Consider the following 228,963-nt stretch of genomic DNA (forward strand, 5'->3'; position numbering starts at 1 on the left):
ATGCCCCGCGGAGCCCCCGGACCGAAGTGGGCGCGCAGGGCGGTCAGCACCGCCTCCGGGCACTGCGCGGGCGCCAGGTGAGAGGCGCCCGGAAGCTCCACCAGCGTCGCGCGCGGCACGGCGTCGGCGATCTCCCGAAGATGCGAAGGGGGCGTCGCCGGATCCTCCCGGCCCGCGACCAGCAGGGTCGGTACGGCGATCTGCGCGAGCCGGTCCCGCAGGTCGAACGCGGCGAGCGCGTCACAGCAGGCGGCGTACGCCTCCGGGTCGGCGTCCCGGTGGTCCCGGAGCAGGCGCGGCACGGTGAAGTCACCGGCGAACCAGCGCGCGTCGGCGTTCTCCGCCAGCCCGGCCAGCCCCTCCCGACGCACCAGCGCGGCCCGTTCCTCCCAGGGCCTGGAACCGTTGAAGTGCGCCGACGAACAGATCACGGCGAGCGACGACAGCCGCTGCGGATGGTGCACCGCGAGATGCAGCCCGACGGCCCCGCCCAGCGACACGCCCGCGTACGCGAACCGCTCGATGCCGAGCGAGTCGGCGAGCGCCAGCACCAGCCCGGCGAGGTCGCCGACCGTCGCGCCGGCTTCGATGAGACCGGCCGCCGAACCGCCGTGCCCCGGAAGGTCCCAGCGCACCACCCGGTGACTGATCGACAGCTCGGGCGCCACGGCGTCCCACAGGGCGTACGACGTGCCGAGCGAGGGGCCCAGCAGCAGCGCGGGAGCGGAGGCGGGCCCTTCGGCCTGGTGGTTCAGGAGTGTCAACGTCGCTCCAGAGCACGGTCGGTGAGGGCCCCGGCGGAGCCCGTGTAGTGGGTGGGATCGAGGTCGACGCCCGCCAGCTCCGGTGCCTGCGCGAGCGGTTGCGCCGTGGAGGCCAGCCGGGTGAGGAGCTCCTTGGCGCGGGCGCGGCCCAGCACCGGGGCCAGCTCGGCGGACAGCCGCTCGGAGACGATCAACCCGTGCGTGAGGTCCAGATGTGCGCGCATGGACTCGGGCCTGACCCGCAGTCCCTCCGCCAGTTCGGCGGCGTCCCGGGCGGCCCCGCCGACCAGCCGCAGCAGGTCGCGCAGCGGCTCCCACTCGGCGTGCCAGGCCCCGGCCGGGCGTTCGTCCTCGGCGGCCATGGACCCGTACAGCGTGGCCGCGAGCTGCGGTGCCCGCCGCGCGGCTGAGGCGATCAGCGTGGACCGTACGGGATTGGACTTGTGCGGCATGGCGGACGACCCGCCGCCACTGCCCTCGGCGACCTCGGCGATCTCGGTGCGCGACAGGGTCAGGACGTCCACGGCGAGTTTGCCGAGCGCGCCCGCTGTGAAGGCCAGGCACCCGGCGAGATCGCCGATCGGCGTCCGCAGGGTGTGCCAGGGCAGATCGGGTGCACGCAGGCCGAGTTCGCGGGCGTAGAGCTCCGGCAGCCCGGCCGGATCGCTCGCGCCGTACGCCCCGAAGGCCGCCAGCGTCCCCGCCGCACCGCCGAGTTGGGCCGGAAGCGACTCCCGTACGGCCCGCACCCGGTCCCGTGCGTCGAGCACCAGCGACCGCCATCCGGCCGCCTTCAGGCCGAACGTGGTCGGTACGGCGTGCTGGGTGAGGGTCCGCCCGGGCATCGCCGTGTCCCGGTGCTCGGCGGCCGGCCGGGCGAGGGCCTGTTCGGTGCGGCCGAGGTCGGCGAGGACCGGGTCGAGGGTCCGCGCGGCCACCAGCATCATCGCTGTGTCCATGATGTCCTGGCTGGTCGCGCCCCGGTGGACGTAGGGGCCGTGGGTGTCGCCCACGGCCTTCGTCAGATCGGCGACCAGGGGGATGACGGGGTTGCCGCCCGTGCGCGCCCGCTCGGCGAGGGACCGTACGTCGAAGGCACCGGCGTCCGCCGCTCCGGTCACCGCCGTGGCCGCCTCGGCCGGGGCGAGGCCCGCGGCGGCCTGGGCCCGGGTCAGCGCGGCCTCCGCGTCGAGCAGCGCCTGCAGGAACGCGTCGTCGCCGGTGGCGGAGGCGGCCGCGGAGCCGGACCACCCGGGGGCGAGCAGGCTTGTGTCGCCGGGGTGAGCTGTCACTGGAACTCCAGGAAGACCGTTTCGCCTTCGCCCTGAAGGCGGATGTCGAAACGGTACGTGCCGTCCCCCTCCTCCGCGGCGATCAGCGTGTCGCGGCGGGCGTCCTCCAGCCCGGACAGCAGCGGATCGGCGGCGAGCACCGCCGCGTCGCCCGGCAGATAGATCCGGGTGTACAGGTGCACGAGCAGCCCGCGTGCGAAGACGCACACGCTCAGGTACGGGGCGCTGCGCCCCCGGGCGCCGGGCCGCAGCGTCCGCGCGTACCAGTGGCCGTTCGCGTCGGTCTGGATGCGTCCCCAGCCGGTGAACTCCACGCCGTTGCGCCCGAGGAAGCCGCCCGAGGCCGGGTCGCGCCGCATCGAGCCGTCGGCGGCCGGCAGATTGCCCTCGGGGTCCGGCCCCCACAGTTCGATCAGGGCGTCCGGAAGCGGGGTGCCTTCGCCGTCGGTGACGTAGCCGTGCACGGTGACGGTGTCGGGGTGCCCGAGGGGTGCGATGTCCTCGCCGCCGCGGAAGGGCAGGGCGTGGCCGTAGAACGGGCCGACGGTGTGCGAGGGGGTGGGCAGCACGCTGTCCGGACGGCTGGTGTCGATCTTCGTCATGGCTGGTCAGCGCCCTTCTTCGATCCAGGTGGACTGCGGGCCGTCCAGCACGATGTCCCAGTGGTAGCCCATCGAGAACTCGGGCACCGACAGGCTGTGGTCGTACGTCGCGACCAGCCGCTGCCGGGCCGCGTCGTCCGTCACGGACTGGATGATCGGGTCGTAGGGGAACAGCGGGTCGCTCGGGAAGTACATCTGCGTCACGAGCCGCTGGGTGAACGCCGAGCCGAAGAGCGAGAAGTGGATGTGCGCCGGCCGCCAGGCGTTGACGTGCTGGCGCCAGGGGTACGGGCCCGGCTGGACGGTGGTGAAGCGGTAGTGGCCGTCGGCGTCGGTGAGGGTACGGCCCACGCCGGTGAAGTTGGGGTCCAGCGGGGCGTCGTGCTGCTCGCGCTGGTGGGCGTAGCGGCCCGCCGCGTTGGCCTGCCAGATCTCCACGAGCTGGCCGCGCACCGGCCGTCCGTCGCGGTCGAGCAGCCGCCCGGAGACGGTGATGCGCTCGCCGATCGGCTCGCCGTCGTGCTGCCGGGTGAGGTCGTTGTCGATCTCGGTGATGTCCCGTTCCCCGAACGCGGGGGAGGACAGCTCCACCAGTTCCGGGTCCTTGCTGACGTCGATGGTGACCGGCGGCTGCTTGGGGTGCCGGAGCAGCGAGGACCGGTAGGGCGCGTAGTCGCGCCGCGGCTGGTGCTCGACGGGGCCGCCGTCGGCGAGCCGCTTCTCGTACGCGGCGTGCTTGGCCGCGATCTCCTGGTCGATGTCGTACTGCGTGAGAGTCATGGGAGTCCCTGAGGTCCTTGAGTGTCGTGCCCCGTCAGGGGCGCGGAGCTGGATCGATATGCGGCTCCGCCGCGCGGGCGCGGCCGGCTACGCACGTCCGCAGCCGCATGCAGCGCTCAGCGCTCCAGAACGAGGGCGAGCCCCTGCCCCACCCCGATGCACAGCGTGGCCACGCCCACACCACTGCCACGCCGGGCCAGTTGATGAGCGACCGTGCCGGCCAGCCTGGCCCCGGACGCCCCCAGCGGATGCCCCAACGCGATCGCCCCGCCCTGCGGATTGAGGATCGCGGGATCGAGCTCGGGCCACTCGGCCACACATCCCAGCACCTGCGCCGCGAACGCCTCGTTCAGCTCCAGCACGGACAGATCGCCGAACCCCTTGCCCGCCTTGGCCAGCGCCCGGTTGACCGCCTCCACGGGCGCCAGCCCGAAGTAGTGCGGGTCGGTCGCGGAGACACCGGTGGCGGACACCCGGGCCAGCGGCTCGCGCCCCGTGGCCCTCAGCCCCTCCTCGTCGACGAGGAGCAACGCTGCCGCCCCGTCGTTGAGCGGCGAGGCGTTCCCCGCGGTCACCGTGCCGCCCTCCGTCCGGAACGACGGCTTCAGCCTGGCCATGGCCGCCAGGGAGGCGTCCGGGCGGACGCACTCGTCGGCGGCGAAGAGCACCGGATCGCCCTTGCGCTGCGGGACCGGCACGGATGCCAGCTCGCCGTCGAACAGACCCTCGGACCGAGCCCGGGCGGCCTTCTCATGGCTGCGCAGGGCGAACTCGTCCTGCTGCTCCCGGCCGATCTTGTGCTTGTCCGCGATGAGTTCGGCCGACTCGCCGAGCGGAATCGTCCACTGCGGCTCCATGCGCGGGTTGACCATGCGCCAGCCGAGGGTGGTGGAGTACAGCTCGGTGTGCCCGGCCGGGAAGGGCGTGCCGGACTTGGGCAGCACATACGGTGCCCGGGTCATCGACTCCACGCCGCCGGCCACGGCGATCGAGGCGTCCCCGACGGCGATGGCACGGGCGGCCTGGATCACGGCCTCCAGACCGGACGCGCACAGCCGGTTGACGGTCATGCCCGGCACCGAGGTGGGCAGCCCCGCCAGCAGGGCAGCCATGCGGCCGACGTTGCGGTTCTCCTCTCCGGCGCCGTTGGCGTTGCCGAAGTACACGTCCTCGATGCGCCCCGGGTCCAGGTCCGGGGTGCGGGCGAGCAGTTCGCGGATCGCGTGGGCGCCGAGGTCGTCCGGGCGGACCGAGGCGAGGCCGCCGTTGTAGCGGCCGATCGGCGTGCGGACCGCGTCGACGATGTAGACGTCCTTCACTTCAGGCCCTCCGGCACGGTCAGTTCGGCGGCGGTCCTGGCGACGATCTCGCCGGCGGTCACACCCGGCGCGGTCTCGACCAGGACGAGTCCGTCGTCGGTGACGTCGAGGACACCGAGGTCAGTGATGATCCGGTTCACGCACTCCTTGCCGGTCAGCGGCAGGGCGCACTCGGCGAGGATCTTCGGCGAGCCGTCCTTGGCGGTGTGCGTCATGACGACGACGACCGTGCGGGCGCCGTGCACCAGGTCCATCGCCCCGCCGATGCCGGTGATCAGCTTGCCGGGCACGGCCCAGTTGGCCAGGTCGCCCCGCTCGGACACCTGCATGGCACCGAGTACGGCGACGTCGATGTGCCCGCCCCGGATCATCGAGAACGACAGCGCCGAGTCGAAGAAGGACGCACCCGGCAGGACCGTCACCGTCTCCTTCCCGGCGTTGATCAGATCCGGGTCGACGGCGTCCTCGGTGGGGTAGGGGCCGGTGCCCAGGATGCCGTTCTCCGATTCGAGGACGACTTCGACGCCCTCGGGGAGGTAGTTGGGGATGAGCGTGGGCAGGCCGATGCCGAGGTTGACGTACTGGCCGTCCCTCAGCTCCCGCGCCGCCCGTGCCGCCATCTCCTCGCGCGTCCAGGCCATCAGGACCTCACCGTCCGCTGCTCGATCTTCTTGTCCGCCGCCTGCTCCGGAGTGAGTGCGAGCACCCGCTGCACGAAGATGCCCGGCAGGTGCACCGCGTCCGGGTCGATCTCGCCGGGCTCCACCAGCTCCTCCACCTCGGCGATCGTGACCCGCCCGGCCATCGCGGCCAGCGGGTTGAAGTTCCGGGAGGACTTGTTGAAGACCAGGTTGCCGTGCCGGTCGCCCTTCCAGGCCCGGACCAGGGCGACGTCGGTGCGGATGCCCCGCTCCAGCACGTACTCGGTGCCGTCGAACTCCCGGACCTCCTTGGGCGGTGAGGCGAGGGCGACCCCGCCCTCACCGTCGTAGCGCCAGGGCAGTCCGCCGTCGGCGACCTGGGTTCCGACGCCGGCCGGGGTGTAGAAGGCGGGGATCCCGGCGCCGCCGGCCCGCAGCCGCTCGGCCAGCGTGCCCTGCGGGATCAGCTCGACCTCCAGCTCCCCGGCCAGGTACTGCCGGGCGAACTCCTTGTTGGCGCCGATGTAGGAACCCGTGACCCGGGCGATCCGGCCGGCGGCCAGCAGCACCGCCAGGCCCGACTCCATCGCACCGCAGTTGTTGGAGACCACCGACAGCCCGGCCACGCCGCGCTCGTACAGCGCCTCGATCAGCACGTTCGGCACACCGCTCAGCCCGAATCCGCCCACCGCGAGCGACGCGCCGTCCGGCACGTCGGCCACCGCCTCCAGGGCTGTGGCGACCACCTTGTCCATCCGAGAAGCCCCATCTCTTCCGAGCGACCCGACCGAATTAATCAGGGCACTGAGTATTTCTGCAAGCCGTCCCTCACGCTGCCACTGGCGCGGGCGGGCGTCAAGACCTGGGTAAATACGGCGGCAATCCTTTGCGAAGGCGGCAGACAGCGCCCGGCGGGTTGAGTATTGTTCAGTGCACCGACGAAAACGACCGAGGGGTGCACATGGCGGCCGCGGACCTCACCACCCACCCCGGGCACCTGGCCCGGCGGCTCCAGCAGGCGCACTACCTGCTGTGGAACGCGATGGTCTCCGAGGAGATCACCTCGCCCCAGTTCGCCGTCCTCAACACCCTCGTCGCCGAGCCCGGCCTGGACCAGCGCACGGTGGGGGAGCGGGTGGGGCTCGACCGGTCCACCATCGCCGAGGTGATCAGCCGGCTGAGCCGGCGCGGACTGCTCGACAAGGTCCGCGATCCCCACGACGGGCGCCGCTCCCTGCTGCACCTCACGGACGAGGGAGCGCGCACGCATCGCAAGCTGACCGTGCGCACCGCCCGGATGAACCAGGTCTTCCTCGCCCCGCTGACCGCCGACGAGCGGACGGTCTTCTTCGACCTCATCCGGCGGGTCGCGGACGCCGCCGAGGGGCTCCGCAATCCGGAGGAGCCCCTGGTGGCGCCCCACTGACGGCCCCGCCCGGGTGGGCCGGGCGGAAGGCGACCGGTCAGGACCGGGCGGAAGGCGACCGGTCAGGGCCGGGCGGAATGCGACCGGTCAGGGCCGGGCGGAAGGGGAGTCGGTAAAGGCCGGGCGGAACGTGAGCCGGTCAGGCCGGGCGGAACGTGAGCCGGTCAGGCCGGGCGGAACGTGAGCCGGTCAGGCCGGGCGGAACGTGAGCCGGTCAGGCCGGGCGAAAGGCGGGTCCGTCAGGGCGTCTTGGCGAACACCACCCACACCTGGCCCTTCGCGAAGTTCACCGGCGCGCCGTCGCCGTTGGTGAACGTCGTGCCGTCCGCCGCCTTCTCCCGCTTCCAGTGCACGTCCCAGGCCCGCCCGTCGCGCAGCACCGTCGCCTTCCCCGAGCCGACCGTCTCGGTGTACGGCGTGTTGTTGCCGAGGAAGTCCCGGAAGGCGGACTCGCGCACCTTCACGTACTGCACGACGACCGTCGCGGCCGCCATCCGCTCACCGTCGGCCGTCGTCGCGGGCGTCCCGTCCATGCCGACCAGCCAGCGGTCGCGGGAGTCCGACCAGGTGAAGGTGAAACCGGACGCCGGGTAGCGCACCGTCCGGGACGCCGTGGCCGTACCGCCCGCGGGCGCCGGTCCATAGCGGAAGCCGGTGGTCAGGGCCGCTTCCCCAGGGGCCTCGGGCACGATCCGCTCGGGGCGCAGATAGAGGTTGTGCGGGGCGGGTCTGCCGGAGTCGCGGAAGAAGGCGTCGGCGGCGTTGCCCGGCGTCTGAGCCCGCAGCGGCGCCTTGTCGATCAGCGGCAGGAGCTTCTTCTGTGCGCCGGAGAAGGCCAGGGTGGGCCGGTCGAACTGGCGCAGCAGCTCCAGATCCGACTCGCGTGCGCTGCGCACCGGCCCGACGGTCTTCGGCAGCCGGGTCGCGTACACGGCCATCAGCCGGCTCAGCCCGCCCTCGACCTGCTCCGCGTAGACCACGTCCGCGGCGTCGACGCCCGTGTGCGGGCGGGCCGGGGTGGCGTTGTCGATCTTGACGACGAGCGGGCCGGGGCCCCTCGCCGACGGCGTTTCCCTCTGCCCCGATTCCTTCGGCGACCCCCGTCCGTCGTCGCCCGGGCCGCCGCCCCCGCTCGTGCAGCCCGCCGTCAGGGCGGCCGTCACCGTGGCGGCCAGCAGCGCCGCCGTCGTCGCGGCGCGCCGTCCGCGCGCCCCTCGTCCCATGCCCACCGTCGCCACCGCGCCTCATGTCATCGATCTGACTTGATTGTGCGCTTATCTGAACATTGATGGCCACAGACGACTGTTCTTGACGAGGAAGTGTCTCCGCCGCGTCCGTCGATCGGCGCAAGATTCAGCGCGGCGCGGTCCGGGTACCCGGACCGCGCCGTACGACCGACGCGCACGCTACGGAGGGAGCGCGAGGCGATGAGGGCAGTGACCTGGCAGGGCAAGCGGGACGTACGGGTGGAGAACGTGCCCGATCCGACCGTCCAGGAGCCGACGGACGCGGTCATCCGCATCACCTCCACCGGGTTGTGCGGATCCGACCTGCACTTGTACGAAGTGCTCACCCCGTTCATGACGCCCGGCGACATCCTCGGCCACGAACCCATGGGGATCGTCGAGGAGGTCGGCGCCGGTGTCCCGGACCTCCAGGTGGGGGACCGGGTCGTGGTGCCGTTCCAGATCGCCTGCGGCAACTGCTGGATGTGCCTCACCGGCCTGCCCACCCAGTGCGAGACCACCCAGGTGCACGGCGAGGGCATGGGCGCCGCCCTGTTCGGCTACACCCGCCTGTACGGCGCGGTGCCGGGCGCCCAGGCCGAGTACCTGCGCGTTCCCCAGGCGCAGTTCGGCCCGATCAAGGTCCCCGAGGGCCCGCCCGACGATCGGTTCGTCTACCTCTCCGACGTCCTGCCCACCGCCTGGCAGGCCGTCGCCTACGCCGACGTCCCGAAGGGCGGCAGTGTCGCCGTGCTCGGTCTCGGCCCCATAGGCGACATGGCCTGCCGCGTCGCCCAGGTGCAGGGCGCCGACCGGGTGTTCGGTGTGGACCTGGTCCCCGAGCGGCTGCGCCGGGCGAAGGCACGGGGCGTGGAGACGTTCGACCTGAGGTCCTTCGACAACGAGAAGGAACTCGTCGCCGCGATCCAGGACCGGACCGACGGCCGCGGCCCCGACGCCGTGATCGACGCCGTCGGCACCGAGGCCCACGGCAGCGCGGCCGCGCGCATGGTGCAGAACGCCGCTTCGATCCTGCCCCGCAAGATCGGCGCACCGATCGCCGAGCGCTTCAGCGTCGACCGTCTCGCCGCGCTCTACACCGCCATCGACCTGGTGCGCCGCGGCGGCACCATCTCGCTGTCCGGCGTCTACGGCGGCATGGCGGACCCGCTGCCGCTGCTCACGCTGTTCGACAAGCAGATCCAGATCCGGATGGGCCAGGCCAACGTCCGCCGCTGGAGCGACGACATCATCCCGTACCTGACCGACGAGGACCCCCTCGGCGTGGAGGACTTCGCCACCCACCGGGTGCCGCTCTCGGAGGCCCCGCACGCGTACGAGATGTTCCAGCGCAAGGATGACGGCGCGGTCAAGATCCTGATGCAGCCCTGACGGACGGCGCGGCCTAGACACCGAGGATCTCCGCCAGGTCGTAGCGGACCGGCTCCTCCAGTTGCGCGTACGTGCAGCTCTCGGGGGTCCGGTCCGGGCGCCAGCGGCGGAAGCGGGCCGTGTGCCGGAAGCGCTGCCCGTTCTCCATGTGGTCGTACGCCACCTCGGCCACCCGCTCCGGCCTGAGCGGCACCCACGACAGGTCCTTGCGGCCCGACCAGCGGCTCGGCGCCCCCGGCAGCCGGGCCTTCTCGTGCGCGGCCTCCTCTGCCCAGGCCGCCCACGGATGCTCCGACACGTCGTCCATCCGCAGCGGCTCCAGCTCCTGGACCAGCTCGGCGCGCCGCTTCATCGTGAAGGCGGCGGAGACACCCACGTGCTGGAGGGTCCCGCGGTCGTCGTACAGACCGAGCAGCAGTGAACCGACGACCGGGCCGCTCTTGTGCAGGCGGTACCCGGCGACCACGACGTCCGCCGTCCGCTCGTGCTTGATCTTGAACATGGCGCGTTCGTCCGGCCGGTAGCGCACGGTCAGCGGCTTGGCGATGACCCCGTCCAGTCCCGCCCCCTCGTACTCCTCGAACCACTGCCGCGCCACCTCGATGTCGGTGGTCGCCGGCGCCAGGTGCACCGGCGCCCGCACCCCGGACAGCGCCCCGGCCAGCCGCTCCCGCCGCTCGGTCAGCGGCGCGTTCATCAGCGACTCGTCCCCCAGCGCCAGCACATCGAACACGACGAGCGAGGCCGGGGTCCGCTCGGCCAGCATCCGCACCCGCGAGTCCGCGGGGTGGATCCGCTCCGTCAGCGCGTCGAAGTCCAGATGCCCCTCGCGCGCGATCACGATCTCCCCGTCCACCACGCACCGCTCGGGCAGCCGCTCCCGCACGGCCGTCACGAGCTCGGGAAAGTACCTGGTCAGAGGCTTCCCGGTGCGGCTCCCCAGCTCGACCTCGTCCCCGTCCCGGAACACGATCGCCCGAAACCCGTCCCACTTCGCCTCGTACTGCATACCCGCGGGGATCGCCGCCACCGACTTGGCGAGCATCGGCAGGACAGGGGGCATCACCGGCAGATCCATGGATCGACTCTACGAGTCGTCCATGGTGTCCGCCTGTTATGCGTGACGTCCGCAAAAGCCCATGTCACCTGCGGATTCGGCGCCGCATCGGAGTAGGTGCGTGAGACGAATGCCGCCCGGAGCAGGTCGAGCGGCTCGCCGATGCTCTCGCCGAGTCGGCCGACCAACTGCGCGCCCTCGGCCGTGAGCTCGCTGCGGTCCTCGCCAGAGGTGACCCAGTGCGCCGCGGCCCCGTGCGCCGCCCGACCGAGGTCGCCGCCCTGCGCGCCGCGGCCCGGTCCGCCCGGCCTCTTCCCCCTGTCCCTGCCCTGATGGCCGCGCTGCTCGTCGCGAACGACCCCCGTGACCGCGAGGGCGTGTGCTCCGGCCCGTCGACCACCTCGCCGACCTGGCGGCCGTCGTCGGCCGGGAGAACCGAGTCCGTCCAGCAGATCCTCGACTCACAGTTCGTCACAGAACAGCCACACAGGCTTCATGCAATCCACACGTGGCGCAATGATGGCTCCCCAGCACCAGAGTTCCAGGGGGGAACCATGCGCATCCGCACCATCGCGGCCGGACTCGCCGCCGCAGCACTCCTCACGCTCACCGCCTGCGAGGGCACGGAGGACACCGGCTCCAGCAAGCCGGCCACCACCGCCGAGGAGTCCAGCGACCAGACGAAGCAGGACACGGCCACTCCCGAGGTCAACACGGATACCCCCGCCGGCGAGGCCGGCGCCGACGAAGCAGAAGCGGAGACTGCGACGCTGCCCGACGTCGTCGGACAGGACCTCCAAGCCGCTCAGGACGAGGCGCAGGCCGCCGGGTTCTACGTCCTCGACGACCAGGACGCCAGTGGCCAGCAGCGACTGCAGGTCTTCGACCGCAACTGGACCGTGTGCAGCCAGGAGCCTGCTGCGGGTGAGCACCCCACGGACACTCCCGTGACGCTGTACGCGGTCAAGGACGGCGAGAGCTGCTGAACCCACCCCCAGACCGGCCCCGCCGCGTACCCCGTCGCGGCGGGCCCCGCTCCACCAGACCGCCCGCGTGCTCGGTACGGACCTCGCCGACGTCCACAGGTTGATCGAGTGAGGCCGCTTTGCTTCGCCCGGAGCCCCCGACAGAACTCCGGGCGCACGGCCAGTCCGGTCAGATGCACTCCAGGCGCTCGGCATCTACTCCTCAGGCGCACTGCTCGCCGCGAGTTCAATACCTCGCACGCGCGCCCGTAGCGGGCCGCACGGGGGGCTTCTCCGTGTTGCGCGCAATCCGCAGCCGACGCCCTCGGCCGGCAATCTGCCGCAATCCGAGAGCGCCACCGCACAACGACCGCGCATCCTGGACCTCCAACCACCGGGACACGGAGGCGACATGGCGCTCAGGTTCCTCGGCACCACCAGCGATGACGGTGACTGCCCCACCCTGTACGAGATCGAGGGCACGGACGAGGTCCTCGTGCAGGGGGACCGCGAGACCGACCCGCAGCACCTCGTGCAGCTGCGCGACGTGAAGCCATCCGAGACGTTCGTCCGCGTCCCCCGCAGCCTCCTGAGCCGGTACGCGCCCCGCAGCGTCACACCCGCCCTCCAGCCGTTCACCTCGATCTCGCACCTGTTCCGCGACTTCCGGCACACCGCCTTCCGGCTGGAGACCCGCCGCGGCTACGCCTCCGACCGCCAGTCCCCGCTCTGGCCGAAGTGGCAGGCAGGGGAAGACGTTGCCGCCGAGCCCGCCAACGCGTGGCGGCAGAACGTCCGCGCTCAGGTCGGGCAGGGCAAGAGGTTCGAGCGGGTGCGCCTGGTCGACGAGCCCTTGACCCAGGGGCAGCAGTTCCTCCTGGCTCGTGCGCCCAGCAACGTCGAGGCCGGCGAGGACATCCGCTACCTGCCCCGCAGCGAGGCCCACCCGCTACGGTTGCCCGACTACGACTTCTGGCTGTTCGACTCCAAGATCCTCGCCCGGTTCGCGTTCGACGAGAACGACACCACCCTCGGCGTCTACGTCACCGAGGAGCCCGCCGAGGTACTCGCCGCATGCCAGGCCCGCGACGCCGCCTGGCACCACGCGCTCCCCACAGCCGAGTTCGCGGAGCGGGTAGCTTCAACCGTGTGACCACCGACTTCCAGACCGCTCGCGAAGCCCTCGGCGCGCGCCTGCGGGAGCTGCGCACCGAGGCCGGTCTCGAAGGTAAGGACATCGCCGGCAAGCTGGGGTGGCAGACGTCGAAGGTCTCCCGCCTGCAGAACGGCAAGCAGACCCCGACCCGCGCCGATCTGACCGCCTGGGCGACCGCGGTCGGCCGCCCGGATGTCGAGCCGGAACTGCACGGCTTGCTCGCCGGCCTGGACATGAAGCAGCGGCACCGCTCGTGGCGTCGGCGACTCGCTGGCGGGCACCGCGGCCGGCAGGAGATCGCCGTCCGGCAAACCGAGAACACGACGCTGATCCGGGGCCTCGAGGTCTCCCGCATACCGGGCCTGTTCCAGACTCCCGAGTACGCGCGGGTCATCTTCGACAGCAACGCCGAGTTCCGCGGGATCCCGCCCACCACCGAGGCGGCCGTCGAGACACGCATGCGCCGTCAGGAAGCACTGTACGACCCCGCGAAGAGGTTCCGGTTCCTCGTCTGCGAAGCGGCCCTGTACCACCGATCGTGCCCAGTCGAGGTGATGGCCGAGCAACTCGACCGGCTCTACAACCTCGTCGGCCGGCGGCGCATCGAACTCGGCATCCTGCCCTTCGGAACCCAGCTGCGCCGCACCGCCCCGCACGCCTTCTGGATCTACGACCGGCGCCTCGTCATTGTCGAGACCATCAGCGAGGAACTGTGGCTGATCGGTGACGAGGACATCGAGCTGTACGAGCGGGCGTGGGACTGGCTTGGCGAGGCCGCCGAGTACGGGACGCCGGCGCGGCGCCTGATCGGCCGTGCGAGGGCCTCTCTGGACCTCACCTGAGCAACCGGACGCAAGCTTCCTGCCCGTGCGCGCAATCGCGCGCAATCGCCGCCCAGTGGTGCAATCGACCTCCGTAGCGTCGCGCTCATGGCCCTTCCGAGTACAGCGAAGCGTGAAGCCTCGAGGCCCTGGCGCCAATCCCGTCCGGCAGGGCGTGGCCGGGGGCTGAGGCTCCTCTCGTCGCGGGCATTCAGGCGCACGACCGGATCCCTTCCGAGAGCCGAGGGCCGGTCGTCGCCGATCCGACCCTGGACACCGCTTGGTGGCTCGTGCCGCTCGATGCCGCCGGACGTCAATACGGTCTCGGCCTGGACGCACAACACCGCCTGTAATCCGGGCCCGGTGAGGGCCGTTGTCGGGCTGCTGGCCCCCCTTACGCTGCACGGTCGTTGAACACCTGTAGTAACCCAGCGATCGGAGACCCATGGCAGGCATTGAGTTCGAAGCGAAGACCCTCGACGTCGACCCCGCGAAGATCGCGCAGCTCATCACCGAGGCCGGTGGTACCTGCACGAGCGGCACCCGGCTCATGCGGCGGTACGTCTACGACACCGTCCCGGCCGTCCCCGGCCGGTGGGTGCGGCTACGCGACACGGGATGCGACGTCACGCTGTGCGTGAAGCAGATCAGCACGGACGCCGTCGACGGCACCCACGAGACCGAGGTGACCGTCGACAGCTTCGAGGAAGCCGCCGCGCTGCTGCGCCTCACGGGCCTGACACCGCGCAGCTACCAGGAGAACCGGCGCACCTCGTACACGCTCGGCGCCGTCTGCCTGGAGGTCGACGAGTGGCCGCGCATCCCTCCCTACCTGGAGATCGAGGCCGACGACGCAGCGCAGGTGTGGGCGGCCGCCGCCGCACTGGGCATCGACCATGACCAGCTCACCTCGATCAACACCACCAAGGTCTACGACCTGTACGGCATTGACCTGGACTCCATCGCCGACCTGCGGTTCGAGTAGGCCGGCGCCCGCGACACCGGCCGGGGCACCGCGCCCCGACCGACCTGGAGAAGGGGGCACCATGCATGAGCTGAGCCATGTGCCGGTGGAAGTGACACCAGACCGCACCCTGCGCGTGAAAATCATCGACGCATGCGGTCTCGCCTGCTCGTTCTGCCACAACGAAGGAACACCCGTCGCCGCACTGGGCAGCACCGGACGCGTCTCCATCTACCTTCGCACCAACGGCGCCGACTTCCTGCCCGCCCGGATCGCCGCCGACCCGGACTTCGCCCTGGCCCTCGCGGCCGTGCGCGGCAGCCTCCCGACGAACGAGGTGCACTTCACCGGCGGCGAGCCGACACTGCACCCCGACCTGCCCGGCCTGATCGGCATCGCACGGCGCCTCGGGCTCACCGTCGGGCTCACCTCGAACGGCGAGAACGGCGCGGCGGTCCTGCCCGCCGCCGCGGCCGCCGGCCTCGACCGCATCAACCTGTCCGTGTTCGGCACCACCCCGGCCGAGCTCGCCGCCGTACAGGCCCCGCGCCTCGCCTCACCGAAGCTCGCCGAGCGCAAGCTGGCCGCCCTCGAGGCGACGATCGAGACCGCGACCGCGCACGGCATCAAGGTCTCCGCCAACATCGTGATCCCCGACCGCGGGCACGTCGACCGGGTGCTCCGCATCATCGAGCAGCACGGCCGCTCCGTCGTGGTCCGGATGCTCGTGTCGCTGGAGGACGGAGGCGCCTCCCTGGCCGCCGTGCAGGCCGTCGTCAGCCACCTGGGCGCCGTCCCGGTCCGCCGCCTCATCACGGCCGGGGCATCGGATCAGCGGGTGCGGTACCGCTTGCCGGACGGGCGCACGCTGTACGCGAAGAGCATCCGGCCCGTGCGCCTCCCCGAGACCTGCACGGACTGCCGGTTCAACAACCCGGACGACTGCCAGGAGGGGTACTACGGGGTCCGGCTGTACCGTGCCGCGGACGGCCCGTTCATGGTCGGCGTGTGCATCCAGCGCATGGACCTGTGCGTGCCGCTCGGCGAGTTCGTGATGAGCCGGCGTTGCCGGGAGGTGGCGGCCTTCCGCGACGACGAAGCGGCACGGCTGACCCGTCTGCACGCCAGGCCGGCAGCGACCCGTGGACGCCGATGATGGGCCAGGTAGAGGAATGCACCGGGCTTGGCTGACAGGAGCAGAGCGCAAGCTGTGCGTGTTGAGGGAGGCAAGACGCCGTCTGAACTGCGGTTATACGGTTCTCTGCAGATCCACTGATCGATTCTGCTCCGACGCGCCCCGAAGCGCCCGATATGCGAGGTGTGCGGGGTGCGCCTACCGTGGCGGCATGGGTGACGCGGTGGAACTGGAGGTGGCCGGCCGGACCGTGCGGCTGTCCAGCCCGGACAAGGTGTTCTTCCCGGAGCGCGGCTTCACCAAGCTGGACCTGGCCCGCTACTACATCGCCGTCGGCCCCGGCATCCTGCGCGCCCTGCGCGACCGGCCCACCACCCTGGAGCGCTACCCGGAAGGCGTGAACGGCGAGAACTTCTTCCAGAAGCGGGCGCCGAAGAACATGCCCGACTGGATCCCCACCGCGCACATCACCTTTCCCAGCGGCCGCAGCGCCGACGAGATGTGCCCCACCGAGGCCGGAGCGGTGGTGTGGGCCGCCCAGTTCGGCACCCTCACCTTCCACCCCTGGCCGGTCCGCCGCGACGACGTCGACCACCCGGACGAACTCCGTATCGACCTGGACCCGCAGCCCGGCACCGACTACGACGACGCCGCCCGCGCCGCCTACGAACTGCGGTCGGTGCTCGACGAGTTCGGCGGGCTGCGCGGTTTCCCCAAGACGTCCGGCGGCCGGGGCCTGCATGTCTTCGTGCCCATCGAACCGCGCTGGACGTTCACCCAGGTCCGCCGGGCCGCCATCGCCGTCGGCCGGGAGATGGAACGGCGGATGCCGGATCAGGTCACCATCAAGTGGTGGAAGGAGGAGCGGGGCGAGCGCATCTTCATCGACTACAACCAGACGGCCCGCGACCGCACGATCGCCTCCGCCTACTCCGTACGCCCCCGCCCGCACGCCCCGGTCTCCGGGCCCCTGCGCTGGGACGAGGTGGGGGTCGCGCACCCCCAGGACTTCGACCTCGCGACCATGCCCGCGCGCTTCGCCGAACTCGGCGACGTGCACGCGGACATGGACGACGAGCGCTATTCCCTCGAGGCCCTGCTCGACCTCGCCCGCCGCGACGAACACGACCACGGACTGGGCGACCTGCCGTACCCGCCCGAGTATCCGAAGATGCCGGGAGAACCGAGGCGCGTACAGCCGAGCAGGGCCCGCAAGGAGAAGGAGCCTCCTACAGCTCCTTGATCCGGATGTCCCGGTACGAGACCACATCCGTCGTGCCGTGCACCTGGAGCCCGATGTAGCCGGAGGCGAAGCGCCGCCCGTCCGTGCCCGGGTCGTCCGAGCGGGGCGGGCTGAACTCCTGGCCGCCGGTGTTGTCGAACTCGTTGATCAGCACGCCGTTGCGGAAGACCGAGTAGTGCTGGCCCTCCACCCGGATCTCGTAGTCGTTCCAGGTGCCCTTCTGCGTCACGCCGGCGCCGGCCAGGCCCACCCGGTCGAAGCCGTAGACCGAGCCGGTCTTGTACATGTCGCCGTCGGGCCGGTCGAGCACCTGCACCTCGTGCCCGTACTTGATGGCGACCCACTCCGGGCGGGACTCCTCCGGGTGGTCGTGGACCCAGGGGAAGCGGACGAAGACACCCGAGTTGGCGTTGCCGGTGCCGGGCGCGTCGTCACGCCACTGGAGCTTCAGCGAGAAGTCGCCGTACTTGCGCTGCGGGAACCACAGCATGCCCATGCCGGGCGTCGTGGTGCTGGAGGTGATCGTCCCGTCCGGGTTCAGCCCGAACGAACCACCGCCCACCTGCTGCCACTTGCCGAGGGACTCCGCGGAGCCGTCGAAGAGCGTGCGGTAGCCCTCGGTCTGCCCCGGCTTGCCGATCCCGGACTGCCGGGCCGCCTTCCGGATCGCCTTGGACTCCCGCTGGTCGATCACACCCTCCTTCAGCAGCGCGTCCAGGACGGAGTCCACGTGCTTGAGGAACAGCGCCTGGGACGTCCACTCCTTCTCGTCCTCGATCAGCTCGCCGATCCGGCAGCGGTTGTCGGTGACCCGGTTGCGCACCCCTGAGTCGACCGTGCCGACGATCACCGTCAACCGCTCGTCGTACTCCGGGCAGTCCGGCGCCGGGACCTGACCGGAGACGACCGTGAAGGTCACCGTGCGGGCCGCGGCGGTGTTGCCCGCCTTGTCCGTCGCCCGGTACGCCACGGTGTGCGCGCCCGCCCGGTCGACCACCACCGGCGCCGAGTACGCCAGGTACGGGCCGCCGTCCAGCGAGTACTCGATCCGCTCGACACCCGAGCCGTGCTCGTCGGTCGCCGTGACCGTCACCCGGGCACTGTTGACGTACGCCCCGCTCGCGTTCTTCGTGCCCTCCACGGTCACGCCGGTCACCGGCGCGGTGGTGTCCGCGGGCGGCGCCGCGACGACCGTGAACCGCACGTTCTTCTCCGCCGCCACGTTGCCGGCCTTGTCGGTGGCGCGGTAGCGGACGGTGTGTTCACCGACCTGGTGCACCATCACGGGGCCGGTGTACGGCTGCCAGGCGCCGGAGCCGATCGCGTACTCGATCGTGTTGACCCCGGTCCCCGTGTCGGAGGCCGAGACGGTGACCGTCGCCATGTCGATGTACGCCCCGGCGGCATCGCGCTCACCGCTCACCGTCGCCGAGGTCTCCGGCGCGGTGGTGTCGTCCGACTGGGGAGCGACGACCGTGAACGCGGCGCTCTTCTCGGCGGAGACGTTGCCCGCCTTGTCGAACGCCCGGTAGCGGACCGTGTGGCTGCCGACCTGGTCGACGACGACCGGCGTGGTGTACGGCTGCCAGGCACCCGCGTCCCCGATCGCGTACTCGATCCGTTCGACGCCGGAGCCGCCCTCGTCGGTGGCGTGCAGCGCCACGCTCGCCGAGCCGACGTACTCGCCCTGCGGGTTCTGCGTGCCGCTCACGTGGGCCGACGCCTCGGGCGCCGTGGTGTCCTCGCCGGTGCCCTCGGTCACCGTCAGGATGCCCTGCATCTGGCCGTGGCCGGGGATCGTGCAGTGGTAGAAGTACCGGCCGGGCGTGAGCGTGACCTGGGCGGTGTGCTTGCCGCCCTGGGCGTCGTTCGGGTTGGCCAGGATGTTGAGCTGCACGTCGCTGTTGAACTCGGGGTCGCTGGTCACGAACGTCAGCGTGTGCGGCATGCCCGTGGTGTTGCCGGTGGCCGCGCTGTTCTCGAAGACGATCGTGGCCGCGCCGGCGACCGCCGTCTTCGGCGCCGAGAGGTACTTGTCGATGTCGTTGCCGGCCGTCCAGGTGAGCACCTGGTCGGCGGCCTCCTTCGCGGGCTGCCCGGCGGCCGGCAGTGCCTGCACGCCGAGCATCATCAGCAGGGCGGCCAGCAGGGCGGCCCACACTCTTCGTTGCCGGATCACTCGGTCCCCCTCGCCAACTGGCCGGCGGCCGGGGTCGGCCCGCCGCCCTTGTAGGTGACCCGCCACAGGGCCGACTTGGAGTCCGAGGTGAAGAAGCCGCGTCCGTAGTCGAGGACGTACAGCGCGCCGTCCGGACCGAACTTCCAGTCCATCAGGTTCTTGATGCCGTCGTTGCCGATCGGCACGATCTTCTTCAGTGACTCCGAGTGCACCGGCAGACCGCCGTCGCCTTGCGTCTTCGGGTCCATGAGCACCGCGTTGCGCGGCTGGTCGGCGTCGTAGAAGTCACCGACGAACCACTTGCCGTCCCAGTACGCCGGCCACTTCACGGCGCTGTCGGCCGCGACCGTGCCGTACCGGTAGACCGGCCCGTTCATCGCGGCCTGCCCGCCGCCCTTCAGCCAGGGCAGCCGGTAGGTGGCCTCCGCCGGCTTGTAGGACGGGACACCGTTCGCGTCCCGCGGGTAGTCCGGGCCGCCCCCCGAGGGCGAGTACCAGATGTTGTTGCCGGTCACCGGCGGCAGGTTGACCAGGCCGTCGTTGTTCGGCGACTCGTTCTTCGGGTGGTCGCAGTCGTACCAGCCCAGCGGCTTGGTCGGGTCCGGCAGATTGCGGTCCCGGTAGGGCTGCTTGTTGCCCATGCAGTACGGCCAGCCGCGGTTGCCCGCCTCGGTGATGGCGGCGAACGTGTCGTACTTGGCCGGACCCCAGGTCGTCGAGGGCGCGCCCGCGTCCGGGCCGACCCAGCCCGCGTAGAGCACATCGGTCGACTTGTCGACGGAGATGCGCGCCGGGTTGCGGACGCCCATCACATAGATCTCACCGCGCGTCTTGCCGCCGCCCTCATCGGGCTCCTTCCCGGTGAAGAGATTGCCCGCGGGGAGCGTGTACGTCCCGTCCGGCTCCGGGTGGATGCGCAGGATCTTGCCGTTGAGGTTGTTGGTGTTGCCCGCGGTGCGGCGCGCGTCCGCGAAGGAGACGCCCTTGTAGTTCGGCTCCGGGTTGTTGCCCGAGTAACCGGAGCTGAAGCCGCTGGAGTTGTTGTCACCGGTGGCGATGTACAGGTTGCCCTTGGAGTCCCAGGCCATCCCGCCGCCCGCGTGGCAGCAACTGTGGATCTGCACCGGCCACTTCAGCAGGACCTTCTCACTGGCGAGGTCCAGCTTGTTCGTGCTCCGGTCGAGCGTGAACCGGGAGACCCGCCGCTCCGCCATCCGCGTCTCACGGTTGATCCGCTCGTGCGGCGTGTAGTGCAGATACACCCAGCCGTTCTGCGCGAACCCCGGGTCCAGCTCGATGCCGAGCAGCCCCTCCTCGACCTTGACCAGTTCGTCGCCGCCGCCCTTGTTGCCGAAGACGGTGAGCGCGCCGGCCAGGGTGACCTGCTTGGTCCTGGGGTCGTAGACGTGGATCTCGCCCTTGCCCTTGCCGATGTCGGGGTTGTTCCAGTCCGTGATCACGGGCTGCGAGGAGTCGGCGCCGCCCCGGCCGATGTAGAACACCCGGCCGTCGAGCGCGGTGACCATCCCGTGCGGCTCGCCGATCTGGTCGTTCTGCCCGGGCTGGTTGGGCTTGGTCAGCCGCTCCGCAGCGTAGTTGGCGTTGATGGTCGCCTTGCAGTCGGCCTGCTCCAGCCGGGTCGTCCACATCAGCGCGCCGCGCAGATGATCGCGGAAGTCGGTCTCGTCGTAGGACGACACCGTGCCGCCCATGCCCGTGTAGAAGGACCGTCCGCCGTCGTAGTCACGGCACCAGCTGACCGGATGGTCCCAGCCGTTGGAGCCCGAGCCCGGCTGGTACGTCGACTCGCGGACCCGGGCCACCGTGTGCACGTCGCCCGAGGGGTTCTTCACCCAGTTCAGCCACCGGTCCGGGCGCTTCCACTGCACCGGCAGGCTCTTGGTGGCGGGGTGCCCGCGGTCGCCGACCTCCACGGTCGCGCGCTGGACGGCCGTAGGGCTGGAGGCGGCCGGGCGGGCACCCACCAGGCCGGTGAACCAGTCCGAGTACGGCTCGGCGCGCGCCGCGTCATGAACGCCGACGAACCCGCCGCCGGCCTCCATATAGGCCTCCAGGCCGGCCTCCTGCTCGGCGTCGAGGACATCGCCCCCGCCGGTCAGGAACACGATCGCGTTGAAGCGGCCCAGCCTCGTCTCGTCGGTGAACACCGAGGCGTCGCCGGTGGCCTGCACCTTGAAGCGGCGGTTCGCCGGGCCCGTCAGACCGATGTCCTCGATGGCCTCGATCCCGGCGTTCACCACCGGCGACTCCTCGCCGGCCGCCGCGGAACCGTGGAAGATCAGCACCCGTACGTTCGCGCCGCCCGGCGGCGACTTGATCGACATCGTTGTCAGCGGGGGTTCGGGGTAAGGGCGCGCGTTCGCGGCGGGTCCCGACAACAACCCGGCGGTCACGATTCCGGCGGCAACGGACGCCGCCCAGACGCGTCTTGACTTGCTCAGCCCTCGTAAGCGCATGGGCACCTCCTCGGTCACAGCAACACCGCCAAGGAAGCTAGACCCCTTTGCGCATTTCGCCAATACCTATGACCGTGATGGCACCAACTTTGTCTTGAGTGTGGATAAACGGGAGCGCGGCCGGTACCGTCGCACAGGTTCATCACAGGTACGCCTCCGTAAATGCCATACCAGGGTGGGGAGTTCCGCATGGACAGACGCAGCTTCAACCGGCGGGTCCTACTGGGCGGCGCGGCCGTCGCGACATCGTTGTCCGTAGCGCCGGAGGCCGTCAGCGCCGCCGGACCGGTGAAGACGGCGCCCGCCGGGGGCGAGGTGAAGCGCATCAAGCTCTACGCCGAGAAGCTCCCCGACGGGCAGATGGGCTACGGCCTGGAGAAGGGCAAGGCGAGCGTCCCGGGCCCGCTGATCGAGCTCAACGAAGGCGACACGCTGCACGTCGAGTTCGAGAACACCATGGACGTGGAGGTCAGCCTGCACGTCCACGGCCTGGACTACGAGATCACCAGCGACGGCACGAAACTGAACCGCAGTCATGTCGAGCCGGGCGGCACCCGCACCTACACCTGGCGCACCCACGCCCCCGGTCGCCGCAAGGACGGCACCTGGCGCTCGGGCAGCGCGGGCTACTGGCACTACCACGACCATGTCGTCGGCACGGAACATGGCACGGTGGGGCTTCAGAAGGGCCTCTTCGGCGCGGTCATCGTCCGCCGCAAGGGCGACGTCCTGCCCGACCGGACACACACGGTCGTCTTCAACGACATGCGCATCAACAACAAGCCGCCGCACTCCGGGCCGAACTTCGAGGCCACGGTGGGGGACCGGGTGGAGTTCGTCGTGATCACGCACGGCGAGTTCTACCACACCTTCCATATGCACGGTCACCGCTGGGCGGACAACCGCACCGGCATGCTGACCGGCCCCGAGGATCCCAGTCAGGTCATCGACAACAAGATCACGGGCCCGGCGGACTCCTTCGGCTTCCAGGTGATCGCGGGGGAGGGGGTCGGCGCCGGCGCCTGGATGTACCACTGCCACGTCCAGAGCCACTCCGACATGGGGATGGTCGGGCTGTTCCTGGTGAAGAAGCCGGACGGCACCATTCCGGGGTACGACCCGCACGAGCACGGCGACGAGCCGGCGGGCGGCGGGCACGCGCACGGGGAGGTGTCGGCGGGCGGCGCCCACGAGCACTGACGGACGGCCGCTCTCCCCGTCCGCGCCGGTCGGCACGCGAGAGCGCTCTCACCACGCTGCGTGTCCAGGGCTATCCTGATCCGCAGCCGCAGGTGAGGAGCCCGAAGTGACCGACACAGCGCCGCGTCCCACCCTGGAGGCCGTCGCCGCCCGGGCGGGTGTCTCGCGGGCCACCGTGTCCCGCGTGGTCAACGGCGGGGACGGGGTGCGGGACGTCCTTGTGGAGCGGGTCCGCAGGGCCGTCGACGAGCTCGGTTACGTGCCCAACCAGGCCGCCCGCTCCCTGGTGACCCGGCGGCACGACGCGATCGCGGTCGTCGTCGCCGAACCGGAGACCCGGGTCTTCGCCGACCCGTTCTTCGCGCTCCAGCTGCGCGGCATCAGCAAGGAGCTCACCGCCCACGACAACCAGCTCGTGCTGCTGCTCACGGAGGGCCGGGACGACCACGCCCGGGTCGGCCGCTACCTCGCCGGCGGACATGTCGACGGGGCCCTCGTCTTCTCCCTGCACCTCGACGACCCGCTGCCGGAGCTGATCCAGCGGGCCGGCATCCCCACCGTCTTCGGCGGGCGGCCCGACTGGAGCGGTGACCGGCGCGAGGTGGTCTACGTCGACAGCGACAACCGCGGCGGTGCCCGCGACGCCGTGCGTCACCTGGCCGGTCTGGGCCGCACCCGGATCGCGCACATCACCGGCGCCCTCGACCAGACCTCCGCCGCTGACCGCCTCGACGGCTACCGGGACGTCATGGTGGACGCCGACCCGCGGCTGATCGCCGAGGCCGACTTCACCCCGGCCGGCGGCGAGCGGGCGATGCGCGAGCTCCTGGAGCGCTGCCCGGATGTGGACGCGGTGTTCGCCGCCAACGACCTCATGGCCTCCGGGGCGCTGCGCGTCCTGCGCGGGTCGGGCCGCCGGGTCCCCGACGACGTGGCCGTGATCGGCTTCGACGACATGCGGCCCGTCGCGGAACAGACCGACCCGCCCCTCACGACGGTCCGTCAGGACATAGAGGAGATGGGCCGCCTGATGGCCCGCCTCCTCCTGCGCGGCCTCGACCGGGACGCCCCGCGGGAGGGCGTCGGGGCGACCCCGTCGAGCGTGGTGCTGCCGACGACGCTGGTACGGCGGGGGTCGGCCTAGCGGGTGTCGTCGCGCGGCGGGTGACACGTCCGCCCCACGGGGGGGGCGCGACCGCACCACCCCTCGGCTGCCCGCTTCAGCCGCCCTGATGAGGTTCGCCCTGATGAGGTTCGCTGCGGATCACGGCGAAGCGGGCGCCGTAGGGGTCGGCGAGTTTGGCGAGGCGGCCGACGGACGGGAGGTCCGTCGCGGGGAGGCGGATCGTGCCGCCCAGTTCCCCGGCCCTGGCCACGATGGCGTCCGGGTCGGCGACCTCGAAGTACGGCAGCCAGTACGCCTCCTCCTCGCCCGGGGCGTCGGCCAGCGGGACGACACCGCCGAACATGGCGTCCTCGCTCTCCCCGGCGGGGCTGAACGCGGTGTACGTGCCGCCGGCGAAGTCCACGCCGAGGGTCTCCAGGCCGAGCACGGAGTGGTAGAAGGCCGCCGCGGCCGGGACGTCCGCCGTGTACAGCTCGACCCAGCACAGCGAGCCGTGCTCCTGGACGACCTCCAGACCCTTGTTGCGGCCCGGCTGCCACACGCCGAAGGGCACCCCGGCCTGGTCGGCGAGGATCGCCATCCGGCCCAGGTCCTGGACGTCCGTCGGCTGCACCATCACCGCACCGTGCGCCTGCTCGGCCGCACGGGCCGTGGCGTCCGCGTCCGGCGACTGGAAGTACACCGTCCAGGACGGCGGGCCCTGCTCCGGCGTGGTCTGCATGCCTCCGGCGGCCGTCCTGTCCCCGAGCCGGAACAGGCCGTACCCGCCGACCTCCGGGCCGCCCGGCTCGAACCGCCAGCCGAACAGTCCGCCGTAGAAGGCGGCTGCGCCGTCGATGTCGGGGGTGCCGAGATCGATCCAGTTCGGAGCGCCGGTGACGTAACGGGTGGTGAGCATCGTCGCCCTCCTCGCACAGGGGCCCGTCGTCTGCACTGCCGAGTCTTTCACCGCACGGTGCCGACCGCCGCCGGAGCGCGGCCGCGGCGGGGATTTCGGTGTTTCCGCGCGCCGCCGTGCGCCGGCCCCGTCCGGTGGGCCACCATCGAGGCGGCCCGGGGCCGTGAACGCGGTGTTGATCCCGCGTTGATCGAACGTTTTTCGCCGCCCGCGACGCTCTCGGGCATGCACATCGACACGATCACCTCGCCCGAACTCGAATGGCAGCAAGAGGCGTTGTGCGCGCAGACGGGGGCGGACTTCTTCTTCCCCGAGCCGGGCAGTTCGGTGCGGGAGGCGAAGCGGATCTGCGGTATGTGCCCGATCCGCGCGGCCTGCCTGGAGTACGCGCTGACCCATGACGAGCGCTTCGGCGTCTGGGGCGGACTCTCGGAGAAGGAGCGCCTGGAACTACGACGCGTGGCGCGGTAGGCGCCGGGGGAGTGGGGCGGCCACGGGGGTGGGCCCGCCCCGGGGTGGGCTGCTACGGGGTGAGTCCGCCACGGGAGTGGGTCCACCGCGGGGGTGGGCTGCTACGGGGGTGGGCCCGCCACGGGAGTGGGCCCGCCGCGGGGGTCGGTCCGCTGCGGGGGTGGGCCGCCCCGGGAGTCGGCCCACCGCGGGGTGTGCCCGCCACGGGAGTGGGCCCGCCACGGGGGTGTGCCCGCCACGGGAGTGGGTTCACCGCGGGGGTCGGTCCGCTGCGGGAGTGGACCCGCCGCGGGGGTGGGCCGCTACGGGGGTGTGCCCGCCCCGGGAGTCGGCCCACCGGGTGGGCTCGCCACAGGTGTGGGTTCACCGCGGGGGTGAGCCGCCGCGGGGGTGAGCCGCCACGGGAGTGGGTCCACCGCGGAGGTGGGCCGCTACGGGGTGAGCCCGCCGCAGGAGTGACCCCGCCGCGGGAGCCGGCCCACCGCGGGAGTGGGTCCGGCTCCGGTGTGGGTCCGTCGCGGGAGCGGGGCCCGGTTCGGCCCCGGTTCTGCCCGACCGGGGTCGGAACACGCAGGGCCCCGGCCGCTCCTGGCGGCCGGGGCCCTGTCTTCGTGGGTGCCGGTCGGCGTCAGGCGCCGGCCCGGGCCGCCATGCGGGCCTTGCGGGCGGCCAGCTTCTCGTCGAACTTCGCCGCCTCGGAGTCCAGGCCGCCCATGAACAGACCGAGCTCCTCCTGCGCCTTGCGGCCCTCGGGGCCCAGGCCGTCGATCTCCATGATCTTCAGGAAGCGCAGCACGGGCTGGAGCACGTCGTCGTGGTGGATGCGCATGTTGTAGATCTCGCCGATCGCCATCTGCGCGGCGGCCCGCTCGAAGCCGGGCATGCCGTGGCCGGGCATCCGGAAGTTCACGATGACGTCGCGCACCGCCATCATCGTCAGGTCGGGCGCCAGCTCGAAGGCCGCCTTCAGCAGGTTCCGGTAGAAGACCATGTGCAGGTTCTCGTCGGTGGCGATGCGTGCCAGCATGCGGTCGCAGACCGGGTCGCCGGACTGGTGGCCGGTGTTGCGGTGCGAGACGCGGGTCGCGAGCTCCTGGAAGGCCACGTAGGCGACCGAGTGCAGCATCGAGTGCCGGTTGTCCGACTCGAAGCCCTCGCTCATGTGGGACATCCGGAACTCCTCCAGCTTGTCCGGGTCCACCGCGCGCGAGGTGAGCAGGTAGTCGCGCATCACGATGCCGTGCCGGCCCTCCTCCGCGGTCCAGCGGTGCACCCAGGTGCCCCAGGCGCCGTCGCGGCCGAACAGCGAGGCGATCTCGTGGTGGTAGCTGGGCAGGTTGTCCTCGGTGAGAAGGTTGACGACGAGCGCGATGCGTCCGATCTCGGTGACCTTGGACTGCTCCTTCTCCCAGGCCTCGCCGTCCTCGAACAGACCGGGGAAGTTGCGCCCGTCGCTCCAGGGCACGTACTCGTGCGGCATCCAGTCCTTGGCGACCTTCAGATGCCGGTTGAGTTCCTTCTCGACCACTTCCTCCAGGGCGTACAGCAGCTGGGCGTCGGTCCAGGCGCCGGCCGGGCTGCCGAGGGCGGGAGTGGTGATCGTCATGGACTCTCCAGGGGGACAAGCGTGCGAGCGTGAGCGGTGAACCTACGGCATCGTAGGCTACGTTGGCGTAGGTTACGAGGCCGTAAGTTAAGGGTGCTGTAAAGGCCGCTGATCAGCGGGGTCGCCCTGCCGCGCGTCGGACTCCGCGGACCCGCAGGTCGGGAGGCCGGAGAGGGAATGCGCGCCTCCGCTCAGACGTACAGCTCCCGCAGCCGCACCGAGAGGCACGTCACACATCCCTCCAGCTTCTCGAACTCGGAGATGTCCACGACGACCGGTTCGTACCCGAGGTCGGCGAACAGCTCGGCGGTCTTCGGAGCGCTCGCCGCCATCAGCAGCTTGTCGCCGCCGAGCAGGACGACGTGCGAGCCCGCCTCCTCCGGGACCGGCAGGAAGCGCGCGAACAGCGAGGGCGTGTCCATCTTGGGGATGTGCCCGATGACCGTACCGTCCGGCAGCGCCGTGACCGCCGACTTCAGGTGCAGCACCTTGCTCACCGGCGCGGAGACGACCCGCGCGCCGAGCGGCTCGAACGCGGCGCGCAGCTGCCGGACGCCGTCGGCGTTGGTGCGACCGCCCCGGCCCACGTAGACGGTGTCGCCGATCTTCAGGACGTCTCCGCCCTCCAGCGTGCCCGGGTCCCAGATCCAGTTCACCGAGCAGCCCAGACCGGCGACGGCCTCCTCGACCCCGGCGGTCTCCTCGCGCCGCGAGTCCGCGCCGGGGCGCGCGATCAGGGCCACGTTCTTGTACATCACGACCGTGTCCTCGACGAACACCGAGTCCGGGCAGTCGTCGGCGGGGTCCACCTCGACGGTCTCCCAGCCGTGCGTGCGCAGGGCCTCCACGTACGCCTCCCACTGCCCGACGGCGAGGTCGACGTCCACCTTCTCCCGCTCGATGTGCGTCACCAGCCCTTCGGCGAGGCGCGGGCTGGGGCGGCGGACGAGGGCCTTCTTGCTGGGCACGAGCGTGACTCCGTATCGGATGGGACGTGTCGGGACCGCACCGGCGAAGCTTTCCGGGATCGACCGGAACCCGTCGGGCGTCGGCCGCCATCATGCAGCGCGGACGGGGGCGAGGACAGCCCCGGGCAGCGGCGGAGCGGGTGGAGGCTGCTCCACCCTCCGCCGGTACCCCGTCCGCGTCCCCTCGAACTCACCCCGCCGGTCCGGCACCCGCCGGCTCCACCGCCCGCCGCAGATGCTCACCGGTGAACGATCCCGTCCCCGCAAGGAGCTGCCGGGGCGTCCCCTCGAAGACGATCCGGCCGCCGTCCCGGCCGCCGTCGGGGCCCAGGTCGATCACCCAGTCGGCGCGGGCGACCACGGACAGGTTGTGCTCGACCACCACGACCGTGTTGCCCGCGTCGACCAGCCGGTCCAGCAGGGCGACGAGGCCCTCCACGTCCGCCATGTGCAGGCCGGTCGTCGGCTCGTCGAGCACGTAGACCGCGCCCGTGCGGTGCAGTCGCGTGGCCAGCTTGATGCGCTGCCGCTCCCCGCCGGAGAGGGTGGACAGAGGCTGCCCGAGCGTCAGGTAGGGGAGGCCGACGTCCCGCAGGGCGCGCAGCCGGCGCCGCACGCCCGGGTCGTCGAAGAAGCCGAGGGCCTGCTCGGCCGTCATCTCCAGGACGTCCGCGACCGAACGGCCCCGCACGGTCAGCCGCATCACCTCCTCCTTGAAGCGCCGCCCCTCGCAGTCGTGGCAGGTCGTCATCACCGGGTCCATGAAGGCAAGGTCGGTGTGGATGACGCCCCGGCCCTCACAGGTGCCGCAGGCGCCGTGGGAGTTGAAGCTGAACAGGCCCGCCCCGGCCCCCGTCCCGCGGGCGAAGACCTTCCGGACCGTGTCCATGATCCCCAGGTAGGTCGCGGGGGTGGAGCGGCCCGAGATGCCGATCGACGACTGGTCGACGACGACGGCCTCCTCGTGCACGGCGGTGAACTCCCCGGCCAGGGTGCTCTTTCCCGACCCGGCGACCCCGGTCACGGCGGTGAGCACACCGGCCGGGAACCGTACGGTCACATCCCGCAGGTTGTGCCGGTCGGCACCCTTGACCCACAGCTCGCCGGTGGGCTCCCGCACCTCGTCCTTGACCGCAGTACGGGTGCGCAGGCAGCGCCCGGTGAGTGTGCCGGAGGAGGCCAGCTCCCGCGGGGTCCCCTCGAAGACCACCGTGCCACCGCCGGCCCCGGCGCCCGGCCCCATGTCGACGACGTGGTCGGCGAGCGCGATGACATCCGGGTCGTGCTCGACGACCAGCACGGTGTTCCCCTTGTCGCGCAGCCGCAGCAGCAGGTCGCCGAGACGGCCGACGTCCCGCGGGTGCAGACCGACGCTCGGCTCGTCGAAGATGTACGTCATCCCGGTCAGGCTGGAGCCGAGGTGCCGCACCGTCTTCAGCCGCTGCCCCTCCCCGCCGCTGAGCGTGGCGGTCTCCCGGTCGAGGCTCAGGTAGCCGAGGCCGATCGCCGCGATGCGCTCCAGAGCGGAAACGGCGGCCGATGCGATCGGCCCGGCCACCGGGTCGTCGATCTCCTTCAGTACGGCGATCAGGTCCGTGACCTGCATACGGGCGCAGTCGGCGATCGACCGGCCGTTGATCCGGGTCGCGAGCGCCGCCGCGTTCAGCCGTGCTCCACGGCAGCCCGGGCAGGTGCCCTCCACCAGGAACGCACGGACCAGGTCGCGGGTCTTCTGGCTCATGGCCGACAGGTCCCGCTTCAGGTACAGCCGCTCGAAGCGGACGGCCAGCCCCTCGTACTCGGTGGTCCAGGTGCCGCCGCTGCCGCTGACGGTGACCCTGCTGCCGGGCCGCCCCCGCATCAGGAACTCCCGCTCGGCGGCCGTGAACCGCCCCACCGGCTTGTGCGGGTCGAGGTCGTCGCTGTTCGTGTACGTCTGGCCCTGCCAGGTCCCGGCGGCGAACGGCGGGAAGCGGACCGCTCCGTCGGCCAGGGAGCGGTCCGGATCCAGGATGCGGTCCCAGTCGGGCCGTACCGTCCGGCCGAGACCGTCGCACTCGGGGCACATGCCCGACGGGTCGTTGAACGAGTACGCCGTCGCCGGTCCGGCGCTCGGGGTGCCGTGCCGCGAGAACAGCACCCGGATCACCGAGTAGACGTCCGTCATGGTGCCGACCGTCGACCGGGAGTGGCCGCCGATCTGCCGCTGGTCGACGACGATCGCCGGGGTGAGGTCCTCCAGGCCGTCCGCGTGCGGCCGCTCGAACTTGGGCAGCCGGTTGCGGACGAACCACGGATACGTCTCGTTGAGCTGGCGCTGCGACTCCACCGCGATCGTGTCGAAGACGACGGACGACTTCCCCGATCCCGAAACGCCGGTGAACACGGTCAGCCGGCCTTTCGGGATGCGGAGGGTGACGTCCTTGAGGTTGTTCTCACGTGCTCCGGTCAGAGTGATGGCGTCGTGTGCGAAGTCGGTCATGCCACCGACGCTAGGAGGAAATCCCGACAGCCTCTGGCGTGATTTCCCGCAGTTCTCCTTCCTCCACCAGCAGCCAGCGCGTGATGCCGATCGACTCCAGGAACGGCAGGTCGTGGCCGGCCACGACGAGCGCTCCCTCGTACGACTCCAGGGCCGTGGTGAGCTGCCGGACGCTCGCCATGTCGAGGTTGTTGGTCGGCTCGTCCAGCAGGAGCAGCTGCGGTGCCGGCTCGGCCAGCATCAGCGCGGCCAGCGCCGCCCGGAAGCGCTCGCCGCCGGACAGCGTGGAGGCCTTCTGGTCGGCCCGGGCGCCCCGGAACAGGAAGCGCGCCAGCCGCGCCCGGATCCGGTTGTTGGTGGCGTCCGGCGCGTACCGGGCCACGTTCTCGGCGACCGACAGCTCCCCGTCGAGGACGTCGAGCCGCTGGGGCAGGAACCGCAGCGGGACGTGCGCCACCACCTCGCCCGCCTCCGGGGCGAGCTCGCCGCTGATCGTGCGCAGCAGCGTGGTCTTGCCCGCGCCGTTGCGCCCGATCAGCGCGACCCGCTCGGGCCCGCGCAGGTCGAGGCCGCCCTTCAGCCGGGCGCCGTACCGGAGCCCGAGATCCTGGAGGGTGAGGACGGTCCGCCCCGGCGGCACCGCCGTGTACGGCAGGTCGACGCGGATCTCGTCGTCGTCCCGCACGGCCTCCACCGCCTCGTCGAGCCGCTCCCTGGCCTCGGCGAGCCTCTCCTCGTGCAGGATGCGGTGCTTGCCGGCGGACTCCTGCGCCGCGCGTTTGCGCGCCCCCATGACGATCTTCGGCTCGCGCTTCTGGTCCCACATCTTCTGCCCGTACCGCTTGCGGCGGGCCAGTTTGACCTGGGCGTCGGCCAGTTCGCGCTTCTGCTTGCGGAAGTCGGACTCGGCGGCGCGCACCATGCGCTCGGCCGCCTCCTGCTCGATCTCCAGTGCCTCCTCGTAGTCGGAGAAGTTGCCGCCGTACCAGCTGATCTCGCCCACCCGTCTCCCACCACCACCCTCAACCGAGGCGCTGCGCGCCGCAGCATTGACTCGACGCAGATCGGCGATCTGGTCGACGAGGTCCAGCAGTTCACGGTCGTGGCTGACGACGACCATGACGCCCGGCCAGGACTGCACGGCCGCGTACAGCCGACGGCGGGCGTACAGGTCGAGGTTGTTGGTCGGCTCGTCCAGCAGCAGCACGTCGGGCCGGCGCAGCAGCAGCGCGGCCAGCCGCAGCAGGACCGACTCACCGCCGGACACCTCGCCGATGGTGCGGTCCAACTCGACGTGCCCGAGCCCTAGTTCGCCGAGCGTGGCGAGGGCGCGCTCCTCGACGTCCCAGTCGTCGCCGACGGTCTCGAAGTGCGCCTCGGACACGTCACCGGCCTCGATGGCGTGCAGCGCGGCCCGCTGTGCGGCGATGCCGAGGGCCTCGTCGACACGCAGGGTGGTGTCGAGCGTGACGTTCTGCGGCAGGTAGCCGACCTCGCCGGCCACGCGGACGGCGCCGTCGGCGGGGGCGAGTTCACCGGCAATCAGCTTCAACAGGGTTGACTTCCCGGACCCGTTGACGCCGACCAGGCCGGTCCGGCCGGGGCCGAACGAGACGTCCAGGCCCTCGAAGACGGGGCTGCCGTCGGGCCAGGTGAACGCAAGGGACGTGACGGTGATGGAGGTGGACATGGTGGCCTCATTCGCGGTTGCTCGAAGCGGTCAGGGGCAAACGCGTGTCGAGACACCTGCGACCGGGGGGTGAGGCTCCATGGGCACATCACGGACATGAGAAATGCCCTGCACCGGAGGGACGGCTCGAACGCCGAGGTCGCACGCGGCGCACACCACAGAGGGGTGTGACGCGGTGTCTCAGGACCTCAGACGAGCAACGTCCTTCTCCAATCGGCGGCAACAGGGACGCTTCACACCGTAGGAGGGGGCCCTGGGCCTGTCAACGAATTAACGTGCGACGCGATCGTCCCGCCCCGAGGAGGCCCCGTGTCCAACGGTCCGCTCACGCTGTCGGCCCGGCTCTGCCTGCTGGCCTGGGACGCCGCGGGACCGGCCGCCGGCGCCGGCGCCCACCGGCCCGCAACGGTGCGGGCCGGTGCCCTCGTCGAGCTGGCCCGGCGCGGCCTGCTCACCGACGAGGACGGCATCGCCACACCGGTCGACCTGGACGCGAGCGCGGGTGACGCGGTTCTCGACGGGCTGCTCGAACTCGTCCGCGAGTCGTGCCCGCACCCCTGGCGGACGTGGGTGACGCTGCGGGCGAGGGTGACCTTCGACGCCGTGCGGGAGCAGCTGGTGGCCGACGGGTGCCTGCGGGCGGAGAAGAGACGGGTTCTCGGCGTGTTCCCGACCGTGGAGTACGCGCTGGAGCGGGTGGCCGTCGTGGAGGCGCTGCGGGAGGAGACCCGTCAGATCCTCCACGGGGCGCTGCCGGTGGCCGGGATCTCCGAGCGGGACGCGGCGTTCGCCGTCCTCGCCGCGGCGGCGGGTCTCCTCGACCGGAACACCTCTGAACGGCGCATCGGGCAGCTGACGGAGCGGGCGGGCGCGTCGGTGCCCGGGCTGGAGGCGATCGTGCGCGAGGTGAGCGCGGCGGTGACGGCGGGGCGTGCGGTGGTGGCGTCGCCCTGAGGTCTGCCCGGGCCGGCCGAGGCAAGGGCCCCCGGCTCGGCGCGGCCCCGGGCCCGTCAGCTCAGCACGCGTCCCGCATCAGCTCGGCGAGACCGTGGTCCAGATCCAGCTGGAGATGCTCCAGACCGACGGGCACGAGTTCGCTCGTGGCCTCGAGGAACCGGCGGATCTCGCTCGAGCGGACGTGGACCACGGCGGTGCCCTCCGGGGCGTGGAACTCCAGCACCGTGCGGTCGTAGCCGTAGGGCCGCACGCGCACGTCGCCCTGCCCCTCGGCGCTCTTCTGGCCTGCGGAGAGCAGCTCGCGGGAGAAGGTCCAGCAGACCTCCACGCCCTCCAGCGTGGCCGGAGCCGGGAAGGTCATGCGGACGGCGAAAGGATCACGCCGGTCGTAGTGGAGCGTCGCGGGAATGCTCGGCATACGCGGCGCCGCGGCGACGAGGCGGGCCTCCACGGGCTGCTCGATGACGATGGACAACGCCTTGCTCCCTTGTGACGGCTGGACGGACACTTCCGGGCGGATGAGGCCGGGCATGGGAAGAGACGACGGAATCAGCCAATCCGTGCACACGAAGTGCGAGTGACCTCTGTCACCGCCTTCATGCACCGGAGTGACGTGACTCTCCTCGTGTGTCTCCAAGGGGCACATGTGGCGCCCTCCGCACCACGTGGAGCACCCGTGAGGCCATCTGGACGGCACCCGGGGGGTGGGCTAACTTCCCCGGCCATGAGGCGCATGGGGAGCACGCGACGGACGGGACGGACACACAGCAGGGCGACCGCGCTGGCGGCCTGCGCGGCGGCACTGGCAGCCCTGACCGCCGTACCGGCGCAGGCGCATGAACGTCAGGGCCGGGTGCCGCACTGGCAACTCAAGGACACCGGCGCTCCGGAGGCACGTTTCCGAGGCCTCGCCGCCGTCAGCCGGAGCACCGCCTGGGTCGCCGGCACCGGCGGCACCGTCCTGCGCACCACCGACGGCGGGGCGGCCTGGCGCGACGTCTCGCCGCCGGGCGCGGGGGAGTTGCAGTTCCGGGACATCGAGGCGTTCGACGCGCGCCGGGCCGTGGTCCTGGCCATCGGCGAGGGAGAGGCGTCCCGCGTCTACCGCACCGACGACGGCGGAGCGACCTGGACGGAGTCCTTCCGCAACACCGACCCCAGGGCGTTCTACGACTGCCTCACCTTCTTCGACCACCGCCACGGTCTCGCGATGAGCGACCCGGTGGACGGGAAGTTCCGGATCCTGTCGACCGGCGACGGTGGCCGAAGCTGGACGGTGCTGCCGGACCGGGGCATGCCGGCCGCGCAGGAGGGCGAGGCCGGATTCGCCGCGAGCGGCCAGTGCCTGGTGACGTCCGGGCCGAAGGACGTCTGGCTCGCCACCGGCGGGGCGGAGCGCGCGCGTGTGCTGCACTCCGCCGACCGGGGACGCACCTGGACGGCCACCGACACACCCCTCCCGGCGGGCGACCCGGCCCGCGGCGTCTTCGCGCTGGCCTTCCGCGACCGCGCCCACGGCCTGGCCGTCGGCGGCGACTTCCGTCCCGACCAGCCCTCACCGAACGCCGCTGCCCGCACCTTCGACGGCGGCCGCACCTGGCGCCCGGCCGCCACCGCCCCGCCCGCCTACCGCTCCGGCGTCGCCTGGCTCCCGCACAGCCGCACCGCGGCCCTCGCCGTCGGCCCCACCGGCACCGACCTCACCACGGACGCCGGCCGCACCTGGCGGACCGTCGACACCGGCTCCTACGACACCGTCGACTGCACCCCGGACCACGGGTGCTGGGCCGCCGGCGAGAAGGGCCGGGTTGCCCGCCTGGAGCACTGAGCATGCGGGGTGCCCTGATCGTTGGCAGTGTGGGTACTCGTTCACTGATCGGGAAAGGAAGTGAGCGGGAATGCCACGCGGTTCGAGCTCCAAGCGGGAGCGCCAGTACGAGCACATCAAGGAAAGCGCGAAGGACCGGGGCGAGAGCACCAGCCGCGCCAAGGAGATCGCCGCGCGGACGGTGAACAAGGAACGCGCCCGCTCCGGCGAGTCGAAGACCGCCAGCCGCACCTCCACCCAGGACATGTCCTCGGGCAAGCGGGGCGGTCAGCGCTCGGGGCAGGGTTCCCAAGGACCCACCTACGACCAGCTGTACGAGGAGGCCAAGCGCAAGGGCGTCGAGGGCCGTTCCAGCATGAACAAGAGCCAGCTGCAGCGCGCACTGGGCAAGTGAGGCGGACGCCTCGGAGGGTCTCCCGGTAGGCCTCCAGCCCGGGCGCCGTCTTCGTCGCCGTGAACCCGGTGACGCGGTACGCGCACACGCCCGCGGTGACGAACGGGTCCTGCGCGGTGACCTCATCGATCCGCGCGCGGTCCCCCGCGACGGCGACGATCACCCCGCCGTCGCGGGGGTTCTTGCGGCCGGACGCGAGGAACGACCCCCAGCCGGTACTGCTCGGACACCGGCCCGGGCGCCCGGCCGCCCGGGGCCCGTAGGCTCGGGGCACCATGACGACCGTACGCATCCCCGAGGACTGGCCCGCCACAGAGGAACAGGCCCGCGCCGTCCAGGACGAACTGCGCGCCCGCGTGATCCTCAACGAAATGGGACCGCCGCCCGGGACCGGCCATGTGACGGGAGTCGACGTCGCGTACGACGACGAGCGGGACGTCGTCGCGGCGGCGGCGGTCGTGCTGGACGCGTCGAGTCTCGAGGTCGTCGCCGAGGCCACGGCCGTGGGCCGGGTCTCCTTCCCCTATGTGCCCGGGCTGCTCGCCTTCCGCGAGATCCCGACGGTCCTCGCCGCCCTCGACGCCCTGCCCTGCCCGCCCGGCCTGGTCGTCTGCGACGGCTACGGCCTCGCCCACCCCCGCCGCTTCGGCCTCGCCAGCCACCTCGGCGTCCTGACCGGGCTGCCCACGATCGGCGTCGCGAAGAACCCGTTCACCTTCACCCACGACGACCCGGGCACCTCGCGCGGCAGCACCTCAGCACTGCTCGCCGGCTCCGAGGAGGTCGGCCGCGCCCTGCGCACCCGGGACGCCGTCAAGCCGGTCTTCGTCTCGGTCGGCCACCGCACGACGCTGGACAACGCCTGCGCGCACACCCTCGCGCTGACCCCGGACTACCGCCTCCCGGAGACCACGCGCAGGGCGGACGCGCTGTGCCGCAAGGCCCTGCGCGAGACCTACCCGGCCTGACCGTCCACCCGCCAGCGGCCCACCTCGCGGTACTCCGAGTCGTAGATCACCGCTTCGTCCCCGGGGGCGAGCGCGTAGTGGCGCAGACCGCCGGCCCAGTACCTGAGGATCCGGCCCAGCTCGCCCGCCGGGTCCTTCGCCAACGCCTCGTCGTCCAGGGACACTTCCAGGAGGAATCTCATGCCTTCAAGGGTTTCATTGAACTCCTTGTTGGCACTTTACGAGCGGCCACCGGGGGCGGAACGCCGAAAGTCTCAAGCCGGGAGAGAGGGGAGCGGGAGGGGCGCCGGCCGGATCTGAGTACCGGCTCTGAGTACCCGTACGGATGCCCGCCCGCCACCCCGTCGGCAGGCTGGGTGCATGACAACGCACCGCGCTACCAAGCCTGTTGCCGGCCCGACCCAGACCGTCGAGCGGGCGGTCACCACAGGGCTGATCCTCGCCGTACTGGCCGGGCTCGGCTGGATCGCCGGGATGATCTACACCATCGCCGAGTGGCCGCTGTAGATCCCGGCCGGCCTCAGCGGGCCGCCGCGACGCGGAAGCGGATGCCCGCCGCGCGCAGCCGGTCGATCAGCGCGTTGCCCATCGCCACCGCCGTGGTGACCTGACCCGCCGTCCGGGGAAGGTCGTCGAAGGCCAGGCACAGCGCCGACTCGGCGAACATCTTGGCCGTCTCGTCGTAGCCGGGATCGCCGCCCGACACCTCCGTGTACACCCGCCGACCGCCGCCTTCGCCCACGAAGCGCACGGAGAACCAGCTCTTCGCCCGCTTCTCGGGGCTCGGCCCGTCCCCGGGCTTGAGCCGGTCCGACAACCAGCGCCGCGCGGGCGGCACCTGAGCCGCCGCGACCAGCGCGCCGACCGCCGCGACCCCGCCGACCGCGACCGGCAGATGCCGGACGGCCGCGTACTGCCGGTAGCGGAAGTCGGGCCCGTACCGGTCCAGGGCCGACGCCGAGCGCCGCACGATCTGCGGGTCGATGGTCGGCATCGGCAGGGCCCACGCGCCGACCTCCCTGGCGAACCGCGGCCCGCCCAGCGGCGCCGACGCCCGCCGGCCCACCAGCCGCGGCTCGTGCCGCCGCCGGTCCCGGGCGGCCGCCGCCATCTCCCGCTGCCGCGCGAACTGGCCGAGCGCGGAGGCGAAGGTCCCGCCCGAGAAGGCCGCGTCCGCGGTGACGAAGCCCTCCACGGCCAGCGGCACGTCCTCCGGCAACTGCTGCACCGTGAAGTACACGCCCAGGTCGTGCGGGATCGAGTCGAACCCCGCGGCGTGCACCAGCCGCGCCCCGGTCTCCCGCGCGCGGGCCTCGTGCCGGACGTACATCAGGTCCACGAACTCCGGCTCGCCGCACAGGTCGAGGTAGTCGGTCCCGGCGTCCGCGCAAGCGGCGACGACCTCCTCGCCGTACGTGACGTACGGGCCGACCGTGGTGGCCAGCACGCGGGCCTTCCCGGCGAGGTCGCGCAGCGAGGCCGGGTCCGAGACGTCCGCGAGCTCCACCCCGGCCTTCGCGTCGGCCGGCAGCCGCTCCCGCAGCCGCTCCAGCTTCCCGGCATCGCGGCCCGCGATCGCCCAGCGCAGTCCCTCGGGCGCGTGCGCGGCCAGGTACTCCGCGGTGAGCGCCCCGGCGAAACTGGTCGCTCCGAAGAGCACGATGTCGTACGGACGGTCCGTCCTGCTTTGCCTGCTCATGACACCCCTCGGTCGTGCAGCCCGTGCCGCTGTCGGTGGCCGAGGCTAGCGTGAGGAGTGCGGAGCCCGACGACGAGCCCGGAGGACGACGATGGCCGTGCCCAGGAATGCCCTGAAGAAGTGGGAGAAAGTGCGCGCGTTCGCACTGGGGCTGCCGGACGCCGTCGAGGAGTTCCCCTGGGGCGAGTCCGTCGCGAAGGTCAACAAGAAGGTGTTCGTCTTCCTCGGCGTCCAGGACGGCAGTTACCCCCTGGGGGTGACGGTGAAGCTCAAGGACGAGACGGCGCACGCGCACGCGCTGGCCTGCCCCGGCGCCGAGCCCGCCGGGTACGGCCTGGGCAAGGCCGGCTGGGTGAGCATCCCCCTGGAGCGGCAGGGTGCCCCCGCCGCCGAGGTGCTCTGCGACTGGGTGGAGGAGAGCTACCGGGTGATCGCGCCGAAGCGGCTGATAGTCGTGCTGGACGGAAGCTGACCCGTCCGGCAGATTGCTAAGCGCTTGCTCGTTCAGGTCTTGTGCCGAGTGGAACACGTTCTTAGCATCGCTGGTGTTACATCAGTTGTGTCACAGCATGGGGGCTGCATGACCACGGCAAGGACGCCAGGACACGGTCCGCTCACCGGCGTGCGCGTCGTCGAGCTGGCCGGCATCGGGCCCGGCCCGTTCGCCGCCATGCTCCTGGCGGACCTCGGGGCCGACGTCGTGCGCGTGGACCGGCCCGGCGGCCCCGGGCTCGCGATCGACCCGGCGTACGACGTCACCAACCGCAACAAGCGCTCCGTGGTCGTCGACCTGAAGGCACCGGACGGCCCGGGCCGGGTGCTCGACCTCGTGGCCCGCGCCGACATCCTCGTCGAGGGCTACCGCCCCGGCGTCGCGGAGCGCCTCGGCGTCGGCCCCGGGGACTGCCACGCCCGCAATCCGCGCCTCGTCTACGGCCGGATGACCGGCTGGGGCCAGGACGGCCCGCTCGCCCAGCGCGCCGGGCACGACATCGCGTACATCGCCCCCACCGGCGCCCTCGGCATGATCGGCCGCCCGGACGAACCGCCCGCGATCCCGGCGAATCTGCTCGGCGACTACGCGGGCGGCTCCCTCTACCTCGTCGTCGGCGTCCTCGCCGCCCTGCACCACGCGCGCGCGAACGGCACCGGACAGGTCGTCGACGCCGCCATCGTGGACGGCACCGCCCATCTCGCCACGATGATCCACGGCATGCTCGCGGCAGGCGGCTGGCAGGACCGCCGCGGCGCCAACCTCCTGGACGGCGGCTGCCCCTACTACGGCACGTACGAGACGGCCGACGGCCGGTACATGGCCGTGGGCGCCCTGGAGCCCCAGTTCTACGCGGAGTTCCTCGCCCTCCTCGGCGTCGAGGACCAGGACGGCGCCCGCAAGGACGTCGCCCGATGGGGTGAACTGCGCGAGCGGGTCGCCGCCCGCTTCAAGAGCCGCACCAGGGAGGAATGGACGGCCGTCTTCGACGGCTCCGACGCCTGCGTGGCGCCCGTGCTGTCGCTGCGCGAGGCCCCGCACCACCCGCACCTGGCCGCCCGCGGCACCTTCACCGACCACGGCGGCATCACCCAGCCCGCCCCGGCCCCCCGCTTCTCCGCGACCCCGACCTCCGTCCGCACCGGCCCGGCGCGGCCGGGCGCCGACACGGCGGACGTCGCCCGGGACTGGGACGTCCCCGGGCTCCTCCCGTCGTCCCGAAACCCTCAGTGAAAGGCCCCCTCGTGAGCACCGAAGCGTACGTCTACGACGCGATCCGCACCCCGCGCGGTCGCGGCAAGGCCAACGGCGCCCTGCACGGCACCAAGCCCATCGACCTGGTCGTCGGACTCATCCACGAGATCCGCGCCCGGTTCCCGGACCTCGACCCGGCCGCCGTCGACGACATCGTCCTCGGCGTCGTCGGCCCGGTCGGCGACCAGGGCTCCGACATCGCCCGGATCGCCGCCATCGCCGCGGGCCTGCCCGACACGGTCGCCGGTGTGCAGGAGAACCGCTTCTGTGCCTCGGGCCTCGAGGCCGTCAACCTGGCCGCCGCCAAGGTGCGTTCCGGCTGGGAGGACCTCGTCCTCGCGGGCGGCGTGGAGTCGATGTCCCGCGTGCCGATGGCCTCCGACGGCGGCGCCTGGTTCAACGACCCGATGACCAACCTCGAGGTCAACTTCGTGCCGCAGGGCATCGGCGCCGACCTCATCGCCACCATCGAGGGCTTCTCCCGGCGCGACGTCGACGAGTACGCGGCCCTCTCCCAGGAGCGCGCCGCCACCGCGATGAAGGACGGCCGCTTCGAGCGGTCCGTCGTCCCGGTCAAGGACCGCAGCGGCCTCGTCGTCCTCGACCACGACGAGTTCCCCCGCCCCGGCACCACCGCCGACTCGCTCGCCAAGCTCAAGCCGTCCTTCGCCGACATCGGCGAACTCGGCGGCTTCGACGCGGTCGCGCTCCAGCAGTACCACTGGGTGGAGAAGATCGACCACGTCCACCACGCGGGCAACTCCTCCGGCATCGTCGACGGCGCCTCGCTCGTCGCGATCGGCTCCAAGGAGGTCGGCGAGCGCTACGGCCTCACCCCCCGCGCGCGGATCGTCTCCGCCGCCGTGTCCGGTTCCGAGCCGACCATCATGCTCACCGGCCCCGCCCCCGCCACCCGCAAGGCCCTCGCCAAGGCCGGACTGACCATCGACGACATCGACCTCGTCGAGATCAACGAGGCGTTCGCGGCGGTCGTGCTGCGCTTCGTGAAGGACATGGGCCTGTCCCTGGACAAGGTCAACGTCAACGGCGGCGCGATCGCGCTCGGCCACCCCCTCGGCGCCACCGGCGCGATGATCCTCGGCACCCTCGTCGACGAACTCGAGCGCCAGGACAAGCGCTACGGCCTCGCCACGCTGTGCGTCGGCGGCGGCATGGGCGTCGCGACCATCGTCGAGCGCATCTGACCCCCTCCCGACGGATCACACGGAGCACCTCCACATGAGCACTGAGTCCACCACCATCCGCTGGGAACAGGACCGCACCGGCCTCGTCACCCTCGTCATCGACGACCCCAACCAGTCCGCGAACACCATGAACCAGGCGTTCCGCGACTCCCTCGCCGCCGTCACCGACCGCCTGGAGGCCGAGAAGGACTCCATCCGGGGCGTCATCATCACCTCCGCCAAGAAGACCTTCTTCGCCGGCGGCGACCTGCGCGACCTCATCCGCGTCACGCCCGAGACGGCCCAGGAGCTGTTCGACGGCGGCATGGCCATCAAGCGGAACCTGCGCCGCATCGAGACCCTCGGCAAGCCCGTCGTCGCCGCCCTCAACGGCGCGGCCCTCGGCGGCGGTTACGAGATCGCCCTCGCCTGCCACCACCGCGTCGCGCTCGACGCGCCCGGCTCCAAGATCGGCTGCCCCGAGGTCACCCTCGGTCTGCTCCCCGGAGGCGGCGGCGTCGTCCGCACCGTCCGCCTGCTCGGCATCGCCGACGCCCTGCTGAAGGTCCTCCTCCAGGGCACCCAGTACAGCCCGCGCCGTGCCCAGGAGAACGGCCTCGTCGACGAGGTGGCCGACAGCCAGGAGGACATGCTCGCCAAGGCCCGCGCCTTCATCGACGCCAACCCCGAGTCCCAGCAGCCCTGGGACAAGCCGGGCTACCGCATCCCGGGCGGCACGCCGGCCAACCCCAAGTTCGCCGCGAACCTGCCCGCCTTCCCGGCCAGCCTGCGCAAGCAGACGAACGGCGCCCCCTACCCGGCCCCGCGCAACATCCTGGCCGCCGCCGTCGAGGGCTCCCAGGTCGACTTCGAGACCGCCCAGGTCATCGAGGCCCGCTACTTCGTGGACCTCGCGGCCGGCCAGACCTCGAAGAACATGATCCAGGCCTTCTTCTTCGACCTCCAGGCCGTCAACTCCGGCGCCAACCGCCCCCAGGGCATCGAGCCCCGCAAGGTCCGCAAGGTCGCCGTCCTCGGCGCCGGGATGATGGGCGCCGGCATCGCCTACTCCTGCGCCCGCGCGGGCATCGACGTCGTCCTCAAGGACGTCTCCCTGGAGGCGGCCCTCAAGGGCAAGGGCTACTCCGAGAAGCTGTGCGCCAAGGCCGTCTCCAAGGGCCGTACGTCCCAGGAGAAGGCCGACGCGCTGCTCGCCCGCATCACGCCCACCGCCGAGGTCCAGGACCTGGCCGGCTGCGACGCCGTCATCGAGGCCGTCTTCGAGGACACCTCCCTCAAGCACAAGGTGTTCCAGGAGATCCAGCACGTCGTGGAGCCCGACGCGCTGCTCTGCTCCAACACCTCCACCCTGCCCATCACCGCCCTCGCCGAAGGCGTGGAGCGCCAGGGCGACTTCATCGGCCTGCACTTCTTCTCGCCCGTCGACAAGATGCCGCTCGTCGAGATCATCAAGGGCGAGCGCACCGGCGAGGAGGCCCTGGCCCGCGCCTTCGACCTGGTCCGGCAGATCAACAAGACCCCGATCGTGGTCAACGACTCGCGCGGCTTCTTCACCTCCCGCGTCATCGGCCACTTCATCAACGAGGGCGTCGCCATGGTCGGCGAGGGCATCGAGCCCGCCTCGGTCGAGCAGGCCGCAGCCCAGGCCGGCTACCCGGCCAAGGTGCTGTCCCTGATGGACGAACTGACGCTGACCCTGCCCCGCAAGATCCGGGCCGAGACGAAGCGCGCGGTCGAGGAGGCGGGCGGCACCTGGACGGCCCACCCCGCCGAGGCCGTCATCGACCGCATGGTCGACGAGTTCGGCCGCACCGGCCGCAGCGGCGGCGCCGGCTTCTACGACTACGGCGACGACGGCAAGCGCACCCGCCTGTGGCCCGGCCTGCGCGAGCACTACACCAAGCCGGGCCATCGGATCCCGTTCCGGGACATGCAGGAGCGCATGCTGTTCTCCGAGGCGCTGGACACCGTCCGGCTGCTGGAGGAGGGCGTGCTGACCTCCGTCGCCGACGCCAACATCGGCTCCATCTTCGGCATCGGCTTCCCGGGCTGGACCGGCGGCGTGCTCCAGTACATCAACGGCTACGAAGGGGGCCTGCCCGGCTTCGTGGCACGCGCGCGTGAACTCGCCGAGCAGTACGGGGAGCGCTTCGCCCCGCCCGCGCTGCTGGTGGAGAAGGCGGAGCGGGGGGAGCGGTTCAGCGACTCAGCCCGCGGCTGACCCGCCGGAGCCCGACGGCCCGGTGAGCCATTCGCCCAGCTCTTCCTTCAGCGACCGCTGAAAGGCGGTGAGGAGCGCCTGCACCACCAGAGGGTGCATGTGCGCGGACAAGGAGCGCACGTCCCGCGCGTCGCGCTCCGCCACCTCGCCGCGGAAGAGCTGGGACAGCTCCCGGGCCGCCGCGCGCGCGTGTTCGATGAGGACCTTGCGCGCCGCGAAGATCGCCTCCTGGGACAGCGGCACGTCCAGCAGCCCGGCGCCGAGCCGGAGCAGGCCGAGGTCGGCCTCGTAGCCGCCGTCCGCGGGCCGGATCACGCCCATCGCGACGAGCCGCTCGACGTCCTCGCCGCCGAGCGGCCGTCCGGCCCGCCGCTCCAGCTCCGCGCGCGTGACCGTCTCGACGGTCTCCGGCGCCCAGGAGGCCACCACGGCCCGGTGGATGGCGAGGTCGTGCGCGCTGAGGTCCGACGGCAGCTGCCGCAGGTAGCGCTCGATGCCGGCCAGCGTCATGCCCTGCTGCTGCAACTCCTCGATCAGCGCCAGCCGGGCCAGATGCTCACGCCCGTAGTGCCCCACGCGGCGGGGACCGAGCACCGGAGGCGGCAGCAGCCCCTTCGTGCCGTAGAAGCGGACTGTGCGCACCGTGACGCCGGTCCGGGCGGCCAGCTCGGCGATCGTGAGGGTCGGCTCCTCGGCGTCGGTCGTCATGTGCAGCAGTATCGCTGTCTCACCAGTGCTGTGAAACCTCCCTCGACCCGGGGGACGGCACTGTGAGAAGCCGCGCTCTGTGACGTATGCCACCGCGTGAGCCGTGGGGCGTGGGGGAAGGTGGCCTCGTGGTCTATGCCTTTACAAGGGGCGCAGACCTGTGTACGTCCGGAAAGCCGAGCGCGACCCGCTCGGGCGCACCAGAGAAGTGGATCCACCGTGAGCAAGGACGCCGTGAACACGGCTGCGGCCACGCCGCGTACCGATGCGGCCGCAGTGCCCGCGGACGCGGGCGACGCCGGCTACAGCAAGGACCTCAAGGCCCGCCACGTCAACATGATCGCCATCGGAGGCGCGATCGGCACCGGGCTCTTCCTGGGCGCGGGCGGCCGGCTCCACAACGCGGGCCCGGCGCTGGCGATCGCCTACCTGGTCTGCGGCATCTTCGCCTTCTTCGTGGTCCGGGCGCTCGGCGAGCTCGTGCTCTACCGCCCCTCCTCGGGTTCCTTCGTGTCGTACGCGCGCGAGTTCCTCGGCGAGAAGGGCGCCTACGTCGCCGGCTGGATGTACTTCCTGAACTGGTCGACCACCGGCATCGCCGACATCACCGCGATCGCGCTCTACACGCACTACTGGAGCCTGTTCACCGATATCCCGCAGTGGGTGCTGGCCCTGGTCGCCCTCGCGGTGGTCCTGGCCGTGAACCTGATCTCGGTGAAGATCTTCGGCGAGATGGAGTTCTGGTTCGCGATCATCAAGGTCGCCACGCTCGTCGGGTTCATGCTCATCGGCATCTTCCTGCTCGCCACGCAGCACGACGTGGGCGGCCAGACCCCGGGCCTGAGCGTCATCACCGACAACGGCGGCGTCTTCCCGCACGGCGTGATGCCCGTCGTCCTGGTCATGCAGGGCGTGATCTTCGCGTACGCCGCACTGGAGCTGGTCGGCGTCGCCGCGGGCGAGACCGCCGAGCCGGAGAAGGTCGTCCCGCGCGCGGTGAACTCGATCATGTGGCGGGTGGGCCTCTTCTACGTGGGCTCGGTCGTCCTGCTCGCCCTGCTCCTGCCCGGCTCGGTCTACTCGGCCGACCAGAGCCCGTTCGTCACGGTGCTGTCGAAGATCGGCGTCCCGGCCGCGGGCGACGTGATGAACCTGGTCGTCCTGACGGCCGCCATGTCCTCCCTCAACTCCGGCCTGTACTCCACCGGCCGCATCCTGCGCTCCATGGCGATGGCGGGATCCGCCCCGAAGTTCACCGCGCGCATGAACCGCAGCCAGGTCCCCTACGGCGGCATCCTGCTGACCTGCGGCGTGTGCGTGCTCGGCGTCGGCCTGAACTTCCTGGTGCCGGCCCAGGCCTTCGAGATCGTGCTGAACGTCGCCTCCCTCGGCATCATCAGCACCTGGGTGATCATCATGGTCTGCCACCTGGTCTTCGTCCGCCGCGCCAAGGACGGCCGGCTCACCCGCCCCTCCTTCCGTCTCCCCTTCAGCCCGGTCACGGAGATCACCACGATCGCCTTCCTGCTGGCCTGCCTCGGCATGATGTGGAACGACCCCGAGGTCGGCCGCAAGACCCTGCTCCTCATCCCGCTGATCGCGGCCATGCTGGTCGCGGGCTGGTTCGGCATCCGCCGCCGCGTCTCCCGGACGGCGGACCAGGAGCTGTCGCAGCTGACGAAGTAGCAGGCAGCGGCCTGTCGGGCCCCGGCGCGGCTCGGGCCGTGCCGGGCTCCGGCGCGGAACGGGTCGCTCAGCCCTGGCTGTCGAAGGCCCGCACCAGGCAGTCGACGAGGCGCCGGGCGAGGGCGCCGTCGGGGTCCAGGCGGGGGTTGAAGATCGCCACGGTGAGGCCCACGGCCCCGCCGCCCGTCAGCGCCGTGCGCAGGACGGTCTCCAGCTCCTGCCAGGTCAGCCCGTCCGGCTGCCGGTAGTCGACGGCGGGCATGACCGCGTCGTCCAGGACGTCGACGTCGAGATGGACCCAGTACCCGGCGCCCGTGCCGTCGGCGGTCAGCACCCGGACGGCGCGCCGGGCCGCCTCGGCCGCCCCCAGGGCGCGCACGGTGTGCAGATCCAGCGCGTGCAGTGCCGGCGGCAGCGGCTGCATGCCGTACCCCGCGGACTCCTCCGCGTCCCGGAACCCCAGGGCGACGACGTCCGCGTCGCGCACGAGCGGGCCCCGGCCCTCCAGGTCGGCCAGCACCCGCGGGCCGCGCCCGGTGGCCAGGGCGAGCTCCATGGAGGCCACCTCGCCGGCGGGCTCCGCCGACGGCTGGTAGAAGTCGGTGTGCCCGTCCAGGAACAGCAGGCCGTGCCGGTCGCGGCGGCGCAGCGCCAGCAGGGTGCCCAGCAGCACGCTGCAGTCGCCGCCGAGCACGACGGGGAACCGGCCGTGGTCGAGGACGCCGCCCACGGCGTCGGCCAGCGCGACGGAGTACGCGGCGATGCCGCCCGGGTTCAGCAGGCCCGTCGCCGGGTCCCGCTCCGGGTCGTACGGGGGCGGCTCGACCCGGCCCGCGTGCCGCGCCCCGAGTCCTTCGGCCAGCCCGGCCCCGAGGAGCGCCGCGGGCAGGTCCTCGACCCCGGTGGGGCGCAGCCCGAGCACGGACGGTGCCTCGACGACCGCCAGCTTCCGCACGTCCGGCTCCCTCGTCAGCAGCCTCGCCCACACACGTCACGGCGTACGAGCCCCACCGTAGACGGCGGGGCCCTGTTCGGCAGGCCGGGCGTCACCCTGACGGGGCAGTACATCGCCGCCCCCTGCGCAGGCGGCTGCCCGCCACCGGGTCGTGCGGGGGCGTGGGTCGTGCTGGGCGATGGGGTCGTGCCGGGCGGCGGGTTCGTGCTGGGCGGTGGGGCCGTGCCAGGCGACGGGCAGGCCGTGCCGCAGGCTGCCCGCAACCCGGTCGCACCGGACGGCGATCTGCCCAAAACCCGGTCGCGCCGGACGGCGATCTGCCTAAAACCCGGTCGCGCCGGACGGCGATCTGCCCGCAACCCGGTCGCGCCAGACGCCCTCTGCGGCGGGCTTCCCGTCGCCGGTGGGCACCTCGGCATCCCGCCGGGGGGCGAATCGGCACCCCGTCGGGGGCGCCTCAGCATCCCGCCGGTGGGCGCCTCGGCATCCCGCCGGGGGGTACCTCGGCATCCCGCCGGGGGGCGCCTCAGCACTCCGCCGGGGGGCGCCTCAGCACTCCGCCGGGGGGGCACCTCGGCATCCCGCCGGGGGCACCTCGGCACCCCTCCCCGCGACACGGCGACACGCGGACGTCAGTGCCCGTGCACCCCGTTCGTCGCGGCGATCCGCTTCCACGACCTGGGCTGGGGCGAGCCCTCGGCTCCCTTCGCCGCCTTGGCCACCGCCGCGGCCCGGGCCGCCGGCACCCCCGGCTTGGACGGCTGGAACAGCCACGTGTCGAAGAGCGCGGCCAGCGGCTTGCCCGAGACCTCCTCCGCGTACCGCCGGAAGTCCGCCACCGAGGCGTTGCCGTGGGCGTACTTCGCCGGCCAGCCCTTGAGGATCGCGAAGAACGCGTCGTCCCCGACCTTGTTGCGCAGCGCCTGGACGGCCAGCGCGCCACGGTCGTAGACCGCGATGTCGAACTGGTTCTCCGGGCCGGGATCCCCGGGCTTCACCGTCCAGAACGCGTCGTCGGCGGGATGCGAGGCGTACACGTGGTCGGCGAGTTCCTGTGCCGTGCCCTCGCCCTCGTGCTCGGACCACAGCCACTGCGCGTACCGCGCGAACCCCTCGTTGATCCAGATGTCCTTCCAGCCCTTGAGCGACACCTCGTCGCCGTACCACTGGTGGGCCAGCTCATGGACGACGACCGACACGTTCGACCCGCCCGCGAACTGCCGCGGGCTGTAGAACGGCCGGGTCTGGGTCTCCAGCGCGTACCCGGTGTTCGTGTTCGGCACATACCCGCCGAGCGCGCTGTAGGGGTACGGCCCGAAGTACCCCGCCAGCCAGTCCGCGATCTCCCCCGTCCGTTCGATGCTCGCCCGCGCCGCGCCGGCGTTCGCGCCGAGATCCTTGCTGTAGGCGTTGAGGACCGGGATGCCGCCCTCGGTCGTGCCGGTCGTGATGTCGAACTTCCCGACCGCGAGCGTGGCGAGGTACGTGGCCTGCGGCTTGTCCGACCGCCAGTTCCAGCGGGTCCAGCCGAGCTTCGAACTCGTCGACTGGAGCGTGCCGTTGGAGATGGCCTGCGTACTGTCCGGGACCAGCACGGAGACGTCGTAGGTCGCCTTGTCCAGCGGATGGTCGTTGGCCGGGAACCACCATGCAGCCGCCTCGGGCTCGTTCGCCGCGACACCGCCGTCCGGGGTGCGGTGCCAGCTGGTGAAACCGAAGGCCTGCTTCGACGACGGCACCCCGCGGTAGCGCACGACGACCGTGAGGGGCGCGCCCTTGGCCAGCGGGGTCTTCGGCGTGATCTCCAGCTCCTGCTCGCCCGAGGTCCGCAGCGACGCCTTCGCCCCGTTGACGCGCACCTCGCCGACGTCCAGCAGGAAGTCCAGGTTGAAGCTCGTCAGGTCCTGCGTGGCGCGGGCCACGAGGGTCGCCGTGCCCTCCAGTTCGTCCGTGGCCGGCTGGTACTTCAGCCGGAGGTCGTAGTGGGAGACGTCGTATCCGCCGTTGCCGTAGGCCGGGTAGTAGGGGTCGCCGATACCCGGCGCGCCGGGGGAGCGGGGGGCGGCCGATGCCGGGATCGCCAGCAGGAGAGAGGCCGCTGCCAGGGCTCCCGGCGCGATGATTCTGCGGTGCACGCAAGGCTCCAAGTCGTAGGGTCCCGAGGTCTTCCGGGGTCTGTCCGGAGCCTATTGACTCCCCGTGCCTCTGATCATGTCCATGGCCCCCGCTGTCACACGATCGCCATTCGGCCGACATGCGACACCCGCCCCGAAGACCCGTTCCGGACACGCCGGTCCGTCAGCTGCCCTCTTCTGAACAGGAGTTCACCGATGTACCGTCCGGCGCATGCCGAAACGCACGCGCTTCACGACCTGGAGACCGCTCGCGACGGCGGCCACGGCCGCCCTCTTGGCCACCCTCATCACCCCCGCGGCCGTACAGGCCGCACCGGCCACCCCGCGCGGGAGCGAACCCGTCCACTCCTACGAGAACGCCATCCGCGAAGCCGTCTGGGTGGACACCGGTCTCGACGGCGACCGTGACGGAAAGACCGACCGGGTCGCCGTCGACATCGTCCGCCCCCGCGAACCCGCCCGGCAGGGCCGCAAGGTCCCCGTCATCATGGACGCCAGCCCGTACTACTCCTGCTGCGGGCGCGGCAACGAGAGCCAGAAGAAGACGTACGACGCGCAGGGCCGTGTCGCAGGGATGCCGCTCTACTACGACAACTACTTCGTCCCGCGCGGCTACGCCTTCGTCGGTGTGGACCTGGCCGGAACCAATCGCTCCGACGGCTGCGTCGACGTCGGCGGCCGCTCCGACATCCAGTCCGCGAAGGCCGTCGTCGACTGGCTGAACGGCCGCGCGAAGGCCTACACGACCCGCACCGGCACCACCCGCGCCCAGGCCGGCTGGACCAACGGCCGCACCGGCATGATCGGCAAGAGCTGGGACGGCACCATCGCCAACGGCGTCGCCGCCACCGGCGTCGAGGGCCTGAGGACCATCGTCCCGATCAGCGCCATCTCCTCCTGGTACGACTACTACTTCCAGCAGGGCGCCCCCCTCTACGACTCGGGCCCCGAATGGCTGTCGGACTACGTCGACAGCCCCGACGCCCGCGCCAAGTGCGCGGCCGTGCAGCAGAAGCTCGTCGACGGCGCGCCGCGCACCGGCGACTGGACCCCGCTGTGGACCGAGCGCGACTACGTGAAGGCCGCGCGCAAGGTGAAGGCCAGCGTCTTCCTGATCCACGGCATGCAGGACCTCAACGTCCGCATGAAACACGTCGGCCCGTGGTGGAACGCCCTCGCGAGGAACGGCGTCGAACGCAAGATCTGGCTGTCCCAGACCGGCCACGTCGACCCCTTCGACTTCCGGCGCGGCGCATGGGTCCAGACGCTGCACCGCTGGTTCGACCACGAGCTCATGGGCATCGACAACGGCATCGACCGCGAGCCCATGGCCGACATCGAGCGCGCCCCCGGGCAGTGGGACACGGCCCGGGTCTGGCCGCCGACCGGCACCCGCACCGCCACCCTGCGCCCCGACCGGGGCACCCAGACCGGCGTCGGCACCCTCGGCCTGCACCGCGGCCACGGCACCGAGAGCTTCACCGACGACCCGAATCTGAGCGAGACCGACTGGGCCGCGCGGATCGACAGGCCGACACCGGAGAAGGCCGGTTTCACCACCCGGCCGCTCACCCGGGACCTGCGCCTGTCCGGCGCCTCCGAGGTCACCGTCACCGCGACGCCCTCCACCCCGACGGCCCACCTCTCCGCCGTCCTGGTGGACCTCGGCCCCGCCACCATCCGCGACTACGCCGACGCGGGCGAAGGCATCACCACTCTGACCAACCGCACCTGCTGGGGCGCGAGCACCACCGCGGACAGCTCCTGCTTCAAGGAGACGAAGGCCAAGGCCGCCGACGTCGACTACACGGTCGTCAGCCGCGGCTGGGCCGACCTCGGCAACCACGCCTTTGACCACAAGGGCTCCCCGCTCACCCCGGGCAAGCCGTACACGATCACCCTCGACCTGGCGGCGACCGACCATGTCGTGCCGAAGGGCCACCGCCTGGCGCTGATCGTCGCGGGCACCGACCAGGGCCTCATCGACCCTCCCGCCGACAAGCCCAGGCTCACACTCGACCTCTCCCGCACCTCGGCGCGCGTCCCGTTCACCGGCGGAGCCGCCGCCTTCGCCCGCGCCACCACCGGCGCCGCGACCGCCACCCCCGACGCCGCGTTCCTGGACGGCGTTCGGGAGCCCCGCACCACCCACCGCGTCCCGGAGGCGAGCCAGTGACCCGCACAGGCGCCCTGATACTGACCACCGCCGCCCTCACGGCCTCCCTGGTCGCCGCACCGGCCCAAGCGGCCACGGACACCCCGCCCCGCACCGGCTTCGAGCAGTCGAACGGCGCCCGCTGGACCACCCAGCCCGAGGAGCGGGACTTCCTCGAGGCCGTCGACCGGTCGAGCGGCCGCGTCTCCATGACCCGCTTCGGCACGACGAAGCAGGACCGCCCGCTCCGGCTCGTGCGGATCGGCAACCGACCGAGCCCCAGCAAGGTGCTGCTCGTGTGCAGCCAGCACGGCGACGAGCCCTCCGGCCGTGAGGCCTGCCTGACCACGATCCGCGATCTCGCGTACGCCCGCGACAGCCGCACCCGCCGCTTCCTGGACCGCACCACGGTCCTGGTCGTGCCCACCGCCAACCCGGACGGCCGGGCCGCGAACACGCGGGGCAACAGCGACGGCGTCGACATCAACCGCGACCACCTCGCCCTGAGGACCGCCGAGGGGCGCGCCCTGGCCGCCGTCATCCGCGACCAGCGCCCCGACATCGTCTACGACCTGCACGAGTACGGCGCCACACCCGAGTACTACGACAAGGACCTCTTCGACCTGTGGCCGCGCAACCTCAACACCCACGAGGCGGTCCACGACGAGGCACGGACCCTGTCCGAGGCGTACGTCCGCCCCGCCGCCGAGCGGGGCGGCCACTCGACCGGCACCTACGGCATCTGGACCGACCCGGAGACCGGTGAGCCGGTCAAGCAGGTCGCCGGAGACGGACAGGAGCGCATTCTGCGCAACATGTCCGGTGTGAAGCACTCCGTCGGGTTGCTCATCGAGAGCCGGGTGGACCCGCTGACCGACGCGGAGAAGGCGGACGAGGCGCTCAACAACCGGCGTCGGGTGGCCTCCCAACGGGACGCCCTCAAGGGCCTGTTCGGATACACCGACCAGCGCCGCGCGCGCATCGAGGCGACGACGGCGAGGGCCCGGCTCGCGGGCTGGGCCGACACGGGTCCCGTGTACCTCGGGGGCGCCGACAACGATCCTCCGGAACCGGATGAGATCATCCCGAATCTGCCCTGCGGCTACCGGCTCACCGCCGCCCAGTACGCCGAGGTCGGCGACGAGCTCGCCCTGCACGGAGTGCGCGTACGCAAGGACGCCGACGGCGTGCTCGTGCCCCTGCGCCAGCCCCTGCGGGCGCTCGTGCCGCTGCTGCTCGACGACCGGGCCGAGTACCACCTGACCGGAGGTTCATACGAAACCGCATGTTGAGAGGGGTGAAATTCCGCCACACGTGGTAGCAGCGTTTACGGAGGACTCACATCCTCCCTCGTTGTCCCGATGAAAGGTTCCGCCTGTGACGCAAGAACGACCAAGCGACAAGGACTCCCCGGAGGGAGCCGCGCTGCCGGGGTCGGAAGCGGGCCTGCCCGGTCAGGGCCGGCCGCAGACCGACCGCGTCGTCTTCGGCGTCACGGCGGCCCTCACCCTCGCCTTCGTGGTCTGGGGCGCCACCGCCACCGACTCGCTCGAAGACGTCTCCACCAGCTTGCTCAGCGGGCTGATGCACAACGGCGGCTGGGCGTTCATGCTCGCGGCCTCCGGCTTCGTCGTCTTCGCCCTCTGGCTCGCGATCAGCCGTTACGGCCGTATCCACCTCGGCGCGGAGGGCGAGGAGCCCGAGTTCCGCACCGTGTCCTGGGTGGCGATGATGTTCAGCGCCGGCATGGGCATCGGCCTGATGTTCTACGGCGTGAGCGAGCCGCTCTCGCACTACAGCACGCCCCCGCCGGGCACCGATCCGGCCGACTCCGGCGAACGCATGGAGACGGCCATGGCCACCACCCTGTTCCACTGGACGCTCCACCCCTGGGCGATCTACGCGGTGGTCGGCCTCGCCATCGCCTACAGCACCTTCCGCAGGCGGCGCCGGCAGACCATCAGCGCCGTCTTCACCCCGCTCATCGGCAAGAAAAACGCCAACGGCGGCATCGGGCGGGCCATCGACATCCTCGCGATCATCGCGACCGTCTTCGGCTCCGCCGCGTCCCTGGGGCTGGGCGCCCTCCAGATCGGCTCCGGTGTCCAGGAGCTGAAGTGGATGGACAAGGTGAGCACCGGGCTGCTCGTCACGATCATCGCGGTGCTGACCCTGGCCTTCGTCGCGTCCGCCATCTCCGGCGTGGAGAAGGGCATCCAGTGGCTGTCCAACACCAACATGGTGCTGGCGCTGATCCTCGCCCTGTTCGTGTTCGTGGCGGGCCCGACCATCATCGTCCTGGACCTGCTGCCCACCTCCGTCTTCGCCTACCTCGGAGACCTGCCCCAGCTGGCCGGCCGGACCGAGGCGAGCGGAGGCGAGGGCGTCGCCGACTGGCTGGGCAGCTGGACGGTCTTCTACTGGGCGTGGTGGATCTCCTGGACGCCGTTCGTGGGCATGTTCATCGCCCGCATCAGCCGGGGCCGCACGATCCGCCAGTTCGTCGGCGGTGTCATCCTCGTCCCCAGCACGGTCAGCCTGATCTGGTTCGCGATCTTCGGCGGCTCGGCCATGAAGATGCAGGAGGAGGGGCAGCTCGGCAAGGAGGCGACCCCCGAGGGCCAGCTCTTCGACGTGCTCCAGCAGTTCCCCATCGCCACCGCCACGAGCCTGCTGGTGATGGTCCTCGTCGGCATCTTCTTCGTCTCGGGCGCCGACGCGGCCTCGATCGTCATGGGCACCCTGTCACAGAAGGGCGCGCTCGAGCCGGGCCGCTTCGTGGTGGTGTTCTGGGGCGTGGTCACCGGCGCGGTGGCCGCGATCATGCTCCTGGTCGGCAGCGGCCAGGGGGACGCGCTGACAGGTCTGCAGAACCTCACGATCCTCGCGGCGGCGCCGTTCGTCATCGTGATGATCTTCATGTGCGTCGCCCTCATGCGCGACCTCCGGCGCGACCCGGTGATCGTGCGCGAGCAGATGGGCTCCGAGGCCGTGGAGATGGCCGTGATGGAGGGCCACAAGAAGTACGACGGCGAGTTCGAACTCCGCGTCGGGCCGGGCCGCGGCCCGGATGTGGAGGGAGACCCGATCGGCAAGCACTGATCCGAACGGCAGCGGGCGGCCCGGGTTCCACGAACCCGGGCCGCCCGTGTGTCTTCGCCACCGGTGCGGGTCGGCGGGATGGTCCGTCGAACTGTGGACCGTAGGGGCTGGTCGCGCAGTTCCCCGCGCCCCTGGCGGGGCGCGCCCCGCCTCGCCTCAGCCCGTGACCAGCCGGGCGGCCTCCTGCGCGCAGCCCCAGGCCACGGTGACGCCCGCGCCGCCGTGGCCGTAGTTGTGCACCAGGAGCCGCCCGTCCGGCAGGGCCTCGCGCTCCAGCCGGACCGCCGGCCGGGTGGGCCGCAGCCCGACCCGGTGCTCCAGCGCACGGGCCCCGGCGATCTCCGGCCGGAGTGCCGCACAGCGGCGGACGATCGCCTCGGCCGTCGCGGGATCGGGCTCCAGCGACCACGCGTCCTCCTCGGACGTACCGCCGAGGACGAGACCGCCCGGCTGCGGGAACAGATACGCGTGTTCCCCGGCCGCGTCCGTGGTGACCAGCCAGGTGTCGATCCCGGGGTTCTCCACGACGACCAACTGCCCGCGCACGGGCCGTAGGGAGGGGTCGGGCACCAGGTCCCGCGCGGCCATGCCCGTGCAGTTGACCACGACCGGCGCGTCCACCTCCGTGAAGGCGGACACCGTACGCGTCTCGACCACACCGCCCGCGGCGACGAACCGCTCCCGCAGCCAGGGCAGATGCGCCGGCATGTCGATCAGCGGCAGCCGTGCCCGGACGCCCGTACCCGCGTACTCGTCCGTCGTGGACGCCCGCAGCCCCGGCACCCGGCCCGCCAGCCACCCGTCGGCCTCGTCGAGACCCGTCTCGCCCAGTACCCCTTCGACCATGCGTACGCCGGCCGGTTCCGCCCGCGCCGCCAGGTCCTCGTACACCTCCAGGGACCGCAGCGCCCATGCGCGTGCCGCCGCGAGCGGTTCGATCCGGTACGGCCACCACAGCGCGCCCGCAACGGCGGAGGTGGTCGCCTCGACGGCGTCCCGCGTCCACACCCGCACCGACGCGCCCCGCTCCGCGAGGACCAGGGCGGTCGTCAGCCCGACCACCCCGCCGCCGACCACCACGATCTCGCCACTCGACTCACTCGCCATGCCCGGACCGTAGCGGAATGTGTCATGCCGTGCTCACATCACGGGCAGTGTGGGGATACTCACCGTATGTGTGCCGAGTATGCGACCTTCGGCCTGGCTCCCGCGATGCGGGCCGGGGGAGTCCTCAACGACGGTGGTTACCAGGTCCACCGGGACTTCGTGGACTTCATCGTCGACGGACGCCCGCTGCTGTTCCAGCTCTCCGACCTCGACGCGGTCTCCCCGCTCGCGTCCGACGTCCCGCCCGCGATCTTCACCGCACAGGTCCGCAGCCTGCTCCTGGAGAGCCCGGCCCCGTTACCGGGCGGCCGGTACGTCGTCTACGGCTGCCCCGAGTGCGAGGACCTGGCCTGCGGCGCCGTCACCGCCGTCATCCAGGGCGACGGCGAGGACGTCATCTGGCGGGACTTCGCCTGGCAGACCGACGACCACGCCGACCTGGAGCTCAACGGCTACCACGGCATCGGCCCGTTCCGCTTCCGCGGCGCCGAGTACCGGACCGCGCTGAGCGCCCTGCTGAACGGCTCCGCCCCCGACCCACGGCGCCGCGTCCTGCTGATCGGCGCCCGCGTCGCCGTCCTCGCCAAGCTCGCCGCGGCCCTGCGCACCATCGGCGTCGGCGCCGACATCGCCCATGACGCCGACGGCGTACCCGCCGAGGAACTCCGCGGCTACGGCGCCGTCGCCTTCGGTCACGCGGCCGGCGAGCGGGAACGTGCCGCCGTACGCCGGGCCTTCGAGCGCGCCGGGGTCCCGGTCGCCCTTGTCGACGGCCTCGCCCCGATCGTCCCGCTCCTCGTCGCCCAGATCGAACACGCCCTGGACCGCAGCCCGGCCGACCGGCGCCGCCTCACCGGCCTCACCGCGACCGACGCCGGCGCGGACATCGAGGTCACCTCCACCTGCCGCGTCACCCTCACCGCGTACCGCCTCGACCGGCTCTCGCGCTCCCACACCCACGAGATCTTCGAAGGGGTCCTCGAAACCGGCCGCCACCGCGTCGCCCTCGACGCGAAGGCCGTCAGGGGCCGGTCCTTCGTCGTGGCGCGCACCTCCGGAAGCGTCCTGGTGGCGGCCGTGACCCACTGAGCGGCCCGGCCGTTAGGATCGGCGCTCTGATGACTGCCACCCTCGTCGCCAAGAACCTCGCCGCCGGCCACGGCGACCGCTCCCTGTTCACCGGACTCGACCTCGTCGTCGCGCCCGGCGACGTGATCGGCCTGGTCGGGGCCAACGGCGCGGGCAAGTCCACCCTGCTCAGGATGCTCGCCGGACTCACCGCACCCGAGCAGGGCGAGCTGCGCCTGTCCCCGCCGACCGCCACCGTCGGCCACCTCCCGCAGGAGCCGGACCGCCGCCCCGGTGAGACCGTCCGGGCGTTCCTGGCCCGCCGCACCGGCGTCGCCGAGGCCCAGCGGACCATGGACGAGGCCACCCAGGCCCTGGTCGACGGGGCACCCGGCGCGGACGACGCCTACGCCACCAGCCTGGAGCGCTGGCTCGGCCTGGGCGGCGCCGACCTCGACGAACGTGCCGAGGAGGTCGCCGACGGCCTCGGTCTCGCCGTCGGCCTGGACCAGCCGATGACGTCCCTGTCCGGCGGCCAGGCGGCCCGCGCGGGTCTGGCCTCCCTGCTCCTGTCCCGCTACGACGTCTTCCTCCTCGACGAACCGACCAACGACCTGGACCTCGACGGCCTGGAGCGCCTCGAACGCTTCGTTGGCGGCCTGCGCGCCGGCACGGTGGTCGTCAGCCACGACCGCGAGTTCCTCACCCGCACCGTCACCAAGGTCCTCGAACTCGACCTGGCCCAGCGGCAGATCAACCTCTTCGGCGGTGGCTACGAGGCCTATCTGGAGGAGCGGGAGGTCGCCCGCCGGCACGCCCGCGACGAGTTCGAGGAGTACGCCGACAAGAAGGCGGCCCTCCAGGACCGCGCGCAGACGCAGCGCTCCTGGATGGACAAGGGCGTGAAGAACGCGCGCCGCAAGGCGGGCAACGACAACGACAAGATCGGCCGCAAGTTCCGCAGCGAGGCCAGCGAGAAGCAGGCGGCGAAGGCCCGCCAGACCCAGCGCATGATCGAGCGCCTCGACGTGGTCGAGGAGCCCCGCAAGGAGTGGGAGCTGCGCATGGAGATCGCGTCGGCCCCGCGCTCGGGCGCCGTCGTCGCGACCCTGCGGGACGCCGAGGTGCGCCGCGGCGGCTTCGTCCTCGGCCCCGTCTCCCTGCAGATCGACTGGGCGGACCGGGTGGCGGTGACCGGCGCGAACGGCGCCGGCAAGTCCACGCTGCTCGCCGCCCTCCTCGGCCGCGTCCCGCTGGACGCCGGGCACGCCGCGCTCGGCTCGGGCGTCCTGCTCGGCGAGGTGGACCAGGCCCGCAAGCTGTTCCACGGCGAGGAGTCCGTGCTCGACGCCTTCCGCGCGGCCGTCCCGGACACCGAACCGGTCGAGATCCGCACCCTCCTGGCCAAGTTCGGCCTCAAGACGGACCACGTCCTGCGCCCCGCGACGAGCCTCTCCCCGGGCGAGCGCACCCGCGCCGCCCTCGCGCTGCTCCAGGGCCGGGGCGTCAACCTCCTGGTCCTCGACGAGCCGACCAACCACCTCGACCTGCCCGCCATCGAGCAACTGGAGTCGGCGCTCGACGCCTACGAGGGCACCCTCCTGCTGGTCACCCACGACCGCCGCATGCTGGACGCGGTGCACGTCACCCGCCGCCTGGAGGTGGCGGACGGCAAGGTGACGGAGCGCTAACGGGCCGTCAGCCGCGTGGCCAGCTGCGGGTAGTCGACGACGAACCCGGCCTCGTCGAACTCCAGATCGCTGCGGAAGTCGCCCGAGGAGAAGCGGACGTGCCCCGGCCGCAGATGTGTGTACGTCTGCCGCGACGGGCGCACGGCCAGGTCCGGCACCGACACCCAGGCCATCAGGAACTCCCGCTCGCCGGGCTCCTGGTGGAGCCGGTGCCGCAGCACCGGCATGGTGTTGGTGAGCGGGCACAGCCCGAGATCGCAGTCGAGGGCTCCGCCGACGTCCGGCAGCGGCTCGCCGTCCGCGGTCCACCGGCCGTGACCGTCGTGCCGCAGGTCGAGCGTGCGCAGTCCGCCCGCGGTCTCGGCCGTCACCCGCAGGCCACGGGTCACGAACCCGTCGGCCGTGTCGAGTTCGTACGTGACCCAGTACGGCTCGGGTTCGATACCGACGGCCCGCCCGCGCGCCCGCAACACGCCGTCCCCCTGCTCGGGCCAGGCGGTCTCGAACCCCCGGCTCGCGAACACTTCCCAGGTGATGGCAGACATACCTTCACCATTTCAGGGGCGCGGGGAACTGCGCGACCGGCCACAACGGCCCCGCAGCTCCCCACGGCCCCCACGGCGGAGCCGTCAGCGCTTGCCGCCCTTGGGGTCCGCCAGCCCCGCCCGACGCAACGCGTCAGCCATCGCGCTGTTGGCCGGCGGAGGCGCCTGACGCGAACCGCCACCACGGCCGCCGCCACCGCCACGCCCGCCCTGCCGCTGCTGCGGCGGACGCCCGCCCCGCTGCCGACGCTCACCGGAGCCGCCGCCCTGGCCCTGCGAGGCCGCCGCCTCGTCCTCCAGACGCAGCGTCAGCGAGATCCGCTTGCGGGGGATGTCGACGTCGAGCACCTTCACCTTGACGATGTCGCCGGGCTTCACCACGTCCCGCGGGTCCTTCACGAATGTCTTGGACATCGCCGAGACATGCACCAGACCGTCCTGGTGGACGCCGATGTCGACGAACGCCCCGAACGCCGCGACATTCGTCACGACGCCCTCCAGGATCATCCCGGACGACAGGTCGGAGATCTTCTCCACGCCCTCCTTGAAGGCGGCCGTCTTGAAGGCCGGGCGCGGGTCGCGGCCGGGCTTCTCCAGCTCCTTCAGGATGTCGGTGACGGTGGGCAGACCGAACGTCTCGTCCACGAAGTCCTGCGGCTTCAGCGAGCGCAGCACCCCGGTGTTGCCGACGAGCGAGGCGACCTCCTGCCCGGCGGTCTTCACCATGCGCCGGACCACCGGGTACGCCTCGGGGTGCACGCTCGACGCGTCCAGCGGGTCGTCGCCGCCGCGGATCCGCAGGAAGCCCGCGCACTGCTCGTACGCCTTGGGGCCGAGCCGCGTCACCTTCTTCAGCTCGCCGCGGGCCTTGAAAGGCCCGTTCTGGTCCCGGTGCGCCACGATGTTCTCGGCGAGCCCGGAGGTGATGCCGGAGACCCGGGCGAGCAGCGGGGCCGACGCGGTGTTGACGTCCACCCCGACGCCGTTCACACAGTCCTCCACCACCGCGTCCAGCGAGCGCGACAGCTTCACCTCGGACAGGTCGTGCTGGTACTGGCCGACGCCGATGGACTTCGGGTCGATCTTCACCAGCTCGGCCAGCGGGTCCTGGAGCCGGCGGGCGATCGACACGGCGCCGCGCAGCGACACGTCCCTGTCGGGCAGCTCCTGGGAGGCGAACGCGGACGCCGAGTACACCGACGCCCCGGCCTCGGACACCATCACCTTCGTGAGCTTCAGCTCGGGGTGCTTGGCGATCAGTTCCCCGGCGAGCTTGTCGGTCTCGCGGGAGGCCGTGCCGTTGCCGATGGCGACCAGCTCGACCGCGTGCTCCTTCGCGAGCCGGGCCAGTTTGGCGATGGCCTCGTCCCACCGGTTGGCTGGCACGTGCGGGTGGATGACGTCCGTGGCGACGACCTTGCCGGTCGCGTCGACCACGGCGACCTTCACACCCGTACGGAAACCGGGGTCCAGGCCGAGCGTCGCGCGTGTGCCCGCGGGGGCGGCGAGCAGCAGGTCGCGCAGGTTCGCGGCGAAGACCCGCACCGCCTCGTCCTCGGCGGCCGTGCGCAGCCGCAGCCTCAGGTCGATGCCGAGGTGGACGAGGATGCGGGTGCGCCACGCCCAGCGGACCGTGTCCTTCAGCCACTTGTCACCGGGTCGGCCCCGGTCGGCGATGCCGAACTTGTGGGCGACGATCCCCTCGTACGAGGAGGGGCCGTCCGTATGCTCCTCGGGCTCCAGGACGAGGTCGAGGACCTCCTCCTTCTCGCCGCGCAGCATCGCGAGGACGCGGTGGGAGGGCAGGTCCGTGAACGGCTCGGCGAAGTCGAAGTAGTCGGAGAACTTGGCCCCCGCCTCCTCCTTGCCGTCCCGCACCTTGGCGGCCAGCCGCCCGCGCACCCACATGCGCTCGCGCAGTTCGCCGATCAGGTCGGCGTCCTCCGAGAACCGCTCGGTGAGGATCGCCCGGGCTCCGTCCAGGGCGGCCTGCGGGTCGGCGACGCCCTTGTCGGCGTCGACGAACGCGGCGGCCGCGGCGAGGGGCTCGACCGACGGGTCGCCGAGCAGCCCCTCCGCCAGCGGCTCGAGTCCGGCCTCACGGGCGATCTGTGCCTTGGTGCGCCGCTTGGGCTTGTACGGGAGGTAGATGTCCTCCAGGCGCGCCTTCGTCTCGGCGCCCCGGATGCTCGCCTCCAGCTCCTCGGTGAGCTTGCCCTGCTCGCGCACCGACTCCAGGATCGCCGCCCGCCGCTCCTCCAGCTCCCGCAGGTAGCGCAGGCGCTCCTCGACGGTGCGCAGCTGCGCGTCGTCGAGCATCTCCGTCGCTTCCTTGCGGTAGCGGGCGATGAAGGGCACCGTAGAACCGCCGTCGAGCAGTTCCACGGCGGCCCTGACCTGCCGCTCCCGTACGCCGAGCTCCTCGGCGATCCTGCCTTCGATGGACACTGCGTTGATGGACCCGATGGACCCGGGTGTCGTCACGATCCCGTACCGCCTTCTCCACTGAGGTTGCGCGGCAATTGTGGCAGGTGGCGCCGACACCCGGGGATCAGGGCGGTACCCGGCAGGTCGTGGTCCGGGTCAGGCCCTGCGGGTGGAGGACGAGGCCCCGCCGAACAGCCGGGCCAGGGCCCGGAAGGGAAGCGTCACGACGGTGGCGATGGCGCCGCCGATCTGGCGCAGCACGTCTGCGATAGCACGGAACACGAAATTCCCCTTTCTCCACTCCCGGCCGCGGTGGCCGGTGGAGAGCGGGTACCTCAGGGACGCGTCACTATGCGTCACCCTTGCCGATCAGATCGGCCGGGTACGCCCCGGCCACCAGCGCCGCGTGCGCGAACACCCCGCCCAGTTCGGTCAGCCGTGCCACGCCCTCCGCACCCAGGTGCTCGTACGGGGCGCGGTCCAGGCGGTCCGTCTCCTCCTCGATCTCCCGGCGCAGGGCGACGCCCCGCTCGGTGAGGTCGCCGGACGCGTCCAGCAGTCCGCGGTCCCGCAGCCGCTCCGTCGCCGCGTCCCAGTCCTCCCGGCTCCAGCCCCGGGTGGCGCACACCCACTTCGGGGTCATGCCCTTGCCCGTCGCCGTGTGGGTCACCATCGCCTCCAGGCCGTCGAGACCCGCGGACATCAGGGCGGCCAGGTGCCCGTCGCCCCGGTGCTCGCGCAGCAGGGTCGCCGCGTGCCAGTAGGCGAGGTGCGGGTTCTCGGGGACGGGGAGGTCGGCGTGGGCGGCGTACAGCGGCCGTGCCGCGCGCGAGCAGGCCTCGGCGGCGCGCAGCGCGAGCCGCGCGGCCTCCGCCATCTCCGCCGACGCCAGGGCCTCCTCGCCGAGCAGGCGGCGCAGGGTCGCGTCGACCGCACGCGCGCGTGCCGCGAGGACCTGCGCGGGTGCGGCGGTCTCCCACACCGCCGGCACGTGCCGGGCCACCAGCTCGTACTTGTAGTTGTAGAAGGCCGCCGCCACCGGGCCGGGGCCGACCGGACCGAAGGCGGCGGCCCGAACGGCGAAGTTCACGGCACGCGGATGGGTGACCCCGAGAGCGCCCAGCTCCCGCCCGAGGTCGGGGGAGAAGTAGTGCGTCGAGTGCAGTGAGTTGAGCATGTTGTGGCAGCGTCGGCCGGCGCGCGGCTCCAGAGCGGCAGTCGTCATGCCCGGCAGGTTACCAACCGCTTGGTATGTACTCCATGGCCCTGGACCGGATGGCAGGAAAGGTGGGCTACTGGTCCTTGCGTGTGCCGCGAGCACTCCGGCGTCATCCTGACGTGGGCACGCTCCAGCCGAACCGCGGTTGCCGGCGCTCCAGGAACGCGGCGACACCCTCCGCGGTGTCGCCGCTCCCGCGCGCCTGCCCGGCCCAGTGCGCGTCCCGGTCCGTACGGCCGTCCGCGAACTCCTTGGCCGCCGCCTGCGTCAGCTGGGAACGCGACACCAGCACCCGGGTGAACTCCGCGACCCGCTTGCCGAGTTCGCCCTCCGGCAGCACCTCGTCCACCAGCCCGGTGCGCAGCGCCCGCTGCGCGTCGATCAACTCCCCGGAGAACAGCAGGTACTTGGCGGTGGCCGGGCCCACCAGGGACACCAGCCGCCGGGACGAGGACGCCGGGTACACGATGCCGAGCTTCGCGGGCGTCACACCGAACAGCGTCCCCTCCTCGGCGAACCGCAGATCGCAGGCCGCCGCCAGCTGGGCACCGCCGCCCACGCAGTGCCCCCGGATCGCGGCCAGCGTCGGCTTCGGGAACGCGGCCAGTGCCTCCTCGGCCCGCACGGCCAGGCCCTGCGCCTCCTCCGGCGAGCCCCGCAGCGTCGAGATGTCGGCCCCGGCGCAGAACGTCCGGCCCTCACCGGTCAGCACCAGCGCCCGCACCTCCGGATCCCCGGCGAGCTCCTCCAGCAGTGGCGGCACGGAGCGCCACATCGCGGCCGTCATGGCGTTGCGCTTGGCGGGATGACGTATGACGACCGTCGCGACCGAGTCGGTCACGCGGTGCTCCAGCTGCGGTTCCATGCGCCGGATGCTATCCGGATGCCAAACCCGTACAACCCGAATAGTTCGCCGAGACAGCACAACAAGGACAGGAGCAGTCCCACAACTGACCGTGTCATACGCCAACGGTCAGAAGCGCTCGATAGTTGCTGACTTCTGTTCAGTCCCGGGGTGCGAGGCGCATCGTTACCAACACTCGGGGTGTGGCGACAATCGAGCGCGAGGGTGGCGACCGGACGATGGACGACGACGGGCGTGGGTCCGGCCCACGCCCAGAGGACGGCGCGGCGCCCCTCGGACCCGGGCCCGCGGACCCGCTGCCGTACGAAGGGGTCTGGAGGTTCACCGCACCCGCGGTCGAGGCCTCGGTCCCCCAGGCGCGGCACGCCGTGCGGGACCTGCTGCTGCGGCAGGGCGTGCCAGTCTCGGACGACCTGGCCCAGGGGCTGCTGCTGATCGTCTCGGAGCTGGTGACGAACGCCGTGAAGCACGCCGCGGTGCTCTCGCCGACGGTCGCCGTCGAGCTGGCCGTCGGTGCCGAGTGGCTCCGGGTGTCCGTGGAGGACAACCATCCGTACCGGCCCACCGCCCTGGAGACCGACCACGGCCGCACCGGCGGGCGCGGACTGCTCCTGGTGCGCGAGGTCACCCGGGAGGCGGGCGGCCTGTGCGAGGTCGAGTACACCGCGAGCGGCGGCAAGGTGATCTGGGCCGCCCTGCCGCTCAAACCCGCGCGCTTCGCCTGACCCCCCGTCCCGCCGGCGCCGCGATCACCAGCCGGCGGACGGACCCGTCAGCTCCCTGATCGCCGGCCGGGCCGCGTCCAGGACGGTCATGAACCAGGCCGAGAAGGTGTCCTTGGCGTGCCGCTCCGCCAGCTCCGGCGGGGTCACGAACACCGTCGACGCCACCTCCTCCGGGTCCGGCCGCACCACGGCCTGCACCATGCCGACGAAGAGGTGGTTGTACTCCTGCTCCACCAGGCCGGACTCCGGGTCCGGGTGGTTGTAGCGGACCGTGCCCGCCTCGGCCAGCAGGGAGGGGGAGGCGCCGAGCTCCTCGAAGGTGCGCCGCGCCGCCGCCGCGAAGGGCGCCTCGCCGGGGTAGGGGTGGCCGCAGCAGGTGTTGGACCACACACCGGGGGAGTGGTACTTGCCCAGCGCGCGCTGCTGGAGCAGCAGCCGGCCGTACTCGTCGAAGAGGAACACGGAGAACGCGCGGTGCAGCTGTCCGGGCGGCTGGTGGGCGGCGAGCTTCTCCGCGGTGCCGATCGTCACGCCGTCCTCGTCGACCAGTTCCAGCAAAATCGCGTCCGCGGTGCCGCTCGACGGGTTGTGCGTCGCGGTAGCAGGTGTGATCGGCATACCCATCCTTCACATCGGTCTTCGCGCCCCAAGTCTGCCGTACGAATCCGGCACTCCCGGCACTTCGCGGCACGCCCGCATGTCCCGCGCGGTGACGCGGACCGCGGCCGGTACCGGTCCGACACCGGAAAAGGGACCCGGTAGATGATCGTGCCCGGCCGGACCGGCGGAAAATCGTCCCCACCGGAGCTGTGGGGCTCAGGACGCGGGCGTACGGCGGAGGGTTGCGTTCCCCGGCGCACATCCTTGGCGTGCGCCCCACCTGCCTCGCACACCCCGGAAGCCACCCGCGTCAGTCGCAGAGCCGCGCCTCGTGCTCCGCGTGCCCGACCGGTTCCAGCTGGAAAGTGCAGTGTTCCACGTCGAAGTGGTCGCCGAGGCAGCTCTGGAGCTCGTGGAGCATCTTCTCGTGGCCTATCGCGTTCAGGGCCTCCGTGCTGACGACCACGTGCGCCGACAGCACGGGCATGCCGGAGGTGATCGTCCAGGCGTGCAGGTCGTGGACGTCCTCCACGCCGTCCGTCGCGAGGATGTGCGACCGCACCTGAGCCATGTCGACGCCCTTGGGCGCGGCCTCCAGCAGCACCGACAGCGTCTCGCGCAGCAGCTTCCACGTCCGGGGCGCGATCATCAGCGCGATCACCAGCGAGGCGATCGGGTCGGCGGCCTGCCACCCCGTGAGCATGATCACCACGGACGAGACGATCACCGTGACCGACCCGAGGGCGTCCGCCGCGACCTCCAGGAACGCGCCGCGCACGTTCAGGCTCTCCTTCTGCCCCCGCATCAGCAGCGACAGCGACACCAGGTTCGCGACCAGGCCGATCACACCGAACAGCAGGGCCAGCCGGCCCTCGGTCCCCGCGGGTGTGATGAAGCGCTGGACCGCCTCGTAGACGACGTAACCGCCGGCGCCGAGCAGCAGCAGGCAGTTGGCCAGGGCGGCGAGGATCTCGGCCCTGGCGTAGCCGAAGGTGGCCCGCTCGCTGGGCGGACGGCTCGCGAAGTGGATCGCGAGCAGCGCCATGCCGAGGCCCAGGGCGTCCGTCGCCATGTGCGCCGAGTCCGCGACGAGCGCGAGCGAGTCGGCGAGGGTGCCGCCGACGATCTGCACGACCACGATGCCGAGCGTGATCGCCAGGGCCGCCCGCAGCCTGCCGCGGTACGCCGAGGTCGCCGTACCGCCGGCCGCGCCGTGCGCGTGCCCGTGATCGTGCCCAGCCCCCATGAGAAGTCCCGCCTCCTGTGTCCGCGTGATCGTGCCCGGGCACCCCAGTGAACTACGGGGAGGGGGTATGTGCAACGCGGCACTGAACACCGTTGTCATGTGCCCTGACCTGCGGAAACGATACGCAGGTCAGGGCGGTTCGGAGGGTCAGGAGCCGTGATGCAGCAGCCAGCCGCGCCAGGCCGACTCGGTCATCTCGCGCACCCCGCGCCGGGCCGTCCAGCCGAGCTCCTCGGCCGCCCGGGCGGCCGACGCCACCGCCCGCGGGGCGTCGCCGGGGCGGCGCTCCTCGACGAGCGGGGGCCGGCGGTCGCCCGTCACCTCGCCGATGACCGTGATGAGCTCGCGGACCGAGACGCCCTCGCCGCGGCCGATGTTGACCGTCAGGTCGCCCGTGATGCCGCCGCCGGCCAGTCGCCGGGCCGCCGCCAGATGCGCCTCGGCCAGGTCGGCGACGTGAATGTAGTCACGGACGCAGGTGCCGTCCGGGGTCGGGTAGTCGTCGCCGAAGATCCGGGGCGCCTCGTCGCGCGTCAGCCGGTCGAAGACCATCGGGACGATGTTGAAGACACCGGTGTCCGCGAGCTCCGGCGCGGCGGCGCCCGCCACGTTGAAATAGCGCAGACATACGGTGGAGATCCCGTGCGCCTTGCCCGCCGCCCGCACCAGCCACTCCCCGGCGAGCTTGGTCTCGCCGTAGGGGTTCACCGGGGCGCAGGGCGTGTCCTCCGTGATGAGGTCCACACCCGGGTCGCCGTACACGGCCGCCGACGAGGAGAACACGAAGCGCTCGATGCCGGCCTCGGCGACCGCGTTCAGCAGGGTCACCAGACCGCCGACGTTCTCCCGGTAGTAGCGCGTGGGCTGCGCCACGGACTCGGCGACCTGCTTGCGCGCCGCGAGGTGCACCACACCCGTCACGCCGTGCTCGGCGAAGACCCGCTTCAGCAGCTCCCCGTCCAGTGAGGAACCCCGCACGAGCGGGACTTCTGCCGGGAGCCGCGCGGGCACCCCGGCCGACAGGTCGTCCAGGGCGAGGACGCGCTCCCCGGCCTCGGCCATGGCCCTGGCCACATGTGCTCCGATATAGCCGGCACCGCCGGTGATCAGCCACGTCATGGTCGCCCACCCTATGCGGACACGATGACCGCCTGTGCAATGTCCCCGATGTCCGCATAGGAGGGGCGCGGTTTGTGGGGCGGCCCCCGGATCCACGATGATGATCGCGGCAGGGGCTTGTGCGAACCATGTCGATCCATCCGCCGAACGGGCGGTGAACGTGGCCTTCCCGGCATCCGATAGCCTCTGCCGACATGCCGCCCGGGAGCCACCGGAGAAGGCGCCCCCACCATGCACATCACCGGCACGGACGCGTCGGTACCCAGGGAGTGAATTCGGTTGTCGACCGCCATCCTCACCGGCCAGCCGGTCCCCGGATCGTCGATCGAGGCCGACCTGCGTTCTCTCGGGTTCGACCTCCGGATCGCGGCCGACGCCGCCGAGGCCGAGACCCTCCTCGCCGAGGTGCCAGGCGACGAGCGGGTCGCCCTGGTCGACGCCCGCTTCGTGGGGCACGTGCACGCGCTGCGCCTCGGCCTCACCGACCCCCGCTTCCCGCTCGCCGGGATCCCCGGTGCCGTCACGGCCCAGTCGGCCGGGCGCCAGGCCCTGACCCGGGCGATGGCCCGGGAGAACTCCGCCGGCGGCGGCACCACCCTGGTCGACAGCCTCGCCGACCGCATCCTCACCGCCCTCGACGCCGACGGCACCGGCGTGCACCGCCCCGAGCTGGGCAGCCTGGTCGCCGCCGTCCCCGCCGATCCCCAGGCCCGCAACGAGGCACGGCAGGCGGTGGCGGACGTCGACGACGAGGCCGTCCGCCTGAAGTCGGCCGTGAAGGCCCGCGACGGCTTCTTCACCACCTACTGCATCAGCCCCTACTCCCGCTACATCGCCCGCTGGTGCGCCCGCCGTGGCCTGACCCCCAACCAGGTCACCACGGCCTCCCTGCTCACCGCCCTCATAGCGGCGGCGTGTGCGGCCACCGGCACCCGCGGCGGCTTCGTCGCGGCCGGGGTCCTGCTGATCGCGTCCTTCGTCCTGGACTGCACCGACGGCCAGCTCGCCCGCTACTCCCTGCAGTACTCCACGCTCGGCGCCTGGCTGGACGCCACCTTCGACCGGGCCAAGGAGTACGCCTACTACGCAGGGCTCGCCCTCGGAGCCGCCCGGGGTGGCGACGACGTATGGGCCCTCGCCCTCGGCGCCATGGTCCTGCAGACCTGCCGGCACGTCGTGGACTTCTCCTTCAACGAGGCCAACCACGACGCCACCGCGCTCGGTAAATTGTCGCTGGCCAGCCCCACCGCCGCCCTCTCGGACAAGCTCGACAGCGTCGGCTGGACGGTGTGGGTACGGCGGATGATCGTCCTGCCCATCGGCGAGCGCTGGGCGATGATCGCCGTGCTCACGGCGGTCACAACCCCCCGCATCACCTTCTACGCGCTGCTCGGCGGCTGCGCCTTCGCCGCGACGTACACCACGGCGGGGCGGGTGCTGCGCTCCCTGACGCGGAAGGCCAGGCGGACCGACCGCGCGGCCGGCGCCCTGGCCGACCTCGCCGACAGCGGCCCCCTCGCCCAGGGCCTCGCGGAGGCGCTCAAGAAGCCCGCCCGCGGGCTGCCGGGCTTCGCCGCCCCCGTCATCGCCCTGCTCGGTGGCCTCGCTGTCGTCCTCACCGCGGCGCTGACGGACTTCGGCGGCCCCTGGCCGGTCGTCGCGGCTCTCGGCTACGCCGTGACCTCGGGCCTCGCCGTCGCCCGCCCCCTGAAGGGCGCCCTCGACTGGCTGGTCCCTCCGTTCCTGCGCGCCGCCGAGTACGGCACGGTCCTGGTCCTGGCGGCCAAGGCGGACGTGAACGGAGCCCTTCCCGCGGCCTTCGGGCTGGTGGCCGCGGTCGCCTACCATCACTACGACACCGTCTACCGCATCCGCGGCGACGCCGGAGCACCCCCGGCCTGGCTGGTGCGCTCCATCGGAGGACACGAAGGACGGACGCTGCTCGTCACCGTCCTCGCCGCGCTGCTCACCGCCTCGCAGTTCAAGGTCGCGCTCACGGCACTGGCCGGGGCTGTGGCCCTCGTGGTGCTCGTCGAGAGCATCCGCTTCTGGGTCGGCGCCCACCAGGGCGGCGCACCCGCCGTACACGATGAAGGAGAAACCGCATGATCGGCCTCGTGCTCGCGGCCGGCGCCGGCCGGCGTCTGCGCCCCTACACCGACACCCTGCCCAAGGCACTGGTGCCGGTGGGCCCCGCGGGCATAGAAGGCGAACCCACGGTCCTCGACCTGACCCTCGGCAACTTCGCCGAGATCGGTCTCACCGAGGTCGCGATCATCGTCGGCTACCGCAAGGAGGCCGTGTACGCGCGCAAGGAGGCCCTGGAGCGGAAGTACGGCCTCAAGCTCACCCTCATCGACAACGACAAGGCCGAGGAGTGGAACAACGCCTACTCCCTGTGGTGCGGGCGTGACGCCCTCAAGGACGGGGTGATCCTCGCCAACGGCGACACCGTCCACCCGGTCTCCGTCGAGAAGACGCTGCTCGCCGCCCGCGGCGACGGCAAGAAGATCATCCTCGCCCTCGACACGGTCAAGCAGCTCGCGGACGAGGAGATGAAGGTCGTCGTCGACCCCGAGAAGGGCATGACGAAGATCACCAAGCTGATGGACCCGGCCGAGGCCACCGGCGAGTACATCGGCGTCACGCTGATCGAGGGCGACGCCGCCCCCGAGCTCGCCGACGCCCTCAAGGCCGTCTGGGAGACCGACCCGCAGCAGTTCTACGAGCACGGCTACCAGGAACTGGTCAACCGCGGCTTCCGCATCGACGTGGCGCCCATCGGCGACGTCAAGTGGGTGGAGATCGACAACCACGACGATCTCGCCCGCGGACGGGAGATCGCGTGCCAGTACTGACCCGGCTCATCCCCTCGCCGCTCGTCGTCGACATCCGCCCGGGTGCCCTCGACGACCTGGCCTGTGTCCTCGCCGACGAGCGCATCTCGCACTCCGGCCGTCTCGCCGTCGCCGTCAGCGGCGGCTCGGGCGCCCGGCTGCGCGAGCGCATCTCGCCGAGCATGCCCGGCGCCACCTGGTACGAGGTCGGCGGCGGCACCCTCGACGACGCGGTCCGGCTGGCCGGCGACATAAAGGCCGGCCACTTCGACGCGGTCGTCGGCCTCGGCGGCGGCAAGATCATCGACTGCGCCAAGTTCGCCGCGGCACGCGTCGGCCTGCCCCTGGTCGCCGTGCCCACGAACCTCGCGCACGACGGCCTGTGCTCGCCGGTCGCCACCCTCGACAACGACGCGGGCCGCGGCTCCTACGGCGTGCCGAACCCGATCGCGGTCGTCATCGACCTGGACGTCATCCGCGAGGCCCCGGTGCGCTTCGTGCGCGCGGGCATCGGTGACGCGATCTCCAACATCAACTCGATCGCCGACTGGGAACTGGCCAACCGCGTCAAGGGCGAGAAGATCGACGGACTCGCCTCCGCCATGGCCCGCCAGGCGGGCGAGGCGGTGCTCCGGCACCCGGCGGGAGTCGGCGACAACGGCTTCCTCCAGGTGCTCGCCGAGGCGCTCGTCCTCACCGGCGTCGCGATGTCGATCTCGGGTGACTCGCGGCCGGCCTCGGGGTCGTGCCACGAGATCAACCACGCCTTCGACCTGCTGTACCCCAAACGCGCCGCTTCCCACGGCGAGCAGTGCGGACTCGGCGCGGCCTTCGCGATGTGGTTGCGCGAGGCGCACGAGGAGTCCGCGTACATGGCCGAGGTACTGCGCCGGCACGGCCTGCCCGTGCTGCCGGACGAGATCGGCTTCACGACGGACGAGTTCGTCAAAGCCGTCGAGTTCGCCCCGGAGACCCGCCCCGGCCGCTACACCATCCTCGAACACCTCGACCTGAACACCGAACAGATCAAGGACATCTACGCCGACTATGTCAAGGCCATCGGTAGCTGAACTCCGCCCCGTCGTTCACCCCCCGGGGGTGAAGGACCGGCGCAGCGGTGAGCACTGGATGGGACGCCTCTACATGCGTGAGGTGTCCCTGCGGGTCGACCGTTACCTGGTCAACACCAGGGTCACGCCCAACCAGCTCACGTACCTGATGACCGTCTTCGGTGTGCTCGCGGCCCCGGCACTGCTCGTGCCGGGGATCGCGGGCGCCGTACTGGGCGTGGTGTGCGTCCAGATGTATCTGCTGCTCGACTGCGTCGACGGCGAGATCGCGCGCTGGAAGAAGCAGTACTCCCTCAACGGCGTCTACCTCGACCGGGTCGGCGCCTACCTCACCGACGCCGCGGTGCTCACCGGCTTCGGCCTGCGCGCCGCCGACGTGTGGGGCGGCGGGCGCATCGACTGGCTGTGGGCCTTCCTCGGCACCCTGGCCGCCCTCGGCGCCGTCCTGATCAAGGCGGAGACCGACCTCGTCGGCGTCGCCCGGCACCAGGCCGGCCTGCCCCCCGTCAAGGAGGCCGCCGCCGAGATGCGCTCCTCCGGCATGGCGCTCGCCCGCAAGGCCGCCGCCGCCCTGAACTTCCACCGCCTCATCCTCGGCATCGAGGCGTCCCTGCTGATCCTCGCGCTGGCGATCCTCGACCAGATCCGCGGCGACCTGTTCTTCTCCCGGCTCGGCGTCGCCGTGCTCGCCGGCATCGCGCTGGTGCAGACCCTGCTGCACCTCGTGTCCATCCTCGCCTCGAGCAGGCTGAAGTGAGCGGCATGAAGGTCGGCGCCGTCATCATCACCATGGGCAACCGGCCCGAGGAGCTGCGCGCCCTCCTCGACTCCGTCGCCAAGCAGGACGGCGACCGGGTCGAGGTGGTCGTCGTCGGCAACGGCTCGCCCGTCCCGGACGTCCCCGAGGGCGTGCGCACCATCGAGCTGCCTGAGAACCTCGGCATCCCCGGCGGCCGCAACGTCGGCATCGAGGCCTTCGGCCCCGCGGGCCGGGACGTCGACGTCCTGCTCTTCCTGGACGACGACGGACTGCTCGCGGGCCACGACACCGCCGAACTGTGCCGCAAGGCGTTCGAGGCCGACCCGAAGCTCGGCATCGTGAGTTTCCGCATAGCCGACCCGGAGACCGGCGTCACCCAGCGCCGCCACGTCCCCCGGCTGCGCGCCGCCGACCCGATGCGCTCCTCGCGCGTGACGACCTTCCTCGGCGGCGCCAACGCCGTCCGCACCCGCGTCTTCGCCGACGCCGGCCTCCTCCCGGACGAGTTCTTCTACGCCCACGAGGAGACCGACCTGGCATGGCGGGCCCTCGACGCGGGCTGGATGATCGACTACCGGTCCGACATGGTGCTCTACCACCCGACGACCGCTCCCTCGCGGCACGCGGTCTACCACCGCATGGTCGCCCGCAACCGCGTCTGGCTGGCCCGCCGCAACCTCCCCGCGCCGCTCGTCCCCGTCTACCTCGGCGTGTGGCTGCTGCTCACTCTGCTGCGCCGCCCCTCCCGCAGCGCGCTGCGGGCCTGGTTCGGCGGATTCCGTGAGGGCTGGACCACCTCGTGCGGCCCCCGCCGGCCCATGAAGTGGCGTACGGTGTGGCGGCTGACCCGGCTGGGCCGGCCCCCCGTCATCTGACAAGCTCGTATCCGGGAAAACCCGGGAGCCCCCGGGCCGTACCCTGGCCCCGGCTCATGCCGGACCCGGTACAGGCCGAGCATCTCGAAGACGAAAGTTTCCACTAGTGAGTGAGACAACGCACGACGCCACGGTCGCGATGAGCGCGCCCGCGGCGCCCGACGAGGGCCTCACGGCGAGGGAACTCGCCGCCAAGCACGGGCTCACCGTGAGCGGCGCCCGGCCGACCCTCATCGAGTACGTCCGTCAGCTCTGGGACCGGCGGCACTTCATCCTCGCCTTCTCCCGGGCGAAGCTGACCGCCCAGTACAGCCAGGCCAAGCTCGGCCAGCTGTGGCAGGTGGCCACGCCGCTGCTCAACGCGGCCGTGTACTTCTTCATCTTCGGCCTGCTCCTGGAGGCCGACCGGGGCCTGCCCCGCGAGGTGTACATCCCGTTCCTGGTCACGGGCGTGTTCGTGTTCACCTTCACGCAGAGCTCGGTGATGGCCGGCGTACGCGCGATCTCCGGCAACCTCGGCCTGGTCCGGGCCCTGCACTTCCCCCGCGCCTCGCTGCCGATCTCCTTCGCGCTGCAGCAGCTCCAGCAGCTGCTGTTCTCGATGATCGTGCTGTTCGCCGTCGCGGTCGGCTTCGGCCACTACCCGGATCTGTCCTGGCTGCTGATCGTGCCGGTGCTCGTCCTGCAGTTCTGCTTCAACACCGGCCTCGCGCTGATCATGGCCCGGGCGGGCGCCAAGACCCCCGACCTCGCGCAGCTGATGCCGTTCGTGATGCGGACGTGGATGTACGCGTCCGGGGTGATGTTCTCCATCCCGATCTTCCTGGAGGACAAGCCCCAGTGGATCGCGAACGTCCTGCAGTGGAACCCCGCCGCGATCTACATGGACCTGATGCGCTTCGCCCTCATCGACGAGTACGACTCGAGGTACATGCCCGACCACGTCTGGGCGGCCGCGGGCGGCTGGGCCGTGCTCTTCGCCATCGGCGGCTTCGTGTACTTCTGGAAGGCGGAGGAGAGGTACGGCCGTGGCTGAGCAGCAACAGGACGCACGCATCCCCACCGTCGTCGCGGACGACCTCCACATCGTCTACCGCGTCAACGGCGCCAAGACCGGCAAGGGCAGTGCCACCGCCGCCCTCAGCCGCATCGTCAAGCGTGGCGAGGAGCGGGGCGTACGCAAGGTGCACGCCGTGCGCGGTGTCTCCTTCGTGGCGTACCGCGGTGAGGCCATCGGTCTGATCGGCTCCAACGGCTCCGGCAAATCGACCCTGCTGCGGGCCATCGCCGGCCTGCTCCCCGCCGAGCAGGGCAAGGTCTACACCGACGGCCAGCCTTCGCTGCTCGGTGTCAACGCGGCCCTGATGAACGACCTCACCGGCGAACGGAACGTCATATTGGGCGGCCTCGCCATGGGCATGTCCCGCGAGGAGATCAAGGAGCGCTACCAGGACATCGTCGACTTCTCCGGCATCAACGAGAAGGGCGACTTCATCACCCTGCCCATGCGCACGTACTCCTCCGGCATGGCGGCCCGGCTCCGCTTCTCCATCGCGGCGGCCAAGGACCACGACGTCCTGATGATCGACGAGGCGCTCGCGACGGGCGACCGCAAGTTCCAGAAGCGCTCCGAGGAACGCATCCGGGAGCTGCGCAAGGAAGCCGGCACGGTGTTCCTGGTCAGCCACAACAACAAGTCCATCCGCGACACCTGCGACCGCGTCCTGTGGCTGGAGCGCGGCGAGCTGCGCATGGACGGCCCCACCGACGAGGTGCTCAAGGAGTACGAGAAGTTCACGGGCAAGTAGTCCGGATTCGGCCAGGGCCCCGACGGAACTGCTCCGGCGGGGCCCGGCGTCTGCAAAGGAAACGTCAACTCCGGCCCATCTCAGGAATCTTGGGGCCAATCGGTGTGTTCTCGTGATGTGTCGGAACGCCCCGGCGAACCGTGTCGCGTTGTACAACGTAAGCTGTACCGGTCCCGAAACACGGCAATCAGGGCAATAATGCGCGACACCGCCCGTCGGACCACCGTGCGGACGGCTGGGCGGCGTGTCCGAAATAGTGTGTATTGGGTCGGCAGTGTAGAACGGGAGATGTGACGGCGATGGCTACGGAAACTCCCCAGCTCCACGCAGCACGTGCCGTCCCCGGGCCGGGCAGCCCACGGTGACGGGAACCGGCACGGCGCGCCCCGTCGATGCGGAGCGCGGCACGCTCGACAAGGCCGCCGGCGAGAACTTCCCGGTGGCCCCCTTCTTCCTGCCCCGGGCCTGGCGCACCGACCTCATGGCCGTCTACGGCTTCGCCCGCCTGGTCGACGACATCGGCGACGGCGACCTCGCCCCCGGCGGCGCCGACGCCCGCCTGCTCGGCGTCTCCCCGCGCGCAGCCGACGACCGCCTGGTCCTGCTGGACGCCTTCGAGGCCGACCTGCGCCGCGTCTTCGACGCGACCCCGCGCCATCCCCTGCTGCGCCGCCTCCAGCCGACCGTGCGCCGCTGCTCGCTGACCCCCGAGCCGTTCCTCGGCCTGATCGCCGCCAACCGCCAGGACCAGCTGGTCGGCCGCTACGAGACGTACGACGACCTGCTCGCCTACTGCGAGCTCTCGGCCAACCCCGTCGGCCGCCTGGTCCTCGCCGTCACCGGTACCTCGACGCCCGAGCGGATCCGCCGCTCCGACATGATCTGCACGGCCCTCCAGATCGTCGAGCACCTGCAGGACGTCGCCGAGGACCTCGGCCGCGACCGCGTCTATCTGCCCGCCGCCGACATGAAACGCTTCCACGTCGAGGAAGCGGATCTCGCCACGAACCGCGCCGGAGCGTCCGTCCGTGCGCTGATCGCGTACGAAGCGCAAAGGGCCCGGGATCTGCTGAATGAAGGCGCCCCCCTGGTGGGTAGCGTCCACGGCAGGCTGAAACTGCTGCTCGCGGGCTTCGTGGCGGGGGGAAGGGCGGCTGTCCACGCGATCGCCGCCGCCGAGTACGACGTACTTCCCGGCCCGCCCAAGCCCGGCAAGCTCCGGTTGCTGCGTGAGGTGGGCGTGACTCTGCGAGGAGAGGGGTGATCCGGACCGTGGAGTCGGAACCACACGCGTCCCCACCGGTACTCGCCGCCTACAGCTACTGCGAGGCCGTCACCGGGCGGCAGGCCCGTAACTTCGCCTACGGCATCCGGCTGCTGCCGACGCCGCAGCGCCGCGCGATGTCGGCGCTGTACGCGTTCTCGCGGCGGGTCGACGACATCGGGGACGGCGCGCTCGCCGACGACGTCAAGACGGCCAGGCTGGAGGAGACCCGGGCGCTGCTCACCCGGATCCGCGAGGACGAGGTCGGGGAGGACGACACCGACCCGGTCGCGGTCGCCCTCTCGCACGCGGGCGGGCACTTCCCGATCCCGCTCGTCGGCCTGGACGAGCTCATCGACGGCGTCCTGATGGACGTCCGCGGCGAGACCTATGAGACCTGGGACGACCTGAAGGTCTACTGCCGTTGCGTCGCGGGCGCCATCGGACGTCTCTCGCTCGGCGTGTTCGGCACGGAACCGGGGGCGCGTGGCGTTGATCGCGCGCCGGAGTATGCCGACACGCTCGGGCTCGCACTCCAGCTCACCAACATCCTCAGAGACGTCCGCGAGGACGCCGTGGGCGGGCGGACCTATCTGCCCGCCGACGATCTCGCCAAGTTCGGCTGCTCGGCCGGCTTCAGCGGCCCGCGGCCGCCGGAGGGCTCCGATTTCGCGGGCCTCGTGCACTTCGAAGTGCGGCGGGCCCGCGCCCTGTTCGCCGAGGGCTACCGGCTGCTCCCCATGCTCGACCGGCGCAGCGGCGCCTGTGTCGCCGCCATGGCCGGCATCTACCGCCGCCTCCTCGACCGCATCGAGCGCGACCCGGACGCCGTGCTGCGCGGCCGGGTCTCCCTGCCCGGGCGGGAGAAGGCCTACGTCGCCGTGCGCGGCCTGTCGGGTCTCGACGCCCGGCACGTGACCCGGCGGACCGTCAGGAGGCGTGCGTGAGGGACACAGAGGCCGCCGTCGGCACAAAGCGGCGGGCAACCCTCCGGCGCGGGGCCGCGTCCCTGACGGAGACGGCCGGTCGTGCACCGTTCGAACAGCACGCCTCGGCCCTGGGGGAGGGGGCGCGATGACTCACGGCACCCGGTCCGGGAGGCCGGCCGCACAGGCGGGGCACGCCGTCGTGGTGGGCGGCGGGCTCGCCGGTGTCACCACCGCGCTCGCGCTCGCCGACGCCGGAGTGCGCGTCACCCTGCTGGAGGGCAGGCCGCGGCTCGGCGGTCTGGCCTTCTCCTTCCAGCGCGGCGATCTCACCGTCGACAACGGCCAGCACGTCTACCTGCGTTGCTGCACCGCCTACCGCTGGTTCCTCGACCGCATCGAGGGCGCGGCGCTGGCGCCGCTGCAGGACCGGCTCGACGTACCCGTCCTGGACCTCGCCCGGCCCGAGGGGCGCCGCCTCGGCAGGCTGCGCAGGGACGCCCTGCCCGTGCCGCTGCACCTCGGGCGCAGCCTCGCCTCCTACCCGCACCTCTCGCTCGCCGACCGCGCCAAGGTGGGCCGGGCCGCACTCGCGCTCAAGGGGCTCGACCTCGCCGACCCGGCGCTGGACACCCAGGACTTCGGCAGCTGGCTCGCCGCGCACGGCCAGTCGCCGCGCGCCGTCGAGGCCCTGTGGGACCTGGTCGGGATCGCCACCCTCAACGCGGTCGCCTCCGACGCCTCCCTGGCGCTCGCCGCGATGGTCTTCAAGACCGGTCTGCTGTCCGACCCGGGCGCGGCCGACATCGGCTGGGCCCGGGTCCCGCTGGGCGACCTGCACGACCGGCTGGCCCGCAAGGCACTCGACTCCGCGGGTGTCCGCACCGAACTCCGCACCCGTGTCACCTCCGTCTGCGCGACCGCGGACGGGCAGTGGACCGTCCAGGTCCCCGGCGAGACGCTTCAGGCCGACGCGGTGGTCCTCGCCGTACCGCAGCGCGAGGCGCACGACCTGCTGCCGGCGGGCGCCCTCGACGCGCCCGAGCGGCTCCTGGAGATCGGCACCGCGCCGATCCTCAACGTCCATGTGGTGTACGACCGCAGGGTCCTCAGCCGGCCGTTCTTCGCCGCCCTGGGCAGCCCCGTGCAGTGGGTCTTCGACCGGACCGACGCGTCCGGGCTGCGCGAGGGCCAGTACCTCGCCCTGTCGCAGTCGGTCGCCCAGGACGAGATCGACGCGCCCGTGGCCGTGCTGCGCGAGCGGTACCTGCCCGAGCTGGAGCGGCTGCTGCCCCTGGCCCGCGGCGCCGACGTGAGGGACTTCTTCGTCACCCGGGAGCGCACCGCCACGTTCGCTCCCACCCCCGGCGTCGGGCGCCTCAGGCCCCGCGCCCGCACCCAGGCATCCGGCCTCTACCTGGCCGGATCGTGGACCGCCACCGGGTGGCCCGCGACCATGGAGAGTGCGGTCCGCAGTGGTGTGAGCGCGGCGGACGCCGTGCTGGGCGCCCTGGGCCGGCCCCGTCCGCACGCCCTCTTCGAGTTCGAGGAGGCGGCATGATGCCGGCCCAGGCCGGCGCGGCAGGCGGCCCCCGCACCCCCGGTACCGCAACAAGAGGAGAGACTGTGCCCACTGTGCCCCCGGCCTCGAAGACTGCCGAGGCGGTGGACGTGACCGCGCTGCTGGAGCGCGGCCGGACCCTGGCCACTCCGGTACTGCGGGCGGCCATCGACCGCCTGGCACCTCCCATGGACACTGTTGCCGCCTACCACTTCGGCTGGATCGACGCCCAGGGCAGGCCCGCGGAGGGGGACGGCGGCAAGGCCGTGCGCCCCGCCCTCGCGGTGCTGTCCGCCGAGGTCATGTCGGCCGCCCCCGAGACCGGCATCCCCGGCGCCGTCGCCGTGGAGCTCGTCCACAACTTCTCCCTCCTCCACGACGACCTCATGGACGGCGACGAACAGCGCCGTCACCGCGACACGGTGTGGAAGGTGCACGGCCCCGCCCAGGCCATCCTGGTCGGCGACGCCCTGTTCGCCCTCGCCAACGAGGTGCTCCTCGAACTCGGCACCGTCGAGGCCGGCCGCGCCACCCGCCGCCTGACCACCGCCACCCGCGCCCTGATCGACGGCCAGGCCCAGGACATCTCCTACGAACACCGCGACCGCGTCAGCGTCGAGGAGTGCCTGGAGATGGAGGGCAACAAGACCGGCGCCCTGCTCGCCTGCGCCAGCTCCATCGGCGCGGTCCTCGGCGGCGCCGACGACCACACCGCCGACACCCTCGAGAAGTACGGCTACCACCTGGGTCTCGCCTTCCAGGCCGTCGACGACCTGCTCGGCATCTGGGGCGACCCGGTCTCCACCGGCAAGCAGACCTGGAGCGACCTGCGCCAGCGCAAGAAGTCCCTGCCCGTCGTGGCCGCCCTCGCGGCGGGCGGCCCGGCCTCCGAGCGGCTCGGCGAGATCCTCGCCGCCGACGCCAAGAGCAGCGACTTCCAGAACTTCTCCGAGGAGGAGTTCGCGGCCCGCGCCGCCCTCATCGAGGAGGCCGGCGGTCGCGAGTGGACCGCCGACGAGGCACGCCGTCAGCACACCATCGCCATCGAAGCCCTCGACGCCGTCGACATGCCCGACCGGGTGCGGGAGCAGTTCACGGCGCTCGCGGACTTCGTCGTCGTACGGAAGAGATGATCACTATCGGCCGAATAACCCTCGCGTAGTCGCCGGCCGGTGCCGCGAGTCATCACGGAGCACCGGCCGACGGCGGACCCACAGCAGCTGCACACCTTGCACCACTGCACGAAGGGGAAGCCATGACAGCGACGACCGACGGAAGCACCGGGGCCCTGCCACCCCGCGCCGCCGCGGCCAGCGACACCGACGCGCACACCCCCGGGGCGGCCGGGGTACCGGAAGCCGCCGCACGCGCCGCCCGGCGTGCCACCGATTTCCTGCTCTCCCTCCAGCACGCGGAGGGCTGGTGGAAGGGCGACCTCGAGACCAACGTCACGATGGATGCCGAGGACCTGCTGCTCCGTCAGTTCCTCGGCATCCGCGACGAGAAGACCACGCAGGCCGCCGCCCTCTTCATCCGCGGCGAGCAGGGCGAGGACGGCACCTGGGCCACCTTCTACGGCGGGCCGGGCGAACTGTCCACCACCATCGAGGCGTACGTGGCCCTCCGCCTCGCCGGTGACGCCCCCGACGCCCCGCACATGGCCAGGGCCTCCGCCTGGATCCGCGCGCAGGGCGGCATCGCCGAAGCCCGGGTCTTCACCCGGATCTGGCTGGCCCTGTTCGGCTGGTGGAAGTGGGAGGACCTGCCCGAACTCCCGCCGGAGCTCGTCTTCTTCCCCAAGTGGGTGCCGCTCAACATCTACGACTTCGGCTGCTGGGCGCGGCAGACCATCGTCCCGCTGACGATCGTCTCCGCGAAGCGGCCGGTACGCCCCGCGCCCTTTCCGCTGGACGAGCTGCACACCGACCCGGACCGGCCCAATCCGCCCAAGCCCCTGGCGTCGCCGTTCAGTTGGGACGGGGCGTTCCAGCGGATGGACAAGGGCCTGCACGCCCTGCGGAAGGCCGTCCCGCGCAGACTGCGCGAGGCGGCCATGAACAGCGCCGCCCGCTGGATCATCGAGCGGCAGGAGAACGACGGCTGCTGGGGCGGCATCCAGCCCCCCGCCGTGTACTCCGTCATCGCCCTGCACCTGCTCGGCTACGACCTCGAACACCCCGTGTTGCGCGAGGGGCTGGCGTCCCTGGACCGGTTCGCCGTGTGGCGCGAGGACGGTGCCCGGATGATCGAGGCCTGTCAGTCTCCGGTGTGGGACACCTGCCTGGCCGCGATCGCCCTCGTCGACGCCGGACTGCCCGCCGATCACCCGCAGTTGGTCAAGGCGGCCGACTGGATGCTGGGCGAGGAGATCGTCCGGCCCGGCGACTGGTCCGTGAAGCGGCCCGGAATGCCGCCCGGGGGCTGGGCGTTCGAGTTCCACAACGACAACTACCCCGACATCGACGACACCGCCGAGGTGATCCTCGCGCTGCGCCGGATCGCTCACCCCGACGCGGAGCGGCTGGACCGGGCCGCCGCGCGCGGCATGCGCTGGACGCTCGGCATGCAGTCGAGGAACGGCGCGTGGGCCGCCTTCGACGTCGACAACACCAGCCCCTTCCCGAACCGGCTGCCGTTCTGCGACTTCGGCGAGGTCATCGACCCGCCCTCCGCCGACGTCACCGGGCACGTCGTCGAGATGCTCGCGGTCGAGGGACTCGCCCACGACCCGCGCACCCGCCGCGGCATCGAGTGGCTGCTGGCCGAGCAGGAACCGGACGGCTCGTGGTTCGGACGCTGGGGCGTCAACTACGTCTACGGCACCGGGTCCGTCGTCCCCGCCCTGACCGCCGCCGGCATTCCCGCCGCGCACCCGGCGATCCGGCGGGCGGTCGCCTGGCTGGAGTCGGTCCAGAACGACGACGGCGGCTGGGGCGAGGACCTGCGCTCCTACAAATACGTCAGGGAGTGGAGCGGCCGGGGCGCCTCGACCGCCTCGCAGACGGGATGGGCGCTGATGGCCTTGCTCGCGGCCGGGGAACGGGAGTCCAAGGCCGTCGAACGCGGCATCGAGTGGCTCGCCGCGACCCAGCGGGCGGACGGCTCCTGGGACGAGCCGTACTTCACGGGGACGGGCTTCCCGTGGGACTTCTCGATCAACTACCACCTCTACCGGCAGGTGTTCCCGCTCACCGCGCTCGGCCGCTATCTGCACGGCGAACCCTTCGCCGAGCGGCTCCGGGGGAGCGGCCGGACCGGGGAACACCGCGGCGGCGGGGCCGGCACACCGCTCACCGAGTCCGGGGAACGTCGCGGGGGCAGCGCCGGCACGCCGCTCGCCGAGGCCGAGGGGAGCTGATGAGCACCCAGCCCGCCCCGGTCCCGCTGCTGATCGCCTGCGCGCTCGGCATCGAGCAGTTCGCCCTGCGCGCGGGCGGCCGGGGCGGGGCCGACGGGCCGGTCACGGTGCTGCGGACGGGCATGGGCCCGGCCGCCGCCGAGCGGGCCGTCACCCGCATGCTGGCCGACCCGGCCCTGCGCGACGCGGCCGTCCTGGCCACCGGCTTCTGCGCCGGCCTCGCGCCCGGCATGCACCCCGGCGATCTCGTCGTCGCCGAGGAGACCCGCGACCCGCGCGGCACGACCCCCTGCGTGGGGACCGGGCTGCTGGTCAGGGAACTGGCCCGTGCGCTGCCCGGGCGCACCGTGCACACCGGGCCGCTGACCTGCTCCGACCATGTCGTGCGGGGCCCCGAACGGGCCGCGCTGCGCGCGACCGGCGCGATCGCCGTCGACATGGAGTCCGCCGTCACGCTCCTCAGCGCCGTGCGAGCGGGCGAGCGCCCGGTTGCGGCCGTCCGGGTGGTCGTGGACGCTCCTGAACATGAACTCGTCCGGATCGGCACGGTGCGCGGTGGAATATCGGCTTTCCGTGTTCTTCGTTCCGTCCTTCCCGCTTTCTTCGAATGGCACCGTTCCTTGCTGCTCCCCAGGAGGTGAGCCAGATGGCCATGCCGCTCCGACAGTCCATCAAGGTCGCTACGTACTTGGCTGAACAGAAGATCCGCCGCCGGGACAAGTTTCCGCTGATCGTCGAGCTGGAGCCGCTGTTCGCCTGCAACCTCAAATGCGAGGGATGCGGCAAGATCCAGCATCCGGCCGGGGTGCTCAAGCAGCGGATGCCGGTCGCCCAGGCCGTGGGGGCGGTCATGGAGTCCGGCGCGCCCATGGTGTCCATCGCCGGCGGCGAGCCGCTGATGCACCCGCAGATCGACGAGATCGTCCGTCAGCTGGTGGCCAAGCGGAAGTACGTCTTCCTTTGCACCAACGCCATGCTGCTGCGCAAGAAGATGGACAAGTTCACGCCGTCGCCCTACTTCGCCTTCGCGGTGCACATCGACGGCCTGCGCGAGCGGCACGACGAGTCCGTCGCCAAGGAGGGCGTGTTCGACGAGGCAGTGGAGGCGATCAAGGAGGCCAAGCGGCGCGGCTTCCGGGTCACCACCAACTCGACCTTCTTCAACACCGACACCCCGCAGACCATCATCGAGGTGCTGAACTTCCTCAACGACGACCTCCAGGTCGACGAGATGATGATCTCCCCCGCCTACGCCTACGAGAAGGCCCCCGACCAGGAGCACTTCCTCGGCGTGGAGCAGACCCGAGAGCTGTTCAAGAAGGCCTTCGCCGGCGGCAACCGGCGGCGCTGGCGGCTCAACCACTCCCCGCTCTTCCTGGACTTCCTGGAGGGCAAGGTCGACTTCCCCTGCACGGCGTGGGCGATCCCGAACTACTCGCTCTTCGGCTGGCAGCGCCCCTGCTACCTGATGAGCGACGGGTACGTGCCGACGTACCGGGAGCTGGTCGAGGAAACCGACTGGGACAAGTACGGCCGCGGCAAGGACCCGCGCTGCGCCAACTGCATGGCGCACTGCGGCTATGAGCCCACCGCCGTCCTCGCCACCATGGGATCGCTGAAGGAGTCGCTGCGCGCCATGCGCGAGACGGTCTCCGGGAACCGGGAGTGATGTGATGACCGCTGTCTCGCTGGGCGTCCCCGAGGTGCCGGCCCGGCCGATCGCCGAGCGGCGCGTCTCGCGCCGCATCCAGGTCGGTCCGGTGGCGGTGGGGGGCGGGGCCCCGGTGTCGGTGCAGTCGATGACGACGACCCGCACCTCGGACGTCGGTGCCACGCTGCAGCAGATCGCGGAGCTGACCGCGTCCGGCTGCCAGATCGTCCGGGTCGCCTGCCCGACGCAGGACGACGCGGACGCCCTGGCGACCATCGCCCGCAAGTCGCAGATCCCCGTGATCGCGGACATCCACTTCCAGCCGAAGTACGTGTTCGCGGCCATCGAGGCGGGCTGTGCGGCCGTCCGCGTCAACCCCGGCAACATCAAGCAGTTCGACGACCGGGTCAAGGAGATCGCCCAGGCCGCGAAGGACCACGGCACGCCGATCCGCATCGGTGTCAACGCAGGGTCGCTGGACCGGCGCCTGCTCCAGAAGTACGGCAGGGCCACCCCGGAGGCGCTCGTGGAGAGCGCGCTGTGGGAGGCGTCCCTGTTCGAGGAGCACGGCTTCCGCGACATCAAGATCTCCGTCAAGCACAACGACCCGGTCGTCATGATCGAGGCGTACCGGCAGCTGGCCGAGCAGTGCGACTACCCGCTGCACCTGGGCGTGACGGAGGCCGGGCCCGCCTTCCAGGGCACGATCAAGTCGGCGGTGGCGTTCGGAGCGCTGCTGTCGCGGGGCATCGGCGACACGATCCGGGTGTCGCTCTCGGCGCCGCCCGCCGAGGAGGTCAAGGTCGGCATCCAGATCCTCCAGTCCCTCGGGCTCAAGGAGCGCAGGCTGGAGATCGTGTCGTGCCCGTCCTGCGGGCGCGCCCAGGTCGACGTCTACAAGCTGGCCGAGGAGGTCACGGCCGGGCTCGACGGCATGGAGGTGCCGCTGCGGGTCGCGGTCATGGGGTGTGTGGTCAACGGGCCCGGCGAGGCACGGGAGGCCGATCTGGGGGTCGCCTCCGGCAACGGCAAGGGGCAGATCTTCGTCAAGGGCGAGGTCATCAAGACCGTCCCCGAGTCCAGGATCGTCGAGACGCTGATCGAAGAGGCGATGAAGATCGCCGAGCAGATGGAGCAGGACGGCGTGGGGTCGGGGGAGCCGGCCGTCACCGTGAGCTGAGCAGCACGGAATCCGAAGGGGGCCGAGCGTGACGATTCTGGAGAGCATCCGGGGACCTCGCGACCTGAAGGCGCTGTCCGAGGCGGAACTGGGGGAACTGGCGGAGGAGATCCGGGAGTTCCTGGTGCACGCGGTCGCCAGGACCGGCGGCCATCTGGGACCCAACCTGGGCGTGGTGGAGCTGACCATCGCCCTGCACCGGGTCTTCGAGTCGCCGGCCGACCGCATCCTGTGGGACACCGGCCACCAGAGCTACGTCCACAAACTGCTGACCGGCCGCCAGGACTTCTCCAAGCTGCGCGGCAAGGGCGGCCTGTCCGGCTACCCCTCGCGCGAGGAGTCCGAGCACGACGTCATCGAGAACAGCCACGCCTCGACCGCCCTCGGCTGGGCCGACGGGCTCGCCAAGGCCCGCCAGGTGCAGGGCGGGAAGGGCCATGTCGTCGCGGTCATCGGCGACGGGGCCCTCACCGGGGGCATGGCCTGGGAGGCCCTGAACAACATCGCGGCCGCCAAGAACCGTCCGCTGATCATCGTCGTCAACGACAACGAGCGCTCCTACGCCCCCACCATCGGCGGCCTCGCCAACCACCTCGCCACGCTGCGCACGACCGACGGGTACGAGCGGGTCCTCGCCTGGGGCAAGGACGTCCTCCAGGGCACGCCCCTGGTCGGCAACACCCTCTACGAGGCCCTGCACGGCGCCAAGAAGGGCTTCAAGGACGCGTTCGCCCCGCAGGGCCTCTTCGAGGACCTGGGCCTGAAGTACGTAGGGCCGATCGACGGGCACGACACCGGGGCCGTGGAGTCCGCGCTGCGGCGCGCGAAACGCTTCCACGGGCCGGTGCTCGTGCACTGCCTCACGGAGAAGGGCCGCGGCTACGAGCCCGCCCTCGCCCACGAGGAGGACCACTTCCACACCGTCGGCGTGATGGACCCGCTGACCTGCGCACCCCTCTCCCCGTCGGGCGGCCCCTCCTGGACCTCCGTGTTCGGCGACGAGATCGTCAGGATCGGCGAGGAGCGCGAGGACGTGGTGGCGATCACCGCCGCCATGCTGCATCCGGTCGGCCTGGGCGCCTTCGCCGAGCGGTTCCCGGACCGGGTCTGGGACGTCGGCATCGCCGAGCAGCACGCGGCCGTGTCCGCGGCGGGCCTGGCGACGGGCGGACTGCACCCGGTCGTCGCCGTCTACGCCACCTTCCTCAACCGCGCCTTCGACCAGCTCCTGATGGACGTGGCCCTGCACCGCTGCGGGGTGACCTTCGTCCTGGACCGGGCCGGGGTCACCGGCGTCGACGGGGCCTCCCACAACGGCATGTGGGACATGTCCGTCCTCCAGGTCGTCCCCGGTCTGAGGATCGCCGCGCCGCGCGACGCCGACCAGCTGCGCGCCCAGCTGCGCGAGGCGGTCGCCGTCGACGACGCGCCGACGCTGCTGCGGTTCCCGAAGGAGTCCGTCGGCCCGTCGGTCCCGGCCGTGGACCGGGTGGGCGGACTGGACGTGCTGCACCGTTCCCCCCGGCCGCAGGCCCTGCTGGTGGCCGTCGGTGTGATGGCGCCGGTCTGCCTCCAGGCCGCCGAACTGCTCGAAGCGCGCGGCATCGGCTGCACCGTCGTCGACCCCCGCTGGGTCAAGCCCGTCGACCCGGCGCTCCCGGGCCTCGCCGCCGAGCACCGTCTTGTCGCCGTCGTCGAGGACAACAGCCGTGCGGCCGGGGTCGGTGCGGCCGTGGCGCTGGCCCTGGGCGACGCCGACGTCGACGTGCCGGTACGGCGGTTCGGCATCCCCGAGCAGTTCCTCGCACATGCCAAGCGCGGTGAGGTGCTCGCCGACATCGGCCTGACACCCGTCGAGGTCGCCGGACGGATCGGCGCGAGCCTGGCCGTCAAGGAAGAGCTGTCCAAGGAGCCACTGGAATGACAACCGCCGAGTCCGCGTCGGAGTCGTCGCAGGCCGGGGAGTTCGACCTCGGCAAGCTGCTGGCCGAGCGCGGGGCCGAGCGCTACGAGCTGCACACCCGGTACCTCAACCACCAGCTCCCGCGCATGCTGCACACGATCGGCTTCGACAAGGTCTACGAGCGCGCCGAGGGCGCCTACTTCTACGACGCGGACGGCAACGACTACCTGGACATGCTCGCCGGGTTCGGGGTGATGGGCCTCGGCCGCCATCACCCCGTGATCCGCAAGGCGGTGCACGACGTCCTGGACGCGCAGCTCGCCGATCTCACCCGCTTCGACTGCCAGCCGCTGCCGGGCCTGCTGGCGGAGAAGCTGCTCGCGCACAGTCCGCACCTGGACCGGGTGTTCTTCGGCAACAGCGGCACCGAGGCCGTCGAGGGCGCCCTGAAGTTCGCCCGGTTCGTCACCGGCAGGCCCAGGATCCTCTACTGCGCGCACGCCTTCCACGGCCTGACCACCGGCTCCCTCTCCGTCAACGGCGAGTCCGGCTTCCGTGACGGCTTCGCCCCGCTGCTGCCCGACACGGCCGTCCCCGTCGGCGACCTCGACGCGCTGGAGAGGGAGCTGAGGAAGGGCGACGTCGCCGCGCTGATCGTCGAGTCGATCCAGGGCAAGGGCGTCCTCACGGGCCCGCCCGGCTGGCTGCGGGCCGCCCAGGAGCTGCTCCACCGGCACAAGGCGCTGCTCATCGCCGACGAGGTGCAGACCGGCCTCGGCCGGACCGGCGACTTCTACGCCTACCAGCACGAGGACGGCGTCGAACCCGATCTGGTGTGCGTGGCCAAGGCGCTCTCCGGCGGCTATGTGCCGGTCGGCGCCACGATCGGCAAGGACTGGATCTTCAAGAAGGTCTACTCGTCCATGGACCGCGTCCTCGTCCACTCGGCGAGCTTCGGATCCAACGCGCAGGCCATGGCGGCGGGCCTCGCGGTGCTGTCGGTGATGGAGGACGAGCAGATCATCGCGAATGCCCGGGCCACCGGTGAGCGGCTCAGATCCCGGCTGGCCGCGCTCACGGACCGGTACGAGATGCTCGCCGAGGTCCGGGGCCGGGGCCTGATGATCGGCATCGAGTTCGGACGGCCCAGGTCGCTGAAGCTGCGCAGCCGCTGGGCCATGCTCCAGGCCGCCCGCAAGGGGCTCTTCGCGCAGATGGTCGTCGTGCCGCTGCTCCAGCGGCACCGGATCCTCACCCAGGTCTCCGGCGACCACATGGAGGTGATCAAGCTGATCCCGCCGCTGATCATCGGCGAGCGGGAGGTGGACCGGTTCGTCGACGCCTTCACCGCAGTGATGGACGACGCGCACAATGGCGGGCTGGTGTGGGACTTCGGGAAGACCCTGGTCAAGCAGGCCGTGGCCAACCGCTAGGCGGCTTCGCCTGCGAGGTTTTGCCTGGGAGGCAAGAAACTTGCCGCTGAGGCAAAGTTCCGGCTGAATGGAGGCATGAGCCCCTCCGAGACCGAGCGGCCCTCCGGGGCCGGCTCGCCGGCCGAACCCTCGCCCGGTGCGCTGCCCGCCGTCGCGCCCCAGCTGCGGGCCCTGCGGCGCCAGGCCTCCCTCACCCTGGAGGCAGCGGCCCGCGCCGCCGGGCTGTCGCCCGCCCACCTCTCCCGTCTGGAGACCGGGCAGCGCCAGCCCTCGCTGCCGATGCTGCTCGCGCTCGCCCGTGTCTACGGTACGACGGTCGCCGAGCTGCTCGGTGAGACGGTCGCCGGACGGGACGCCGTCATCCGCGCGGCCGACATGGAACCCACGGCGGCCGGCGGCTGGACCTACTGGCAGGCCGGCGCCCCGGGCCGCGGGATGCAGGCCCTGCGGGTCCACGTCCCGTACGGCTCCCAGGGCGACGTCGTGCGCGTCCACCCCGGCGAGGAGTGGCTGCATGTCCTGCGCGGCCGGCTGTGGCTGCGCCTCGGGGACAGCACGCAACGGCTGGCGGCCGGCGACAGCGCCCACTTCGACTCGCTCACCCCGCACCGGATCGCCGCCGAGGACCACGACGGCGTCGACCTGCTCTTCGTCCACACCCTGCTGCAGAGCCCCACGGCCGCCCTGTGCCTGGGCCCCACCCCTGGAGACGTGTCATGAGCAACATGGAGGAGAAGTTCCCCCGCGCCCTGTGGGTGAGGCTGTTCGTCTACCTCATCGCGGGCCACATCTTCGCCGCGTTCATTTACCTGCTCTTCGCGCTCGGCGCGAAGTAGCCCGCGTCCCGGCGTCTCAGTCGAGGAGCCGCTCGCGCAGCCGCTCCCGGGTCTCCGGAGTGAGCTCCAGCCCCTTCTCCAGGTAGGCGTCGACGCCGCCCCAGGTCTCCTCGATGGTGTCGAACGCCGCCGTCAGGTACTCGGCGCGCGCGTCGAACAGGGGGCTGAGCAGCTCCATGACCTCGGGCGAGTAGGCCGAGGCCGCGGAGCTGCTGCGGTGCACCTTGTAGCGGCGGTGCTTGGCGTTCGACTTCAGGTAGTCCTCGACGATCGCCTCGCGCTCGACGCCCAGCGCCAGCAGCGTCACCGCGACGGACAGACCCGCGCGGTCCTTGCCCGCCGCGCAGTGCATCAGCGCGGGGACGCTGTCCCGCGCCAGCGCGTGCAGCACCCGGGAGTGCTCGTCGGTGCGGTGCTTGATGATCGTGCGGTACGAGGCGATCATGCGGCCCGCGCCCTTGCCGTCCGAGAGGATCGCGCGCAGCTGGTCCAGGTCGCCGTCGCGGACCATCTTCCAGAACTCGGCGCCGTCGGCGGGGTCGCTCAGCGGCAGGTTCACATTGCGCACGCCGGGCAGCTCGACGTCGGGCCCCTCGAGCTTCTGGTCGGCCGCGTTGCGGAAGTCGAAGATCGTGTGCAGGCCCAGAGCCGTCAGGAAGGCGGCGTCCTGACCGGTCGCGTGGGCGAGGTGGCCGCTGCGGAACAGCACCCCCTGCCGCACCCGCCGTCCGTCCACGGTCGGAAGTCCGCCCACATCACGGAAGTTGCGCACTCCGGCCAGCTCGGGCTCGGTCGACGGGACCTGCTGTGTCACGAGGGCTCCTCCCCTTCGGCGCCGCCGCCGCGGCTCGTCGGCGGGCACGTCTCGACGATACGACATGCCTGCCTGGGGCAATGAGTTGTCCACAGGCGTTCCCCGGAGCCCCCACAGCTCCGAAAACGGTCGTACGTGGTGCTCTCCGGGCCGGCCGGCAGCTACGCCGTCCATGTCACCTCGCCTGGCTCCAGGTGCAGCGCTACGGCGAGCCCGTGCCGGCCCTACGGCTGCGCGGCCTCGAACCGGCAGCCTCGTACAAATGACTCGAAACGGGCGAAGTTCACCGAGGGGCCGTGCTGCTGCATCACGGTCTTCACCTCGGCCTGCACGGGGATCTGGACGCCGCGGTCGCCCGGCTTAAGCGGAAGTAGTCGTTCTGTCCGAATAGGGAGCTTCGGCCGCTAAGGCGTAACGTGCCCCGATCGTAAGGGAGATGAGGTCGGGGTGCGTGACCATCGTCATATCCGTGACGATGTGTTGTTGCCATGTTCACGTAATTCGCGCGTTATTCAGGCCCATTGAGGAATGCGGGAGATCGGTAATCCACGCTCGGTGACGGCACTTGTGCCGACGCGTCAGGGAAAACACCGTTCCCGCGCAACCGCAAGCTTGTCCTATTGCGTCTCGGTCGCTTACGTTCCACACCAATCCGGACGGACGCCTAATCCTGCCGCCGCCCGGAGTCCGCACACACTGACCCGACGTACGGCAGGAGCGGGGGACCCACAGGTAAGACGCCTGTTCCGGTTCCCGGAACGGCTTGGGGTTAAGTCGCGCCACGGCGCGGCCGGGCATCTCCAGCTCGCACCCGACAGCTCACCTCGCAGGCGACGGAGAGGAATTCGCCATGCCCGCGAAGGGTAAGCACCGCCGCCCCAAGACTCAGCGTTTCACCCGCTCCATCGCCGTCGCCGGAACCGGCGGGGCCGCTCTCGCCCTGCCGCTCATGGGGGCCGCCGGCGCCCACGCCGCCACCCCGCAGTCGGCTCCGGAAAAGGCCGTCCAGTCCGCCCCGGCAGCCGAGAAGAAGGCCGCCGAAAAGGCCAACGGCCCCCGCACGTACACCGTGAAGGCCGGCGACTACCTCGCGAAGATCGCCGACGACCAGAACGTCAGCGGCGGCTGGAAGAAGCTCTACTCGGACAACCGTGACGCCGTCGGCTCCGACCCGTCGCTGATCCACCCGGGCCTGAAGCTGTCGATCGGCAAGAAGGCCGCGAGCGCTCCGAAGGCCTCGGCCCCGTCCGCTCCGAAGGCCTCGGCCCAGAAGCCGTCCGCCGAGTCGGCCCCGAAGGCCGAGACCGCCGCCAAGCCGGCCGCCGCCAAGCCCGCCGCCGAGAGCAACTCCAGCGGCTACGCCCTCCCGGTGGACGGTGCCACCGTCAGCACCCCGTACCGCATGTCCGGCAGCATGTGGTCCAGCGGCTACCACACCGGTGTCGACTTCGTCGTCCCGACCGGCACCTCCCTCAAGGCCGTCGGCGCGGGCGAGGTCGTCTCCGCCGGCTGGGGCGGCGCGTACGGCAACCAGGTCGTCATCAAGCTGAACGACGGCCACTACGCCCAGTACGCCCACCTGTCCCAGCTCTCCGTCTCGGCCGGCCAGACCGTGACGGCCGGGCAGCAGGTCGGCCTGTCGGGCGCGACCGGCAACGTGACCGGACCGCACCTGCACTTCGAGATCCGCACCACGCCGGACTACGGCTCCGACGTCGACCCGGTCGCCTTCCTGCGCTCGCACGGCGTCTCCGTCGGCTGACCGACCGCACGACCACCTGCCTGACACGCCTCCGAAGGCCGGACCCCGATCCCCGGGTCCGGCCTTCGGTGTGTGCGGACGAGCGGTGTATTCCGAGGTTGGCGAACACTTTAGGCGTGGCTTATCTCACCGACCGTCAACCCTTGCCTACGGTCGCGTAGGTCACATTCGAAGGTGAATCATGAGTTGCTGTGGCAGACGATTCGAAGAGTGACAGCAGAGCAGTGATCGGGTCGTACGTGTCGGTGGGGGACAGCTTCACCGAGGGCGTCGGCGACCCCGGCCCCGACGGGGCGTTCGTCGGCTGGGCCGACCGGTTCGCCGTCCTGCTCGCCGACCGCAGGCCCGAGGGCGACTTCCAGTACACCAATCTCGCCGTACGCGGAAAGCTCCTCGACCAGATCGTGGCGGACCAGGTGCCGCGGGCCGTCGACATGGCCCCGGACCTCGTCTCGTTCTGCGCCGGGGGCAACGACATCATCCGGCCCGGCACCGACCCGGACGAGGTGGCCGAGCGCTTCGAACGGGCGCTGGCCCGGCTCACCGCCGTATCCGGCACGGTCATGGTGACGACCGGTTTCGACACCCGTGGCGTGCCCGTGCTCAAGCACCTGCGCGGCAAGATCGCCACGTACAACGGACACGTCCGGGCCATCGCCGACCGGTACGGCTGCCCGGTCCTGGACCTGTGGTCCCTGCGCAGCGTGCAGGACCGCAGGGCCTGGGACGCCGACCGGCTGCACCTGTCTCCCGAGGGGCACACGCGCGTGGCGCTCCGCGCGGGCCAGGTGCTCGGCCTCGACGTGCCGGCCGACCCCGAGCAGCCGTGGCCCCCGCTGCCCCCGCGCGGCGCTTTCGACATGCGGCGCGACAACGTCGCGTGGGCGCGGGAGTTCCTGGTGCCGTGGATCGGGCGCCGGCTGCGCGGGGAGTCGTCCGGTGACCATGTGACGGCCAAGGGGGCGCTGTCGCCGGACGACATCAGGATGCGGATCGCGTCGGTGGCGTGAGAGCGGCTCCGGCGCGTGCGGGCCGTACCGGGTGGGACCCCGGTACGGCCCGCACGCGTCGTGGCCCTGGCTTACGGGGCGAGCCGGGCGTGCCGGGCGGGCTGGGGATGCCGGACGTGCTGCCGGGCGGGCCAGGGATGCCGGACGTGCTGCCGGGCGGGCTGGGGATGCCGATGCCGGCTCTCGCGGGGTCGCCGTCCCTGCGCGACACCGTCAGGGCGCCGGCCGCTCCCACGGCAGGCCCAACTCGCGGGACAGTGCCTCCTCCACCCACTCCTGGGCCCGGGCTCGCGGCACCGCCCCGGCGTAGGACGTCAGCTGCACGGCGAGACCGTCGAGGAGGGCGGTGAGCCGGAAGGCCGTGCCGGCCGGGTCCTGACAGCGGAACTCGCCGGCCGCCACGCCCTCCGCGATGACCTCGGCGAGCGCCGCCTTCCACTGCCGGTCGAGGTCCTGGGCGACCTCCCGCAGCGCGGGGTCGCGCAGCGCCGCCGCCCAGCCCTCGATCCACAGCCGCCAGCCCTTGGCCGTCCCGGTGGGGGCGTACCACCGCACGGCCGACCGCAGCCGGCGCAGCGCCGGTGAACGACGGCCGAGCAGCTTGCGCAGATGCGCCAGGTCGCCCTCCGCGGCGTGCCGGAACGCGGCGGCCACCAACTGCTCCTTCGTGGAGAAGTGATAGAGGACCAGCGCGTTGCTGACGCCGAGCGCCGAGGCCACGTCGGCGATCCGGACCGCCGCCACACCCCTCGCCTCGATCTGCTCGATGGCGGCCCGCAGCAGATCCCCGCGCCGCTGGGCCACACTCAACCGGACTCTCGTCACGCCGTCACCCTACCCACGCGCGTGCGGCCCCTCGACGGAGTGTTTCGGCCTGTCCGGCAGGGCCCGCGAGGGCTGCCGCCGCGGAGGGCGGGCGCCTCACCGGAACCAGCCGAACCGCTCCGCGATCACCGGAAGCCGGTCCGCCGCGAGGGCGTGGGCGGCGGCGCGCGGCGTCACCTCGTCGGTCCGGGCGCGGTCCAGCATCCGCTCGACCAGCGCCCGCATCGAGCGGCGGGTGTACGCGAACGCCTCCTCGGCGTCCGCACCGATGTCCCCGAACAGCGTCCACCACCACCAGGCGTTCGTCCCCGAGTTGACCACGACGTCCGGCAGCACGGTCACCCCGCGCGCGGCGAGCAGCACCTCCGCCTCCGGGCGTACGGGCATGTTGGCCGCCTCGACGACCCAGCGGGCGGTGATCCGCTCCTGGTTCACCGTGTCGATCGCGTACGACACGGCCGCCGGCACCAGCACGTCCGCGTCGGCCGACAGCCAGGCCTCGCCCGGCAGTTCGCCGTCGCCGGGGCGCAGCGCCGAGCGGTCCACCGTGCCGTGCGCGTCCCGGGCGGCCAGCAGCGCCTCGACGTCGAGGCCCGCCGGGTTGGCGATCGTGCCCTTGAGGTCGGCGACGGCCACGACCGTGAGCCCCGCGCGCGTGAGAAAGCGCGCCGTGGCCCCGCCCATCGTGCCGAGGCCCTGGAGGGCGACCCGCGTCCCGGTGTACGGCACCCCGGCCCGGTCCAGGGCGGTCAGGGCCGCCTCCGCCACACCGCAGCCGCCGACCAGCTCGTCCAGACCGATGCCGTCGACCTCGACAGCGAACGCGTCCCGCAGCCGCCGCCGGGCCTCGGCCTCGTCGTCCAGCAGCGGATAGACGGCCTGGATCGAGGAGACCAGCCCCGCCTCGGCCGTGGCCCGGTCGACCAGGTCCTGGGTCAGCCCCAGGTCCTCACCCGTCGTCCAGCAGCTCTCTATGTACGGCCGCATCGCGCGCAGGTAGCGCACCAGCAGCGGGTACGCCTCCGGATCCCGGGGGTCGCAGTCGATGCCGCCCTTGGCGCCGCCCAGCGGGACGTAGCGGTTCGCCGGGTCGTAGTGCAGAGCTTCCTTCACCGTCATGCCGCGGGCGAGACCCGCGACCTCGTCCAGGGTGCAGCCCGCGCGCATGCGCAGACCGCCGCTGGACACTCCGCGCACCAGCCGGTCGACGACCAGGAAGCCCTGTCGGCCCGTGAGGTGATCGGTCCAGGTCAGGGACAGCAGGGGGGTGGCCATTCGGGCTCCTTCGCCGCCGGGATACTGAATCACCGGTCAGTATCTCCTCCGATGGGACCCCTGTGATCCGGTGTTGTCGGAGGGGCCGACCATAATGGAAAGCCTGACCGACTCCACCTGGAGGTACCGTGGCCGGTTTCCGTACCCTGAGCTCCGGGCTCCGCGCGCTCCGGCCAGGGGCGTTCGGCGCGGATCCGAGCGGTGAGCGCATGGCGCGCATCCGCAGATCGCCCCACTTCAAGGACGGGGTCTTCCAGAACCCCGGCGGCCCCGCGCGGACCCGGCCCTCGGGCTCGGCCCTGGACTTCGCGAAGGTCTTCTTCGACAAGGACACCCGGCCCCGCCGCGCTCCGAAGGGCACCGTCCCGGTGCACTCCACCACCCTCGCCGACATCGCCCGGCCCCCGGCCACCGGCCTGCGGCTGACCTGGATGGGGCACTCCAGCGTCCTCGCCGAGATCGACGGCCGGCGCGTCCTGTTCGACCCGGTGTGGGGCGAGCGCTGTTCCCCCTTCCCCTTCGCCGGGCCCAAGCGGCTGCACCCCGTGCCCTTGCCGCTCGCCGCGCTCGGCCCGGTCGACGTCGTGGTGATCTCGCACGACCACTACGACCATCTGGACATGCCCACCATCAAGGCGCTCGCGGGCACGGACACCCTGTTCGCGGTGCCCCTGGGCGTCGGCGCGCACCTGGAGCACTGGGGCGTCTCCGCCGGCCGGCTGCGCGAGCTGGACTGGCACGAGACGACGAAGATCGGCGGCCTCACCCTGACCGCCACCCCGGCCCGGCACTTCTGCGGCCGCGGGCTGCGCAACACCCAGCACACCCTGTGGGCCTCCTGGGTCGTCGCCGGGGACGAGCACCGGATCTACCACAGCGGTGACACCGGCTACTTCGACGGCTTCAAGGAGATCGGCGCCGAGCACGGGCCGTTCGACGCCACGATGATCCAGATCGGTGCTTACTCGGACTTCTGGCCCGACATCCACATGACCCCCGAGGAGGGCATGCGCGCCCACCTCGACCTCCAGGGCGGGCCGGAGCACGGTCCGATGCTGCCGATCCACTGGGCGACCTTCAATCTGGCGACCCACCCGTGGGCGGAGCCCGGCGAGGGGACGCTCGCCGCCGCCCGCGCGGTGGGCGCCGGTCTCGCCCTGCCCCGGCCGGGCGAGCCCTTCGAGCCCACGGCCGGGACAGTGCCGTCTCAGCCGTGGTGGCGTGGGGTGGCGCTCGCTCCGGCGGGCGGTCGCGCGGCCGGGGAGGCCCTCGCCGGAGCCGGTATCAAGACCGCGTCGGACGCGGCAGCCATGGCCCAGGCTGACACGGTGAGTGACGATGGTCGCGAGGCCGGCCAGGGCACCGAGGACCCCGAGACGCTCCCGGCGAGCTGACCCGGGGCGTACGGCAGACCGACGGCGAGGGCCGGGGAGCGAGAGGCTCCCCGGCCCTCGCCGTCGGTGCGTGACCGCTTCTGACCAGGTCGGATCGAGCTCCTTTCGTTCCTGGTCGGATGTGCCGAGGTGTTATCGGTCTGTCGTACGAGGCCTCATACCAGAGCGGGACGCTCACCGTATGAGTTTGTCAACTGCCCACCGCACATGATGCGCTGGCGACTACTGTCAGTGGCCGTCGGGAAGCAGGCGGATCAGGGAGCGGGGGCCGGCACGTGCAGGCGCAGGGCGGACGAGGGAGTCGACGCGACGGGGATCCCCGCTGCCCACGCGCCACCGACGCCGGCACGGGCGCGGCCGAGGACACGGGTGCCGGTGTCGACCGCGCGGGCACTGCGGTCGACCGCGCGGGCACTGCCCCGGGTGGCCCGGGAACCCCCGTCGGCGGCACGGGCGCGGCCCGGGTCGGTGCGGGAGCCGCAGGGGCCTCCGGCCCGGGGCGGCACACCGGCCCCCGTGGCGCCGGCGGTGGCGTCGGCGGTGGCGGAGTCGGCGGTGGCGTGCGGAAGCCGGGGGAGGCCGGGCGTACGGCCCGGGGAGCGCGCAAGCGACCGCGTGAACCCGGGCGGACCCCCGCGAGCTCCCCCGGCACCCCGGCCCGACGGACCAGCACGAGGACACCGATGTCTCACCTCCGCGCCCCGGCCACACGCGCAGACCGCCGTGAGGGCGGGCGGCACGGGCGGCCCGCCGTCCGCACCGCACCCGCGCTGCCCGAGACCCACATACGGCCCCAGCTCCTGCGTCTCGCGGTGCTGCCCCCCGTCGCCGTCGCCCTCAGCGGCTGCGCCGCCGTCCTGTTCACCGTCCGGTCCACCGGAACGCGGCCGGGCCTCACCCTGTGGGCCGTGCTCGGCGGTGCGGTCTTCGTGGCCCTCGTCGGCATCGTCGTCGCCGCGATCGCCGCCAACCGGGCCGCCCGGTCCGTGCACGACCGCATCGGCGTCCTGCGCCGCGGCACCGCACGGCGCGAGGCCGACCTGCGCACCCTCGTCGAGGCGCTGCGCCGCGGCGACGGCCCGCCGCAACTCGCCCCGCCGAGCCGTCACGCGGGTCCCGCCGAGGACGGTGACGACTTCGACCTCCTCGCCGCCGACCTGTCCCGCGCGCACGACGGCGCCGTCACCGCCGTCGTACAGGCCTCCCAGCTCTCCAGCCAGGCCGGCAGCGAGCAGAAGCTCGAGGTGTTCGTCAACCTCGCCCGGCGGCTGCAGTCCCTGGTGCACCGCGAGATCTCCATCCTCGACGAGCTGGAGAACGAGATGGAGGACCCCGAACTGCTCAAGGGGCTCTTCCACGTCGACCACCTCGCCACCCGCATCCGCCGCCACGCCGAGAACCTCGCCGTGCTCGGCGGCGCCGTCTCCCGCCGCCAGTGGAGCAACCCGGTCTCCATGACCGAGGTGCTGCGCTCGGCCATCGCCGAGGTCGAGCAGTACTCGCGGGTCAAGCTCGTGCCGCCGATCGACGGGCAGCTGCGCGGCCACGCCGTCGCGGACGTCATCCACCTGCTCGCCGAACTCGTCGAGAACGCCACGGTGTTCTCCGCCCCGCACACCCAGGTCCTGCTGCGCGCCAACCTCGTCACCTCCGGGCTCGCCGTCGAGGTCGAGGACCGCGGACTCGGCATGCCCTTGGAGGAGCAGACGCGGATGAACGCGCTGCTCGCCGACCCCGACCAGGTGAACGTCGCCCGGCTCCTCGCGGACGGCCGCATCGGCCTGTTCGTCGTCTCCCAGCTCGCCCGGCGGCACGGCATCACCGTCCGCCTCCAGACCAACATCTACGGCGGGGTGCAGGCGGTGCTCGTCGTACCGCAGGCGCTGCTGGGAGCGGAGGCGGGGGCGGGAACGCCCGGGGGAGCGGGGCAGCCCGCGGGAGGTGCCCCCCGTGCGGATCGTCCGGCGGTGCCGGGGCGGCAGGACGGGCAGAACGGGCGGGTTGCCGCGGGTGCGGGTGCGGGTGCGGGTGCCGGTGCCGGTGCCGGTGCTGGAGGCGTGTCCAGGGGGCTGTCCGTCGTCGACGGCGGTGCGGCCGGGGTCTCGTCCGTGCCGCTGCCCGCGTCCGGGGCAGGGCCGTCGATTCCGCTCACTGCGTCCCCCGCGTTCCCCGCGTCCACCGCGTCCCCCGCGCCCCGAGGGCACGAGCAGGGGTCCGAACCGGCCCAGGGCGGAAGCGCACCGGACGGCCGGCCCGCGCCCCTGCCCATGCGCGGGGCCCGCCGGGAGCGTCCCACCCCGGCCGAGGCACGGCCCGGTATCGGTCCCGACGACCGGCGGACGCTCGCCGAGAACGTCACCGAGCCGCCCACCCCCCGCAACGGCACCGTCCGCGGCACCATGGGCAAGCCCCAACTGCCCCGTCGACGCGCCCAGGAGCACATCGTGCCCCAGTTGCGCGACGGCCCGACGCCACGCCAGGACCCCGAGCATCTCGTGGGCCACGACCCCGGTCTGATGGCGGCCTTCCAGCGCGGCATCAGCCTCGCGGAGACCCAGCAGAGCATGGAGGCCGGCACCACAGAGTGGGGCGACACGTCGTCCGCCTACACGGAGTCCGCCCCCATGGCGTCCGCCCACACAGAGTCCGCCCCTATGGCGTCCGCCCACACGGAGTCCCTCCACACGGAGGCCGCCCACATGGACTCCTCCTACACGGAGGGCGCCCACATGGAGGTGGCCCACATGGACTCCTCCTACGCGGACTCCGCCCACACGGACCCGGCACCCACGGGCTCCACCCACAGGGACCCGACGCCCCTCCGCCCGGTCCACCTCGAGGCGCTCCCCACGGAGCTGTCCCCCTCGGACAGGCCGGCGCCCGGGTCCCGCTCCGACCACCGCACGACCACCACCCGGCAGGACGGGAGCGCACCCGCCGGATGACCACCCCCCCCTTCCCACCCCCACCCCCAGCGCTCCCGCAGACCTTCGTACCCCAAGGAGTCGATCCACCATGGCGAGCGATGCGCCGACCGCCCATGTATCCGACCTCGACTGGCTGATGAGCGGCCTCGTGCAGCGCGTACCGCACACGACCGCCGCGGTGCTGCTGTCCTGCGACGGGCTCGTGAAGTCCGTGCACGGTCTCGACCCGGACAGCGCCGACCACATGGCCGCCCTGGCCTCCGGCCTGTACTCCCTCGGCCGCAGCGCCGGTGTCCGCTTCGGTGACGGCGGCGACGTGCGGCAGGTCGTCGTCGAACTCGCCTCGACCCTGCTGTTCGTCACCACCGCCGGCTCCGGCACCTGCCTGGCCGTGCTGGCCGGCCGCGAGGCCGACGCGGCCGTGCTGGGCTACGAGATGGCGATGCTGGTCAAGAGCGTCCGCCCCTACCTGGTGACCGCTCCCCGGCAGTCCGTCGAATCCCCGGCGATGAGGCCTTGAGCGTGACGGCGGCCGGTGACGGGCCCTGGCTCGACGACGCGGCCGGGCGGCTGGTGCGGCCGTTCACGGTCAGCAACGGCCGCACCCGTCCGACCGTCGCGCTCGACCTCGTCTCGCAGGTGATGGCCACCGGGGCGACCCCCTTCGGCTATCTCGGCCCCGAGCACGCGCAGGCGCTCGAACGGTGCCGGGTGCCCGTCGCCGTCGCCGAGGTCGCCGCCCATCTCACGCTGCCGGTGGCCGTCACCAAAGTGCTGCTGGCGGACCTCGTCGACTGCGGGGCGTTGACCACCAAGCCCCCCGCGTTCCACCACAACCCGACGGACCGGGCCCTTCTGGAGGCAGTGCTCGATGGACTACGACGACAGCTCTGACTACACCGACGGGCCGCGCCACGGCGCCGACCCGTTCCCCACCGCACTGAAGATCCTGGTGGCGGGCGGGTTCGGCGTGGGCAAGACGACCTTCGTCGGCGCGGTCAGCGAGATCGCGCCGCTCAGCACGGAGGAACTGCTCACCACCGTCAGTGCCGCGACCGACAACCTCGACGGCATCGAGAACAAGGTCGAGACGACCGTGGCCATGGACTTCGGCCGCATCACCCTCGACCCGCAACACGTGCTGTACCTGTTCGGCACACCTGGCCAGGAGCGATTCTGGTTCATGTGGGACGAGTTGTGCGAGGGCGCGCTCGGCGCGGTCATCCTCGCCGACACCCGACGGCTGCAGGAGTGTTTCGCCGCCGTCGACTTCTTCGAACAGCGCGGCCTCGGCTTCATCATCGCCGTCAACGAGTTCGACGGCGCCTACCGCTACGACCCCGCGGAGGTGCGCGGTGCCCTCGACCTCTCCGACGACGTGCCCGTCGTGTGCTGTGACGCGCGGATCTCCAGCTCCGGGGTCCAGACCCTGCTGACCCTGGTGCGCCACCTCATCGCCCACACCCCGGCCCCCGCGACGGGGTACGGCGCCCACACATGACCCCCTCACACCCGCCATCGAGGCCCTATATGACGCGAGTCCACAACCCAGGAGCATGCCCATGACCTACGACCCGCCACGCCCGGCCGGTCGTCTGCTGCTCACACCCGAGGACAAGGAGGCCCCCGCCCGCACCCGCCGACTGCGCAGACTGGGCCTGGGGGAGCGCCCCGAACCCGCACTGGACTCCTTCGCGCACCGCCTCGCCGAGCTCACCGGTGCGCCGTACGCCATGGTCAACCTCCCCGACGAGCAGGGGCAGTTCTACGCCGGCCTGCACGTGCCGGCCGTGGCGCCGGTGGTGCGCAGCGACGGCACCAGCCCGCGCCTCAGCCGTGCCCTGCCCCGCGACCACGGCTTCTGCCCCCATGTAGTGGCGCGCCGCAAGGCCCTGGCGCTGGAGGACGTCGGCGACTATCCGCGGTTCGCGGGCAATCCGGTGGTCGACGAGTTCGGCATCCGCTCCTATCTGGGGGCGCCGCTCATCGACGGCACGGGCCTGGTGCTGGGCACCATCAGCGTCGCGGACGTCGAGCCGCGGCCGTGGGGGAAGCCGGGCCTGACGGCGATCAAGGAACACGCCGCGCAGCTCGTCGTGGAGCTGGAGAGCCGGGACGGCCTGCCGCCCTATTGAAGCCCGCAGCTCCCGCGGGCCTCCCGGGGCGTGAAGGAAAGCTGCGGCGGCGCTTAAGAAATCCTCGATGGACCGGCGCGCCCGCCGTACGGCAGATTTCAGTGCGATCCCACTCCTCTCCCGGCCCAGGGGTTCCTTCGGCGTACCCGGAGCCGGGACTCACCCCCAGGAGCCGTAGCGGTGAAGGCGCTGGTCAAGCAGAAGGCGGAACCCGGGCTGTGGCTCGCGGACGTCCCCGAGCCCGCCGTCGGGCCCGGCGACGTACTCATCAAGGTGCTGCGCACCGGGATCTGCGGCACCGACCTGCACATCCGGGCGTGGGACGGCTGGGCCCAGCAGGCGATCAGCACCCCGCTCGTGCTCGGACACGAGTTCGTCGGCGAGGTCGTCGGGACCGGGCGCGACGTCACCGACATCGGGGTCGGCGACCGGGTCAGCGGCGAGGGCCACCTGGTGTGCGGCAAGTGCCGCAACTGCCTGGCCGGGCGCCGGCATCTGTGCCGGGCGACCGTGGGGCTCGGGGTGGGCCGGGACGGGGCGTTCGCCGAGTACGTCGCCCTGCCCGCCGCCAACGTCTGGGTGCACCGGGTGCCTGTCGACCTCGACGTGGCAGCGATCTTCGACCCGTTCGGCAACGCCGTGCACACCGCTCTGTCCTTCCCGCTCGTCGGCGAGGACGTCCTGATCACCGGCGCGGGGCCCATCGGCCTGATGGCCGCAGCCGTGGCCAGGCATGCCGGCGCCCGCAACGTCGTGATCACCGACGTCAGCCCGGAGCGGCTGGAGCTGGCCCGCAAGATCGGTGTCAGCCTCGCGCTCGACGTCTCCGGCTCCACCATCGCCGACGGGCAGCGCACGCTCGGACTGCGCGAGGGCTTCGACATCGGCCTGGAGATGTCCGGCCGTCCCGAGGCCATGCGCGACATGATCGCCAACATGACGCACGGTGGCCGGATCGCGATGCTCGGCCTGCCCGCGCAGGAGTTCCCCGTCGACTGGGCCCGCGTCGTGACCTCGATGATCACCATCAAGGGCATCTACGGCCGCGAGATGTTCGAGACCTGGTACGCCATGTCGGTCCTGCTCGAAGCGGGCCTGGACCTCGCACCCGTCATCACCGGCCGCTACGGCCACCGCGACTACGAGGCGGCGTTCGAGGACGCGGCGAGCGGCCGCGGCGGCAAGGTCATCCTCGACTGGACCGCGTAACCCCCCTTCTCCGCGAGCACCTTAGGAGCTTCCCCCATGTTCGACTCCGTGCGCGACGACCTGCGTGCCACCCTCGACGAGATCCGCGCCGCCGGCCTGCACAAGCCCGAGCGCGTGATCGGCAGCCCGCAGTCCGCCACCGTGAACGTCACCGCGGGCGGCCGTCCCGGCGAGGTCCTGAACTTCTGCGCCAACAACTACCTCGGCCTCGCCGACCACCCGGAGGTCGTCGCCGCCGCCCACGAGGCCCTGGACCGCTGGGGCTACGGCATGGCCTCGGTCCGCTTCATCTGCGGCACCCAGGAGGTGCACAAGGAGCTGGAGGCGCGCCTGTCGGCCTTCCTGGGCCAGGAGGACACGATCCTCTACTCCTCGTGCTTCGACGCCAACGGCGGCGTCTTCGAGACGCTGCTCGGCCCGGAGGACGCGGTCATCTCCGACGCCCTCAACCACGCCTCCATCATCGACGGCATCCGCCTGTCCAAGGCCCGCCGCCTGCGCTACGCCAACCGAGACCTGGCCGAACTGGAGGCCCGGCTCAAGGAGGCCTCCGACGCGCGCCGCCGCCTGATCGTCACCGACGGCGTCTTCTCCATGGACGGCTACGTCGCCCCGCTGCGCGAGATCTGCGACCTCGCCGACCGCTACGACGCGATGGTCATGGTCGACGACTCCCACGCCGTGGGCTTCGTCGGCCCCGGCGGCCGCGGCACGCCCGAACTGCACGGCGTCATGGACCGCGTCGACATCATCACCGGCACCCTCGGCAAGGCCCTCGGCGGCGCCTCCGGCGGCTATGTCGCCGCCCGCGCCGAGATCGTCGCCCTGCTGCGCCAGCGCTCCCGGCCGTACCTGTTCTCCAACACCCTCGCCCCGGTCATCGCGGCGGCTTCCCTGAAGGTCCTCGATCTGCTGGAGGCGGCGGACGACCTGCGGGTCCGGCTGGCCGAGAACACGGCCCTGTTCCGCGGGCGGATGACCGAGGAGGGCTTCGACGTCCTCCCCGGCGACCACGCCATCGCCCCCGTGATGATCGGCGACGCGGCGGTCGCCGGGCGCATGGCGGAGCTGCTGCTGGAGCGCGGCGTCTACGTCATCGGCTTCTCCTACCCGGTGGTGCCGCAGGGCCAGGCCCGGATCCGCGTCCAGTTGTCCGCCGCGCACTCCACGGACGACGTCAACCGCGCGGTCGACGCCTTCGTGGCGGCGCGGGCCCAGCTGGAGGGCTGACCGCCGGCGCGGGGCGCATTTGAGACAATCGATCGCATGATCGAAGCGCGGCGGCTCCACATCCTCCGGGCGGTGGCCGACCACCGTACGGTGACCGCGGCTGCCGCCGCGCTGTATCTCACCCCGTCGGCCGTCTCCCAGCAGCTCGCCGCCCTGGAGCAGGAGACCGGCCACCGGCTCGTCGAGCGCGGCGCCAAGGGGGTGCGGCTCACCCCCGCCGGCGAGATCCTGCTCAACCACACCAACGCGGTCCTCGCCCAGCTGGAGCGGGCCGAGGCCGAGCTCGCCGCGTACAGCTCGGGAGCGGCCGGCACCGTCACGGTCGCCTCCTTCGCCACCGGCATCGCCCTGGTCGTCGCGCCCGCCGTGGCCGCTCTCGCCCGCTCGGCGCCCGGGATCCGCATCCGCGTCCAGGACGCCGAGGGCGACGCCAGCCTGCCGATGGTGCTGGACCGGCAGGTCGACGCCGCCGTCGCCGTCGAGTACCGCGGGGCCCCGCCCGCCGACGACCCGAGACTGGCCCACGTACCTCTGTACGCCGAGCCCTTCGACGCGGTCGTCCCGGTCACCCACCGCCTGGCCGATGCGGCCGAGGTGCCCCTCGCCGAGCTGGCCAAGGACCCGTGGATCGGCCCGTACCCGGGCAACCCCTGCCACGATGTGGTGATCCTGGCCTGCGAGAACGCCGGTTTCCAGCCCCGCATGGAGCACTCCTCGGACGACTTCCGCGCGGTCGTCGCCCTGGCCTCGGCCGACGCGGGCGTCGCCCTGGTGCCGCGCTCGGCGCTGCGCGGCATGGACCTCACCGGAGTGGTCGTACGCCCCGTCGACGGGACGCCCCCCACCCGCCGGGTCTTCGCCGCCGTTCGCAGGGGAGCCGAGGAACACCCCCTGATCCGCCCCGTGCTGGACGCACTCGGCGCGGCGGCCCGGCTGTGAGCGTTCCGTAACCCGCCTGTCTCATATGCGGGATAGCGTCCCGGATGTGAGAAGCGAAGAGACGGATCCCGTGGACGCCCGGCTGGGTGCACGCCTGGCCGAGCTGCGGGCCGAACGCGACTGGTCCCTGGGCGAGTTGGCCGATCGCAGCGGGGTGAGCCGGTCCACGCTGTCCCGGGCCGAGCGGGCGGAGATCAGCCCCACGGCTTCCCTCCTGAACCGCCTGTGCGCCGTCTACGGGCGCACCATGTCCCAGCTCCTCAGCGAGGTCGAGGCCGAACCGGAGACCGTCGTCCGCTCCACCGCCCAGCCCGTGTGGCAGGACCGCGCCTCCGGCTTCGTGCGCCGGTCCGTGTCACCGCCGCACTCCGCCCTGCGCGGTGAACTCGTCGAGGCCCGCCTCGCCCCCGGTGCCGACCTGACCTACGACCGTCCGCCCGTGGCCGGACTGGAGCAGCACATCTGGATCCTGGAAGGCGCCCTGGACGTGACCGCGCAGGACACCGAGCACCGTCTGGACACGGGTGACTGCCTGCGGATGCGGGTGTGGGGCCCGACCCGGTTCCGGTGCGCGGATCCCGGGGGCGTGCGCTATCTGCTGGCGGTGGTGCGGCCGTGAACCGACTGGACGAGGTGCAACTGCTGCACAGGGCATCGGAGTTGGCAGATCTGCTGACCGGCACCGTGAACGGGGGTGCCTCCGTCGGCTTCCTCGCCCCGCTCGGCCGGGCGGACGCCCTGGCCTGGTGGGAGGGCCGGGCCGCCGACGTCGCCGCGGGCCGGCTCGCCGTGTGGGTGGCGTGCGAGGGCGAGCGGGTGCTCGGCACCGTCAGCCTGGCCTTCCCTGACAAGCCCAACAGCCGCCACCGCGCCGAGCTCGTGAAACTGATGGTGCACCCGGACGCCCGTGGGCGCGGCCTCGGCCGCCGGCTCCTGGCCACGGCGGAGGCCGCGGCCGAGGCGGCCGGCATCACCCTCCTGCACCTGGACACCGAGACCGGCAGCCCCGCGGAACAGCTGTACCGGTCCAACGGCTGGACACCCGTCGGCGCGATCCCCGACTTCGCGGCCGACCCCGGCGGTGTGCTGCGGCCGACGACGATCTACTACAAGCACGTCCCGGAAACCGCTCCCACCAGGTGATTGTCGGTGGGAGCCGATACGGTGCCTGCCATGCCGGATGCCGAAGACGTACGACGGATCGCCCTGTCCCTGCCGGACACGACGGAGAAGATCGCCTGGAGCATGCCCACCTTCCGGGTCGCGGGAAAGATGTTCGCCACGCTGCCGGAGGACGAGACCTCCATCGCCGTGCGCTGCCCCAAGGAGGAGCGCGACGAACTGGTGCTCGCCGAACCGGGGAAGTTCTGGATTGCCGACCACGAGTCCCAGTTCGCCTGGGTGCGGGCCCGGCTCGACGCCATCGAGGACGAGGGCGAGCTGCGGGACATCCTCGCCGACTCCTGGCGCCAGGCGGCCCCGGCCCCGCTCCTTCAGGCCCATCCCCGGCTCGGCCTGCCCGCGGAGTGACGCCCTCCTGACCTCAGCCGCGGACCGCCGCCCCGAGGAATCCCGAGATGGGCTCGCCCGCCAGGCAGGGCTCGACGAGGACGACGTCGGTCCCGGCCGCCCTCGTCGCCCGCGGCATGGTGCCTGAGATCCGGCTTGACCTGCTCAAAGGCCGGCTCCGCGAGGCAGCTTGCGAAGGTGTGCACGACGGGCCGCAGCCCGGTCAGCGCCAGCCCGGCGGCCGCTCCGATCAGGAGTTGCTCCCGGATGCCGGCGTCGACGACCTGCCCGGGATGGCGGCGGGCGGCCCCGGCCAAGCCGTCATACGGTCAAGCGGCTCCCGCCCGGAAACGGATGCGCGATCACGGGTGCGAGTGCGGTATTGTTTCCCTGCGCGTTCGGCCGGGGGAACTCCCAGGTCAGACGGGCAGCGGGACGTGGCGCAGCTTGGTAGCGCACTTGACTGGGGGTCAAGGGGTCGCAGGTTCAAATCCTGTCGTCCCGACTGTGAGGCAGTCACTCAGAGGCCGTATCGGATTCCACGGATACGGCCTCTTGATCATTTCTGCGGACGGGGAGTGCCGGCCTGCGGTCGCTGGTGGCGATTCTTGTCGCCATCTCGGCGAGCTGCCTGCACGCCTGCGCGATCTCCCGCTCGGTCTGGGCGCGTTCCCCGACGGCCGCCCCGAGCAGAAGCGCGGTGAGCGAGGCGGAAGCGTTGAACGCCTGCAGGGTGATCATGTTGGTGAACAGGTCGTGGCCGGCGAACGGGCCGGATTTCTGCCCGGCCGCGACGATCGCGAAGATCGACACCGCGAGGGCGCAGGGCGCGGCCCCGGGCAGCCCGAAGCGGAAGCCGGCCCAGATCAGCAGCGGGAAGCCGAGGAACAGCAGCGGTGTCTCGCTGGTCTCGACGAAACCCACGCAGACCGTGGCCGCCACCAGCAGGATCCCCTCCGCCCACCGGGCCGGTGAGACGCCCCGCGGCCAGTGGGCCGAGCGCAGCAGGAGCAGCACCGGGGTGAACGCCAGGACGCCCATCGCGTCACCGGTCCACCAGACCGACCAGGTCGACGCGAAGTCGCCGGCGTCCAGCACCCCGGTCAGGGCCAGCGTCCCGCTGCCGACCGTGGCGCTGATCAGCATCCCGGTGAAGGCCCCGAGGAAGATCAGGGCCAGCGCGTCCCGCAGCCGGTCCAGTTCGTTGTGGAACCCGGCACGGCGGAGCAGGACGTACGAACAGACCGGCGCGAGCGTGTTGCCCGCGGCGATCGCGAGAACGGCCGGCAGCGACGGCCCCAGCGTGATGTTGACCAGGAACGCGCCGAGCGCGATTCCGGGCCATACCCGCGGTCCGAGCAGGAGCAGGCTCGCCAGCGCGATACCGCTCGGCGGCCACAGCGGCGTGACCTGGTTCCGCACCAGCTGCTGGAGCAGCCCCAGCTCGGCCGCGCCGTAGTACAGCCCGGCGACGGCGCAGATCTCCAGGGCGACCCGGACGTCGCGCCGGGGCCGTGCCAGCCGCGCGACCGTCATCGGGGCCTCCGCATCGACATCCCCCCGACCATCATCCGCTGGATTCCCCGGATCCTCCACAAGGCCGCTGAGCTGGGTGTTCGGCTTTCACCGAGGCCCGGCGCCCGGGCATCAGGCCGCCGGGGTCCGCAGGGCGAGGAGGGCCATGTCGTCGTGGCCGTCGCTGGGATGGTCGTCGGCCAGAGCGCATACGAAGTCCCGCATGGGCAGGGCGGCGTGGACCGCGGCCAGCTCGGCCAGCTGGCCCAGGCTCCGGTCGATGGGGTGGGCGGGGTGCTCGATCAGACCGTCGGTGAAGAAGACCAGGGTGGTGCCGGGGAGCAGGAAGCGGGAGTGGTCGGGGCGCGGTTCGTCGGGGTCGACCCCGAGCGGCAGACCGGGCTCGGCGGTCAGGACCTCGACCCGGCGCTCCGGAGTGATCAGCAGGGGCGGGACATGCCCGGCGGTGCTCCAGCGCAGCCGCCAGCCGGGTCCCTCCGGCTCGATCCGGGCCAGTGCGGTGGTCGTGACGGGGTTGGGCGTGACCGCCTGGAGCGTGTGGTCGAGCCGGGCCAGGACCCCGCCCGGTGAACTCTCCCGGTCGAAGAGCAGGGCGCGCAGCATGTTGCGCGTGGAGGCCATGGCCGCCGCGGCGTGCAGATCATGTCCGACGACGTCACCGATGACGACCGCCACGACGTCGTCGGGCAGGGGGATCGCGTCGTACCAGTCCCCGCCGAGCCTGCTGGGCTCGGCGGCCGGCCGGTAGACGGCCGCGGCGGCGAACGGCCGCAGGTCGGGCAGCGTCGGCAGCAGCAGCCGCTGGAACTGCTCGGCACCCACGCGCACCTGCTCGAACAGACGGACGTTCTCGATCGCGATGCCGGCGGCGCTGGCCAGGGCCATCACGACGTTCTCGTCATGGACGTCGAAGGGCTGCCCGTCGCGCCGCTCGGAGAGATACAGATCGCCGTAGATCTCGCCCCGGACGGCGATGGCGACGCCGAGCAGGGTCCGCAGGTGCGGGTGGCCGGGCGGAAAGCCGACGGAGGCGGCGTGGGCCGGGATGTCGCCGATCCGCAGCGGCTCGGGATGGCTGATCAGATGACCGAGGACGCCCCGGCCGGTCGGCAGACCGGTCTCGGCCAGGTCGGCGCGTTCCCGCCCGGAGAGGCCGGCGGTGATGAACTCCTCCAGGTGCTCACCGGTGTCGTTGAGCACGCCGAGGGCGCCGTAACGGGCGCCGACCAGGTCCATGGCCGTGGTCACGATGCGGTGCAGTACGGCGGGGAGCTCCACCTCGCGGCTGATGGCCACCACGGCGTCCAGCAGGCCCTGCATCCGGTCCATCGCGTCCAGCAGGGCGCGCAGCTGCTCGTCGATCCGGCTCAGCTCCGTGCGCAGGCGCACATGCAGGTCGGGCAGGTGCGGCTGCCCCGGAAACGGGTTCTGCTCCGCGGCCATCACGAGCACCTCCTGGCCGGAGGGCGGTCACGTGAAAGCTTAGGCCTCAGATCGCGCAGCCCGCATGCGCCAGCGCCTGCTTCAGCAGCACTCCGTGCCCGCCCGGCATCTCGCTCTGCATCGCCTCCGAGACGGCGTCCTGAGGGCTGAACCACACCAGGTCGAGCGCGTCCTGCCGGGGCCGGCAGTCGCCCGACACCGGCACGATGTAGGCCAGGGACACCGCGTGCTGGCGCGGGTCGTGGTAGGGCGTGATGCCCTGCGTCGGGAAGTACTCCGCGACCGTGAACGGCTGGAGCGACGCCGGGACGCGGGGCAGCGCGACCGGGCCGAGGTCCTTCTCCAGATGGCGCAGGAGGGCGTCGCGGACGCGCTCGTGGTGCAGCACACGGCCGGAGACCAGCGTCCGGCTGACCGTGCCGTCGGGGCCGATACGCAGCAGCAGGCCGACGCTGGTCACCTCGCCGCTGTCGTCGACGCGGACCGGGACGGCCTCGACGTAGAGGATCGGCATGCGGGCACGTGTCATCTCCAGCTCGTCGGAGGACAGCCAGCCGGGCGTGGTTTCGGTCATGTCAGACATTGCTTGATCATACTTTCAGCCGTTCGGACGTCCTGGGTAGCCGCTTGAGGAGAACTGTGACCGGCCACACGCCTGTTCAATCGTCCTGCGGCCCGTGATCCGGTAGCCGGTAGACCCGCAGGGCGTTGTCCCGCCCGGTCCACCGCGCGATCCGCAGCGCGTCCGGCAGGGACAGCTCGTCGGCGTCCACGCGCTCCTGGAGCAGTTCCGCGAGCCCGTGCCGGAAGGCGAGCGCCCCGAGGTGGTAGAACTCGGCCACACCGTAGGCGTCGGAGCTGTACAGCAGTTTGCGGAACGGTGTGATCTCCAGGGCCTCCGCGAGGACCGCGTCGGCCCGGGCGGGACCGACGTGGTGGAGGGTGAGTCCGACGTCGAGGTACACCTGCTCGAAGACCGCGGCGAGGTAGGCCGCCTGTCGCTGGTAGGGCCAGCAGTGCAGGAGCAGGACGGGGATCGTCCCGGCGGTGAGGTGCAGCCAGTCCGTGAGATGGGTGGGGTCGACGCGGTGCAGCCGGATGTCGTTGTCACCGAACCCGGTGTGCAGCTGGAGCGGCAGACCGAGGTCGACGGCGGTCCACAGCAGGTGCCGTACGAGGACCGAGTCGTCGAGCCGTCCGCCCTTGGTGAGCCAGCGCCGGGCCGCTTCGGTGACCTCCGCCTTCGCGGGGCGGGCCGGGTCCAGGTCGAAGCCGGTGCGGTAGGCCGCCACCGACTTCACGCCCACCACCCCGGGCCGGCGCACGGCCTCCAGCGCGGCCGCGTGGAAGAGGTCCGCGTAGGCGTCCGGTTCGACCCCTGCGGCCTGCACCGACTCCGCGACGCCCTCCAGCCGTACGACCTCGTACGAGGTCCCGCCCGCGGCCTCGGCGATCTCCCGCGGCGTGGTGAGGGGGTGGGGCGCGTAGCCGGTGTCGACGCAGAAGACGTCCGTACCGGCGGCGCGCAGGAAGCGGCACTGCACCTCGCGCGGGCCGAGTTCCGAGCGGCGGGCGAGGTACTCCCCGGCGGGCGCGTGCCGGGGCAGGCCGAGCAGGGGAGCGCAGTGACGGCGCACGGCCACGCCCACCGGGCTGTCGAAGGGCGAGATCCCCGGCCACGCCTCACCCTCGGTGAGGAGGGACTCGAAGGCGTCCCGGCCGAGGTCGGCCGCGACGGTGCCGTGGCAGTGGTGGTCGACCAGCCGCAGGGAGTCGAGAGCCTCACGGACCGCGCTCACGTCAGTACACCCAGCGGTACGCCGCCGCCACCTGGTCGTCGTCCAGCCCGGCGACGGACGCCTGCTCGCCGCGCCGGACGGCGATGACGGCATCGGCCAGGACCGGGCCGAGGGCCGTCCGTAGGGTCTCGTCCTCGCGGAAGGCCCCGACGGCCCGCTCCAGGGAGTCCGGCAGCCGGCGCACGCCCCGGGCCGCCGCCTCCGCCTCGTCCAGGTGGGCCGGATCGCCGGTGGTCTCGTCGGGCAGGGCGGCGGACGACGTGAGGCCGTCGAGACCGGCGGCGATCAGGGAGCCGATCGCGAGGTAGGGGTTGGCGGCCAGGTCGACGGGCTTGATCTCCAGGTTGGCCGCCCGGTCGCGCAGCCCCGCGGTGCCGGTGACGACCCGCAGCGCGGTCTCCCGGGTCTCGCGGCCCCAGGCCGTGAACACCCCGGCCCACTGGGAGGGCCTCAGCCGCAGATGGCTGGCGGGGCTCGGGGCGGTGACGGCCGTGAGGGCGGGAAGGTGGGCGAGGATGCCGGCCGTGAAGGACTCCGCCTGGGCCGTCATGCCGTAGCGGCCCGCGCCCCCGGCGTGCAGGTTCGCCCCGTCGCGCCAGGCGGACAGGTGGACGTGCCCGCCGTTGCCGACGCCCCGGCCCACGACGGCCGGGGCGAACGAGACCCGCAGTCCGTGCCGCTGAGCCACCGCCCGGACAGTCTGCCGGACCAGCACACTGCGGTCGGCCGCCGCCACCGGATCGACGGCACCCACAGAGATCTCGAACTGCCCGGCCGCGTACTCGGGATGGACCTGCTCGACGTCGACGCCCTGGGCCGCGCACGCCGCCAGCAGGTCGGCGGTGTAGTCCCCGAGCTCGACCTGACGGGTCGCCCCGTACGCCGGTCCGGTCGTCGCGGGGACGAACGCGTCACCGGGCGCGTCGCCCCGGGCCACGGTCCACTCGATCTCGATGGCGGCCTTGAAGGCGAGGCCGTGCCGCGCGGCCGCCTCGGTGACGATCCGCCGCAGGAACGTGCGGGTGCAGCAGGGATGGCGCTCCCCGTCCTGCGTGACGCGGTCCACCGGCGCCCACGCCCAGCCGGGTTGCCCGGCCAGGGCGACGAGCCGGTCGAGGTCCGGGTAGAGGCGCAGATCGCCGTCGGGGGAGCCGAGGACGTCGGTGGTGACGATGGAGTCGTTCGCCAGGAACGTGTCGAACACCGGTGACATGCCGACGCCCCAGGCGGCCGCGGAGGCGAGCCGGGCCGTCGGGACGGTCTTCACCCGGCCGATGCCCGCGGTGTCGACGTAGGCCAGCACGATGCCGTGCACACCCCGCCCGGCGAGTTCGCCGCTCAGCGCGGTGGCCCGCTCGACGTCGCCGGGGCGTCCGCCGGGCACGGGATCGGCCAGGGTGGTCATGCGTCCTCCGCGGTTGTGCGTCGGGTGCGACGGCGGCGGCGCCGTCAGGGCTTCACGGCCACCGCGCCGTACTGCGGTACCAGCACCGCCGATCCGGGTTCGGCGCGCCACTGCCCGCACGACACCATGCCCGGTTCGAGTACCTCGAGGCCCTCGAAGAACGCGGCGATGTCGGCGCCGCTGCGGGCCGTGATCGGGGGAGTGGCGTTCTCGTTCCAGAACTTCATGGCCGGGATCTGGCCCGCGCCGCCGAGCTCGTCGTCGAAGGTCGGGTGCGTGAGGACCAGGAAGCTGCCGGACGGTGCCGCGGCCATCACCCGGCGCACGATCTCCCGGGCCTTGTCGACGTCCAGGACGAAGTTGAGGATGCCCAGCATCATCACGGCGACGGGCTGTGTGAAGTCGAGGGTCTGCCCGGCCCGTTCGAGGATGGCGTCCGGGTCGTGCACATCCGCGTCGATGTAGGCGGTGACGCCGTCGTGGGTGCCGGTGAGCAGGGTGCGGGCGTGCACCAGCACGATCGGGTCGTTGTCGACGTAGACGATGCGCGAGTCGGGCGCGATCCGCTGGGCGATCTCATGGGTGTTGTCCGCCGTCGGCAGTCCCGTGCCGATGTCGAGGAACTGCCGCACCCCGCGCTCACCGGCGAGGAACGACACGGCCCGGCCGAGGAAGTCCCGGTCCGCGCGGGCGATGTCCCGGATGATCGGGAACATGCCGGCGACGTGCTCGCCGACCTGCTGGTCGACCTCGTAGTTGTCCTTGCCGCCGATCCAGTAGTTCCACACGCGCGCGTTGTGCGCCACACCGGTGTTCAGCCTCGCCGACCCTCCCGAAGGGGTGTGGCCATCACTCACGACTCGTCCTCTCCTCGCACGCGCGACCGAGGCCGGTCGCCGCCGCCATTGTGCCGCTCCGGTGATCACGCTGTCCCGGGAACCGGCGGAGCGGGTACGGCGGTTGAGGCTGGAAAGGGGCTTTCCCGTCGCAGGGGGCTTCCCGTGGTGAGGGGCTTCCCGTCGTGCCGGGGCGAGCGGGGGCGGCCTAGGTGGTGGGGCTCGCTGCGGGCGACTTCCCGGCCAGGACGTCCTTCAGCCGCTGGGTGCCCTGTTGCGCCGCCTGCTTCATGGAGTCGTCCTCGCCCCCGTCGAGCCCGCCCGCCGTGACGGTGATCGCGTCGTCGCCGACCCGTACGGCGCCGACGTCGAGGGTCAGCGTGGCGTCGTTGCCGTCGACCGAGCCCTGCACCGTCACGCGCAGGCCCTGCCGGGCGTCGCCCACCTTGGGCACCGAGGTCTCGATGACCTGGACGGTGCGCTTCTCCTTGCCGTCGGTCACCGTGAACTGGTCGCACTTCTCCGGCAGCGTCGCCATCCAGTTCAGGGAGTCCTGCGGATCGGTCCGGTCGTAGGAGGCGACCTGGTACAGCAGGCGGGAGTCGCCCTGCTCGAAGCCGCGCAGCGCGGACGCGCCCGACGGCCGGCCCAGCAGATCGTCGTCGTACAGGGAGTCGATGAGCCGCTGGCAGTCGGACGCCTGGGCCTTGCCGGACACGAAGTCGGACACGTCGACCGTGCCGATGAGCAGGCTGTCGTGCCAGTTCTCGGCCTCCGTGTCCTTGACCTGCGTCCAGTCGTCCTCGATGTCCGCCTCGGTGATCAGCGCGGTGCGGGCACCCTCCGTGGAGAGGGTCGCGGTGGGGGAGGGGGTCTGCCGTGCTTCGGCGACCTGGGACGCGGTGACGCCGGAGACGCGCGAACCCTCCGTGCCGCCGTCGTCCGAGCAGGCGGCGGTGGAGAGCAGCGTGCCTGCCGCCAGGGTGGAGGAGAGGACGCGGACGAGCCGGGCCGGACGACGGGTCATCGGGAGTGCCTCCTGAGAGCGTGGCGCGCGTGCCCTCAGCGCACCACCGGCGCCGACAGCCCACCACCGGCGGCGGACCGTTCGGGTGAGCGATTCCCCAGAACGCCGACTCCTGGCGTCAGGCCTTCCACGCGCTGTTCAATGAGACTGCACAAGCGTGACGCTGTCCGAGCAGAGGAGCCGCCCGTGTCATCCGCCGTCGTGCCGCCCGTCGGCGCGCGCATCCGGCAGGCGCGCCTGGAGCGCGGTACGAGCCTGCGCGCGCTCGCCCGGGAGGTCGGTGTGTCGGCGAGTCTGGTGTCGCAGATCGAGACCGGCAAGAGCCAGCCGTCCGTCAGCACGCTGTACGCGATCACCACGGCGCTGGGGATCTCCGTGGAGTCCCTCTTCGACGCCGGGGAGACCGTCCGGGAGACGGTTCCGGAGACCGCCTCGAAGGCCGTCCGCGAGGCTGCCGTGCCGCACGCCCTAGCCGCCTTCGCCGCCCGTCCGGGGCGGCGGATCGGCCCCCTGGTCGGCTCGGGCGGACGCGAGACCCTGGAGCTGGACTCGGGAGTCGTGTGGGAGCGACTCGGGCGGGTGCCGGGCGCGGAGGCCGACTTCCTGCTGGTGACGTACCGGCCCGGCGGCTCGTCCTCCGGCTCGGGCGGGCTGATGCGGCACGCGGGCACCGAGTACGGCTATCTGACCTCCGGCGAGCTGGTCCTCACCCTCGGGTTCGAGGAGTACACGCTGCGGGCGGGTGACTCCGTCTGCTTCGAGTCGACGACCCCCCACCGTTACCGCAACGATGGAGAGGTACCGGCTGTGGGCGTCTGGTTCGTGTCCGGCGATGTTCAGTGACACTTGACACCCATTGCACACGGGCGTTCACTCCGAAGTGGGGGTGGTCGCCATGGCGATCCGCACATATGGACCCAACGCCGTCGACTGGGAAGAGCGCATCGACCTGGACCGGCTGCGCGGGCAGCGGCTGGCCCGGTTGCACGAGTCCCTGAACCGCTCCGGGCTCGGCGCGGTGCTCAGCTTCGACTTCGCCAACATCCGCTATATGACGGCCACCCACATCGGCACCTGGGCGATGGACAAGCTGATCCGCTTCGCCCTGCTGGTGCGCGACGGCGAACCGGTCGTCTGGGACTTCGGCTCCGCCGCCCGCCATCACCAGCTGTACAACCCGTGGCTCGACTACAGCGACGGCAAGGGCGGCCCGCCCACCGGCGCCCGGGCCGGCATCTCCACCCTGCGCGGCGCCTTCCACCCGGACGCCGGGATCGCCGAGGACGTGGCCGCCAAGATCGCCTCCGAGCTGCGCGACCACGGGCTCGCGGGCGAACCCCTCGGCGTCGACGTCGCCGAGATGCCGGTGCTCGCCGCGCTGCGCGCCGAGGGCATCGACGTCGTCGACGGGCAGCAGGTCTTCCTGGAGGCCCGCCGCATCAAGACCGGCGACGAGATCGCCCTGCTCACCCAGGCGTGCGCCATGGTCGACGCGGCCTACGAGGAGCTGTACGGCTACCTGCGTCCGGGCGTGCGCGAGAACGAGTGCGTCGGCGTCGTCAGCAAGGTGCTGTACGACCTCGGCAGCGAGTACGTCGAGGGCGTCAACGCCATCTCGGGCGAGCGCTGTTCACCGCATCCGCACGTCTACAGCGACCGGTTGATCCGCCCCGGCGACCCGGCGTTCTTCGACATCCTGCACAGCCACCTCGGCTACCGCACCTGCTACTACCGCACGTTCGCCGTGGGCAGTGCCTCACGGGCGCAGCGGGACGCGTACGTGCGCTGCCGGGAGTACATGGACGAGGCGATCGCGCTGGTCCGGCCGGGCGCCACCACCGCCGACATCGTGCGGGTCTGGCCGCGCGCCGAGGAGTTCGGCTTCGCCGACGAGACCGCCGCCTTCGCCCTCCAGTACGGCCACGGCGTCGGCCTGTCGATCTGGGAGAAGCCGATCTTCAGCCGGCTGGTCTCCCTGGACCACCCCGAAGTCCTGAAAGAGGGCATGGTGTTCGCCCTGGAGACGTACTGGCCGGCCGCCGACGGCTGGTCCGCCGCCCGGATCGAGGAGGAACTCGTCGTCACCGCCGACGGCTGCGAGGTCATCACCAAGTTCCCCGCCGAGGAACTGCTGGTGGCCGGGCGCAAGTACTGGACGGTGGGCGGCGAACTGAACACCTGCCGTGAGGCGCAGTCCCACCTCAACACCGGGGACCGCTGATGGACGCCGGCGCGCTCCTCGACCGGTACGAGCGGATGGCCGTGATCCGCCGTACGGAGAAGGCCGCCCACGACCTGTTCCTCCAGGGCCTGGTGAAGGGCACCACCCACCTCGCCGCCGGGCAGGAGGCGATCGCCGTGGGGGCGAGCGCGGCCCTGCGCCCGGACGACTATGTGTTCGCCACCTATAGGGGCCACCACCATGCCCTCGCCCGGGGCGCCACCCCCGAGGAGTGCCTCGCCGAGCTGATGAGCCGGGCGACCGGGCTGTGCGGGGCCAAGGGCGGCTCCATGCACCTGACCAAGGCGGCCACCGGCATGCTCGGTTCGTACGCCATCGTCGGCGCGCACCTTCCGATGGCGGTGGGTGCGGCCTGGTCGGCCCGGCTGCGCGGCACCGAGCAGCTCGCGGTCGCCTTCTTCGGCGACGGCGCGACCAACATCGGCGCCTTCCACGAGTCGCTCAACCTGGCCGCCGTGTGGAGGCTGCCGGTGCTGTTCGTGTGCGAGAACAACCTGTACATGGAGTACACGCCGATCGCCGACGTCACGGCCGTGCCCCGTCCCGCCGCCGACCGGGCCCCCGCCCACGGCATCCCGGGCGAGGTCGTCGACGGCAACGACGTCGTGGCGGTCGAGGAGGCGGTGGGGCGGCTCGCGCGACGGGCCCGGGCCGGAGACGGGCCCGCCGTGCTGGAGGCGGAGACCTACCGCCACTTCGGGCACAGCCGCGCCGACCCGGCGGCCTACCGCCCGGCCGAGGAGGTCGAACGCTGGCTGAAGCACGACCCGCTGGACCTCGCGCGGGGACGCCTCGCCGAGCTCGGGGTCGGCGCGGAGACGGTCGCCGAGGCCGACGAGCGGGCCCGGGCCGTGGTGGAACGGGCCGTGGCGGCGGCGAAGGCCGCGCCGCCGCCCGATCCGCGCGAGGCACTGACCGACGTGTGGGCCGACGGAGGTGCCGCATGGCGGACCTGATCACCTACCGGGACGCGGTCGCCGAGGGCATCGCCCGCGAGATGCGGCGGGACGCGTCGGTGGTGTGTCTCGGGGAGGACATCGCCGAGGCCGGCGGGGTGTTCAAGACGACCACGGGGCTGCTGAAGGAGTTCGGACCCGAGCGGGTGTGGGACACGCCCATCTCCGAACAGGCCATCGCGGGCGCGGCGATGGGCGCCGCCATGACCGGGATGCGGCCCGTCGCGGAGATCATGTTCTCCGACTTCCTGGCCTGCTGCTGGGACTACCTCGCCAACGAGATCCCCAAGGTCCGCTACATGACCGGCGGCCAGGTGACCGTGCCCCTCGTCGTGCGCACCGCCAACGGCGGCGGACTCGGCTTCGGCGCCCAGCACTCCCAGGCCACCGAGAACTGGGCCCTGACCGTCCCCGGGCTGAAGATCGCGGCGCCGGCCACACCCGCCGACGTCATCGGCATGCTGGCCGCGGCGATCCGCAGCGACGACCCGGTGGTCTTCTTCGAACACAAGGCCCTGTTGGCGACCAAGGGCCCACCGCCGCCGCCCGGTCACGTCGTCGAGCTGGGCCGGGCCGCCGTCGTCCGCGAGGGCGGCGACATCACGCTCGTCGCGCTCGCCTCGACGGTCCCCCTGGCACTGAAGGCCGCCGACATCCTGGCAGGGGAGGGCATCGAGGCCGAAGTCGTCGATCTGCGCTGCCTGGTCCCGCTGGACGCCGCGACCGTCCTCGCCTCGCTGCGCAAGACCTCCCGGCTCGTCACCGTGGAGGAGAACCCGTACCAGGGCGGCTGGGGCGCCACCGTCGTCTCGATCGTCGCCGACGAGGGGTTCGGCCTGCTGGACGCGCCCGTGCGGCGGGTGGCGGGGGAGTGCGTCCCGCTGCCGTTCGCCGACGCACTGGAGCAGCAGGTCGTCCCGACCGTCGACAAGGTCGTCACGGAGGTCCGCGGGCTCGCCGCGTACTGAGCCGCACATCCGCCACCGAACACCCCATGGGAGGAAGCGCGATGACCACAAGGACACTGCTGCGCTCCGGTCACGTGATCTCGATGGACCCGGACATCGGGGACCTCCCCCAGGGGGACGTCCTCGTCGAGGACGGCAGGATCACGGCCGTCGAGCCCGAGATCAGCGCCGACGCCGAAGTCCTCGACATGACCGGGCACATCGTGATCCCCGGCTTCGTCGACACCCACCGCCACACCTGGGAGGCGCCCATCCGTGGCGTCGCCCCCGACGCCACCCTCGACGACTACTTCGTCGACATCCTCGACACCTTCGCACCCCTGTACACCCCGCAGGACGTGTACGCCGGCAACCTCGCGGGCGCGCTGGAGTGCCTCAACGCCGGTATCACCACGCTCGTCGACTGGTCGCACATCAACAACACCCCCGAACACCCGGACGCGGCGATCCAGGGCCTGCGCGAGTCCGGGATCCGGGCGCAGTACGCGTACGGCAGCGCCAACACCTCCCTCGCCGAGTACTGGTTCGAGAGCACGATCGCGATCCCGGCGGACGACGTACGACGGATCCGCTCCACGCACTTCGCGTCCGACGACGGCCTGCTGACCATGGGGCTCGCCACCCGCGGCCCCGGCTTCTGCGTCGACGAGGTCGTCGCGGCCGAGTGGGCCCTGGCACGCGAGCTGGGCCTCCCGATCACCGTGCACGTGGCCATGGGACGGCTGGCCGGCCGCTTCGGCATGGTGAAGCACCTCCACGACCTGGGGCTGCTCGGCCCGGACACCACCTACGTCCACAGCTGCTACCTCAGCGAGGAGGAGTGGCGGATGGTCGCCGACAGCGGCGGCACGGTGTCGGTCGCGCCGCAGGTGGAGCTCCAGATGGGGCACGGCTGGCCGCCCGTGATGCAGGCCATCGAGCACGGTCTGCGGCCCGCGCTCAGCATCGACGTCGTCACCACCGTGCCCGGCGACATGTTCACCCAGATCCGGGCGGCCTTCGGCGCCGAACGCGCCCGCGTCAACGCCGACTGCTGGCAGGCCAACATGCCGGTGCCCAGCAGCATGCTGACAGCGCGTCAGATGCTGGAGATCGCCACCGTGAACGGCGCCCACGTCGCCGGGCTCGAGGACCGCACCGGCTCCCTGACCCCCGGCAAGCGCGCCGACATCGTCGCGATCGACGCCACCGCTCTGAACGTCGCCCCGGTGCACGACGCCGTGGCCGCGGTGACCCTGTGCGCCGACGTCTCCAACGTGGACACCGTCCTCGTCGACGGCGTGATCCACAAACGCGACGGACGGCTCCTCGGCGACACCGCACGCGCCCTGCGGCTCGTCGGCGAGGCCCGCGACCGGCTCCTCGAGGCGAAGGAGGCCAAGGGGGCGAAGGCACCGGCATGACGAACCATCTGGTGCGCCACGCCGCCGGTCTGCCCGAGCCGCCGTACGACGGCCACGGCCACCGGCGCAGGACGCTGGTCGGCGAGGACGACGGCAGCGTCCACACCGGCTTCGGCCTGTGCGAACTGCGGCCCGACGGCCGGGTGCCCGCCCATGTGCACTCCTACGAGGAGACCTTCTTCGTCCTGGACGGGGCGGTGATCCTCGATGTGCCCGAGGGCTCGTACCTGCTGGAGGAGGGCGACCACGGCCTGCTGCCGACCGGTGTCCCGCACGCCTGGCGCGGGGCCGGGAGCACCGGCGGACGCTGGGCGGACATGCTGGCCCCCGTGCCGCGGGCCCGCTACGGACACGACACCCAGGCCGTGCCGGACCTGCCCGCGCGCGAGCCGGCCCGGGTCGACGTCCGCGACCCGCGCACCCGTGCCTTCGGCCACTTCGAGCCCGCCCAGATGGACCCCGGCAGGCAGTCCCAGGACCTGCTGGCCGCCACGGCGAGCATGCGGACCGCGCTGCTGGTCTACAGCGGGATCACGGTGAAGATGATGATCGACGGCGATCTGGGCGCGGTCGCCTCGACGATGTTCATGGTGCAGTACGCGTCCGACGGGATCATCGGCACCCACGACCACCCCTTCGAGGAGACGTATCTGATCCTGGAGGGGGTCGCGGAGGCCACCCTCGACGGCGAGCGGTACCGGCTGGAGCCCGGCGATCTGGCCTGGGCGGGCGCCGGCTGCGTGCACGGCTTCGTCAACGCGGGCCACGGGCCCCTGCGCTGGCTGGAGACGCAGGCGCCGCAACCGCCGTCGCGGCACTCGTACCGGTTCACGCGGGACTGGGACTACCTGCGCGCGGCACTGGAGGAGAAGTCATGAGCAGTGTGCTCGTCGTCGGCGGAACGTCCGGGATCGGGCTGGAGTTCGCCCGCACACGTGCCGAGCGCGGGGACGACGTGGTGCTCACCAGCCGCGACGCCCAGCGCGCCGACGTGGTCGCGAAGGAGGTGGGCGCGCGCGGACTCGCCCTCGACCTGGAACGGCCCCTGGAGATCGCGGCGGCCCTGGCCGCCGTGGGACGCGTCGACCACCTGGTCATGGCGGGTGTCTCGCGCGACGACAACAAGGTCACCGAGTACGACATCGACGCCGCCCTGCGGCTGGTCACACTCAAACTCGTCGGCTACCCGGAGGTCGTGCACACGCTGCGCGGCCGGCTGCACGACGACAGCGCCATCGTGCTCTTCGGCGGCCAGGCCAAGGAGCGCCCCTACCCGGGTGCGACGACGGTGGCGACGGTCAACGCGGGGGTGCGCGGCCTGATGAACTCCCTCGCCGTGGAGCTCGCTCCCGTGCGGGTCAACGCCGTGCACCCCGGGGTCGTGGGTGACAGCCCGTACTGGCAGGCCAAGCCGGAGAAGGTCCTCGCCACGCTGCGCACCGAGACCCCCACGGGGCGGCTCACCGCGATGGCCGACGTGGTGGACGCGGTGGACTTCCTGTTGCGCAACCGGTCGGTGAACGCGGTCGAACTGACCGTGGACGGGGGCTGGCTGCTCGGGTGAGGCCCGGCGGCAAGGGACCGCCTCCGGCCGGACGCCCTGCACCTGGGGCAAGCCACCAGGACCGCACACACCGCGGACCGCCCAGCCCCGCCTCGTGCAGGGCACGGGCGGTGGCCGGGCGCGATCGAAGCGGTGACGCGGGCACGGACGGGGTCTATCCCCGCAGCGTGTCGTGCCCGACCGTCATCAGCCGGTGCCGGCGGCGGGTGTCCTCCGGCGTCACCTCGGGCTCGGGCTCGTTCTCCAGGTCCACCTGGTCGGTGACCGTCTCCACGACCTTCCGCATCACGCGCAGGTCGTCCTCGGTCAGGTCGGTGCGCCGCTTCTGGAGGATCGCCAGGACGTGCCGTCCGGTGGCGGAGCCCGCGTGCTCCGGCAGCGGCTCGGTGGTCTCGTCGGCGTCGCGGACCCGCAGCCAGGCCGCGAGTTCCTGCGAGGTCATGTTCACCACGCGGTGGAAGTCCTCCCACAGCGCGTCGCGTTCGAGGGCGTCGGTCATGGCCTGCCCCTTCCGTACGTCCGTCGGATGCTCTGCGTCGTCGCTCCGCGGGTCAGCGGGGGAAGTTCTCGGCGTCGAACATCCACCGCTGCTTCTCCAGCTCCCCGGTGATGGCGATCAGCAGGTCCTGGGTGACCGGGTCGGCCTTCTCGGTCGCGTCGATGCGCTCGCGCAGCCGGCCCACCGCCTCCTGCAGCGCCTCCACCATCACCTGCACGGCGTCCGAGTCGCGCACCCAGCCCTCCTGCGGGGCGGGCAGCGTGAAGGCCTTGGCGACGGTCTCCGGACGGCCGTCCGGCGGGACGCCGAGCGCCGCGGACCGCTCAGCGACCGTGTCGGCGAAGTCGCGGGCCGCCGTGACCACCTCGTCGAGCTGGAGGTGAACGGACCGGAACCGCGGTCCGACGATGTTCCAGTGGGCCTGCTTCCCGACCAGCGAGAGCCCGAGCAGATCCACCAGGGTGTCCTGGAGTGCCTCGCAGGCGGCCTTCCGGGCGTCGTCGGGCAGTGTGCTCCTCACAGCCGTCATAGGGCGCTTCTCCTTCTCGCGTCGTTCCTCGTCGTGCGGAGCAGCCGGTCGCGCTCCTCCTCGCCGGTGCCGCCCCACACGCCCGAGGTCTGACCGCCAGCCAGGGCGAAGTCCAGGCACTGGCCGGTCACCGGGCAGCGTGCGCAGATCCGCTTCGCGGCGCTCACGTCACGCAGGGCGGGGCCGGCGGTGCCGACGGGAAAGAACAACTCGGGGTCCTCGTCCACGCAGGCGGCGCTCCGCAACCACTCCATGAACGCGCGGGTGCCCCAGGCGTCCTCGTGCAAACGCGACGCCTGGGGGTCGTCCGGCCTGCGATATGCCCCCCCGCGGAACGCCGGGAAGCGCAGAATCTTCACAGACGGCGGGGCGAGGGTCTATAGTCCGAAACTAGCAGTGCTAATTAAGCGCGTTGATGCGCGGCGTGAGGAGCCTCTCGTGCGTCCCGTCCACTTCGCGGCCGCCCGCCGCACCCCCATCGGCAAGCTACGGGGAGCCCTCTCCCCGGTACGGCCCGACGACCTCGCGGCGACCGTCGTCCGCGCCCTGGTGACCGGCGTGCCCGCGCTGGACCCCGCCCGGATCGACGACGTCTACTGGGGAGCCGCCAACCAGGCCGGCGAGGACAACCGCAATGTCGCCCGCATGGCGGCGCTGCTCGCCGGCCTCCCCGACTCCGTGCCCGGCGCCACCGTCAACCGCCTCTGCGCCTCGGGCCTGGAGGCCGTGACCACCGCCGCCCGCACCATCGCCTCCGGAGAGGCCGACATCGTGATCGCCGGCGGCTCCGAATCGATGAGCCGCGCCCCCTTCGTGCTGCCCCGCCCCGACGAGGCCCTGCCGCACCGCATGGAGACCGCCGACACCCGCCTCGGCTGGCGCCTGGTCAACCCGGCGATGCGCGAGCTGCACGGACTGCTGGCCATGGGCGAGACGGCCGAGGAGGTCGCCGCGCGGTACGGCGTCCCGCGTGAACGCCAGGACGCCTTCGCCCTGCGCAGCCACCAGCGCGCCGCCCTGGCCCGCAACAACGGCCACTTCGACGACGAACTCCTCCCCGTGGAGCGTCCCGACGGCGTGGTCGTCGACACCGACGAATGCGTCCGCGAGGACACCTCGTACGAGAAGCTGTCCCGGCTGAAGCCGGTCTTCCGCGACGGCGGCACCGTCACCGCGGGCAACGCCTCGCCGATGAACGACGGCGCCGCCGGCCTCCTCCTCGTCAGCGAGGACGCCCTGAACGACCTGGGCCTGGAGTCGCTCGGCCGCTACGTCGCCGGCGCCTCCGCCGGTGTCCACCCCGACGTGATGGGCATCGGCCCCGTCCCCGCCACCCGCAAGGTGCTGAGCCGCGCCGGCTGGAGCATCGGCGACCTGGAGGAGGCCGAGTTCAACGAGGCCTTCGCCGCCCAGGCCCTGGCCTGCGTGGACCAGCTCGGCATCGACCCCGACCTGGTCAACCCCAGCGGCGGCGCCATCGCACTGGGCCACCCCCTGGGCTGCTCGGGCGCCCGCATCCTGACGACCCTGCTCCACCGGATGCGGCGCACGGGCGCGGGCCGGGGTCTCGCCACGATGTGCGTCGGGGTGGGGCAGGGGAGCGCCGTACTCGTCGAACGGCCCTAGAGAAGCCCGGCGCCCGGCCCACCAGGCGAGACAGCGCTTACGGGCACCCGTTCGTTGCACATAGCATCAGTGTTCGCATGAACACCATGACGCTCTGGCACATCACCGGCTGGGAGTTCGCCGCCCTCGCCCTCGCGGCCCTGCTCGTCGGCTTCTCCAAGACCGCCGTGAGCGGGGCCAACACGGTCAGCCTTGCCATCTTCGCCGCCGTGCTGCCCGCCCGTGCCTCCACAGGCGTGCTGCTGCCCATCCTGATCGCCGGGGACCTCCTGGCCGTCGCCACCTACCGGCGGCACGCCCACTGGCCCACGCTGTGGCGGCTGTTCCCGGCGGTCGCCGCGGGCGTCGTCGTCGGCACGGTGTTCCTGTTCTGGGCGGACGACGCGATCGTACGGACCTCGATCGGCGCGATCCTGCTGCTGATGGCGGCCGTGACGGTCTGGCGCCGGCGTACGGCCGGCAAGGAGGAGGAGCCGGAGTCGGTCACCACCCGGTCGGGCCGCCTCAAGGCCCGCTCCTACGGCGTCCTCGGCGGCTTCACCACCATGGTCGCCAACGCGGGCGGCCCGGTGATGTCGATGTACCTGCTCTCCGCAGGCTTCCGCAAGCTCGGCTTCCTCGGCACCTCGGCCTTCTTCTTCCTGATCGTCAACGTCTCCAAGCTGCCCTTCAGCGCGGGCCTCGGCCTGATCGACGGCCGCTCGCTGCTCCTCGACCTCGCGCTCGTGGCGTTCGTCGTGCCCGGCGCGCTGCTCGGCAAGTGGGCCGTGCACCGGATCAACCAGCGGCTGTTCGAGCGGCTCGTCATCGCGGCGACCGTCGTGGGCGGTCTGCAACTACTGCTGCGCTGACCCCCGCAGCAGCGCCGGAAGGTCCGCGAACGAGTCGATCACGTGGTCGGGCGTGCCGTCGGCGGCCCGCAGCGTCTCCGGCTGGAACTTCCCCGTCCGCACGAGCACGCCGGTGACCCCGGCGCGCTGCGCCGCCAGCACGTCGGACTCGACGTCGTCCCCGACCATCACCGTCTCCCGCGCACCGACGCCCAGCCGGGCGAGCGCCGACGCGAAGAACGCCGGGGCCGGCTTGCCGGTGATCTCGGCCTCCACCCGCGCGGCCCGCTCAAGACCCGTCAGGAACGCCCCCGAGTCCAGCCGCAGCCCTTCAGCCGTGCGCCAGTACAGGTTGCGGTGCATGGCCACCAGCCGGGCCCCGCGCTGCAGATGGCCGAAGGCCCGGTCGAGCGCCGCGTAGCCGAACTCGGGGCCCGCGCCGCCGACCAGGACGACATCCGGCACGGCCTCGGTGTCACCCGCTTCGACGACGGTGACCCCGTCGAGGTCCTCCGCGATGTCGCCGCTGTTCAGCAGCGCGCAGCGGGCGCCGGGGCAGTGCTCGGCGAGGTATGCGGCGGTGGCGGCGGGCGCGGTCAGAATGTCCTCGGCGGACACCGGGAACCCCGCCTCCGCCAGCGTCCCCGCGATCGAAGCCCGGGTACGGGAGGTGGTGTTGGTGACCAGCAGAACGCCGAACCCGGCCTCCCGGACCTCCCGCAACGCCTCGACGGCCCCGGGCAACGGCTCCCACGAGACGGTGAGCACCCCGTCGATGTCGATGAGCACGGCACGCACGGACTCCATGCCAGGACGATAGCCAGGCGGAGCCGGACTCGCCGGTCGAGTGCGGGCACCTCCCCGGTCCGCCCCGTCGTGACGCCCGCCGTGGGACACCTCGTACGCTCGACGTCGTGTCCCCTCATGTCCTCATCCTCGGCGGCACGGCCGAGGCCCGAGCCCTGGCCGCCGCGCTGTGCGCACGTCCCGGCGTGCGCGTCACGACGTCCCTCGCGGGGCGCGTGGCCAAGCCGGGGGCGCTCGACGGGGAGGTACGCGTCGGAGGCTTCGGCGGGGCGTCGGGACTGGCCGACTGGCTGCGGGCGGAGGGCGTGGACGCGCTCGTCGACGCCACGCACCCCTTCGCCGAGTCGATCACGGCCAACGCGGCCCGCGCCGCGGCCGGGACCGGCGTGCCCGCGGTGGTGCTCCGCCGCCCCGGGTGGCGGCCCGGCCCCGGGGACCAGTGGCATGGCGTCCCCTCACTGGACGCGGCGGCGGACCTGCTCCCGCGCCTCGGCCGCCGGGTGCTGCTCACCACCGGACGCCTCGGCCTGGCCTCCTTCGCCCACCTGACGCGCCTCCACTTCGTCGTGCGGTCGGTGGATCCCCCCGAGCCGCCGATGCCGCCCGACACCCATGTGCTGCTCGCCCGCGGCCCGTTCACCGTCCCCGGCGAGACGGCCCTGCTGCGCGAGCACCACGTCGACGTCCTGGTGACCAAGGACAGCGGGGGAGCGGCGACGGCTGCCAAGCTGACCGCGGCCCGCGACCTCGGAGTGCCGGTCGTGGTCGTACGGCGGCCGCCGCTGCCGGACGGCGTGACGGTGGTGGCGGATGTGGAGGGCGTACTGGAACGGCTGGGGCTCGGGTAGGGCGCTCACACCGAGCCGGCCGCCAGGGCCTTCTCGGCACCGCGCGGCAGCCCGTGGCTCAGGTCCTCCACCAGCAGTCGTTTCGCGATCGCGTCGACCGCCACGCGCAGGTCGCTGTCCGTGGGCCGGCCGATGTCCTGCCCCAGCCGGTCCTCCAGCCAGTCGGCCCAGGCCCGGGTGAGGACCGCGGCCTCCCTCGCGCCCGCCTCGGTGTGGGACAGCAGGGAGCCGTGCCGGGTCAGGAACCCCTCCTCGACCATCCGCTCGAAGACCGGCAGCAGCACCTCCGGAGGCAGCCGGCGCCGCGCGGCGATCAGCCCGAGGCTCGCGTGCCCGACCATGCGCGTGAACAGCTCGACCTGCATCACCGCCCACGCCCCGGCCACGTCGAGCCGGGTGTCGGACTCCAGGACGATCCGCCGCGCGGTGTCCGGATCCATACCGCCGATGATCTTTCCGACGGCGGCCTCCAGCACCCGCCGGGAGTCCGCGCCGCTCGGTGAGCCGAAGCCCTCGCCCAGGTCGGTCGAGCCCGTCCGCGCGGTGTCGCGCAGCGGGACCTGCTTGAGGAACAGGGCGACCAGGAAGCCCAGCGCGGCGACCGGCACCGTCCACAGGAACACGGTCTGGAGCGTGTCGGCGTAGGCGTCGACGATCGGGGCGGCCGCGGCGGACGGCAGCTCGTGGACGCCCTCCGGGCTGGTCGCCGCCCGGCTGAGCGTGGCCGGGTCCAGCTCACCGGCCCGAGCCGCCTGCGCCACCCCGTCCCGGAGGTTGGGCGCCAGCGCGTTGGTGTAGATCGTGCCGAAGACGGCCGTGCCGAACGAGCTGCCCAGCGTACGGAAGAAGGTCACACCGGAGGTCGCGGTGCCCAGGTCGGCGTAGTCGACGGTGTTCTGCACCGCGATCGTCAGCACCTGCATGCACAGGCCGATGCCGCTGCCCAGGACGAACATGTACAGGGACTCCAGCCCCGCGCCGGTGTCCGGCCCCATCAGCGACATCAGGAACAGGCCGACCGCCATCACCAGCGAGCCGGCGATCGGGAAGATCCGGTACCGCCCGGTCCTGCTGACAACGGCGCCGCTGAAGACCGACGCGATGAGCAGCCCCGCCACCATCGGCAGCGTCCGCACTCCGGAGATGGTGGCCGAGTCGCCGTCGACGTACTGGAGATACGTCGGCAGATACGTCAGCGCGCCGAGCATGGCGAAGCCCACGATGAAGCTCAGCACCGAGCAGACGGTGAACACCGGGTTGGCGAACAGCCGCATGGGCAGCATCGGTTCGCGCGCCCGGGACTCCACCCGGCAGAACAGGGCGAGGGCCAGGATGCCGCCGACGAACAGCCCGATGATCACCCCCGAGCCCCACGCGTACTCGTTGCCGCCCCAACTCGTCGCCAGGATCAGGGCGCCGGAGCCGACCGCGACCAGCGCGATGCCCAGATAGTCGATGACGGGCCGGGAGACCGACTTCACGACCGGAATGGTCCGGGCCGCCGCCACGACGACCACGATCGCGATGGGCACATTGACGTAGAACGCCCACCGCCATGTCAGATGGTCGGTGAACAGCCCGCCCAGCAGCGGCCCGATGACGGTGGCCACCCCGAACACCGCGCCGATCGCACCCTGGTACTTACCGCGCTCGCGCAGCGGGATCACATCGGCGATCAGCGCCATCGAGGTGACCATCAGCCCGCCCGCGCCGATGCCCTGCATCGCCCGCCAGGCGATCAGCAGGGACATGTTGGTGGCCAGACCGCACAGGAACGAGCCCGTGATGAACACGACCGCCGAGACCTGGAAGACCACCTTGCGGCCGAACAGGTCGCCGAACTTGCCGACCAGCACGGTCGCGACGGTCTCCGCGAGGAGGTACGACGTGACCACCCACGACATGTGATCCGCCCCGCCCAGGTCCGACACGATCGTAGGCAGGGCCGTGCCGACGATGGTCTGGTCGAGGGCCGCGAGCAGCATCCCCAGCATGACCGTCACGAACACGACGTTGCGGCGGCGGACGTCCAGCACCGGCGGCTGGGAGGCGGGCAGGGCGGTTTCCTCCACGGCGGTCACGTCGTCACCCTCACACCTGTGGGGTACGTGCGCATGCCAGAACGGCCGTACGAGTGCCCGGTGATGTGGCCGCCGGTGCCGTCAGTTCCGCCAGTCCCGTCAGTCGCGGGGATTGCGGCGCAGCAGATACGTGTCCATGATCCAGCCCTTGCGCTCGCGGGCCTCGGCGCGCAACCGCTCGATGCGGGGGGCGGCCTCGGCGATCGGACCGGAGACGAGGATCTCGTCCGGGGTGCCGATGTAGGCGCCCCAGTAGATGTCGACGTCCTCCTGCGCGTACCGCCGGAAGCTCTGGTGGGCGTCGAGCATCACCACCACGTCGTCCACGCCCTCCGGGAAGCCCTCCGCCAGCCGGCGGCCGGTGGTGATCTGCACGGGCCGCGCGACACGGTTGAGGCCCGTGCGGTGCCGGGCGACGAGCGCGGAGACACTGCTGATGCCGGGCACGACGTCGTACTCGAACGCCACGGCGCCGCGCTCCAGCACCTCCTCCAGGATCGCGAGCGTGCTGTCGTACAGCGACGGGTCCCCCCACACCAGGAACGCGCCGGTCTGCTCCTCGCCGAGCTCCTCCGCGATCAGCAGCTCGTAGATGTCGGCGCGGGCGCTGCGCCAGTCCCCGACGGCGGGGGAGTAGGCCGAACCGCCGGCGCTCCGGTCCCTCTCGGGGTCGCGCGCCTCGACCACGCGGTACGTCTTCTCGGGCACGTGCGCGTCGAGCATGTCCCGGCGGAGCCCCGTGAGGTCCGCCTTCACCTCGCCCTTCTCCAGGATGAAGAACACGTCCGTGCTCCGCAGCGCCCTGACCGCCTGGAGGGTGAGCTGGTCGGGGTCGCCCGCGCCGATACCGATGACATGAATCTTTCGCACGCCCCGAGTCTGCCGCACGGGGGTGAGGCCGGGTTCACCGCGGTCGGATCAACGGCCGCCCGCTCAGCACCCGGGTGCCCCGTCATCGGCTACCGGCTCACCGCGCGGGTCCCCCGTCATCGGCCACCGGCTCACCGCCCGGGCCCCCTCCCCGTAGCCGAGGCGCCCGCGCGCCCGCGTCCACGGCACGGCCGTCCCGCTCCACCTCCCCGGCCAGTTCCCGGGCCCACGTGGCCAGCCCGGGTACGTCGATGCCGTGCGGCAGGGACCGCCCGGACTCCGACGCCCACGCCTCGGCCGCACCCGCCCCGCGCCGCAGCAGCCGGGCCCCGCCCGTCAGATTGCCGCGGGCCGCGTGCGTGAGACCCACGGCGAGCTGCGCCAGGCCGCGCCACAGCTCGCGCTCCTCGTCGGGCCCCGACTTCCACGCGTCCTCGAACACCTCGTGCGCATGGAACGGCTTGCCCTCGTCCAGTAGCCGCTGCGCCTCCGCCACGGTCTCCTCCGGCGTGCGGACGACGCCCTCGGGCTGCCGGGGCACACCGTCCGCGTCGTACGGCAGGGGCCGGCCGAGACCGTCCCGGGGCCGGGCGCTGCGCGCCCGCCCCTCACTGTCACGGTCCCGTGCGTCGCCCGGCCGGACCGGCCCGGTCTCTCCTGTGCTGCCCATACGCCGATTGTCCCGCCCGGCCCGTTTTCGGCGCGGCCAGGGGTGTGGGGTAAGGTGCTGTTCGCGCGATCACGCGGTTCACCGCGGGTGGCGCGCACCGGGACGTGGCGCAGCTTGGTAGCGCACTTGACTGGGGGTCAAGGGGTCGCAGGTTCAAATCCTGTCGTCCCGACGGTGCGAAGGGTCCCGCAGGCCGATGCCTGCGGGACCCTTTTCCTTGTGCGTCCGCCCTTGACCTCGAGAGCGCTCCAAGCCGTTGACTCCCTCCGTGCCCCGGAACCGGGGGACCACGGGAGGGAGCGACACATGAAGTACCGCACGATCGGCACGGATCCCACGACCCGCCGCGAGGTGAGCGTCCTCGCGCTCGGCGCGATGCTCTTCGGCTCGGTGACGGACGAGGCGACATCCTTCGCCCTGCTCGACCGCTACGTCGAAGCCGGCGGGAACTTCATCGACACGTCCGACAACTACGCCTTCTGGGCCGACGGCGGCCAGGGCGGCCAGAGCGAGGAACTCCTCGGCCGCTGGCGGCGCAGTCGCGGCGTCGGCGACGAGATCGTCATAGCCACCAAGCTCGGCGCCCGCCCCCTGGCCCCCGGAACCGGCTACGTCGACAACGCCGAGGGCCTGTCCGCCAAAGTGACCCGCGAGTCCGCCGCCCGCAGCCGCGAACGCCTCGGCCTGGCGAAACTGGACCTGCTCTACGCCCACATCGAGGACCACACCGTCCCACTCCGGGAGACCGTCGAGACCTTCGCCGCCCTGGTCGCCGACGGCACCGCCGGCCTGCTCGGCGTGAGCAACCACGCCGTCTGGCGCGTGGAGCGGGCCCGGGCGCTGGCCGCAGCGGCCGGACTGCCCGGCTACGAAATCCTCCAGTACGCGCACACCCACCTGCGCCCCCGCACCGACGTCCCCGACCCCCTCTTCCCGGACGGCAGCCTCGGCCACGCCGGCCCCGACCTGCTCGGCTACCTCAGGGCCGAGCCCGGCCTGACCCTGGTCGCCTACTCACCGCTGCTGAAGGGCGCCTACACCCGCCCGGAGCGGCTCCCCGCCGACTTCGACCACCCCGGCACCCCGGCCCGGCTGGCCGTACTGCGCGACGTGGCCCGGGAGACCGGCGCGACCGTCAACCAGGTCGTGCTGGCCTGGCAGATCGGCGGCGAACCGCCCGTCCTGCCGCTGGCCGGGGTCTCCTCGGTGGCCCAGCTGAACGAGAACCTGGCCGCGGTGGATCTGGAGCTCACCCCGGAGCAGCGCGCCCGGCTGGACGCGGCGCACTGAGGCCGTGGGACCGTGGAGGGGAACGGCAACCGGACCTCCGGAAGGAGCACCGGCCATGACCACCCACCCGGCCCACCCCGCCGCCCGCTCGATCCGCACCACCCCGGAAGGCCTCATGTGGGAGCCCAGCGAGCGCTGGGTGCGCGGCCGCAAGGGCGACGTCACCGTCGTCGACAGCCGGCACCCGGTGCTCGTCTGGGAGCCCCACCTGCCCGTGCCGCAGTACGCCTTCCCCCGCGCCGACGTCCGCACCGACCTCCTCCGTCCGGCCAAGAACCCGCCCACGGGCACCCACACCGGCTCCCGGGTCTTCTACGACCTCGACGCCGGGGGCGAGGTGCGCGAGAACGCGGCCTGGACGTTCCCCGCCGACGACCTGGCCGGCCACATCTCCTTCGAGTGGTTCCTGCGCACCGACACGGGCCTCGATCACTGGTACGAGGAGGACGAGGAGATCTTCATCCACCCCCGTGACCCGCACAAACGCGTCGACGCGCTGCCGAGCAGCCGCCATGTGCAGGTCGAGATCGACGGGCAGGTCGTCGCGGACAGCCACGCCCCGGTCCTGCTCTTCGAGACCTCCCTGCCCACCCGGTACTACCTCCCCCGGGAGGACGTCCGCCTCGACCTGTTCGACGCCACCGACCACCACACCGGATGCCCCTACAAGGGCACCGCCGCCTACTGGTCGTGGCACGGCGAGGCCGACGTGCCACCCAACCTCGTGTGGACCTACCCCGAGCCGCTGCCCGCGGTGGCGGTGATCCAGGGACGCGTCGCCTTCTTCAACGAGGTCGTCGACATCACGGTCGACGGGGAGCGCCTGGAGCGGCCGGACACACCGTTCAGCCGGATGCTCCGGAGGCGGAGCCGCGCGTGAAGCTGTCGAGCAGGGCGTCAAGACCGGCCGCGAGGCCCTCCGGTCCGCCCTGCTCGGCCAGCGAGGCGGCCGTCTCCCGCAGCGTCGGCAGCTCCTTGGCGGACAGCCGGTGCAGCCCGAGACGGAAGGCCGGGTCGGTCTCCTCCGGGTTGTCCACCATCGGGCGCAGCTCCACGGACACGTAGCCCAGCAGCCACGCCGTGAACGCGCGGAACACGCCGGCCACGGTCGCCTCGTCGAAACCGGCACCCCGCAGCAGGGTCAGCACCCTTTCGTGATCCCGCAGGACGGCGGCGGGCCTGCGGGCCAGCGGGACCGCCAGCAGACGCGTGGCGAGCAGCGGCACCGCCTGCGGATGCGTGAGGCACACGGCGTAGGTCGCACGAGCGATCCGGTGCAGCCCGGCCCGCCAGTCGGAGTCCTCGTCACCGTCGGCGGCCAGCCGCTCCTCCAGCTCCAGGTACAGCGCCTCCACCAGCCCGTCCAGCAGGGAGTCCTTGCTCGCCGCGTACCGGTAGAGCGCCATGGCCTCCACGCCGAGCTCGGTACCGAGGCGGCGCATGCTCAGGGCGGAGAGGCCCTCGCGGTCGACCAGTGCCAGGGCGGTGGCCAGTACCCGTTCCCTGCTCAGCCGGCCGTACCGGCCGCGGTCGCTGGCGCGGCGGGAAGGTGAGGACCGTTCCTGTTTCGCCAAGGGGTCGCCTCCGGCTCGGGGTAAGCGGATGACGTCAATGTACGGGATGAATGCCCCCGTTTCTGGGTGCCGCCCGGGCTGCCTCAGCCTCTCGTCAGCCAGCGCACCTGATATCCGTCCAGGTCCACCCTCTGCCCGTCGACCCGCACCCGCTGGGGCCGGTCCAGCGTATTGACGACGAGGATCGCCTTGTCATCGCCGAGTACGCGCACCTGCGGTGCGTCGGCCGGAGCCACATCGACCGTCCGGTACACCGTGCCGGGCGGGAACTCCTCGTCGAACCGCCGTATGAGGTCCAGTGCGGGCCGGGGCTCACCACCCGTGCCGTCGGTGAGCTCGGTGCTGCGCCACAGACAGCCCGTGCACGTGCCGTTGCGGTTCTGCGGGTTCCAGTAGAAGGCCGTGGAAACGCCTCCCCGGGCCAGGGCGATCATTCCGGTCGCCTGCGCGGCCAGGCGGTGTCCCTCGCTCCACCGGCCACCGTCGTCCGGTTCCACGTAGTACTCGGCCCACCACAGCGGCACGGAGGTGCGCTCCCGCAGCCACCGGCTGACCGCGGTGAACTTGTCCGTGGCTCCGAACTCGTCGGGGAACGCTTCGTCGTCGCGCGTACGGCTCGTGCCGTCCACCACGATGAAGTCGGCGCCCGCCTTTCGAGCGTTCCAGTACTCGAAGGCGTCGAGGACGCGCCGGTCGACGCTGCCCCACGGGCCTGCGAGCCGGGAGGCGTACGTGGTGTCGCCGGGCGCGAGGCTGTCCATGACCAGATAGGGCCCGCCGACCAGATTCGCCTTGTTCACCTTCTTCAAGGCCCGGTAGACGTGGTTGTACAGGTCGGTGTAGCCCTCGTAGTCCCAGCGGTTCCTCGACTCGTTGAAGAAGCCCTTGAACTCGTTCCAGACGATGAAGTGGCGCACATCCGGATACCGCTCGGCGATGGTGGCGGCGAGGCGCGCGAAATCGTCGTAATGCTCAGGGGCAGGCGCTTTCTCCAGGGACGTGCGGGACCAGTCCGTGTCCCCCGGCCTGCCCCCCTTCATCCAGTCGGGGGCGCAGCAGAGGGTGATGACGGGGGTTCCCCCCGTCCGTCTGATGAGTGCGATCCGGCTGTCCAGGGCCGCGAAGTCGTAGCGGCCGGGAGACGGCTCCGGGTTGAGGGCACCCCAGCCCATGATGTGCTGCTTCTGCGGGAGCGGCTGCGCGGAGAGAGCCTCCCGAGCCGTGCGCATGGCGCTGGGCTCGCCCACGTCAGCGCTGTACTGGGTGTGGGTGAACCCCCAGCCCACGGAAGGCCTGGCGGGCTCAGGGTCGGACGAACAGCCGAGGACGAACGTCAGGGCGAGCACGCCGGCCCAGCAGCACCGGACAGCCGTACGCCACGCCGCGCCGCGCCCTGTGCCCTCGCTGGTGTCAGACACGGGGCGAGGCTGCCTTCCGCACCAGCCGACGAGAACCGCGCACCAGCGCGTAGCCCTGGGTCAGGGCCCTGTCCACGACGAAGGTGCGGGCGACGGACCGCCCCTCCGCCAGCCGAGTGAACTCGCCGATCCCGGTGCTGCGCCGCACGGTCATCCTCCGCAGCGCGAGGGGGCTCTGGCTCGGACTGGCCAGGGCGTTGCCCACAGCGACGGACTGCGCATAGCCGGCTGCGCGGACCGTCTGCCGTACCCGGCGGGTGGAGTAGCCGTAGGGATAGGCGAACGAGACCGGCGGAGAACCGAGCTGTTCCGTGATGATCTCCGTGCAGCGTTCCACCTCGTGCCGCAACTTCGGGTCGGACAGTTGGTCCAGCTGCGGGTGGCTGTGGCTGTGTCCGCCGATCTCGGCCCCTTCGGCCGCCATGTCCCTCACCTCCTCCCAGTCCAGCATCTGGTCGAGGGCGGCACCGTCCAACTCGTGCGGGCCTCGGAGCCAGCCCGTGGTGACGAACACGGTCACGGAGAAGCGGAGTGCGCGCAGAACGGGCAGGGCGTAACGGTGCACCCCCTGATAACCGTCGTCGAAGGTGATCAGCACGGGCCGGCTCGGCAGCGGTGGGCCGCCTCGCCAAGCCGCTGCGAGCCCGGCGGTCGTGATCGGGGTGAAGCCGCGCTCGCCGAGCACCTGCATCTGCTCCGCGAAGGCCTCCGGCGTCACGGACAGCGTGGCCATCGAGGAGGACGGTGTGCGTGTGACGCCGTGGTACATGAAGATGGGAACGGGCTGTGTCATCGTGCACCTCCTCGCTCGCGCAGTCGCCCCATACCCTTGAGCAACCGGTCGGCCCGCTCGAACAGTTGCGGGTGCGAGACCACGGTGTTGCGCAGGGCTCGTACCGGAGCACGGCGCGCCCGATGGGCCACCGCAACGGGGTGGTGCCGCCGGATCACCCACCCTTCCGACACGTTCAGTTCGCCGGTCTTGAGGGAGTCCTTGTACTCCTTCCGGCCTCGCCCCAGGTCCAGGTAGGCGATTCCGTCCGCCGCGGCGGCTTCCGCCATGTGCAGATGCAGGATCAGACCCGGGGAGTACCTGGAATAGTCCGGGTCGTACGCCGGGAACCAGCAGGCCAGCACCTTGTCGGAGCGCAGTCCGAAGTGTGCGGCGACCGGTGCGCCGTCCGCGTAGAGCACGGACAGGATTCCCGCGAAGGGCCCGGAGTGGTGGTGGAACAGATCCTGGACGAGTTGCCTGATCCAGCGCTGCGCGAATCGGTCGCTGCGCCCGGTTCTGCGGTACTGCGCCGACTTCCAGTCCATCACGGTGAGCAGCGCTCGGGGGTCGCGTTCGTCGTGCACGTAGCGCACGTCGCCGTGGTTGCGCAGCAGCTTGCGTTCCTTGGCGAGCGTGGTCCGCGTGAACTTCGGCGACTGCTCACGCAACAGGGAGAGATACTCCTCCCACCCCTCCTGCACGTCGATGACCGGTGAGGCGAAGACTCCCGTGGCCGACTGCTCGAACGGCTGTTGTCCGGCCGCCAGGTGGTCGAATTCCCACACGGCGAGACCGCAGGCCGTCAGCAACTCCTGGGCGTCCCAGTGGAAACCGGGTGCGTGCACCAGGCCCTGGCAGTCGGACAGCCCGAGGCCCACTGCCCGGCCGACGCCGGTGTGGGTGCGCTGGTAGGGGAAGAAGGCGACCGGCTCGTGGTGCGGACCGCCGTCACGGACCACTGCCACACGCACATCACGCCTGTGGCGACCCACTGCCCGGGTGAACTCGGGGGCGAGGAACGGATTCGCCATCTCCGAACGGCCCTCGGAGTACGTCTTCGCCTGCATCGTCGTCCAGGCCGTCCGCTCGGCGGCGGTCAGCTCCTCGGGTGGGTGCACGCTGACGTCCATGATCATGTCCTTCTGTGCGTTGCTTGCTCGCGTACGTCGGCCATGGCGGCGCCCCGCTGGTGTCGGCCCGCGGACGGCGGCACGTCGGAGGTCCGGAACGGGGAGTCGTGCCCGCGGGCCCGCAAGGCGCCGACCGCGTAGCCGGCCGCCGCGGCCGTCACTCCCGTCACGATCGCCCCCGCCCGGCCCGCGCCCCCACGGCGTCCCAGCAGGGCGTCGCGCAGCCCGCGCGCCACCCCGGCAGGCAACACCCGGGTCGTATAACGACGTTCGGATTCCAGGCCCTTGGCCACACCCACATGGCGAGTCACCTGAGCCTTCGAGAGCCCTTCGGCGTAGGTCCGCCTGCGGAAGTAGCGGAACCGTTCCCGGACGGCGGGGACTTTGTGCTGAATGACCGCGCGGTCGTCCATGAGCAGTACCGCGTCGGGTCTGGCCTGGGCCAGCCGGATGCAGAACTCGGTTTCCTCGCAGCCCAGTGGACGGCGGTCACCGTCGCGACCGATGCCGACGGCGAAGCCTCCTGCCTCGTCGAAGGCTGTCCGGCGGAAGGAGGAGTTGCCCCCCAGCACGTTGCGCACAGGGGCACGACCACGGGGCAGGCCGCGGTAGGCGCAGCCGACCACCCAGTCGAACTCCTCGGGGAACCACGCAGGGCGATGTCCGGAAGCCCAGCGCGGGACCGTGCGGCCGCCCACGGCCATCACCAGCGGGTCGGCGTACGCCGACGCCATGTGCCGCAGCCAGTCCGGTGCTGCGACCGCGTCGTCATCGAGGAATGCGATCACCGTGCCTCGGGATGCGGCGATCCCCGTGTTCCGGCCGGCGGACAGTCCCCGGGGGCCCTCGTTGGCCAGCACCCGGACGGCGGGAGTCCGCCTCCCTGCGCCCGAGCCCCCTTCGTACACGCGTGCCAGCCGGTCGAGCAGCGCGGGATTGTGGTCGACGACCAACAGTATTTCCAGGGCCGGCCAGGACTGTTCTCCGACCGACCGCACAGCTGCCCCGATGTCCTCCCAGCGATCCTCCGTGTAGACGCAGATCACCACGGAGAACTGGGGGGAGCCCTCTGCGGAATCCCGTCGGGGAGGGGCAGCGGCCACGAGTTCGGGTGCTCGGCCGTGGGGCCTGCCGGGGAGCAGCGGATCGACGTTCATGACGGGTTCTCCGAACTTCGGGGCAGCCAGTGCGACCAGCGGATCAGGAGGTACAGAGCCAGCAGGCACTGGGCCACGAGCCAGGCGACGCCCGCTCCGGTGAGTCCGAGCACCGGCAGCAGGACGGTGGACAGGCCCAGTACGCACACGCACAGCGTCAGCTGGAGTCCGACGACCAGGCGCAGCCGCCGGCGGATACGCGCTACGTCGACAGCCAGACTCACCAGCAGGTTCGGTAGCGCCGAAAGGGCCAGCAGGCGAAGCAGCGTGGTCCCCTCCTCGGCGTACGCCGGCCCGAAGAACGAGAGCAGGGTCGGCGCGGCGACGACCATCGCGGCGACGCCGCCGGACATCAGCAGAGCCGAGTGGCGCAGCACCCGCAGCGAGTGCTGCGTCAGCCGGGAGGGGTCGCGTGTCGCCTCCACGATGAGGGAACTTCCCATGTTCGCCACCAGCAGGTAAGGGATGCAGCCGACCGCCCACGCCAGCAGGAAGTAGGCGCTGTGCGCCGCACCCAGGATGTTCAGAACAAGAAGCGGCACGACGCTGTACGCGGCGGTCCTGCACAGTGCGCCGAGGTAGTCCGCGGCCGCGTATCCGATCAGGCGTGGCGGGCGTTCCGCCTCCGGAGCCTCCCGCTCGTGGCGAGGCACAGCGCGCCGCAGCAGGAAGAAGTTGGCTACGAGGAGAGCCACCACGAGGCCGCCGGCCCAGGAGATGAGGATGGCCGAGAACAGTGCCAGGGCCGCGCCCACCGCCAGCACGAGGATCTTGACCCCGGCGAAGATGAGATTCTCGCCCACCACCCACCCGGGACGTCGCACACCGGTCAGTGCGCCGTCCTGGAGAGCGAAGATGGTGTACCCCGCCGTGTAGGTGACGAAGAGGACAGCGCTCAATGGGTTGAGCAGGAAGTCCAGACCGGGGGCGATCACGGGCACCAGCAGGAGGAATCCGAGGGCCGTCAGCACGCTGCAGACGAGACCGACGAGGTAGCAGGTGAGCACCAACTCGCGGGTGTGGCGCCCGGCAGAGGGCACGAAACGCACCAGGAAGTCGGAGAGGTTGAGCTGGCCGACGGTGGACAACAGGGTGGCGGCGGAGATGGCGGCGGAGTTCAGCCCCACGGTCCCGGCTTCGTACCAGCGGGTTGCGAGGACCCAGAACAGGGCGCCCAGAACCGTGTTCGTCAGGGAGCTGACGGCCAGCAGGTGACCGTTGCGCAGGAGCGGTTCGCTGGGCAGCGTGGCGGCCAACCTGGTCCGTACCGTCATACCGAATCGACGTTCCCCGGAATGCGGGGAGGGCAGGGTCGTCGTCTCCGTCTGCGGATGGGGATGGCCTTGTGATGCCACGGCTTTTCCTTGATCAGTGAAATTTCAGTCTTGGGGAACGGACTGAGTGAATCGTCAGCGGCGCCAAGGTGATCACATCCTCCAGAAGGTGAAATTATGCCGTACGTTTACGTCATATACTGCAATATTGTTCTGCTGTGACCGGTTCGTCAAGTTCGTCGTCGGAGGGCTATTCGACTTCGTCGCGGGAGAGCGGTACGCGCTTTCCGTGACGTGCGGCGGAGCCCAGTGCCATGGCAGAGCAAAGGACGGCCAGGACGAGCAGAGCCCGCGTCGATGTGAAAGTGCCGGTCAGGAAGAGCGCCTCTGCGGCCAGTGCCGACAGGGCAAGGCTCGCCGCCCCGGTCAAGGTCACCGCGGCCAGCACGACCGTCGGCCGGGGCTTCCCGGTGAACGCTTCTCCCATGCACAGCAGTGTGACGGCCAGTCCCGGGCCGGCAAGGAGGAACGAGGCCGTCGTCAACGCGCGCAGCGGGGACCCCTCCGGGAGGGCGGTCGCGGCCAGTGCCACCCATCCTGATACGGCGACGCCCCATTGCATCCTGTTCATCGGATCTCCGGTCCGTCGTATCGGTAGACCACCGCGTCCTCGTTGCGATAGGCGACGGTGAAATCCGGTGATCTGGACAGAGCCGAATTCAGCCGTCCCATGAAATCAGTCGGCATCGCACCGCTCAGGTCCACCGCCGCTGCCTGCGCACGGTTGAGAAGGATGTAGACAGGGTTCTTTTCCGCTCTGGCGATAAGCGGTTCCAGACCGGCCACAGGGTCCTTCACGAGCATGCGTCTGTTGGTCAGGTTCTCTTCGTCGATCTGCATGTCCTGGTGCTGGTCGTAGCGCATCTCCAATCCCGGAGCGGCGAAAGTCACGGAGATGATCAGCGAGCCGGTCGGGGTCCTGGTGGTGACGTACCGGGTGGCGGCGGCTTCGTCGGCGGTGAAGTAGTTCTCCGCCTCCTTGCAGTAGTAGCCGATCGCCAGACTGCCGAGCATGGCCAGCAACAGGACGTAGACGACCGGCATCCGCACCCGCAGGCGCTTGCGGGGCGGGAAGAGCAGTGCGGCGATCAGGAACGCGGCGGCCGGCAGCGCGAACATGAAGGCCCGGAAGACCATCTCCCCTCCGTACGCGTTGGCGACCCCCGGCAGCAGCGGAGCGAGCATGAGCAGCGGCAACGGGGTGCGCCGGGTCCAGCGGCGCGCGATGAAGCCCGTCGCGGCGAGCAGGAGCACTCCGGCCGACAGCCCGCGCTCGACCCACGCCGCCATGATCTGGCCGGGAGCCGCGTCGCCGAGCCGGGCGACACCGGACCAGATGTTGGCCTCCGGGCGCGCCAGCGCGCCGATGAGATGGTTGAGGTTTTCCGCCATGTACGGTCTCGCCACGGTCGAGTTCCACACCGCGGTGAGGACGATGGCCCCCGCCAGGGCGGGCAGCACCACCCGCCTGTTCCGCCGTGGCAGCGAGAGCAGCAGCAGGGCGCTGATCAGCATCATCGGGGTCAGCGGATGGGACGAGACGATCGCGGCTTCGAGGATCAGCACCAGGATGAGCAAGCCCCGCGGCCAGCGCCGCCGTGTCGTCCCCTTCCCACGAGGCCCGAACGGAGCCAGCTGCTTCACCACGAGGGCCATCACGCACATGAAGAGAAGGAACGCGAAGGCCTGGGGCGCGAAGTAGTCCTGTGCCACCCATGAACAGGCGTAGTAGATCCATACGGCTCCCCAGATCAGTCTCCGGTCGTTGGTGATCGACCGGTAGAGCAGGAGGAGCGGGCCCAGCATCAGCAGATTGAAGATCGGCTGCGCCCAAGCGGCGTAACCGAGGGGAGACTCCAGCCCGATGGCCCGCACGAGTACTGCGTTGAGCTCGAAGAAGCCCGGCCACTGGTTGTAGATGTCGAAGCCTCCGGCACCCGGCACGGTGCCGTCGTGCCGGAGCATCGCCTCGACGACGGCGACGTGCTTCCAGCCCCACGCGTAGCGCAGCTCCGGATACAGCAGGGGAGGCGTGGCATGGATGACGGCGATCAGGCTGAGCACATACGCCGCGAAGCAGCCGTGGGAAGTTCGCCGGTCGGTTGCCGCGACGCAGAAGCCGAGGGTGAGGAGGGCCGGCGCCACCCAGAAGAGTTTCGGCAGCACCTGGAGGAGCCCCAGGTCCCCCATCCGGTCCAGGGGGACTCCGCGCAGGGAGAGCAGCCACACGGCGATGGCGAGGGGCAGGACGACGATGGCCGTCCACGTGCCGGGACCCCAGCGGCGTGTCCTGGACAGGCCGGAGCGGAATCTGCCGGCCCGGCCTGGGCCTGCCGGCCCGGCGCCCCGCTCCGGCTGCGGCAACCCCAGGTCCCCGACCGGGGGTGCGGAATGAGCGGGGGGTCGGTGGCTGCTCACCGACACCTCCGACCGCAGGGGCTCGTGATGGCGGAGTGACCGCTCGGAGTGCTGGAGGTCTGCGCGTACCTCATGGCCGGGCCTCTGGACGGGGGAACGGCTGGGATGGGGGAATGAACCGGAGACGCCGCCCGCGGATGCGGCTTCAGGGAGGTGCCGTCGTTTGGTGAATACGGGCGGTATGTCCATCGTAAGTCCATTACGCGCTGGAGGGCGGAGCCGCTCGGCGGGCGACGGGTCCCTTCGTCACACCTTCGACCGGAACCAGCGGCCGCGCAGATAGCCCAACGGGCCGTAGAGCAGGCCTTGCAGTTCCACGAGCGTGAGGGTCCGGGACCAGCCGGCATCCTCGTCCCCGTTGAGCCTGTGTGCCTTGGCCGCCGTGTACCGGATGCCTCCGGGGAGTCTGCGCAGGAGAGCGGGCAGCATGTGCGGTTCATGGATCACCGCCGCTGTCAGAAAGGCGCCGAATCCCGCCCCGTAAGCGAACATCTGGGCCCGGAGGGCCTGCCAGGAGCGCCGCTGACTGTGCCAGACGATGGCGTCCGGCTGGTGGACGAGCGTGCCGCCGCGTGCGAGGACCTGGAAGAAGGCCAGCAGGTCCTCCCCGCCGTGCGCCGGGGTGCCGGGGCCGGTGGCGGGATCGAACCCCCCGAGGTCCCTCAGCAGCTCGGTGCGGAAGGCCATGTTGGCGCCGCCGCCGAACTGCCCCGCCGTGAACGGGAAAAGCGGGTCCTCGGGCGGATCGCGCAGGGACCAGGTGCGTGGACTGTAGTCCTTGTTGACCTCGTTGTGCCGTTCCAGGGTGGTCTGAGCCACGGTCTGGAGTTCGGCCGGAGCGATGAGCCCTGTCACGCAGTCGGTCTCCGGGGCGCGGCAGAAGGTCTCGGCGATCGCGGACAGCCACCGGGGGTCGACTTGAGTGTCGTCGTCCGTGAAGGCCGCGATGCTTCCGCGGGCGGAGGCCAGCCCCCGGCTGCGCGCCCGGCCCCCGCCCGCGACCGGTTCCCTCACGTAGCGGACCCTGTTTCCGTACGTCTCGCGGACGAGTCGCTCGGTGGCGTCGTCCGCGGGCGCGTTGTCCACCACGATGATCTCGAACAGTGCGCCGGGGTACTCCACCCCCAGCACGGAGTCGAGGCACCGGCGCAGCAGATCGCAACGGTTGTGGGTCGGGACGATGACGCTGATGAACGGCGCTTTCGCATGGCGTGCCCGCACGGGCGGAACCTCGGCCAGGCGCGTTCTCGAGACGGAACGGACCGGTGGCGCACCGAGGTCCCGCTGGGCCGCCAGGGCCAGGGTCTGCCACAGGTCCGCCGTGTGCGCACTGTCGCCGTACACCATGCCCAGTGGACGGCCGCGCAGCCGCACCAGCGCCATGACTCGTCCCTGGGGGCGGGTCCGTTTGCGGCCGCCCGGCAGGCTGAACTCGCCGGGCAGGGCCAGATCGATGTCGATCACGCCCACGGGGGCGTCGCCGGGAACGGGCAGCCGCTGGCTGACGGCGCTCATCGTCTGCCCGGCCTGACCTGTGCGGCCCGTGCACTCGGGCGTTCCGACAGCAGCGTCCGCAGGACCCGCCGCCCATCCGAGATCGCGTGCAGGTTGGACCGCCCGCTGCGCCGCGGCAGTTCGAGACTCGGGACCTCGGCGATGCGCAGCCCCGAGCGCAGCGCATGGGCGATCATCTCGGTCTCGATCTCGAATCCGGAGGAGTGCAGGTCGAGGTCGTCGAGGAAGTCACGGCGAAAGGCGCAGAACCCGTAGCAGAGGTCGGTCAGTTTGGTGTCGTAGAGGTGGTTCACGGCTGCCAGCAGCACCTGGTTGCCGAGCCGCCGGATGCGGGTGATGTCCAGGGAGCCGCCGCCCGCGATGAAACGCGAGCCCTTGACGAAGTCGAAGCCGTTGTCGAGGAAGTGCAGGTAGTGCGGGATCTCCCCCGGAAGCATGCTGCCGTCCGCGTCCATCATCACGATGTGGTCGCCGGTCGCCGAGAGGAAACCGGTGCGCAGGGCGTTGCCCTTGCCCGGGCCGCTCTGCTCGACATGGCGGACGGTCGGCAGGCACCGGGTGGCCATGTGCACCGTGGCGTCGACGGAGTCCCCGTCGACCAGGATGACCTCGTCGACACAGTCCGGGATCTGCTCGAAGACCCAGGGGATGTTGCGGGCCTCGTTCCGGGCGGGGACGACCAGACTCACGGTGGCGCGGGCTGGAGGACGGTCGCCGGCCCGGCGCCGGGGGTGCACGGCGCCGTTGGTGGGGGATGCGGTGGGGAGCTCGGAAAGCTGGTGCGTGTGGTTCATGATGCCGGTATCTCCGCGTGTGACGCCTTGAGGAGACGCTATATATTTACGGCGTATACGTACATATTGCCCGATTTATCTCCGAGGTCAAGAGCAGTGCCGGTTCAACCGGCGTAGTGTGGAAATCGGCGAAGTGCACAACGGCGTAGTCCCGATCATGAATGCACCCATCGAGGATTACGCGCTCATCAGCGATCTGGAGACGGCCGCCATGGTCGGCCGGGACGGGTCGGTCGACTGGCTTTGCCTGCCCCGCTTCGACTCCCCGGCCTGTCTCGCGGCCCTGCTGGGAACCGAGGGCAACGGACGCTGGCGACTCGCCCCCCTCTTCGCAGGCCGCTGCACCCGCCGTTCCTACCGGGCCGACACACTCGTCCTCGACTCCGTCTGGGAGACACCCACCGGAACGGTGCGTGTCACGGACCTGATGCCGCCGCGCGCCGACGTGCCCTGCATCGTCCGCCTGGTCGAAGGCCTGTCCGGCACGGTGGACCTGCGCAGCGAACTGCGCCTGCGCTTCCACCAGGGCCGCGTCGTGCCCTGGGTCCGGGACGTCGGCCACTGCACCGTCGCGGTCGCCGGCCCCGACGCCGTCTGGCTCGGCTGCGACGGCCATGTCCGCGACCGGGGCGACGAGGACGCCACCGTCTGGGACTTCACCGTGACGGCCGGGCGCCGGCTGGGCCTCACCCTCGGGTGGACGCCCTCGTACCGGTCCGCGCCCCCTTCACCCATGTCCGTCCCGGCGGAGACCGCCCTGAAGGAGACCGCCGACTTCTGGCGGCGCTGGACCGGCCGGTGCCGCTACCACGGTCCGTGGCGCGACGCCGTGGTGCGTTCCCTGATCACCCTCAAGGCCCTCACCTACGCCCCCACGGGCGCCATCGTCGCCGCCCCCACCACCTCCCTGCCCGGCCGTATCGGCGGCGAGAACAACTGGGACTACCGGTTCTGCTGGCTGCGCGACTCCAGCCGGACCCTGTCCTGCCTGCTGCGGAGCGGTTACCGCGACGAGGCCACGGCCTGGCTGGACTGGCTGGTGCGGGCCGTCGCCGGCGACCCCGCCGATCTCCAGCCCGTCTACGGCGTCAAGGGGCAGCGGCTGCTGCGGGAGACCGAGGCACCCTGGCTGCCCGGTTACGAGGGCTCGCGGCCTGTGCGGTTCGGCACGTCGGCGGTGAGCACCTTCCAACTGGACGTCTACGGCGAGGTCATGGACACCCTCTGGCTGTCGCTGCGCGCCGGGATCCCGATGCCCGCCCATGTGTGGGACCTGGTCGAGTCGCTCATGGGCTTCCTGCTGCGGCACTGGCGCGAACCGGACCAGGGGCTGTGGCAGGTGGACGGGGCACGCCGCCAGTTCGTGCACTCCAAGGTCATGACGTGGGTGGCAGCCGACCGGGCCGTGCGCATGGGCGAGCTGCTCGGGCGCAACGGCTCCGCCGGCGAATGGCAGGCCATGCGCGAGGAGGTGCACCGGCAGGTCTGCCGGGAGGGCTGGGACACCGCCCGGCGCACCTTCGTGCAGTCCTATGGCGCGCCCGGCCTGGACGCCTCGTCACTGCTCATCCCCCGGGTCGGGTTCCTGTCCGCCCACGACGAGCGGGTGCGCGGCACCGTGCGGGCCCTGGGCCGTCTCGGCCACGGCGGGTTCCTCCGCCGGTACGCGCCGGACGGCACCCGGCCCGGGGCCGCGGACGGCACCGAGGGCACGTTCGTCTCCTGCTCCCTGTGGTACGCCGACGCCCTCGCCGCCACCGGGCACCGGCAGCAGGCCCGTGAGGGCTTCGAACGGGTCCTCGCCGTCCGCAACGACGTCGGGCTGCTGGCCGAGCAGTGGGACCCGGACACCGGCCGCCAGCTGGGCAACGCGCCCAAGGCGTTCAGCCACATCGCGCTGGTGGAGACGGCGTTCGGCCTGTCGGCGTCATCGGCGTGGCGCCGCCGGGGTCCGGGAGCGGGCCGGGGCTGAATCGGCCCCGCGGTCGCTCTCACCTCCTCTGCCGCTCTCTCCCACTCGCTCTCACCCCCGCGGCCGTTCTCTCAATCAGCCCTCGGGCGGACGCCGTCGTGCTCTCGCAGCATGGCCTCGCCCTGCTCCACCGTGAGCGGACGCGCGAACAGGAAGCCCTGGCCGTACCGGCATCCGATGAGCGCCAGCAGTTCCCGCTGCGGCTGCTGCTCGATGCCCTCGGCGATCACCTGGAGGCCGAGCGTGTCGGCCAGATGCACAATGCCCTCGACCAGCGCGACCTGCTGGGGGTCCTCCGGGAGGCCGTCCACGAACGACTTGTCGATCTTCAGCACGTCGATGGGGAAGTCCCGCAGGTAGCGCAGCGAGGAGTATCCGGTGCCGAAGTCGTCGACCGCGATGCGCACCCCCCGGTCCTTGAGGGCCTGGATCTGAGCGTCGATCCGCTGGGTCCGCTGCATGAGCACCGACTCGGTGAGTTCCAGTTGCAGCGTGCCCGCGGCGAGGCCCGTCGTGTCCAGAGCGGTGCACACCTCGTCGAGGAAGCCCGTGTCCCGCCACTGGCGGGCCGACACGTTGACGCTGAGACAGGGCGGAGCGCGCCAGGGCGTGCGGCGCTGGAGCCGGGCCATGTCGGCCGTGGCCTTGCGCAGCACCCACGCTCCCAGTGTCGAGATGTGGCCGGTCTCCTCGGCGAGCGGGATGAACTGGCCCGGCGGAACCGGATCGGTCCCGAGGTCCGGCCAGCGGGCCAGCGCCTCGAAGCCCACGATGTCGCCGCTGTCGATACCCACCACCGGCTGGTAGAGCAGGCCGAACTCCTCCTTGTCGACGACCTGGTCCAGCCGTACGCGCAGGTCATGGCGTTCCACCACCCGGATCCGCTGCTGGGGCCTGAAGCGGCGCCAGGTGCGCTTGCCGGACGCCTTGGCCGCGTAGAGGGCCAGGTCGGCGAGGGCCAGCAGTTCCCCGGCGTCGGTGCTGTCCCGGGCCGTGGCCACCCCCACGCTGGCCGACACGCTCACCGACTCCACGGCGAGGTGGAAGGGCCGGCTGAGGGTGCGGACCACGTGCGCGGCGAGCACCTCGGCGTCGATCGGCTGCTCCGCGTCCTCCACCAGTACGGCGAACTCGTCTCCGCCGAGCCGGGCTGCGGTGTCGGTGCGCCGCAGGGTCCCGGACAGGCGCTCGGCGACCGCGCACAGCAGCCGGTCGCCGACCGGGTGGCCGAGCGTGTCGTTGACGATCTTGAAGTCGTCCAGGTCGATGAAGAGCAGACAGGTGGTCGTGGACTCCCGGTGGCCCCTGCGCAGCGCACGCTCGGTCCGCTCCAGCAGCAGGGCGCGGTTGGGCAGGCCGGTCAGGGCGTCGTGGAAGGCTCGCTGGGTGAGCTCGTGCTCCAGCTGCCGCTGCTCGGTGACGTCCCGCAGCGTGACGACCAGACCGCCCACCGTCGGGTCCTGCCGCAGGTCGCGGCAGCGCACCTCCACCTCGATGCGGGCGCTCCCGCGGCTGACCCGCCAGTGGTCGTGCGCCTCCTGCCGCCCGTCGCCGCGCAGGGTGTCCAGCGTGCTGGCGACCCGGTCCCGGTCGCGGGCATCGACCAGCCGGGGCAGCGGAGTCCCAGTGAGGTCGGCGCCGCCGAACACGGTCCGGGCGGACGGGCTGGCGTAGCGGACGCTGGTGTCGTCGTCGACGATGAGGATGACGTCCGAGGCGTTGTGCACCAGAGTCCGGAAGTACGCCTCGCTCTCCTGCCGGATGACCTCCCGCCGCAGCGCGATGCGTTCCGTGGCCAGCCCCGCGTGCGAGGCGAGCAACTCCAGGGAGCCGCGCATCTCCGTGAGCTGACGCTCGGAACCGGCCGCCAGCAGCGCGCCCGGCAGCTCGCCCCCGGCCGGGCGGGCGGGCTGGACCATGGGGCAGAGCAGCGCGGTCGGCAGGTCGCCGAGCTGGGCGGCGAGTTCGGGCCCGAGCGCAGCGACCGGAACCAGGACGGTGCGGCGACCGGCCACTTCGGCGGGTCCGTCCCCCGTGCCGCCGGCCCAGCCCGGGCAGCGCGCCAGGCGCGCGTACAGGTCCTGTGCCTCCTCGGCCGGCAGCACCAGAGTCGCGTGACGGCCCTGGGGTCCGAACAGTTCGGTCACCGCCTCGTCGCAGGCACGCTCTATCTCCGCCGGCCAGAACGCGCCCACCAGGGACGCGGCCGCGGCGCGCAGCGCCAGTTCCCTGGTCATGGCCCGGCGGTGCGCGACGACCATCTGGGTGAGCCGGAGGATCACCAGCAGGAACAGCGCCCCCGAGAACGCGGCCAGTACGGTCGCGTCGAAGGCCAGGCCCAGGCTCTCCTCGTGGACGAGGATCGCGGGCGGAATCAGCGTCGCGACGGCGAGCGGCACCAGTCGGCGCCGGGGCGGCACCAGGGACTGGGGCGGCGGGTCCGGGGCGACGAGCCGGGCCATCGAGGGATGCAGCGCGGCCAGACCCCAGGCGGTGCAGAACACGATGCCGCCGGAGGCGAGGAGTGTGCCCGTCTGCCAGGTGCCGTCGAGCCGGAGGACGCTGTGGGCGATGTCGAAGCCGAGCAGGGTGAGCGAGCCCAGGACGAGCAGCTGGGCGGCCCGGTTCCTGCCGGGGGAGGGGCAGCGCGCGAGCAGCCGGACCAGCAGGGCCAGCACCAGGACGTCCCCGAGCGGGCAGGCGACGCTGATCGCCCGCTGCTGCCAGGTCAGCCCCTCCTGCCGGGCGAGCGGTTGCACCAGGTAGACCCACACCGGCAGCACGAGCCCGCCGGTGATGACCAAGGCGTCGAGCAGTCCCGGCAGGTCACGGCCCGTCCAGCGGTAGCGCAGCAGACCCGACAGGCCCAGCGCGAGCAGCGGGTAGACAGCGAGGTACAAGGCGTCCGCCGGGGACGGGAACGGGGCCGGCCCGGAGAAGTACGCCTCCTGGGCCAGGGAGAAGGTGCCGCCCGCGGTGAAGACCAGCAGCCCGGCGGCGAGCAGCAGCCACGGCCGGGCACGAGGGGGGCGGTGGATGCGGGTTCCGGCCAGGACGGCCGCGACCCCCGCCAGCCCGATGAGGGCCCACGACGGCGTACGAAGGACCGGGACGGCCACGTAAGTCACGGTGAGGAGCGCCACCAGCGAGACGTGAAAGGCCGCCGGTCGCCGGCCCGGTACGCCTCGGCCGGTCGGCGGGGGACGCATGGCGGCCTACTCCTTCGCCCCGGGCCGCCGCGCGGTCTCCACGTACCCCTGCGGATTGAGCCGCTGAAAACGCCAGGCGTCCCGGCACACGTCGGCGAGACCCCTGGTGGGGCGCCAGCCCCAGGCGCGCTCCACGGCCGTCGCGTCGGCGACCAGCTCGGCGACGTCCCCGCGGCGGCGGGGCCCCACGTCGTACGGTATGGGCTTGCCGCAGGCCCGGGAGAACGTGTCGATGACGTCGAGGACCGAACTGCCCGCGCCCGCGCCCAGGTTGTACACCTTCATGCCCGGCGCGTCGGCCAGGTGGTCCAGTGCGACGCGGTGTGCCTCGACGGCGTCCATGACGTGCAGGTAGTCACGGATCCCGGTGCCGTCGCGGGTCGGGTAGTCGTCGCCGTGGACGGGGAGCTTCTCGCGCCGGCCCACCGCCACCTGCGCCAGGTACGGCAGCAGGTTCTGGGGCGTGTGGCGCGGGTCCTCGCCGAGGAGCCCGCTCGGGTGGGCCCCGGCCGGAACGGGGTAGCGCAGGCACAGCACGGTGAACTCGGGGTGGCGGCGGCACACGTCCGCGAGGATCTGCTCGCAGATCCACTTCGAGGACGCGTAGGGCGTCCCCGGCCGGATGGGCGTGGCCTCGTCGAGCGGCCCGCTGCCGGCGTCGCCGTAGACCCAGCAGGAGGAGGGGTAGACCAGCCGGTGCACCTCGTGTTCCTGCATGGTCCGCAGCAGGGCGGTGGTCCCGCCGACGTTGGTGTCGTAGTACGCGACGGGCATCCGTGTCGACAGGCCCCCCGCCTTGTGCGCGGCGAAGTGCACAACGGCGTCCACGGAGTGTCGGTCGAAGACGGCCGAGAGGGCGTGCCGATCACGGATGTCCAGCTCGTACACGGCGCCGACGAAGCGGCCGGCGATCCGTTCCACCCGGGCGAACACCTGGGGTGTGCTGTTGGAGTAGTCGTCGACCACGATCACCTCGTAGCCGTGGTCCAGCAGTTCCACGCAGGTGTGACTGCCGATGAAACCGGCCCCGCCGGTGACAAGGACGGTCGAGGGAGCCCATGAGGATCCGGCTCCTCGAGCGGTCGGCGACTGGTTCCTGCGGGCCATGCCTGGACTCCCGCGTCGGGTGGGGTCGAGAACCGTATGTTTACGGTGTATATGTACGACTCTGCACCCGACCCCCGAGTCCGGTCAAGGCCGGACGAGCAACTGGAAGTCGAACGTGTAGAGCGACGCCCGGTAGATGTGCGTTCCGTACTCGACCGGGCGCCCGGTGTCGTCGTACGCCGTCCGCTGCATCGTCAGCAGCGCCGCCCCCTCCGGCTCGTCCAGGCGGGCCGCCTCCCGCGCGGTGGCCGCGCGGGCGCCGATCGTCTGGCGGGCGCTGTGCAGGGTGATGCCCGCCGAGCGCATCATGCGGTACAGGCCGGTCGACTCCAGGCGGGCGCCGTCCAGGGCCGGCAGGGACACCGGCAGGTGGTTGCGGAGCAGGGCCACCGGCCGGCCGTGGGTGCGGCGCAGCCGGTCCAGGAGCCTCACCTCGTCGCCCTCCGGCACGCCGAGGGCGGCGGCCACCTCGCAGGAGGCCGGGACGACCTCGTTGCGCACGACTTCCGTGGCCGGCGCCTGCCCCGCCGTCTCCAGGTCGTCGTAGAGGCTGCTCAGTTCCAGCGGGCGCCTGACCTGGCTGTGCACCACCTGCGTGCCCACCCCGCGCCGCCGGACCAGCAGCCCCTTGTCGACGAGGGACTGGATGGCCTGGCGGACGGTGGGGCGGGACAGGCCGAGGCGCACGGACAGGCCGACCTCGTTGCCCAGGAGGTTCCCCGGGGCGAGCACCCCGTGCTCGATCGCCGCCTCCAGCTGCTGCGCGAGCTGGTGGTAGAGCGGCACGGGACTGCCCCGGTCCAGGTCGAAGTACAGCGAGCCGAGCGCGGCGACGGCCGTGGCCCGGGCCCGGCCACCTGTCTTCCCCATGGGCCAACCCCCTTTACGAGTGTCAGGAGTTGCTCGGGAAACCGAGGTTGATGCCGCCGTCGGACGGGTCCGGCCAGCGGGTGGTGATGACCTTGCCCTGCGTGTAGAAGGCGATGCCGTCGTTGCCGTAGATGTGCAGGTCGCCGAAGAGGGAGTCCTTCCAGCCGCCGAAGGAGTGGTAGCCGACCGGGACCGGGATCGGGACGTTGACGCCGACCATGCCGGCCTTGACCTCCAGCTGGAAGCGGCGGGCCGCGCCGCCGTCCCGGGTGAAGATGGCGGTGCCGTTGCCCCAGCGCGAGGAGTTGATCAGCCGGATGGCCTCCTCGTAGGTCTCCGCTCGGACGACCGCCAGCACCGGGCCGAAGATCTCGTCCCGGTACGCGTCCGCCGTCAGCGGCACCCGGTCCAGCAGGGAGACACCGAGGAAGAAGCCGTCCTCGTGGCCCTCCACCGAGAAGCCCGTGCCGTCGACCACGACCTCCGCGCCCTGCTCGGCAGCCGACGCCACGTACGACGCCACCTTGTCGCGGTGCTCGCGTGTGATCAGGGGGCCCATCTCCGAGGCCGGGTCGTCGCCGGGGCCGATCCTCAGGTTCTTCGCCCGCTCGGCGATCTTGCCGACCAGTTCGTCACCGATGTCCCCGACGGCCACGACCACCGACACGGCCATGCAGCGCTCGCCCGCCGAGCCGTACGCGGCGTTGATCGCCTGGTCGGCGGCGAGTTCCAGATCGGCGTCGGGCAGCACCAGCATGTGGTTCTTGGCGCCGCCGAGGGCCTGCACCCGCTTGCCGTGCTCGACGGCCGCTCGCTGGATGTACTTGGCGATCGGCGTCGAGCCGACGAAGGACACCGCCTCGATGTCCGGGTGCTCCAGGAGACGGTCCACGGCCGTCTTGTCGCCCTGCACGATGTTCAGGACGCCCTCCGGCAGCCCCGCCTCGGTGGCCAGCTCGGCCAGCCGGAAGGAGGCCGACGGGTCCTTCTCCGACGGCTTCAGCACGAAGGTGTTGCCGCAGGCGATCGCCAGCGGGAACATCCACATCGGCACCATCGCCGGGAAGTTGAACGGCGTGATGCCGGCGACCACGCCCAGCGGCTGGCGGATCGAGGCGACGTCGACCCGGTTGGAGACCTGGGTGGACAGCTCGCCCTTGAGCTGGACGGAGATCCCGCACGCCAGCTCCACGATCTCCATGCCGCGCGCGACCTCGCCGAGCGCGTCGGAGTGCACCTTGCCGTGCTCGGCGGTGATCAGCTCGGCGATCTCGTCGCGGTGGGCGTCGAGCAGCTCGCGGTACTTGAACAGGATCGCCGTGCGCTTGGCCAGGGAGGACTCGCCCCAGCTGTCGAAGGCGGCCCTGGCGGAGGCGACCGCGGCGTCGACCTCGTCGGCGGAGGCGAACGCGACCTGCTTCTCCTGGGCGCCGGTCGCCGGGTTGTAGACGGGGCCGAACCGGCCGGAGGTGCCCTCGACGGGCTTGCCGTCGATCCAGTGGGTGATGGTCTTCATGGTGCGCAAGGGCCTTTCACGGAGCTTCGGTTCAGGGGGTTCAGAGGTGGCGGCGGCGGTCCGCGACCTGGCGGTCGTAGCGCTCGCGGGCCTCGACGGCCGCCTCGCGGGAGGCGGTCTCCGCCACCGGCACGTCCCACCAGGCCTCGGCCGGGGGAGCGGTCGGGGCCGGGTCGGTCTCGACGTACACGCACGTCGGGCGGTCGGAGGCGCGGGCCGCGGCCAGCGCCTCGCGCAGTTCGCCCACCGTCTTGGCGCGCAGCACGTCCATGCCGAGGCTGGCCGCGTTGGCGGCGAGGTCGACGGGCAGCGGGGCGCCGGTGAAGGTGCCGTCGGCGGCCCGGAAGCGGTAGGCGGTGCCGAACCGCTCGCCGCCGGTCTCCTCCGACAGGCCGCCGATGGAGGCGTAGCCGTGGTTCTGGATCAGGACCATGTTCAGGGGCAGGCCCTCCTGGACGGCAGTCACGATCTCCGTCGGCATCATGAGATAGGTGCCGTCGCCGACCAGCGCCCACACCGGCGTGCCCGGGGCGGCCTGCTGGACGCCGATGGCGGCCGGGATCTCGTAGCCCATGCAGGAGTAGCCGTACTCCAGGTGGTACTGGCGCGGGCTGCGGGAGCGCCAGAGCTTGTGCAGGTCGCCGGGGAGCGAACCGGCCGCGTTGATCACCACGTCGTCGTCGCCGACGGCCGCGTCCAGCGCGCCGAGCACCTGCGTCTGCGTCGGGACCGCGCTGTCGTCGCCGGCCCGGTAGGCGGCCTCGACGACCTCGTCCCAGCGCTCCTTGCCGGCGCGGTACTCGGCCTCGTAGGCCTCCGGCACGCGGTACCCGGCCAGTCCCCCGGCCAGCTTCTCCAGGCCCGACCGGGCGTCGCACACCAGCGTCCGCGCGGCCAGCTTGTGGGCGTCGAAGGCGGTGATGTTGAGGTTGAGGAACCGCACGTCCGGGTTCCGGAAGAGCGTGCCGGAGGCGGTGGTGAAGTCGGTGTAGCGGGTGCCGACGCCGATCACCAGGTCGGCGGTGCGGGCGAGGTCGTCACTGACCGCGGTGCCAGTGTGCCCGATGCCGCCGAGGTCGGCGGGGTGGTCGTGGCGGAGCGAGCCCTTGCCGGCCTGGGTGGAGGCGACCGGGACGCCGGTGGCCTCCACGAACGCCTTCAGCGCCTGCTCGGCCTCGCTGTGGTGCACGCCGCCGCCGGCCACGATCAGCGGCCGCCGCGCCGACCGGATCGCCTCCACGGCGGCGTTCAGCTCGACCGGGTCCGGCGCGGGACGCCGTACGTACCAGACCCGCTCGGCGAAGAACTCCTCCGGCCAGTCGTACGCCTCCGCCTGCACGTCCTGGGGCAGGGCGAGGGTGACGGCGCCGGTCTCCGCCGGGTCGGCCAGCACCCGCATCGCCTGGAGCGCCGAGGGGATCAGCGCCTCCGGGCGGGTGATCCGGTCGAAGTACCTCGACACCGGGCGCAGGGTGTCGTTGACCGACACGTCGGCCTCGACCGGGTGCTCCAGCTGCTGGAGCAGCGGGTCGGGGGCGTGCGAGGCGAAGTAGTCGCCGGGCAGGAGCAGCACCGGCAGCCGGTTGATCGTCGCCAGGGCGGCGCCGGTGACCAGGTTGGTGGCGCCCGGGCCGATCGAGGTTGTCACCGCCTGCGCGGACAGGCGGTTGAGCTGGCGGGCGTAGCCGACGGCCGCGTGCACCATGGACTGCTCGTTGCGGCCCTGGTGGTAGGGCATCACATCGGCGTACTCGACCAGCGCCTGGCCGACCCCGGCGACGTTGCCATGGCCGAAGATGCCCCAGGTCCCGGCGATCAGCCTGCGGCGCACGCCGTCGCGCTCGGTGTACTGGGCGGACAGGAACCGGACCAGCGCCTGGGCGGTCGTCAGTCTGCGGGTGGGGGCGCTCATACGGAGGTCTCCGGGGCGGTGTAGAGGGGGAGGCGGGGGTCGACCGGCTGGTCCGGCCAGGTGTCGCGGACCCAGGCGTGGTCGGGGTGGTCGCAGATCAGCCAGGCGCGCTCGGCCTCCGGGCCCGCCATGACGTTGAGGTAGTACATGTGGTGGCCGGGCGTGGCCATCGAGGGTCCGTGCCAGCCGTCCGGGATGAGGACGACGTCGCCGTCGCGCACCTCCGCCAGCACGTCGGTGTCCCGGCCCGGTCCTGACGGGGAGACGCGCTGGTAGCCGAGGCCGGGGATCCCGTCGTGGCCGGCGAACTCGAAGTAGTAGATCTCCTCCAGCACGGACTCCTCGCCGGGCCGGTGCTCGTCGTGCTTGTGCGGCGGGAACGACGACCAGTTGCCGCCGGGGGTGATCACCTCGACCGCGATGAGCTTGTCGCACTCGAATACCCCGGCCGCGCCGAAGTTGTTGACCTGCCGGGAGCAGTTCCCGGTGCCGCGCAGCTCCACGGGCACCTCGGACGCGGGGCCGTAGCGCGCGGGCAGCCGGCGGGTGCAGCGCGCGCCGGTCAGCGCGAACCGGCCGCCGCCGGCCGACGTCACGGTCGCGCGGGCGTCGCGCGGCACGTACGCGAAGTCGCTGACGCCGCTGAACACGTCGGCGCGGCCCTGGAGTTCGAATGTCTCCTGGCCGAAGTCGTCCGCCGCTGCGACCGTGCAGCCGCCGCTCAGCGGGACGACGATCCACTCGCTGTCACCGGTGTCGAAGGAGTGCGCGCCACCGGGCGGCAGCTCCAGGACCCGCAGACTGGAGTGGCCCCAGCCGGCCTTCTCGGGCGTGACATCGACGGCGTAGGGGCCGCCGAGGGCCTTGCCGGCGGGAAGGTGGTACGTCATTGCATCCTCCGGATCACAGCAGACCGACGGCCGTGTCCACGGCCTCTTCCACGCTGCCCCCGGCCGGGTAGAGCAGCGACCGTCCGACGACCATGCCCTGGACGGTGGGCAGTCGCAGGGCCTTGCGCCAGCGTTCGTAGGCGCCCTCCTGGTCCTCGCCCACCTCGCCGCCGAGCAGCACGACCGGCAGGGTGGAGGTCTCCAGGACCTCGGCCATGTCGTCAGGGTCGTCGGTGACGGGCAGCTTCAGCCATGTGTACGCCGAGGTGCCGCCGAGCCCGGAGGCTATGGCGACGGACCGGGTGACGGCCTCGGCGGACAGGTCGTTGCGGACCCTGCCGTCGACCCGCCGGGAGATGAACGGCTCGACGAACAGGGGCAGTCGCCGCTCCGCCATGGCGTCGATCGCCCGCGCGGTGGACTCCAGCGTGGCCAGCGAGCCCGGGTCGTCGTAGTCGATGCGGACCAGGAGCTTGCCCGCGTCGAAGCGGAGCCGGTCGATGTCCTCGGCGCGGTGGCCGGTGAAGCGGTCGTCCATCTCGAAGGACGCCCCGGCCAGACCGCCGCGGTTCATGGAGCCCATGACGACCTTGTCGTCGAGGACGCCGAGGAGCAGGAGGTCCTCCAGGATGTCGGCGGTGGCGAGCACCCCGTCGACGCCGGGCCGCGACAGCGCGGTGCACAGCCGCTCCAGCAGGTCCGCGCGGTTGGCCATGGCCAGGCGCCGGTCACCGACCCCGAGGGCGCCGCGCGCCGGGTGGTCGGCGGCCACGATCATCAGCCGGCCGCTGTCGCCGATCAGCGGGCGGCGCACCCGGCGGGCGGCCGCTTCCGCGACCGCCTCGGGGCTGCGGGCTCTGACCGCGGTGAGGTCGGGGATGCCGATGTTCAAGGAAGGCTCCGTTTCAGTGGCTCGTGCTCGGCGACGGCACCCCGGTGAGGAGGTCGGCGACCTCGGACTCGGTGGGCATCGCGGAGGAGCAGGCGAGGCGCGAGGCGACGAGGGCGCCGGCGGTGTTGGCGTGGCGCATGGTCCGCTCCAGGTCCCAGCCGGCGAGCAGACCGTGGCAGAGCGAGCCGCCGAAGGCGTCACCCGCGCCCAGGCCGTTGACCACCTCGACCAGGACGGGCGGGACCTCTACCCGGGTGCCGTCGCGGTGCACGGCCAGGACGCCCTTGGGGCCCTGCTTGACGACGGCCAGCTCCACGCCTGCCTCCAGCAGCGCGTCCGCGCAGGCCTGCGGTTCCCGCACGCCGGTGGCGATCTCGCACTCGTCGAGGTTGCCGACCGCGACCGTGGCGTGCCGCAGGGCCTCGCGGTAGTACGGGCGGGCCTCCTCGGGGTCGCGCCAGAACATCGGGCGCCAGTCGAGGTCGAAGACGGTGGTGCCGGACTTGTCGCGGGCCTTGAGGGCGGCGAGCGTGGCGGAGCGGCTCGGCTCCTCGCTCAGGCCGGTGCCGGTGATCCAGAAGATCCTGGCCCCGCGGATGGCGAAGAAGTCCAGCTCGTCGGTGTGGATCTCCAGGTCCGGCGCCTTGGGGCGGCGGTAGAAGTACAGCGGGAAGTCGTCCGGCGGGAAGATCTCGCAGAACGTGACCGGCGTCGGGTACGCGCCGACGGGGGTGACCCAGCGGTCGTCGACGCCGAAGCCCTTCAGCGCCTGGTGCAGGTACGTGCCGAAGGGGTCGTCGCCGGTGCGTGTGATCACCGCCGTACGGCGTCCCAGGCGGGCCGCGGCGACCGCCACGTTGGCCGCCGAACCTCCCAGGAATTTCCCGAACGTCTCCACTGCCTCCAGGGGGACACCGGTCTGCAGGGGGTAGAGGTCGACCCCGATACGGCCCATCGTGATCACATCGAAATACTGGGCTGGCTCGGCCATGCGCGACCTCCTCGGGAAGCTGGGGGATGCGGGCCCTGTGGCCCCCTGCCACGGTGGGGGCGTGGATCCACGGGACCTGCCGCCTCCCAGGTGTAGGTCTCGGAGGGCGGCGGTGTCAATAGTTTGTACTTACATTCGGACCTGCTTGTGAAATGATGTCTTAACAAAGTATTGACAGCGGGCGCGGCAGGGACTTGTATCCCGTGCCATCGCAACAGTCGGTTTGCGGCATCATGATCCGGACTCCGTAAGGCTCCGGGACCACGGATCCCTTCGTGATCCCTCCCTTTCCCCCGCAGTAGCACAGTGAGGTGCCAGGAAAGATGGACCGCTCTTCTCACCCCCGCTCCCGCAGGTTCGCGCCCGTCGTCGCCGTGGCCGCGGCAGCGGCCCTGACCCTCGCCGGCTGCTCCAGCAGTTCCGGAGGCAAGAAGTCCGAGGAAGGCGCGGCGGACGCCTCGGCCGGCAAGGCCACCACGCCGCGCATGACCGTCGCCCTGGTCACGCACCAGGCGCCCGGCGACACCTTCTGGGACACCGTCCGCAAGGGCGCCGAGGCCGCGGCCGCCAAGGACAACATCAAGCTCGTCTACTCCGCCGACCCGAACGCGGGCAACCAGGCCAACCTGGTCCAGAACGCGATCGACCAGAAGGTCGACGGCATCGCCGTCACCCTCGCCAAGCCGGACGCGCTCAAGGGCGTCATCGGCAAGGCCGAGAAGTCCGGCATACCCGTCGTCGGCCTGAACTCCGGCCTGAGCGACTGGAAGAACCTCAACCTTCTGGAGTTCTTCGGCCAGGACGAGTCCGTCGCGGGCGAGGCCTTCGGCAAGAAGCTCAACGAGGTCGGCGCCAAGCACGCGCTCTGCGTCGTGCAGGAGCAGGGCAACGTGGGCCTCACCCAGCGCTGCGACGGCGTGGAGAAGACCTTCGACGGCAAGCTCGACACCCAGAACGTCAACGGCACCGACATGCCGTCCGTGAAGTCGACGATCACCGCCAAGCTGAAGCAGGACCCGTCCATCGACTACGTCGTCGCGCTCGGCGCGCCCTTCGCGCTGACCGCCGTGCAGTCGATCGGCGACGCCGGCAGCAAGGCGAAGGTCGCCACCTTCGACCTCAACAAGGACCTCATCAAGGCCGTCAAGAGCGGCGACATCCAGTTCGCGGTGGACCAGCAGCCCTACCTCCAGGGTTACCTGGCAGTCGACGGCCTGTGGCTCTACAAGAACAACGGCAACTACAGCGGTGGCGGTGAGCAGCCCGTGCTGACCGGTCCGGCCTTCGTCGACAAGTCCAACGTCGACAAGGTCGGGGAGTTCGCCGCGAAGGGCACCCGGTGATGAGCATGACCCAGCACGCCGAGCCGGCGGTGGACACACCGCCGGCCCCCGGCCGCAAGCAGTCCGACGGCCGGACGCGGCAGCGCCCGCTGGCGCTGCGGCTGCTCGCCCGGCCCGAGGTCGGTGTCTTCCTCGGCGCCGTCGCGGTGCTCGTGTTCTTCCTGTTCGCGGCACCGCCGGTGCGCGACGGCAGCTCGATGGCGAACATCCTGTACCAGTCGTCGACCATCGGGATCATGGCGCTGCCCGTGGCCCTGCTGATGATCGGCGGCGAGTTCGACCTGTCCGCCGGTGTCGCCGTGATCACCTCGGCGCTGACCGCGTCGATGCTCAGCTACCAGCTGACCATGAACGTCTGGGTCGGCGTGATCGTCGCCCTGCTCGTGTCGCTGGCGATCGGCGCGTTCAACGGCTGGCTGCTGGTGAAGACCGGGCTGCCGAGCTTCCTGGTCACCCTGGGCACCTTCCTGATCCTCCAGGGCGTGAACCTCGCGATCACGAAGCTGGTCACGGGCAACGTGGCCACCGACGACATCAGCGACATGGACGGCTTCACACAGGCGCAGAAGATCTTCGCCTCGACCTTCACCGTGGGCGGGGTCAACGTCAAGATCACCGTGGTGTGGTGGCTGGTCTTCGCGGCCCTGGCGACCTGGGTGCTGCTGCGCACCAAGTACGGCAACTGGATCTTCGCCGTCGGCGGCAACAAGGACTCGGCGCGCGCCGTCGGTGTCCCGGTGACCTTCACCAAGATCTCCCTGTTCATGCTGGTCGGCTTCGGCGCCTGGTTCGTCGGCATGCACCAGCTGTTCTCCTTCAACACCGTGCAGTCCGGCGAGGGCGTGGGCCAGGAGCTCATCTACATCGCCGCGGCCGTCATCGGCGGCTGTCTGCTCACCGGTGGCTACGGCTCCGCGATCGGCCCCGTCTTCGGCGCCTTCATGTTCGGCATGGTGCAGCAGGGCATCGTCTACGCCGGCTGGAACCCCGACTGGTTCAAGGCCTTCCTCGGCGTGATGCTCCTCGGCGCCGTTCTCATCAATCTGTGGGTCCAGCGCACGGCGACCCGGAGGTGACCGCGATGACCAGCGAAGAAACGGGCACCCACGGTGCCGTCCTGAAGGACACCCCGCCCGCCGACGAGCGTCCCCTGGTGGAACTGCGCGACGCGGGCAAGTCCTACGGCAACATCCGCGCCCTGCACGGCGTGAGCCTCGAAGTCCACCCCGGCAGGGTGACCTGCGTCCTCGGCGACAACGGCGCCGGCAAGTCCACCCTCATCAAGATCATCTCGGGACTGCACCAGCACACCGAGGGCGAGTTCCTCGTCGACGGCGAACCGGTGCGCTTCTCCACCCCGCGCGAGGCCCTCGACAAGGGCATCGCCACGGTCTACCAGGACCTCGCGGTCGTCCCGCTCATGCCGGTGTGGCGCAACTTCTTCCTCGGCTCCGAGATGACCAAGGGCCCCTGGCCCCTGCGCCGTCTCGACATCGAGACGATGAAGAGGACCGCGGACGAGGAACTGCGCAACATGGGCATCGTCCTGGACGACCTGGAGCAGCCCATCGGCACGCTCTCCGGCGGCCAGCGCCAGTGCGTCGCCATCGCCCGCGCCGTCTACTTCGGCGCCCGCGTCCTCATCCTGGACGAGCCGACCGCCGCCCTCGGCGTCAAGCAGTCCGGTGTGGTGCTGAAGTACATCGCCGCCGCCCGCGAGAAGGGCCTCGGCGTCATCTTCATCACCCACAACCCGCACCACGCCTACATGGTCGGCGACCACTTCAGCGTGCTGCGCCTCGGCACCATGGAACTGTCCTCCTCCCGCAGCGAGGTCAGCCTCGAAGAGCTGACCAACCACATGGCCGGCGGCACCGAACTGGCCTCGCTCAAGCACGAGTTGGCGCAGGTCCGCGGCGTCGACGTCGAAGGGCTCCCCGAAGAGGGGGACCTCACCGCTCCCGTAGCCACGTCCTCGGAAGGAAAGTCCTGACATGGCCCTCGCGCTCGACCGCATCCGGGTCGGCTCCGCCCCCGACTCCTGGGGCGTCTGGTTCCCCGACGACCCCCAGCAGGTGCCCTGGGAACGCTTCCTCGACGAGGTCGCCGAGGCCGGCTACTCCTGGATCGAACTCGGTCCCTACGGCTACCTGCCGACCGACCCGGCCCGGCTCACGGACGAGGTGACCAAGCGGAACCTGAAGGTCTCCGCCGGCACCATCTTCTGCGGACTGCACCGCGGCCCCTCCGAGTGGGACTCCACCTGGGAGCAGGTCAGCAACGTGGCCGCGCTCACCCAGGCCATGGACGCGGGGCACCTCGTCGTCATCCCGTCCTTCTGGCGCGACGACAAGACCGCGGAGATCCTGGAGGCGCCGGAGCTCACCACCGAGCAGTGGCGCAACCTCACCACGGGCATGGAGCGCCTCGGCCGCGAGGTGAAGGACAGGTACGGCCTGGACATCGTCGTCCACCCGCACGCCGACACCCACATCGACACCGAGGAGCACGTCGAGCGGTTCCTCGACTCGACCGACTCCGGCGCGGTCAACCTCTGCCTGGACACCGGGCACTACGCCTACTGCGGCGGTGACAGCGTCAAGCTGATCGAGACGTACGGCGAGCGCATCGGCTACCTCCACCTCAAGCAGGTCGACCCGGAGATCCTGGCGGACGTCGTCAAGAACGAGGTGCCGTTCGGCCCGGCCGTCGCGCGCGGTGTGATGTGCGAACCGCCGGCAGGAGTCCCCGAGCTGGGACCGGTCCTCACGGCCGCCCAGAAGCTGGGCGTGGACCTGTTCGCCATCGTCGAGCAGGACATGTACCCCTGTGAGCCGGACAAGCCGCTGCCGATCGCGGTGCGCACCCGCAAGTTCCTCAGGTCCTGCGGCGCCTGACGACCCGAAAGGACGGCCATGACGGAGCGTGCCCCTCTGGGAGTCGCGGTCATCGGTACCGGAAGGATGGGCGCCGACCATGTGCGCCGCATCCACGAAGTCACCAGCGGAGCACGGGTGGCGGCCGTCGTGGACGTCGACGCGGAGCGCGCGAAGGCCGTCGCCGCCCGTGTCGACGGCTGCACCGCCCACACCGACCCCGCTGCCGCGATGACGGCGCCCGACGTGGACGCCGTCCTGATCGCCTCCCCGGGCCCGGCCCACGAGGCCACCCTCCTCGCCGCCTTCGAGCACGATCTGCCCGTCCTGTGCGAGAAGCCGCTCACCCCCGACGCGGCGTCCGCGCTGCGCGTCCTCGAAGCCGAACAGCGACTCGGCCACCGCCGGGTCCAGGTCGGCTTCATGCGCCGCTACGACCCCGAGTACGCGAAGCTGAAGGCCCTGCTGACGACGGGTCAGCTCGGCCGTCCGCTCATGCTGCACAACCGGCACCGCAACGTCGCCAGCCCGCCCTTCTTCACCAGCCCGATGCTGATCACCGACTCCGTCTCCCACGAGGTGGACGCGACCCGCTGGCTGCTGGGCCACGAGATCACAGCCGTCACGGTGCTGCGCCCCACCCCGTCGGCCAGCGCCCCGGACACCTTGCAGGACCCCCAGTTCGTCGTCTTCGAGACCGACGGCGGCGCCCTCAGCGACGTCGAGGTCTTCGTCAACTGCGGCTTCGGCTACCAGGTCCAGGCCGAGGTGGTCTGCGAACACGGCACCGCCCGCATCGGCGACGGCCACGCCCTGGTCACCAACATGGCCGGCCGCTGGGGCGGCACCATCGCCCAGGACTGGACCGAACGCTTCGAGACGGCCTACGACCACGAGATCCAGAGCTGGATCGACGCCACCCGCCGTGGCGAGGTGACCGGCCCGAGCACCTGGGACGGCTACGCCGCGGCGGCGGTGTGCGAGGCGGGGGTGCGGGCGCTGCGGGACGGCGGCCGGGTCGAGGTCGAACTCGTGGACAAACCCGCGCTGTACGCGTGAAAAGGGCCCGGGGCCACGCCCCGGGCCCTTTTCCGTGCGCCGGTCAGATCCTGGTCCGGGCCGGGTCCATCAGGGAGCGTCCGGTGATCCGCGCCGCTCCCAGCACGCCGATGCGCAGGGGTTCCCGGCCCGTCTCGCTCAGGCCTGCCGTACCTCCTCGATCGTGACGGGACGGTGCTCGTGCAGGGAGAGGGTGCACGCGTCGGCGATCCAGCCCGCCTCCAGGGCGTCCTCGATCGTGCAGGGGGAGGGGCGGGTGCCGGCGACGACCTCGGTGAACGCGGTCAGTTCGGCGCGGTAGGCGTCGGTGAAGCGGTCCATGAAGAAGTCGTGCGGCGTGCCCGCCGGGAAGGTCACCCCGGGCTCGACCGAGCGCAGCGGCAGCTTGTCCTCCAGGCCGACGGCGATGGAGTCCTGGAAGCCGTGGATCTCCATGCGGACGTCGTAACCACGGGCGTTGTGACGGGAGTTGGACACGACCGCGAGGGTGCCGTCGTCGAGGGTGAGGATCGCGCCGGTGGTGTCGGCGTCACCGGCCTCCTTGATGAAATCGGCGCCCCGGTTGCCGCCGACGGCGTACACCTCCGTCACCTCGCGGCCGGTCACCCAGCGGATGATGTCGAAGTCGTGCACCGAGCAGTCGCGGAAGATGCCGCCGGAGGCGGCGATGTACGCGGCCGGTGGCGGCGCCGGGTCCAGCGTGGTCGAGCGGACCGTGTGCAGCGTGCCGAGCTCACCGCTCCGCACGGCCGCCCGGGCGTTGACGAACCCGGCGTCGAAACGGCGGTTGTAGCCGATCTGGATCGGCACGTCCCGGCCGGCGACGGCCTTGAGCACCTCCACACCCTCGGCCATGGTCCTGGCGACGGGCTTCTCGCAGAAGACGGGGACACCGGCCTCGACACCGGCCAGGATCAGCGCCGGGTGGGCGTCCGTGGCGGCCGCGATGACGATGCCGTCGACACCGGCGGCCAGCAGGGCCTCCGGCGAGTCCACGACATCGGCCCCGAACCGCTCGGCGGCGGCCTTGGCGGCGTCCGCGAACGGGTCGGTCAGGACGAGGGAGTCGACGGCGTCGAGTCCGGAGAGGGTCTCGGCGTGGAAGGCGCCGATGCGGCCGAGGCCGAGGATTCCGATACGCATGGGGTGGTGCTCCTAGAGGTAAACGGGGGGTGGGGCTGCGCCCTTGCTTTTGGGGGCGCGGGGCTGTTTTCGATGTGCGGCTCTGCCGCGTGGGCGCGATCAGCCACAACGGCGCCGCACACAACCGACGGCAGTGCGCGGCACATCCTCAGTCGAGTCCCCCCAACACGTTCTGGTCCCAGTCGATGACCGACCCGGTGACCACCCCGGACCGCTCCGACAGCAGGAACACAACAAAGTCGGCGATCTCGTCCGGCTGGCCGAGCTTGCCCATCGGCAGCTTCGCGGCGGCCTCCTCGCGCCAGTCGTCCCCCGCCCCGTGGAACGCCTTCTGCGTGGCGTCCTCGCCTTCCGTCGCGGTCCAGCCGATGTTCAGGCCGTTGATCCGGACCCGGTCCCACCGGTGTGCGTGCGCGGCGTTGCGGGTCAGGCCGATCAGCCCCGCCTTGGCGGCGACATAGGGCGCGAGGAACGGCTGCCCGCCGTGCGCCGACGACGTGATGATGTTGACGATCGTGCCGGGCGCCTCGCGCCCCACCATGTCCGCGACCGCCGCCTGCATCGCGAAGAACGGGCCCTTGAGGTTGATCCCGATGTGCTGGTCGAACAGCTCGGGCGTGGTGTCCAGCAGCGTTCCACGGGACGTCAGCCCGGCGGAGTTCACGAGGCAGTCGACCCGGCCGTACGTCTGGACGACCCGGGCCACGGCGTCCTTCGCCTGCTCGGCGTCCGACAGGTCGGCCCGGACGTACAGGGCCTTGCCGCCCGCGGCGGTCAGCTCCTCCACCAGCGCCTCGCCGGGCTCCGGGCGCCGCCCGGTGACGGCCACGACCGCCCCCTCGCGGACCGCGGCCCGCGCGATGGCCGCGCCGACCCCCTGACTGCCGCCGTTGACCAGGACGACCTTGTCGTCGAGAAGTCCCATCGAGTTCCTCAGCTCTCTCGCCGTTCGGCGCCGGACCGCAGCTCCGCTCGGAGCGCCTCCGGCGTCCATTCCTCGCGCAACGCGCGCCGCATCAGATCCGCCTGCGAGGGCGGGGCCAGGCCGTCGACCGGCGGATCGCTGTCGAGGTTGGTGGGGAAGGGGTAGCCCTCGGCGCTCGCCGCCACCACGTGCTCCAGCCAGCCCGGGTCGGCACCCTCGGCCTTCCGCTTGAGAAGGGCCGGGTACACCGCGTTGACCACCGCCTCCCGGTCCACCGTCTCCATGGCACGCCCGAACGCGGACGACACCTGCAGCAGGTTGGCCATGCGCCGGATGTCCGCCGAGCGGTTGGTTCCGGCCGCGTGGAAGAGGGCCGGGTTGAAGAACACGGCGTCGCCCTTGGCGAGGGGCAGCTGCACCTGGTGCGCGTCGAAGTACGCCCGGAACTCCGGCAGCCGCCAGGCGAGATAGCCCGGCTCGTACTTCTGCGAGTGCGGCAGGTACATCGTCGGCCCGGACTCCACGGGCATGTCGCAGTGCGCGACCGCCCCCTGGAGCGTCAGCACGGGGGAGAGGCGGTGCACCTGCGCCGGATAGGCGGCGGCGGCCTCGTTCGACAGGAAGCCCAGGTGGTAGTCGCGGTGCACGGTCTGCGCGGCACCGCCCGGGTTGACCACGTTGAGCTGGGAGGTCACCTGGTAGGCGGGGCCGAGCCAGGCGGTGGCCACCAGGGCCAGGATGTCGTTCGCGTAGTAGTCGGCGAACGCCTCCGGGTCGTGGAGGGCCGCCTTCTCCAGCGCGTTCCACACCCGGTCGTTCGCGCCGGGCTTGGCGAAGTGGTCACCGGCGGCCGCACCCGAGGCGCGCTGCTCGGCGATCAGTGCCTCGAACACGGCGGTGGCCCGGTCCACGACGTCCGGGTCGGGAAAGGCACCGCGGAAGACCACGATGCCGGGCCCGTCGGCGAGCGCCCGCACCAGCTCGGCCTGGACCACCCGGTCGCCTTCGAGCAGGCCGCAGTCGTAGACGAGCACGTTGCGCTCCACGGCGCGGGCGTGCGGATAGTCGGCGGGGTCGGTGGCCTGCTCGACCAGCGCGCGGAACGCGTCGAGATCGCAGTCCTGTTCGGACAGCCAGGCACGGTGGTGTACGGAAGTGAAGGACATCGTCGTCCCTTCGGGGTCACAGAGCGACGCAGCCCTGTCATTCTTGTCAGTACAAACCCCTCGAACAACCAGCAGCGAGCCATCAAAAACCCCTCAAGGAGCCGGCGTATGGGCCACCCGTTCCCGATCCGGGAGATCGCCCGTCAGGCGGGCCTGAGCGAGGCGACCGTCGACCGGGTGCTGAACGGCAGGGGAGGAGTGCGCGAGAGCACCGCCCGGGAGGTCCGCCAGGCCATCGCCGATCTCGACCGGCAGCGCACCCAGGTGCGGCTCGTCGGCCGCACGTTCATGGTCGACATCGTGATGCAGGCACCCGAGCGGTTCACCACGGCGATCCGCGCCGCCCTGGAGGCCGAGCTGCCCTCCCTGCGTCCGGCGGTGCTCCGCTCCCGCTTCCACTTCCGCGAGACCGGCCCGGCCGGGGAACTCGTACGGATACTGGACCGGATCGCCAGGCGCGGCTCGCAGGGCGTGATCCTCAAGGCCCCGGACGTCCCCGAGGTCACCGCCGCGGTCGGCCGGCTCGAAGCCGCCGGGGTCCCGGTCGTGACCCTGGTGACCGACCTGCCCGCCAGCGCCCGCCTCGCCTACGTCGGCATAGACGACCGGGCCGCGGGTGCGACGGCCGCGTACCTGATGGGCCAGTGGCTGGGGGAGCGCCCGGGTAACATCCTCACCAGCCTCAGCAGCGGCTTCTTCCGCAACGAGGAGGAGCGCGAGATGGGCTTCCGCAGCGCCATGCGCGCCCGGCACCCCGAGCGCACACTGGTCGAGATCGCCGAGGGGCAGGGGCTGGACGCCACCCAGTACGACCTCGTCCGGGCCGCTCTGGAACGCGACCCCGGCATCCGCGCGGTGTACTCGATCGGCGGCGGCAACATCGCCACGCTGCGCGCCTTCGACGACCTCGGCCGCGACTGCGCGGTGTTCGTCGCGCACGACCTCGACCACGACAACACCCGCCTGCTGCGCGAGCACCGGCTGTCCGCCGTGCTCCACCACGACCTGCGCCAGGACGTGCGCGAGGCCTGTCACACCGTGATGCGCGCCCACGACGCGCTGCCGCCTGCGGGGCCGACCCTGCCGTCGGCGATCCAGGTGGTGACGCCGTACAACATGCCCCCGCAGGCGGCCGTGTGATCCACGGGTGATGCCGGGCGTGGGGCCGGGAGGAGCCGCGTGCGGGCCCCTACCGTCGGGCGCATGTGGACCTCGCGCCCGGACGGCGGCCCCGAGCGGTTGGTGACCCTGGTCGACGGTGTGTTCGCCATCGCCATCACCCTGCTCGTCCTGGATCTCTCCGTGCCCCGGGAGCTCGACCCCGCCGCCTACCGCAGGGCCTTGGTCGAGCTGCTCCCGGACCTCGGGGCGTATGCGCTGAGCGTCGCTGTGCTGGGGAGTTTCTGGCGTGACCACCGGCGGATCTTCCAGGACGTCCGGCAGATCGACGGCCAGGTGATCGGCATCTCGATGGTCGGCCTCGGCGTCGCGGCCCTCGTGCCCTTCCCGACCCGGCTGCTCGCCGAGTACGGCACGCAGCCCGTGTCGGTGGCCGTCTACGCGGGTGCCGTCGCCGCGCTGGGCGCCTGCCACCTGGGGCTGGCCGCCCTGCTGGCCAAACGCCCCTGGCTGCGCCACGGCACGCCCTCCGAGGCGGCGACCGCCCTCTACCTCCTCGACAGCGCCGCGTCCGTGGTGGTCTTCCTCGCGACCGTCCCGCTGGCCATGGTCGCCGGCCCCAGGATCATGTGGATGTGGCTGGCCCTCGTGCCCGTGAAGGTCTACCTGGGCCGCAGGCTCACCGGCCCCGCCTGAGGGCGCGACTCATGCCCGCCCGGTGACCTCCGCCCAGTTCCCGCTCCGCGCCGACCGTGCCATCGCGTCCAGCGCGGCGGCGCTGTGCACGGCGTCCGTGAGCGTCGCTCCGTGCGGTGTGCCCTCGGCGACCGACCTGAGGAAGCGGTACGCCTCGATGACCTTCAGGTCGTCGTACCCCATGGCGTTCGCGGCACCGGGCTGGAACGCCGCGAACTCCCCGTGGCCCGGGCCGACATGGACCGTGGTGACGGACTGGTCCTGGTACGTCGTGCCGCGGCTGACGCCGAGCTCGTTCATGCGGCGGAAGTCCCAGAACACGGCGCCCTTGGTGCCGTGCACCTCGAAGCCGTAGTTGTTCTGCTCGCCGACCGAGACCCGGCAGGCCTCCAGGACGCCGCGCGCCCCGGAGGCGAAGCGCAGCAGACAGCTGACGTAGTCCTCGTTCTCGACGGGGCCGAGTTCGCCTCCGGCGGCGCGGCTGTGGCCCGCCGTGGCGCCGGTGGGGCGGGCCCGCTCCGGGAGGAAGATCGCCGTGTCGGCCGTCAGGGACGTGATGTCGCCGAGCAGATGGCGGGCCAGGTCCACGCCGTGCGACGCCAGGTCGCCGAGCACCCCGCTGCCGCCCCGCTCCCGCTCGTAGCGCCAGGTCAGCGCGCCCTCGGGGTGGGCCGCGTAGTCGCTGAGCAGCCGGACGCGGACATGGGTGACCGTGCCGATCTCCCCGGAGACGATCAGCTCGCGGGCCGCCTCGACGGCGGGCGCGTTGCGGTAGTTGAAGCCCACGGTGCCCTGCACACCGGCCTTGGCGACCGCGTCCGCGACCGCTCCGGCGTCCTCGGCGGTGAGACCCACCGGCTTCTCGATCCAGATGTGCTTGCCCGCCTCGGCCATGGCGACGCCGATCTCGCGGTGCAGGAAGTTCGGCGCGGTGATGCTGACCGCCCGCACCCGGGGGTCGGCGGCCACCTCGCGCCAGTCCCGCGTCGTCGAGGCGAAACCGAACTGCGCGGCGGCCTCCTCCGCCCGGCCCGGCACCTCCTCCGCGACCGTCACCAGCTCCGGGACGAGGGGCAGCCGCGGATAGTGGTGCCGCACACGCGCGTACGCCTGCGTGTGCACCCGCCCCATCCAGCCGAATCCGATGACGGCGACGCCGAGCGTGTCCACCATGAGAGCCCCTCTTTGGACCGTTCCAGAACCTGTCCAGGCCACCCTGAGCGGGGTTCGCCGACGCTGTCAACCCTTTGACAAGCCGTGCCGCCCCATGGAACGGTCCATCCCATGAGAGCGCCGACGATCCGGGACGTGGCCGAACGGGCCGGCGTCTCCAAGTCGCTGGTCTCCCTCGTGCTGCGTGGCTCCGACCAGGTGCGCCCCGAGAAGCGGGACGCCGTGCTCCGGGCCGCCCGGGAGCTCGGCTACCGGCCCAACGCCGCCGCCCGCAGCCTCAGTGAACAGCGCACCCGCACCGTCGGCGTCCTCCTGAACGACCTGCGCAACCCCTGGTTCGTGGACCTCCTCGACGGCCTGAACTCCCTGCTGCACGCAGGCGGCCTGCGCATGCTGCTGGCCGACGCCCGTCTCAACCGCCGCACCGGTCAGGACCCGGCCGATCCGCTGCTGGACCTGCGGGTCGACGGTCTGGTCGTGGTCGGCACGCTGCCCGACGCGGCGGCCCTCGGCCAGGTGGCCGAGCGCATCCCGGTCGTGCTGGCCGGCTCCCGCGAACCGGCCCCGCCGGGCGTCGACGTCGTGGCGGGCGACGACGAACGGGGCGCCCGGCTGGTCACCGAGCACCTGACCGGCCTCGGACACCGCCGTATCGCTCACATCGCGGGCTACGGAGCGGTGGGCGAGCTGCGCCGCCGGAGCTTCGAGGCGACGATGCGCCGGCACGGTCTCGCGGAGCAGGTCGTGGTCGAGCCGAGCGACATGACCGAGGAGGGCGGCTACCGCACCACCGTCCGGCTGCTCAGCCGCCCCGACCGGCCCACGGCCGTCTTCGCCGTCAACGACATCGCCGCCATCGGTGTGCTCTCGGCGGCCGAGGAGCTGGGGCTGCGCGTGCCGCGCGACCTGTCCGTCGTCGGCTACGACAACACGAGCATCGCCCGGCTGCGGCACGTATGGCTGACGACGGTCGACAACTCGAGCCATGAGGTCGGCCGTCGCGCGGCCCGCTGCCTCCTGGAACGCCTCAAGGGCGCCGGTGGAGCGGGCCGGGTCCAACTGGCCACGCCCAGCCTGGAGATCCGGGGATCCACGGCACCGGCGCCCTGATCGCGCACTCGCTCAGAGGTTGATCGCGTACGCCTTGCGCAGGGTCTCGTGCACCGTCCACGTCGTACGGTCGCCCTCGCGCAGGACGGCCATGTCGCCGGGCCCGACCTTGAGCGTCGGCCCGCCCTCGACCTCGATCGTCGCCGAGCCGCTGATCACGACGAACAGTTCGTCGGCCTCGGTGTCGGTGACCACGCCGGGCGTGATCTGCCAGACGCCCCGGACCTGACGGCCGTCCTCCGACTCCCAGACCACCTTCCCGGTCACCTCGGGCGTCCCGGAGACGATCTGCTCGGGCGCGAGGGGCTCGGGTTCGAGCTCGGCGTCGGGGATGTGGAGTACGAAGCTGTGCGTCATGCGGGCGACCCTAGCCCTGAGCGGCGGGGGAGCGACCTGGACACAGTGTGCGGTGTCGGCGGTGACCGGCGGACACTCCGTCGTCCCGGACGGCCGCGCCGCGGCCCCGGACGGCCGCCACCACCATCGGATGCCATGTCCGTCTCAACCCCTTTGCCCTGGTCGGGAGTTCCCGCCGATTGGCGTATTGTTTGCGGCATATGCCCGGGAGTTCAGATGCCCGGGGGCATGCGGCTGCGTGGGTGAAGGGGGAGCAGGACGTGGACGAGACGGGGAGACGACCAGCCCGGCGGGCCGGGCTGCCCGGAGGTGCCGTCACGGCACTCCTGGCCGTGGCGGCCTGCGCCGGCCACGCGACCAAGGCGGACCTCCCCTGGTGGGCCGTCCTCGCCGTCGCCGTCTCGGCGGTGGGTCTCGCCGGCTGGACCCGGCGCCCGGAGAGGCCGTCGGCACGGGCCGGGGGGCGGCTCCCCATGCGGTAGGGTTGACCTGCGCGATCACGCGGTTCACCCGCGCGATACGCAACGGGACGTGGCGCAGCTTGGTAGCGCACTTGACTGGGGGTCAAGGGGTCGCAGGTTCAAATCCTGTCGTCCCGACTCGTACGAGTCGCACATCAGGGCTGTTCTCGGAGGCCTCCGAGAACAGCCCTTCGGCATGTCCGTGTCCAGGTTCGACCGCGGCCGGGCCGGCCCCACCGTGACATGGGCCACCCGTGTGCATCTGCACCGTCTGTGTTTGCGTACGCGTCGGATGGAAAGTGGCTCTGTAGTCACCGGACGCGCAATCCGGTGGATGGTGACCGAAAGCCGGAAAGAGGAGGTCCGATGTCCTCGAAGCGACGTCGTAAGAAGAAGGCCCGCCGCAAGAACGGCGCGAACCACGGCAGCCGTCCGCAGTCCTGACAGGGCCCTGCGGGCGCGCCGACGCAAACGGGTGAGTGGCAGCCGCCACTCACCCGTTTGCGTTCGCGGGCTCATGCGATACCGGCGCTGTCCCGGCGGCCTGTCGATGATCCGGCAGGTGCCCCCTGCCGCCGCAGCTCGCTCCCCGGCCTGCGGGAGCCGGTGGTCCCGGCAACATGGCGTGGTCGAGGACGTCACCCACCCCCATGGGCGACGTCCTCGACCGCTCCCCCGGTGCCGGACTGTGGTTCAGGTGTCCGCGCGGCGGCTGGGTGCCGTCACCAGCACATCACCGCCGTCTCGCCGCTGCCCCATGCGGAGTAGAGGCGTACGCGGACGACGTAGCGGCGGCCCTTGACGAGCCGGGCGCCGATCGTGGCGTTCTGCTCGGTTCCCCCGTCGTCCCGGCCGGCGACGTAGCGGGGCCGGCCGTCCCGCTCCTCGAAGAGCACTACGACGGCATCGCAGTCGCCGAAGGTGCCCAGCGCGTACGTGCGGGTCTCCGGCGGGTCGATCACGAAGTCCGCCTGTTCGCCCGGGGCGAGTGCGAGCGGCGCCGAGCGGAACGGCACCAGCGCGGGCGAGCCCTGCGGATGCGCCGGCGGATACCAGCGCAGCACCGACTCCTTGTCGGCGGCCGACAGGGTGCCGGGCGGCTCGAGGCCCCCGCGATACTGCTCCGGCTCCAGGATCAGCCCCGGCGCGAACGGGAACTCCATGATCGACTGCGGGTCCCAGAAGGAGCCGTTGGCCTCGTCCGGGCCGAGCTTGCGCAGGATGTTGTAGTGGGTCTGCTCCCGGCTCCAGTGGTGGGGCGGGCCCGCCAGTTCGGCGTAGACGGCCTCGTCGTCCCAGTGGATGCCGGCGAACGGGCTCTGGTGCTCGTGCAGCATGCCGAGCGCGTGCCCGATCTGGTGCAGGGCCGTCGCGCGCTCCCCGGGCGCGGTCAGGTCCCAGCCGAAGTTCATGGTGCGTTCCTGCCGCCCGGCGAGCAGCGCGTCCCGGCCCACCGACGACCAGGAGCCGTCGCCGGCCTGGAACCCGATGCGCAGTTCGGCCTCCGAACGGTCGTCGACCTCGGTGAAGGCGATCCCGATGCCGAGGTCCTGCCACTCCCGGAAGCACGACCGCACCACGTCGCGCTGCTCCTCGGCACCGGCCCACGACACCCGCCGCGTCATCCCCCTCCCCGGCACGGGGATGACGGACGCGTCGGTGTCACCGTCGAAGAACCAGTAGTGCAGAACGGTGCCGTTGACCCACTTCCGCCGCCCGGCCGCGAGCGCGCTCAGCCGCTCGGCCGCCGGCCCCGGTGCGAGGGCGGGCGCCGGCGCCTGAGCCAGCGAGCAGTAGCGTGCGGTCATGGGCCACAGCCTGCCCTGCGGCCCGCCCCGGGCACCTGAGTCGGGGGCTACTCAAGTCGCCCTGTATCAAAGGTGAGTAGCCGCGCTCATGTCTGTGTGATGACTTACGAGAGGGACGCGACGACGCTGGAGCTGCCCTGGCCGTTCGCCGGGCGAGAGGACGAACTGGAGCTCGTCCGGCGGTCGTTGACCGGCGCACGGCGCGGCATCGTGGTGACGGGTCCTGCGGGCTGCGGCAAGACCCGGCTGGCCGCCGAGGCGGTCCGCGGCACCGACTGCGCGCGGGCGGCCGGTGCGCCCGAGAGCCGGGCCGTCCCCTTCGCGGCGTTCGCCCATCTGCTGCCGGAGTCGGTCACGTTGCACCGCGCCGTCCGCCTGCTGTCCGGTGTCCGCACACTGCTGGTGGACGACGCGCACCTGCTCGACGACGCCTCCGCCGCCCTCGTCCACCAACTCGCCGTGCACGGGCGGACCCGGCTGCTGGTCGTCGCCACGGACGGCACCCCGGTGCCCGGCGCGATCTCCCGGCTGTGGACCGGCGAACTCCTGCCGCAGCTCGCGCTGGACCCGCTGTCCGACGAGGAGACCGGCCGGCTGCTCACCGCCGGTGCCGGCCCGCTCGACGCGCTCACCATGAACCGGCTGCGCCGCCTGAGCCGGGGCGACCTGCGGCTGCTGCGCGACCTGCTGGGGGCGGTGCGCGGGCTGCTGACCCCCGTCCCGGACACCGATGAGCGGGCCTGGCGGGGCCCGGTCCCGCTGACCACGGCCGTCCGTGAACGCGCCGCCCCGGCCCTCGGCCGGACCTGCCCGCTCGAACGCGAGACCCTGGACCGCCTCGCCTTCGCCGAGCCCCTGCCCCCGCACCTGGACGACCTGGATCTCGGCGCCCTCGAAGTGCTGGAGTCCGACGGCCTGATCGAGGTCGACGACCACGCTGCCGTCCGTCTCGCCCACCCCCTGTACGGGCCGGTGCTCCGGGCCGCGGCGGGCCGGCTGCGGGCCCGCCGCATGGCCCGGGCGGCTGATGTGTACACCGCCGCCCTCGACGCCGAGTCGGCCGCCCTGGACCGCCGGATCTCCCGGGCCGACGTACGGGAGGTGGCCACGCCGGTGGGGGAGTGGCTGGTCGCCGAGGGCGGTGCGCTGCCGGGCGGGTACGCGGCCGTGCGCGCCAGGTTCTCGTGGCTGCGCGGGGAGGTGCGGGAGGCTGCGGCCTGGGCGCGGGAAGGCCTGCGGAGCGAGCCGGGCGACGCGTCCTGCCGGGCCGAACTCGACCGCGCGTCGGCGGCGGTGGACAGCCCGGGCGACCTGGACCCGAACCTGGAGGATCTCACCGACCCCTACGACGCCGTGCGCCTCGGCGCCCCCGAGAAGGTCATCGACCGGCTCGACGGAGTCTTCGCCCGCCATGCCGACGCGCTCACCCGCGCCGACGGCCCGGACCTGGACGAGGTGGCCGGGGAACTGGAGCGGCGGGGCTTCCTGCTGTTCGCCGCCGAGGCGTACGCCCAGGCCGTGGGCGTCCACCGCGACCCGCGCGCCGCCCGGCACTCCCGCACCCGGGCCGTCGCCCTGGCCCGGCGCTGCCAGGGCGCCCGCACGCCCGCGCTGTCCGGGCTGGTCCTCGGCGAACTCACCGCCCGGCAGCGGCAGATCGTCACCCTGGCCGCGACCGGCCTCACCAACCGGCAGATCGCCGAGCGCCTCACGCTGTCCGTCCGCACCGTCGGGAACCACCTGTACAGCGCCTACGCCCGCCTCGGCGCGAGCGACCGCGGCGCCCTGCCGTGCCTGCACCGCACACCGGAGGCGCAACCGGCCTGAGGAGGCTCAGGACCGGCGGCCTGAGCCGCCCCGGAGACGGGCGGCCTGAGCCGCCCCAGGACCGGCGGCCTGACCCGAACAGGGGACGGGTCAGGCCGCCACACGGGGGGCGTGAACAGCGGGAACGGGGCGGGCCGCCGCCGTGGTATGGGAGCGCAGTCGGGCCCCCGAAGGGTCTGGACGGGGCCGAGTACGGGACCCGGGTCAGCCCCCCGACGGGTCCGGACGGGGGCCCGACCCCGAACGAGACCCGGGGCAGGCCGCCCTGAGTACGGGAACCGGGTCAGGCCCGCGACGGGCCTGGACGGGGGCCGGCCCCCGAACGAGACCCGGGGCAGGCCGCCCTGAGTACCGGAACCGGGTCAGGCCCCCGACGGGTCGGGCCCGGGCGAGGCTCTCGAACAAGACCCAGGGCAGGCCGCCCCGAGCACTGCACCCGGGTCAGCCCCCGACAGGTCGGGCCGACGCCGCCCCCCACCACAACCCGCCTCAAGCCGCCCCGAACGCCGAGAACGCCCAACCTGTCGCCTGGTGGAGCGTGTCGCCCGGGAGGGCGGCTCGGGCGTCGCGCAGGGCCTCCGCCAGGGACAGGCCGGCGTCGAGGCCCTTGTGCAGCGCGAGCATCAGCGGCACCACCGCGGCGTCGTTCACGGGCGCGCTGCACGCCACCACCCCGGCCGTGCCGAGCGGCAGCAACGCCGTGACCAGGCCCAGCAGTTCGTCGGCGCCGACGGAGGCGAGGCGGGCGGTGTCGCAGCAGGACAGGATGATCCGGTACGGGCTGCGGTCCAGCCGTTCGAAGTCGTGCACGACGATCGGCCCGTCGGCCATCCGCAGGGACGAGAACAGCGGACTGTCCGCGCGGAACGTGCCGTGCGCGGCGATGTGCGCCAGTGCCGCCCCGTCCAGCTCCTCCAGTACCCGCGGCACCCGCGCCTCGTCCCCCTCCAGGACCGTCGCACAGCCGTACCGGCCGGCCAGCTCGGGCACCTCGGCCCCGCCGGTCGCCAGGCCCGGGCCGCGCACCAGCACATGGCAGCCCTCCGGCGGCGGCGCGGTCTCCCGGGCCCGCAGCCAACTGCCCGCCGACGGCGACACGCTGAGCACCCGTTCCCGCAGCGACGGCAGCAGCGCCCACGGCACCCGGTGCAGCCGCCCCGGCGGCACGATCACCACCGGACCCCCGCCCAACTGCGCCGCGGCCGGGCCGAGGAGCAGCTCCTCCAGCCGCCGCCCCGCCGCCTCCACCACCGGAAGCCGGGCCTCCGCCCCCGGGTGGGCCAGCCGCCGCAGCCCCGCCTGCACGTGCTCGGCCTCGGTCTCGGCCTCGGCGAGCAGCCCGGCCTCGAACCTGCGCACCCGCCCCCGCCCGCACAGCAGGACCTGCACCCGCCCGCCGAGGACGGCCAGCTCCACCAGCAGGACCTCGTCACCCAGCCGCTCCAGCAGCCGGCGGACGTCGAACCGGTCGCCGTCCCCGGGCGCCTCGCCCCTCATGTGCAGCGTGCGGGAGCGGATCTCGCGCTCCAGACGCCGCTGTTCGCGCTCCAGCGCCGGAACCGGCCGGCCCTCCATCCGCGCGGCCTCCGCACGCGAGGCGATCTCCCGGAAGGCCGTCATGCCGCTGAGCAGCTCCGGGTCGGCGGGCGGCCGGGTCGGCGGTGTGGACAGCACGGTCGCCCGCCAGCGCTCGCTCCACACCAGCAGCCGCCGAGGCCCGCCGGAGACCAGACTGGCCCGCTGCGCCAAGGCGGCCAGCTCCGCGCCCTGTTCGGTGGCACGGGCCCGCAACTCGGAGGCGCCCAGCGTCATCCGGTGGTCGTCGAGGACGTCCAGGCCCCGCCGGCAGGCCTCCAGCACGCCCCGGGCCGACCCGGCGGCCTGCGCCCGCAGCGCCTGCGCCGCCCAGCCCGTCATCCGCGCCAGGGGCGGACCACTGCGCCGGCTGCGCGCGGCCACGGCCAAGTGCCGCTCCGCGTCCGCCGTCCAGCCCAGGTCCAGCGCGATCCGGCCCGCGAGCAGCGAGGCCTCCGGCGCGGCCGGGGAGCCGAAGGACGCCAGCCTCCCGGCCACCGCGGCGGCGTCGGCGACCAGCCGCCCCGAGCCGCGCCCGGCCGCGTGCCGGGCCTCGATCAGCACCAGCCGGGCGTGCGTCTCCCACCAGGTGCGCCGCTGCCCGGCGAACAGCCGTACCGCGAGGGCCGCGCGGGCGATCGCCGTGTGCGGATCGCCCGCCGGCCGGGCGGCCCGCGCGGCGGCCAGCAGCAGTTCCGCCTTGCGGGTGGACTGCCCGCCGATCCCGTCCAGCTTGCCGATCGCCGTGTCCGCCTCGGCCAGCGCCTCCGGTGCCAGACCCGCCGCCATCAGCACCTCGCAGCGCCGGATGTTCAGCATGAACGTCGGCGTGCCGAGCCGGGCGTACCGCTCCTCCGCCTCGTCCAGCAGCCGCAGCGCCGCCGGTACGTCCCCCGACCGGAACGCGGCCAGGCCCCGGCTCTCCACCGCGTCGGCCTTGTCGTGCTCCTGGCCGGTGGTGTCCCACAGTGCCTCGGCCGCCGTGAAGTCCGCCTCCGCCCGCTCCACCGCGCCCAGCGCCAGATGCACGGTGGCCCGCAGGGTCAGCGCCCGCGCCGTCCAGATCACGTCGTCCGCCTGCCGCAGCACCGGCACCGCCCGGCGCACGTCCTCCAGCGCCTCCCGATGGTGACCGAGCACCCACCACACATACGCCCGCCGGTACAGCACCCGGGCCCTGGTGTGCCCCGCGCCCCGCGCGACACCCCGCTCGAAGGCCGCCAGGCCCTCCCGGGTGCGGCCCGCGTGCACCAGTGCCACGCCCAGCGTGGCCAGGACGTCCGCCTCGCGGTCGGCCGAGTCGGCGCGCGCCGCGTACTCCCGGGCCCGCCGCAGGTGGTGCAGCGCGAGCCGCATGTCGCCGAAGTCCCGCTGCCAGATGCCGATCACCTGGTGAGCGACCGAGGCGTCCAGCGGGGCGGGGTCGGCGTCGAGCAGCGCCCGGGCCCTCGCGAGCGCCTCGCCCGGGTCGGCGAACACCATCGGCAGCAGTTCCGTCACCGAGTCGCTTCCCGCTGTCACTTCTCGGATGGTAGTGGTCCCGGAGCGCACCACACAGGTTTCGAGCTGTATCAAAGGGCGACGAGGCGGCTCATGTTGACGACCGCTCAGCGGAACCGGCCGACGCCGTCGCACCAACGGGAGGACCCGCATGGCACCTCAGCGATTCCACGAGCAGTTCGACCACATCCAGCGCTCGATGCCGGACGTCCCCCTGGCGATGGGCCCGGACGACTCGGCGGAGTTCATGTACGAGAAGGGTGTGGTCCTCGTCCGCGACGGCGAGGAGGCGCGGATCGTCGAGGACACGGTACGGGCGCACTTCACGGCCGCCCCCGACCTCGACCAGGAGCAGATCCGCCGCGCGGGCCCGCAGACCAACCGCAGTGGCATCACCCGCATCCGCGTCGGTGACCCCGGCGAGGGCGCCCGGGACAGCGACCGGGCCGTCGCCCATGCCCTGCGCTCCGTACGGGAGCAGGAGTCCCGGGCCGGGCGCCGGATGGTCGCCCGCAACCACGTGGTGCACATCGCGGTCAACGCCTGTCCCGGCGACGAACCGGTCCCCGTCCCGCTCAGCGAGCCCCCCAACCCGGCCGCCGCCGCCACGCCCCACGACCCGGACACCGCCGTCGGCGTCCTCGTCGTCGACACCGGCCTCATGCACGACCACCGCTCCTGCGGCCTGCTGGCCCACACCGGCGGCGACGCCCAGGTGCGGGAGTGCGACGACCAGGGGATCCTCCAGCAGTACGTCGGCCACGGCACGTTCATCGCCGGGCTCGTCGCCGCCGTCGCGCCCAACACCGACATCACCGTCCGCGGCACCCTCAACGACGCCGGCGCCGTCCTGGAGTCGGAGTTCGGCGAGAAGCTCTTCGAGGCCGTCGACGCCGGAGGCTGGCCCGACGTCCTCAGCCTCTCCGCCGGCACCTCCAACGGCCGCAGCGACGGTCTGCTCGGCGTCGAGAACTTCATGCGGGAACTGCGCGAGCAGCGCACCCTGCTGGTCGCCGCCGCCGGCAACAACGCCAGCGCCGCGCCGTTCTGGCCCGCCGCCTACGCCGATCTGCCCGGCTGGGAGGACTCCGTGCTGTCGGTCGGCGCCCTGCGCAGCGACGGCGAGTTCGGCGCCTGCTTCACCAACCACGGCCCCTGGGTGAAGGTCTACGCCCCCGGGGAGCGCCTCACCAGCGCCCTCACCGGCTTCGACTCGCCCGTCCCGTACGTGTACCAGCACTCCACGTACGACGCCTGCCGCTACGGCTTCTCCTACGGCTGCACCTGCCAGCACCCCCGCCACAGCGGCGTGCTGAGCGACGAGGGCAACGCCGCCAAGCCGGACCAGGTGATGTTCGAGGGCTACGCGCAGTGGAGCGGCACCTCCTTCGCCACCCCCGTGACGGCCGGCCTGGTCGCCGCCCACATGACGGCGCACAAGGAGACCGACCCGCGCACGGCCCGGCGCCAACTACTCGCCTCCGAGGTGGAGTTCGCGGAGGTGCGCGGCGCGCACGTCCCGGCGCTGCGTCCGCCCACCTGGCGCCCGGTCCCCGTCGTGCGCCTCGGCCCCGGGCTGTGAGGACCGGAGCCGCCCCCTCCACGGCGTACGATGACGTGCCGTATTCGAGGGGTGGGGCTGCCGTGGACCGTACTGATGCCGGAGCGCTCGTCCAGGCGGCCGCCGAGGGTGACGCGGGGGCCTGGAAGGCGCTCGTGGAGGGGCTGAGCCCGCTGGTGTGGTCCGTCGTCCGGGCCCACCGGCTCTCCGACGCCGACGCCCACGAGGTGTACCAGACCGCCTGGTTCCGCTTCGCCCAGCACCTGGGCCGGATCCGTGAGCCGGGCAAGGCGGGCGCGTGGCTGGCCAGCACGGCCCGCAACGAGTGTCTCAAGGTCATCAGGAACTCCCAGCGGCTGACCCTGACGGACGATCCGCGGCTGCTGGACCGGGTCAGCGAGGACGGCACCCCGGAACAGTCGCTGCTCGACTCGGAGGAGGCCGCCGCGCAGAGCGAACGCGTACGGCGGCTGTGGCAGGAGTTCGAGGAACTGGGCGAGCGGTGCAGGCAGTTGCTGCGCGTGCTGATGGCCACGCCGCCGCCCAGCTACCAGGACGTGTCCGCCGCGCTGGGAATCGCGGTGGGCAGCATCGGGCCACTGCGCCAGCGCTGTCTGCGGCGCCTGCGGGCCCGGCTCGAGGCGCGGGGGGCGATGTGAGCGACATGGACGACGGCGACATGAACCACGGCGACGTAAACCATGGCGACGTAGACCACGGCGACACGTACGAGGGCGGCATGAACGGGGATCCGGGCGACGGCCCGGACGCCGACGGCCTGTCGGGCGAAGAGGACTGGACCGGCGAGGAGTTCGACGCGGGGTTGCTGGAGGAGGAGCTGCGGCAGGCCGCCGCCGTCCTCGACCCGGTGCCGGCGGAGCTCCAGCAGCTCGCGGTCGACGCCTACGCGCTGCACGACCTGGACGCGCGTGTGGCCGAGCTGACCTTCGACTCGCTGGTCGACGCCCTCCCGGTCCGGGGCGTCACCGACGTGCCCCGGATGCTGACCTTCCGGGCGGGCGAGGTGACCGTCGACGTCGAGGTGACCGCACGGGGGCTGATGGGGCAGGTGCTGCCGCCCCAGCCGGCCCGGATCGAGGTCCTCGGCGGACCGCGTCCCGGCTCCCCGCTCACGGCCGACGACCTGGGCCGCTTCACCGGCGACGTGCCCCTGTCCGGCCCGTTCGCCCTCCGGTTGCGGACAGGCGAGGACGTGGTGGTCACGGAGTGGCTTCGGGCCTAGCCACCGGGCCGGGGGGAGCCACCGGGCCGGGGTGTGGAACCGGGCCGGGGTCCGGCCATCAGGCCGGGCCCCGGATCACCGGCCGGACGGCTCAGCGGGGGACACGGCGTCGACCAGCCCGGCCAGTGCTCCGCCGAGCCGCTCCAGGCCGGGCCCGGCGGGGCCGCCAGGCTCGGTCATGTAGGTGTCCCGGCGGATCTCGACCATGAGCGCGCTCACCTCGGGCCGCTTCCCGTAGAACTCCAGGGGGACGTAGGTCCCGCTGAACGGCGTGTCGAGCTCCGTCTCCCCGAAGCTCTCCCCGAACGCCTCCCGGGCCGCGTCCAGCAGTGCGGGCGGCGTGTGGAAGGAGTCGGTGCCGAGACAGACCGCCGGGCGGGGCCCCTCCCCGTGCAGCTCGTAGGGCAGCCTCCGGCTCGGGTAGGAGTGCACGTCGATGATCACGGCCCGCCCGGTGGCTTCCAGCCGGTCCGCCACCGCCTCGGTCATCGCCCGCGCGTAGGGCAGGAAGTACCGCTGGACGAGCGGCCCGGCCTCGACGCCCTCGGAGCGCAGCGCGTCACCGTGCGTGGTCCGCGTGTACACCGCCCCCATGCCGACGGCGAGCATCTCCTCACGCTCGTCCGGGAACCGCTCCGGGTCGACGACCAGGCGCGACAGCCGGTTGACGAACCGCCACGGCGTGACGCCGGCCAGCCCGGCCGCGACCTCGGCGATCCGGTCCGTGTGCGCGTCCGTGATGTGGTCCAGCTCCCGTGCCAGTTCCCCGTCGCCGAGCGCGATGCCCGCGCGCACGCTCCGCGGTATCTCCCGCGCGGCGTGCGGCACATGGAGGATCACCGGGGAATGCCCGGCCCCGGGCAGCAGCTCGAAGGGCGGCGGGGCGTCGGTCACGAGGCGGCTCCAGGGGGGTTGTCAGTGGTGTCCGGCAGGATCAAGGTGCCACATCGACCGACCATCCAGGCCGAGGACGCCATGCCGATCAGCAACCAGCAGGTGAGCACCCACCCGTTCCTCCGGGGGCTGTACGACGACGGCTACTACCCGGACCACGTGGTGGACCGCGGCCGCGCGATCCTGCTCGCCCTGTGCGAGCGCATCGAGCGGGAGCGCCCCGCCGGCCTCGCCGCGCTGTACGCGCTGACACAGGCGGCCACGGAGGAGTTCAACGACCTGGAGGCCGCGTTCGAGGCGGCCGGCAGTGAGATCGAGACGGTGGCCCGGGAGGAGATAGCCGGGGAGTTCGGCTTCGTCGCGCGCGCGTACGGCTTCCCGGAGGCGGACGTGGAGGAGCTGATCGCCACGCGGGAGTGGTGAGGGCCGGGGGAGGGGCGCACACGGCTCCGCCCCGGCCGGGCGCTGTGCCGGCCGGGGCGGAGTCAGTGGGCCGAAGCGGCCCGGGGCGTCAGCTCAGGGACGCCAGGGCCTCGTTCCACGTGGTGGACGGGCGCATGACCTGCGCGGCCTTCGCCGGGTCGGGCTGGTAGTAGCCGCCGATGTCGACCGGCTTGCCCTGGACGGCGATCAGCTCGTCGACGATCTTCTGCTCGTTGGCCGTGAGCGTCTCGGCGAGCGGGGCGAAGGCCTTCGCCAGGTCCGCGTCGTCGGTCTGCCCGGCCAGCTCCTGCGCCCAGTACAGGGACAGGTAGAAGTGGCTGCCGCGGTTGTCGATGCCGCCGACGCGCCGGGTGGGGGACTTGTCCTCGTTGAGGAAGGTCGCCGTGGCGCGGTCGAGGGTGTCGGCCAGGACCTGGGCGCGGGCGTTGCCCTCCACCTTCGCGAGCTGCTCGAAGGACGGCACCAGGGCGAAGAACTCACCCAGGGAGTCCCAGCGCAGGTAGTTCTCCTTGACCAGCTGCTGCACGTGCTTCGGCGCCGAGCCGCCCGCACCCGTCTCGAACAGGCCGCCGCCCGCCATCAGCGGGACGACCGACAGCATCTTGGCGCTGGTGCCCAGCTCCAGGATCGGGAACAGGTCGGTCAGGTAGTCGCGCAGCACGTTGCCCGTGACCGAGATCGTGTTCTCGCCGCGGCGGATGCGCTCCACCGACAGCTTCGTCGCCTCGACCGGGTTGAGGATCCGGATGTCCAGGCCCTCGGTGTCGTGCTCGGCGAGGTAGGTGTTGACCTTGGCGATCAGGTTGGCGTCGTGCGCGCGGGTCTCGTCCAGCCAGAACACCGCCGGGTCGCCGGTGGCGCGGGCGCGGGTGACGGCCAGCTTCACCCAGTCCTTGATCGGCGCGTCCTTGGTCTGGCAGGCGCGGAAGATGTCACCGGCCGAGACCGTCTGCTCGAGGAGGGCGGTGCCGTTGGCGTCGACCAGGCGCACCGTGCCCGTGGTGGCGATCTCGAAGGTCTTGTCGTGGCTGCCGTACTCCTCGGCCTTCTGCGCCATGAGGCCGACGTTCGGCACCGAGCCCATGGTCGACGGGTCGAAGGCGCCGTTGGCCCGGCAGTCCTCGATCACGGCCTGGTAGACGCCCGCGTAGGAGGAGTCCGGGATGACCGCGAGGGCGTCGTGCTCCTGCCCGTCCGGGCCCCACATGTGGCCGGAGGTGCGGATCATGGCCGGCATGGAGGCGTCGATGATGACGTCGGAGGGCACGTGCAGGTTGGTGATGCCCTTGTCGGAGTCGACCATCGCCAGCTCCGGGCCCTCGGCGAGCTCGGCGTCGAAGGAGGCCTTGATCTCGGCGCCCTCCGGCAGGGAGTCCAGGCCCTTCCAGATGCCGCCCAGACCGTCGTTCGGGGTGAGGCCGGCCGCGGCGAGCTTGTCGCCGTACTGCGCGAACGTCTTCGGGAAGAAGGCGCGCACCACGTGGCCGAAGACGATCGGGTCGGAGACCTTCATCATCGTGGCCTTCAGGTGCACCGAGAACAGCACGCCCTGGGCCTTGGCCTCGGCGACCTGCGCGGTCAGGAACTCGCGCAGCGCGGCGACGCGCATCACGGAGGCGTCGACGACCTCACCGGCGAGCACGGGTACCGACTCGCGCAGCACCGTGGTGGTGCCGTCGTCGCCGACCAGCTCGATGCGCAGCGCGCCGTCCTCGGCGATCACGACGGACTTCTCGGTGGAGCGGAAGTCGTTCTGGCCCATGGTCGCCACGTTGGTCTTGGACTCGGGGGTCCAGGCGCCCATGCGGTGCGGGTGGGACTTGGCGTAGTTCTTGACCGAGGCCGGGGCGCGCCGGTCGGAGTTGCCCTCACGCAGGACCGGGTTCACCGCCGAGCCCTTGACCTTGTCGTAGCGGGCGCGGATCTCGCGCTCCTCGTCGGTCTTCGGGTCGTCCGGGTAGTCCGGCAGCGCGTAGCCCTGCTCCTGCAGCTCGGCGACGGCGGCCTTGAGCTGCGGGATGGACGCCGAGATGTTCGGCAGCTTGATGATGTTGGCGGCGGGCGTCTTGGCCAGCTCACCGAGCTCCGCGAGGGCGTCCGGGATGCGCTGGTCCTCGGTCAGGTACTCCGGGAACACGGCGATGATGCGTCCGGCCAGCGAGATGTCGCGGGTCTCCACGGCGACACCCGCCTGCGACGCGTACGCCCGGACCACCGGCAGGAAGGAATACGTCGCCAGGGCGGGGGCCTCGTCAGTGTGCGTATAGATGATGGTCGAGTCAGTCACCGGGTGCTCCGCTCCACGTCTGCAACATTGCTCGACATCAAGATATCTCGTGGCCGACCTCGTCTCGACAGGGGTCCGCGACCAGTTTCGTGCAACCGATCGCCCCGCTCCCGTGTCTGGGAGAGAGATCACTCACTCCAAGCCACGGCCGGACCTGACCACCCGGCCGTCCGAGCGAAAGCGGACCATGAGATATCGCACCAGAGTGACGGCCCCCGCGGTTGCCCTTCTCGGCACGGCGGCGGCGCTGACCACGGGGATCCCGGCCCAGGCGGCCGGCCGGACCGGCGCCACGCCGGGCGCCGAGACCCTCGGCGACCCCGTCTACCCCTCCCTCGGCAATGACGGATACCGCGTCTCGGCCTACCACCTCGACCTCGCCTACGACGCCACGACCAGGCTCGTCGAGGCCACCGCGACGCTGACCGTCCGCACCACCCAGGCCCTGAGCCGCCTCTCCCTGGACGCGCGCGGCCTGGACATACGCTCCGTCCGGGTCGACGGCCGCGCGGCCGCCTTCGAGCAGGTGGCCGAGAAGCTGCGCATCACCCCCGCCCGTCCCCTCGCGGCGAAGGCCCGGGCCACGGTGTGCGTGGCCTACGGCGCCGACCCGCGCCGGACCCCGCCGCCCGCCGGCGGCTGGGTGGCCACCCCGGACGGGTTCGCGGTGTGCTGCCAGCCCGACCTGGCACACACCGTCTTCCCCTGCAACGACCACCCCTCCGACAAGGCCGACTTCACCTTCCGCCTCACCGTGCCTACCGGGCTGCGGGGCGTCGCCAGCGGCCGGCTCCAGCGCACCGAGCAGCTGTCCGGCGGCCGGACCGCGTACACGTACCGCTCCCGCTCGCCGATCGCCACCGAGGTGGTGCAGATCACCGTCGGCGACTATGTGATCAAGGACCGGCAGGGCCCGCACGGGCTGCCGCTGCGGGATGTCGTCCCCGTCGCCCGGGCCACCGCGCTGGAGCCGGCCCTGGCGCTCACCCCGGCGCTGGTGTCGTGGGTCGAGCAGCGGCTCGGCGCGTACCCCTTCGAGACGTACGGCCTGCTGCCCTGCAACAACGACGCCTCGGACGCCTTCGACTTCACGGGCCTGGAGACCCAGACCCTCACGATCTACAAGCCGAACTACCTCCTCCAGGAGGAGAGCAAGATCGGCTCGCACATGATGCACGAGCTGGTCCACTCCTACTTCGGCAACAGCGTCACCCCCGCCACCTGGGCCGACCTGTGGCTGAACGAGGGCCACGCCGACTTCTACGGCCTGCTGTACCGCTACGAGCGCGGCTGGGCCGATTCGCTGGGCATGACCACGCTGGAAGCCCGTATGAAGCACACCTACGCCCAGGGCGACCAGTGGCGCCGCGACTCCGGGCCGGTGGCGGCGCCCAGCGCGGCCAACCTGTTCGACAGCCAGCGCTATCTGGGCGGCGTGCTCGTGCTGTACGCGCTGCGGCAGCAGGTCGGCGAGGAGGCCTTCACGGCCCTGGAGCGCGCGTTCCTGGAGCGCCACCGCGACTCCACCGCCTCGACGCAGGACTTCATCGCCGTCGCCTCGGAGGTCTCCGGCCAGGACCTCGGCGGTTTCCTGCGGGACTGGCTGTACGGCACGAAGACGCCGCGGATGCCGGGGCACGCGGACTGGACCGTGACGCCGGTCAAGGCGTCCCTGTCGGCGCCGCGCGACCGCAGGGACGGCCACCACCACGACAACTCCGCGACGCTGTAACGAACCGGGGGCGCCTCGGCCGGGCCCGCGTGCCTCGGCCGAGGTGCCCCTCGGACGCCCTGGCGCGCCTCAGTCGAACCGGGCGGTGCTCAGCCCGCCCGGCTCGATCTCGCCGGTCCGCTGCTGCGGGATGACGACCCCGCCCTGCTGGAGCGCCACCGTGCGCGCCGGGGCGGGGATGCGGATGCCCTCCGCGCGGTAGCGCTTGTGCAGGCGCTTGATGAACTCGTGCTTGATCCGGTACTGGTCGCTGAACTCGCCGACGCCCAGGATGACAGTGAAGCCGATGCGCGAGTCGCCGAAGGTGTGGAACCGGATGATGGGCTCGTGGTCCGGCACGGCGCCGTCGACCTCGGTCATCGTCTCGGCGATGACCTCGTTGGTCACCCGCTCCACGTGGTCGAGGTCGCTGTCGTAGGCCACCCCGACCTGGACCAGGATGGTCAGCTGCTCCTCGGGGCGCATGAAGTTGGTCATGTTCGCCTGCGCGAGCTGACCGTTGGGGAGCACGATGAGGTTGTTGGACAGATTGCGGATCGTCGTCTGCCGCCAGTTGATGTCCTCGACGTAGCCCTCCTCACCGCTGCTGAGCTTGATGTAGTCACCGGGCTGGACGGTCTTGGAGGCGAGGATGTGGATGCCCGCGAAGAGGTTGGCGAGGGTGTCCTGAAGCGCCAGCGCGACCGCCAGACCGCCGACGCCGAGGGCGGTGAGCAGCGGGGCTATGGAGATGCCCAAGGTCTGGAGGACCACCAGGAAGCCGATCGCCAGGACCAGGATCCGGGTGATGTTGACGAAGATCGTGGCCGACCCGGCGACCCCGGAGCGGGACTGCGTGACCGTGCGCACCAGCCCGGTCACCACCCGGGCCGCCGACACCGTCGCGACGAAGATGAGCAGCACGGTGAGCACCTGGTTGGTCGTGTGCTGCACCGTGCGGGTCAGCGGCAGCACCGCCGCCGCGCCCGCCGCGCCGCCCACGACCGCGGCCCAGGGCACCACGGCCCGCAGCGCGTGCACGATGACGTCGTCGCCGGTCCAGCGGGTGCGATCGGCGTGCCTGCCCAGCCAGCGCAGCAGCATGCGCAGCGCGAACGCCGCCAGCAGGCCCGAGGCCAGGGCGATGCCGGCGAACAGCAGATCGTCCACGGTCAGTGCCCGGTTCACCGGTCACCTCCCGGGCGGGGAGCTGCCGCGAACGCCGTCATCGGCGGCCGGATGTGAAGTCTCGTCACGTCGTCACCTGCTCGTCTTCCGGGATGTCCGAAGGTGCCCGACCACCCTGACCTGCGGTCGGCGCGATCGTTCATCCTGCCGTATCCCGTACGGGGTTCCGTACCGCGGACGGGGGTGAGCGGAGGGTGAGTTACTGCACATGACGCGCTGTCACGCCCGGCTCGCTCACCGGTCCGTGAACGACCCGTGCCGGCCCTCACCGGAGGCGAACCGGGCGGCCCCCTCGAGGCCCTCGTCCAGGACGCCCGTGCCGTGCCGGAACTCGGCGTGCAGCGCGGCCCGTTCGTCCAGGCCCTCCTGGTCCAGGACGGAGGCCCGGTCGGAGCGCAGGCAGGACTGCGGGAACCGGGCGATCTCCGCGGCCAGTTCCTCGGCCGCGGCCCGGGACCGGCCGGGCGGCACCAGGCGGTTGACCAGCCCCATGCCGTGGGCCTCGGCGGCCGGGACGGGGCGGCCGGTGAGGATCAGGTCGAGGGCGCGGCTCGTGCCGATCAGCCGGGGCAGCCGCACGGTGCCGCCGTCGATGAGGGGCACGCCCCAGCGGCGGCAGAACACGCCGAACACGGCGTCCTCCTCGGCGACGCGCAGGTCGCACCAGAGGGCCAGTTCCAGGCCTCCGGCCACGGCGTGCCCGGCGACGGCGGCGATCACGGGCTTGGACAGCCGCAGCCGGGTCGGGCCCATCGGGCCGTCGCCCTCCGGCTCGACGCGATTGCCGCGCTCGGTGCCGAGTGCCTTCAGGTCGGCGCCCGCGCAGAAGGTGCCGCCCTCACCCCACAGCACCGCCACCCGGGCCTCGTCGTCCGCGTCGAACTCCCGGAACGCGGCGACGAGTTCCGCCGCGGTCGGACGGTCGACCGCGTTGCGTGCCTCGGGGCGGGAGAGGACGACGGTGGTCACATGGCCCTGACGTTCGATCCGCACCGGCATGGTGACGTCCCTTCTGCGTGACGGAACCGGCACGCTACCCGGACGGGATCACCCTCAGCCGGAACCCGGATCAGATCACCTTCAGCCGGACCAGCGCCGCCAGCGTCAGCGCCCCCGGCACCAGCGGCAGCCAGACGGTGATGACCCGGAAGGCCAGGACCACCGCGGTGGCCACGGCAGCCGGGCCGCCCGCCGCCACCAGCGCCATGACGAGCGCCGCCTCCACCGAGCCGATGCCGCCGGGCGTGGGCACCAGCGCGACGGCGACCGTCGCCGCCAGATAGGCCACCGCCATGTGCGCGGGCGGGACGTCCAGCCCCAGCGCCCGCCCCGTCAGCACCAGGACGGACGCCTGCAAGGCGGGGAAGGCGAACGATCCGCCCCACAGCGCCAGCGCCCGCGCCGGGCGGGTGTGCACCGTACGCGCCTCGCCGAGCGCCGTCCGCAGGAACGACACCAGGGCCGAGCGCAGCCGCCGCACGAGGGCGAGCACGGTCACGGCGATCACGAGCACCACCGCGACGCCGGCCAGCAGCGGACCGAACGCCGTCTCCGGCACCAGTGCGCCGAGCCGCAGCGCGTCGGGGAACGCGACAAGCAGGGCACCGAGCAGTGCCACCCGGCCGATGCTCTCGGCGAGCAGGTACAGGCCGAGGGCCGCCGAGGAGCGGGCGAGCGGCAGCCCGCACACGGTCATGAACCGCAGGTTGACCGCGCTCGCGCCCAGCCCGGTCGGCAGCAGGTGGTTGGCCGCGCCGGCCGCGAACTGCGTGGCCAGCAGCCGCCGTCGGGGCAGCCGCTCGACGACCGCGCCCTGCCGCGTGCAGGAGGCGGCGACCCAGGTCAGACAGGTCGCGCCGACCGCGGCCAGCAGCCAGGGCCACTCGGCGGTGCCCAGATGCGCGAAACCGGCGGCCAGCACCGACCGGTGCCGCACCGCGACCACGGTCACGAGCAGGAGCGGGAGCAGACACAGGATCTGCCTCAGGCGGCGGACCGGGACGCGACGGGGGAGTCGTCCCGGGCGGAGTTCGGGGAGTTGGACCGCTGTCACGTCTTCAGAGGCTGTCCAGGCGGGGCCAACTGCGGGTTGCGGGAGCGGGGACCGGGGATTGCGCGCGGAAAGCGGCTGGGTGGGGAGCGTCATCGGGGCCTTTGCGCGGAGAGACGGGGAAGAGGGGGATCGGGCTGATTGTGCGGGATGTCGGGGAAATGCGCGAGCTCCTTGACCTCAACATTGCTTGAGGTTCTACGGTCGCTCCCATGAGCATGGAGACCACGGCGTGGACACAGCTGCACAGTGTCATCAACGCCGAACAGGACCGCCGTCCCTTCGCCTTGGCGACCCTGCGCCGCATCGGCGCGTTCGCCCGCCCGCACCGGCGGCGCATCGCCCTCTTCGTCCTGCTCGGCGTGGGCACCGCCCTGCTGGCCGTGGCGACACCCGTCCTGGCCGGACGGGTCGTGGACACGATCGTGTCGGACGGCGACGAGGGCAGGGTCGTACGCCTGGCCCTGCTCATCGCGCTGATCGCGGTGGTGGAGGCGGCGCTGGGCATCCTCGGCCGGAGACTGTCGGCGACGCTCGGGGAGCATCTGATCCTCGATCTGCGGACCGCGGTCTTCGACCATGTGCAGCGCATGCCGGTCGCGTTCTTCACACGCACTCGTACGGGCGCCCTCGTCTCCCGGCTCAACAACGACGTCATCGGCGCCCAGCGCGCGTTCAGCAACACCCTCTCCGGAGTGGTCAGCAACCTCGTCACGCTGCTGCTCACCCTCGCGGTGATGCTCACCCTGTCCTGGCAGATCACCCTGCTCGCCCTGGTGCTGCTGCCGGTGTTCGTGATCCCGGCCCGGCGGATGGGCAGCCGGATGGCCAGGATGCAGCGGGAGGCCGCGACGCTGAACGCCGCGATGGGCACCCGCATGACCGAGCGGTTCTCCGCCCCCGGCGCCACCCTGGTCAAGCTCTTCGGCCGTCCCGAGGAGGAGTCACGGGAGTTCGCCGAACGAGCCCGCAGGGTCGCGGACATCGGGGTCCGGACGGCGACCGCCCAGGCGGCCTTCATCACCGCTCTCACCCTGGTCTCCGCCCTCGCCCTGGCCCTCGTCTACGGCCTCGGCGGCTGGTTCGCCCTGCGCGGCTCCCTCGAACCCGGCGCCGTCGTGTCGCTCGCCCTGCTCCTGACCCGGCTCTACGCGCCGCTGACGGCGCTCGCGGGGGCGCGCGTCGAGGTGATGAGCGCCCTGGTCAGCTTCGAGCGCGTCTTCGAGGTGCTCGACCTCCGGCCGCTCATCGAGGAGAAGCCGGACGCGCGCCCGGTGCCCGAGGGGCCTGTCGCGGTCGAGTTCGACAACGTCCGCTTCGGCTACCCCGCCGCCGACAAGGTCTCCCTGGCCTCCCTGGAAGAGGTCGCGTCCCTGGACGAACGGGGCGGCGACGAGGTCCTGCACGGCCTGTCCTTCCGCGCCGAACCCGGCCGGACCGTGGCGCTCGTCGGCTCCTCCGGCGCGGGCAAGTCGACCATCGCCCAGCTCATGCCGCGCCTGTACGACACCGACGAGGGCGCCGTGCGCATCGGCGGCGTCGACGTCCGCGACCTCACGGCCCGGTCGCTGCGCCAGACCCTCGGCATGGTCACCCAGGACGGCCACCTCTTCCACGACACCGTCCGCGCCAACCTCCTGCTCGCCCGCCCCGAGGCCACGCAGGACGAGCTGTGGGACGCCCTGCGCCGGGCCCGCCTCGACGACCTCGTGCGGTCCCTGCCCGACGGCCTCGACACCGTGGTCGGCGAACGCGGCTACCGCCTGTCCGGCGGTGAACGCCAGCGCATGACCATCGCCCGGCTGCTGCTGGCCCGCCAGCGCGTCGTCATCCTCGACGAGGCCACCGCCCACCTCGACAACACCTCCGAGGCCGCCGTCCAGGAAGCCCTCGCCGAAGCACTCGAAGGCCGGACCGCCGTCGTGATCGCCCACCGCCTGTCCACTGTCCGCGCGGCCGATCAGATCCTGGTCGTCGAGGCCGGCCGGATCGTGGAGCGGGGCACGCACGAGGAACTCCTCGCGGCCGGGCGGCGGTACGCGGAGCTGTACCGCACCCAGTTCGCGGGACCGGCCGACGGGACGCGGGGCGAGGCGGTGGAGGAGGCCGCGTGAGGCGTGAACACCCGCCCGGACCTGTGCGTACTCCTGTCGGAAACCCGCTCCTGCCGAAAACCTGCCGAAAGACGCACCCGGAGAGGCGACGTGTCCCAGCAGCAACCGACCGCACGATCCCCCCGCCGCACCCCCTCCCGCACCCACCGGCCGCGCGCCCTCGCGGCGGCCGGAGCACTGATCGTCCTCCCCCTGGTCACGGCCTGCGGCGGCGGTGACGACGGCAAGGGCGCCGGCGGCGGCAAGGCGGCGCCGAGCGTGACCGCCGCTCCCGCAGCCGGAGTCGTCGCACCGGCCAAGGTGGAGGTGATCGCCGGGCTGACCGGCTGCAAGGCGAAGATCCGCATCGACGCCGACGAACTGCGCCAGGGCCTGTGCCACACCGAGAAGGCCGACTACCTCATCACCACCTTCCCCGAGGAGAAGTTCAAGGAGACCTGGCTGGAGGAGGCGCGTGTCTACGGTGGCAAGTACCTCGTCGGCACGCGCTGGGTGGTCAGTGTGAAACCGTCGCTCCTGGAGTCCTTCCGCGCGAAGCTCGGCGGCACCATCAGGGAGTTGCGGGGCATCGGCCCCAAGCCGGGCGGGCGGTGACCTCTCTCTTTCGATTTCGGCTGGTGGGCGTCATGATGGTCCGGCTCGGCACATGAGCCGCCCCCCTCGCGGCGGCACCGGAGATTGAGTTCGTCGTGGTCGCCACCTTTCGTCGCCATTCGCTCGCGGGCGAGATGCTGGTGCTCCAGCTCGCCATCGTCGTGGTGGTGCTGCTGGCTGTCGCCGCGGTCTCCCTCGCCCAGTCGCAGGCCACCTTCAACCGTGTCGAGGGTCGCCGGGTGAGCGCGCTCGCCGAACAGCTGGCCGCCAACCCCCTGGTCCGCAGCCAGCTGGTGCGCCCCGCGCCGGGCGAGGCGCTCGCCCCGCTGGTGCTCGCCACGCAGGCCCAGTCGGGGGTGACGTCGGTGTCGGTGGCCGACGGGACCGGGCGGATCGTCAGCTCCACGAACCCCACCGTCGTCGGGGAGCGCATGCGGCTCGGGCCGGGCACCGCCCGCGGACGCGGCTGGTCCGGGCAGCTGACCCTCGACGGCGACCGCGAGCTGGCCGCCCAGGTGCCCGTCCTCGGGGCGACGGAGGAGAACCTCGGCCGGATCCTGGGCACGGTGATGATCGGCGAGGCCGATCCGACGGTCTGGCAACGGCTCAACGGCGCCTCCTCCTACCTGCTCGCCTACCTCGGCATCGCCAGCGGACTCGGCGTCGCCGGCTCCTGGCTGCTGGCGCGGCGGGTGAAACGCCAGACCCTCGGGCTGGAGCCGGGTGAGATCGCCGGGCTCGCCGAGCACCGGGAGGCCATGCTGTACGGGATCGCCGAGGGCGTGATCGCCCTGGACCCGCAGCACCGGCTCACCCTCGTCAACGACATGGGCCGCCGGCTGCTCGACCTGCCCGAGGACTGCGTCGGCCAGAGCCTCACGGGCCTCGGCATCGACGGGCGGCTGCGTGACGTGCTGTCCGGCACGGCCGCCGGCGAGCGCGACGAGGTCGTCGTGCGCCACGGCCGGGTCCTGGTGATGAACCGGATGACCGTCACCAAGGACGGCCGGGCCCTCGGCTCGGTCACCACCCTGCGCGACCGCACCGAACTGGCCCGGCTGGAGCGGGAGATCGGTTCCTTCCGCAGCTCCGCCGAGCTGCTGCGCGCCCAGGCACACGAGTTCGCCAACCAGCTGCACACCATCTCGGGGCTGATCCAGATCGGTGAGCAGGACGAAGTCGTGCGCTACATCCGCGCGTTGAGCCGGCACCGCCAGTCCCTGGACGTCACCCTCAGCCGCCGCGTCCGGGACACCGCGCTGGCCGCGCTGCTGATGGCGAAGGCGTCCCTGGCGGCCGAGCGGAAGGTCAGCCTGCGGATCTCGGACGACACCGCGCTGGAGCGCCTCGCCCCGGAGGACGCCGCCGATGTGGCGACCGTGGTGGGCAACCTGGTGGACAACGCCGTCGACGCCGCCGCCGCCCGGGACGACGCCTGGGTGGAGGTCGCGCTGCGGCAGGACGCCTCCAGCGTGGAGATCGCGGTCCGCGACTCCGGGCCCGGGGTCGCTCCCGAGCTGGCCCGCGAGGTGTTCTCCCACGGTTTCACCACCAAGGCCGCCCGCGAGGGCGAGCGCGGCATCGGACTGGCCCTGACCAAGCTGGTCTGCGAACGGCACGGGGGAGAGATCTCGGTGGCCAACACCCCCGAAGGGGCCGTGTTCACCGCACGCATGACCGTCAGCCACCTGACCGGCACGGTGGCGGAAGGAGCGGCCCCATGACCCAGGCGAGCGACAAGGCGGGTGCGATCGACGTCCTCGTGGTCGACGACGACTTCATGGTGGCCCGGGTCCACCGCGCCTTCGTGGAACGCGTCGAGCCGTTCCGCGTCGTCGGCACGGCCCACACGGGGGAGCAGGCCGTCGAGGCGGTGGACGAGCTGCGCCCCGAGCTCGTCCTGCTCGACCTGTACCTGCCCGACCTCTTCGGCCTCGACGTCATACCCCGGCTGCGCACCGCGGGCCATGACTGCGACGTCATGGTCATCAGCGCGGCGACGGAGGCCGACACCGTGCGCGGCGCGGTCCGCCGCGGCGTCGTCGACTACCTCCTCAAGCCGTTCGGGTTCGAGGACTTGCGGCTGCGCCTGGAGAGATACGCCGCCCAGCGGGGCAGGCTGCTCACGACGGTGGTCCGGGGGCAGGCGGACGTGGATCGCGTCCTGGCCGGCGCGTTCGGGCCCGCCCCGGCGCACACCCTGCCCAAGGGCATGAGTGTGGAGACCGCCGAACTCGTCGAACGGGCCCTGCGCGAGGCCGGCGGCACCCTGTCCGCCACCGAGTGCGCGGCCCTGACCGGCGTCTCACGCGTCAGCGCCCGCCGCTACCTGGAGTACTTCCACGGCACGGGCAGCGCGGAGGTGTCCCTGCGCTACGGCGCCACCGGCCGGCCCGAACGCCGTTACGCCTGGCGCGTCTGAGCCGCCGGCCACGACCCGGCGGCGGTCGGTGAGGCCGCGGACGCATGCGACCCGCCCGGCGTCGGCCAGGTCCTTCACGGTCCTCCTGGGAGTCGGAGGCGTGGGTAGCGCGCGCGTGAGCGCCGCCGCGCGGAACGGGTCCGCGCGGCGGCGCTGCCGGCCGGCCCCGGGACCGTACCGGGGCCGGCACGTCAGGGGCGGTCGGTGAGGTAGCCGCCCATGGAGGTGAAGTACTCGGCCGCGGGCAACTCGCGGCCGTCCTCGGTGCGTACGCGCGTGATGGCGAGGCCGCGGTTGCGTCCGGTGCGGGCGTCGGCGCCGGCGACGATCACCACGCCGTCGCCCTCGCGGTAGAAGATGCGGCCGGGCGTGCCGCCGTAGCGGCCCTCGGAGACGAACGACGCCAGGACGTCGAGCCGCCGGCCCCGGTGGAAGGTGTAGGCGCTCGGGTACGGCTCGGACTGGGCGCGCACCAGGCGCTCCAGGTCCTCGGCCGGCCAGCTCCAGTCGATGCGGCTGTCCTCGTCGGCACGCTTGTGGAAGAAGGACGCCTGGGAGCGGTCCTGCCGGGTGAACTCGGTCTGTCCGGCGGCGATCAGGCCGAGCGCGCCGATGGTGACCGGGGCGATGAGGTCGACGGTCTTGTGGAACAGGTCGGTCGCCGTGTCCGTCGGCCCGACCGGCACCGCCTCCTGCCGGACGATGTCGCCGGCGTCGAGCTCGTCGTTCATCATGTGCGCCGTGACGCCCACTTCGGGCTCTCCGTTGATGAGCGCCCAGATCAGCGGGGAGAAGCCGGCGTACTTCGGCAGCAGGGAGTCGTGCACGTTCAGCGTGCCGTGGCGCGGCAGGCCGAAGATGCGCGGGGGGATCCAGGTGCGCCAGTTGTTGGCCACGATGATGTCCGGGTCGGCCTCCTTGAGGCGCTCGAACAGCTCGTCGTCGTCCGGGCGGTTGCGGATCAGCACCGGCACGCCGTGCTCCTCGGCGAGGTCGGCGACCGAGTCGCTCCAGATCTTCTCGTACGCGTGCTCGCTCTTGGGGTGGGTCACGACCAGCACGACGTCGTGCTCGGACTCCAGGAGGGCTTGCAGGGTGCGGTGCCCCCAGGTCTGGTAACCGAACATGACGACCCGCATGGGGTTCCTCCTCAGAGCAAGACAGTGGCCGACGCAAGTAAAGCAAGCCTTACCTTAGTCCGCAACGGGTCTGCGGGATCGGCCAGTTGACGGAGCCCGCTCGGGCCGGTGTCCGTTTTGCCCTGTCGACACCTCAACTTGTTTAGCTTAGGCTCACCTAAGTTCCTTGGCGTGCCGTCCCGTTGGCATGCCCGCCTTTCCTTCCCTCCACACCTGACACGCGGCTGCCCCGCACGATGGGAGTGACATGTCGCAGGTTCTTCCTGGTGACACACCACCGGTCCACGACCTGATCGGTATCGGCTTCGGGCCGTCCAATGTGGCCATGGCGATCGCGCTCCGCGAGCACAACAACGGCGTCGGCAGGCAGGAGGCGGTCACCGCTCACTTCTTCGAGCAGCAGCCCCGCTTCGGCTGGCACCGCGGCATGCTCATCGACGACGCCACCATGCAGGTCTCCTTCCTCAAGGACCTGGTGACGCTGCGGAACCCGGCCAGCGAGTACAGCTTCCTCTGCTACCTGCAGAGCAAGGGCCGGCTGATCGACTTCATCAACCACAAGAACCTGTTCCCGCTGCGCGTGGAGTTCCACGACTACTTCGAGTGGGCCGCGGCCCAGGTCGACGACATGGTCTCCTACGGCCATGAGGTCGTCGGCGTCGCGCCCGTCACCCGCGACGGAGTCGTGGACCACCTGGAGGTGACCGTCCGCTCGGGCGGCGGCCTGGAGGTCCACCGGGCCCGCAACCTCGTCATCGGCACCGGCCTGCGCCCCCTGATGCCGGACGGTGTGGAGCGCGGCGAACGCGTCTGGCACAACTCCGAACTGCTGACCAAAGTCGACGAGTTGGAGGGCACCTCGCCCGCCCGGTTCGTCGTCGTGGGCGCCGGCCAGAGCGCCGCCGAGAACGTGGCCTACCTGCACCGCCGCTTCCCCGAGGCCGAGGTCTGCGCCGTCTTCTCCCGGTACGGCTACAGCCCCGCCGACGACAGCAGCTTCGCCAACCGGATCTTCGACCCGCAGGCCGTCGACGAGTACTTCGCCGCCCCCGAGGACGTCAAGCGCCGGCTGATGGAGTACCACGGCAACACCAACTACTCCGTGGTGGACATCGACCTGATCGACGACCTCTACCGGCAGTCGTACCAGGAGAAGGTCCTCGGCACCGAGCGCCTGCGCTTCCTCAACGTCTCCCGGCTCACCGGCGTCAAGGAGTCGCCGTCGAGCGTCCGCGCCACGGTCACGTCCCTCGTCACCGGCGAGGACACCGACCTCGAAGCCGACGTGGTGGTCTTCGCCACCGGCTACAGCCCCGTCGACCCCACGAGCCTGCTCGGCGAGGTCGCCGACCGCTGCCTGCGCGACGACGAGGGCCGGGTCCGGGTGGAGCGCGACTGGAGCATCGCGACCGACCCCACCCTGCACTGCGGCATCTATCTCCAGGGCGGCACGGAGCACACGCACGGCATCACCTCGTCGCTGCTGTCCAACACCGCCATCAGGGTGGGGGAGATCCTGGACTCGCTCCTCGGCCGCGTGGCCGGGCCCGCCGACCAGCCGCGCACGCTCGCCGACGGCACGGGCAGCGCGACCCGCTAGCGCTCCGCCGGGGTCGCCGGTCGGCCACGGCGCCGTCGTGGCCGCTCGCGCAGTTCCCCGCGCCCCTTCGGGTGTCGCAGGAACCGACCAGTCAACTCGCCCACCGCGCAAGGGATAACGTACGTCGACATGGGCACGACTGCTGTAGTGGAGCGCCCCGCGACCAGGGGCTCGGCCCCGGCCCGCCGGCGTCGGATCGCGGGCCTGGGCATCCTCGTGGCGCTCCTGGTGATCGCCGCGGTGCTGTCGCTGGCCGTCGGGGCACGCGCGTTGACCCCCGCCGAGGTGTGGCACGGGCTGTTCGCCGGCCCGGAGTCCGACCGGCGGCTCACCGAGATCCGCCTCATCGTGGAGACCGTACGGGTGCCGCGTACGGTCCTCGGGATCGTGGCGGGCATTGCCCTCGGGGTCGGCGGGGCGCTGATCCAGGGGTTCACGCGCAACCCGATCGCCGACACGGGCCTGCTGGGGGTGAACACCGGCGCCTCGTTCGCCGTCGTGTCGGTGATCGCCGTGTTCGGGTTCTCCGACCCGTTCCAGTACGTCTGGTTCGCCTTCCTGGGCGCGGCGGTCGCCGGTGTCGTGGTGTTCGGTCTCGCGAGCATCGGCCGGGGGGCCGGCAACCCGTTGACGCTCGCCCTGGCCGGGCAGGGCATCACCGTGTTCCTCATGGCGATGACCACGGCGGTCGCGCTGTCGAACCAGGCCTCACTGAACGCGCTGCGGTTCTGGAACGCCGGCTCCCTCGCCGGTGTGGGATTCGACGTCATCTGGCCGGTGACCGCGTTCATCGGCGCCGGGCTGGTCCTTGCTCTCGCCACGCTGCCCTCCCTCAACCTGCTCAACCTGGGCGACGACGTGGCCAGGGGCCTGGGCGTGAACATCGCGCTGAGCCGGACCGTCGGCATCACCGCCATCACCCTGCTGGCGGGAGCCGCGACGGCCGCGTGCGGGCCCATCGCCTTCCTCGGCCTGATGGTGGCCCACGTGGCCCGGTACCTGACCGGCCCGGACTACCGCTGGCTCGTGCCGTACGCCGGGCTGCTCGGGGCCGTCGTCCTGCTGCTCTGCGACATCGTCGGCCGACTGGTGGTGCGGCCGGGCGAGTTGGACGCCGGTGTCCTCGTGGCGCTGCTCGGCGCCCCCTTCTTCGCGGTCCTCGTGTGGCGCGGAAAGTTCAGGAGCGCATGAACGTGACCGAGGTGAAACCGTCGCTGCCGCCGGGCGTGCGGCTCGGCCGGGTGTCGTTCGTCTGGCGGCCCTGGCTGCTGAGCGTCACGCTGCTGCTCGCGGCGGCGGCCTTCCTGGTGTTCTGCGTCTCCATCGCCGTCGGGGACTTCCCCATCGGCCTCCCGCAGGTGATCGCCACGATCTTCGGACGGGGCGAGCAGGTCGACCGGTTCATCATCATGGACCTGCGGATGCCGCGCGCCCTGGCCGGGCTCGTGGTGGGCGTCGCGCTCGGGGTGTCCGGGGCGATCACGCAGTCCATCGCCCGCAACCCGCTGGCCAGCCCGGACGTCCTGGGCATCACCTCGGGCGCCAGCGCGGTCGCGGTGTTCCTGGTGACCGTCTCGGGCGGGACCGCCGCGGCGATCGTCAACTCCGTGGGACTGTCCGCCGCGGCACTCGCGGGCGGGCTCGGCACGGGCCTGCTGGTGTACTTCCTGGCGTGGCGGCGCGGGGTCGACGGCTTCCGGCTCATCCTCATCGGCATCTCGGTGAGCGCCGTGATGGAGGCCCTCACCACCTGGCTGCTCGTCACGGCCGACATCCGGGACGTGGCCCGGGCCCAGGCGTGGCTGGTCGGCTCGCTGGAGGACCGCTCGTGGAGCGAGGTCTGGACGGCCCTGTGGTGCGGGCTCGTCCTGCTGCTCGTCGTCTCCTGCGTCGCCTTCCAGTTCAGGCCGATGCACTTCGGCGACGAGGTGGCCGCGGGGCTGGGCGTCCGGTACACGAGGGTGCGGGCGGTGCTGCTGCTGTGCGCGGTGCTGCTGGCCGGTGTGGCGGTGAGCGCGGCGGGCCCGGTGCCGTTCGTCGCGCTGGTGGCGCCGCAGGTGGCGATGCGTCTGGCCCGCTGCCCCACACCACCGATGGTGGCCTCGGGCCTGGTGGGCGCGCTGCTGCTGATCGGCTCCGACCTCGTCGCGCGCACGGCGCTGCCGGTCTCCCTCCCGGTCGGCGTGGTCACCGCCGCGATCGGGGGGCCCTTCCTCGTCTATCTGCTGGTGCGGGCGAACCTGCGGTAGATGTACAAGAGTCAGGTGAACCTAAGCAAGGGGGGACCCGTGGTCGTACAGTCCGTCACCGAGGCCGCGGTCGGGGGCACTTCGCGGCTGGCAGCCCGAGGCGTCACGGTCGGCTACGGCGGCCGGGTCGTCATCGACGAGCTCGACGTGGCGATACCGCCCGGCGTGATCACCACGATCATCGGCCCCAACGGCTGCGGGAAGTCGACCCTGTTGAAGACGCTGTCGCGGCTGCTCAAACCGGCCAAGGGCGCGGTCGTCCTGGACGGCGAGGACATCGGCCGGCTCAGGACGCGGGACGTGGCGAAGAAGCTCGGCCTGCTGCCGCAGGCGCCGGTCGCGCCGGAGGGGCTGACCGTGGCCGACCTGGTCGCCAGGGGCCGTCACCCGCACCAGAGCTGGCTGCGGCAGTGGTCCTCCGACGACGCCGACGTGGTGGAGCGCGCCCTGGCCATGACGGGCGTGTCCGACCTGGCCGACCGCCCGGTCGACGCGCTGTCCGGCGGGCAGCGCCAGCGCGTCTGGATCTCCATGACCCTGGCCCAGGGCACCGATCTGCTGCTGCTGGACGAGCCGACGACCTATCTGGACCTGGCGCACGCCGTGGACGTCCTGGACCTCGTGGACGATCTGCACGAGTCGGGCTGCACCGTCGTCATGGTGCTGCACGACCTCAACCTGGCCACGCGCTACAGCGACAACCTCGTGGTGATGCGCGAGGGGTCGGTCCTGGCGCAGGGGCATCCGCGGGACGTCATCACCGCCGAACTGCTGGAAGAGGCCTTCGGGTTGAAGGCCCGGGTGATCGACGATCCGGTCGGAGACCGGCCGCTCATCGTGCCGATCGGGCGGACCCATGTGCTGCCCGGTCACCTGCCGGCAGCGGAGCATTAGTAAGGCTAGGCTAACCTCATTCTCTCGCGATAAGGTTTGCCTGCCCTTAGGCGAGGGTGCAGCGAACTAGCGCGAAAGCAAGGGGATTTGGATGCTCCTCCATCGAACGACGCCCGGGAAGCCCTGGCGGCGGCTGGCGGCCATACTGTCCGCGGCCACCCTCGGCGTCGGTCTCCTCGCGGGATGCGGTTCCGGCTCGACGGACTCGGCGGACGACAAGGGCGAGGGCACTCAGGCCGCGGCCGCCGGTGACTTCCCGGTCACCGTGGAGCACGCGTTCGGGTCCACCACGGTGAAGAAGGCGCCCCAGCGCGTCGTCTCCGTCGGCTACACCGACGACCAGACCGTCCTGGCCTTCGGCATCAAGCCCGTCGGCATGGTCGACCAGTACCCGAACCCGCCCGGCAAGAGCCCCGACATCAACACCCAGTGGCCCTGGGTGAAGGACAAGTGGGGCGACACCAAGCCCGAGGTCGTCATGAAGAACGGCGACTCCGGCCCCAACTACGAGAAGATCGCGGCCCTTCGCCCCGACCTGATCGTCGCGGTGTACTCCGAGATCGACCAGGCCGCCTACGACAAGCTCTCCAAGATCGCCCCCACGGTGGCCCGCACCAAGGGCGAGAAGGAGCCCTTCAGCGCTCCCTGGCAGGACAACGCCCTGCACATCGCCAAGGCCCTGGGCCAGGCAGATGAGGGCCAGAAGATGGTCGACGACATCCAGGGCCGGCTCGACACGGCCAAGAAGGACCACCCCGAGCTCGGCAAGGAGACCGCGGTCGCCCTGTCCTGGTACAAGGACTCGGTGGCGCCCTTCACCTCCACCGACGTACGCGGCCGGCTCATCACGGGCATCGGCTACACGTACCAGACCGAGATCGACAAGGTCGCGGGCGGCGACTTCTACACCACGCTCTCGCCCGAGCGCATCGACCTCGTCGACGTCGACCGCATCTTCGTCATCAACGACAAGGCCGACACCGAGGCGCTCAAGAAGTTCAAGCTGTTCGCCAACCTCGACGCGGTCAAGAAGGGCAACGTGTCCTACCTGCTCGACAGCGAGGGACCCGCGGTCGGCGCGGCCATCTCCCAGGGCACCCTGCTGTCCATGCCGTACGCGATCGACGAGCTCGTCAAGTCGGTCGAGTAGGGAAGTGAGCACCACCGACACGCGCGTCGCCCCGGCGGCCCTGCGCACGACGACCGGCCGCGAGGCCGCCCGATGGGTCGCGGACCACTGCCGCGCGATGCCCGGCCTGACCGTCGCGACCGTGCTCACCACGGTCGCGGGGGCGGCGCTCCAAGTGCTCCCGGTGCTCCTGCTCGGCCGGGTGGTCGACGGGGTCGTCGGGGGCGAGGACCGTTCGGTCCTGGTCACGGTCGGGGTCCTGATCGGTGCCGCCGCGCTGCTCGGCGCGGCGGCCACCGCGGTGTCGACCTATCTGATCGGACGGCTGGGCGCGGACCTGCTCGCGCGGCTGCGCGAGGGCGCCGTCCGCGCGGTGCTCGGCATGCCGAGCACCCGGGTCGAGCAGGTCGGCCGGGGGGACGTGCTCTCCCGGGTGGGTGACGACGTGGCCGTCATCTCCAAGGGCATCCGCACGGCCGTCCCCACGGTGTTCTCGGCGGGGGTCCTGGTCGTCATCGCGACGCTCGGCATGTTCGGCCTCGACTGGCGGCTCGGCCTGGCCGGCGCCGGCGCGCTGCCCGCGTACGCGCTGGCGCTGCGCTGGTACCTGCCGCGGTCCGCCCCGCTCTACCGCAAGCAGCGCGTGGCCCAGGCCGACCGCGCCCAGGCGTTCATCAGCGGCCTGAACGGCATCGACACCGTCCGCGCGTACCGCCTGGAGAGCGCCTTCCGCGAGAAGGTCACCACCGAGTCGTGGCGGGTGCGCGAACTCGGAATCGAGGTGTTCCGGTTCTTCGGCCGGTTCGTCGGCCGGGAGAACCGCGCCGAGTTCATCGGACTGGTCCTGATCCTCGTCGTCGGGTACGCCCTCCTGGAGGCCGAGGCGGCCACCCTGGGCGAGGTGTCGGCGGCCCCGCTGCTGTTCCACCGGCTCTTCACCCCGCTCGGCGCCATCATGTTCACCTTCGACGAGGCGCAGAAGTCGGGCGCGAGCCTGACCCGCCTGGTCGGGGTGCTGGGGGAGTCCGCCGAGGAGCGGCTGGTCGGAGACGAGTCCGTCACGGCCGCCGGGGCCGGGGCGTACCCGGTGACGGTCGAGGGGCTGACGTTCCGTTACCCGGGCTCCGAGGAACCGGTGTTGCGGGACGTCGGCCTGACGATCCCGGCCGGTGGGTCGCTGGCCCTGGTGGGCGCCACGGGGGCGGGCAAGACGACACTGGCCGCGCTGATCGCCGGCATCGGTACCCCACAGGCCGGGTCCGTGCGCATCGGGACGACCGATCTCGCCGACCTGGACGAGGCCGGGGCGCGGGCCCTGGTGAGCATCCTGACGCAGGAGACGCACGTGTTCTCCGGCCCGCTCGCAGACGACCTGCGGCTGTCCGCACCGGGGGCCACCGACACCGAACTGCTGGACGCGCTGCGCACCGTCGGCGCCGAGGGCTGGGTCGCGGCGCTGCCCGACGGGCTGAACACCCCGGTCGGCGAGGGCGGCGAACGCCTGGACGTCACCAAGGTCGCCCAGATCGCCCTGGCGCGGCTGGTGCTGGGCCGGGCACCGGTGGTGGTGCTCGACGAGTCGACCGCCGAGGCCGGCAGCGAGGGCGCCGCCGAACTGGAGCGGGCCGTGCTGGCCGCGTGCGCGGGCCGGACCACGCTGTTCGTGGCGCACCGGCTGACCCAGGCGATGGCGGCGGACCGGATCGCCGTGCTCGACGCGGGACGCGTCGTGGAGCAGGGGACGCACGAGGAACTGGTGGCTCTGGGCGGCCGGTACGCACGACTGTGGCGGGCCTGGCGAGAGGGTAGTTAGGCAACCCTAATTTAGGTTAGCCTAACTCCACATTCTGGAAGGGACGCTGAGTCTTCGATGATGGAACCGCGCGCTCGTCTCGCACTGCTTTCTCCCACGCGCCTGGCCGATGTGCGCCGGCGGATCGGCGACTACCCGGACAGGACCATCACCGAGGCCTGCGCCATCGGCCTGTCGTACTGGGCGACGGGCCGCAGCCCCGAGGGCATCGACCTCACCCCCGGCACGCTCTTCGCCGACGTCCTCGGCTGGGTCGACAACGGCGGTGCGGCGCCCACCGGTTGGGAGATCTCCCCGGACGGCCGCGGCATCACCGTCCCCGACGGCGTCCCACCCGAGGACGCGCAGCTCGCGCTGGACGACCTGGCCGACTTCCCGGACCGGCCGCTCGGCACCGTCGGCCCCTCCAGTGTGGCGGCGAGGCTGCGGACCCTGGCCGAGTGGAACGACAACCGGGCCGACCGGGACCGCCCCACCATCGTGGAGATGTTCCGCGCGCAGGCGAGTGCCCGACCGGACGCCGTGGCCGTCGTCGACGAGCACCGGTCACTCACCTACCGCCAAGTCGCGGACTTCTCCAGCCAGTTGGCGCACCACTTGCTCACGCGCGGGCTCGGCTCCGAACAGGTCGTCGGCATCTCCCTGAGCCGCTCCGCCGACATGGTCGTCGGGCTGCTCGCCGTGCTCCAGGCCGGGTGCGCCTTCGTACCGCTCGATCCGCAGTGGCCCGCCGCGCGCCGCGCCGTCGTCATCGAGGACGCCCGGGTCGTCGTCCAGCTGAACGCCTCGGGCGAGCACGACCCGGCCGAACCGGACGCCGTGGCCGTCGACTTCGGCGACTGGCGGTACGACGCGTACCCGACGGACGGGACCGGCGTCACCGCCCTCGGCGACGCGCTGGCCTACGTGATCTTCACGTCCGGTTCGACCGGGCGGCCCAAGGGCGCGATGATCCGCCACGAGGCGATCAGCGAACGCCTGTTCTGGCAGGTGAACGAGATCCTCGGCTTCGGCCACGACGACGCCTCGCTGTTCAAGGCGCCCCTGTCCTTCGACATCTCCATCAACGAGATCTTCCTGCCGCTGGTCTGCGGCGGCCGGCTCGTCGTCCTGCGGCCCGGCGGCGAACGCGACCCCCACCACCTGCTGAGCGTCATCGCCGAACAGCGCGTCACCTTCACGTACCTGGTGTCGTCCATGCTGGACGTGCTGCTGGAGATGGCCGGCGACTCCGGCCGCCTGGACAGCCTGCGGCACGTGTGGTGCGGCGGGGAGGTGCTCACCCCCGAGCTGTACGAGCGGTTCCGCACCAAGCTCGACAACATCCCCCTGTACCACGGCTACGGCCCCGCCGAGACGACCATCGGCGTCTCGCACGTCATCTACCGGGGCGCCGCGGAACGCCTGTCGACGTCCATCGGCAAGGCCAACCCCAACACCCAGCTCTACGTCCTGGACGACGAACTGCGCCCGGTCCCGGTCGGCGTCGGCGGCGAACTCTACGTCGGCGGCTTCCTCCTGGGCCGCGGCTACGTGGGCGCACCGGGCCTGACCGCCTCCCGCTTCGTCGCCAACCCCTTCGCGAACGACGGCTCCCGCCTCTACCGCACCGGCGACCTCGCCCGCTTCGCCCCCGATGGATCACTGGACTTCCTCGGCCGCGCCGACAACCAGATCAAGATCCGCGGCATGCGGCTGGAGATCGAGGACGTCGAGGCCGGCCTCGCCGAACACCCTGGGGTCCGGCACACCTGCGTCGTCGCGAAGAAGAACGCGGCGGGCGGCACCTACCTGATCGGCTACGTCATACCCGCCGGCCGTGCCGGTCTGCGGGCCGACGAGGTCAAGGCGTGGGCCGGCGCGCACATGGTCGAGTACATGGTGCCCGCCCACATCGTCGTCATGGAGGAGTTCCCGCTCACCGCAAACGGCAAGCTCGACCGCAACGCGCTGCCCGAGCCCACGAGCCAGGCCGGCCCGCTCGTCCACCCCGCGACTGACGACGAGCGCGCGGTGTGCGCCGCCGTCGCGGAGGTGCTGCGCCTCGAAGAGGTGGGTGTCGACCAGGACTTCTTCCAGCTCGGCGGCGACAGCATCCTCGCGATCTCCCTGCTGAGCGCGCTGCGCGAGCGGGGCCTGCACGTCACGGCACGGCAGATCTTCACCCACGGCACGGTGGGCGCACTGGCCGCGGTCGCGAGCCGCGAGGACGTCTCCACCGTCGACCACGCCGATGTCGCCACCGGCACCGTCGTGGGCTCACCCATCGTGCAGTGGCTCGGCGAGACCACGGACGCCGTCGACGGTTTCGTCCAGTCGGTCGTCCTGAACACCCCCGCTGACCTGACCGCCGACGGCCTCGACGCGATCCTCACCGCCCTCGTCACCCGGCACGACATGCTCCGCGCCAAGCTGGTGCGCGGCAGCCGCTGGAGCTTCGACATCCCCGACGCGGACCGGGCCGAGCCCTGCTGGCAGCTCAGCGACCGGCCGATCGACGACTGCGTCGCCCTCGCCACCGACACACTGGACCCCACGGGCGGCGTGATGCTCCGCGCCGTCTGGCGCCCCGAGGCACGCCAGCTCGTCCTCGTCGCCCACCATGTGATCGTCGACGGCGTCTCCTGGCGCGTCCTGATGGAGGACCTGGCCACCGCCTGGCGGCAGTTCAGCACGGGCCGTCCCGTCGAACTCCCGCCGGTGGGCACGTCGTTCCGGCGCTGGACCCAGCTGCTGGAACGCGCCGCGTTCGACGCCGACAGCTCCGCCTACCGGCGACCGCTGCCCGGCGAGGACCGGCCGCTGGCCCGCCGCGCCCTCGCCGCGACCGACACCGTCGCGAACGAACGCCTGCGCACCTTCACGGTCGGCCCCGACGTCACGGCCGCCCTGCTGAACGAGATCCCCGCGAAGTTCCACGCCGGCGTCAACGACGTCCTGCTCACCGCACTCGCCGTCGCCCTCGCCCGGCACCGCCGCGACCTCGGCCAGGACCAGACCTTCGCCCACATCGAACTCGAAGGCCATGGCCGCGAAGGACAGTTCGTCGCGGGCTCCGCCGGCTTCGAGCCCGAACTGTCCCGGACCGTGGGCTGGTTCACCACGCTCTTCCCCGTGACCGTCGACCCCGGCACGGCAACCGACTTCACCACCCCCGAGTATCTGACCGCCGCCCTCAAGGCCGTCAAGGAGGACCTCGCCCGGGTCCCCGACAACGGCGTCTCCTACGGCGCCCTGCGCTACCTCACCCACAGCGAATTCGACGCCCCCGCACCCCAGGTGCTCTTCAACTACCTCGGCCGTTTCGCCGCCGGCGCCCCCGGCGACTGGCAACTCGCGGGCACCACCGGCCAGCTGGGTGAGAAGCGCGACCCCCGGATGCGCCTGCCGCGCGCCCTGGAGTTCAACGCGATCGCCGAACCCGACGCCTCGGGCGCCTATGAACTCGTCACCACCGTCTCCTGGCCCGACGGCCTGTTCACCGACGCCGACATCACGGCACTCGGCGACTACTTCCGCACGGCCCTGACCGGACTCGCCGCGCTCGACCAGGGCGGCCACTCACCCAGCGACTTCCCCCTCATACCGCTCACCCAGGCCGACGTCGACGCCCTGGACGGCCCGGCGCTGCGGGACGTCCTGCCTCTGACCCCGCTCCAGGAAGGCCTCTACTTCCACTCGGTCTTCGACGACGACTCCGCGGGCGCCTACGTCGAGCAGCAACTGCTCACCCTGGACGGAGAGGTGGACGCCGACCGGCTCGCCGCGGCGGCCACCCGCCTGCTCGCCCTCTTCCCGAACCTGGCCGCCCGCTTCACGGCCCTGGCCGACGGCCGCGTGGTCTCCGTCCTCCAGAGCGGCGTCGAAGCCCCCTTCACCACGCTGGACCGCCCCGGCTTCACCGACGAGGAGATACGCGACCTCGCCGAGCGGGACCGCCGCGCCGGTTTCGACCTGGCCACCGGCCCCCTCATGCGGTACACGCTCATCCGCTCCGGCTCCGGCCGGTACGTCCTGGTGCAGACCGTGCACCACATCATCGCCGACGGCTGGTCCGTGCCGCCGATGCTCCGCGCCCTGCTGGCCGAGTACCACGCGCCGGGCACGGTCCACCCGGTCGGTGGCTTCGCCGACTATGTGCACTGGCTCGCCGGACGCGACGCCGACGAGAGCGACCTCGTCTGGCGCGAGGAACTCGCCGGACTGCCCGGCCCGTCGCTGATCGCCGAGGGACACACCCCCTCCGACCGGTTCGCCGACACTTCCATGGCACCCGGGGAGGACATCGACACCGCCGTCCGCGAGGCCGGAGTCCCGCTGAGCGTCGCCGTGCACAGCGCCTGGGCCGTCACCCTCGGCGGCCTCCTCCAGGGCCGGGACGTGGTCTTCGGCTCCACGGTCTCCGGCCGCGACGCCGAGGTGCCCGGCATCGGCGACATGGTGGGCCTCTTCATCAACACCATTCCCGTACGCGCCCGTTGGGCTCCGGAGACCACCGCCGCCGACCTGCTCACCTCGGTGCGCGACCACCAGAGCACCGTCCTGCCGCACCAGCATGTCTCCCTGGCGCGCATCGGCCGCCAGGCCGGCGCCGGGTCACTCTTCGACACGCTGGTCGTGTTCGACGTGGCCACCGACCTGACCGCGCTGCGGACCCCCGGCGACACGCTGACCATCACCGACCTCGTCAACGAGGGCGCCCCGCACTACCCGCTGACCCTCGTGGTCGAGCGCGCCCCCGACGGCCGCCCGCGCTTCAACCTCATCTACGACGGTGAACTCCTGCGCGAGACGACCGCCCGCTCGATCCTGCACACCTTCAGCCGGACCCTGACCGGCCTGCTCGCGCACCCGGACACCCCGGTCGACGAGCTGGCGGCGGGAGCCGAACGACGCCCCGCCCCGATCACCCCGACCACCCTGGGCGCACTGTTCGACACCGCGGCCCGCCGCGACCCGGCGGCCACCGCCGTCACCCAGTGCGGCCTCGACGGCGCCACCCGCTCCCTGACCTACGGCGAACTGTCCGACGCCAAGAACGACCTGGCCTCCGCCCTGCGCGCGGCGGGAGTCGGCCCGGGCAAGCGGGTCGCCGTCGCCGTCCCCCGCTCCCTGGAGCAGGTCGTCGCCCTCGTCGCGATCGTCGGCGCGGGCGGCGCGTACGTCCCCCTCGACCTGGCGTACCCCGACGAGCGGCTGGAGTACATCCTCGCCGACGCGGCCCCGCAGGTCGTCCTCGTGGACCGGGACCAGCGCGACCGCTTCACGGACCTGCTGGCCCGGGCGGGGGTGCCGGCCCGGGTGCTGGTCCAGGGCGAAGAGCCCCCGGCCGCCCGCACGGAACCCGCCCCCGAGCCCGACTGGCACACCCCCGCCTACGTGATCTACACCTCCGGATCCACAGGCCGCCCCAAGGGCGTCGTCGTCCCGCACTCCAGCGTGGTGGCGCTGCTCGCGAACACCCGGCCGGACATGGGCTTCGGCCCACGGGACGTCTGGGTCCAATTCCACTCCTTCTCCTTCGACTTCGCCGTCTGGGAGCTGTGGGGAGCGCTGGCGCACGGCGGCGAGTTGCTGGTCCCCGAGTACGGGCTGACGCGCTCCCCGGTCGACTTCCACCGGCTGGTCCGCGAGCGCGGCGTCACCGTGCTCAACCAGACCCCGTCCGCCTTCTACCAGTTCATCGAGGCCGACCGGCTCGCCGGCGAACCGCTGCCCGCACTGCGCCGGATCATCTTCGGCGGCGAGGCACTGGACCTCGGACGGCTGCGCGGCTGGGTCGAACGGCACGGCACGGCCGCACCCGAGCTGGTCAACATGTACGGCATCACCGAGACCACCGTCCACGTCACCCACCGGGTCCTGACCGACGCCGACTTCGGCCCCGCCGACGACGTCAGCCCCATCGGCGGCCCGATCCCCGGCCTGGTCACCTACCTGCTCGACGACCGGCTCCGCCCGGTGCCGCCGGGCCGCGAGGGCGCCATCTACGTCGCCGGCGACCAGGTGTCCCTCGGCTATCTGGGCCGGCCCGGACTCACCGCGGGCCGCTTCGTCGCGAACCCGTTCACGGCCGACGGCTCCCGCATGTACCACACGGGCGACCTCGCGATCCGCACCCTCGACGGCGAACTGGTCTTCACCGGCCGTGCCGACGACCAGGTCCAACTCAAGGGCTTCCGCATTGAGTTGGGTGAGGTGGAGTCCGCGATCAGGGCCCTCGACGGCGTGACGGACGTGGCGGTGACGGTGGCGGACACGGGCGACCATCTGGTCGCACATGTGGTGGGCGACGTACCGTCTGACCTGAGGGCCCGTCTGTCCTCCAGGCTGCCTGTCCATATGGTTCCGGGCCAGGTCCTCACGCTCGAGGCCCTGCCGCTGACGATCAACGGCAAGCTGGATCGAAAGGCCTTGGCGAAACGCCCTCTAAGGGGCGCGGGGAACTGCGCGACAAGCCACAACGCACCCGCAGACGAACACTCAGCACTCGCCACGCTGGTGGAGATCTTCACTCAGACACTGCCCGGTTCAGACGTAACCGCCGACACCGACTTCTTCCGCGCCGGAGGCGACAGCATCATCGCCATCACGGTCGTGAACAGGGCCCGGGCACAGGGCCTGCCCATAGCCCCCCGGGACGTCTTCCTGCTCAAGACGCCACGCGCCCTGGCCGAACACCTGGGAACAAGCACACTCCAGGCCGCTCCCGAGACCACCCACCGGGAAGACGGCCCACTGCCCCCCACCCCGATCATCCTCCGCCAACGTGAACTCGGGGGCTCCCTCACCGGCTTCGCCCAGGCCAGGACACTCCAGGCCCTCGAAGGCACGGGACACGCCGACGCCGTACGCGCCGCGAACGCCCTGGTCGCCGCCCACCCGGCCCTGCGACTCAAGCTCCGTACCGAGCACGGCGTATGGACCCTCCGCACCGAACCCGCCCGCGACATCACCGTCGTACGCCCGGACACCACCGACGCGACAGCCGTCGCCAACGAGGCTGCCCGACAACTCGACCCCGAGTCGGGCGAAGTGATCGCGTTCGCGTGGCTGGAGTCGAGCAGCACGCTCGTCGTCACCGTGCACCACCTCGCCGTCGACGCGGTCTCCTGGCTGATCCTGCTCGACGACCTCGCCACAGCCCTGCGCGGCGAGCCCCTCGCTCCGCCGACCACCTCGTACGCCGAATACGCCGAAGCCCTGACGCTCCGGGCGACCCAGGACCTCGACGACCTCGGCCACTGGATCACCACCCTCCAGGCTCCCGAACTGCTGCCGTACACAGGAGCGTTGCACAGGACGACGGTGGTGCTCGACCCGGACGTGAGCGACGGCGTCACCCGCACCGCCCCCGCCGCACTCGGCGTCGGCCTCACCGAGCTGCTGTGCGGCGTCCTGCGCACCGCGCTGACCCACATCCAGCCGTCGCCCGGCGACCTCGCGATCGACCTGGAGCGGCACGGCCGGGTCCCCGTCCTCGAACAGCACGACTACACCCGTACCGTCGGCTGGTTCACCGCCATCGCGCCCGTACGGCTCACCGCGCACACCGACCCCGTCGCGGCGGCCCGCGAGGTCGCCGAGCGCCAGCCGGACGAGCGCGGACACGTCGCCTACGGCCGGCTCAGGTACCTCAACCCGCAGACCGCCCCGCTGCTCACCGCCCGCCCGCAGGTGCTGTTCAACTACCTCGGCCGGGGCAGCGAATCACAGGCACTGCAGCTCACCGGCGGCGACCAGGGCAGCCCGTACGCCGTCGAGGTCAACGCGTGGACCGACGAGGCCACCGGCAGTCTGCTCGCCGAGTTCGTCCTCGCCGAGGGCGTTCCCGACGCGATCACCGAGCACTGGCGCGGTGCGCTGAAGCACCTGGCGGACGCCGCGACGACGGCCGAGCGCACCGCACCGGTCACTCCGCTCCAGCGCGGCCTGTTCTTCCAGGCCCAGCTGGCGGGCACGGCCGGCCACTACGTCGCACAGAACTGGTTCACCTTCGACCGGCGTCTGGACACCGGCGCGCTGGCCGAGGCGATGGCCCATGTGATCGCACGGCACCCGGTCGTCGGCGCCGGCTTCGGCACCGACGAGGACGGGAACCCTGTCCAGGTCCTCAGGGCCGGGCGACGGGTCGACGTCCGTACGGTCGCCCTGTCGACGGACGCGGAGGTCGACGCCCTGCGCGCCCGGGACCGGGACACGGGCTTCGATCCGGGGGAGCCGCCGCTGATCCGGCTGACCGTCGTGCATCTGCCCGGCGACCGGGACGGCCTGCTGCTCAGCTACCACCTGCTGCTGTGGGACGGCTGGTCGCGGGAGATCGTCCTGCGGGACCTCTTCGACGCCTACCGTGCCGTCCTCGCCGGCGAGCCGCTCGATCCGACGCCCGCCACACCGAGCTTCGAGGAGTACGCCCGGGCCCTCGACGCCAGGGACCCGGCGCCGTCGGAGCGCTTCTGGGCGGACCACCTGGCCGCCCTCCCCGGCCCGACACTGCTGGCAGGACCGGCGCCGTCCTTCTCCGACGACCTGCCGAGCGCGCTCGTGCACACCCTGTCCGCCGAGCAGTCCGCGCTGGTGCGCGAGACGGCCCGGGTGCATGGCGTCACCCTGAACTCGGTGCTGACCGGCGCGTTCGGCCTGCTGCTCGGCGCGCACACCGGCCGCGCCGACGCCGTGTTCGGCGTGACCGTCTCCGGCCGGGACGGCGAGGGGCGCTCCGGCATCGTCGGCGTGCTGCTCAACACCGTGCCGATGTGGACCCGCGCCCGGCCCGACGACCCGGTCGGCGCCTACCTGTCGGCCGTCCAGTCCGCCCGGGTCGACGCTATGGAGCACGAACACCTCGGGCTCGGCGAGATCCAGCGGGCCAGCGGGCACGACACCCTGTTCGACAACCTGTTCGTCCTCCAGAACTTCCTGGACATGGACGCGTTCGCCGAGATGAACACCCGGCACGGCATCACCTCGGTGAAGGCCGACGACTCCACCCACTATCCGTTCACCTGGGTCGTCACGCCCGGGGACCGGCTCACGGTCAAACTGGAGTACCGCGACGGCGACACCGGCAACGCCCGCCGCCTCCTCGACGACTACCTGAGCGTGCTCGACGACCTGGCCCGTGCCACCGGACCGGTCGGCGCGCTGCGAGGTCCGGGCCGGGTGCCGGAGCCGGCCGCACGCACCGACGTCGGCAGGGACACCGTCGTCGACCGGTTCGACCGGGCGGCGGACCGCGACCCGCGGCGGGTGGCACTCGTCGCCCACGGCTCGACGATGACGTTCGCCGAACTCCGCGACCGCAGCCGGGCCGTGGCGGGCGTGCTCGCCGCGCGCGGCATCGGACCGGAGACGACCGTGGGACTCGCGATCCCGCGCTCCCTGGACTGGATCGCGGCGCTGTTCGCCGTCCTGCGGGTCGGCGCCGCGTACGTGCCGCTGGAGCTCGACCACCCGGACGAGCGGATCGCGGCCATCGTCGACGACGCCCGCCCGGACGTGATCCTCACCGTGAGCGCGGTCTCGCCCCGGCTGAGCGGCGACCTGATCGAACTGGACCGGCCGCTCCCCGACGCCGAGCCGTTTGTGACGTTCGCGCCGGACGACGCGGACCGGCTGCGCCACCCCGCGTACACCATCTACACCTCCGGCTCCACCGGGAAGCCCAAGGGCGTGGTGACCGAGTACGCCGGTCTCACCAACATGCTGATCAACCATCAGCGCCGGATCTTCGAGCCGGTGCTGGCCGAGCACGGCCACCGGATCTTCCGGATCGCGCACACCGTGTCGTTCGCGTTCGACATGTCGTGGGAGGAGCTGCTGTGGCTCGCCGACGGGCATGAAGTGCACATCTGCGACGAGGAGTTGCGGCGGGACGCGCCCCGGCTGGTCGCCTACTGCCTGGAGCACGGGATCGACGTCGTCAACGTGACTCCGACCTACGCCCAGCAGCTGGTCGCCGAGGGCCTGCTCGACGACCCGGCACACCGGCCGGCGCTGGTGCTGCTCGGCGGCGAGGCCGTCACACCGACGCTGTGGCAGCGGCTCGCCGAGACCGAGGGCACGGTCGGCTACAACCTGTACGGGCCCACCGAGTACACCATCAACACCCTGGGCGTCGGCACCTTCGAGTGCGAGGACCCGGTGGTGGGCGTCGCCATCGACAACACCGACGTGTACGTCCTGGATCCGTGGCTGCGGCCGCTGCCGGACGGTGTGCCCGGCGAGCTGTACGTGGCGGGCATCGGCATCGCGCGCGGCTACCTAGGGCAGCCCGCCCAGACGGCCCACCGCTTCGTCGCCTGCCCGTTCGGCGAGCCCGGCGAGCGCATGTACCGCACCGGCGACCTCGTGGTTCGCCGCCCGGACGGCAACCTGATGTACCTGGGCCGCACCGACCAGCAAGTCAAGATCCGCGGCCACCGGGTCGAACTCGGCGAGGTCGAGGCGATGTTCGCCGCGCACCCGGCGGTCCGGTTCGTCGCGGCGGTCGCCCAGCCCGACCCGCAGGTCGACGGTGCCCACCGGCTGGCCGCCTACCTGGTCCTGGACGGGGCGGAGCTGGCGAGCGTCGCCGCCGACGTGGGCGCCGGACTGCCGGACTTCCTGCGGCCCACGCACTACGCCCAGGTCGACAGCATCCCGCTGACGGTGAACGGGAAGGCTGACACCAAGGCGCTGCCCGAGGCCAAGCCACTGGGCGCGCTGACCACGGCGGGGGAGCGGGGCCCGCAGACCGAGACCGAGACCGTGGTGTGCGAGTACTTCGCCGAGGCACTGGATCTCGACGACGACGAGGTGAGCGCGGTGGGCGACTTCGTGGCCCTGGGGGGACACTCCATGCTGGCGGTGCGGCTGGTCGGGCTGCTCCGCCGCGAGTACGGTCCCGTGATCACCATCCGCGATCTGTTCACCCTGCGAACCCCGGAAGCGATTGCCCGCCACCTCGATGACAACTGACACCCAGCGGCCCCGCCACGGGGCCGCGATCCTCCGGACGGCCCTGCGCCGCAACGTCGGCGCCATGGCCTGGGGCACCCTCCTCATGGGCCTCTACCAGGCCGGCGAGACGGCCTTCCCCATCGCGCTCGGCCTGATCGTCGAGCACACGATGCGGGACGGCCGCAGCCTCCAGGCGCTCGCCGTGTCGATCGCCGCCCTGGCCGTGATCATCACGACGGTGTCGCTGTCGTGGCGGTTCGGCATGCGCATCCTGCAGAAGGCCAACACGACCGAGGCACACCGCTGGCGGGTGAAGGTCGCGGCGTGCGGGCTGCAGCCCGTGGCCCGGGACGTCGACCTCAAGTCCGGCGAGGTGCTGACCATCGCCACCGAGGACGCCGACCAGACCGCCGACATCATCGAGGTGGTGCCGCTGCTCGTCAGCTCGCTGGTCGCGGTGCTGGTCGCGGCGGTCGCCCTGGGCCTTGCGGACATCCGGCTCGGGCTGCTGGTGATCGTGGGCACCGTCGCGATCCTGTCGGTCCTCAGCGTGATGTCCAAGCGGATCGGCAGCAGCACCCAGGAGCAACAGGCCCGGGTGGCGCGGGCGGGTGCGAAGGTCGCCGACCTGATCACCGGCCTGCGTCCGCTGCACGGCTTCGGCGGCAACCACGCCGCGTTCCGGTCCTACCGGGAGGTCAGCACGGAGGCGAAGCGCCAGTCGATCACCGTCGCCAAGGTGAACGGCGCCTACGCGGGTACCGCCCTGGCCCTCAACGCGGTCCTCGCCGGCGCCGTGACCCTGACGGCGGGCTGGCTGGCGTTCGAGGGCCGGATCACCATCGGTGAACTCGTCATGGCCGTGGGACTGGCGCAGTTCATCATGGAACCGCTCAAGCTGTTCTCCGAGATGCCCAAGTACGTGATGATCGCGCGGGCCTCGGCCGAGCGGATGGCCCTGGTGCTGTCGGCCCCGCCGGTCATGACCCCGGGCTCCGAACGCCCCTCCGAGGGCGGCGACCTGGAGATCGACGGCGTCCGCCACGGCACGCTGACGTATCTGAAGTTCCAGGTGAAGGCGGGGGAGTTCGTCGCCATCGCCCCCTACCAGCCCCGCGCGGCGGCCGACCTCGCCGCCGTCCTGGCCGTGCGCGTCCCGCCCGCCGCGTACGAGGGCACGGTACGGATCGGCGGCAAGGACCTGGCGGACCTCTCCGTCGAGGCGGTCCGCGAGCACCTGCTGGTCAACCCGTACGACGGGGAGATCTTCGCGGGCACCCTCCGCACGAACATCGACCCGTCGGGCACCAGCCGCACGGTGCCCGAGGCGGTCGAGGCCTCCATGCTGACCGACGTCGTGGCCCTGCACCGCGAGGGCCTGGACTACGGCGTCCGCGACCGGGGCGCCAACCTCTCCGGAGGCCAGCGCCAACGCCTCTCCCTGGCACGCGCCCTGGCCGCCGACACCGACGTCCTCGTCCTGCACGACCCGACGACGGCGGTGGACGCGGTCACAGAACAACTCGTCGCCCGCAACGTGGCGAAGCTGCGCCGGGGCCGCACGACGATCGTGATCACCAGCAGCCCGGCCTTCCTGGACGCGGCAGACCGGGTCCTCGTCCTCGACGACGGCACGATCACAGCAGAGGACACCCACCGCAACCTGCTGACGAGTGACGAGGCCTACTGCCAGGCGGTCGCACGGTAACGCTTCAAGGGGGCCAGGGGTACACGCTGTGAGGGGCGCGGGGAACTGCGCGATCAACCCCCACGCACCCGCACCCGACAACGGTGCTGCACGCGAAAGGGGCGCGGGGAACTGCGCGATCAACCCCCACGCACCCGCACTCGACAACGGTGCTGGACGCGAAAGGGGCGCGGGGAACTGCGCGACCAGCCCCCACGCACCGGCACTCGACAACGGTGCTGGACGGGAAAGGGGCGCGGGGAACGGCGCGATCACCGGAAGGGGGCGCGGGGAACGGCGCGATCACTCCCCACGCACCCGCACCCGACAACGGCGCTGCACGCGAAAGGGGCGCGGGGAACTGCGCGACCAGCCCCCACGCCCCCGCACCCGACAACGGCGCTACGCGCGGAGCGCCCAGCCCACATCCCTGAGCAACGCATGACGCCACCCCGCCCGGTCATGCCCCGACGCCGACCGCGACACCCGCACGGTCGCCCCGGCCCGCTCCACCAGCCCCTCGGTCACCTCACAGTGGGCCAGCATCCGGTCCTCATGCTCCCCGACATCGAACGCGACCCGAAGCCCCGACAGATCCATCCCCGCCCGCAGCCGCTCGGCGATCACACCCCCCACCGAACCCCCCAACGGATCAGCCGCCCGCAGGGCACCCGGAGTCCACCAGAACGACCCCGACTGACACGCCACCCGCGTCACCAGCTCGGGAAACTCCAGCGCCGCGTACACCGCACTCAGCCCCCCGAGACTCTGCCCGGCCACCACCAGCCGCTCCGGATCGGCGGGCACGCCCGACTCCGCCACCAGCGGCAGCAGTTCGTCCCGCACCGTCTCCCACAGCTCGGGCCGGCAGGTGAACTCGGCGGCCCGGTCCTTGGCGGGCAGGAAGACCAGCGTGACCGGCGGCACCTCACCCGCCGCCACCGCCGAGTCGAACGCGGTCACGGCCGGATGCAGATGGAGCCAGTCGTCGCCGTCGAGCAGCAGTACCACCGGCCCACCGCCCCCCGCCGGATGAACCCGCACGGTCCGCCGCCCGCCCAGCCGCTCACTGGCCCAGCGGATCCGCGTCCGCGGCAGGGGCAGCACCGCGTCCGCCCCGAGGACGGGCCAGTGCGGCTGCTCCGGGGCGTCCGGGGTCGCGGCGATGGACCGTTCGCCGCCCGCCCCGGCCGGGTTGAACGGGTCGGCATGGAAGACGTCCCCCATCACGAACCGGTACGTCACCCGCAGCCGTTCGGGCATGCGCACCTCGGCATACCAGCAGTCGCTGTCCTGCCAGCGGCGCAGGGCGACCGGCTCCGACCAGCTCTCGAACTCGACGGTCACCGGCGACGACCCGCGCCACAGGAACAGGGTCACCCAACCGCCGCCCTCGGCGGGCACCGACGAGGGCGCCCCCACAGCGGCCCAGAACGCGGAACTGCCGGGCGCGCCCGGCAGCCCGAACCCGGCGAACGCGTCCCGACTGCCGGCCGCGGTCACACGCATGAGCGTCTCCTTGTGAGAGGGAAGGGGCAAAGGCTAAGCTCCGTCAATTAGGCGAGCCTAACCTAATCTTGACCCCTTCGAGGAGGCACGACGCATGAGCACCAACCCCTTCGACGACACCGAAGGCCGGTTCCTCGTCCTGGTGAACGACGAGGGCCAGCACTCCCTCTGGCCGTCCTTCGCCGAGGTCCCCGGGGGATGGACGATCGCCTTCGCCGAGAACACCCGCGAGGCATGCCTGGAGTACGTCGAGACCCACTGGACGGACCTGCGCCCCCGGTCCCTCGCAGCGTCCCAGGACGCCTGACACCGCCGATGCTGTGCACCAGGCTGACCAACGCCCGTTTCCTCACCATGGATCCGGACCACCCGGTCGCTCATGACCTCGGCATCTGGCAGGGCCGGATCGCGGGCCTCGACGAGGCCGTGACCTCCCTGCCCGCCAAGGAGGTCATCGACCTCCAGGGCGCCACGGTGCTCCCGGGGTTCATCGACGCCCATGTCCACCTAGCCTGGACGGGGTTCAAGCAGAACACCCCGAGCATCGCGGGCCGCACGCGCATCGACGACGTGCTCGCGGTCGTGGCCGAGGCGGTCGCCCGCACCCGGGCCCCCGGCGACTGGGTGAGCATCGCCGGCTACGACCAGCGGGCCCTCGGCCGCCATCTGACCGCCGCCGAACTCGACCGGGTCAGCGACGGACGCAAGCTCTACCTGCTGCACGACTCCGGGCACGGCTGCGTCGTCAACACCGCCGTCCTGGACCTGCTCCCCGCCGGCATCCCGCACGAGAACGGCTTCCTCGCCGAGCAGGCCATGGGCGCCGCCCGCGCCCTGCGCCTTCCGCACGCCCAGGAGGACCTGGCCGAGGCGATCGGCCGCGCGGCCCGCACCTGTCTGACCGAGGGCGTCACCGCCTGCGCCGAAGCCGGCATCGGCGGCACCCTCTTCGGCCACAGCCCCGTCGAACTCGGCGCCTACCAACTCGCCCGCGACAAAGGCCTGTTGCCGCTGCGGGTGCAGCTCATGGTGTCCGCGGACCGGCTGCGCCCGGTCACCGCACACAAGGCCGACGGCATCCCGCGCGCCCTCGACCTCGGCTTGCGCACCGGCTTCGGCGACGACCGGCTCTGTGTGGGCGCGCTGAAGGTGTACACCGACGGCGGCATGATGGCCCGGACGGCCGCACTGACCAGCCCGTACGAAGGGCTCGACCACGCCGGGCAGTTGCAGGACGACCCGGACGTGCTCACGGACCTCATCGTGGACGGCCACCTCGCCGGCTGGCAGCTCGCCGTGCACGCCATCGGCGACCGCGCGGCCGACCTCGCCCTGGACGCCATCGAGCGCGCCCAGCGGATCCGGACCCGCCCCGAGGCACGCCACCGCATCGAACACGCAGGGCTGATCCGCCCCGACCAGCTCCCGCGCATGGCCCGGCTCGGCGTCAGCGCGGTCGTCCAGCCGAACTTCCTGCGCTACTACGGCGACGACTACGCCTCGGTCATGGGCGGGGAACGGGCTCCCTGGATGTACCGGGGCCGGGCCTTCCTGGACCACGGCATCCCCCTGGTGGGCAGCTCGGACCGGCCCGTCGCCGACGGATCGCCCCTGCGCGCCGTCCAGTTCATGGCCGAACGCGCCTCCATCTCCGGCCAGCTCATCGGCCCGGACGAGGCCGTCACCGTCGACCAGGCCCTGCACGCGTACACCGTCGCCGCTGCCCGCGCCTGCCACTGGGAGGACCGCCTGGGCTCCCTCACCCCGGGCAAACACGCCGACCTGGTCGTCCTCGCCGACGACCCCCGGAGCGTCGACACCTCGCGCATCGGAGACATCGAGGTCGTGGAGACGTACGTGGGCGGACTCCCGAGCCGCCCGCGCGCCTGACCCCCGGTCCGGAACCGAGGAAGGAACCCCTTGACCACGGCCCCGCCGCGCCCCGCCGTGTCCCCGCACGCCCTTGCCGCACCGACGCCCACCGTGCGTACCGCCCGCCCGGAGGAGGCCGCCGCCCTCGCGGCCCTGTCTCGGCCGTTCGCGCACTCGGGGGCACTGCGCGCACGCCCCGTCTCCCTCTACGCCGCCCACGCGGCCGACTTCCTGGTGCTCCAGGCCCCCGACGGGGCTTTCGACGGCTGCGTGGGCCTGCGCGCCTACCCCGCGGACCCGGGGGAGGGCCGCGAACGCGCGGGCGTCGTCTACAACTTCTGCGTGGCCGCGCACCGGCAGGGGAGCGGAGCGGGCGCCCGGCTGTTACGCGCGGCGCTCGCCACCGCACGCGCCCAGTCGCTCGACGCCCTCTTCACGGCGACCACCGGAGGCGCCGTGCTCTTCCTCCGCCACGGCTTCACGCCCACGACCGCGCACCGTGCGCCACGGCCCTGGGCGGAGTCCCTGGACCCGCGGCGCGGGGCACGCGTCCTGGTCAGGACATGGTGACGGCGTCGGGCACCACGGTGGTGCCGGGGCTGGTCCCGGCCAGCACACTGCGCAGCACCGCGTGCGGCACGCGCCCGTCCACCACATGTGCCTTGCGTACCCCGCCGCGCACGGCCCGCAGACAGCCCTCCATCTTCGGCAGCATCCCGCTCGCCAGCCCCGGCAGCAGCCCGTCCAGCTCCCGGGCCGTCAGATGCCCGATGACCTCGGTGCTGCGCGGCCAGTCCGCATACAGCCCCTCGACGTCGGTGAGCACCACCAGCCGCTCGGCATCGAGCGCTACGGCGAGGGCGGCCGCCGCGAGATCGGCGTTCACGTTGTAGACCTGCCCGTCCGCGCCACGTGCCACGGGGGAGACGACGGGGATGTGGTCCTGCTCCAACAGGGCGCGCACGATGGCCGGATTGACGTCCACGACGTCACCGACGAGGCCGATGTCCACCGCCCTGCCGTCCACCCGGGCCGGCCGCCGCACGGCCGTCATCGTGTGCGCGTCCTCCCCGGTCAGACCCACCGCGAAGGGACCGTGGACGTTGATGTGACCGACCAGTTCCCGCTGCACGCGGCCCGTCAGCACCATGCGCACCACGTCCATGGTCTCGGGCGTGGTCACTCTCAGCCCCGCCTCGAAGCGGGTCTCCAGGCCGAGCCGGTCCAGCATCGCGCTGATCTGCGGCCCGCCGCCGTGCACGACGACCGGGCGCAGGCCCGCGTGCCACAACTCCACCACGTCCTGGGCGAAGGTCAGTTGAAGCCCGGGGTCCACCATGGCGTTGCCGCCGAACTTGACGACGACCACGCTGCCCCGCAGATCCTCGGGCCAGGGACGTGTCCCCGCGAGCGGATCCCCGTCACGGGCGGCTGTCACGGTCACGCTGACACTCCGTTTCATGGCGGGGCGGGACGGCGCCGGGCGAAGTCGTGCCGCAGATCACGCGCGAAGTCGATTAGCCAAGGCTAACCTTACCAAGGCCCCCGGTCGAAGCGCAGGAGTCAGAGGAGGGCCAGGAAAACTGCCGCTGACGCCCGCTCAGGCCGGGCAGTCAGCCCGCGTGGTGGCAGTACCCCAACGGATCATCAGATAGCCGGACCCGCCGATCTCCGCCACGGCGTAGCGAGAGTACGGCCAGGCGCTCCCCGCACTCTCCCGTTCGCTCACCAGCGCCCGGCACGCCTCGCCGGCGGCCAGATCCGCCCAGGACTCGACCTGCTCCTGGTTCCACTGCAAGTAATCCGACCAGACGTACATCACCGAGTCGTCGGGGTCGAAGCCCACTTTGATGTGCGCGTTGCCGAGCACCCGGTCGGTACCGAGTGTCCGGCGCATCCCGTTGGTACCCGTGATGATCCTTCGGGCGGTGGCGTCCGCGACCCGGATCTCCGCGCCGTCGGTACTGGGGATCATCGCCTGCCCCAGACCCTCCTCGTCGGGATGCCAGTCCTGCGCACCGCCCTCGCCCTGCCCTGTGCCGTCGTCGGCGGCCGACCGGCAGCCGGTGTCGGTCACGAAGTCGTCCTGCCAGGTCACCCGGGGCTCCCGGCCCTGCTCCTCCTTCACCATGACATACGTGCGGTACGGCAGGTCAGGGTGCAGCCGGAGGACGACGTCCCGCAGCGTCAGGCACAACGACCTGGCGATCCGCGTCTCCGCGTACAGCGTCCCCTGCTCGTCGGAGGCCAGCCGGTACGAGAAGTAGACCTCCCGGCGCGACGTGTGGAACCGTACGGTCCCCGGAGTGAAGTCGGCGCCCTCACCGAGCTCCTGCGCCTCGACGCCCTGGTCGTGCAGGACCGCGCGCGCCACCTCGTGCTCCCCCGCGCCTCGGGCGGCTCGTGCCCGGTCCCAGCTCGCCGCACTCGCCGCGCCGCCGCCCGCGGCCTGCCGCTCCGCCTTCTCGTCCCCCTGCGCGGTGCTCGCCGAAGCATGCCCGGATCCGCCGGAGACCGGCGATGACGCCGAGGACGCGGACAGGGGTGTGTGACGGTCACCCCCGGTGTCGCCGGGCAGCAGCGCCGCCACTCCTCCGGCCAGGCCGCCGACGACGCCTGCCGCGAGGGCAACGGCCGCCACCAGCCGCTTCCGGGAACGGCGGCTGTCCGACGGCAGCTGCCAGGCGGAGTCCTCCGGGGTCGGCACCTCCCAGGCGGCCGTGATCATGTCCGCCGCCGTCGCCGGTGACGCGGCCCCCGCCGCCTGAGTGACCTGAGACGCCAGGAGCACCGCACACTCCTGGGCGGCCTCGGCGGCCGACGGGCGGTCACCCGGCTCCTGGGCCAGCGCCTTCTCCACGATCCCGCGCAGGAGGACGGGGACGCCGTCCAGGTCGGCCTCGCCCGACATCACACGGAAGGCGACCACATCCGGCGCACCGGCCCCGAACGGCAGCCGTCCGGTGGCCGCATAGGCCACGAGCGCGCCCCACGCGAACACGTCACCCGCCGGACCCGCGCTGCCCTGACGGTACTGCTCGGGGCTGATCCAGCCGGGGGTGCCGGTCATGACCCCCGTCCGGGTGACACTGGTTCCGTCGGCGGCGTGCGCGATACCGAAGTCCAGCACCCGGGGGCCGGCGGGCGTGAGCAGGACGTTCTGCGGCTTCACGTCGCGGTGCACCACCCCCACGGCGTGAATGGCGGCCAGCGCCTGTGCGGTGGCGGCCGCGAACGCGTACGCGCTCCCCTCCGTGAGAGGCCCCTGCGCGAGCACGTGCTGGGTCAGGGTAGGCCCGGGCACGTATGCGGTGGCCAGCCACGGGGTCTCTGCGTCCGGATCGGCGGCCAGCAGCGGAACCACATGCGGTCCGGTGACACGGGACGACAGCTCCACCTCACGCCGGAAACGGGCCCTGAACTCCGGATCCTGGGCCTGCTCGGGGTGAATCACCTTGACCGCGACGCGCATTCCGTCGGAGGCGACACCGGCATGAACGGTGCCCATGCCGCCCGCGCCGAGACGGCCGATGATGCGGTAGGGGCCAATACGGGATGGGTCGCCCGGACGAGCCGGCCGAACTCTTCCGGAGCCGATTTCGCTCACGAACACTTCCTTGGAACAGTGGGATGAACGGGCAGACCGAGGTGTCGATCGCATCCGCCGGACGCCGGGTGGACGGGGGAGTTACTCACGACCGCCGCGCGACGAGCCCCGGCTGATGTGGCCGCTCGGAAAGCCGATGCGGCCGGTCGAAAAGCTCATGTGGCCGGTCAGAGAGCTGATGTGACCGCCCGAAACCTGATGTGGCCGGTCAGAAGGCTGATGTGGCCGGTCAGAAACCTGATGTGGCCGGTCAGAAAGCTGAGGTGGCCGGTCCTAAAGTGCCGCAGACCGGCGAACTGCGGTGCCCAGTCCTTCAGTTCGTCGACGATCGCAGGTTCGGTCCGGCACCGGGCCGCCGCTGCGGCACGCCATCCGTCCCCCGGGGTACCCGGCCCCGCACCATCCCGGTCATGGCGCCCAGCGCCCACTCGTCCTCGACACTGCCCCGTCGCATCGCGGTCCCCTCCCCGGCCGTCGACCTTGTGCGACGCGAGCCTATGCGGCTTTGCCCCCGGGGGCGGCCGGTTTGAAGGCTCTCCTGCCCCGGGAGCCAGGGCGCCCGCCCGACCTCCCGGGCTTCCGCGCCGGCTACTTCGTCCTGCGGTTCGCGGAGACGGCAGACTCTTTCCCCAGCACTTCGAGAGTCTCTTCCATTTCCCGGATCTTCCCGCGCAGTTGCACCAGTTCCTCGCGCTCCGCCACGGTCAGCGGGCCCGCCGTACCTGGGTCTCGCTCCGCCGCCGGACCTCGCCGGCCTGCTCGTCCCAGGTGTAGAAGCGGAAGCGCTTCTGGAGACGCTCGGTGAAAGACGGCCTCCGGCGTGCCGTGCCGCAGCGCCACCGCGCCCTCTCTCGCGGCCCGGCTCGCGCGCTCCTGGCGACAGAAGCGCGATCGCGGATCCCCGAGCACCTGCGGCGCAACCCGGTTGCCGGGGCGGTCTCGCGCACCGGCGCAGCGCACAAGTACGCCGACTTTGCGGCAACCGCGGGACCCGACCTGCCGTGGCGGTCCCGCAGCCCGGCGGGAGCGGTCGCGTGTGGCAAGAATGACCCCATGCACATTGTGATCGCGGGTGGACACGGAAAGATCGCGCGCCGGCTGACCCGGCTGCTCTCGGCGCGCGGCGACAACGTCACAGGGCTGATCCGCAACCCGGACCACGCCGACGACCTGCGCGCGGACGGTGCGGAACCGGTGGTGTGCGACCTGGAGCACGCCTCGGTGGACGAGGTGGCCGGCCACCTCGGCGGCGCCGACGCGGCACTGTTCGCCGCGGGCGCCGGACCGGGCAGCGGCGTGGCCCGCAAGCAGACGGTGGACCGGAACGCGGCCATCCTCCTCGCCGACGCGGCCGAGCGCGCCGGGGTGCGCCGCTTCCTGGTGATCTCCTCGATGGGCGCGGACAGCCCGCCGCCGCCCGGCACCGACCCGGTGTTCGCCGCCTACCTGAAGGCCAAGGGCGAGGCGGACGCCGACATCGCCTCCCGTCCGGGACTGGACTGGACGATTCTGCGCCCGGGGACGCTGACCGACGACCCCGGTAGCGGCCGCGTCACGCTCGCCGAGCACACCGGCCGCGGCCAAGTGCCGCGCGACGACGTGGCCGCGGTGCTCGCCGCCCTGCTCCACGAGCCCAGGACCGCCGGACGCATCCTCGAACTGATCAGCGGGACCACCCCGGTCGAGGAGGCGGTACGCGCCGTGGCCGGCGGCTGACGCCGCACTCCGCCTTCGCCCGGGTGCGGGTGACGACTCACACCCGGGCGCTGCAAGACACGCAGTGCAGCGACGCCGACACGGCGTTCCGCAAGCTGAGGGGCATCGCGGTGCGCCCAGCGGTACACCCTGCGAGCGCCAGTCGATCGGCTACGCCTTCGGGCACGTCGAGGCGATGTCGGAGAAGGGACACCTCGCGGAGGCCCGGGACAAGCTGGGAGTATGGACGTGAGCGACGAAGGAGGCCCGTCATGAAATCCGGAGCCCCTGATTATGACGCCTGGTACTCGCGCACACCCTCGCAGGCCGAGGGCGAGCGGGACGAGACGGGCGAGCGCACCGCAACGGAACGGCACCCGGACGTCCCCCGGAGCGAGCCATCCCAGGCCGAAGGCGAGCGGGGCGACGACGCCTAGCGCGCTCCGCTCGCTTGCGGGCCCTCGCCCCCTCGGTGCCGTCCTTGTTGCTCCCGGGTTCGGGGGCGACGATCACCTCCCGCCGGGCAGGGTCCTCGCGGCCCCAGACCCGGCAAACCGGGGGAATTCGGCGGGTGGAGGAGGTGAGTGAGCGGCCCCTGCCGGTTACCCGGGTGGCCCAGGATTCCGGATCCGATGAGGGAGAAGGGGCCATGACTCAAAGTACGAGCGCCCGGGACGTGGTGAAGGCCATCAAGGATGTCGACTTCCCCGCCGGCAAGGACGAGCTGATCGAAGCGGCGAGCCGGTCTGGCGCCGCGCCGGAGGTCGTCAAGGCGCTGCGCGGCATCCCGCCCGAGCAGTACGCCAACCGCGAGGAGGTGGCCCGGTCGGTCCGCGTGGATCCCGACTCCGACCTCGGGCTGAGCCCGGCACAGCGAGCCGAGCAAGCCCGGGAGGGCGGCAGGCCGGGACAGTCCCAGCATCTGCGCGAGGTGCCGAAACCGCCGGTCGAGGAGGAGCTGGACAGCTGACGGCCAGGCCGCCCGGTGCCGGTCGCGCCCCTCAGCGGGCGTGCCGCCCCCGCGCGGTCGGCGTCGCCGCCGGAGCCGAGCGGCCCGGCCGGGGCGACCTCCTCCGCGACCTACATGGTCACCGGGACCACTCCTTCAAGCCCCAGCGCCTGCACGCGGTCAGAGCTCAGGACCCCGCCGACCTACGGAAAACGCGGATTGCACGCAAAGGCGTCTGGTCCAGCGCGCGATCGGGCCCCGCCGCTGGGTGATCGAACGCCGCAGTCAGCCCAGTACTTCTGCGATCGGGGCGTCGGCGTCCACGTAGCGCACGAGCTTGCGGTTGGCGAATTCCACGATGCCCACGTCGCCGAGTTCGCGTCCGTAGCCGGAGCGCTTGATGCCGCCGAAGGGCAGCTCCGGTCGGGACGCGGTCGGGTGGTTGATCCATACCATGCCCGCCTCCAGCCGGTCCGCGACGCCGCGAGCACGTTCCGGGTCGGCGGCGAAGACCGCGCCGCCCAGGCCGTAGGGGGAGGTGTTGGCCAGTGCCACGGCCTCGTCCTCGTCGGCGACCCGGTAGACCGTGGCGACGGGGCCGAAGAGCTCTTCCCGGTAGGCCCGCATGTCCGGGGTGACGTCGGTGAGAAGGGTCGGCTCGACGAAGGCGCCCGGCAGGTCCGGCCGCCCGCCGCCCAGCACCACCGTCGCCCCCTTGTCCACCGCGTCACGAACCTGCTCCATCAGCAGTTCGGCGGCGGCCTCGGACGACAGCGGGCCGAGCGTGGTGGCGGGGTCGGCCGGATCGCCCGGTCGCACCGCGCTCATCCGGTCGCGCAGCCCGGTGACGAAGGCGTCGTAGACGTCGGCGAGGACGATGAAGCGCTTGGCCGCCACGCAGCACTGCCCGGTGTTGCCCATCCGGCCGAGGAACGCGGCGTACACGGTGCGCTCGAGGTTGTGATCGTCCAGCACGACGAAGGGATCACTGCCACCCAGCTCGAGGACGGACTTCTTGACATTGCGGCCGGCGATCTCGCCCAAGCTCATGCCCGCCCGCTCGCTCCCGGTGAGTGACGCCCCTTGCACTCGAGAGTCATCGATGATCTTCCCGACGTCTCTGCCCCGCACGAAAAGATTGGTGTAGACGCCGGTCGGCAGACCCGCATCAGTGAACAGCTGCTCGATTGCCAGTGCGGACTGGGGACAGCTACTCGCGTGCTTGAGCAGGATCGTGTTGCCGAGGACGAGGTTCGGACCCGCGAAGCGGACGACCTGGTACAGCGGGAAGTTCCACGGCATCACCCCGAGAAGGACGCCGAGCGGCTCGTTCACCAGCACGGCCGTGCCCTCGGGCACCGGCAGGGGGCGTTCTTCCAGCAGCTCGGGGCCGTGCTCGCCGTAGTAGGTGAGGATGTCGGACGCGAGGTCGACCTCCGCACGGCTCGAGTCGATCAGCTTGCCGACCTCAAGGGTCAGCAGCCGCGCCAGTTTCTCCTTGCGCTCCCTCATGAGCCGGCCGGCACGTTGCACGAAGGCCCCCCGGTCGGCGGTCGATCGGGCACGCCAGTCCGGAAAGCTACCGTGCGCCGCGTCGATCGCGCGCCCTACGTCCTCCGGGCTCAACGCCGGGAACTCCCGAACTCTTTCACCGGTGTACGGGTTGACCGTGGCGATGGGGCTTCCCTGGGCAGTGACATGGGCGTCCATGACGCCTCCCTGGAGTCGGGGCACCTCGGGTTTCCACGCCCGGAGCAGCTCACACGTGCTGATTCGTCCCATGCCACGGCAAGCTGCGGCACTCGAGTTCAACCTGGCCTGCGAGGCCTGAACACCACGGTGGACGGGGGCGTCAGGCTGTGTGTGGGTACTCGTCGTCACCGCCGTCCGTGCGCGGGCGCGGGCCGGGGCGGCGTGGCAGGCTTGCAGGGGATCCGCGCCGTTCGTCGCAACACATCAGCGAAGGAGGACGACGCATGGATGAGCAGGAATTCGTCCGTACCGTCGCCGAACGCACCGGACTGAGCCGGCAGGAGGCGAGGGACCTGACCTGGGCCACGCTCGAGACGCTGGCCCACAGGCTGAGCCAGGGGGAGGCCAGGGACCTGATCACCGAGCTTCCCGAGGGCCTCGCGGAGGCGGTGCGCCGGGGAACCACGGATCGCATCGAGCGCTTCGGCCACCACGACAGCGTGCAGCGCGTGGCCGAACGCACCATGCTCAAGGAGGAGGAAGCCGACCGGGGTGTGCGGACCGTACTGGCCGTGCTCCGCGAGGCGATCAGCGAGAAGGAGTTCAATGACCTGATGTCGCAGCTCGGAACGGACTTCTCCCAGGCCGTCGAATCCGCCGGGTGACCCCGGGCTTTCGACACGCCGCTCGTGTCACGGCGCCCGTGTCAGGGCGCCAGCGGCCTGAACGCCGATCTTCACGCTCGCCATGGCAGCGCGCCCGGCGCTGGTGCTGTGCGCCCCGGAGACCGGGGACTTGGCTCTGCCCGCCGCGGCCCAACAGCCCAGCACATTCGCCCCTGGCGGCCGCCAGGCGCCTTCACCTCCGTCCCCGTCCCCGTCCCCGTCTCCGTCTTCGCCATCCCCGGCCGCCCGGCCGCCGCCCTCCAGCACATGCGACCCGGCCGTCTGGGAGGCGCGGACCTGGGCACCCGGTGCGGGTGCGCGTGACACGGATCCGCGGCGGACGGGAGGCCCGAGATGTCTGCGGAATCGGCCAGAACGATTGCGCTCCCCTCCGGTGAGGAGATCGCGGCGCTCGGGCAGGGCACCTGGTACCTGGGCGAGGACCCGGCCCGGCGTGAACAGGAGATCGCCGCGCTCCGGCTGGGCGTGGACCTGGGCATGACGGTCGTCGACACGGCGGAGATGTACGGCGACGGCGCAGCCGAGGAACTCGTCGGGGAGGCCCTGCGCGGACGCCGGGAGGAGGTCTTCCTCGTCAGCAAGGTGCTGCCCGGCCACGCCGACCGGAAGGGCACCGTCGCCGCCTGCGAGGGCAGCCTGCGGCGGCTCGGTACGGAACAGCTGGACCTGTACCTGCTGCACTGGCGGGGACGGTGGCCACTCGAGGAGACCCTTGCGGGATTCGCCGACCTGATGGAGGCGGGGAAGATCCGTTACTGGGGCGTGAGCAATCTGGACGTGGCCGACATGACCGAGCTGACCACCCTCCCCGGTGGCGACGCCGTGGCCGTCGACCAGGTGCTGTACAACCTCTCCCGGCGCGGCATCGAATGGGACCTGCTCCCCTGGTGCCGCGAGGCCGAGGTGACGGTCATGGCCTACTCCCCGATCGAGCAGGGGCGGATCCTGGAGGCCGAGGCACTGGGTGCCGTGGCCCGGGCCCTCGGAGCGACTCCGGCCCAGGTGGCACTCGCCTGGGTGCTGGAACAGGGGGTGGCCGCGGTCCCGCGTTCCGGATCACCCGACCACGTCCGGGAGAACCGTGGCGCGGTGGACCTGCACCTTCCCACCGAGGCGCTCGACGCCCTCGACGAGGCGTTCCCGCCGCCCAGCGGTCCCACGCCCCTGGAGATGCTCTGAAGGAGTTGACAGGATGACGCGCCCACTCGTCGTCGGAATGGGAGGTTCGCTGCGCACCCCGTCGACCAGCCTCACCGCACTGTCTGTGGCGGTCGAGGGGGCGGCCGACGCGGGCGCCGGCACCGTGGTGATCGACCTCAAGCGGCTGGCTCTTCCGTTCTACACGTCCGAGCACGGGATCCCCGCGTCCGCCCGCCAGCTCGCGGACACGGTTCAGGCCGCCGACGCCCTGCTGTGGAGCAGCCCGACGTACCACGGGTCGGTCAGCGGCGCGTTCAAGAACGCGGTGGACTGGCTCGCCCTCCTCGCCGACCACGACCCGCCCTACCTCAGCAACAAACCCGTGGGGATGCTGACGACCGCCGGTGGAGTGCAGGGCCTGCAGGCGATCAACGCGATGGAGTTCATCGTGCGGTCGCTGCGCGGCTGGGCCGTGCCGCTGGTGTTCGCGGTCCCGCGGTCCTCCCGGATCTTCGACGGCGACGGACGCCTGACCGACCAGGCGGTCGCGGACCAATTGCGCGGCCTCGGCGCGGAGGTGACCAGGGCGGCCCTGCAGTTCCGGGCGGATGGCACGTGCGACTACGCGCAGGAGCGGGCGCCCGGGGCCGTCCGGGAGTGAGCCCGGGCACCGGGGCCGTCCGGGACTGAGCCCGGGCCCGGCCTCGTCACGCAGCGGGCGCCGGGGGCCGTGCTTCCTCAGGGACCGGTCCGCTCCACGGGCCGGTGCTCGCCGCGCGCCCCGGAGCGCCCGGGTGGGAAGTGCGGCAGCACGTGTTCGGCCAGTTCGTCGATCACTTCGGCGACCGGACGGCGGCTGTGCTTGAAGTTGATCATCAGCTGGTCGATGCCGATGTCCTGCCAGGCGCGCATCATCGCCAGGAACGACACCCGGCCCACCGAGAAGCCCTGGTGGATGCGCCGGGGCAGGGCCAGCGGGTCCTCGGCCAGATCCAGATACGTGGCCTGCGCGTACGGCTTGAACCCATCGCCGTCGCCCCGGGTCAGCTCCCGCCACCGCTCGATGTTCTCGGCCTGCTGCTCGAGAGGCGGGGTGTAGTACAGCCAGCCGTCCGTGTGGTCGGCGATCCACCGGACGTCCTGCCGGCCGCGCCCCGTCATCAGTACCGGGATCCGCCGGTAGACCGGCTTGGGCAGCAGATCGGTGCCGTGCATCCGGCCGAGCGGCGACTCCACGCGCGGGAAACGGTGCTCGAGGACGACACGGAAGTACTCCAGCGACTGCCGGAACCTCTCCGCCCGGCCGCCCGGGTCCTGACCGAAGGCCGGGAACTCCACGGGCCGGTCACCGGTGGCCGCCCCGAGCAGGAGCCGTCCGCCTGACAGCTGGTCCACCGAGGCAGCCGCCTTGGCGGTGTGCAAGGGATGACGCAACGGCATGACGATGCTGGCGGTCCCCAGGGTGATCGAGGTGGTGCGGGCACTGAGCAGCCCCAGGTACACCCACGGGTCGAAGACCTGTCCGGTGTCCCCGAAGCTCGGGTCCAGCAGTGGCACGTCACGGACCCACACCGAGGCGAAGCCGGCCCGCTCGGCCTGCTGGATCCGCTCGATGTGCCCGGCCAGGGACGGCACGGGCCCTTCGAAGCCCTCCAGGGGCGTGATCGCGCCAACGGTCATCCTGCCGCCGGGATACGCCCTGGCCATGGCCGCGTGCTCGGGGAACGGCCGCTGTGCCTCGCCTTGGACGTCCACGGGGCCGTCGGCTGAGGGAACTGTCGGTTGTGTCATGCGATCCTCCGGCGAATCGGGCGTGTCAGGGTCCGTATCAGTGCGCTGCGCCGTGCTGGGGTGCGTCGTCCCAGGGCCCGTGACGCCCGCCGAGGGCAGATCCGTGACGGCCCGGCGATTCCCGAACTCGCCTCGACCAGCGATCACCGTTACTCCTGCTGTTCCGAGCGAGTTCCAGGAACTCGTGGAGCAGGTCGCGGCTGACCGGGCGCCTCATCCGTCGACACGTGCATGGGCGGCACGAACCGCGGCAAGGATGGTCCGGGGGTTGGCCGGCACCGCGACGCCCTCGACCGCCACGGTCGGCGTTCCACCCACCCCCCGCTGGATGGCTGTCGCCGTCACGTAGGAGCTCCAGTCCAGGTAGACGCCCTGCCGGACGCACCCGGCGAACGAGCTGTCCGCCAGTCCCACCGCCTGGCCGAGCTGGATCAGTTCGTCGTCCGACAGGCCCGGCCCGCCCTCGGGGGGCTGGTTG

General features: G+C 72.0%; 196 protein-coding genes, 3 tRNA genes, 3 pseudogenes and 1 riboswitch (2 of these 203 cut by a window edge). Of the genes and pseudogenes, 115 read left to right on the plus strand and 87 right to left on the minus strand.

Annotated features, from left to right (window positions below; genetic code table 11):
• From pcaDC to IGS69_RS29865, 7 genes are all read right to left on the minus strand, one after another.
• Positions 1-764 carry the 5' portion of a bifunctional 3-oxoadipate enol-lactonase/4-carboxymuconolactone decarboxylase PcaDC gene (gene pcaDC, locus IGS69_RS29835; protein ID WP_190903562.1) on the minus strand. The gene continues 355 nt to the left of window position 1, outside the view, so the window shows 764 of its 1,119 coding nt (coding positions 1-764); the start codon lies at positions 762-764; the stop codon falls past the left edge of the window.
• Positions 761-2,056 carry a 3-carboxy-cis,cis-muconate cycloisomerase gene (gene pcaB / locus IGS69_RS29840; protein WP_190903563.1) on the minus strand — a complete coding sequence of 432 codons (1,296 nt, stop codon included), beginning with the start codon at positions 2,054-2,056 and terminating at the stop codon, positions 761-763. Before pcaB ends, pcaDC begins: the two co-directional genes overlap by 4 nt.
• Entirely contained in the window at positions 2,053-2,658 is a 606-nt protein-coding gene (gene pcaG, locus IGS69_RS29845; protein ID WP_190903564.1) for a protocatechuate 3,4-dioxygenase subunit alpha, read from the minus strand. Before pcaG ends, pcaB begins: the two co-directional genes overlap by 4 nt.
• Before the next feature lie 6 nt (positions 2,659-2,664).
• Positions 2,665-3,438 (minus strand): protocatechuate 3,4-dioxygenase subunit beta, encoded by a 774-nt coding sequence (pcaH, locus tag IGS69_RS29850; protein ID WP_190903565.1) that lies wholly within the window; start codon positions 3,436-3,438, stop codon positions 2,665-2,667.
• A gap of 116 nt (positions 3,439-3,554) precedes the next feature.
• The gene (locus IGS69_RS29855; protein ID WP_190903566.1) at positions 3,555-4,757 is read right to left on the minus strand and encodes a thiolase family protein; all 1,203 of its coding nucleotides are present in this window, start codon (positions 4,755-4,757) and stop codon (positions 3,555-3,557) included.
• Positions 4,754-5,398: a CoA transferase subunit B gene (locus tag IGS69_RS29860; RefSeq protein ID WP_190903567.1), complete on the minus strand. Its 645-nt coding sequence runs from the start codon at positions 5,396-5,398 to the stop codon at positions 4,754-4,756. Before IGS69_RS29860 ends, IGS69_RS29855 begins: the two co-directional genes overlap by 4 nt.
• Positions 5,398-6,153, minus strand: a complete 756-nt coding sequence (locus tag IGS69_RS29865; RefSeq protein ID WP_190903568.1) for a CoA transferase subunit A — start codon at positions 6,151-6,153, stop codon at positions 5,398-5,400. The genes IGS69_RS29860 and IGS69_RS29865 overlap by 1 nt, the downstream gene beginning before the upstream one ends.
• Before the next feature lie 206 nt (positions 6,154-6,359).
• Between IGS69_RS29865 and IGS69_RS29870 the strand changes: the two genes are divergently transcribed.
• Entirely contained in the window at positions 6,360-6,824 is a 465-nt protein-coding gene (locus tag IGS69_RS29870) for a MarR family winged helix-turn-helix transcriptional regulator (protein WP_190903569.1), read from the plus strand.
• Between the two features lie 239 nt (positions 6,825-7,063).
• On the opposite strand, the gene IGS69_RS29875 is transcribed toward IGS69_RS29870, so the two are convergent.
• Positions 7,064-8,047, minus strand: coding sequence for a DUF3048 domain-containing protein (locus IGS69_RS29875; RefSeq protein WP_190903570.1), 984 nt, complete (start codon positions 8,045-8,047; stop codon positions 7,064-7,066).
• Between the two features lie 204 nt (positions 8,048-8,251).
• On the opposite strand from IGS69_RS29875, the gene IGS69_RS29880 reads away from it, so the two are divergent.
• Positions 8,252-9,442, plus strand: a complete 1,191-nt coding sequence (locus tag IGS69_RS29880) for a zinc-dependent alcohol dehydrogenase (RefSeq protein WP_190903571.1) — start codon at positions 8,252-8,254, stop codon at positions 9,440-9,442.
• A gap of 13 nt (positions 9,443-9,455) precedes the next feature.
• On the opposite strand, the gene IGS69_RS29885 is transcribed toward IGS69_RS29880, so the two are convergent.
• Positions 9,456-10,520 (minus strand): ATP-dependent DNA ligase, encoded by a 1,065-nt coding sequence (locus IGS69_RS29885; protein ID WP_190903572.1) that lies wholly within the window; start codon positions 10,518-10,520, stop codon positions 9,456-9,458.
• Positions 10,521-11,053: 533 nt separating this feature from the next.
• On the opposite strand from IGS69_RS29885, the gene IGS69_RS34835 reads away from it, so the two are divergent.
• The 6 genes from IGS69_RS34835 to ligD all read left to right on the plus strand — a co-directional run bounded on the left by IGS69_RS34835 (position 11,054) and on the right by ligD (position 16,783).
• Complete coding sequence (locus IGS69_RS34835; RefSeq protein ID WP_232543681.1) at positions 11,054-11,485, plus strand: PASTA domain-containing protein; 432 nt, start codon at positions 11,054-11,056, stop codon at positions 11,483-11,485.
• 391 nt (positions 11,486-11,876) lie between these two features.
• A complete protein-coding gene (locus tag IGS69_RS29895) occupies positions 11,877-12,617 on the plus strand; it encodes a DUF6879 family protein (protein WP_190903573.1) in 741 nt (246 codons plus the stop codon).
• Positions 12,614-13,462 carry a helix-turn-helix domain-containing protein gene (locus IGS69_RS29900; protein WP_190903574.1) on the plus strand — a complete coding sequence of 283 codons (849 nt, stop codon included), beginning with the start codon at positions 12,614-12,616 and terminating at the stop codon, positions 13,460-13,462. The genes IGS69_RS29895 and IGS69_RS29900 overlap by 4 nt, the downstream gene beginning before the upstream one ends.
• A 424-nt stretch (positions 13,463-13,886) precedes the next feature.
• On the plus strand, positions 13,887-14,426 hold the full coding sequence (locus IGS69_RS29905; protein ID WP_190903575.1) for a CYTH domain-containing protein: 540 nt from the start codon (positions 13,887-13,889) through the stop codon (positions 14,424-14,426).
• A 61-nt stretch (positions 14,427-14,487) separates the two neighbouring features.
• The gene (locus IGS69_RS29910) at positions 14,488-15,561 is read left to right on the plus strand and encodes a radical SAM protein (protein ID WP_190903576.1); all 1,074 of its coding nucleotides are present in this window, start codon (positions 14,488-14,490) and stop codon (positions 15,559-15,561) included.
• A 190-nt stretch (positions 15,562-15,751) separates the two neighbouring features.
• Entirely contained in the window at positions 15,752-16,783 is a 1,032-nt protein-coding gene (gene ligD, locus IGS69_RS29915; RefSeq protein ID WP_190903577.1) for a non-homologous end-joining DNA ligase, read from the plus strand.
• Here the strand turns inward: ligD and IGS69_RS29920 are convergent.
• Together IGS69_RS29920 and IGS69_RS29925 are read right to left on the minus strand one after the other, a co-directional pair.
• Positions 16,770-18,914 (minus strand): OmpL47-type beta-barrel domain-containing protein, encoded by a 2,145-nt coding sequence (locus tag IGS69_RS29920; RefSeq protein WP_232543813.1) that lies wholly within the window; start codon positions 18,912-18,914, stop codon positions 16,770-16,772. The two genes, ligD and IGS69_RS29920, sit on opposite strands and share 14 nt — an antisense overlap.
• A 44-nt stretch (positions 18,915-18,958) precedes the next feature.
• Positions 18,959-21,439: a ThuA domain-containing protein gene (locus tag IGS69_RS29925; protein WP_190903579.1), complete on the minus strand. Its 2,481-nt coding sequence runs from the start codon at positions 21,437-21,439 to the stop codon at positions 18,959-18,961.
• A gap of 189 nt (positions 21,440-21,628) precedes the next feature.
• On the opposite strand from IGS69_RS29925, the gene IGS69_RS29930 reads away from it, so the two are divergent.
• Positions 21,629-22,639 (plus strand): multicopper oxidase domain-containing protein, encoded by a 1,011-nt coding sequence (locus IGS69_RS29930; RefSeq protein WP_190903580.1) that lies wholly within the window; start codon positions 21,629-21,631, stop codon positions 22,637-22,639.
• Positions 22,640-22,745: 106 nt separating this feature from the next.
• Positions 22,746-23,783, plus strand: coding sequence for a LacI family DNA-binding transcriptional regulator (locus IGS69_RS29935; protein ID WP_190903581.1), 1,038 nt, complete (start codon positions 22,746-22,748; stop codon positions 23,781-23,783).
• 76 nt (positions 23,784-23,859) lie between these two features.
• On the opposite strand, the gene IGS69_RS29940 is transcribed toward IGS69_RS29935, so the two are convergent.
• Positions 23,860-24,663 carry a VOC family protein gene (locus tag IGS69_RS29940; protein WP_190903582.1) on the minus strand — a complete coding sequence of 268 codons (804 nt, stop codon included), beginning with the start codon at positions 24,661-24,663 and terminating at the stop codon, positions 23,860-23,862.
• A 225-nt stretch (positions 24,664-24,888) separates the two neighbouring features.
• On the opposite strand from IGS69_RS29940, the gene IGS69_RS29945 reads away from it, so the two are divergent.
• Complete coding sequence (locus IGS69_RS29945) at positions 24,889-25,134, plus strand: WhiB family transcriptional regulator (RefSeq protein ID WP_190903583.1); 246 nt, start codon at positions 24,889-24,891, stop codon at positions 25,132-25,134.
• A gap of 628 nt (positions 25,135-25,762) precedes the next feature.
• On the opposite strand, the gene IGS69_RS29950 is transcribed toward IGS69_RS29945, so the two are convergent.
• The 4 genes from IGS69_RS29950 to IGS69_RS29965 form a co-directional block, all read right to left on the minus strand.
• On the minus strand, positions 25,763-26,740 hold the full coding sequence (locus IGS69_RS29950; RefSeq protein WP_190903584.1) for an acyl-ACP desaturase: 978 nt from the start codon (positions 26,738-26,740) through the stop codon (positions 25,763-25,765).
• Positions 26,741-26,931: 191 nt separating this feature from the next.
• Entirely contained in the window at positions 26,932-27,708 is a 777-nt protein-coding gene (gene ddaH / locus IGS69_RS29955; protein ID WP_190903585.1) for a dimethylargininase, read from the minus strand.
• Between the two features lie 190 nt (positions 27,709-27,898).
• Positions 27,899-30,190: an ATP-binding cassette domain-containing protein gene (locus tag IGS69_RS29960; protein WP_190903586.1), complete on the minus strand. Its 2,292-nt coding sequence runs from the start codon at positions 30,188-30,190 to the stop codon at positions 27,899-27,901.
• Positions 30,191-30,200: 10 nt separating this feature from the next.
• On the minus strand, positions 30,201-31,880 hold the full coding sequence (locus IGS69_RS29965; RefSeq protein WP_190903587.1) for an ABC-F family ATP-binding cassette domain-containing protein: 1,680 nt from the start codon (positions 31,878-31,880) through the stop codon (positions 30,201-30,203).
• Positions 31,881-32,189: 309 nt separating this feature from the next.
• Between IGS69_RS29965 and IGS69_RS29970 the strand changes: the two genes are divergently transcribed.
• The gene (locus tag IGS69_RS29970; protein WP_190903588.1) at positions 32,190-32,834 is read left to right on the plus strand and encodes a GOLPH3/VPS74 family protein; all 645 of its coding nucleotides are present in this window, start codon (positions 32,190-32,192) and stop codon (positions 32,832-32,834) included.
• Positions 32,835-32,895: 61 nt separating this feature from the next.
• On the opposite strand, the gene ssgD is transcribed toward IGS69_RS29970, so the two are convergent.
• Entirely contained in the window at positions 32,896-33,312 is a 417-nt protein-coding gene (gene ssgD, locus IGS69_RS29975) for a spore wall synthesis regulator SsgD (protein ID WP_190903589.1), read from the minus strand.
• A gap of 258 nt (positions 33,313-33,570) precedes the next feature.
• Here ssgD and IGS69_RS29980 point away from each other — a divergent pair, with 258 nt between their 5' ends.
• Both IGS69_RS29980 and IGS69_RS29985 read left to right on the plus strand, forming a co-directional pair.
• A complete protein-coding gene (locus IGS69_RS29980) occupies positions 33,571-34,665 on the plus strand; it encodes a WD40/YVTN/BNR-like repeat-containing protein (RefSeq protein WP_190903590.1) in 1,095 nt (364 codons plus the stop codon).
• Positions 34,666-34,735: 70 nt separating this feature from the next.
• A complete protein-coding gene (locus IGS69_RS29985) occupies positions 34,736-35,059 on the plus strand; it encodes a plasmid stabilization protein (RefSeq protein ID WP_190903591.1) in 324 nt (107 codons plus the stop codon).
• A gap of 13 nt (positions 35,060-35,072) precedes the next feature.
• On the opposite strand, the pseudogene IGS69_RS29990 reads toward IGS69_RS29985, so the two are convergent.
• Positions 35,073-35,267: pseudogene (locus IGS69_RS29990) on the minus strand (YciI family protein); the annotation flags it as partial.
• A 67-nt stretch (positions 35,268-35,334) separates the two neighbouring features.
• Here IGS69_RS29990 and IGS69_RS29995 point away from each other — a divergent pair.
• A complete protein-coding gene (locus IGS69_RS29995) occupies positions 35,335-36,027 on the plus strand; it encodes an endonuclease V (protein WP_190903592.1) in 693 nt (230 codons plus the stop codon).
• Here the strand turns inward: IGS69_RS29995 and IGS69_RS30000 are convergent.
• Entirely contained in the window at positions 36,015-36,209 is a 195-nt protein-coding gene (locus tag IGS69_RS30000) for a hypothetical protein (protein ID WP_190903593.1), read from the minus strand. The genes IGS69_RS29995 and IGS69_RS30000 overlap by 13 nt on opposite strands.
• A gap of 178 nt (positions 36,210-36,387) precedes the next feature.
• On the opposite strand from IGS69_RS30000, the gene mmpA reads away from it, so the two are divergent.
• Complete coding sequence (gene mmpA / locus IGS69_RS30005; RefSeq protein ID WP_190903594.1) at positions 36,388-36,534, plus strand: morphogenic membrane protein MmpA; 147 nt, start codon at positions 36,388-36,390, stop codon at positions 36,532-36,534.
• 13 nt (positions 36,535-36,547) lie between these two features.
• On the opposite strand, the gene IGS69_RS30010 is transcribed toward mmpA, so the two are convergent.
• Complete coding sequence (locus tag IGS69_RS30010; RefSeq protein WP_190903595.1) at positions 36,548-37,726, minus strand: saccharopine dehydrogenase family protein; 1,179 nt, start codon at positions 37,724-37,726, stop codon at positions 36,548-36,550.
• A gap of 91 nt (positions 37,727-37,817) precedes the next feature.
• Between IGS69_RS30010 and IGS69_RS30015 the strand changes: the two genes are divergently transcribed.
• From IGS69_RS30015 to IGS69_RS30030, 4 genes are all read left to right on the plus strand, one after another.
• Complete coding sequence (locus IGS69_RS30015; RefSeq protein WP_190903596.1) at positions 37,818-38,198, plus strand: MmcQ/YjbR family DNA-binding protein; 381 nt, start codon at positions 37,818-37,820, stop codon at positions 38,196-38,198.
• A gap of 108 nt (positions 38,199-38,306) precedes the next feature.
• Positions 38,307-39,452, plus strand: coding sequence for a CaiB/BaiF CoA transferase family protein (locus IGS69_RS30020; protein ID WP_190903597.1), 1,146 nt, complete (start codon positions 38,307-38,309; stop codon positions 39,450-39,452).
• An 11-nt stretch (positions 39,453-39,463) separates the two neighbouring features.
• Complete coding sequence (locus tag IGS69_RS30025; RefSeq protein WP_184907529.1) at positions 39,464-40,678, plus strand: acetyl-CoA C-acetyltransferase; 1,215 nt, start codon at positions 39,464-39,466, stop codon at positions 40,676-40,678.
• Positions 40,679-40,712: 34 nt separating this feature from the next.
• The gene (locus tag IGS69_RS30030) at positions 40,713-42,899 is read left to right on the plus strand and encodes a 3-hydroxyacyl-CoA dehydrogenase NAD-binding domain-containing protein (RefSeq protein ID WP_190903598.1); all 2,187 of its coding nucleotides are present in this window, start codon (positions 40,713-40,715) and stop codon (positions 42,897-42,899) included.
• On the opposite strand, the gene IGS69_RS30035 is transcribed toward IGS69_RS30030, so the two are convergent.
• Complete coding sequence (locus IGS69_RS30035; protein WP_190903599.1) at positions 42,885-43,607, minus strand: MerR family transcriptional regulator; 723 nt, start codon at positions 43,605-43,607, stop codon at positions 42,885-42,887. The two genes, IGS69_RS30030 and IGS69_RS30035, sit on opposite strands and share 15 nt — an antisense overlap.
• Before the next feature lie 219 nt (positions 43,608-43,826).
• On the opposite strand from IGS69_RS30035, the gene IGS69_RS30040 reads away from it, so the two are divergent.
• Entirely contained in the window at positions 43,827-45,293 is a 1,467-nt protein-coding gene (locus IGS69_RS30040; protein ID WP_190903600.1) for an amino acid permease, read from the plus strand.
• A gap of 67 nt (positions 45,294-45,360) precedes the next feature.
• Here the strand turns inward: IGS69_RS30040 and IGS69_RS30045 are convergent, their stop codons facing one another.
• Both IGS69_RS30045 and IGS69_RS30050 read right to left on the minus strand, forming a co-directional pair.
• A complete protein-coding gene (locus IGS69_RS30045) occupies positions 45,361-46,248 on the minus strand; it encodes an arginase family protein (protein ID WP_190903601.1) in 888 nt (295 codons plus the stop codon).
• 632 nt (positions 46,249-46,880) lie between these two features.
• On the minus strand, positions 46,881-48,383 hold the full coding sequence (locus IGS69_RS30050; protein ID WP_190903602.1) for a M1 family metallopeptidase: 1,503 nt from the start codon (positions 48,381-48,383) through the stop codon (positions 46,881-46,883).
• Between the two features lie 211 nt (positions 48,384-48,594).
• Here IGS69_RS30050 and IGS69_RS30055 point away from each other — a divergent pair, with 211 nt between their 5' ends.
• The 3 genes from IGS69_RS30055 (at position 48,595) to IGS69_RS30065 (ending at position 53,640) form a co-directional block, all read left to right on the plus strand.
• Positions 48,595-50,559: a Xaa-Pro dipeptidyl-peptidase gene (locus IGS69_RS30055; protein WP_190903603.1), complete on the plus strand. Its 1,965-nt coding sequence runs from the start codon at positions 48,595-48,597 to the stop codon at positions 50,557-50,559.
• Complete coding sequence (locus IGS69_RS30060) at positions 50,556-51,830, plus strand: M14 family metallopeptidase (protein WP_190903604.1); 1,275 nt, start codon at positions 50,556-50,558, stop codon at positions 51,828-51,830. Before IGS69_RS30055 ends, IGS69_RS30060 begins: the two co-directional genes overlap by 4 nt.
• Positions 51,831-51,915: 85 nt before the next feature.
• On the plus strand, positions 51,916-53,640 hold the full coding sequence (locus tag IGS69_RS30065) for a BCCT family transporter (RefSeq protein ID WP_190903605.1): 1,725 nt from the start codon (positions 51,916-51,918) through the stop codon (positions 53,638-53,640).
• A 156-nt stretch (positions 53,641-53,796) separates the two neighbouring features.
• Here IGS69_RS30065 and IGS69_RS30070 read toward each other — a convergent pair whose 3' ends face one another.
• Complete coding sequence (locus IGS69_RS30070) at positions 53,797-54,747, minus strand: NAD(P)/FAD-dependent oxidoreductase (RefSeq protein WP_190903606.1); 951 nt, start codon at positions 54,745-54,747, stop codon at positions 53,797-53,799.
• Between the two features lie 66 nt (positions 54,748-54,813).
• Between IGS69_RS30070 and IGS69_RS30075 the strand changes: the two genes are divergently transcribed.
• On the plus strand, positions 54,814-55,836 hold the full coding sequence (locus IGS69_RS30075) for an oxidoreductase (RefSeq protein WP_190903607.1): 1,023 nt from the start codon (positions 54,814-54,816) through the stop codon (positions 55,834-55,836).
• 29 nt (positions 55,837-55,865) lie between these two features.
• Complete coding sequence (locus IGS69_RS30080; protein WP_190903608.1) at positions 55,866-57,506, plus strand: ABC-F family ATP-binding cassette domain-containing protein; 1,641 nt, start codon at positions 55,866-55,868, stop codon at positions 57,504-57,506.
• Here IGS69_RS30080 and IGS69_RS30085 read toward each other — a convergent pair.
• The 5 genes from IGS69_RS30085 to IGS69_RS30100 all read right to left on the minus strand — a co-directional run bounded on the left by IGS69_RS30085 (position 57,503) and on the right by IGS69_RS30100 (position 62,562).
• Positions 57,503-58,051, minus strand: a complete 549-nt coding sequence (locus IGS69_RS30085; RefSeq protein ID WP_190903609.1) for a putative glycolipid-binding domain-containing protein — start codon at positions 58,049-58,051, stop codon at positions 57,503-57,505. The genes IGS69_RS30080 and IGS69_RS30085 overlap by 4 nt on opposite strands.
• Before the next feature lie 84 nt (positions 58,052-58,135).
• Positions 58,136-60,535 (minus strand): Tex family protein, encoded by a 2,400-nt coding sequence (locus tag IGS69_RS30090; protein ID WP_190903610.1) that lies wholly within the window; start codon positions 60,533-60,535, stop codon positions 58,136-58,138.
• Between the two features lie 99 nt (positions 60,536-60,634).
• Positions 60,635-60,760, minus strand: a complete 126-nt coding sequence (locus tag IGS69_RS35000; protein ID WP_267889763.1) for an LPFR motif small protein — start codon at positions 60,758-60,760, stop codon at positions 60,635-60,637.
• Between the two features lie 67 nt (positions 60,761-60,827).
• Positions 60,828-61,703, minus strand: coding sequence for an SCO6745 family protein (locus IGS69_RS30095; protein WP_190903611.1), 876 nt, complete (start codon positions 61,701-61,703; stop codon positions 60,828-60,830).
• Between the two features lie 103 nt (positions 61,704-61,806).
• Positions 61,807-62,562: an enoyl-CoA hydratase/isomerase family protein gene (locus IGS69_RS30100; protein ID WP_190903612.1), complete on the minus strand. Its 756-nt coding sequence runs from the start codon at positions 62,560-62,562 to the stop codon at positions 61,807-61,809.
• A 218-nt stretch (positions 62,563-62,780) separates the two neighbouring features.
• Here IGS69_RS30100 and IGS69_RS30105 point away from each other — a divergent pair, with 218 nt between their 5' ends.
• A complete protein-coding gene (locus IGS69_RS30105; RefSeq protein ID WP_190904703.1) occupies positions 62,781-63,287 on the plus strand; it encodes an ATP-binding protein in 507 nt (168 codons plus the stop codon).
• A 24-nt stretch (positions 63,288-63,311) separates the two neighbouring features.
• On the opposite strand, the gene idi is transcribed toward IGS69_RS30105, so the two are convergent.
• The 3 genes from idi to galE (IGS69_RS30120) all read right to left on the minus strand — a co-directional run bounded on the left by idi (position 63,312) and on the right by galE (IGS69_RS30120) (position 66,252).
• Entirely contained in the window at positions 63,312-63,905 is a 594-nt protein-coding gene (gene idi / locus IGS69_RS30110; RefSeq protein ID WP_190903613.1) for an isopentenyl-diphosphate Delta-isomerase, read from the minus strand.
• A 292-nt stretch (positions 63,906-64,197) separates the two neighbouring features.
• Complete coding sequence (locus IGS69_RS30115; protein ID WP_190903614.1) at positions 64,198-65,133, minus strand: cation diffusion facilitator family transporter; 936 nt, start codon at positions 65,131-65,133, stop codon at positions 64,198-64,200.
• 147 nt (positions 65,134-65,280) lie between these two features.
• Positions 65,281-66,252: a UDP-glucose 4-epimerase GalE gene (galE, locus tag IGS69_RS30120; protein WP_190903615.1), complete on the minus strand. Its 972-nt coding sequence runs from the start codon at positions 66,250-66,252 to the stop codon at positions 65,281-65,283.
• A 279-nt stretch (positions 66,253-66,531) separates the two neighbouring features.
• Between galE (IGS69_RS30120) and IGS69_RS30125 the strand changes: the two genes are divergently transcribed.
• The 20 genes from IGS69_RS30125 to IGS69_RS30215 all read left to right on the plus strand — a co-directional run bounded on the left by IGS69_RS30125 (position 66,532) and on the right by IGS69_RS30215 (position 87,714).
• Positions 66,532-68,361 carry a DUF5941 domain-containing protein gene (locus IGS69_RS30125; protein ID WP_190903616.1) on the plus strand — a complete coding sequence of 610 codons (1,830 nt, stop codon included), beginning with the start codon at positions 66,532-66,534 and terminating at the stop codon, positions 68,359-68,361.
• Positions 68,358-69,110 (plus strand): phosphocholine cytidylyltransferase family protein, encoded by a 753-nt coding sequence (locus IGS69_RS30130; protein WP_190903617.1) that lies wholly within the window; start codon positions 68,358-68,360, stop codon positions 69,108-69,110. Before IGS69_RS30125 ends, IGS69_RS30130 begins: the two co-directional genes overlap by 4 nt.
• Entirely contained in the window at positions 69,098-70,159 is a 1,062-nt protein-coding gene (locus IGS69_RS30135; protein ID WP_190903618.1) for an iron-containing alcohol dehydrogenase family protein, read from the plus strand. Before IGS69_RS30130 ends, IGS69_RS30135 begins: the two co-directional genes overlap by 13 nt.
• Positions 70,137-70,916, plus strand: coding sequence for a CDP-alcohol phosphatidyltransferase family protein (locus IGS69_RS30140; RefSeq protein WP_190903619.1), 780 nt, complete (start codon positions 70,137-70,139; stop codon positions 70,914-70,916). The genes IGS69_RS30135 and IGS69_RS30140 overlap by 23 nt, the downstream gene beginning before the upstream one ends.
• 5 nt (positions 70,917-70,921) lie before the next feature.
• Positions 70,922-71,794, plus strand: coding sequence for a glycosyltransferase family 2 protein (locus tag IGS69_RS30145; protein ID WP_190904704.1), 873 nt, complete (start codon positions 70,922-70,924; stop codon positions 71,792-71,794).
• A gap of 106 nt (positions 71,795-71,900) precedes the next feature.
• Positions 71,901-72,830, plus strand: a complete 930-nt coding sequence (locus IGS69_RS30150) for an ABC transporter permease (RefSeq protein ID WP_190903620.1) — start codon at positions 71,901-71,903, stop codon at positions 72,828-72,830.
• On the plus strand, positions 72,823-73,602 hold the full coding sequence (locus IGS69_RS30155) for an ABC transporter ATP-binding protein (protein ID WP_190903621.1): 780 nt from the start codon (positions 72,823-72,825) through the stop codon (positions 73,600-73,602). Before IGS69_RS30150 ends, IGS69_RS30155 begins: the two co-directional genes overlap by 8 nt.
• A gap of 361 nt (positions 73,603-73,963) precedes the next feature.
• A complete protein-coding gene (hpnC, locus tag IGS69_RS30160) occupies positions 73,964-74,866 on the plus strand; it encodes a squalene synthase HpnC (protein ID WP_190903622.1) in 903 nt (300 codons plus the stop codon).
• Complete coding sequence (hpnD, locus tag IGS69_RS30165) at positions 74,863-75,813, plus strand: presqualene diphosphate synthase HpnD (protein ID WP_190903623.1); 951 nt, start codon at positions 74,863-74,865, stop codon at positions 75,811-75,813. Before hpnC ends, hpnD begins: the two co-directional genes overlap by 4 nt.
• Complete coding sequence (locus IGS69_RS35265) at positions 75,810-75,944, plus strand: DUF6380 family protein (RefSeq protein WP_353784410.1); 135 nt, start codon at positions 75,810-75,812, stop codon at positions 75,942-75,944. The genes hpnD and IGS69_RS35265 overlap by 4 nt, the downstream gene beginning before the upstream one ends.
• Positions 75,941-77,353, plus strand: a complete 1,413-nt coding sequence (hpnE, locus tag IGS69_RS30170) for a hydroxysqualene dehydroxylase HpnE (RefSeq protein ID WP_190903624.1) — start codon at positions 75,941-75,943, stop codon at positions 77,351-77,353. The genes IGS69_RS35265 and hpnE overlap by 4 nt, the downstream gene beginning before the upstream one ends.
• 65 nt (positions 77,354-77,418) lie before the next feature.
• Entirely contained in the window at positions 77,419-78,486 is a 1,068-nt protein-coding gene (locus tag IGS69_RS30175; RefSeq protein WP_190903625.1) for a polyprenyl synthetase family protein, read from the plus strand.
• Between the two features lie 122 nt (positions 78,487-78,608).
• Entirely contained in the window at positions 78,609-80,711 is a 2,103-nt protein-coding gene (shc, locus tag IGS69_RS30180) for a squalene--hopene cyclase (protein WP_190903626.1), read from the plus strand.
• The gene (locus tag IGS69_RS30185) at positions 80,711-81,352 is read left to right on the plus strand and encodes a phosphorylase family protein (RefSeq protein WP_190903627.1); all 642 of its coding nucleotides are present in this window, start codon (positions 80,711-80,713) and stop codon (positions 81,350-81,352) included. Before shc ends, IGS69_RS30185 begins: the two co-directional genes overlap by 1 nt.
• 5 nt (positions 81,353-81,357) lie before the next feature.
• Positions 81,358-82,380, plus strand: a complete 1,023-nt coding sequence (gene hpnH, locus IGS69_RS30190) for an adenosyl-hopene transferase HpnH (protein WP_190903628.1) — start codon at positions 81,358-81,360, stop codon at positions 82,378-82,380.
• Positions 82,381-82,384: 4 nt separating this feature from the next.
• Positions 82,385-83,542, plus strand: coding sequence for a flavodoxin-dependent (E)-4-hydroxy-3-methylbut-2-enyl-diphosphate synthase (gene ispG, locus IGS69_RS30195; protein ID WP_190903629.1), 1,158 nt, complete (start codon positions 82,385-82,387; stop codon positions 83,540-83,542).
• Positions 83,543-83,570: 28 nt separating this feature from the next.
• Positions 83,571-85,466 (plus strand): 1-deoxy-D-xylulose-5-phosphate synthase, encoded by a 1,896-nt coding sequence (gene dxs, locus IGS69_RS30200; protein ID WP_190903630.1) that lies wholly within the window; start codon positions 83,571-83,573, stop codon positions 85,464-85,466.
• Positions 85,463-86,878, plus strand: coding sequence for an aspartate aminotransferase family protein (locus IGS69_RS30205; RefSeq protein ID WP_190903631.1), 1,416 nt, complete (start codon positions 85,463-85,465; stop codon positions 86,876-86,878). The genes dxs and IGS69_RS30205 overlap by 4 nt, the downstream gene beginning before the upstream one ends.
• A gap of 75 nt (positions 86,879-86,953) precedes the next feature.
• Entirely contained in the window at positions 86,954-87,598 is a 645-nt protein-coding gene (locus tag IGS69_RS30210; RefSeq protein ID WP_190903632.1) for a helix-turn-helix domain-containing protein, read from the plus strand.
• On the plus strand, positions 87,595-87,714 hold the full coding sequence (locus IGS69_RS30215) for a DUF6126 family protein (RefSeq protein ID WP_190903633.1): 120 nt from the start codon (positions 87,595-87,597) through the stop codon (positions 87,712-87,714). Before IGS69_RS30210 ends, IGS69_RS30215 begins: the two co-directional genes overlap by 4 nt.
• A gap of 16 nt (positions 87,715-87,730) precedes the next feature.
• Here IGS69_RS30215 and IGS69_RS30220 read toward each other — a convergent pair whose 3' ends face one another.
• On the minus strand, positions 87,731-88,528 hold the full coding sequence (locus IGS69_RS30220) for a tyrosine-protein phosphatase (RefSeq protein WP_190903634.1): 798 nt from the start codon (positions 88,526-88,528) through the stop codon (positions 87,731-87,733).
• Between the two features lie 179 nt (positions 88,529-88,707).
• On the opposite strand from IGS69_RS30220, the pseudogene IGS69_RS34840 reads away from it, so the two are divergent.
• From IGS69_RS34840 to IGS69_RS30230, 3 genes and pseudogenes are all read left to right on the plus strand, one after another.
• Positions 88,708-88,902: pseudogene (locus IGS69_RS34840) on the plus strand (GH36 C-terminal domain-containing protein); the annotation flags it as partial.
• Between the two features lie 310 nt (positions 88,903-89,212).
• Positions 89,213-89,374, plus strand: a riboswitch (cyclic di-AMP (ydaO/yuaA leader).
• Between the two features lie 4 nt (positions 89,375-89,378).
• The gene (locus tag IGS69_RS30225; RefSeq protein ID WP_190903635.1) at positions 89,379-90,290 is read left to right on the plus strand and encodes a M23 family metallopeptidase; all 912 of its coding nucleotides are present in this window, start codon (positions 89,379-89,381) and stop codon (positions 90,288-90,290) included.
• Positions 90,291-90,514: 224 nt separating this feature from the next.
• Positions 90,515-91,300: an SGNH/GDSL hydrolase family protein gene (locus IGS69_RS30230; protein ID WP_190904705.1), complete on the plus strand. Its 786-nt coding sequence runs from the start codon at positions 90,515-90,517 to the stop codon at positions 91,298-91,300.
• A gap of 213 nt (positions 91,301-91,513) precedes the next feature.
• On the opposite strand, the gene IGS69_RS30235 is transcribed toward IGS69_RS30230, so the two are convergent.
• Positions 91,514-92,125: a TetR/AcrR family transcriptional regulator gene (locus IGS69_RS30235; protein WP_269783191.1), complete on the minus strand. Its 612-nt coding sequence runs from the start codon at positions 92,123-92,125 to the stop codon at positions 91,514-91,516.
• A gap of 96 nt (positions 92,126-92,221) precedes the next feature.
• Entirely contained in the window at positions 92,222-93,400 is a 1,179-nt protein-coding gene (locus tag IGS69_RS30240) for a glutamate dehydrogenase (protein ID WP_190903636.1), read from the minus strand.
• A gap of 128 nt (positions 93,401-93,528) precedes the next feature.
• Here IGS69_RS30240 and IGS69_RS30245 point away from each other — a divergent pair, with 128 nt between their 5' ends.
• The 12 genes from IGS69_RS30245 to IGS69_RS30300 all read left to right on the plus strand — a co-directional run bounded on the left by IGS69_RS30245 (position 93,529) and on the right by IGS69_RS30300 (position 104,764).
• Positions 93,529-94,794, plus strand: a complete 1,266-nt coding sequence (locus tag IGS69_RS30245) for an MBL fold metallo-hydrolase (protein WP_190903637.1) — start codon at positions 93,529-93,531, stop codon at positions 94,792-94,794.
• 683 nt (positions 94,795-95,477) lie between these two features.
• Positions 95,478-97,739, plus strand: coding sequence for a sensor histidine kinase (locus IGS69_RS30250; protein WP_190903638.1), 2,262 nt, complete (start codon positions 95,478-95,480; stop codon positions 97,737-97,739).
• Positions 97,740-97,809: 70 nt separating this feature from the next.
• The gene (locus IGS69_RS30255) at positions 97,810-98,241 is read left to right on the plus strand and encodes a roadblock/LC7 domain-containing protein (RefSeq protein WP_030840841.1); all 432 of its coding nucleotides are present in this window, start codon (positions 97,810-97,812) and stop codon (positions 98,239-98,241) included.
• A gap of 2 nt (positions 98,242-98,243) precedes the next feature.
• Entirely contained in the window at positions 98,244-98,615 is a 372-nt protein-coding gene (locus IGS69_RS30260) for a DUF742 domain-containing protein (RefSeq protein WP_190904707.1), read from the plus strand.
• Positions 98,593-99,222, plus strand: coding sequence for a GTP-binding protein (locus IGS69_RS30265; RefSeq protein ID WP_190903639.1), 630 nt, complete (start codon positions 98,593-98,595; stop codon positions 99,220-99,222). The genes IGS69_RS30260 and IGS69_RS30265 overlap by 23 nt, the downstream gene beginning before the upstream one ends.
• 61 nt (positions 99,223-99,283) lie before the next feature.
• Entirely contained in the window at positions 99,284-99,856 is a 573-nt protein-coding gene (locus IGS69_RS30270; RefSeq protein WP_190903640.1) for a GAF domain-containing protein, read from the plus strand.
• Positions 99,857-100,036: 180 nt separating this feature from the next.
• On the plus strand, positions 100,037-101,065 hold the full coding sequence (gene tdh, locus IGS69_RS30275; RefSeq protein ID WP_190903641.1) for an L-threonine 3-dehydrogenase: 1,029 nt from the start codon (positions 100,037-100,039) through the stop codon (positions 101,063-101,065).
• Positions 101,066-101,101: 36 nt separating this feature from the next.
• The gene (locus tag IGS69_RS30280) at positions 101,102-102,295 is read left to right on the plus strand and encodes a glycine C-acetyltransferase (RefSeq protein WP_190903642.1); all 1,194 of its coding nucleotides are present in this window, start codon (positions 101,102-101,104) and stop codon (positions 102,293-102,295) included.
• Positions 102,296-102,331: 36 nt separating this feature from the next.
• Positions 102,332-103,234, plus strand: a complete 903-nt coding sequence (locus IGS69_RS30285; RefSeq protein ID WP_190903643.1) for a LysR family transcriptional regulator — start codon at positions 102,332-102,334, stop codon at positions 103,232-103,234.
• A 25-nt stretch (positions 103,235-103,259) separates the two neighbouring features.
• Positions 103,260-103,853, plus strand: a complete 594-nt coding sequence (locus IGS69_RS30290) for a helix-turn-helix domain-containing protein (protein ID WP_385864653.1) — start codon at positions 103,260-103,262, stop codon at positions 103,851-103,853.
• Positions 103,850-104,377, plus strand: a complete 528-nt coding sequence (locus IGS69_RS30295) for a GNAT family N-acetyltransferase (protein ID WP_190903645.1) — start codon at positions 103,850-103,852, stop codon at positions 104,375-104,377. Before IGS69_RS30290 ends, IGS69_RS30295 begins: the two co-directional genes overlap by 4 nt.
• A gap of 30 nt (positions 104,378-104,407) precedes the next feature.
• Positions 104,408-104,764, plus strand: a complete 357-nt coding sequence (locus tag IGS69_RS30300) for an MmcQ/YjbR family DNA-binding protein (protein WP_190903646.1) — start codon at positions 104,408-104,410, stop codon at positions 104,762-104,764.
• A 107-nt stretch (positions 104,765-104,871) separates the two neighbouring features.
• Here IGS69_RS30300 and IGS69_RS34845 read toward each other — a convergent pair.
• Positions 104,872-105,066, minus strand: a pseudogene (locus IGS69_RS34845) (transketolase); the annotation flags it as partial.
• A 108-nt stretch (positions 105,067-105,174) separates the two neighbouring features.
• Between IGS69_RS34845 and IGS69_RS30310 the strand changes: the two are divergent.
• Positions 105,175-105,248: transfer RNA gene (locus IGS69_RS30310), tRNA-Pro, on the plus strand.
• A gap of 11 nt (positions 105,249-105,259) precedes the next feature.
• Here IGS69_RS30310 and IGS69_RS30315 read toward each other — a convergent pair.
• The 7 genes from IGS69_RS30315 to IGS69_RS30345 all read right to left on the minus strand — a co-directional run bounded on the left by IGS69_RS30315 (position 105,260) and on the right by IGS69_RS30345 (position 112,789).
• The gene (locus IGS69_RS30315; RefSeq protein ID WP_190903648.1) at positions 105,260-106,279 is read right to left on the minus strand and encodes an MASE1 domain-containing protein; all 1,020 of its coding nucleotides are present in this window, start codon (positions 106,277-106,279) and stop codon (positions 105,260-105,262) included.
• Between the two features lie 111 nt (positions 106,280-106,390).
• Complete coding sequence (locus IGS69_RS30320; RefSeq protein ID WP_190903649.1) at positions 106,391-107,722, minus strand: GAF domain-containing SpoIIE family protein phosphatase; 1,332 nt, start codon at positions 107,720-107,722, stop codon at positions 106,391-106,393.
• A gap of 46 nt (positions 107,723-107,768) precedes the next feature.
• The gene (locus IGS69_RS30325; protein WP_190903650.1) at positions 107,769-108,305 is read right to left on the minus strand and encodes an NUDIX hydrolase family protein; all 537 of its coding nucleotides are present in this window, start codon (positions 108,303-108,305) and stop codon (positions 107,769-107,771) included.
• Positions 108,306-108,381: 76 nt separating this feature from the next.
• Positions 108,382-109,521: an amidohydrolase family protein gene (locus IGS69_RS30330; RefSeq protein WP_232543682.1), complete on the minus strand. Its 1,140-nt coding sequence runs from the start codon at positions 109,519-109,521 to the stop codon at positions 108,382-108,384.
• 1 nt (position 109,522) lies between these two features.
• The gene (locus IGS69_RS30335; protein WP_190903652.1) at positions 109,523-110,926 is read right to left on the minus strand and encodes a type I glutamate--ammonia ligase; all 1,404 of its coding nucleotides are present in this window, start codon (positions 110,924-110,926) and stop codon (positions 109,523-109,525) included.
• A 44-nt stretch (positions 110,927-110,970) separates the two neighbouring features.
• Positions 110,971-111,783, minus strand: a complete 813-nt coding sequence (locus IGS69_RS30340) for an SAM-dependent methyltransferase (protein ID WP_190903653.1) — start codon at positions 111,781-111,783, stop codon at positions 110,971-110,973.
• A gap of 187 nt (positions 111,784-111,970) precedes the next feature.
• A complete protein-coding gene (locus tag IGS69_RS30345) occupies positions 111,971-112,789 on the minus strand; it encodes a hypothetical protein (protein ID WP_190903654.1) in 819 nt (272 codons plus the stop codon).
• Positions 112,790-112,975: 186 nt separating this feature from the next.
• Here IGS69_RS30345 and IGS69_RS30350 point away from each other — a divergent pair, with 186 nt between their 5' ends.
• From IGS69_RS30350 to IGS69_RS30380, 7 genes are read left to right on the plus strand one after another with little or no spacing between them, the layout of a single operon-like run.
• Positions 112,976-113,632 (plus strand): helix-turn-helix domain-containing protein, encoded by a 657-nt coding sequence (locus IGS69_RS30350; protein ID WP_190903655.1) that lies wholly within the window; start codon positions 112,976-112,978, stop codon positions 113,630-113,632.
• 52 nt (positions 113,633-113,684) lie between these two features.
• On the plus strand, positions 113,685-115,010 hold the full coding sequence (locus tag IGS69_RS30355) for a M24 family metallopeptidase (protein WP_190903656.1): 1,326 nt from the start codon (positions 113,685-113,687) through the stop codon (positions 115,008-115,010).
• Positions 115,010-115,987 carry a thiamine pyrophosphate-dependent dehydrogenase E1 component subunit alpha gene (locus IGS69_RS30360; protein WP_190903657.1) on the plus strand — a complete coding sequence of 326 codons (978 nt, stop codon included), beginning with the start codon at positions 115,010-115,012 and terminating at the stop codon, positions 115,985-115,987. Before IGS69_RS30355 ends, IGS69_RS30360 begins: the two co-directional genes overlap by 1 nt.
• On the plus strand, positions 115,975-116,955 hold the full coding sequence (locus IGS69_RS30365; protein ID WP_190903658.1) for an alpha-ketoacid dehydrogenase subunit beta: 981 nt from the start codon (positions 115,975-115,977) through the stop codon (positions 116,953-116,955). The genes IGS69_RS30360 and IGS69_RS30365 overlap by 13 nt, the downstream gene beginning before the upstream one ends.
• A gap of 41 nt (positions 116,956-116,996) precedes the next feature.
• Positions 116,997-118,358, plus strand: a complete 1,362-nt coding sequence (locus IGS69_RS30370) for an amidohydrolase family protein (RefSeq protein WP_190903659.1) — start codon at positions 116,997-116,999, stop codon at positions 118,356-118,358.
• Positions 118,355-119,236: a cupin domain-containing protein gene (locus IGS69_RS30375; RefSeq protein ID WP_190903660.1), complete on the plus strand. Its 882-nt coding sequence runs from the start codon at positions 118,355-118,357 to the stop codon at positions 119,234-119,236. The genes IGS69_RS30370 and IGS69_RS30375 overlap by 4 nt, the downstream gene beginning before the upstream one ends.
• Positions 119,233-119,922, plus strand: a complete 690-nt coding sequence (locus IGS69_RS30380; RefSeq protein ID WP_190903661.1) for an SDR family oxidoreductase — start codon at positions 119,233-119,235, stop codon at positions 119,920-119,922. Before IGS69_RS30375 ends, IGS69_RS30380 begins: the two co-directional genes overlap by 4 nt.
• 154 nt (positions 119,923-120,076) lie before the next feature.
• Here IGS69_RS30380 and IGS69_RS30385 read toward each other — a convergent pair whose 3' ends face one another.
• Genes IGS69_RS30385 through IGS69_RS30395 form a run of 3 tightly spaced genes read right to left on the minus strand, consistent with a single transcriptional unit; the run spans position 120,077 to position 121,237 of the window.
• Positions 120,077-120,421, minus strand: coding sequence for a DUF3140 domain-containing protein (locus tag IGS69_RS30385; RefSeq protein ID WP_190903662.1), 345 nt, complete (start codon positions 120,419-120,421; stop codon positions 120,077-120,079).
• Positions 120,422-120,473: 52 nt separating this feature from the next.
• The gene (locus tag IGS69_RS30390) at positions 120,474-120,950 is read right to left on the minus strand and encodes a Dps family protein (protein ID WP_190903663.1); all 477 of its coding nucleotides are present in this window, start codon (positions 120,948-120,950) and stop codon (positions 120,474-120,476) included.
• A complete protein-coding gene (locus tag IGS69_RS30395) occupies positions 120,947-121,237 on the minus strand; it encodes a WhiB family transcriptional regulator (RefSeq protein ID WP_332836571.1) in 291 nt (96 codons plus the stop codon). The genes IGS69_RS30390 and IGS69_RS30395 overlap by 4 nt, the downstream gene beginning before the upstream one ends.
• 151 nt (positions 121,238-121,388) lie before the next feature.
• Between IGS69_RS30395 and IGS69_RS30400 the strand changes: the two genes are divergently transcribed.
• Positions 121,389-122,576 carry a thiolase family protein gene (locus IGS69_RS30400; RefSeq protein WP_190903664.1) on the plus strand — a complete coding sequence of 396 codons (1,188 nt, stop codon included), beginning with the start codon at positions 121,389-121,391 and terminating at the stop codon, positions 122,574-122,576.
• Positions 122,577-122,653: 77 nt separating this feature from the next.
• A complete protein-coding gene (locus IGS69_RS30405) occupies positions 122,654-123,427 on the plus strand; it encodes a sulfite exporter TauE/SafE family protein (RefSeq protein ID WP_190903665.1) in 774 nt (257 codons plus the stop codon).
• On the opposite strand, the gene IGS69_RS30410 is transcribed toward IGS69_RS30405, so the two are convergent.
• Entirely contained in the window at positions 123,413-124,213 is an 801-nt protein-coding gene (locus tag IGS69_RS30410) for an HAD-IIA family hydrolase (protein ID WP_190903666.1), read from the minus strand. The genes IGS69_RS30405 and IGS69_RS30410 overlap by 15 nt on opposite strands.
• Before the next feature lie 107 nt (positions 124,214-124,320).
• Here IGS69_RS30410 and IGS69_RS30415 point away from each other — a divergent pair, with 107 nt between their 5' ends.
• Positions 124,321-125,061 (plus strand): cobalt-precorrin-6A reductase, encoded by a 741-nt coding sequence (locus tag IGS69_RS30415; protein ID WP_190903667.1) that lies wholly within the window; start codon positions 124,321-124,323, stop codon positions 125,059-125,061.
• A 5-nt stretch (positions 125,062-125,066) separates the two neighbouring features.
• Here the strand turns inward: IGS69_RS30415 and IGS69_RS30420 are convergent, their stop codons facing one another.
• The 3 genes from IGS69_RS30420 to IGS69_RS30430 all read right to left on the minus strand — a co-directional run bounded on the left by IGS69_RS30420 (position 125,067) and on the right by IGS69_RS30430 (position 128,682).
• Entirely contained in the window at positions 125,067-127,142 is a 2,076-nt protein-coding gene (locus tag IGS69_RS30420; RefSeq protein ID WP_190903668.1) for an MDR family MFS transporter, read from the minus strand.
• A gap of 99 nt (positions 127,143-127,241) precedes the next feature.
• Positions 127,242-128,012 (minus strand): precorrin-6A synthase (deacetylating), encoded by a 771-nt coding sequence (cobF, locus tag IGS69_RS30425; RefSeq protein ID WP_190903669.1) that lies wholly within the window; start codon positions 128,010-128,012, stop codon positions 127,242-127,244.
• 97 nt (positions 128,013-128,109) lie between these two features.
• A complete protein-coding gene (locus IGS69_RS30430) occupies positions 128,110-128,682 on the minus strand; it encodes a DUF309 domain-containing protein (RefSeq protein ID WP_190903670.1) in 573 nt (190 codons plus the stop codon).
• Positions 128,683-128,780: 98 nt separating this feature from the next.
• On the opposite strand from IGS69_RS30430, the gene IGS69_RS30435 reads away from it, so the two are divergent.
• The 3 genes from IGS69_RS30435 to IGS69_RS30445 all read left to right on the plus strand — a co-directional run bounded on the left by IGS69_RS30435 (position 128,781) and on the right by IGS69_RS30445 (position 130,852).
• A tRNA-Pro gene (locus IGS69_RS30435) sits at positions 128,781-128,854 on the plus strand.
• Positions 128,855-128,988: 134 nt separating this feature from the next.
• On the plus strand, positions 128,989-129,972 hold the full coding sequence (locus tag IGS69_RS30440; protein WP_190903671.1) for an aldo/keto reductase: 984 nt from the start codon (positions 128,989-128,991) through the stop codon (positions 129,970-129,972).
• 55 nt (positions 129,973-130,027) lie between these two features.
• Positions 130,028-130,852: a DUF427 domain-containing protein gene (locus IGS69_RS30445; protein ID WP_190903672.1), complete on the plus strand. Its 825-nt coding sequence runs from the start codon at positions 130,028-130,030 to the stop codon at positions 130,850-130,852.
• Here IGS69_RS30445 and IGS69_RS30450 read toward each other — a convergent pair.
• The 10 genes from IGS69_RS30450 to IGS69_RS30495 form a co-directional block, all read right to left on the minus strand.
• A complete protein-coding gene (locus IGS69_RS30450) occupies positions 130,818-131,546 on the minus strand; it encodes a TetR/AcrR family transcriptional regulator (protein ID WP_190903673.1) in 729 nt (242 codons plus the stop codon). The genes IGS69_RS30445 and IGS69_RS30450 overlap by 35 nt on opposite strands.
• An 83-nt stretch (positions 131,547-131,629) precedes the next feature.
• Entirely contained in the window at positions 131,630-132,892 is a 1,263-nt protein-coding gene (locus IGS69_RS30455) for a glycoside hydrolase family protein (protein WP_190904709.1), read from the minus strand.
• Positions 132,893-132,956: 64 nt separating this feature from the next.
• On the minus strand, positions 132,957-133,757 hold the full coding sequence (locus IGS69_RS30460) for a polysaccharide deacetylase family protein (RefSeq protein ID WP_190903674.1): 801 nt from the start codon (positions 133,755-133,757) through the stop codon (positions 132,957-132,959).
• On the minus strand, positions 133,754-134,869 hold the full coding sequence (locus IGS69_RS30465) for a GNAT family N-acetyltransferase (RefSeq protein WP_190903675.1): 1,116 nt from the start codon (positions 134,867-134,869) through the stop codon (positions 133,754-133,756). Before IGS69_RS30465 ends, IGS69_RS30460 begins: the two co-directional genes overlap by 4 nt.
• A gap of 2 nt (positions 134,870-134,871) precedes the next feature.
• Entirely contained in the window at positions 134,872-136,026 is a 1,155-nt protein-coding gene (locus IGS69_RS30470; RefSeq protein WP_190903676.1) for a glycosyltransferase family 2 protein, read from the minus strand.
• Positions 136,023-137,300: a lipopolysaccharide biosynthesis protein gene (locus IGS69_RS30475; protein ID WP_190903677.1), complete on the minus strand. Its 1,278-nt coding sequence runs from the start codon at positions 137,298-137,300 to the stop codon at positions 136,023-136,025. Before IGS69_RS30475 ends, IGS69_RS30470 begins: the two co-directional genes overlap by 4 nt.
• 250 nt (positions 137,301-137,550) lie before the next feature.
• Positions 137,551-137,931 (minus strand): hypothetical protein, encoded by a 381-nt coding sequence (locus IGS69_RS30480; RefSeq protein ID WP_190903678.1) that lies wholly within the window; start codon positions 137,929-137,931, stop codon positions 137,551-137,553.
• Entirely contained in the window at positions 137,928-139,724 is a 1,797-nt protein-coding gene (locus IGS69_RS30485) for a glycosyltransferase (RefSeq protein WP_190903679.1), read from the minus strand. Before IGS69_RS30485 ends, IGS69_RS30480 begins: the two co-directional genes overlap by 4 nt.
• Positions 139,725-140,024: 300 nt before the next feature.
• Positions 140,025-141,293: a glycosyltransferase gene (locus IGS69_RS30490; protein WP_190903680.1), complete on the minus strand. Its 1,269-nt coding sequence runs from the start codon at positions 141,291-141,293 to the stop codon at positions 140,025-140,027.
• The gene (locus IGS69_RS30495) at positions 141,290-142,087 is read right to left on the minus strand and encodes a glycosyltransferase family 2 protein (RefSeq protein WP_190903681.1); all 798 of its coding nucleotides are present in this window, start codon (positions 142,085-142,087) and stop codon (positions 141,290-141,292) included. Before IGS69_RS30495 ends, IGS69_RS30490 begins: the two co-directional genes overlap by 4 nt.
• A 157-nt stretch (positions 142,088-142,244) precedes the next feature.
• Between IGS69_RS30495 and IGS69_RS30500 the strand changes: the two genes are divergently transcribed.
• A complete protein-coding gene (locus IGS69_RS30500; RefSeq protein ID WP_190903682.1) occupies positions 142,245-144,059 on the plus strand; it encodes a glycoside hydrolase family 15 protein in 1,815 nt (604 codons plus the stop codon).
• Between the two features lie 71 nt (positions 144,060-144,130).
• On the opposite strand, the gene IGS69_RS30505 is transcribed toward IGS69_RS30500, so the two are convergent.
• From IGS69_RS30505 to iolC, 8 genes are all read right to left on the minus strand, one after another.
• Positions 144,131-147,268, minus strand: coding sequence for a putative bifunctional diguanylate cyclase/phosphodiesterase (locus tag IGS69_RS30505; RefSeq protein WP_190903683.1), 3,138 nt, complete (start codon positions 147,266-147,268; stop codon positions 144,131-144,133).
• A gap of 6 nt (positions 147,269-147,274) precedes the next feature.
• Positions 147,275-148,375 (minus strand): UDP-glucose 4-epimerase GalE, encoded by a 1,101-nt coding sequence (galE, locus tag IGS69_RS30510; protein ID WP_190903684.1) that lies wholly within the window; start codon positions 148,373-148,375, stop codon positions 147,275-147,277.
• A gap of 84 nt (positions 148,376-148,459) precedes the next feature.
• Entirely contained in the window at positions 148,460-149,245 is a 786-nt protein-coding gene (locus IGS69_RS30515; protein WP_190903685.1) for a GntR family transcriptional regulator, read from the minus strand.
• Between the two features lie 22 nt (positions 149,246-149,267).
• Positions 149,268-150,761, minus strand: coding sequence for a CoA-acylating methylmalonate-semialdehyde dehydrogenase (locus IGS69_RS30520; protein ID WP_190903686.1), 1,494 nt, complete (start codon positions 150,759-150,761; stop codon positions 149,268-149,270).
• Between the two features lie 40 nt (positions 150,762-150,801).
• Positions 150,802-152,673, minus strand: coding sequence for a 3D-(3,5/4)-trihydroxycyclohexane-1,2-dione acylhydrolase (decyclizing) (iolD, locus tag IGS69_RS30525; RefSeq protein WP_190903687.1), 1,872 nt, complete (start codon positions 152,671-152,673; stop codon positions 150,802-150,804).
• Entirely contained in the window at positions 152,670-153,563 is an 894-nt protein-coding gene (gene iolB / locus IGS69_RS30530) for a 5-deoxy-glucuronate isomerase (protein WP_190903688.1), read from the minus strand. Before iolB ends, iolD begins: the two co-directional genes overlap by 4 nt.
• A 13-nt stretch (positions 153,564-153,576) precedes the next feature.
• The gene (locus tag IGS69_RS30535) at positions 153,577-154,455 is read right to left on the minus strand and encodes a Cgl0159 family (beta/alpha)8-fold protein (protein WP_190903689.1); all 879 of its coding nucleotides are present in this window, start codon (positions 154,453-154,455) and stop codon (positions 153,577-153,579) included.
• A gap of 13 nt (positions 154,456-154,468) precedes the next feature.
• Positions 154,469-155,446 carry a 5-dehydro-2-deoxygluconokinase gene (gene iolC, locus IGS69_RS30540; RefSeq protein WP_190903690.1) on the minus strand — a complete coding sequence of 326 codons (978 nt, stop codon included), beginning with the start codon at positions 155,444-155,446 and terminating at the stop codon, positions 154,469-154,471.
• Between the two features lie 323 nt (positions 155,447-155,769).
• Here iolC and IGS69_RS30545 point away from each other — a divergent pair, with 323 nt between their 5' ends.
• From IGS69_RS30545 to IGS69_RS30565, 5 genes are read left to right on the plus strand one after another with little or no spacing between them, the layout of a single operon-like run.
• On the plus strand, positions 155,770-156,789 hold the full coding sequence (locus IGS69_RS30545) for a sugar ABC transporter substrate-binding protein (protein WP_190903691.1): 1,020 nt from the start codon (positions 155,770-155,772) through the stop codon (positions 156,787-156,789).
• Positions 156,789-157,865, plus strand: a complete 1,077-nt coding sequence (locus IGS69_RS30550; protein ID WP_031103652.1) for an ABC transporter permease — start codon at positions 156,789-156,791, stop codon at positions 157,863-157,865. The genes IGS69_RS30545 and IGS69_RS30550 overlap by 1 nt, the downstream gene beginning before the upstream one ends.
• Positions 157,866-157,870: 5 nt before the next feature.
• Positions 157,871-158,782 carry an ATP-binding cassette domain-containing protein gene (locus IGS69_RS30555; protein ID WP_190903692.1) on the plus strand — a complete coding sequence of 304 codons (912 nt, stop codon included), beginning with the start codon at positions 157,871-157,873 and terminating at the stop codon, positions 158,780-158,782.
• A 1-nt stretch (position 158,783) separates the two neighbouring features.
• Complete coding sequence (locus IGS69_RS30560) at positions 158,784-159,686, plus strand: sugar phosphate isomerase/epimerase family protein (protein ID WP_190903693.1); 903 nt, start codon at positions 158,784-158,786, stop codon at positions 159,684-159,686.
• An 18-nt stretch (positions 159,687-159,704) separates the two neighbouring features.
• Positions 159,705-160,724, plus strand: a complete 1,020-nt coding sequence (locus tag IGS69_RS30565) for a Gfo/Idh/MocA family protein (protein ID WP_190903694.1) — start codon at positions 159,705-159,707, stop codon at positions 160,722-160,724.
• A gap of 138 nt (positions 160,725-160,862) precedes the next feature.
• Here IGS69_RS30565 and IGS69_RS30570 read toward each other — a convergent pair whose 3' ends face one another.
• From IGS69_RS30570 to IGS69_RS30580, 3 genes are all read right to left on the minus strand, one after another.
• Positions 160,863-161,867: a Gfo/Idh/MocA family protein gene (locus IGS69_RS30570; protein WP_190903695.1), complete on the minus strand. Its 1,005-nt coding sequence runs from the start codon at positions 161,865-161,867 to the stop codon at positions 160,863-160,865.
• Positions 161,868-162,015: 148 nt separating this feature from the next.
• Entirely contained in the window at positions 162,016-162,792 is a 777-nt protein-coding gene (locus IGS69_RS30575) for an SDR family oxidoreductase (protein WP_190903696.1), read from the minus strand.
• Between the two features lie 8 nt (positions 162,793-162,800).
• Positions 162,801-163,958, minus strand: a complete 1,158-nt coding sequence (locus IGS69_RS30580; RefSeq protein ID WP_190903697.1) for a phytanoyl-CoA dioxygenase family protein — start codon at positions 163,956-163,958, stop codon at positions 162,801-162,803.
• Positions 163,959-164,066: 108 nt separating this feature from the next.
• Here IGS69_RS30580 and IGS69_RS30585 point away from each other — a divergent pair, with 108 nt between their 5' ends.
• Entirely contained in the window at positions 164,067-165,098 is a 1,032-nt protein-coding gene (locus tag IGS69_RS30585; protein WP_190903698.1) for a LacI family DNA-binding transcriptional regulator, read from the plus strand.
• Positions 165,099-165,161: 63 nt separating this feature from the next.
• Positions 165,162-165,773 carry a TMEM175 family protein gene (locus tag IGS69_RS30590; RefSeq protein ID WP_190903699.1) on the plus strand — a complete coding sequence of 204 codons (612 nt, stop codon included), beginning with the start codon at positions 165,162-165,164 and terminating at the stop codon, positions 165,771-165,773.
• Positions 165,774-165,782: 9 nt separating this feature from the next.
• Here IGS69_RS30590 and IGS69_RS30595 read toward each other — a convergent pair whose 3' ends face one another.
• On the minus strand, positions 165,783-166,946 hold the full coding sequence (locus tag IGS69_RS30595; RefSeq protein WP_190903700.1) for a Gfo/Idh/MocA family protein: 1,164 nt from the start codon (positions 166,944-166,946) through the stop codon (positions 165,783-165,785).
• Between the two features lie 111 nt (positions 166,947-167,057).
• Between IGS69_RS30595 and IGS69_RS30600 the strand changes: the two genes are divergently transcribed.
• Positions 167,058-168,056, plus strand: coding sequence for a LacI family DNA-binding transcriptional regulator (locus IGS69_RS30600; protein WP_190903701.1), 999 nt, complete (start codon positions 167,058-167,060; stop codon positions 168,054-168,056).
• Between the two features lie 12 nt (positions 168,057-168,068).
• Here IGS69_RS30600 and IGS69_RS30605 read toward each other — a convergent pair whose 3' ends face one another.
• Positions 168,069-168,413 carry a cupin domain-containing protein gene (locus IGS69_RS30605; protein ID WP_190903702.1) on the minus strand — a complete coding sequence of 115 codons (345 nt, stop codon included), beginning with the start codon at positions 168,411-168,413 and terminating at the stop codon, positions 168,069-168,071.
• 260 nt (positions 168,414-168,673) lie between these two features.
• Between IGS69_RS30605 and IGS69_RS30610 the strand changes: the two genes are divergently transcribed.
• The 3 genes from IGS69_RS30610 to IGS69_RS35270 all read left to right on the plus strand — a co-directional run bounded on the left by IGS69_RS30610 (position 168,674) and on the right by IGS69_RS35270 (position 169,318).
• Positions 168,674-168,895: a hypothetical protein gene (locus tag IGS69_RS30610; RefSeq protein WP_190903703.1), complete on the plus strand. Its 222-nt coding sequence runs from the start codon at positions 168,674-168,676 to the stop codon at positions 168,893-168,895.
• 43 nt (positions 168,896-168,938) lie between these two features.
• Positions 168,939-169,012, plus strand: a tRNA-Pro gene (locus tag IGS69_RS30615).
• A 228-nt stretch (positions 169,013-169,240) separates the two neighbouring features.
• Positions 169,241-169,318, plus strand: a complete 78-nt coding sequence (locus tag IGS69_RS35270) for a 50S ribosomal protein bL37 (RefSeq protein WP_370443954.1) — start codon at positions 169,241-169,243, stop codon at positions 169,316-169,318.
• A gap of 278 nt (positions 169,319-169,596) precedes the next feature.
• On the opposite strand, the gene absR1 is transcribed toward IGS69_RS35270, so the two are convergent.
• Positions 169,597-170,682, minus strand: coding sequence for a beta-glucuronidase AbsR1 (gene absR1, locus IGS69_RS30620; protein WP_190903704.1), 1,086 nt, complete (start codon positions 170,680-170,682; stop codon positions 169,597-169,599).
• A 99-nt stretch (positions 170,683-170,781) separates the two neighbouring features.
• Here absR1 and IGS69_RS30625 point away from each other — a divergent pair, with 99 nt between their 5' ends.
• Positions 170,782-172,509, plus strand: a complete 1,728-nt coding sequence (locus IGS69_RS30625) for a LuxR family transcriptional regulator AbsR2 (RefSeq protein WP_190903705.1) — start codon at positions 170,782-170,784, stop codon at positions 172,507-172,509.
• 489 nt (positions 172,510-172,998) lie between these two features.
• Here the strand turns inward: IGS69_RS30625 and IGS69_RS30630 are convergent, their stop codons facing one another.
• A complete protein-coding gene (locus tag IGS69_RS30630; protein ID WP_190904710.1) occupies positions 172,999-175,566 on the minus strand; it encodes a CHAT domain-containing protein in 2,568 nt (855 codons plus the stop codon).
• A gap of 169 nt (positions 175,567-175,735) precedes the next feature.
• On the opposite strand from IGS69_RS30630, the gene IGS69_RS30635 reads away from it, so the two are divergent.
• The 3 genes from IGS69_RS30635 to IGS69_RS30645 all read left to right on the plus strand — a co-directional run bounded on the left by IGS69_RS30635 (position 175,736) and on the right by IGS69_RS30645 (position 178,388).
• Complete coding sequence (locus tag IGS69_RS30635; RefSeq protein WP_190903706.1) at positions 175,736-177,166, plus strand: S8/S53 family peptidase; 1,431 nt, start codon at positions 175,736-175,738, stop codon at positions 177,164-177,166.
• 62 nt (positions 177,167-177,228) lie between these two features.
• Complete coding sequence (locus IGS69_RS30640; protein WP_190903707.1) at positions 177,229-177,804, plus strand: RNA polymerase sigma factor; 576 nt, start codon at positions 177,229-177,231, stop codon at positions 177,802-177,804.
• Positions 177,805-177,884: 80 nt separating this feature from the next.
• Positions 177,885-178,388 carry a hypothetical protein gene (locus tag IGS69_RS30645; protein ID WP_232543815.1) on the plus strand — a complete coding sequence of 168 codons (504 nt, stop codon included), beginning with the start codon at positions 177,885-177,887 and terminating at the stop codon, positions 178,386-178,388.
• Positions 178,389-178,463: 75 nt separating this feature from the next.
• Here the strand turns inward: IGS69_RS30645 and IGS69_RS30650 are convergent, their stop codons facing one another.
• Positions 178,464-179,282, minus strand: coding sequence for an N-formylglutamate amidohydrolase (locus IGS69_RS30650; protein WP_190903708.1), 819 nt, complete (start codon positions 179,280-179,282; stop codon positions 178,464-178,466).
• A gap of 81 nt (positions 179,283-179,363) precedes the next feature.
• Between IGS69_RS30650 and IGS69_RS30655 the strand changes: the two genes are divergently transcribed.
• Positions 179,364-179,705: a DUF5713 family protein gene (locus IGS69_RS30655; protein WP_190904712.1), complete on the plus strand. Its 342-nt coding sequence runs from the start codon at positions 179,364-179,366 to the stop codon at positions 179,703-179,705.
• Between the two features lie 88 nt (positions 179,706-179,793).
• Here IGS69_RS30655 and IGS69_RS30660 read toward each other — a convergent pair whose 3' ends face one another.
• Complete coding sequence (locus tag IGS69_RS30660) at positions 179,794-182,013, minus strand: NADP-dependent isocitrate dehydrogenase (RefSeq protein ID WP_190903709.1); 2,220 nt, start codon at positions 182,011-182,013, stop codon at positions 179,794-179,796.
• Between the two features lie 187 nt (positions 182,014-182,200).
• On the opposite strand from IGS69_RS30660, the gene IGS69_RS30665 reads away from it, so the two are divergent.
• Positions 182,201-183,745, plus strand: a complete 1,545-nt coding sequence (locus IGS69_RS30665; RefSeq protein WP_190903710.1) for a M1 family metallopeptidase — start codon at positions 182,201-182,203, stop codon at positions 183,743-183,745.
• 69 nt (positions 183,746-183,814) lie between these two features.
• Here IGS69_RS30665 and IGS69_RS30670 read toward each other — a convergent pair whose 3' ends face one another.
• From IGS69_RS30670 to IGS69_RS30680, 3 genes are all read right to left on the minus strand, one after another.
• Positions 183,815-184,912 carry a mechanosensitive ion channel family protein gene (locus tag IGS69_RS30670; protein WP_190903711.1) on the minus strand — a complete coding sequence of 366 codons (1,098 nt, stop codon included), beginning with the start codon at positions 184,910-184,912 and terminating at the stop codon, positions 183,815-183,817.
• A gap of 234 nt (positions 184,913-185,146) precedes the next feature.
• Positions 185,147-185,911, minus strand: coding sequence for a crotonase/enoyl-CoA hydratase family protein (locus tag IGS69_RS30675; protein ID WP_190903712.1), 765 nt, complete (start codon positions 185,909-185,911; stop codon positions 185,147-185,149).
• 70 nt (positions 185,912-185,981) lie between these two features.
• Entirely contained in the window at positions 185,982-186,965 is a 984-nt protein-coding gene (locus tag IGS69_RS30680) for a lysylphosphatidylglycerol synthase transmembrane domain-containing protein (protein ID WP_385864696.1), read from the minus strand.
• Positions 186,966-187,180: 215 nt separating this feature from the next.
• Between IGS69_RS30680 and IGS69_RS30685 the strand changes: the two genes are divergently transcribed.
• From IGS69_RS30685 to IGS69_RS30700, 4 genes are all read left to right on the plus strand, one after another.
• Complete coding sequence (locus tag IGS69_RS30685) at positions 187,181-189,076, plus strand: ABC transporter ATP-binding protein (protein WP_190904714.1); 1,896 nt, start codon at positions 187,181-187,183, stop codon at positions 189,074-189,076.
• Positions 189,077-189,166: 90 nt separating this feature from the next.
• A complete protein-coding gene (locus tag IGS69_RS30690) occupies positions 189,167-189,670 on the plus strand; it encodes a hypothetical protein (RefSeq protein ID WP_190903713.1) in 504 nt (167 codons plus the stop codon).
• Positions 189,671-189,765: 95 nt separating this feature from the next.
• On the plus strand, positions 189,766-191,394 hold the full coding sequence (locus tag IGS69_RS30695; RefSeq protein WP_190903714.1) for a sensor histidine kinase: 1,629 nt from the start codon (positions 189,766-189,768) through the stop codon (positions 191,392-191,394).
• Complete coding sequence (locus IGS69_RS30700; protein WP_190903715.1) at positions 191,391-192,092, plus strand: response regulator; 702 nt, start codon at positions 191,391-191,393, stop codon at positions 192,090-192,092. The genes IGS69_RS30695 and IGS69_RS30700 overlap by 4 nt, the downstream gene beginning before the upstream one ends.
• 191 nt (positions 192,093-192,283) lie before the next feature.
• Here the strand turns inward: IGS69_RS30700 and IGS69_RS30705 are convergent, their stop codons facing one another.
• The gene (locus IGS69_RS30705) at positions 192,284-193,231 is read right to left on the minus strand and encodes a methionyl-tRNA formyltransferase (protein WP_190903716.1); all 948 of its coding nucleotides are present in this window, start codon (positions 193,229-193,231) and stop codon (positions 192,284-192,286) included.
• Positions 193,232-193,478: 247 nt separating this feature from the next.
• Between IGS69_RS30705 and IGS69_RS30710 the strand changes: the two genes are divergently transcribed.
• The 8 genes from IGS69_RS30710 (at position 193,479) to IGS69_RS30745 (ending at position 213,565) form a co-directional block, all read left to right on the plus strand.
• Positions 193,479-194,831, plus strand: coding sequence for a lysine N(6)-hydroxylase/L-ornithine N(5)-oxygenase family protein (locus IGS69_RS30710; protein ID WP_190903717.1), 1,353 nt, complete (start codon positions 193,479-193,481; stop codon positions 194,829-194,831).
• Between the two features lie 129 nt (positions 194,832-194,960).
• Entirely contained in the window at positions 194,961-196,022 is a 1,062-nt protein-coding gene (locus IGS69_RS30715; protein WP_190903718.1) for a FecCD family ABC transporter permease, read from the plus strand.
• Positions 196,019-197,080: a FecCD family ABC transporter permease gene (locus IGS69_RS30720; protein WP_190903719.1), complete on the plus strand. Its 1,062-nt coding sequence runs from the start codon at positions 196,019-196,021 to the stop codon at positions 197,078-197,080. The genes IGS69_RS30715 and IGS69_RS30720 overlap by 4 nt, the downstream gene beginning before the upstream one ends.
• 39 nt (positions 197,081-197,119) lie before the next feature.
• Positions 197,120-197,974, plus strand: a complete 855-nt coding sequence (locus IGS69_RS30725) for an ABC transporter ATP-binding protein (RefSeq protein WP_190903720.1) — start codon at positions 197,120-197,122, stop codon at positions 197,972-197,974.
• Between the two features lie 91 nt (positions 197,975-198,065).
• Positions 198,066-199,124 carry an iron-siderophore ABC transporter substrate-binding protein gene (locus IGS69_RS30730; protein WP_190903721.1) on the plus strand — a complete coding sequence of 353 codons (1,059 nt, stop codon included), beginning with the start codon at positions 198,066-198,068 and terminating at the stop codon, positions 199,122-199,124.
• Positions 199,125-199,128: 4 nt separating this feature from the next.
• On the plus strand, positions 199,129-200,916 hold the full coding sequence (locus IGS69_RS30735; RefSeq protein ID WP_190903722.1) for an ABC transporter ATP-binding protein: 1,788 nt from the start codon (positions 199,129-199,131) through the stop codon (positions 200,914-200,916).
• Between the two features lie 57 nt (positions 200,917-200,973).
• Positions 200,974-211,875, plus strand: a complete 10,902-nt coding sequence (locus IGS69_RS30740) for a non-ribosomal peptide synthetase (RefSeq protein WP_190903723.1) — start codon at positions 200,974-200,976, stop codon at positions 211,873-211,875.
• The gene (locus IGS69_RS30745; RefSeq protein WP_190903724.1) at positions 211,865-213,565 is read left to right on the plus strand and encodes an ABC transporter ATP-binding protein; all 1,701 of its coding nucleotides are present in this window, start codon (positions 211,865-211,867) and stop codon (positions 213,563-213,565) included. The genes IGS69_RS30740 and IGS69_RS30745 overlap by 11 nt, the downstream gene beginning before the upstream one ends.
• 381 nt (positions 213,566-213,946) lie before the next feature.
• On the opposite strand, the gene IGS69_RS30750 is transcribed toward IGS69_RS30745, so the two are convergent.
• The gene (locus IGS69_RS30750; protein WP_190903725.1) at positions 213,947-215,053 is read right to left on the minus strand and encodes an alpha/beta hydrolase-fold protein; all 1,107 of its coding nucleotides are present in this window, start codon (positions 215,051-215,053) and stop codon (positions 213,947-213,949) included.
• A gap of 94 nt (positions 215,054-215,147) precedes the next feature.
• On the opposite strand from IGS69_RS30750, the gene IGS69_RS30755 reads away from it, so the two are divergent.
• The 3 genes from IGS69_RS30755 to IGS69_RS30765 are packed head-to-tail and all read left to right on the plus strand — an operon-like array spanning position 215,148 to position 217,495.
• Positions 215,148-215,360 (plus strand): MbtH family protein, encoded by a 213-nt coding sequence (locus IGS69_RS30755; RefSeq protein WP_190903726.1) that lies wholly within the window; start codon positions 215,148-215,150, stop codon positions 215,358-215,360.
• Positions 215,361-215,368: 8 nt separating this feature from the next.
• On the plus strand, positions 215,369-216,943 hold the full coding sequence (locus tag IGS69_RS30760) for an amidohydrolase (protein ID WP_190903727.1): 1,575 nt from the start codon (positions 215,369-215,371) through the stop codon (positions 216,941-216,943).
• Between the two features lie 30 nt (positions 216,944-216,973).
• The gene (locus IGS69_RS30765; protein ID WP_385864709.1) at positions 216,974-217,495 is read left to right on the plus strand and encodes a GNAT family N-acetyltransferase; all 522 of its coding nucleotides are present in this window, start codon (positions 216,974-216,976) and stop codon (positions 217,493-217,495) included.
• Here the strand turns inward: IGS69_RS30765 and argB are convergent.
• Both argB and IGS69_RS30775 read right to left on the minus strand, forming a co-directional pair.
• Positions 217,482-218,387 (minus strand): acetylglutamate kinase, encoded by a 906-nt coding sequence (gene argB, locus IGS69_RS30770; protein WP_190903728.1) that lies wholly within the window; start codon positions 218,385-218,387, stop codon positions 217,482-217,484. The genes IGS69_RS30765 and argB overlap by 14 nt on opposite strands.
• 138 nt (positions 218,388-218,525) lie before the next feature.
• Positions 218,526-220,586: a serine/threonine-protein kinase gene (locus tag IGS69_RS30775; protein ID WP_269783192.1), complete on the minus strand. Its 2,061-nt coding sequence runs from the start codon at positions 220,584-220,586 to the stop codon at positions 218,526-218,528.
• 999 nt (positions 220,587-221,585) lie between these two features.
• On the opposite strand from IGS69_RS30775, the gene IGS69_RS30780 reads away from it, so the two are divergent.
• The 3 genes from IGS69_RS30780 (at position 221,586) to IGS69_RS30790 (ending at position 223,197) form a co-directional block, all read left to right on the plus strand.
• The gene (locus tag IGS69_RS30780; protein WP_190903730.1) at positions 221,586-222,248 is read left to right on the plus strand and encodes an SDR family oxidoreductase; all 663 of its coding nucleotides are present in this window, start codon (positions 221,586-221,588) and stop codon (positions 222,246-222,248) included.
• A 251-nt stretch (positions 222,249-222,499) separates the two neighbouring features.
• The gene (locus IGS69_RS30785) at positions 222,500-222,664 is read left to right on the plus strand and encodes a hypothetical protein (RefSeq protein WP_167545802.1); all 165 of its coding nucleotides are present in this window, start codon (positions 222,500-222,502) and stop codon (positions 222,662-222,664) included.
• 212 nt (positions 222,665-222,876) lie between these two features.
• A complete protein-coding gene (locus IGS69_RS30790) occupies positions 222,877-223,197 on the plus strand; it encodes a DUF2795 domain-containing protein (RefSeq protein ID WP_190903731.1) in 321 nt (106 codons plus the stop codon).
• Between the two features lie 264 nt (positions 223,198-223,461).
• Here IGS69_RS30790 and IGS69_RS30795 read toward each other — a convergent pair whose 3' ends face one another.
• Positions 223,462-224,886 (minus strand): NAD-dependent succinate-semialdehyde dehydrogenase, encoded by a 1,425-nt coding sequence (locus tag IGS69_RS30795; RefSeq protein ID WP_190903732.1) that lies wholly within the window; start codon positions 224,884-224,886, stop codon positions 223,462-223,464.
• A gap of 266 nt (positions 224,887-225,152) precedes the next feature.
• Between IGS69_RS30795 and IGS69_RS30800 the strand changes: the two genes are divergently transcribed.
• The 3 genes from IGS69_RS30800 to IGS69_RS30810 all read left to right on the plus strand — a co-directional run bounded on the left by IGS69_RS30800 (position 225,153) and on the right by IGS69_RS30810 (position 227,355).
• A complete protein-coding gene (locus IGS69_RS30800; protein ID WP_190903733.1) occupies positions 225,153-225,533 on the plus strand; it encodes a DUF2267 domain-containing protein in 381 nt (126 codons plus the stop codon).
• 354 nt (positions 225,534-225,887) lie between these two features.
• Complete coding sequence (locus IGS69_RS30805; RefSeq protein ID WP_190903734.1) at positions 225,888-226,733, plus strand: aldo/keto reductase; 846 nt, start codon at positions 225,888-225,890, stop codon at positions 226,731-226,733.
• Between the two features lie 13 nt (positions 226,734-226,746).
• Complete coding sequence (locus IGS69_RS30810) at positions 226,747-227,355, plus strand: NADPH-dependent FMN reductase (RefSeq protein ID WP_190903735.1); 609 nt, start codon at positions 226,747-226,749, stop codon at positions 227,353-227,355.
• A 77-nt stretch (positions 227,356-227,432) separates the two neighbouring features.
• On the opposite strand, the gene IGS69_RS30815 is transcribed toward IGS69_RS30810, so the two are convergent.
• Complete coding sequence (locus IGS69_RS30815; protein ID WP_232543684.1) at positions 227,433-228,485, minus strand: LLM class oxidoreductase; 1,053 nt, start codon at positions 228,483-228,485, stop codon at positions 227,433-227,435.
• 213 nt (positions 228,486-228,698) lie between these two features.
• A protein-coding gene (locus tag IGS69_RS30820; protein ID WP_190903736.1) for a DsbA family protein crosses the window boundary here: on the minus strand, positions 228,699-228,963 show its 3' portion. 326 nt of this gene lie beyond the right edge of the window; 265 of the gene's 591 nt are visible here — the last part of the coding sequence; its start codon lies off the right edge, out of view; the stop codon is at positions 228,699-228,701.

Origin of the sequence: Streptomyces tuirus (assembly GCF_014701095.1) — a bacterium.
GTDB lineage: Bacteria > Actinomycetota > Actinomycetes > Streptomycetales > Streptomycetaceae > Streptomyces > Streptomyces tuirus.

Coding starts and splice junctions, on each gene's coding strand:
- IGS69_RS30700 (WP_190903715.1), top strand. CDS start 191,391: ATGACCCAGGCGAGCGACAAGGCGGGTGCGATCGACGTCCTCGTGGTC.
- IGS69_RS30515 (WP_190903685.1), bottom strand. CDS start 149,245: ATGGGGAAGACAGGTGGCCGGGCCCGGGCCACGGCCGTCGCCGCGCTC.
- IGS69_RS30370 (WP_190903659.1), top strand. CDS start 116,997: ATGACCACAAGGACACTGCTGCGCTCCGGTCACGTGATCTCGATGGAC.
- IGS69_RS30545 (WP_190903691.1), top strand. CDS start 155,770: ATGGACCGCTCTTCTCACCCCCGCTCCCGCAGGTTCGCGCCCGTCGTC.
- IGS69_RS30225 (WP_190903635.1), top strand. CDS start 89,379: ATGCCCGCGAAGGGTAAGCACCGCCGCCCCAAGACTCAGCGTTTCACC.
- IGS69_RS30085 (WP_190903609.1), bottom strand. CDS start 58,051: ATGTCTGCCATCACCTGGGAAGTGTTCGCGAGCCGGGGGTTCGAGACC.
- IGS69_RS30355 (WP_190903656.1), top strand. CDS start 113,685: ATGGCGATCCGCACATATGGACCCAACGCCGTCGACTGGGAAGAGCGC.
- galE (WP_190903615.1), bottom strand. CDS start 66,252: ATGACGTGGCTGATCACCGGCGGTGCCGGCTATATCGGAGCACATGTG.
- IGS69_RS30555 (WP_190903692.1), top strand. CDS start 157,871: ATGACCAGCGAAGAAACGGGCACCCACGGTGCCGTCCTGAAGGACACC.
- IGS69_RS30380 (WP_190903661.1), top strand. CDS start 119,233: ATGAGCAGTGTGCTCGTCGTCGGCGGAACGTCCGGGATCGGGCTGGAG.
- IGS69_RS30130 (WP_190903617.1), top strand. CDS start 68,358: ATGATCGGCCTCGTGCTCGCGGCCGGCGCCGGCCGGCGTCTGCGCCCC.
- IGS69_RS30010 (WP_190903595.1), bottom strand. CDS start 37,726: ATGAGCAGGCAAAGCAGGACGGACCGTCCGTACGACATCGTGCTCTTC.
- IGS69_RS30320 (WP_190903649.1), bottom strand. CDS start 107,722: ATGGCCGCGGAGCAGAACCCGTTTCCGGGGCAGCCGCACCTGCCCGAC.
- IGS69_RS30035 (WP_190903599.1), bottom strand. CDS start 43,607: ATGACGACCGACGCCGAGGAGCCGACCCTCACGATCGCCGAGCTGGCC.
- IGS69_RS30015 (WP_190903596.1), top strand. CDS start 37,818: ATGGCCGTGCCCAGGAATGCCCTGAAGAAGTGGGAGAAAGTGCGCGCG.
- IGS69_RS30600 (WP_190903701.1), top strand. CDS start 167,058: ATGAGAGCGCCGACGATCCGGGACGTGGCCGAACGGGCCGGCGTCTCC.
- IGS69_RS29880 (WP_190903571.1), top strand. CDS start 8,252: ATGAGGGCAGTGACCTGGCAGGGCAAGCGGGACGTACGGGTGGAGAAC.
- IGS69_RS30360 (WP_190903657.1), top strand. CDS start 115,010: ATGGACGCCGGCGCGCTCCTCGACCGGTACGAGCGGATGGCCGTGATC.
- IGS69_RS30255 (WP_030840841.1), top strand. CDS start 97,810: ATGGCGAGCGATGCGCCGACCGCCCATGTATCCGACCTCGACTGGCTG.
- IGS69_RS30645 (WP_232543815.1), top strand. CDS start 177,885: ATGAACGGGGATCCGGGCGACGGCCCGGACGCCGACGGCCTGTCGGGC.
- IGS69_RS29885 (WP_190903572.1), bottom strand. CDS start 10,520: ATGGATCTGCCGGTGATGCCCCCTGTCCTGCCGATGCTCGCCAAGTCG.
- galE (WP_190903684.1), bottom strand. CDS start 148,375: ATGGCCCGCAGGAACCAGTCGCCGACCGCTCGAGGAGCCGGATCCTCA.
- shc (WP_190903626.1), top strand. CDS start 78,609: ATGACAGCGACGACCGACGGAAGCACCGGGGCCCTGCCACCCCGCGCC.
- IGS69_RS30095 (WP_190903611.1), bottom strand. CDS start 61,703: ATGACGACTGCCGCTCTGGAGCCGCGCGCCGGCCGACGCTGCCACAAC.
- IGS69_RS30795 (WP_190903732.1), bottom strand. CDS start 224,886: ATGGACGCCCATGTCACTGCCCAGGGAAGCCCCATCGCCACGGTCAAC.
- IGS69_RS30315 (WP_190903648.1), bottom strand. CDS start 106,279: ATGACGGTCGCGCGGCTGGCACGGCCCCGGCGCGACGTCCGGGTCGCC.
- IGS69_RS30265 (WP_190903639.1), top strand. CDS start 98,593: ATGGACTACGACGACAGCTCTGACTACACCGACGGGCCGCGCCACGGC.
- IGS69_RS29980 (WP_190903590.1), top strand. CDS start 33,571: ATGGGGAGCACGCGACGGACGGGACGGACACACAGCAGGGCGACCGCG.
- IGS69_RS30740 (WP_190903723.1), top strand. CDS start 200,974: ATGATGGAACCGCGCGCTCGTCTCGCACTGCTTTCTCCCACGCGCCTG.
- IGS69_RS30810 (WP_190903735.1), top strand. CDS start 226,747: ATGACGCGCCCACTCGTCGTCGGAATGGGAGGTTCGCTGCGCACCCCG.
- IGS69_RS29940 (WP_190903582.1), bottom strand. CDS start 24,663: ATGCTCACCACCCGTTACGTCACCGGCGCTCCGAACTGGATCGATCTC.
- IGS69_RS30655 (WP_190904712.1), top strand. CDS start 179,364: ATGCCGATCAGCAACCAGCAGGTGAGCACCCACCCGTTCCTCCGGGGG.
- IGS69_RS30140 (WP_190903619.1), top strand. CDS start 70,137: ATGTCAAGGCCATCGGTAGCTGAACTCCGCCCCGTCGTTCACCCCCCG.
- IGS69_RS30465 (WP_190903675.1), bottom strand. CDS start 134,869: ATGGACGTCAGCGTGCACCCACCCGAGGAGCTGACCGCCGCCGAGCGG.
- IGS69_RS30575 (WP_190903696.1), bottom strand. CDS start 162,792: ATGGGACTTCTCGACGACAAGGTCGTCCTGGTCAACGGCGGCAGTCAG.
- IGS69_RS29925 (WP_190903579.1), bottom strand. CDS start 21,439: ATGCGCTTACGAGGGCTGAGCAAGTCAAGACGCGTCTGGGCGGCGTCC.
- IGS69_RS30105 (WP_190904703.1), top strand. CDS start 62,781: ATGGACGACGACGGGCGTGGGTCCGGCCCACGCCCAGAGGACGGCGCG.
- IGS69_RS30520 (WP_190903686.1), bottom strand. CDS start 150,761: ATGAAGACCATCACCCACTGGATCGACGGCAAGCCCGTCGAGGGCACC.
- IGS69_RS30205 (WP_190903631.1), top strand. CDS start 85,463: ATGACAACCGCCGAGTCCGCGTCGGAGTCGTCGCAGGCCGGGGAGTTC.
- IGS69_RS30755 (WP_190903726.1), top strand. CDS start 215,148: ATGAGCACCAACCCCTTCGACGACACCGAAGGCCGGTTCCTCGTCCTG.
- IGS69_RS30605 (WP_190903702.1), bottom strand. CDS start 168,413: ATGACGCACAGCTTCGTACTCCACATCCCCGACGCCGAGCTCGAACCC.
- IGS69_RS29945 (WP_190903583.1), top strand. CDS start 24,889: ATGCACATCGACACGATCACCTCGCCCGAACTCGAATGGCAGCAAGAG.
- IGS69_RS30030 (WP_190903598.1), top strand. CDS start 40,713: ATGAGCACTGAGTCCACCACCATCCGCTGGGAACAGGACCGCACCGGC.
- IGS69_RS29860 (WP_190903567.1), bottom strand. CDS start 5,398: ATGGCCTGGACGCGCGAGGAGATGGCGGCACGGGCGGCGCGGGAGCTG.
- IGS69_RS34835 (WP_232543681.1), top strand. CDS start 11,054: ATGCGCATCCGCACCATCGCGGCCGGACTCGCCGCCGCAGCACTCCTC.
- ispG (WP_190903629.1), top strand. CDS start 82,385: ATGACCGCTGTCTCGCTGGGCGTCCCCGAGGTGCCGGCCCGGCCGATC.
- IGS69_RS30585 (WP_190903698.1), top strand. CDS start 164,067: ATGGGCCACCCGTTCCCGATCCGGGAGATCGCCCGTCAGGCGGGCCTG.
- IGS69_RS30075 (WP_190903607.1), top strand. CDS start 54,814: ATGTGTGCCGAGTATGCGACCTTCGGCCTGGCTCCCGCGATGCGGGCC.
- IGS69_RS29960 (WP_190903586.1), bottom strand. CDS start 30,190: ATGACCGACTTCGCACACGACGCCATCACTCTGACCGGAGCACGTGAG.
- IGS69_RS30270 (WP_190903640.1), top strand. CDS start 99,284: ATGACCTACGACCCGCCACGCCCGGCCGGTCGTCTGCTGCTCACACCC.
- IGS69_RS30635 (WP_190903706.1), top strand. CDS start 175,736: ATGGCACCTCAGCGATTCCACGAGCAGTTCGACCACATCCAGCGCTCG.
- IGS69_RS29910 (WP_190903576.1), top strand. CDS start 14,488: ATGCATGAGCTGAGCCATGTGCCGGTGGAAGTGACACCAGACCGCACC.
- IGS69_RS30580 (WP_190903697.1), bottom strand. CDS start 163,958: ATGTCCTTCACTTCCGTACACCACCGTGCCTGGCTGTCCGAACAGGAC.
- IGS69_RS30730 (WP_190903721.1), top strand. CDS start 198,066: ATGCTCCTCCATCGAACGACGCCCGGGAAGCCCTGGCGGCGGCTGGCG.
- IGS69_RS30745 (WP_190903724.1), top strand. CDS start 211,865: ATGACAACTGACACCCAGCGGCCCCGCCACGGGGCCGCGATCCTCCGG.
- IGS69_RS30080 (WP_190903608.1), top strand. CDS start 55,866: ATGACTGCCACCCTCGTCGCCAAGAACCTCGCCGCCGGCCACGGCGAC.
- iolB (WP_190903688.1), bottom strand. CDS start 153,563: ATGACGTACCACCTTCCCGCCGGCAAGGCCCTCGGCGGCCCCTACGCC.
- IGS69_RS30215 (WP_190903633.1), top strand. CDS start 87,595: ATGAGCAACATGGAGGAGAAGTTCCCCCGCGCCCTGTGGGTGAGGCTG.
- IGS69_RS30505 (WP_190903683.1), bottom strand. CDS start 147,268: ATGCGTCCCCCGCCGACCGGCCGAGGCGTACCGGGCCGGCGACCGGCG.
- IGS69_RS29985 (WP_190903591.1), top strand. CDS start 34,736: ATGCCACGCGGTTCGAGCTCCAAGCGGGAGCGCCAGTACGAGCACATC.
- IGS69_RS30815 (WP_232543684.1), bottom strand. CDS start 228,485: ATGACACAACCGACAGTTCCCTCAGCCGACGGCCCCGTGGACGTCCAA.
- IGS69_RS30210 (WP_190903632.1), top strand. CDS start 86,954: ATGAGCCCCTCCGAGACCGAGCGGCCCTCCGGGGCCGGCTCGCCGGCC.
- IGS69_RS30685 (WP_190904714.1), top strand. CDS start 187,181: ATGGAGACCACGGCGTGGACACAGCTGCACAGTGTCATCAACGCCGAA.
- IGS69_RS30430 (WP_190903670.1), bottom strand. CDS start 128,682: ATGGGCAGCACAGGAGAGACCGGGCCGGTCCGGCCGGGCGACGCACGG.
- IGS69_RS30790 (WP_190903731.1), top strand. CDS start 222,877: ATGACTCAAAGTACGAGCGCCCGGGACGTGGTGAAGGCCATCAAGGAT.
- IGS69_RS30470 (WP_190903676.1), bottom strand. CDS start 136,026: ATGAACGTCGATCCGCTGCTCCCCGGCAGGCCCCACGGCCGAGCACCC.
- IGS69_RS30460 (WP_190903674.1), bottom strand. CDS start 133,757: ATGACACAGCCCGTTCCCATCTTCATGTACCACGGCGTCACACGCACA.
- IGS69_RS30705 (WP_190903716.1), bottom strand. CDS start 193,231: ATGCGGGTCGTCATGTTCGGTTACCAGACCTGGGGGCACCGCACCCTG.
- IGS69_RS30000 (WP_190903593.1), bottom strand. CDS start 36,209: ATGAGATTCCTCCTGGAAGTGTCCCTGGACGACGAGGCGTTGGCGAAG.
- IGS69_RS30750 (WP_190903725.1), bottom strand. CDS start 215,053: ATGCGTGTGACCGCGGCCGGCAGTCGGGACGCGTTCGCCGGGTTCGGG.
- IGS69_RS30785 (WP_167545802.1), top strand. CDS start 222,500: ATGAAATCCGGAGCCCCTGATTATGACGCCTGGTACTCGCGCACACCC.
- IGS69_RS30760 (WP_190903727.1), top strand. CDS start 215,369: ATGCTGTGCACCAGGCTGACCAACGCCCGTTTCCTCACCATGGATCCG.
- IGS69_RS30480 (WP_190903678.1), bottom strand. CDS start 137,931: ATGAACAGGATGCAATGGGGCGTCGCCGTATCAGGATGGGTGGCACTG.
- IGS69_RS30710 (WP_190903717.1), top strand. CDS start 193,479: ATGTCGCAGGTTCTTCCTGGTGACACACCACCGGTCCACGACCTGATC.
- IGS69_RS30550 (WP_031103652.1), top strand. CDS start 156,789: ATGAGCATGACCCAGCACGCCGAGCCGGCGGTGGACACACCGCCGGCC.
- IGS69_RS30570 (WP_190903695.1), bottom strand. CDS start 161,867: ATGCGTATCGGAATCCTCGGCCTCGGCCGCATCGGCGCCTTCCACGCC.
- IGS69_RS30100 (WP_190903612.1), bottom strand. CDS start 62,562: ATGGAACCGCAGCTGGAGCACCGCGTGACCGACTCGGTCGCGACGGTC.
- IGS69_RS30625 (WP_190903705.1), top strand. CDS start 170,782: ATGACTTACGAGAGGGACGCGACGACGCTGGAGCTGCCCTGGCCGTTC.
- IGS69_RS30805 (WP_190903734.1), top strand. CDS start 225,888: ATGTCTGCGGAATCGGCCAGAACGATTGCGCTCCCCTCCGGTGAGGAG.
- argB (WP_190903728.1), bottom strand. CDS start 218,387: ATGAAACGGAGTGTCAGCGTGACCGTGACAGCCGCCCGTGACGGGGAT.
- IGS69_RS30285 (WP_190903643.1), top strand. CDS start 102,332: ATGATCGAAGCGCGGCGGCTCCACATCCTCCGGGCGGTGGCCGACCAC.
- IGS69_RS30665 (WP_190903710.1), top strand. CDS start 182,201: ATGAGATATCGCACCAGAGTGACGGCCCCCGCGGTTGCCCTTCTCGGC.
- IGS69_RS30780 (WP_190903730.1), top strand. CDS start 221,586: ATGCACATTGTGATCGCGGGTGGACACGGAAAGATCGCGCGCCGGCTG.
- IGS69_RS30185 (WP_190903627.1), top strand. CDS start 80,711: ATGAGCACCCAGCCCGCCCCGGTCCCGCTGCTGATCGCCTGCGCGCTC.
- IGS69_RS30145 (WP_190904704.1), top strand. CDS start 70,922: ATGAAGGTCGGCGCCGTCATCATCACCATGGGCAACCGGCCCGAGGAG.
- IGS69_RS35270 (WP_370443954.1), top strand. CDS start 169,241: ATGTCCTCGAAGCGACGTCGTAAGAAGAAGGCCCGCCGCAAGAACGGC.
- hpnE (WP_190903624.1), top strand. CDS start 75,941: ATGACTCACGGCACCCGGTCCGGGAGGCCGGCCGCACAGGCGGGGCAC.
- IGS69_RS30405 (WP_190903665.1), top strand. CDS start 122,654: ATGAACACCATGACGCTCTGGCACATCACCGGCTGGGAGTTCGCCGCC.
- IGS69_RS29920 (WP_232543813.1), bottom strand. CDS start 18,914: ATGATGCTCGGCGTGCAGGCACTGCCGGCCGCCGGGCAGCCCGCGAAG.
- IGS69_RS30445 (WP_190903672.1), top strand. CDS start 130,028: ATGACCACCCACCCGGCCCACCCCGCCGCCCGCTCGATCCGCACCACC.
- IGS69_RS30240 (WP_190903636.1), bottom strand. CDS start 93,400: ATGGCCACCCCCCTGCTGTCCCTGACCTGGACCGATCACCTCACGGGC.
- absR1 (WP_190903704.1), bottom strand. CDS start 170,682: ATGACCGCACGCTACTGCTCGCTGGCTCAGGCGCCGGCGCCCGCCCTC.
- pcaH (WP_190903565.1), bottom strand. CDS start 3,438: ATGACTCTCACGCAGTACGACATCGACCAGGAGATCGCGGCCAAGCAC.
- IGS69_RS30630 (WP_190904710.1), bottom strand. CDS start 175,566: ATGGTGTTCGCCGACCCGGGCGAGGCGCTCGCGAGGGCCCGGGCGCTG.
- IGS69_RS29865 (WP_190903568.1), bottom strand. CDS start 6,153: ATGGACAAGGTGGTCGCCACAGCCCTGGAGGCGGTGGCCGACGTGCCG.
- IGS69_RS30385 (WP_190903662.1), bottom strand. CDS start 120,421: ATGACCGACGCCCTCGAACGCGACGCGCTGTGGGAGGACTTCCACCGC.
- IGS69_RS30070 (WP_190903606.1), bottom strand. CDS start 54,747: ATGGCGAGTGAGTCGAGTGGCGAGATCGTGGTGGTCGGCGGCGGGGTG.
- IGS69_RS30335 (WP_190903652.1), bottom strand. CDS start 110,926: ATGACCACCCTGGCCGATCCCGTGCCCGGCGGACGCCCCGGCGACGTC.
- idi (WP_190903613.1), bottom strand. CDS start 63,905: ATGCCGATCACACCTGCTACCGCGACGCACAACCCGTCGAGCGGCACC.
- IGS69_RS30720 (WP_190903719.1), top strand. CDS start 196,019: ATGAACGTGACCGAGGTGAAACCGTCGCTGCCGCCGGGCGTGCGGCTC.
- IGS69_RS30500 (WP_190903682.1), top strand. CDS start 142,245: ATGAATGCACCCATCGAGGATTACGCGCTCATCAGCGATCTGGAGACG.
- IGS69_RS30345 (WP_190903654.1), bottom strand. CDS start 112,789: ATGACCCGTCGTCCGGCCCGGCTCGTCCGCGTCCTCTCCTCCACCCTG.
- IGS69_RS29895 (WP_190903573.1), top strand. CDS start 11,877: ATGGCGCTCAGGTTCCTCGGCACCACCAGCGATGACGGTGACTGCCCC.
- IGS69_RS30325 (WP_190903650.1), bottom strand. CDS start 108,305: ATGTCTGACATGACCGAAACCACGCCCGGCTGGCTGTCCTCCGACGAG.
- IGS69_RS29870 (WP_190903569.1), top strand. CDS start 6,360: ATGGCGGCCGCGGACCTCACCACCCACCCCGGGCACCTGGCCCGGCGG.
- IGS69_RS30410 (WP_190903666.1), bottom strand. CDS start 124,213: ATGGAGTCCGTGCGTGCCGTGCTCATCGACATCGACGGGGTGCTCACC.
- IGS69_RS30280 (WP_190903642.1), top strand. CDS start 101,102: ATGTTCGACTCCGTGCGCGACGACCTGCGTGCCACCCTCGACGAGATC.
- iolD (WP_190903687.1), bottom strand. CDS start 152,673: ATGAGCGCCCCCACCCGCAGACTGACGACCGCCCAGGCGCTGGTCCGG.
- IGS69_RS30590 (WP_190903699.1), top strand. CDS start 165,162: ATGTGGACCTCGCGCCCGGACGGCGGCCCCGAGCGGTTGGTGACCCTG.
- IGS69_RS30390 (WP_190903663.1), bottom strand. CDS start 120,950: ATGACGGCTGTGAGGAGCACACTGCCCGACGACGCCCGGAAGGCCGCC.
- IGS69_RS30115 (WP_190903614.1), bottom strand. CDS start 65,133: ATGGGGGCTGGGCACGATCACGGGCACGCGCACGGCGCGGCCGGCGGT.
- IGS69_RS30560 (WP_190903693.1), top strand. CDS start 158,784: ATGGCCCTCGCGCTCGACCGCATCCGGGTCGGCTCCGCCCCCGACTCC.
- iolC (WP_190903690.1), bottom strand. CDS start 155,446: ATGGCCGAGCCAGCCCAGTATTTCGATGTGATCACGATGGGCCGTATC.
- mmpA (WP_190903594.1), top strand. CDS start 36,388: ATGACAACGCACCGCGCTACCAAGCCTGTTGCCGGCCCGACCCAGACC.
- IGS69_RS29905 (WP_190903575.1), top strand. CDS start 13,887: ATGGCAGGCATTGAGTTCGAAGCGAAGACCCTCGACGTCGACCCCGCG.
- IGS69_RS30495 (WP_190903681.1), bottom strand. CDS start 142,087: ATGAACCACACGCACCAGCTTTCCGAGCTCCCCACCGCATCCCCCACC.
- IGS69_RS30365 (WP_190903658.1), top strand. CDS start 115,975: ATGGCGGACCTGATCACCTACCGGGACGCGGTCGCCGAGGGCATCGCC.
- IGS69_RS30775 (WP_269783192.1), bottom strand. CDS start 220,586: ATGCGATCGACACCTCGGTCTGCCCGTTCATCCCACTGTTCCAAGGAA.
- IGS69_RS29950 (WP_190903584.1), bottom strand. CDS start 26,740: ATGACGATCACCACTCCCGCCCTCGGCAGCCCGGCCGGCGCCTGGACC.
- pcaG (WP_190903564.1), bottom strand. CDS start 2,658: ATGACGAAGATCGACACCAGCCGTCCGGACAGCGTGCTGCCCACCCCC.
- IGS69_RS29875 (WP_190903570.1), bottom strand. CDS start 8,047: ATGGGACGAGGGGCGCGCGGACGGCGCGCCGCGACGACGGCGGCGCTG.
- IGS69_RS30475 (WP_190903677.1), bottom strand. CDS start 137,300: ATGACGGTACGGACCAGGTTGGCCGCCACGCTGCCCAGCGAACCGCTC.
- IGS69_RS30440 (WP_190903671.1), top strand. CDS start 128,989: ATGAAGTACCGCACGATCGGCACGGATCCCACGACCCGCCGCGAGGTG.
- IGS69_RS30055 (WP_190903603.1), top strand. CDS start 48,595: ATGCCGAAACGCACGCGCTTCACGACCTGGAGACCGCTCGCGACGGCG.
- IGS69_RS30290 (WP_385864653.1), top strand. CDS start 103,260: ATGCGGGATAGCGTCCCGGATGTGAGAAGCGAAGAGACGGATCCCGTG.
- IGS69_RS29995 (WP_190903592.1), top strand. CDS start 35,335: ATGACGACCGTACGCATCCCCGAGGACTGGCCCGCCACAGAGGAACAG.
- IGS69_RS30595 (WP_190903700.1), bottom strand. CDS start 166,946: ATGGTGGACACGCTCGGCGTCGCCGTCATCGGATTCGGCTGGATGGGG.
- IGS69_RS30300 (WP_190903646.1), top strand. CDS start 104,408: ATGCCGGATGCCGAAGACGTACGACGGATCGCCCTGTCCCTGCCGGAC.
- IGS69_RS29930 (WP_190903580.1), top strand. CDS start 21,629: ATGGACAGACGCAGCTTCAACCGGCGGGTCCTACTGGGCGGCGCGGCC.
- IGS69_RS30715 (WP_190903718.1), top strand. CDS start 194,961: ATGGGCACGACTGCTGTAGTGGAGCGCCCCGCGACCAGGGGCTCGGCC.
- hpnH (WP_190903628.1), top strand. CDS start 81,358: ATGGCCATGCCGCTCCGACAGTCCATCAAGGTCGCTACGTACTTGGCT.
- IGS69_RS30800 (WP_190903733.1), top strand. CDS start 225,153: ATGGATGAGCAGGAATTCGTCCGTACCGTCGCCGAACGCACCGGACTG.
- ligD (WP_190903577.1), top strand. CDS start 15,752: ATGGGTGACGCGGTGGAACTGGAGGTGGCCGGCCGGACCGTGCGGCTG.
- IGS69_RS30250 (WP_190903638.1), top strand. CDS start 95,478: ATGTCTCACCTCCGCGCCCCGGCCACACGCGCAGACCGCCGTGAGGGC.
- IGS69_RS30490 (WP_190903680.1), bottom strand. CDS start 141,293: ATGAGCGCCGTCAGCCAGCGGCTGCCCGTTCCCGGCGACGCCCCCGTG.
- IGS69_RS30565 (WP_190903694.1), top strand. CDS start 159,705: ATGACGGAGCGTGCCCCTCTGGGAGTCGCGGTCATCGGTACCGGAAGG.
- IGS69_RS30675 (WP_190903712.1), bottom strand. CDS start 185,911: ATGCCGGTGCGGATCGAACGTCAGGGCCATGTGACCACCGTCGTCCTC.
- IGS69_RS29965 (WP_190903587.1), bottom strand. CDS start 31,880: ATGTCCACCTCCATCACCGTCACGTCCCTTGCGTTCACCTGGCCCGAC.
- IGS69_RS30375 (WP_190903660.1), top strand. CDS start 118,355: ATGACGAACCATCTGGTGCGCCACGCCGCCGGTCTGCCCGAGCCGCCG.
- IGS69_RS30020 (WP_190903597.1), top strand. CDS start 38,307: ATGACCACGGCAAGGACGCCAGGACACGGTCCGCTCACCGGCGTGCGC.